General features: G+C 66.5%; 190 protein-coding genes, 2 tRNA genes and 1 pseudogene. 79 read left to right on the top strand and 114 right to left on the bottom strand.

Annotated features, from left to right (window positions below):
• Nucleotides 1-250: 250 nt before the first annotated feature.
• The 9 genes from C8N44_RS05850 to C8N44_RS05810 all read right to left on the bottom strand — a co-directional run bounded on the left by C8N44_RS05850 (nt 251) and on the right by C8N44_RS05810 (nt 8,663).
• Nucleotides 251-1,042 carry a creatininase family protein gene (locus tag C8N44_RS05850; protein ID WP_107975232.1) on the bottom strand — a complete coding sequence of 264 codons (792 nt, stop codon included), beginning with the start codon at nt 1,040-1,042 and terminating at the stop codon, nt 251-253.
• Nucleotides 1,039-1,959 (bottom strand): isopenicillin N synthase family dioxygenase, encoded by a 921-nt coding sequence (locus C8N44_RS05845; RefSeq protein WP_107975231.1) that lies wholly within the window; start codon nt 1,957-1,959, stop codon nt 1,039-1,041. The genes C8N44_RS05850 and C8N44_RS05845 overlap by 4 nt, the downstream gene beginning before the upstream one ends.
• Nucleotides 1,956-2,582, bottom strand: coding sequence for an NAD(P)H-dependent oxidoreductase (locus C8N44_RS05840; RefSeq protein WP_107975230.1), 627 nt, complete (start codon nt 2,580-2,582; stop codon nt 1,956-1,958). The genes C8N44_RS05845 and C8N44_RS05840 overlap by 4 nt, the downstream gene beginning before the upstream one ends.
• Entirely contained in the window at nt 2,583-3,164 is a 582-nt protein-coding gene (locus C8N44_RS05835; RefSeq protein WP_107975229.1) for an NAD(P)H-dependent oxidoreductase, read from the bottom strand.
• 115 nt (nt 3,165-3,279) lie between these two features.
• A complete protein-coding gene (locus C8N44_RS05830) occupies nt 3,280-4,674 on the bottom strand; it encodes an FAD-binding oxidoreductase (protein WP_107975228.1) in 1,395 nt (464 codons plus the stop codon).
• A complete protein-coding gene (locus C8N44_RS05825; RefSeq protein WP_107975227.1) occupies nt 4,671-5,936 on the bottom strand; it encodes a cytosine deaminase in 1,266 nt (421 codons plus the stop codon). The genes C8N44_RS05830 and C8N44_RS05825 overlap by 4 nt, the downstream gene beginning before the upstream one ends.
• A 2-nt stretch (nt 5,937-5,938) precedes the next feature.
• Nucleotides 5,939-6,799, bottom strand: coding sequence for an ABC transporter permease (locus C8N44_RS05820; RefSeq protein WP_107975226.1), 861 nt, complete (start codon nt 6,797-6,799; stop codon nt 5,939-5,941).
• Complete coding sequence (locus tag C8N44_RS05815; protein WP_244641001.1) at nt 6,796-7,581, bottom strand: ABC transporter ATP-binding protein; 786 nt, start codon at nt 7,579-7,581, stop codon at nt 6,796-6,798. Before C8N44_RS05815 ends, C8N44_RS05820 begins: the two co-directional genes overlap by 4 nt.
• Before the next feature lie 83 nt (nt 7,582-7,664).
• Nucleotides 7,665-8,663 (bottom strand): ABC transporter substrate-binding protein, encoded by a 999-nt coding sequence (locus C8N44_RS05810; RefSeq protein ID WP_107975225.1) that lies wholly within the window; start codon nt 8,661-8,663, stop codon nt 7,665-7,667.
• 202 nt (nt 8,664-8,865) lie between these two features.
• Between C8N44_RS05810 and C8N44_RS05805 the strand changes: the two genes are divergently transcribed.
• Nucleotides 8,866-9,273 (top strand): RidA family protein, encoded by a 408-nt coding sequence (locus C8N44_RS05805; protein WP_107975224.1) that lies wholly within the window; start codon nt 8,866-8,868, stop codon nt 9,271-9,273.
• A 48-nt stretch (nt 9,274-9,321) separates the two neighbouring features.
• On the opposite strand, the gene C8N44_RS05800 is transcribed toward C8N44_RS05805, so the two are convergent.
• A complete protein-coding gene (locus tag C8N44_RS05800; protein WP_107975223.1) occupies nt 9,322-11,049 on the bottom strand; it encodes a methyl-accepting chemotaxis protein in 1,728 nt (575 codons plus the stop codon).
• A gap of 53 nt (nt 11,050-11,102) precedes the next feature.
• Nucleotides 11,103-11,612, bottom strand: coding sequence for a cache domain-containing protein (locus C8N44_RS05795; RefSeq protein WP_244641000.1), 510 nt, complete (start codon nt 11,610-11,612; stop codon nt 11,103-11,105).
• Between the two features lie 235 nt (nt 11,613-11,847).
• Here C8N44_RS05795 and C8N44_RS05790 point away from each other — a divergent pair, with 235 nt between their 5' ends.
• Nucleotides 11,848-12,177 (top strand): SMR family transporter, encoded by a 330-nt coding sequence (locus C8N44_RS05790; RefSeq protein ID WP_107975222.1) that lies wholly within the window; start codon nt 11,848-11,850, stop codon nt 12,175-12,177.
• A gap of 45 nt (nt 12,178-12,222) precedes the next feature.
• Here C8N44_RS05790 and C8N44_RS05785 read toward each other — a convergent pair whose 3' ends face one another.
• Nucleotides 12,223-12,798, bottom strand: coding sequence for an outer membrane protein (locus tag C8N44_RS05785; RefSeq protein WP_107975221.1), 576 nt, complete (start codon nt 12,796-12,798; stop codon nt 12,223-12,225).
• A gap of 277 nt (nt 12,799-13,075) precedes the next feature.
• Here C8N44_RS05785 and typA point away from each other — a divergent pair, with 277 nt between their 5' ends.
• Nucleotides 13,076-14,896: a translational GTPase TypA gene (typA, locus tag C8N44_RS05780; RefSeq protein ID WP_107975220.1), complete on the top strand. Its 1,821-nt coding sequence runs from the start codon at nt 13,076-13,078 to the stop codon at nt 14,894-14,896.
• A 77-nt stretch (nt 14,897-14,973) separates the two neighbouring features.
• Here typA and C8N44_RS05775 read toward each other — a convergent pair whose 3' ends face one another.
• The 16 genes from C8N44_RS05775 to dusB form a co-directional block, all read right to left on the bottom strand.
• Nucleotides 14,974-15,246, bottom strand: coding sequence for a hypothetical protein (locus tag C8N44_RS05775; RefSeq protein ID WP_107975219.1), 273 nt, complete (start codon nt 15,244-15,246; stop codon nt 14,974-14,976).
• Nucleotides 15,247-15,618: 372 nt separating this feature from the next.
• A complete protein-coding gene (locus C8N44_RS05770; protein ID WP_308421210.1) occupies nt 15,619-16,110 on the bottom strand; it encodes an MOSC domain-containing protein in 492 nt (163 codons plus the stop codon).
• Nucleotides 16,110-16,397: a DUF1330 domain-containing protein gene (locus C8N44_RS05765; RefSeq protein WP_107975218.1), complete on the bottom strand. Its 288-nt coding sequence runs from the start codon at nt 16,395-16,397 to the stop codon at nt 16,110-16,112. The genes C8N44_RS05770 and C8N44_RS05765 overlap by 1 nt, the downstream gene beginning before the upstream one ends.
• A 4-nt stretch (nt 16,398-16,401) precedes the next feature.
• On the bottom strand, nt 16,402-19,074 hold the full coding sequence (gene alaS, locus C8N44_RS05760; RefSeq protein ID WP_107975217.1) for an alanine--tRNA ligase: 2,673 nt from the start codon (nt 19,072-19,074) through the stop codon (nt 16,402-16,404).
• A 159-nt stretch (nt 19,075-19,233) separates the two neighbouring features.
• Nucleotides 19,234-20,298 (bottom strand): recombinase RecA, encoded by a 1,065-nt coding sequence (gene recA, locus C8N44_RS05755; protein ID WP_146178808.1) that lies wholly within the window; start codon nt 20,296-20,298, stop codon nt 19,234-19,236.
• A gap of 172 nt (nt 20,299-20,470) precedes the next feature.
• Nucleotides 20,471-22,756 carry an ATP-binding response regulator gene (locus C8N44_RS05750; protein ID WP_425352935.1) on the bottom strand — a complete coding sequence of 762 codons (2,286 nt, stop codon included), beginning with the start codon at nt 22,754-22,756 and terminating at the stop codon, nt 20,471-20,473.
• Nucleotides 22,757-22,875: 119 nt separating this feature from the next.
• Entirely contained in the window at nt 22,876-24,045 is a 1,170-nt protein-coding gene (locus C8N44_RS05745) for an RsmB/NOP family class I SAM-dependent RNA methyltransferase (protein ID WP_107975216.1), read from the bottom strand.
• A 92-nt stretch (nt 24,046-24,137) separates the two neighbouring features.
• A complete protein-coding gene (hflX, locus tag C8N44_RS05740) occupies nt 24,138-25,391 on the bottom strand; it encodes a GTPase HflX (RefSeq protein WP_107975246.1) in 1,254 nt (417 codons plus the stop codon).
• 17 nt (nt 25,392-25,408) lie between these two features.
• Nucleotides 25,409-25,648, bottom strand: a complete 240-nt coding sequence (gene hfq / locus C8N44_RS05735) for an RNA chaperone Hfq (protein WP_107975215.1) — start codon at nt 25,646-25,648, stop codon at nt 25,409-25,411.
• A gap of 131 nt (nt 25,649-25,779) precedes the next feature.
• Nucleotides 25,780-27,294, bottom strand: a complete 1,515-nt coding sequence (locus C8N44_RS05730) for a TrkH family potassium uptake protein (RefSeq protein WP_107975214.1) — start codon at nt 27,292-27,294, stop codon at nt 25,780-25,782.
• A gap of 1 nt (nt 27,295) precedes the next feature.
• Nucleotides 27,296-28,672, bottom strand: a complete 1,377-nt coding sequence (gene trkA, locus C8N44_RS05725) for a Trk system potassium transporter TrkA (RefSeq protein ID WP_107975213.1) — start codon at nt 28,670-28,672, stop codon at nt 27,296-27,298.
• 100 nt (nt 28,673-28,772) lie between these two features.
• Nucleotides 28,773-30,191, bottom strand: a complete 1,419-nt coding sequence (gene ntrX, locus C8N44_RS05720; protein WP_107975212.1) for a nitrogen assimilation response regulator NtrX — start codon at nt 30,189-30,191, stop codon at nt 28,773-28,775.
• Nucleotides 30,192-30,216: 25 nt separating this feature from the next.
• Entirely contained in the window at nt 30,217-32,436 is a 2,220-nt protein-coding gene (locus tag C8N44_RS05715; RefSeq protein ID WP_107975211.1) for a sensor histidine kinase NtrY-like, read from the bottom strand.
• 148 nt (nt 32,437-32,584) lie between these two features.
• Nucleotides 32,585-33,955: a response regulator gene (locus C8N44_RS05710; protein ID WP_107975210.1), complete on the bottom strand. Its 1,371-nt coding sequence runs from the start codon at nt 33,953-33,955 to the stop codon at nt 32,585-32,587.
• 5 nt (nt 33,956-33,960) lie between these two features.
• Nucleotides 33,961-35,040 (bottom strand): two-component system sensor histidine kinase NtrB, encoded by a 1,080-nt coding sequence (locus C8N44_RS05705; protein ID WP_107975209.1) that lies wholly within the window; start codon nt 35,038-35,040, stop codon nt 33,961-33,963.
• The gene (dusB, locus tag C8N44_RS05700; RefSeq protein WP_107975208.1) at nt 35,037-36,026 is read right to left on the bottom strand and encodes a tRNA dihydrouridine synthase DusB; all 990 of its coding nucleotides are present in this window, start codon (nt 36,024-36,026) and stop codon (nt 35,037-35,039) included. The genes C8N44_RS05705 and dusB overlap by 4 nt, the downstream gene beginning before the upstream one ends.
• 174 nt (nt 36,027-36,200) lie before the next feature.
• Between dusB and C8N44_RS05695 the strand changes: the two genes are divergently transcribed.
• Genes C8N44_RS05695 through C8N44_RS05685 form a run of 3 tightly spaced genes read left to right on the top strand, consistent with a single transcriptional unit; the run spans nt 36,201 to nt 38,300 of the window.
• Nucleotides 36,201-37,331, top strand: a complete 1,131-nt coding sequence (locus C8N44_RS05695) for a bifunctional 2-C-methyl-D-erythritol 4-phosphate cytidylyltransferase/2-C-methyl-D-erythritol 2,4-cyclodiphosphate synthase (protein ID WP_107975207.1) — start codon at nt 36,201-36,203, stop codon at nt 37,329-37,331.
• Nucleotides 37,328-37,813, top strand: a complete 486-nt coding sequence (locus C8N44_RS05690; protein WP_107975206.1) for a phosphatidylglycerophosphatase A family protein — start codon at nt 37,328-37,330, stop codon at nt 37,811-37,813. The genes C8N44_RS05695 and C8N44_RS05690 overlap by 4 nt, the downstream gene beginning before the upstream one ends.
• A 13-nt stretch (nt 37,814-37,826) precedes the next feature.
• Nucleotides 37,827-38,300, top strand: a complete 474-nt coding sequence (locus C8N44_RS05685; protein WP_107975205.1) for a CinA family protein — start codon at nt 37,827-37,829, stop codon at nt 38,298-38,300.
• Between the two features lie 19 nt (nt 38,301-38,319).
• On the opposite strand, the gene C8N44_RS05680 is transcribed toward C8N44_RS05685, so the two are convergent.
• A complete protein-coding gene (locus tag C8N44_RS05680) occupies nt 38,320-38,874 on the bottom strand; it encodes a hypothetical protein (protein ID WP_107975204.1) in 555 nt (184 codons plus the stop codon).
• Nucleotides 38,875-38,982: 108 nt separating this feature from the next.
• Nucleotides 38,983-39,438 (bottom strand): type II toxin-antitoxin system RatA family toxin, encoded by a 456-nt coding sequence (locus C8N44_RS05675; RefSeq protein WP_107975203.1) that lies wholly within the window; start codon nt 39,436-39,438, stop codon nt 38,983-38,985.
• Nucleotides 39,439-39,510: 72 nt separating this feature from the next.
• Between C8N44_RS05675 and hpt the strand changes: the two genes are divergently transcribed.
• From hpt to C8N44_RS05660, 3 genes are all read left to right on the top strand, one after another.
• Complete coding sequence (gene hpt, locus C8N44_RS05670; RefSeq protein WP_107975202.1) at nt 39,511-40,050, top strand: hypoxanthine phosphoribosyltransferase; 540 nt, start codon at nt 39,511-39,513, stop codon at nt 40,048-40,050.
• A 143-nt stretch (nt 40,051-40,193) separates the two neighbouring features.
• Nucleotides 40,194-40,652: a c-type cytochrome gene (locus C8N44_RS05665; protein WP_107975201.1), complete on the top strand. Its 459-nt coding sequence runs from the start codon at nt 40,194-40,196 to the stop codon at nt 40,650-40,652.
• 6 nt (nt 40,653-40,658) lie between these two features.
• The gene (locus C8N44_RS05660; RefSeq protein WP_107975200.1) at nt 40,659-41,546 is read left to right on the top strand and encodes a cytochrome c; all 888 of its coding nucleotides are present in this window, start codon (nt 40,659-40,661) and stop codon (nt 41,544-41,546) included.
• Between the two features lie 306 nt (nt 41,547-41,852).
• On the opposite strand, the gene lipA is transcribed toward C8N44_RS05660, so the two are convergent.
• Nucleotides 41,853-42,803, bottom strand: a complete 951-nt coding sequence (gene lipA / locus C8N44_RS05655; RefSeq protein WP_107975199.1) for a lipoyl synthase — start codon at nt 42,801-42,803, stop codon at nt 41,853-41,855.
• A 215-nt stretch (nt 42,804-43,018) separates the two neighbouring features.
• Here lipA and C8N44_RS05650 point away from each other — a divergent pair, with 215 nt between their 5' ends.
• Entirely contained in the window at nt 43,019-44,509 is a 1,491-nt protein-coding gene (locus C8N44_RS05650) for a catalase (RefSeq protein ID WP_107975198.1), read from the top strand.
• A gap of 70 nt (nt 44,510-44,579) precedes the next feature.
• Here the strand turns inward: C8N44_RS05650 and C8N44_RS05645 are convergent, their stop codons facing one another.
• Nucleotides 44,580-45,698, bottom strand: coding sequence for a DUF6456 domain-containing protein (locus C8N44_RS05645; protein ID WP_107975197.1), 1,119 nt, complete (start codon nt 45,696-45,698; stop codon nt 44,580-44,582).
• A gap of 338 nt (nt 45,699-46,036) precedes the next feature.
• Nucleotides 46,037-47,581 carry a trimethylamine methyltransferase family protein gene (locus C8N44_RS05640; protein WP_107975196.1) on the bottom strand — a complete coding sequence of 515 codons (1,545 nt, stop codon included), beginning with the start codon at nt 47,579-47,581 and terminating at the stop codon, nt 46,037-46,039.
• 209 nt (nt 47,582-47,790) lie between these two features.
• On the opposite strand from C8N44_RS05640, the gene C8N44_RS05635 reads away from it, so the two are divergent.
• Nucleotides 47,791-48,576, top strand: a complete 786-nt coding sequence (locus C8N44_RS05635) for a delta-class carbonic anhydrase (protein WP_107975195.1) — start codon at nt 47,791-47,793, stop codon at nt 48,574-48,576.
• A 149-nt stretch (nt 48,577-48,725) separates the two neighbouring features.
• On the opposite strand, the gene C8N44_RS05630 is transcribed toward C8N44_RS05635, so the two are convergent.
• Nucleotides 48,726-49,211 carry a YciE/YciF ferroxidase family protein gene (locus tag C8N44_RS05630; RefSeq protein WP_107975194.1) on the bottom strand — a complete coding sequence of 162 codons (486 nt, stop codon included), beginning with the start codon at nt 49,209-49,211 and terminating at the stop codon, nt 48,726-48,728.
• Nucleotides 49,212-49,597: 386 nt separating this feature from the next.
• On the opposite strand from C8N44_RS05630, the gene C8N44_RS05625 reads away from it, so the two are divergent.
• From C8N44_RS05625 to bmt, 5 genes are all read left to right on the top strand, one after another.
• Nucleotides 49,598-50,815 (top strand): MFS transporter, encoded by a 1,218-nt coding sequence (locus tag C8N44_RS05625; protein WP_107975193.1) that lies wholly within the window; start codon nt 49,598-49,600, stop codon nt 50,813-50,815.
• A 75-nt stretch (nt 50,816-50,890) separates the two neighbouring features.
• Nucleotides 50,891-52,462: a glutamine-hydrolyzing GMP synthase gene (gene guaA, locus C8N44_RS05620; protein ID WP_188758635.1), complete on the top strand. Its 1,572-nt coding sequence runs from the start codon at nt 50,891-50,893 to the stop codon at nt 52,460-52,462.
• Between the two features lie 71 nt (nt 52,463-52,533).
• Complete coding sequence (locus C8N44_RS05615) at nt 52,534-53,352, top strand: capsular polysaccharide synthesis protein (protein WP_107975192.1); 819 nt, start codon at nt 52,534-52,536, stop codon at nt 53,350-53,352.
• Nucleotides 53,349-54,005: a YdcF family protein gene (locus C8N44_RS05610; RefSeq protein ID WP_107975191.1), complete on the top strand. Its 657-nt coding sequence runs from the start codon at nt 53,349-53,351 to the stop codon at nt 54,003-54,005. Before C8N44_RS05615 ends, C8N44_RS05610 begins: the two co-directional genes overlap by 4 nt.
• 236 nt (nt 54,006-54,241) lie before the next feature.
• Entirely contained in the window at nt 54,242-55,258 is a 1,017-nt protein-coding gene (bmt, locus tag C8N44_RS05605; protein WP_107975190.1) for a betaine--homocysteine S-methyltransferase, read from the top strand.
• Between the two features lie 5 nt (nt 55,259-55,263).
• Here the strand turns inward: bmt and C8N44_RS05600 are convergent, their stop codons facing one another.
• Nucleotides 55,264-56,349, bottom strand: a complete 1,086-nt coding sequence (locus tag C8N44_RS05600; protein WP_107975189.1) for a PA0069 family radical SAM protein — start codon at nt 56,347-56,349, stop codon at nt 55,264-55,266.
• Nucleotides 56,350-56,521: 172 nt separating this feature from the next.
• Here C8N44_RS05600 and C8N44_RS05595 point away from each other — a divergent pair, with 172 nt between their 5' ends.
• From C8N44_RS05595 to C8N44_RS05590, 3 genes are all read left to right on the top strand, one after another.
• On the top strand, nt 56,522-57,223 hold the full coding sequence (locus C8N44_RS05595) for a corrinoid protein (protein ID WP_107975188.1): 702 nt from the start codon (nt 56,522-56,524) through the stop codon (nt 57,221-57,223).
• 107 nt (nt 57,224-57,330) lie between these two features.
• The gene (locus C8N44_RS23545; protein WP_170121063.1) at nt 57,331-57,504 is read left to right on the top strand and encodes a hypothetical protein; all 174 of its coding nucleotides are present in this window, start codon (nt 57,331-57,333) and stop codon (nt 57,502-57,504) included.
• Entirely contained in the window at nt 57,485-58,126 is a 642-nt protein-coding gene (locus tag C8N44_RS05590; RefSeq protein ID WP_107975187.1) for a DUF1638 domain-containing protein, read from the top strand. Before C8N44_RS23545 ends, C8N44_RS05590 begins: the two co-directional genes overlap by 20 nt.
• Before the next feature lie 83 nt (nt 58,127-58,209).
• Here C8N44_RS05590 and C8N44_RS05585 read toward each other — a convergent pair whose 3' ends face one another.
• Nucleotides 58,210-59,604, bottom strand: coding sequence for a divergent polysaccharide deacteylase family protein (locus tag C8N44_RS05585; protein WP_107975186.1), 1,395 nt, complete (start codon nt 59,602-59,604; stop codon nt 58,210-58,212).
• A gap of 120 nt (nt 59,605-59,724) precedes the next feature.
• Here C8N44_RS05585 and C8N44_RS05580 point away from each other — a divergent pair, with 120 nt between their 5' ends.
• The 7 genes from C8N44_RS05580 to lexA all read left to right on the top strand — a co-directional run bounded on the left by C8N44_RS05580 (nt 59,725) and on the right by lexA (nt 65,204).
• A complete protein-coding gene (locus tag C8N44_RS05580; RefSeq protein ID WP_107975185.1) occupies nt 59,725-60,306 on the top strand; it encodes an anthranilate synthase component II in 582 nt (193 codons plus the stop codon).
• Nucleotides 60,303-61,316 (top strand): anthranilate phosphoribosyltransferase, encoded by a 1,014-nt coding sequence (trpD, locus tag C8N44_RS05575; protein WP_107975184.1) that lies wholly within the window; start codon nt 60,303-60,305, stop codon nt 61,314-61,316. Before C8N44_RS05580 ends, trpD begins: the two co-directional genes overlap by 4 nt.
• A complete protein-coding gene (locus C8N44_RS05570; protein ID WP_107975183.1) occupies nt 61,313-61,957 on the top strand; it encodes a uracil-DNA glycosylase in 645 nt (214 codons plus the stop codon). The genes trpD and C8N44_RS05570 overlap by 4 nt, the downstream gene beginning before the upstream one ends.
• Nucleotides 61,954-62,757 carry an indole-3-glycerol phosphate synthase TrpC gene (gene trpC / locus C8N44_RS05565; protein ID WP_107975182.1) on the top strand — a complete coding sequence of 268 codons (804 nt, stop codon included), beginning with the start codon at nt 61,954-61,956 and terminating at the stop codon, nt 62,755-62,757. The genes C8N44_RS05570 and trpC overlap by 4 nt, the downstream gene beginning before the upstream one ends.
• Nucleotides 62,754-63,236 (top strand): cyclic pyranopterin monophosphate synthase MoaC, encoded by a 483-nt coding sequence (moaC, locus tag C8N44_RS05560; protein ID WP_107975181.1) that lies wholly within the window; start codon nt 62,754-62,756, stop codon nt 63,234-63,236. The genes trpC and moaC overlap by 4 nt, the downstream gene beginning before the upstream one ends.
• Nucleotides 63,233-64,402, top strand: a complete 1,170-nt coding sequence (locus tag C8N44_RS05555; RefSeq protein ID WP_107975180.1) for a molybdopterin molybdotransferase MoeA — start codon at nt 63,233-63,235, stop codon at nt 64,400-64,402. The genes moaC and C8N44_RS05555 overlap by 4 nt, the downstream gene beginning before the upstream one ends.
• 109 nt (nt 64,403-64,511) lie before the next feature.
• On the top strand, nt 64,512-65,204 hold the full coding sequence (lexA, locus tag C8N44_RS05550; protein ID WP_107975179.1) for a transcriptional repressor LexA: 693 nt from the start codon (nt 64,512-64,514) through the stop codon (nt 65,202-65,204).
• Here lexA and C8N44_RS05545 read toward each other — a convergent pair.
• Entirely contained in the window at nt 65,198-67,240 is a 2,043-nt protein-coding gene (locus tag C8N44_RS05545; protein ID WP_107975178.1) for a ComEC/Rec2 family competence protein, read from the bottom strand. The two genes, lexA and C8N44_RS05545, sit on opposite strands and share 7 nt — an antisense overlap.
• 77 nt (nt 67,241-67,317) lie before the next feature.
• On the opposite strand from C8N44_RS05545, the gene gltX reads away from it, so the two are divergent.
• On the top strand, nt 67,318-68,724 hold the full coding sequence (gene gltX, locus C8N44_RS05540) for a glutamate--tRNA ligase (RefSeq protein ID WP_107975177.1): 1,407 nt from the start codon (nt 67,318-67,320) through the stop codon (nt 68,722-68,724).
• Between the two features lie 91 nt (nt 68,725-68,815).
• On the top strand, nt 68,816-70,111 hold the full coding sequence (gltA, locus tag C8N44_RS05535; protein WP_107975176.1) for a citrate synthase: 1,296 nt from the start codon (nt 68,816-68,818) through the stop codon (nt 70,109-70,111).
• 75 nt (nt 70,112-70,186) lie between these two features.
• Here gltA and C8N44_RS05530 read toward each other — a convergent pair whose 3' ends face one another.
• Nucleotides 70,187-72,205: a putative bifunctional diguanylate cyclase/phosphodiesterase gene (locus C8N44_RS05530; protein WP_107975175.1), complete on the bottom strand. Its 2,019-nt coding sequence runs from the start codon at nt 72,203-72,205 to the stop codon at nt 70,187-70,189.
• Nucleotides 72,206-72,683: 478 nt separating this feature from the next.
• Between C8N44_RS05530 and C8N44_RS05525 the strand changes: the two genes are divergently transcribed.
• The 4 genes from C8N44_RS05525 to C8N44_RS05510 all read left to right on the top strand — a co-directional run bounded on the left by C8N44_RS05525 (nt 72,684) and on the right by C8N44_RS05510 (nt 76,721).
• The gene (locus C8N44_RS05525; protein ID WP_107975243.1) at nt 72,684-74,651 is read left to right on the top strand and encodes a heme lyase CcmF/NrfE family subunit; all 1,968 of its coding nucleotides are present in this window, start codon (nt 72,684-72,686) and stop codon (nt 74,649-74,651) included.
• Nucleotides 74,648-75,118, top strand: coding sequence for a cytochrome c-type biogenesis protein (locus C8N44_RS05520; protein ID WP_373282690.1), 471 nt, complete (start codon nt 74,648-74,650; stop codon nt 75,116-75,118). The genes C8N44_RS05525 and C8N44_RS05520 overlap by 4 nt, the downstream gene beginning before the upstream one ends.
• A 246-nt stretch (nt 75,119-75,364) precedes the next feature.
• Complete coding sequence (locus tag C8N44_RS05515) at nt 75,365-75,871, top strand: DUF2087 domain-containing protein (RefSeq protein WP_107975174.1); 507 nt, start codon at nt 75,365-75,367, stop codon at nt 75,869-75,871.
• Nucleotides 75,872-75,944: 73 nt separating this feature from the next.
• Entirely contained in the window at nt 75,945-76,721 is a 777-nt protein-coding gene (locus C8N44_RS05510; protein ID WP_107975242.1) for an enoyl-CoA hydratase-related protein, read from the top strand.
• Nucleotides 76,722-76,733: 12 nt separating this feature from the next.
• Here C8N44_RS05510 and C8N44_RS05505 read toward each other — a convergent pair.
• Together C8N44_RS05505 and C8N44_RS05500 are read right to left on the bottom strand one after the other, a co-directional pair.
• Nucleotides 76,734-77,284: pseudogene (locus tag C8N44_RS05505) on the bottom strand (holin family protein).
• Nucleotides 77,275-77,895, bottom strand: coding sequence for a holin-associated N-acetylmuramidase (locus C8N44_RS05500; protein ID WP_373282689.1), 621 nt, complete (start codon nt 77,893-77,895; stop codon nt 77,275-77,277). The pseudogene C8N44_RS05505 and the gene C8N44_RS05500 overlap by 10 nt, the downstream one beginning before the upstream one ends.
• A 93-nt stretch (nt 77,896-77,988) precedes the next feature.
• On the opposite strand from C8N44_RS05500, the gene C8N44_RS05495 reads away from it, so the two are divergent.
• Entirely contained in the window at nt 77,989-78,420 is a 432-nt protein-coding gene (locus C8N44_RS05495; protein ID WP_107975240.1) for a cupin domain-containing protein, read from the top strand.
• A 63-nt stretch (nt 78,421-78,483) separates the two neighbouring features.
• Here the strand turns inward: C8N44_RS05495 and C8N44_RS05490 are convergent, their stop codons facing one another.
• On the bottom strand, nt 78,484-78,975 hold the full coding sequence (locus tag C8N44_RS05490; protein ID WP_107975173.1) for a PRC-barrel domain-containing protein: 492 nt from the start codon (nt 78,973-78,975) through the stop codon (nt 78,484-78,486).
• A gap of 112 nt (nt 78,976-79,087) precedes the next feature.
• Here C8N44_RS05490 and C8N44_RS05485 point away from each other — a divergent pair, with 112 nt between their 5' ends.
• Nucleotides 79,088-79,558 carry an acyl-CoA thioesterase gene (locus C8N44_RS05485; RefSeq protein WP_107975172.1) on the top strand — a complete coding sequence of 157 codons (471 nt, stop codon included), beginning with the start codon at nt 79,088-79,090 and terminating at the stop codon, nt 79,556-79,558.
• Here the strand turns inward: C8N44_RS05485 and pgi are convergent.
• The 3 genes from pgi to zwf are packed head-to-tail and all read right to left on the bottom strand — an operon-like array spanning nt 79,555 to nt 83,307.
• Nucleotides 79,555-81,135, bottom strand: a complete 1,581-nt coding sequence (pgi, locus tag C8N44_RS05480) for a glucose-6-phosphate isomerase (protein ID WP_107975171.1) — start codon at nt 81,133-81,135, stop codon at nt 79,555-79,557. The two genes, C8N44_RS05485 and pgi, sit on opposite strands and share 4 nt — an antisense overlap.
• 46 nt (nt 81,136-81,181) lie before the next feature.
• On the bottom strand, nt 81,182-81,859 hold the full coding sequence (gene pgl / locus C8N44_RS05475; protein WP_107975170.1) for a 6-phosphogluconolactonase: 678 nt from the start codon (nt 81,857-81,859) through the stop codon (nt 81,182-81,184).
• Complete coding sequence (zwf, locus tag C8N44_RS05470; protein WP_107975169.1) at nt 81,856-83,307, bottom strand: glucose-6-phosphate dehydrogenase; 1,452 nt, start codon at nt 83,305-83,307, stop codon at nt 81,856-81,858. Before zwf ends, pgl begins: the two co-directional genes overlap by 4 nt.
• 182 nt (nt 83,308-83,489) lie before the next feature.
• On the opposite strand from zwf, the gene C8N44_RS05465 reads away from it, so the two are divergent.
• The 7 genes from C8N44_RS05465 (at nt 83,490) to C8N44_RS05435 (ending at nt 89,674) form a co-directional block, all read left to right on the top strand.
• Complete coding sequence (locus tag C8N44_RS05465) at nt 83,490-84,437, top strand: radical SAM protein (protein ID WP_107975168.1); 948 nt, start codon at nt 83,490-83,492, stop codon at nt 84,435-84,437.
• A 75-nt stretch (nt 84,438-84,512) separates the two neighbouring features.
• Nucleotides 84,513-85,454, top strand: coding sequence for a nucleoside hydrolase (locus C8N44_RS05460; protein ID WP_107975167.1), 942 nt, complete (start codon nt 84,513-84,515; stop codon nt 85,452-85,454).
• A 47-nt stretch (nt 85,455-85,501) separates the two neighbouring features.
• On the top strand, nt 85,502-85,897 hold the full coding sequence (locus C8N44_RS05455) for a GNAT family N-acetyltransferase (protein ID WP_244640997.1): 396 nt from the start codon (nt 85,502-85,504) through the stop codon (nt 85,895-85,897).
• Between the two features lie 45 nt (nt 85,898-85,942).
• Entirely contained in the window at nt 85,943-87,361 is a 1,419-nt protein-coding gene (locus C8N44_RS05450) for a protein adenylyltransferase SelO (RefSeq protein WP_107975165.1), read from the top strand.
• Nucleotides 87,362-87,460: 99 nt separating this feature from the next.
• Nucleotides 87,461-88,285 carry a tellurite resistance TerB family protein gene (locus tag C8N44_RS05445; RefSeq protein WP_244640996.1) on the top strand — a complete coding sequence of 275 codons (825 nt, stop codon included), beginning with the start codon at nt 87,461-87,463 and terminating at the stop codon, nt 88,283-88,285.
• Nucleotides 88,286-88,349: 64 nt separating this feature from the next.
• On the top strand, nt 88,350-89,264 hold the full coding sequence (locus C8N44_RS05440; protein WP_107975163.1) for a DMT family transporter: 915 nt from the start codon (nt 88,350-88,352) through the stop codon (nt 89,262-89,264).
• A complete protein-coding gene (locus C8N44_RS05435; RefSeq protein WP_107975162.1) occupies nt 89,261-89,674 on the top strand; it encodes a Fur family transcriptional regulator in 414 nt (137 codons plus the stop codon). Before C8N44_RS05440 ends, C8N44_RS05435 begins: the two co-directional genes overlap by 4 nt.
• 561 nt (nt 89,675-90,235) lie before the next feature.
• On the opposite strand, the gene C8N44_RS05430 is transcribed toward C8N44_RS05435, so the two are convergent.
• The 5 genes from C8N44_RS05430 to C8N44_RS05410 form a co-directional block, all read right to left on the bottom strand.
• Nucleotides 90,236-90,952, bottom strand: a complete 717-nt coding sequence (locus C8N44_RS05430) for an alanyl-tRNA editing protein (protein WP_107975161.1) — start codon at nt 90,950-90,952, stop codon at nt 90,236-90,238.
• Nucleotides 90,949-93,378: a DUF3772 domain-containing protein gene (locus C8N44_RS05425; protein ID WP_107975160.1), complete on the bottom strand. Its 2,430-nt coding sequence runs from the start codon at nt 93,376-93,378 to the stop codon at nt 90,949-90,951. Before C8N44_RS05425 ends, C8N44_RS05430 begins: the two co-directional genes overlap by 4 nt.
• Nucleotides 93,375-94,403: a cysteine synthase A gene (locus C8N44_RS05420; protein WP_107975159.1), complete on the bottom strand. Its 1,029-nt coding sequence runs from the start codon at nt 94,401-94,403 to the stop codon at nt 93,375-93,377. Before C8N44_RS05420 ends, C8N44_RS05425 begins: the two co-directional genes overlap by 4 nt.
• Before the next feature lie 233 nt (nt 94,404-94,636).
• Nucleotides 94,637-95,776, bottom strand: a complete 1,140-nt coding sequence (locus C8N44_RS05415; protein WP_244640995.1) for an NUDIX domain-containing protein — start codon at nt 95,774-95,776, stop codon at nt 94,637-94,639.
• A 29-nt stretch (nt 95,777-95,805) separates the two neighbouring features.
• On the bottom strand, nt 95,806-97,017 hold the full coding sequence (locus C8N44_RS05410) for an SAM-dependent methyltransferase (RefSeq protein WP_107975158.1): 1,212 nt from the start codon (nt 97,015-97,017) through the stop codon (nt 95,806-95,808).
• Nucleotides 97,018-97,161: 144 nt separating this feature from the next.
• On the opposite strand from C8N44_RS05410, the gene C8N44_RS05405 reads away from it, so the two are divergent.
• On the top strand, nt 97,162-97,554 hold the full coding sequence (locus C8N44_RS05405; RefSeq protein WP_107975157.1) for a hypothetical protein: 393 nt from the start codon (nt 97,162-97,164) through the stop codon (nt 97,552-97,554).
• Between the two features lie 4 nt (nt 97,555-97,558).
• On the opposite strand, the gene C8N44_RS05400 is transcribed toward C8N44_RS05405, so the two are convergent.
• The 6 genes from C8N44_RS05400 to acuI form a co-directional block, all read right to left on the bottom strand.
• Nucleotides 97,559-98,980, bottom strand: coding sequence for a cryptochrome/photolyase family protein (locus C8N44_RS05400; RefSeq protein WP_107975156.1), 1,422 nt, complete (start codon nt 98,978-98,980; stop codon nt 97,559-97,561).
• A 64-nt stretch (nt 98,981-99,044) separates the two neighbouring features.
• Entirely contained in the window at nt 99,045-100,247 is a 1,203-nt protein-coding gene (locus C8N44_RS05395; RefSeq protein ID WP_107975155.1) for an aminotransferase class V-fold PLP-dependent enzyme, read from the bottom strand.
• Between the two features lie 85 nt (nt 100,248-100,332).
• Entirely contained in the window at nt 100,333-101,373 is a 1,041-nt protein-coding gene (locus C8N44_RS05390; RefSeq protein ID WP_308421208.1) for an MFS transporter, read from the bottom strand.
• Nucleotides 101,373-101,573, bottom strand: coding sequence for a hypothetical protein (locus C8N44_RS24100; protein WP_308421207.1), 201 nt, complete (start codon nt 101,571-101,573; stop codon nt 101,373-101,375). Before C8N44_RS24100 ends, C8N44_RS05390 begins: the two co-directional genes overlap by 1 nt.
• A 114-nt stretch (nt 101,574-101,687) precedes the next feature.
• The gene (locus C8N44_RS05385) at nt 101,688-103,340 is read right to left on the bottom strand and encodes a BCCT family transporter (protein WP_107975154.1); all 1,653 of its coding nucleotides are present in this window, start codon (nt 103,338-103,340) and stop codon (nt 101,688-101,690) included.
• Between the two features lie 237 nt (nt 103,341-103,577).
• Complete coding sequence (acuI, locus tag C8N44_RS05380; protein ID WP_107975153.1) at nt 103,578-104,570, bottom strand: acrylyl-CoA reductase (NADPH); 993 nt, start codon at nt 104,568-104,570, stop codon at nt 103,578-103,580.
• 139 nt (nt 104,571-104,709) lie between these two features.
• Here acuI and C8N44_RS05375 point away from each other — a divergent pair, with 139 nt between their 5' ends.
• Nucleotides 104,710-105,486, top strand: a complete 777-nt coding sequence (locus C8N44_RS05375) for a PDZ domain-containing protein (protein ID WP_158274008.1) — start codon at nt 104,710-104,712, stop codon at nt 105,484-105,486.
• Nucleotides 105,487-105,699: 213 nt separating this feature from the next.
• A complete protein-coding gene (locus tag C8N44_RS05370; RefSeq protein WP_107975151.1) occupies nt 105,700-107,262 on the top strand; it encodes a DEAD/DEAH box helicase in 1,563 nt (520 codons plus the stop codon).
• An 82-nt stretch (nt 107,263-107,344) separates the two neighbouring features.
• On the opposite strand, the gene C8N44_RS05365 is transcribed toward C8N44_RS05370, so the two are convergent.
• The 34 genes from C8N44_RS05365 to C8N44_RS05215 all read right to left on the bottom strand — a co-directional run bounded on the left by C8N44_RS05365 (nt 107,345) and on the right by C8N44_RS05215 (nt 133,775).
• Nucleotides 107,345-107,773, bottom strand: a complete 429-nt coding sequence (locus tag C8N44_RS05365) for an OsmC family protein (RefSeq protein WP_107975150.1) — start codon at nt 107,771-107,773, stop codon at nt 107,345-107,347.
• A 118-nt stretch (nt 107,774-107,891) separates the two neighbouring features.
• Nucleotides 107,892-108,548: an HAD-IA family hydrolase gene (locus C8N44_RS05360; RefSeq protein WP_107975149.1), complete on the bottom strand. Its 657-nt coding sequence runs from the start codon at nt 108,546-108,548 to the stop codon at nt 107,892-107,894.
• A complete protein-coding gene (locus tag C8N44_RS05355) occupies nt 108,545-110,212 on the bottom strand; it encodes a ribonuclease J (protein ID WP_107975148.1) in 1,668 nt (555 codons plus the stop codon). Before C8N44_RS05355 ends, C8N44_RS05360 begins: the two co-directional genes overlap by 4 nt.
• A gap of 3 nt (nt 110,213-110,215) precedes the next feature.
• Nucleotides 110,216-110,986, bottom strand: a complete 771-nt coding sequence (locus C8N44_RS05350; protein ID WP_107975147.1) for a type III pantothenate kinase — start codon at nt 110,984-110,986, stop codon at nt 110,216-110,218.
• A 12-nt stretch (nt 110,987-110,998) separates the two neighbouring features.
• Nucleotides 110,999-111,739 (bottom strand): biotin--[acetyl-CoA-carboxylase] ligase, encoded by a 741-nt coding sequence (locus C8N44_RS05345; RefSeq protein WP_107975146.1) that lies wholly within the window; start codon nt 111,737-111,739, stop codon nt 110,999-111,001.
• A gap of 87 nt (nt 111,740-111,826) precedes the next feature.
• Nucleotides 111,827-113,266 (bottom strand): NADH-quinone oxidoreductase subunit NuoN, encoded by a 1,440-nt coding sequence (gene nuoN, locus C8N44_RS05340; protein WP_107975145.1) that lies wholly within the window; start codon nt 113,264-113,266, stop codon nt 111,827-111,829.
• 14 nt (nt 113,267-113,280) lie between these two features.
• Nucleotides 113,281-114,828, bottom strand: a complete 1,548-nt coding sequence (locus tag C8N44_RS05335) for an NADH-quinone oxidoreductase subunit M (protein WP_107975144.1) — start codon at nt 114,826-114,828, stop codon at nt 113,281-113,283.
• Complete coding sequence (gene nuoL, locus C8N44_RS05330; protein ID WP_107975143.1) at nt 114,828-117,017, bottom strand: NADH-quinone oxidoreductase subunit L; 2,190 nt, start codon at nt 117,015-117,017, stop codon at nt 114,828-114,830. The genes C8N44_RS05335 and nuoL overlap by 1 nt, the downstream gene beginning before the upstream one ends.
• Nucleotides 117,018-117,022: 5 nt before the next feature.
• A complete protein-coding gene (gene nuoK / locus C8N44_RS05325; RefSeq protein WP_107975142.1) occupies nt 117,023-117,328 on the bottom strand; it encodes an NADH-quinone oxidoreductase subunit NuoK in 306 nt (101 codons plus the stop codon).
• A 13-nt stretch (nt 117,329-117,341) separates the two neighbouring features.
• On the bottom strand, nt 117,342-117,506 hold the full coding sequence (locus C8N44_RS23315) for a hypothetical protein (protein WP_158274007.1): 165 nt from the start codon (nt 117,504-117,506) through the stop codon (nt 117,342-117,344).
• Between the two features lie 51 nt (nt 117,507-117,557).
• A complete protein-coding gene (locus C8N44_RS23310) occupies nt 117,558-117,710 on the bottom strand; it encodes a hypothetical protein (RefSeq protein ID WP_158274006.1) in 153 nt (50 codons plus the stop codon).
• Complete coding sequence (locus tag C8N44_RS05320) at nt 117,707-118,309, bottom strand: NADH-quinone oxidoreductase subunit J (RefSeq protein ID WP_107975141.1); 603 nt, start codon at nt 118,307-118,309, stop codon at nt 117,707-117,709. The genes C8N44_RS23310 and C8N44_RS05320 overlap by 4 nt, the downstream gene beginning before the upstream one ends.
• Nucleotides 118,306-118,713: a carboxymuconolactone decarboxylase family protein gene (locus tag C8N44_RS05315; protein ID WP_107975140.1), complete on the bottom strand. Its 408-nt coding sequence runs from the start codon at nt 118,711-118,713 to the stop codon at nt 118,306-118,308. Before C8N44_RS05315 ends, C8N44_RS05320 begins: the two co-directional genes overlap by 4 nt.
• Complete coding sequence (locus tag C8N44_RS23305) at nt 118,710-118,868, bottom strand: hypothetical protein (RefSeq protein ID WP_158274005.1); 159 nt, start codon at nt 118,866-118,868, stop codon at nt 118,710-118,712. Before C8N44_RS23305 ends, C8N44_RS05315 begins: the two co-directional genes overlap by 4 nt.
• 22 nt (nt 118,869-118,890) lie before the next feature.
• Nucleotides 118,891-119,385 (bottom strand): NADH-quinone oxidoreductase subunit NuoI, encoded by a 495-nt coding sequence (gene nuoI / locus C8N44_RS05310; RefSeq protein WP_107975139.1) that lies wholly within the window; start codon nt 119,383-119,385, stop codon nt 118,891-118,893.
• Nucleotides 119,385-119,654, bottom strand: coding sequence for a hypothetical protein (locus tag C8N44_RS05305; protein WP_107975138.1), 270 nt, complete (start codon nt 119,652-119,654; stop codon nt 119,385-119,387). Before C8N44_RS05305 ends, nuoI begins: the two co-directional genes overlap by 1 nt.
• A gap of 1 nt (nt 119,655) precedes the next feature.
• A complete protein-coding gene (gene nuoH / locus C8N44_RS05300; RefSeq protein WP_107975137.1) occupies nt 119,656-120,693 on the bottom strand; it encodes an NADH-quinone oxidoreductase subunit NuoH in 1,038 nt (345 codons plus the stop codon).
• Between the two features lie 7 nt (nt 120,694-120,700).
• Entirely contained in the window at nt 120,701-121,099 is a 399-nt protein-coding gene (locus C8N44_RS05295; RefSeq protein WP_373282688.1) for a hypothetical protein, read from the bottom strand.
• Between the two features lie 31 nt (nt 121,100-121,130).
• Nucleotides 121,131-123,152 carry an NADH-quinone oxidoreductase subunit NuoG gene (nuoG, locus tag C8N44_RS05290; RefSeq protein ID WP_107975136.1) on the bottom strand — a complete coding sequence of 674 codons (2,022 nt, stop codon included), beginning with the start codon at nt 123,150-123,152 and terminating at the stop codon, nt 121,131-121,133.
• A gap of 203 nt (nt 123,153-123,355) precedes the next feature.
• Entirely contained in the window at nt 123,356-123,754 is a 399-nt protein-coding gene (locus C8N44_RS05285; RefSeq protein ID WP_107975135.1) for a DUF5333 domain-containing protein, read from the bottom strand.
• Between the two features lie 91 nt (nt 123,755-123,845).
• The gene (locus tag C8N44_RS05280) at nt 123,846-124,181 is read right to left on the bottom strand and encodes a hypothetical protein (RefSeq protein WP_107975134.1); all 336 of its coding nucleotides are present in this window, start codon (nt 124,179-124,181) and stop codon (nt 123,846-123,848) included.
• 344 nt (nt 124,182-124,525) lie between these two features.
• On the bottom strand, nt 124,526-125,821 hold the full coding sequence (gene nuoF / locus C8N44_RS05275) for an NADH-quinone oxidoreductase subunit NuoF (protein ID WP_107975133.1): 1,296 nt from the start codon (nt 125,819-125,821) through the stop codon (nt 124,526-124,528).
• 4 nt (nt 125,822-125,825) lie between these two features.
• Nucleotides 125,826-126,041, bottom strand: coding sequence for a DUF5337 domain-containing protein (locus C8N44_RS05270; protein ID WP_373282687.1), 216 nt, complete (start codon nt 126,039-126,041; stop codon nt 125,826-125,828).
• 20 nt (nt 126,042-126,061) lie between these two features.
• Nucleotides 126,062-126,661: an NADH:ubiquinone oxidoreductase gene (locus C8N44_RS24095; protein WP_107975132.1), complete on the bottom strand. Its 600-nt coding sequence runs from the start codon at nt 126,659-126,661 to the stop codon at nt 126,062-126,064.
• A gap of 169 nt (nt 126,662-126,830) precedes the next feature.
• Nucleotides 126,831-127,523: a hypothetical protein gene (locus C8N44_RS05260; protein ID WP_146178806.1), complete on the bottom strand. Its 693-nt coding sequence runs from the start codon at nt 127,521-127,523 to the stop codon at nt 126,831-126,833.
• A gap of 65 nt (nt 127,524-127,588) precedes the next feature.
• Nucleotides 127,589-128,761 (bottom strand): NADH-quinone oxidoreductase subunit E, encoded by a 1,173-nt coding sequence (locus tag C8N44_RS05255; RefSeq protein WP_107975130.1) that lies wholly within the window; start codon nt 128,759-128,761, stop codon nt 127,589-127,591.
• Between the two features lie 57 nt (nt 128,762-128,818).
• The gene (locus C8N44_RS05250) at nt 128,819-129,145 is read right to left on the bottom strand and encodes a hypothetical protein (RefSeq protein ID WP_244640994.1); all 327 of its coding nucleotides are present in this window, start codon (nt 129,143-129,145) and stop codon (nt 128,819-128,821) included.
• Nucleotides 129,142-130,359: an NADH-quinone oxidoreductase subunit D gene (locus C8N44_RS05245; protein ID WP_188758637.1), complete on the bottom strand. Its 1,218-nt coding sequence runs from the start codon at nt 130,357-130,359 to the stop codon at nt 129,142-129,144. Before C8N44_RS05245 ends, C8N44_RS05250 begins: the two co-directional genes overlap by 4 nt.
• A 58-nt stretch (nt 130,360-130,417) precedes the next feature.
• Nucleotides 130,418-131,029, bottom strand: a complete 612-nt coding sequence (locus C8N44_RS05240; RefSeq protein ID WP_107975127.1) for an NADH-quinone oxidoreductase subunit C — start codon at nt 131,027-131,029, stop codon at nt 130,418-130,420.
• Nucleotides 131,026-131,658 (bottom strand): NuoB/complex I 20 kDa subunit family protein, encoded by a 633-nt coding sequence (locus tag C8N44_RS05235; RefSeq protein ID WP_244640993.1) that lies wholly within the window; start codon nt 131,656-131,658, stop codon nt 131,026-131,028. Before C8N44_RS05235 ends, C8N44_RS05240 begins: the two co-directional genes overlap by 4 nt.
• Nucleotides 131,649-132,014, bottom strand: a complete 366-nt coding sequence (locus C8N44_RS05230) for an NADH-quinone oxidoreductase subunit A (protein WP_107975126.1) — start codon at nt 132,012-132,014, stop codon at nt 131,649-131,651. Before C8N44_RS05230 ends, C8N44_RS05235 begins: the two co-directional genes overlap by 10 nt.
• 231 nt (nt 132,015-132,245) lie before the next feature.
• Nucleotides 132,246-132,623, bottom strand: coding sequence for a hypothetical protein (locus C8N44_RS05225; protein WP_107975125.1), 378 nt, complete (start codon nt 132,621-132,623; stop codon nt 132,246-132,248).
• Nucleotides 132,624-132,633: 10 nt separating this feature from the next.
• Nucleotides 132,634-133,296, bottom strand: a complete 663-nt coding sequence (locus C8N44_RS05220) for a glutathione S-transferase family protein (RefSeq protein WP_107975124.1) — start codon at nt 133,294-133,296, stop codon at nt 132,634-132,636.
• Between the two features lie 149 nt (nt 133,297-133,445).
• On the bottom strand, nt 133,446-133,775 hold the full coding sequence (locus C8N44_RS05215; RefSeq protein WP_107975123.1) for a hypothetical protein: 330 nt from the start codon (nt 133,773-133,775) through the stop codon (nt 133,446-133,448).
• A 102-nt stretch (nt 133,776-133,877) separates the two neighbouring features.
• Here C8N44_RS05215 and C8N44_RS05210 point away from each other — a divergent pair, with 102 nt between their 5' ends.
• The 5 genes from C8N44_RS05210 (at nt 133,878) to C8N44_RS05190 (ending at nt 138,374) form a co-directional block, all read left to right on the top strand.
• Nucleotides 133,878-134,345 (top strand): pyridoxamine 5'-phosphate oxidase family protein, encoded by a 468-nt coding sequence (locus tag C8N44_RS05210; RefSeq protein WP_107975122.1) that lies wholly within the window; start codon nt 133,878-133,880, stop codon nt 134,343-134,345.
• 15 nt (nt 134,346-134,360) lie between these two features.
• Nucleotides 134,361-134,816, top strand: coding sequence for a CreA family protein (locus tag C8N44_RS05205; RefSeq protein ID WP_107975121.1), 456 nt, complete (start codon nt 134,361-134,363; stop codon nt 134,814-134,816).
• A 116-nt stretch (nt 134,817-134,932) separates the two neighbouring features.
• The gene (locus C8N44_RS05200) at nt 134,933-136,081 is read left to right on the top strand and encodes a CaiB/BaiF CoA transferase family protein (protein ID WP_107975120.1); all 1,149 of its coding nucleotides are present in this window, start codon (nt 134,933-134,935) and stop codon (nt 136,079-136,081) included.
• Nucleotides 136,082-136,186: 105 nt separating this feature from the next.
• Nucleotides 136,187-138,226 (top strand): ASKHA domain-containing protein, encoded by a 2,040-nt coding sequence (locus C8N44_RS05195; protein WP_107975119.1) that lies wholly within the window; start codon nt 136,187-136,189, stop codon nt 138,224-138,226.
• A 74-nt stretch (nt 138,227-138,300) separates the two neighbouring features.
• Nucleotides 138,301-138,374: transfer RNA gene (locus C8N44_RS05190), tRNA-Gly, on the top strand.
• A gap of 16 nt (nt 138,375-138,390) precedes the next feature.
• On the opposite strand, the gene C8N44_RS05185 is transcribed toward C8N44_RS05190, so the two are convergent.
• Entirely contained in the window at nt 138,391-139,491 is a 1,101-nt protein-coding gene (locus tag C8N44_RS05185; RefSeq protein WP_107975118.1) for an acetoin utilization protein AcuC, read from the bottom strand.
• A gap of 77 nt (nt 139,492-139,568) precedes the next feature.
• Between C8N44_RS05185 and C8N44_RS05180 the strand changes: the two genes are divergently transcribed.
• A complete protein-coding gene (locus C8N44_RS05180; RefSeq protein ID WP_107975117.1) occupies nt 139,569-140,642 on the top strand; it encodes an AbrB family transcriptional regulator in 1,074 nt (357 codons plus the stop codon).
• Nucleotides 140,643-140,646: 4 nt separating this feature from the next.
• Here the strand turns inward: C8N44_RS05180 and C8N44_RS05175 are convergent, their stop codons facing one another.
• From C8N44_RS05175 to C8N44_RS05165, 3 genes are all read right to left on the bottom strand, one after another.
• Nucleotides 140,647-142,485, bottom strand: coding sequence for an ABC-F family ATP-binding cassette domain-containing protein (locus C8N44_RS05175; RefSeq protein ID WP_107975116.1), 1,839 nt, complete (start codon nt 142,483-142,485; stop codon nt 140,647-140,649).
• A 47-nt stretch (nt 142,486-142,532) separates the two neighbouring features.
• A complete protein-coding gene (locus tag C8N44_RS05170; protein ID WP_107975115.1) occupies nt 142,533-143,267 on the bottom strand; it encodes a GNAT family N-acetyltransferase in 735 nt (244 codons plus the stop codon).
• 73 nt (nt 143,268-143,340) lie between these two features.
• Nucleotides 143,341-143,763, bottom strand: a complete 423-nt coding sequence (locus C8N44_RS05165) for an outer membrane protein assembly factor BamE (RefSeq protein WP_107975235.1) — start codon at nt 143,761-143,763, stop codon at nt 143,341-143,343.
• A 121-nt stretch (nt 143,764-143,884) separates the two neighbouring features.
• On the opposite strand from C8N44_RS05165, the gene C8N44_RS05160 reads away from it, so the two are divergent.
• From C8N44_RS05160 to C8N44_RS05120, 9 genes are all read left to right on the top strand, one after another.
• The gene (locus tag C8N44_RS05160; protein ID WP_107975114.1) at nt 143,885-144,448 is read left to right on the top strand and encodes a YceD family protein; all 564 of its coding nucleotides are present in this window, start codon (nt 143,885-143,887) and stop codon (nt 144,446-144,448) included.
• 153 nt (nt 144,449-144,601) lie between these two features.
• Nucleotides 144,602-144,808: a 50S ribosomal protein L32 gene (rpmF, locus tag C8N44_RS05155; RefSeq protein WP_107975113.1), complete on the top strand. Its 207-nt coding sequence runs from the start codon at nt 144,602-144,604 to the stop codon at nt 144,806-144,808.
• Nucleotides 144,809-144,833: 25 nt separating this feature from the next.
• Nucleotides 144,834-145,946, top strand: a complete 1,113-nt coding sequence (gene plsX / locus C8N44_RS05150; RefSeq protein WP_107975112.1) for a phosphate acyltransferase PlsX — start codon at nt 144,834-144,836, stop codon at nt 145,944-145,946.
• The gene (locus C8N44_RS05145; protein ID WP_107975111.1) at nt 145,943-146,914 is read left to right on the top strand and encodes a beta-ketoacyl-ACP synthase III; all 972 of its coding nucleotides are present in this window, start codon (nt 145,943-145,945) and stop codon (nt 146,912-146,914) included. Before plsX ends, C8N44_RS05145 begins: the two co-directional genes overlap by 4 nt.
• Nucleotides 146,915-147,007: 93 nt before the next feature.
• Complete coding sequence (ihfA, locus tag C8N44_RS05140; protein ID WP_107975110.1) at nt 147,008-147,310, top strand: integration host factor subunit alpha; 303 nt, start codon at nt 147,008-147,010, stop codon at nt 147,308-147,310.
• Nucleotides 147,310-148,218: a MerR family transcriptional regulator gene (locus C8N44_RS23780; protein ID WP_244640992.1), complete on the top strand. Its 909-nt coding sequence runs from the start codon at nt 147,310-147,312 to the stop codon at nt 148,216-148,218. Before ihfA ends, C8N44_RS23780 begins: the two co-directional genes overlap by 1 nt.
• A 79-nt stretch (nt 148,219-148,297) precedes the next feature.
• Nucleotides 148,298-148,374: transfer RNA gene (locus C8N44_RS05130), tRNA-Pro, on the top strand.
• Nucleotides 148,375-148,505: 131 nt separating this feature from the next.
• Nucleotides 148,506-149,594, top strand: coding sequence for a 2'-deoxycytidine 5'-triphosphate deaminase (locus C8N44_RS05125; protein WP_107975109.1), 1,089 nt, complete (start codon nt 148,506-148,508; stop codon nt 149,592-149,594).
• Between the two features lie 89 nt (nt 149,595-149,683).
• Entirely contained in the window at nt 149,684-150,349 is a 666-nt protein-coding gene (locus C8N44_RS05120; protein ID WP_107975108.1) for a DUF1236 domain-containing protein, read from the top strand.
• 66 nt (nt 150,350-150,415) lie between these two features.
• On the opposite strand, the gene scpB is transcribed toward C8N44_RS05120, so the two are convergent.
• The 5 genes from scpB to argS form a co-directional block, all read right to left on the bottom strand.
• The gene (scpB, locus tag C8N44_RS05115; RefSeq protein WP_107975234.1) at nt 150,416-151,024 is read right to left on the bottom strand and encodes an SMC-Scp complex subunit ScpB; all 609 of its coding nucleotides are present in this window, start codon (nt 151,022-151,024) and stop codon (nt 150,416-150,418) included.
• A 70-nt stretch (nt 151,025-151,094) separates the two neighbouring features.
• A complete protein-coding gene (locus tag C8N44_RS05110) occupies nt 151,095-151,898 on the bottom strand; it encodes a segregation and condensation protein A (RefSeq protein ID WP_107975107.1) in 804 nt (267 codons plus the stop codon).
• Complete coding sequence (locus C8N44_RS05105; protein WP_107975106.1) at nt 151,895-152,899, bottom strand: glycoside hydrolase family 3 N-terminal domain-containing protein; 1,005 nt, start codon at nt 152,897-152,899, stop codon at nt 151,895-151,897. Before C8N44_RS05105 ends, C8N44_RS05110 begins: the two co-directional genes overlap by 4 nt.
• Nucleotides 152,896-153,927, bottom strand: coding sequence for an SPOR domain-containing protein (locus tag C8N44_RS05100; protein ID WP_107975105.1), 1,032 nt, complete (start codon nt 153,925-153,927; stop codon nt 152,896-152,898). The genes C8N44_RS05105 and C8N44_RS05100 overlap by 4 nt, the downstream gene beginning before the upstream one ends.
• Nucleotides 153,928-154,001: 74 nt before the next feature.
• The gene (argS, locus tag C8N44_RS05095; protein WP_107975104.1) at nt 154,002-155,747 is read right to left on the bottom strand and encodes an arginine--tRNA ligase; all 1,746 of its coding nucleotides are present in this window, start codon (nt 155,745-155,747) and stop codon (nt 154,002-154,004) included.
• Between the two features lie 152 nt (nt 155,748-155,899).
• Here argS and C8N44_RS05090 point away from each other — a divergent pair, with 152 nt between their 5' ends.
• A complete protein-coding gene (locus C8N44_RS05090) occupies nt 155,900-156,304 on the top strand; it encodes a hypothetical protein (RefSeq protein WP_107975103.1) in 405 nt (134 codons plus the stop codon).
• Nucleotides 156,305-156,371: 67 nt separating this feature from the next.
• Entirely contained in the window at nt 156,372-158,249 is a 1,878-nt protein-coding gene (gene cobT / locus C8N44_RS05085; RefSeq protein WP_107975102.1) for a cobaltochelatase subunit CobT, read from the top strand.
• Between the two features lie 4 nt (nt 158,250-158,253).
• On the opposite strand, the gene C8N44_RS05080 is transcribed toward cobT, so the two are convergent.
• Complete coding sequence (locus C8N44_RS05080; protein ID WP_158274004.1) at nt 158,254-159,084, bottom strand: class I SAM-dependent methyltransferase; 831 nt, start codon at nt 159,082-159,084, stop codon at nt 158,254-158,256.
• A gap of 148 nt (nt 159,085-159,232) precedes the next feature.
• Here C8N44_RS05080 and C8N44_RS05075 point away from each other — a divergent pair, with 148 nt between their 5' ends.
• The 4 genes from C8N44_RS05075 (at nt 159,233) to C8N44_RS05060 (ending at nt 164,786) form a co-directional block, all read left to right on the top strand.
• Nucleotides 159,233-161,005: an aminopeptidase P family protein gene (locus C8N44_RS05075; protein ID WP_107975100.1), complete on the top strand. Its 1,773-nt coding sequence runs from the start codon at nt 159,233-159,235 to the stop codon at nt 161,003-161,005.
• A gap of 58 nt (nt 161,006-161,063) precedes the next feature.
• Nucleotides 161,064-161,408, top strand: a complete 345-nt coding sequence (locus tag C8N44_RS05070) for a DUF427 domain-containing protein (RefSeq protein WP_107975099.1) — start codon at nt 161,064-161,066, stop codon at nt 161,406-161,408.
• 142 nt (nt 161,409-161,550) lie between these two features.
• Nucleotides 161,551-162,189: a hypothetical protein gene (locus tag C8N44_RS05065; protein ID WP_107975098.1), complete on the top strand. Its 639-nt coding sequence runs from the start codon at nt 161,551-161,553 to the stop codon at nt 162,187-162,189.
• 53 nt (nt 162,190-162,242) lie between these two features.
• Nucleotides 162,243-164,786: a VWA domain-containing protein gene (locus C8N44_RS05060; protein ID WP_107975097.1), complete on the top strand. Its 2,544-nt coding sequence runs from the start codon at nt 162,243-162,245 to the stop codon at nt 164,784-164,786.
• A 419-nt stretch (nt 164,787-165,205) separates the two neighbouring features.
• On the opposite strand, the gene C8N44_RS05055 is transcribed toward C8N44_RS05060, so the two are convergent.
• Both C8N44_RS05055 and C8N44_RS05050 read right to left on the bottom strand, forming a co-directional pair.
• Entirely contained in the window at nt 165,206-166,876 is a 1,671-nt protein-coding gene (locus C8N44_RS05055; RefSeq protein WP_107975096.1) for a chloride channel protein, read from the bottom strand.
• Between the two features lie 178 nt (nt 166,877-167,054).
• Entirely contained in the window at nt 167,055-168,821 is a 1,767-nt protein-coding gene (locus tag C8N44_RS05050; protein ID WP_107975095.1) for a chloride channel protein, read from the bottom strand.
• A gap of 173 nt (nt 168,822-168,994) precedes the next feature.
• Between C8N44_RS05050 and C8N44_RS05045 the strand changes: the two genes are divergently transcribed.
• Together C8N44_RS05045 and C8N44_RS05040 are read left to right on the top strand one after the other, a co-directional pair.
• Nucleotides 168,995-169,552 carry a hypothetical protein gene (locus C8N44_RS05045; protein WP_107975094.1) on the top strand — a complete coding sequence of 186 codons (558 nt, stop codon included), beginning with the start codon at nt 168,995-168,997 and terminating at the stop codon, nt 169,550-169,552.
• A gap of 85 nt (nt 169,553-169,637) precedes the next feature.
• Entirely contained in the window at nt 169,638-171,005 is a 1,368-nt protein-coding gene (locus tag C8N44_RS05040; protein ID WP_107975093.1) for an FAD-binding oxidoreductase, read from the top strand.
• A 52-nt stretch (nt 171,006-171,057) separates the two neighbouring features.
• Here C8N44_RS05040 and C8N44_RS05035 read toward each other — a convergent pair whose 3' ends face one another.
• A complete protein-coding gene (locus C8N44_RS05035) occupies nt 171,058-171,420 on the bottom strand; it encodes a hypothetical protein (RefSeq protein WP_107975092.1) in 363 nt (120 codons plus the stop codon).
• 469 nt (nt 171,421-171,889) lie between these two features.
• Here C8N44_RS05035 and C8N44_RS05030 point away from each other — a divergent pair, with 469 nt between their 5' ends.
• On the top strand, nt 171,890-173,008 hold the full coding sequence (locus tag C8N44_RS05030) for an AI-2E family transporter (protein ID WP_210204145.1): 1,119 nt from the start codon (nt 171,890-171,892) through the stop codon (nt 173,006-173,008).
• Nucleotides 173,009-173,012: 4 nt separating this feature from the next.
• Here the strand turns inward: C8N44_RS05030 and recN are convergent, their stop codons facing one another.
• The 10 genes from recN to C8N44_RS04980 all read right to left on the bottom strand — a co-directional run bounded on the left by recN (nt 173,013) and on the right by C8N44_RS04980 (nt 183,969).
• Entirely contained in the window at nt 173,013-174,665 is a 1,653-nt protein-coding gene (gene recN / locus C8N44_RS05025) for a DNA repair protein RecN (protein ID WP_107975091.1), read from the bottom strand.
• Between the two features lie 42 nt (nt 174,666-174,707).
• Nucleotides 174,708-175,562 (bottom strand): outer membrane protein assembly factor BamD, encoded by an 855-nt coding sequence (locus C8N44_RS05020; protein ID WP_107975090.1) that lies wholly within the window; start codon nt 175,560-175,562, stop codon nt 174,708-174,710.
• A gap of 134 nt (nt 175,563-175,696) precedes the next feature.
• Entirely contained in the window at nt 175,697-176,617 is a 921-nt protein-coding gene (gene lpxC / locus C8N44_RS05015) for a UDP-3-O-acyl-N-acetylglucosamine deacetylase (protein WP_107975089.1), read from the bottom strand.
• Between the two features lie 242 nt (nt 176,618-176,859).
• A complete protein-coding gene (ftsZ, locus tag C8N44_RS05010; RefSeq protein ID WP_107975088.1) occupies nt 176,860-178,551 on the bottom strand; it encodes a cell division protein FtsZ in 1,692 nt (563 codons plus the stop codon).
• Nucleotides 178,552-178,803: 252 nt separating this feature from the next.
• The gene (gene ftsA, locus C8N44_RS05005; protein WP_107975087.1) at nt 178,804-180,132 is read right to left on the bottom strand and encodes a cell division protein FtsA; all 1,329 of its coding nucleotides are present in this window, start codon (nt 180,130-180,132) and stop codon (nt 178,804-178,806) included.
• Entirely contained in the window at nt 180,129-181,007 is an 879-nt protein-coding gene (locus C8N44_RS05000) for a cell division protein FtsQ/DivIB (protein WP_107975086.1), read from the bottom strand. The genes ftsA and C8N44_RS05000 overlap by 4 nt, the downstream gene beginning before the upstream one ends.
• Nucleotides 180,995-181,909, bottom strand: coding sequence for a D-alanine--D-alanine ligase (locus C8N44_RS04995; protein WP_188758633.1), 915 nt, complete (start codon nt 181,907-181,909; stop codon nt 180,995-180,997). The genes C8N44_RS05000 and C8N44_RS04995 overlap by 13 nt, the downstream gene beginning before the upstream one ends.
• A gap of 131 nt (nt 181,910-182,040) precedes the next feature.
• Nucleotides 182,041-182,979, bottom strand: coding sequence for a UDP-N-acetylmuramate dehydrogenase (murB, locus tag C8N44_RS04990; protein WP_107975084.1), 939 nt, complete (start codon nt 182,977-182,979; stop codon nt 182,041-182,043).
• A gap of 124 nt (nt 182,980-183,103) precedes the next feature.
• Nucleotides 183,104-183,367, bottom strand: a complete 264-nt coding sequence (locus C8N44_RS04985) for a DUF2484 family protein (protein WP_107975083.1) — start codon at nt 183,365-183,367, stop codon at nt 183,104-183,106.
• 86 nt (nt 183,368-183,453) lie between these two features.
• Nucleotides 183,454-183,969: a DinB family protein gene (locus C8N44_RS04980; protein ID WP_107975082.1), complete on the bottom strand. Its 516-nt coding sequence runs from the start codon at nt 183,967-183,969 to the stop codon at nt 183,454-183,456.
• Between the two features lie 136 nt (nt 183,970-184,105).
• On the opposite strand from C8N44_RS04980, the gene C8N44_RS04975 reads away from it, so the two are divergent.
• Entirely contained in the window at nt 184,106-184,834 is a 729-nt protein-coding gene (locus tag C8N44_RS04975) for a CbiX/SirB N-terminal domain-containing protein (protein ID WP_107975081.1), read from the top strand.
• A 1-nt stretch (nt 184,835) separates the two neighbouring features.
• Here C8N44_RS04975 and C8N44_RS04970 read toward each other — a convergent pair whose 3' ends face one another.
• The gene (locus C8N44_RS04970; protein WP_107975080.1) at nt 184,836-185,900 is read right to left on the bottom strand and encodes an ABC transporter ATP-binding protein; all 1,065 of its coding nucleotides are present in this window, start codon (nt 185,898-185,900) and stop codon (nt 184,836-184,838) included.
• A 22-nt stretch (nt 185,901-185,922) separates the two neighbouring features.
• The gene (locus C8N44_RS04965) at nt 185,923-186,711 is read right to left on the bottom strand and encodes an IclR family transcriptional regulator (protein WP_107975079.1); all 789 of its coding nucleotides are present in this window, start codon (nt 186,709-186,711) and stop codon (nt 185,923-185,925) included.
• 198 nt (nt 186,712-186,909) lie between these two features.
• Between C8N44_RS04965 and C8N44_RS04960 the strand changes: the two genes are divergently transcribed.
• From C8N44_RS04960 to C8N44_RS23115, 10 genes are all read left to right on the top strand, one after another.
• Nucleotides 186,910-188,172, top strand: a complete 1,263-nt coding sequence (locus tag C8N44_RS04960; protein ID WP_107975078.1) for an ABC transporter substrate-binding protein — start codon at nt 186,910-186,912, stop codon at nt 188,170-188,172.
• Between the two features lie 108 nt (nt 188,173-188,280).
• Nucleotides 188,281-189,213 (top strand): carbohydrate ABC transporter permease, encoded by a 933-nt coding sequence (locus C8N44_RS04955; RefSeq protein WP_107975077.1) that lies wholly within the window; start codon nt 188,281-188,283, stop codon nt 189,211-189,213.
• Complete coding sequence (locus C8N44_RS04950) at nt 189,213-190,061, top strand: carbohydrate ABC transporter permease (protein WP_107975076.1); 849 nt, start codon at nt 189,213-189,215, stop codon at nt 190,059-190,061. The genes C8N44_RS04955 and C8N44_RS04950 overlap by 1 nt, the downstream gene beginning before the upstream one ends.
• Before the next feature lie 18 nt (nt 190,062-190,079).
• Nucleotides 190,080-192,158 carry an alpha-galactosidase gene (locus C8N44_RS04945; protein WP_107975075.1) on the top strand — a complete coding sequence of 693 codons (2,079 nt, stop codon included), beginning with the start codon at nt 190,080-190,082 and terminating at the stop codon, nt 192,156-192,158.
• On the top strand, nt 192,155-193,864 hold the full coding sequence (locus C8N44_RS04940; protein ID WP_107975074.1) for an IlvD/Edd family dehydratase: 1,710 nt from the start codon (nt 192,155-192,157) through the stop codon (nt 193,862-193,864). The genes C8N44_RS04945 and C8N44_RS04940 overlap by 4 nt, the downstream gene beginning before the upstream one ends.
• Nucleotides 193,864-194,634 (top strand): SDR family NAD(P)-dependent oxidoreductase, encoded by a 771-nt coding sequence (locus C8N44_RS04935; RefSeq protein ID WP_107975073.1) that lies wholly within the window; start codon nt 193,864-193,866, stop codon nt 194,632-194,634. The genes C8N44_RS04940 and C8N44_RS04935 overlap by 1 nt, the downstream gene beginning before the upstream one ends.
• Nucleotides 194,634-195,533, top strand: a complete 900-nt coding sequence (locus tag C8N44_RS04930; protein ID WP_107975072.1) for a 2-dehydro-3-deoxygalactonokinase — start codon at nt 194,634-194,636, stop codon at nt 195,531-195,533. The genes C8N44_RS04935 and C8N44_RS04930 overlap by 1 nt, the downstream gene beginning before the upstream one ends.
• Nucleotides 195,530-196,141, top strand: a complete 612-nt coding sequence (locus C8N44_RS04925; RefSeq protein WP_107975071.1) for a 2-dehydro-3-deoxy-6-phosphogalactonate aldolase — start codon at nt 195,530-195,532, stop codon at nt 196,139-196,141. Before C8N44_RS04930 ends, C8N44_RS04925 begins: the two co-directional genes overlap by 4 nt.
• A complete protein-coding gene (locus C8N44_RS04920; protein WP_107975070.1) occupies nt 196,138-198,072 on the top strand; it encodes a beta-galactosidase in 1,935 nt (644 codons plus the stop codon). The genes C8N44_RS04925 and C8N44_RS04920 overlap by 4 nt, the downstream gene beginning before the upstream one ends.
• Before the next feature lie 370 nt (nt 198,073-198,442).
• Nucleotides 198,443-198,838, top strand: coding sequence for an exodeoxyribonuclease VII small subunit (locus C8N44_RS23115; RefSeq protein ID WP_146178805.1), 396 nt, complete (start codon nt 198,443-198,445; stop codon nt 198,836-198,838).
• Nucleotides 198,839-198,919: the final 81 nt, after the last annotated feature.

Raw genomic sequence — 198,919 nt, 5'->3', positions numbered from 1 at the left:
AAAACCAACCGAGATGCGCCCTAACTTACCGGCGCGCCCCGCCTCGTCTGCCCCTAATGTTCGTTGCCGCGAAGACCGCCAGAACCTCGTCCCGTCCGCCTCCGTGGCGCCCCGTAGCGCCTCAGCGCCGCCGGTGAAGGGGGATTTACGGATTACGCGCCAAACCCGCAAGAGGAAAATTCGCGGAAACCGCAAAAAATGCGCCTGACTTAGCGTCAGAAGCCGTTTTTCGCCCGTGTGCCCTGCCCTGTCAGCCTTTCGGCACAACCGTTGGTGCGGTGGGCAGGTCCATCTTGGCAACCTTTCTCAACAGTTCAATGAACCCCGAGACCTGGTGTTCCGCTGTTTTGGTCCCTTTTTCGGCAGTCGCGGCGCTTGCGTCGCCCACGGTGCCGTCCGGGTTGAGGTCGGAGGCGATCCAGCCCCGGCTGATTCCGCCCACGGGGGGAATCGGATCGGATTCGGCAGACGAGCGGAAATCCTTCGCCTGCTCAATGTCCACGCAGTCCGGACGGAAGGCGAGCATCAGCGAGGTCTCGACGTCGCCGCCGTGTATGCCGAAGCGCAGCTCGTGTTCCGGGTACATGCCATGGGGATGGCCGAAGCCGCCCCATTGGCATTTCACCGCCAGCATCCCCGCCTGCACCCGCAGCTCGCGCGAGAGGATCGAGACGAGGTCGAGGTTCCCCCCGTGCGAGTTCACGATCACCACCTTGCGGTATCCTGCCCTGGCAACCGAAAGCCCGATCTCGGTCCAGGCCGCCAGTGCGGTCTGCGCGCTGAGCGTCAGCGTGCCCTTGGCCCAGAGGTGTTCGTTGGATTTGCCCACGGCCATCACGGGCAGGATCGCCACATCAAGATCCTCGGGGCAGCTTTCACGGAAGCGCCCCAGCATGCCCTCGGCGATCATAGTGTCCGTCCCCACCGGCAGGTGCGGCCCGTGCTGTTCCACCGCGGCCGTGGGCAGTATCGCGATGCTGCGCGCGGGATCCACCGCGTCGAATTCGGGCGCGCGGCGTTCGTACCAGTCGAACCGGCTCATGAGGCCACCTCCGGTGTATAGGTCGCGTCGAGCCGGGAGCGCAGGTAGTCGGCCCCGGTGACGGACGGGTATTTCGGGTCCCCGGTGCCCGGCAGCGCGTCGATCACGCTGTCCGGGTTCGGGTCGAGGAAGAAGGCGATGGACCGTCGCCTGCGGGCCGGCGGCAGCACACGGTGGGGCGTCGAGATGTAGATGTCGTTGGTCCAGCGCATGAGGCAGTCGCCGATGTTGACGACAAAGGCCCCGGGCACGAGCGGCACGTCGGTCCAGTCCCCGCCGCGCGGTTTTACCTGAAGCCCGGCTTCGCCATCGGTCATGAGCAGCGTGGTCGAGCCGTAGTCGGTATGGGCCCCTGCCCCGATCTCGCCCTCCGCGCCCTGGGCAGGCGGATAGGATAGAAGGCGCAACGTCGCCATCGGCGCCGAGAAGTGCCGCGCGAAGAAGTCGGGCCGCAGCCCGAGGTCCAGCGCGATGGCCCGGTGCAGGTCGAGACCAAGCGCCCAGACCATGTCGTAGTAGGCCAGCGTCACGTCCCGGAACATCGGCAGGTCTGGCCAGACGTTCACGCCCCGGAACGGTTTGCCCGCCTGCACCTCGGGGTCCGTCGCGGGCAGGTCGAGGCCGATGTTGAAGGCCTCCTTGCTGTCGACCTGACCCGAAGTGTCGTCGAGCCTCTCACTGCCCATGCGCGCCCAGCCGCGGTTGTGCGGGTTGTTCGAGATGGAGAGCGGGTTCTTCTCGTCGTCCGGCAGCCCGAAAAAGGCGTCGGCCTGCTCGAACATCTGCCTGATCAGTCCGGGGGCAATCGGATGCCCCGCCAGAAGGAAAAAGCCCGTCTCGCGACAAGCCTTTCCGAGCGCCGCGGCAAACCCGGGCAGGTCTTTCTCGTAGTCGGCCCAATCGAGTACGGGGATCATGCCACGGCCTCCTTTTGCTGCGGCACGGGGCCTATGAGCTTGTCGACCTTGCGACGCACCCGACCAAGATGGCGTTCGAGACTGTCACGCTCGGCGGTGTCCATGAGGTAGTGCGCGGCAAAGGCCGTCCGGCATCGCTTAGCGCAGATCAGCCGCAACCCGCGCAGCAGCGTGCGCCGCCCCGGGGCACCGATCATGCGCGTCAGCCACCAGCTTGCCCCGCAGGTGGTGAAGACGCCGAGCCGCGTGATGTGGGTAAGGTTGGCTGCGATGTCCTCGCCCTCGGACTTGGGCATGGCGAAGGCGACGCCCGGCACGAGAACGCGGTCGAGCCAGCCCTTCAGCATGGCAGGCAGTCCGTACCACCACGTCGGGTACACGAAAATAAGAGTATCGCACCACTGGAGCGCCTCGATCTGGTCCTCGATCCCGGCGCGGTTCAGATCCTCGTCGAGATAGTCGCGATGCGCGACCGAACTCATCACAGGATCGAACCCCTCCTTGTAGAGATCGACCAGACGGGTCTGCACGCCGGCCTCCTTCAGTCCCGTCATCACCGTGTCGCGCACGGCGGCGGTGAAGCTTTCCTCGCGGGGATGGCAGTAGACGACGAGGGCGCGCATTCAGAGTGCCTCCATTTCCCGCCGCACGCGCGCGAGGTGCGCGGCGCGTGTCTCGGGGGTGTTCCGGTTCATGTCGTAGAGCGCAAGGTACCGCATCTTCTCGGGCCGGCAGACATGCCAGACCGCGCGGGTCACGCATTTGCGCGGAGGATCGCCTGCCATGAAAGCACGCCAGCGGGTGCCCCCATAGGTGGTGCAGGCGACCAGCTTGCGGATGTGGGTGAGGTTCGGACGCACCCGCCCGTCCACCAGCTTGAACGAGACGCCGGGCAGGAAGACCCGGTCGAGAAAGCCCTTGAGGATCGCCGGATAGCCGAAGTTCCAGACCGGGAAGACCATGACCAGCGCGTCCGCGGCGAACAGGCGGTCGACGTAGGGTTTGACAGGTTCGAGGTTGGCGGGCTGATCGTGATAGCCACGGCGTTCCAGTTCGGTCAGCACCGGCAGGAACCCTTCGGCGTTGAGATCGCAGTCGTCGACCTCCCAGCCCTTTGCTTCCAGCGTGTCCACCACCGTTTCGTGCACCACCGCGTTGAAGCTTTCAGGGCACGGGTGGGCGTAAAGAACCATCGCGCGGCTCATGCATGTGCCCCCTCACCCCGCCCCTGTCCCCCGAGGGGAGAGGGAGCCGCCCGGCGGCGCCGTCGGAAGATGTTGCCCCCTCTCCCCTCGGGGGACAGGGGCGGGGTGAGGGGTGTCATTCGGCGGCCCTCATCTGCGGGTAGGCGTACATCTTCTCGTAGGTCCAGTCAGGATCGTCCCAGGCGATCATCTTGCCGGGGTTCAGCAGACCCTTGGGATCGGCCTCGCGCTTGAAGTTCAGCTGCGTCGGGTCCGCGTGCTGCCGGCCGCCCTCTTCCAGCGTGTAGCGATGCGGGTTGAAGATCAGCGCGCCGGCCTCCTCGTGCAGGCGGATGATCTCGTCCAGCCGTTCCTCGGTGGTGAACTTCACGAGGCTGAGGCCCGCGAAGCCGATCTTGCCGTTCTGGCGGATGGCCTCGAGGTGCTGCAGCACCTCGGGCGAGAAATCGGCGCGGATCTTCTCGATCAGCTCGCGGTGCTCGGGGAAGGCGTAGCGGACCTGCAGGTAGGTGATCGAGGAATCGAACTTGAGCGCGCGCAGCGTGGTGTGGTTCCAGCCATACTCGAACACCGGCCCGGGGTGCCGCGGCCAGTCGTGGTCGTCGCTGCGGTAGATCATGGTACAGTCTGGTCGCCGGTTCAGGAAGGTCAGGAAGGCATCCATCGACTGCGGCGCCACCATGAGCCCGACGAGGTTGGTGCCCTCGCCCACGTGCGGCTTCACCCGCTGGAAATAGCTGTGCGCGATGGGCGCCTCGTAGACCGAGGCGATCTTGAGCAGGATGCCGTCCTCGTTGGCCAGCTCGTCGGCAAAGGCCATGGCCGTGCCGAAATCGTCGGCGGCGACAAAGATGCCGGTCCAGTCGTAGGCCGGGGCCAGCGGCAGTTCGAGCTCGGTAATGATGCCGTTGGTGCCGTAGGCGTGGCTTACGCGGGCCAGTTCCTCGCCCCGGAACTCGAGCACGCGGGGCTTTTCTTCCATGGTAACCACGCGCAGGCGGATGATGTTGCCCAGGTCACGCAGCGAGCCCCAGTGCACCGATCCGACCCCGCCGGAACCACCGGCGATGAAGCCGCCGATCGTGGCCGTCGACCAGGTGGACGAGAACATGCGCAGTTCCTGCCCTGAATCCTCCTGGCAGTGCGCGTCGAGGTCCTTGAGCAGCACGCCCGGCTCGCAGACCACGCGGCCCGGGTTCACCTCCTTCACCTTGTCCATGTGGCGCAGGTGCATGACGCAGCCGCCGGCAAGCGGCATGGCCTGACCGTAGTTGCCCGTCCCTGCCCCACGTGTCGTCACAGGCACGTCATGGGCATAGCAGGTCTTCAACACCTCGATCACCTCGGCCTCGTTCTTTGGCCGAACGACGAAATCGGCCACCACGTGGTCGAGCCGCGCCTTGAGCACCGGCGAATACCAGAAGAAGTCGCGCGAGGCGGCAGTGATTGCCGTGTCGCGCTCCTCGATGTCGAGGTGGGCCAGCGCAGCCTTGCAGGCGTCTATGTTCATGGTGTCCTCATGAGGTCGTCGAGTTCGGAATAATCGGGCAGCGTGCGGTCGATGGCCCTGCCCTCACGCAGCACGATCCGGTCGCTTTGCGGTCTGGCATAAAGCTCGGTCCACTCTCGCGCGCGGCAGATCACGAGATCCGCGGGCGCGCCGGGTTCGAGAGAGGGGATGTCAAAGCCGCAGGTCTGTGCAGGCGTGGTCGTGACCGTGCGCACCCAGTCGGTCTCGGAATGGTCGAGGTGCGCGATCCGCGTCGCCTGCCGCAGCACCTCGAGCATGTCGAGATCGCCGTAGGCATAGAAGGGATCGCGCGTGTTATCCGAGGCGAAGCTGACCGGGATCCCCCGCGCCTTCATCTCGTGCACCAGCGTGACGCCCCTGCCCCGCGGCGTGCGAGCCGGATGCCGGTCCTGAAGGTAGAGGTTGCACATGGGCAGGCTCACGACCTGCAACCCGGCCTTGGCGACAAGGTCCAGCGTGTCCATCGCGCGTGCCTCGTCCTGCGTGGACAGAGAACAGCAGTGCCCCACGACCACCGGCCCATCAAAGCCCGTGTCGATGACCGATTGCGCCACGTCGCGCAGCGTCTCGACATCCGCGTTCATGGTCTCGTCCACGTGCAGGTCGGCCGACAGCCCGCGCTCGGCCGCCATCGTGAAATAGGCGTCGAGCCGATCGCGAATGCCCTCCATCGGGAAGGTGACCAGCCCGAAGGCGCCCCCTGCCCCGGCCAACGCATCGGCGATCGCGACAAGATCCTCGTCCCGGTCGTAGGCATCGACCGTCATCAGGCTGGAGAACTGCAACTCGACACGCCCGGCCCACTTCTCGCGCAGCGCGGTCATCGCAGGCAGGCTGCGCTTGTACTGCCCGCCCATGCTGTCCATGTGCGTGCGGATCGCGCGGGTCCCGTGGGCATAGGCCGAGCGGATACCGAACTCCATCCGCGCCATCACGTCCTCGGTCGTCCAGTTGGCGTGATCCTCGCGCACCGTGTTCAACGCGCCATCGAAGGTCCCGTCGGGGTTCGGGGCACGGTGCCAGATGTGCCCCTTGTCGAGGTGCGTGTGCATGTCGGTGAAGCAGGGCAGCACCATGGCCCCCGCCATCTGCACGTCCGCGCCGCCCGGGGCTGCGATCTTGCCTTCGCTGATCCCGATGTCGATCCGCAGGAGGTCCCCGTCCCGCCCGACCAGGCAGGCCGGAACAGTCACGTCGCGCAGGGTGAAATGCCCCGTCGCGGGCAAAGTCTTGAAGTCCATTGTCATTCTCGTTTGAGCGCGCTTTCGTGCCAGCGGAAGAGCGCCAGGTAGGAGATCAGGCTCATGACGGCGAAGATCACAACGCCCATGCACGAGATCATGATGAGCGCCGCGTAGAGACGCCCGAAGTTGAACCGGTAGGACGCCTCGAGCAGCGTCGAGGCAAGGCCGAGGCCAGTGCCCGCACGGCCGATCACGAACTCCGCCACCACAGCACCGATCAGGGCAAGGCCGCCCGCGATCTTAAGGCCACCGAGGAAGTAGGGCAGCGCCGAGGGGGCCGCGAGGTAGCGCAACCGTTGCCAGCGCGTCGCCCCGTAGATGGTGAAGAGATCCTCGAGGTTGTGGTCGGTCGACTTCAACCCGATCGTCGTGTTCGAAAGAATCGGGAAGAAGGCCACGATCCACGCGCAGAGCAGCGCGGCCACGAAGGCGTTTTCCACGTAGATCTGCAGGAGCGGCGCGATGGCCACCACGGGCGTCACCTGCAGGATCACCGCATAGGGAAAAAAGGACATCTCGGCCCACTTGCTCTGGGTGAATGCCACAGCCAGCGTAACCCCGCCGATCACGGCGAACAGCAGCGCCAGCAGGGTCAGCCGCCCGGTAATAAGCAGCGCCGGGTAAAGCAGCCCCCAGTCCTCGATCAAGGACTGCGCGACCAGCACCGGCCCCGGCAGGATGTAATGCGGCACCTCCCACAGCGTGACGTAGAGATGCCAGGCCAGCACCGTCACCACCAGCACCAGCGAGGGCAGCATCCAGCGGGCCACCTTCATCCTCCGATCGCGGCGGTAGCGCGCAGCCTCTTCGGCGTCTTCGGTCGGCGCGCTGGCCGAGGTTGTCGTGTCGGTGACGCTCATGCGGCCTCTCCGATGGCTTGGTGCAGCGCGTCCGAGGCCTGCCGACAGAAGCCGGCATAGTCCGCAGAGGTGCGGAATTCCTCGTCGCGCGGATAAGGGGCGTCGACCGTCAGTTCGCGGATGACGCGGCCGGGGCGCGCGGCCATGACCACGATGCGATCCGACAGGAAGACGGATTCGAAGACCGAGTGGGTCACGAAGATCACCGTGCAGCCGATGGCCTCGCGCAGCGCCAGCAGGTCGTTGTTGAGCTTGTGGCGCGTGATCTCGTCCAGCGCGGCAAAAGGTTCGTCCATGAGGATGAGCCGCGGCTTGGTCACCATGGCCCGTGCGATGGCCACGCGCATCTTCATCCCGCCCGAGAGCTCACGCGGAAAGGACCGCTGAAACTTCTCCAGCCCCACCAGCTTCAGCGCCTCGAGCACGTCGTCCTTCACCTCGGAATAGGGCGTACCGCGCAGGCGGAACGGCAGGTAGACGTTGTCCACCACCCGCGCCCAGGGCATCAGCGTCGGTTCCTGGAAGACGACGCCGAGATCGCCGTTCCCCTGCCCGCCGGTCCAGCGGATATTGCCGGAGGTGGGCGTCATCAGCCCCGAGATCAGGCGCAGCGCGGTCGACTTCCCGCAGCCCGAGGGGCCCAGCAGGGATATGAAGTCACCGTCGTTGACCTGGAGGTTCATGTCCTTCAGCGCGACAATGTCGCCGCGGAAGGTCTTTTCCACATGGCTCATCTGCAGAAGCGTCTCACGCTCCGCCAAAGGCGCGCGGGCAGCCGGCATCGGAAATCCTTCGTCGTCTTGGCGCGGGCCGGGGATACGGCGGGCGCAAAGGCGGGGCTGCAATGCCCCGCCTCGGTGTCAGGTTACTGCGTCATCAGGTCCATGCCGACGCCCTTGCCCACGAACTGGGTGTCGTAGGCGGCCTGCCAGTCGATGTCGTCCTCGATCACGCCGGCCTCAACCATCTTGGTATAGAAGTCGCCGACCTTCTCCTCGGTGATGACCCCAATACCCATCTCCTCGGCGTCACCCGAGACGACGATGCCCTCGGCCTTCATCTGCTCGATGGCAAAGTCGATCTTGTCCTGCGTCATCTCCGGGTTGTCGGACATGATCATCTCGTTGGCGGCGCTGTTGTCACCGTAGAGGTAGTTGTACCAACCCTTGATCGAGCCCTCGACGAAGCAGGTCACTTCCTCGGGCTTGTTCTCGATCGTGTCGGCCATGGTCTCGATCGTCGTGGCGTAGGTCGAATAGCCCGCGTCGGCGATCAGGAAGGTATCCGGCGTGAAACCACCTTCCTTTTCAACAAGATACGGCTCGGAGCTCAGGTAGCCCTGCATGCCCATGCCCTCGTCGGCGAGGAAGGGCGCGGGATTGAAGGTGTAGGGTTCGCGCTGTTCGGGGGTGAAGCCGTAGGCGGCGATCATCCACTGGTAGAAGGACTGGTAGCCGTTGTCGCCGATTAGCAGCGTCAGGTCCTTGAGGTCCTCGAAGCTTTCGGCGACGCCCGGGTGGGTCACGATGACCTGCGGGTGCTTCTGGAAGATCGCAGCGACCGAAACCACCGGCACGCCTTCCTTCACGGCGTTGAAAGCCTGAAGCAGGTCGCCGCCCATATGGTAATCGATCCGCCCGGCGAGCATGAGCGCCCTGTTGTTCACCTGCGGCCCGCCCGGGACGACAGTCACGTCGAGTCCGCATTCCTCGTAGGTGCCGTCGGCCACAGCCTGGTAGAAGCCACCATGCTCGGCCTGGGCCACCCAGTTGGTTCCATAGCTGACCTCGACCAGATCCTGTGCCTGGGCGGCGGCCCCGGCGCAGAGGGCCGAGCCGGCCAGAAGTAGCGTGCGCGTTTTCATGCGATTCTCCCCGTTGTTCTGCGCCGGATATTTCCGGGACAGACACAGGAGCGCACGGCGGGTCGCGAGATGACAAGAGCACACTTCCGGAGTATGCTCACTACTTCGGCACAAGCGGGCTTGGCGCCTCATAATGAGGCAGAAATGGCGCCCGTGGCGCTTCCGGCTTGGCAGTGTGGCACCACTTGGGCAGATTGGCCGCATGAGCGACCGCCCCTACCTGCGCAGCCTGACACCGGCGAGTATCGCCCCGCCTTTCGCGCGCTACGCGCATGGTGTGGCGGTCGACAAGGCAGCCGGCCTTGTCGTCACATCGGGCCAGCTGGCGCTTGCGCCGGGCGGCGCAGTGCCCGACGGCGCGGAAGCACAGGCGGAGCTCTGCTTTGCCAACATCGACGCCATCCTGACCGAAGCGGGCACGGGCCGGGAGAACATCCTCAGGATCAATGCCTTTGTCACCGGACGAGAGCACATGGCCGGCTACATGGCCGCGCGCGATGCCTGGCTTGCCCGAGTCGAGCATTTGCCGGCATCGACGCTGATGATCGTGTCGGGCTTCACACGCCCCGAATTTGTGGTCGAGATCGAGGCCATGGCCGCGATTCTCTGAACCTCGCGTTCCAAAGGATTGTGCGCGGTCTGCACCAAACGGCGCACCTCAAGCCGCGCGCGCAGCACCCTCGCCTGCGGTTCTCTCTGCGACGTCGAACTTGCCCATGAGCCGGATCATGTTGCCTGCATCGGTCCGCAGCATCTGAGCTGCGGCCGTCGCTTCCTCGACCATCGCAGCATTCTGCTGCGTGACACGGTCTAGGTTGGTCACACCGACATTGATCTCGTTGAGACCCTGCGCCTGTTCTCCGGCGCTGGCCGCGATCTGGCTCACATGGCGCGAGATATCCTCGACGCTCGACACGACCTCGTGCAGGGCCTCTCCTGCCCGCTGGACGAGTTGGGCGCCGTCCTTGATGTGCGCAGTCGAGGTGCCCACAAGGCCCTTGATCTGCTGGGCCGCATCGGAACTGCGCTGTGCCAGGGCGCGCACCTCGCTCGCCACGACCGCGAACCCCTTGCCGGACGCACCGGCGCGCGCCGCCTCGACGCCTGCGTTCAACGCAAGCAGGTTGGTCTGGAAGGCGATATCGTCGATGACCGAGATGATCTGACCGATCTGCTCCGCACTGTCCTCGATCTTCGACATGGCCGTCACCGCCTGACTCATGACCGTGCCATTGCGCCTGGCCAGTTCCGAAGCACTCCCGACGGACATGTCGACTTCCTTCGCTCCGTCGGCGGCTTCCTTGACCATGTTGAGAAGCTGGTCGAGGGCAGCCGCACTTTCCTCGAGCGTGGCAGCCTGGGTCTCGGTCCGGCGCGCCAGATCATCCGAGGCGCGCCCGATCTCGTCGGCGCCGCTGTGGATGCTCTCGGCACCTTCCTTGACGGCGGCAATCGCCGCCCGAAGGCTGTCGAGCGCGCGATTGTAGTTGCGGCGGAGGGTCTCATAATCTTCCGGGAATTCCTGGTGAAGCTTGTGGGTCAGCACCCCCTCGGCCAGGGCGTCGAGTCCCTGGCTCAGGTGGTGCACAACTTCGGCCTGAGCAGCATGCTGTTCGCCCCGCAGCCGCTCGCTCTCGCGGCCTTGTGCAAGCGCCTCGACGAGCTGACCGAGGTTGCGGGCAATTGCACCGACCTCGTCGCTGCGGTCCTGCATGGGAACCGCGGTCTCGTAGTCGCCATCGGCAACCGTTCGGATCGAGCGGCTCAGACCCCGCATGGGCAGCATCAGCATGCGTCTCAGGCAGTAAAGCGTGAAAGCCAGCATGCAGAGCATCACCGCACCGGCCACGAGCCGGATCATCATTCGATCGTCAGCGATAGCGGCCTGGGCAGCCTCATCGCTCAGGCCGATGGCTACGGCGCCGACGGCCGTTCCGTCATCCGTCACGACGGGTCGGGCGACGAGCAGGCCGGCTCCACCCCGTACCGCTGCGCCGGTTTCCAGCGCTTCGCGCGCCATCGCAGCAAGCTCCCCCTGCGAAAGGGTAGGCTCACCCGGGGCCGCTACGATTTCCGCCTCACGGTTCAGCACCACCGAAGCGCGGCCAGCAGCACCGGTACTCGCGATCGCCTCTTCCGCGACCGCTTCGATCTGCGGCAGAACGTTAAACCGGAGTGGCTGGACCAGCGTCATGGCCTTCGCCTCCACTGTTCGCTCGGCAAGATCCACAACACTTTGGCGGGCAAGCTGCATGTTCAGCCGTTCGGACTGAAAGGCGAGCACCACGGCGACGATAATCGTATTCAGCGCCACCAGCGCGGCACATTTCACGAAAACTGTGCGCAGCGCGCCACCGGCGCCCGGCTTCATGCGGGGGATGGCCATATCGGGGTATTCCTCGTCTGGAAGGTTGGCGAGCGAAGGCGCGCCCGCCGCAATTACATCAGGGCATCCGCCACGATGCCAACGGTCATGGCACCCACTGGCTTTCCGGACTCGTCCGTGATGGTGAGCGAAATCTGCGCCTGGTAGGTCTGGCTCGACTCGTCGAATTCGACGTCGCCGAAATGGACGGCCTCCGGACCCGCATTATAGGTCTCCGTGAACTTTGCTTCGTCGCCCTGCCAGTAGTCCGACGTTACCGCAGACGCCGCGACGTTGAGCCCCTGGGCATCCATCACGAAAATCTCGGTGATCGTTCCGCCAGAGGCGGCAACATGCTCCCGCAGGAAATCCGCGGCTACCCCGGTCACGACCGGGTCGATCGTCGGGGTTTCGGACATTCCCACCTCGGAGCGCCAGGCCTGGTCAAGGCGATCGATCTCAGCGGAATCGTATCCGGCGGTCTGCGCATTCTGCTTCTGGATGGCGGAAACCAGCACCGGGTCGGACGCCCATGGCGCGATAGACTGGTCGAGATAGCCTTCCATCGCGGAGCGATAGTCCATTGCGAAGGCTCCGTTGGCCACGAGAGCCAGAAAGGATGCAGAAAGAAGTCGGCGGGGCATGGCGGCACTCATCAGTTGATGCGGAGTTCGCCCACCATTGCTGCAATCCCCTACCCGACGCTTAATACAGCCACGTTCCTCAGCATAAAATCTGTGTCAGGTGCCGTCCGCCGCCGCTTTCGCCGCGCGAACGGATGGCCTAAGCCTTGACCGGCATCAAAGTCCGGAGCTTGCCTTGCCCTACGTACTCCTCGCCTTTGCCGTGTTTTGCGAAACCGTCGGCACCACTGCGCTTCAGGCCAGCCAGCAGTTCACGCGGCTCTGGCCCAGCGTCGTCGTGGTTCTTGGCTACGGCGCGGCATTCTACCTGCTCGCGCTTGCTCTCAACCATTTTCCGGTGGGCATCGCCTATGCGATCTGGTCAGGTTTGGGGATCGTTTTCATCGCTGCGATCGGTCTGCTTGCCTTCGGGCAGCGGCTCGATCTCCCGGCAGTGATCGGGATGGGGCTGATCCTTGCGGGTATCTTGGTGATCCACCTGTTCTCGGATACCAGCCCTCACTGAATCAATACGCCCGGCCGAAGCCGGGCGTATCTGGTCAACTCGAGATCAGAAGCGGAATGCGCCGCGGATCGCGATCGAGTCGGAGGTCACGTCGCCGTCGGCGTCGTCGACATCGTCAAACTTGTCGGCCAGGTATTCGGCACCGATGGTGAAGTTGTCGGTGATCTTGTAGTCCATGCCGAGACCCAGCGTCGCGCCGGTGGTGTCCTCGACGTGTGCCGCACCGCCGGTGAGGTACACCAGCGCCGGGCCAGCATCGTAACCGGCACGCAGCTTCGCACGCGAAATGCCGTCGTAGTCGACGCCATTGACGCTCAGGTCGTCCGCGCCTTGATACTCAAGCTCGCCACCGAGGACGAAACGGCCGAAGTCGTAGTCGTAGCCGCCGAACACGCCGTAGGACGCGCTGTCGTCGTCATCGCTGTCGTCTTCGATCGACAATGCGCCGAAGCTCAGACCGACGTAGCCGCCGGTCCAGTCACCGCCGAGGTTCACCGGAGCCGCGGGCTCGACAGCCACGGGGGTCACGGGGGTTTCGACAACCGGCTCGCTCATGCTGCCGGCCTGCGCCGCGCCTGCTGCAACCACGGCCATCACTGTCAGACTGGTCAGAGTTTTCATTTTCTCGCTCCTGTATGCGTTTTGACGCGGCACCACTATCGCGCTGCCACGCGGAAGGTAAACACGGTGACCGATCACGTGTTCCCGAGGTCGACGCGAGGGAAGCAACTTTTCGCTCAGCGGTTTGCGCCGCCGGCGGATGACCGCCGCCGCGACAATCAGCGCGTGACTGCCATGGAACCCGGGACACAGCTCATGCTGCAGGTACCGATAGGCTCTGGTAAAAGCCGCCCTTCACCGTTACGTGCCGCCCAACTATCCTTGAAAGGCAGATGACATGGAGCTTCGCAATATTGCGATCATTGCCCACGTGGACCACGGAAAGACGACGCTCGTGGACGAGCTGCTCAAGCAGTCGGGCGCCTTCCGCGAGAACCAGGCCGTGGCAGAACGCGCGATGGACAGCAACGATCTCGAACGCGAGCGTGGTATCACGATCCTGGCCAAGGCCACGAGCGTGGAATGGAAGGGCACGCGGATCAACATCGTGGACACCCCCGGCCACGCCGACTTCGGCGCCGAGGTGGAACGGATCCTGTCGATGGTCGACGGCGTGGTATTGCTCGTGGACGCGGCCGAGGGGCCGATGCCGCAGACCAAGTTCGTGACCTCGAAGGCGCTGGCGCTCGGCCTGCGGCCCATCGTGGTCCTGAACAAGGTCGACAAGCCCGACGCGGAACCCGACCGCGCGCTGGACGAGGTCTTCGACCTTTTCGGTGCCCTAGACGCGGACGAGGATCAGCTCGACTTCCCGCACATGTATGCGTCGGGCCGGTCCGGCTGGGCCGATCACGAGCTCGACGGGCCGCGCAAGGATCTCTCCGCGCTCTTCAAGCTGATCGTCGATCATGTGCCGGCCCCCAAACAGGTGGCCCATGAAGACGACGACTTCCGCATGCTCGCGACCACGCTCTCGGCCGACCCCTTCCTCGGCCGGATCCTGACCGGCCGCGTCGAAAGCGGAAAGCTCAAGGTCGGCGCCACCGTGCAGGCGCTCAGCCGCATGGGTCAGAAGGTCGAACAGTTCCGGGTCAGCCGCATCCAGGCGTTCCGCGGCCTCGCCTACCAGGACATCGAGGAGGCACGCGCCGGCGACATCGTCACGCTCGCGGGCATGCAGAAGGCCACCGTGGCCGACACCATCTGCGCGCTGGCCGTGGACGAGCCCCTGCCCTCGCTGCCCATCGACCCACCGACCATCACCGTGACCTTCGGCATCAACGACAGCCCGCTCGCGGGCCGCGACGGCAAGAAGGTCCAGAGCCGCGTCATCCGCGAACGGCTCATGAAGGAAAGCGAATCCAACGTCTCGATCCGGGTGAAGGACACGCCGGGCGGCGAGGCCTTCGAGGTTTCGGGCCGTGGCGAACTCCAGATGGGCGTCCTCATCGAGAACATGCGCCGCGAGGGCTTCGAGCTGTCGATCTCGCGCCCGCAGGTGATCATGAAGGAAGAGGATGGCCAGCTTCTCGAACCCATCGAGGAAGCCACCATTGACGTGGATGACGACTACTCCGGTGCCGTCATCGAAAAGCTCACCGGCACCCGCAAGGGCGAGCTGGTCGAGATGAAGCCCGCCGGCACCGGCAAGACCCGCATCGTGGCCCACGTACCGGCGCGTGGCCTGATCGGCTATCACGGCGAGTTCCTGACCGACACGCGCGGCACCGGCGTGATGAACCGCGTCTTCCACGGCTGGGCCGCACACAAGGGGCCGATCCCCGGCCGGCGTGCGGGCGTGCTCATCTCGATGGAGGACGGCGATGCCGTGGCTTACGCTCTGTGGAACCTCGAGGAGCGCGGCAAGCTCTTCATCGGCGCGCAGGAAAAGGTCTACCAGGGCATGATCATCGGCGAGCATTCGCGCGAGAACGACCTCGAGGTGAACCCGCTCAAGGGCAAGAAGCTCACCAACGTGCGCGCCTCGGGCTCGGACGACGCGGTGCGCCTGACCACCCCGATCACGCTCAGCCTCGAAGAGGCGATCGCCTACATCAACGACGACGAGCTGGTCGAGGTCACGCCGAACGCCGTGCGCCTGCGCAAGCGCCACCTCGATCCGCACGAGCGCAAGCGCGCTTCGAAATCCAACGGCTGACACCCGTGACGGGCGGCACGAAATGAAAAAAGGCGCGGGACAACCCCGCGCCTTTTCTTTTGGGATGCTCCTGGAGATCAGGATCTGCAGGGCGCCTTGCGAGCAATGTAATGCCCCGGCTGCGTCATGTGCTCGATCTCCTTGTAGACCGGCGGATACCAGACCTTCACCATCTGGCCGTTCTTGTATTCCCACTCCTTGTGGCCGGCCATGATCAGTTTCTTTGAATACTCGTACGATGCCGGGACCCAGACCTTGTCGTAGCAGGCAACGACCTGGCCTTCCCACGCCATTGCGGGTGCGGCGAAAGCGGTAACGGCGAAGAATGCGCCAGCAACAATCTTTTTCATGATGATGTATCTCCCGAAAAATTGTAGGTGCCTCAAGTCTATCGAAGATTTTTGCGCGCGCGCGACAGGTATTCCTGACCTCGGGGAAGTTTTCGCAGGCATTCTCGGCAAATAGACCGCCAGACCCGGCGAGTGTGCCCGCGGAGACATATTCTCGCCATATATTCAGGTGTGCCCTTTCCGGGAGGAATGACCGGGATCGGGAATTCTCCTGAATTCGGGAAATTCTCTCGCGACCGAGTTGAAATTGAGGTCGCGGCACGAATCGTTTGGGCAGCTTTTCGCCGGTATACCCGCGGCGCATCCCACAGATACTGCGAAAGATTTGACCTGACACGACGGCCCCGGGCTCGGGGCTTGGCGGCAATCCGCCTATCCCGCGTCCTCATCCCCATCGGGCCTCACGCAGTCCCCAAGCCTCAAGGTGCCGACCCTGACGACTTCGGCGTAGACGCCGCCGTGGCCGCGCATGGCCGTGTATCCGCCGGCACCAAGCGCCTGCTCCATCCGCGAACAGGGCGGACAGGGTGCAGTAATCGAAAGGACGACATCGCCGATCGCAATCCTGCGATTGCGCAGCGCGATAAGGTTCAGCCCTGAAACCACAAGGTTGCGGCGGAGCATTTCCGGCGCAACGTCATGCAGCTTCGCGAGCGCGGCAATGACTGGCAGATGCTCGGACTGAATAAGGGTCACCGCCCGCCGGCCCGCGCCGGCATGATCCCCTTCGAGACCGGCGTCGCAGACATCGGCCGTCTCGACAGCCAGCAAGGGCTCCCGCCTGGCCGGGCGCAGGCCGATCCACTCCAGCCGCCCTGCCCCGGCATGCCGGGCCTGCAGGTCGGCCAGACGCTCCATCTCCATCAGTCGTCGATCTCGACCACCACGAGCTCACGCTCCGAAGCGCCACGCGCGTGGCTCAGCGCCTCCTGGTAGGCATCGCTTTCATAGCAGGCCACGGCCGCATCGACCGATGGGAACTTCGCCACGACGTTGCGCGGCCGGTCCGGCCCCTCGAGCTGCACGTAGCGGCCGCCCCGGGCGAGAAACGTGCCGCCATGCGCGGCAATGGCAGGCCCCGCCAGCTTGGCGTACTTGCCGTAGGCCTCTTCGTCGTTGACCTTCACGTGGGCAATCCAGAGTGCGGGCATATCGTTATCCTCCGATCACGGCTTCTGCGGCCTTGATGGCGGCGTCGGCGTTCGCGGCATCCTTGCCCCCGCCCTGCGCCATATCCGGACGGCCACCGCCGCCCTTGCCGCCCAGTTCACTGACAGCAGCTTTCACGAGATCGACGGCCGAGACCTTGCCGATCAGGTCGTCCGTCACACCGGCGGCCACGGCGGCCTTGCCACCCGCGTCCGCGATCAGCAGGACGGCGCCGCTGCCAAGGCGGCTCTTGTGTTCGTCGATCAGCGGCGGAAGGTCCTTGCCGGTCACACCCGAGAGCACCTGCGCGAGGAACGGCACGCCGTTCACGTCGCGCGCCTCGGTGCCGCCCTGCCCGGCACCGCCGGCCATGGCCAGCTCGCGGCGCAGTTGCGCCACTTCACCTTCAAGCTTGCGACGCTCGTCCATCAGTGCCCGGACCCGCGAGGGCAGGTCGGCGGGGCTGCTGCGCAGCTCGCCCGCAATCTCGGCCACGCGCTGGCTCTGTTCGCTAAGGTAGTCGAAGGCCGCCTGTCCGGTCAGCGCCTCGATCCGGCGCACACCGGCGCTCGACGCGCTGTCGCTTTGCACGACGCAAAGGCCGATCTCGCCGGTCCGCGTCACATGCGTGCCGCCGCAAAGCTCGATCGAGTAGGTCTGACCATCCGCGCCCTTGCCCGAGCCATGCTCGGTCCCCATGGAAACGACGCGCACCTCGTCGCCGTATTTCTCGCCGAAGAGCGCCTGCGCCCCGATGGCCCGCGCGTCGTCGGGCGTCATGATCCGCGTGGTCACCGGGCTGTTCTGCCGGATGTAGGCGTTCACATCCGCCTCGACGCGGCGCAGCTCGTCGTGCGTCAGCGCCTTGGCGTGGCTGAAATCAAACCGCAGACGTTCGGGCGCGTTGAGGCTGCCGCGCTGCGCGACGTGATCGCCAAGCGCATGGCGCAGCGCCTCGTGCAGCAGGTGCGTCGCCGAGTGGTTCGCCCGGATCGCCCCGCGACGTGCGTGATCGACCTCGAGTTGCAGCGCGTCGCCCTTGGACAGCGTGCCGGTCTCGACCGTGATCTGATGCGCGAAGATACGCCCGCCGCCCATGCGCTGGGTGTCCGTCACGCGGGTCCGGTCGTCCTCGTCTTCCAGCCGGCGCAGCCAGCCGGTGTCGCCCACCTGGCCGCCAGCCTCGCCGTAGAACGGCGTCTGGTTCAGCACGGCCCAGCCGCTTTCGCCCGCCTTCAGCGCCGGAACGGTCTCGCCATCTTTCACAAGCGCAAGCACCTGCCCCTCGGCGGTTTCCGTGTCGTAGCCAAGGAAATCGGTCCCGCCGTGCTCCTCGACCAGATCGAACCACACCGCGAGGTCGGCGGATTCGCCGGACCCCGACCAAGCCGCCCGCGCCTTGGCCTTCTGCTCGGCCATGGCGGCATCGAAGCCCGCCTGGTCCACGGCCTTGCCACGCTCGCGCAGCGCGTCCTGCGTCAGGTCCAGCGGAAATCCGAAGGTATCGTAAAGCTTGAAGGCCGCCTCGCCCGGAAGCATGGCGTCGCCCTCGAGCTTGCCCAGTTCCTCGTCGAGCAGCTTCAGCCCGCGGTCGAGCGTCTGCTTGAAGCGGGTTTCCTCCAGCTTCAGCGTCTCCTCGATCAGCGGCTGCGCGCGGACAAGCTCGGGGTACGCCTGCCCCATCTGCCGCACGAGCGCCGGCACCAGCCGGTGCATCAGCGGATCGGTTGCGCCAAGCTGATGCGCGTGGCGCATGGCGCGGCGCATGATGCGGCGCAGCACGTAACCGCGGCCGTCGTTGCTCGGCATGACCCCATCAGCCAGCAGGAACGAGGTCGACCGGAGGTGGTCGGCGATCACGCGGTGATGCGTCTTGCCCGGCCCGTCGGGATCGGTGCTGGTGGCCTCGGCCGAGGCCTCGATCAGGTTGCGGATCAGGTCGGTCGCGTAGTTGTCGTTCGTCCCCTGAAGCAGCGCCGCGACCCGCTCAATCCCCATGCCGGTGTCGATCGACTGCATGTCGAGTTCGCGCATGGTCCCGTCTTCGAACTGCTCGTTCTGCATGAAGACGATGTTCCAGATCTCGACGAAGCGGTCGCCGTCCTCCTCGGGCGATCCCGGAGGGCCGCCCCAGTATTTGTCGCCATGGTCGAAGAAGATCTCCGAGCACGGGCCGCAGGGGCCGGTCGGGCCCATCTGCCAGAAGTTGTCCGAGGTCGCGATGCGGATGATCCGGTCCTCGGGCACGCCGACGCTCTTCCAGATGCGCACGGCCTCTTCGTCGGTGTGGTAGACGGTGACCAACAGTCGGTCCTTCGGGATGCCGAATTCGCCGGTCACCAGTTCCCAGGCAAAGGGAATTGCCTGCTGCTTGAAATAGTCGCCGAAGCTGAAATTCCCAAGCATTTCAAAGAAGGTATGGTGGCGCGCGGTATAGCCGACGTTGTCGAGGTCGTTGTGCTTGCCGCCGGCGCGCACGCATTTCTGCGCGGTGGTCGCACGGTCGTAGGCGCCCTGCTCGACACCGGTGAAACGGTTCTTGAACTGAACCATCCCCGAGTTGGTGAACATCAGCGTCGGGTCGTTCCGGGGCACGAGCGGGCTCGACGGCACGATCTGGTGCCCCTGCTTCTCGAAGTAGGTCAGGAAGGTCGACCGGATGTCGTTCAAACTGGGCATTGTCTAGCGGCCTCGATCTCGGGCGTTGGTTTCGCGCAGATGTATCCTCGGGGCCGCTCGGTGTCCATAAGCTGACCAGCCGCGGCGCAAGGCACCTCTGCAATGCAAAAGGGCGCCCACGGGCGCCCTCTCGAAGGTCTTCGGAAAGAGACGGGAGACTCAGTCCTCTGTCACATCTTCCTCTTCGGTCATCTGGAAATCGAGCCCGTGCGCCGCGCGGATCTTGTCTTCGATCTCCGTGGCGACGCCCGTGTTCTCCTTCAGGAAGGACTTGGCGTTCTCGCGCCCCTGCCCGATGCGTTCATCCCCGTAGGAATACCAGGCTCCCGACTTCTCGACGACGCCGGCCTTCACGCCGAGGTCCAGAAGCTCCCCGGTCTTGGAGATCCCCTCGCCGTACATGATGTCGAACTCGACCTGCTTGAACGGAGGGGCGACCTTGTTCTTCACCACTTTCACGCGGGTGGCGTTGCCGACCACCTCGTCGCGGTCCTTGATCGAGCCGATGCGACGGATGTCGAGCCGCACGGAACTGTAGAACTTCAGCGCGTTGCCGCCGGTGGTGGTCTCGGGGCTGCCGAACATGACCCCAATCTTCATCCGGATCTGGTTGATGAAGACCACCATGCAATTCGACCGCGCGATCGACCCGGTCAACTTGCGCATTGCCTGGCTCATCAGGCGGGCGTGCACGCCGACGTTGCTGTCGCCCATGTCGCCCTCGAGCTCGGACTTCGGCGTCAGCGCCGCGACCGAGTCAACCACGACCATGCTGACGGCACCGGAACGAACCAGCGTGTCGGTGATCTCGAGCGCCTGCTCGCCGGTGTCGGGCTGTGAGATCAAGAGCTCGTCGAGATCGACGCCCAGCTTCTTGGCGTATTGCGGGTCGAGCGCGTGTTCCGCGTCGACAAAGGCGCAGACACCGCCCTTCTTCTGTTCCTCCGCGACCGCATGCAGGGTCAGCGTGGTTTTGCCAGAGGACTCGGGGCCGTAGATCTCGATGATCCGGCCCTTGGGCAGCCCTCCAATCCCGAGCGCGATGTCGAGGCCGAGCGACCCCGTCGAGGTCGACTCGATATCGCGCATGGCATTGTCGCCACCCATTTTCATGATCGACCCTTTGCCGAACTGCCGTTCGATCTGGGCCAGGGCCGAATCCAGCGCCTTCTGCTTGTCGGCCTTGCGCTTGTCGTTCATCGCCAAAAGGTCTGCCGTTGCCATATATTGTGTCCTTGCCCTTATCACACACCCACGGATGGGCCGCAATGAAATGCTTTGTTCGCCCCTTGTTCTCACGAAAGATGAGGCCAAAAGGGGAACATTTCAAGTGAATTCTGGTAAATGCAGCTTGCCGTGAGATGGTTAAGCAATGATTGAAGTCTGCAGAAGGCCCTCAGGCAGTCAGGTGCATCGCCACCGTATCGGCCAGTTCGGACAGCGAGAAGGGCTTGGGAAGGAACACGGAATTTGGCACCTCGTCCCCGCCTGCGGAAAAGACGTTCTCGGCATAGCCAGAGATGAAGACGACACGCGCCTCGGGCCGGGTCTTCTGGGCTTCGCGGACCCAGGTCGGCCCGTCCATGCCCGGCATGACCACATCGGTGACGAAGACATCCACCTTCGTGTCCTCGCGGGCCAGCAGCTCGAGCGCCTCTTCTCCCGTTTCCGCCTCGATCACCTCGTAGCTGCGCAGCCGGAGCGCGCGGGCCGCAAAGGACCGGACTGGTGCCTCGTCCTCCACCAGCAGAACCACGCCTTCGGACGGTGCCGTGACGGGAGCCTTGGCTGGCGGCTCCTCGGGCGCGACTTCTTCTTCGCGTGCACCCACGTGCGCCGGGAAAAGAAGGGTAAAGACGGACCCGCGGCCAAGCACGCTGTCCACGAAGATGAAGCCACCGCTCTGCTTGACGATCCCGTAGACGGTCGAAAGCCCGAGCCCCGTGCCCTCGCCGGTACGCTTGGTGGTGAAGAAGGGCTCGAACACCTTCTGAAGCTTGTCCGAGGGGATGCCGATACCCTCGTCCGACACGGTCACGGCGACATAGGTGCCCGGCGGCACCAGCGCACGGTCGCGCCGCAGGGGCTCGCGCAGAATGCGCCGCTCGGTCTCGATCATCAGTTCGCCGCTGTCGCGCATGGCATCGCGGGCATTGACGACGAGGTTCATCATGACCTGTTCGAGTTGCCGACGGTCGGCGCGAATGCTGGGGAGGATCGGGTCGTGCCGGAGGACAAGACGCACCTTCTCGCCGACAAGACGATTCAGCAGATGCGTCAGGTCGGCCAGCGTGTCGCGCAGGTCCAGCACCTCTGGACGCATGGTCTGCTTGCGCGAGAAGGCCAGCAACTGCCCCACCAGCGCCGCGGCCCTGTTGGCGTTCTGGTTGATCTGCACCAGGTCCGAATAGTCAGGGTCGCCCTGGTCGTGGCGCAGCAACAGCAGGTCGCAATGCCCCGAGATGGCGGTCAACAGGTTGTTGAAATCATGCGCGACGCCACCCGCCAACTGCCCGATCGCCTGCATCTTCTGGCTCTGGACGAACTGGGCTTCCAGTGTCTTGAGTTCGGTCGCATCGTTCAGAACCGCGATGAGAACGGGCCGCCCGTCGTCTTCGGTCCGGTTCAGCGTCACCTGAACGAAGACCTCCCGGTCCGGACGCGTCAGCCGGAGGAACTCCGACCTGTTCAGCCCCCGCCCCTCCGCAGCCTCCGACAGCCAGTCCGCCAGCGGCCGTCCCAACCCTTCCATGCTCCGAGCAACGTTGCTCACCTCGTTCGCGCGAAGGTCGAGCAGTTCGCGCGCCTCGCCGTTTGCACTCAGGATCGTGCCGTCCGGCGCGAGGCGCAGCAGCGGCACCGGCAGCGTCTCGAAGCTTCCGACCGGGTCTACCTGGTCTCCGGCCTCCACCTCGTTGACGACTAGCTCGGCGCCCCCATCCTCGGCGTCGCTACGCATAACCTGCAGCTTGCGCTCGGGTTCGCCCTGCATCGGGTGCACCTTGCCGGGTGTGAGCGGCAGATCTGCGACAAGCTCACCCAGCTCTGCGGCTTCACGGCCGAAAAGGGCGCGCGCGCGGGCGTTCATCGACAGGATCTCGTCATCGGGGCCGACGCGGATCACGGGGACATCGCGATCGGACTGGTCAAGCATGACGAGCCGCCACAAGGACCATCCGCCGGGAAGAGAGCGCAACCGGATGCTGCACTTTCCCGATCGATAGGGAATCTCTTCCGAGGCCGCGCCGGACGCCTTTGCCCCCAGCTCGATCCGCCGCATGGCATCCTCCGCCCCGGCAAAGACATCCTGCATGATCACCGGGAAGGAGGCGCCGCGCCTCGCGCCAAGACAGTCCGAGGCGACGGCGCTGGTCGCCCTGACCCGATGGGTTCGGTCACAAAGCACCGCGCAAGTTGGATCGCTCTCAACCAGGTCGGCCAGATGCTGTTCCATCCGCCGTGCCCGCTGCTCCTGCCACAGAAGGGCTGCAAGCCAGACGACACCAAGGGCGAGGAAGACCCCTCCGGCAGCGAAGACCGCAAACTGGAAAAGCCCCGGAACCGGTGCCGCAGCAAGCGCGAGGCAGACAATTGCGATACCCACGAGGCCCAGACCGTAGCGCAGCTGGCTGGCCCCAGCCTCCGCGCGCGCCTCCGCCATGGCATCCTCCGTCGGCAGCACCTCAGGTCTCTCCTCCGGTCACGATTCGCCTCTCCGCATTTGAAGATGCCGACCTTAATTCGTGGTTAAGACTCCGCTAGTTACTCGTACACATACAACACATGCTATGATTGTGACCGCTACCGGTCACCCTGTCCAGCCTGTCGCAGAACAGCCAGATAGAAACCGTCTCCTTCCCGCCCCGGCCGGTATTCGCGAAACAGTTCGGCCTTGAACTCGGGATGGCGGGCGCGGAAGGCATCGACCACCTGTCCGTTCTCCTGTGTCAGAACCGAGCAGGTCACATAGGCAAGCACCCCACCCGGAGCGACGAGCCCCGCCGCGGCATCGAGGATCTCGCCCTGTGTCTGCGCCAGCCGGTCGAGGTCGCCGGGCTTCAGCCGCCATTTGCCCTCGGGGCTTCGGCGCCAGGCACCGCTTCCCGAACAGGGTGCATCGCAAAGGACAAGATCGTGTGGACCGGAGGGTGCCGAGACAATCTCGACCACGGCACTGGCGCGCTCTGCTCGCGCCGGCAAGTCCGACATGCGGCGTGGATTTGCGTCATGTGCCAGGACCGGCCCGCCTCCGAGCCGCGCAGCCAGCGCAAGGGTCTTGCCGCCGCCGCCAGCGCAATAGTCGAGCACCCGCTGACCGGTCTCCAGCGGCAAGGCCTCCACCACCGCCTGACTCGAAGCGTCCTGCAGTTCCAGGAGACCGTCGAGGTAGGCACGGGACCGCGCGATCTTGCGCGCGCCTTGGGTCACGCGCAGCGCGCCGGCGGCTCCCGAATGCCGCTCGGCGCTGATACCGTCGGCCTCCAGAACTTCAAGCGCCACATCAGCATCAGCTTTCAAGGCATTGATCCGCAAAAACACTTCAGCCCTATCGCGGAGGGACAACGCGACCTCTTCCGCCACCTCTCCCTGGCTCTCGCGAAGCCGTTCCCAAAGCCAATCCGGCAGATCGAGCGCAGCTGCACCCTCCGGCTCCGCCCCACCCGCGGCTTCTTCCTCGGTCAGCGGCGCGGGGCCGTGCGGCCCGCCGGTAAAGACTTCGGCGGGCGCGGGTCCGAGTGCCCGAAGCAGGCCCAGCATCCTCAGCCGGCCGCTTTCGCCACCGCCCAGTACCGCACTACTGCGCCAGCGGCGCAGGGCATCAAAGACGTGATCCCGTACCGCGGCACGGTCCTTCGAACCCGCGTAGCGCGCGCCCCTCGCCCAGTTGGTCAGCGCCTTTTCGGCCGCCATCCCTCCGGCGATCTGGTCGATGATCTCGGAAGCGGCCTGAACGCGGGCAGCGGGTGTCATGGGGAGACCTCATCCAATGCGAACCGCACGCGGTGGTTCGCGTTAAATATCAGAGCCCTGCCGGGCACTCTGAATGTATCAGGTTAAGCTCGTTAAAGCGTCTCGAACCGCGCCTTGTCGCTGGCCGACCAGTTCAGCGTCAGGCGGAAACCCTCTTCGGTCTGGGCCTCTTCCTCGACGAGCCCCTTCTCGAAAAGCCAGGCACGCCGCCGCCCCTCATCGAAGCCAAGCGTCACTTCTTCGCGCCGACGCTCCGCGCCAAGCGCAGCGGTCACCGCCTCGAGGAAGTCGTCCAACCCCTCGCCCGTCAGGGCCGAGACCGCGAAGATGCCCGGATCGCGCGCGGCCCGCGCCTGTGCGGCCTGCAGTGCCTCTTCCGGCAACTGGTCGATCTTGTTCCAGAGCTCCACCTGCGGCGTCTCCTCGGTCACGCCGAGGCTGTCCAGAATGGCCTGCACGTCGGCAGCCTGTGCGCCCGTCTCGGGATGCGAGATGTCGCGCACATGAACGATCACGTCCGCCTCCAGCACCTCTTCAAGCGTCGCGCGGAAGGCGGCAACCAGTTCGGTCGGCAGGTCGGAAATGAAGCCCACCGTGTCCGACAGGATCACATCGGCACCGGTGGGAAGCTGCACCGCCCGCATGGTCGGGTCGAGCGTCGCGAAGAGCATGTCCTGCGCCATCACGTCCGCACCCGTCAGCCGGTTGAACAGCGTCGACTTGCCAGCGTTGGTGTAGCCCACCAGCGCGATGATCGGATAGGGCACCTTGGCGCGCGCCTTGCGGTGCAAGTCGCGGGTCCGGACCACCTTCTCCATCTGCCGGCGCAGTCGCACGAGCTGCTCGTCGATGGCACGCCGGTCCGCCTCGATCTGGGTCTCGCCCGGGCCACCGACGAAGCCAAGCCCGCCACGCTGGCGTTCGAGGTGCGTCCAGGCGCGTACGAGCCGCGTGCGCTGGTAGGTAAGGTGCGCCATCTCGACCTGCAGAACGCCCTCACGGGTGGCCGCACGATCCGAGAAGATCTCGAGGATCAGCCCGGTTCGGTCCAGCAGCTTGACCTTCCAGGCCTTCTCCAGGTTGCGCTGCTGCACGGGCGTCACCGGCCCGTCGACAAGCACGAGGTCCACCTCGGCGGCCTCGATACGCTGCTTCAGTTCCTCGATCTTGCCCGAGCCGAACAGCATGCCCGCATGCGGACGCGGCAGGGGGACGACCTCCTGTCCCGCCACCTCGAGATCGGGCAGCGCCTGCGCAAGCGAAACTGCCTCGTCCAGCGCCATCTTCGCATCGCGGCGGGCCGGGTCGGACTTGATATCGGGATGAAGGACCCAGGCCCGGGTCAGGGTTGGAGCGTGTTCCCTCAAGACCCCTCGTCACCGTCATAGAGGTTGATCGGCTGGCTGGGCATTATGGTCGAGATCGCATGCTTGTAGACCAGCTGGGACTGACCGTCCCGGCGCAGCAGCACGCAGAAGTTGTCAAACCAGGTAATGACGCCCTGCAATTTCACCCCGTTGATGAGAAAGACCGTGACCGGGACCTTTGTCTTGCGGACGTGATTGAGAAACGCATCCTGCAGGTTTTGTCTGTCCGAAGCCATTGACTTGCCTTTTGTTCTTGCCTCGCGCCCTTATAGCGGTGCGCCCTCGTTCTATCGCCAGTATGTATTGCGCATAAGCGGACTTCCAGCAATTTCCACCGGTTTTTCGGCGCATCGGCGTCCGATGCAGATCAATCACGCCATATTTCGGGGTTGAGCATCACAATGATTGCCAGCAACTCGAGCCGCCCCAGCACCATGGCCAGGCAGAGCAGGATTTTCGCCCCTGGCGCGATCGCGATAAGGTTGATCGCCTGATCGCTCGCCATCGACATCAGCGGCCCCGTGTTGGTGAGCGTGGCGATGGTCATGACCATTGAGGGCTCGAAGCGGATGCCGAGCAGGCCAAGCCCCATGTTCAGCACCGCGATCGAGACCGCGAACAGCATGAAGAAGACCCAGGCGATGAACGAGCCCTCGCGCCGCACTCGCCGACTGATGAGGCCCGTCCGCCCGACGGAATGGGGATGGATGAGCCGTTCGAGCTCGCGCACACCGCTGGCATAGAGCGCGTAGACCCGCAGCAGCTTCACACCACCCGCGGTGGTCGCGACACCGCCCCCGAGAATCGCGAGCCCCATGAGAATTAGCCCCTGGGTCGAAAGCCCCGACCAGCCTTGTGCCGCTTCCCAGTCCGCGCTGACAAAGCCTGTCGTTGTCAGGTAGCTTAGTGTCGTGAAAAGCGACCCCCAGAGCGCGTGCAGCGCGGCGAGGAAGTTCTCCTGTTCGCCCACGTCGAAGGCCGCGGACCAGTGCCGCAGGAACAGCACCAGTGGCACGGCGGCCACAACGAGGAGCGCGAGCCGGAACTCCGGGTCACGCCATAGCCCCTTGCGCCCCATGACCGAGGTGTCGCCCGAGAAAGTCAGCCGCGACAGCGCAAAGATGAAGAAGCAGAAGATCACGATTTCTCCGGCAAAACCGGCGGGCGCGCCCTGCGGCCCCGAAATCGGGGAGATGCCCGAGGTCGCCATGACCGACATCGCGTGGCTCACCGCGACGAGCGGCGGATCGCCTGCCACCAGCAACAGCACCGCCGCGATCAGCGTAAGCCCGCAATAGACGGGCGTGAGCTCGCGCGTGCTTCGCAACAGACGGCCCGCAGGGTCGGTCTGGTCTCGCCGCGCCGCCCCGGGTTCCGGCGGCTGTCCCGGCTCACCGCGCGCGGTCACCTCGAAGCCGCCCAGCGTCAGTGGCGCAAGGATCGCCGCCGCGGCGATCCACATGATCAGCCCGCCAAGCCAGCCCACCTGCGCCCGCCAGAGGTGCTCGGCCACCGACAGGCGCCCGGGCTCGAACAGCGTCGCGCCGGTTGTCGTCAGGCACGAGACCATTTCGAAGTAGGCGGAGATAAAGCTCGTGTTGCGCACGGATTCGTAGAAGGGCACCGCCAGCATCAGCGGCAGGAACGCGAAGGCCGCCATCAGCGCCACGAGTTGCCGAAGCACGCGCCGATTGTGCACCTGTCCCCCGAGCGCGAGGCCGACGAAACCGGTGATCAGTAGCCCGAGGATGCCTGAGTAGAAAAAGCTGCGCGCGTCGTGAAATTCCTCCAGCCGCAACGCCACCAGCGCCGGCACCATCATCGACAGGCTGAAGAGCCCCGTGAGGACCAGTATCAGCGGCAGTCGAAGCAGCAGGCCCATATCAGAAGAAGTCGATCGAGACCTGGAGCAGGCGCTCCACCTCGGGCACGTCGCCCGACAGCGCGAAGATCAGCACCCGGTCGCCATCCTCGATCCGCAGGCCGCCGGTGGGTTTCAGCACCTTGTCGCCCTTGCGGACGGCGCCGATCAGCACCCCTTCCGGGAAGTCGATCTCGCGGATGCTCTGCCCCGCCATGGGCGAGGTCGACAGAACCTCGGCCTCGATGACCTCGGCCTCGGCATCGCCGATGGAATAGACCGCGCTCACCCGCCCGTGGCGGATGTGGCGCAGGATCGAGCTCACCGTGGTGGCGCGTGGATTGATGTAGGCGTCGATGCCCAGCGGCTCCATCAGCGGCACCAGCGTGGGGTCGTTGATCAGCGCGATGGCCATGGGACAGCCCGCCGCCTTGGCCCGCACCGCCGAGAGCATGTTGGTCTTGTCGTCGTCCGTCACGCAGAGCGCCGCGTCGGCGCGCGAGATGCCCGCCTCGTTCAGCAGCCCCGCATCCAGACCGTCGCCATGCAGCACGATGGTCCGCTCCAGCACCTCGGCCGCGTGCTCGGCACATTTGCGGCTGCGCTCGATCACCTTGGTGCGCACGCGGGTCGGCCCGTTCTCGAGCGCCTGCGCCACGGCCAGGCCGACATTGCCGCCGCCGATGATCACCGCGCGCTCCTGTTTGCGCACCGACTTGCCGAAGATCTCGAGCGCGCGGCGCGCGTCGTCGTTGTGCACCACGATGTAGCAGGCATCGCCCGCGAAAAGCTGGTCGCCGGCTTCCGGCGCAAAGAGCGTGCCCTCGCGGCGGATGCCCACCACGACCGACCGCAGCGTCGAGAAAAGATCCGTAAGCTGCCGCAGCGGCGTGTTCACGATCGGACAGTCGTCGTCGATCGTCAGGCCCATCAGCTGTGCCTGATCATCAAGGAAACTTTCGGTGTCAAAAGCCGCAGGCGCCGAAAGCCGCTGCAGCGCCGCCGCGGCGACCTCTTTCTCGGGCGAGATCACCACGTCGATGGGCATGTGATCGCGGCGATAGAGATCCGAGTAGATCGCGTCGAGATAGCTCTGCGAGCGCAGGCGCGCGATCTTGCGGGGCACGGCAAAGACCGAGTGGGCCACCTGGCAGGTGACCATGTTGACCTCGTCCGAATGCGTCGCCGCGATGATCATGTCCGCGTCGCGCGCACCGGCACGGTCAAGCACGTCCGGATAGGAGGCGAACCCCGCAATCCCCTGCACGTCGAGCGTATCCGTCGCCCGGCGCACCAGTTCGGGATTGTTGTCCACCACCGTCACATCGTTGCGTTCGCCGGCAAGGTGGCGGGCAATCTGCCAGCCGACCTGCCCTGCACCGCAAATGACAACTTTCATGCCTCATCCCCGAAGCCAGAGCCGCAGACCGGCATGGCACGCGGGAACCGGGGCGTCAACGCGCTGCGTGACGGCAGGCCCGGTTGCCCCGCTGCCCGGATCACGAGACCTGCTGCACCTCGTCGTCCTCCATCCGCGCCACGCGCGAGCCCGCCTTGGCGCTGGTGACCACGCCCAGCGACTTGAGCTTGCGGTGCAGCGCAGAGCGCTCCATGCCCACGAAAGAGGCCGTGCGCGAGATGTTCCCGCCAAAGCGGTTGATCTGCGTGAGCAGATATTCCCGCTCGAAGGCCTCGCGCGCCTCGCGCAGTGGCAGGGTCGCCAGCGTGCCCGAAAGCACCACGCGCCCCTCGGCATCGTCGCCCCCCGGGCTTTCCTGCGGCAGTTCGCGCGCCTCGATGACGCCCGTGCTCTCGCCCAGGATCAGCAGCCGTTCCACCATGTTCTTGAGCTGGCGGACGTTTCCCGGCCAGATCATGGTCTGCATCAGCGCCACGGCCTCGTCGCTCAGGTCGCGCTGCGGCAGGCCCTGGTCGCGATGGCAGGCGTCGATGAAATAGCGCGCCAGCACCGGGATGTCCTCGCGCCGCTCCTCAAGGCTCGGCACCGCGATCGGCACCACGTTCAGCCGGTGATAGAGCTCCTCGCGGAAGCGCCCGGCCTGGATCTCGGCCTTCAAGTCGCGGTTGGTCGACGAGATCACGCGCAGGTCCACGCGCACCTTGTCGGAACCGCCCACGCGCACGAAGGACTGGTCGACCAGAACCCGCAGGATCTTGGACTGTGTGCCCAACGGCATGTCGGCGACCTCGTCGAAGAAGATCACCCCGCCGTGCGCCTGTTCCAGCAGCCCCGGCTCCACCCCGCGCTTGGAGGTCTCGCGCCCGAAAAGCACCGCTTCCATGTTGTCCGGAGCGACGCCCGCGCAGTTAACCGTCACGAAGGGCGCATTGGCCCGGGCGGATTGCGCGTGGATGAAGCGTGCCGCCACCTCCTTGCCGCTGCCCGCGGGTCCGCTCAGCATCACCCGCCCGTTTGACCGGGTCACCTTTTCTAGCTGTCCCTGCAGGGTGCGGAAGGCCGGGCTTTCGCCGATCATCTCGGCAGCCTTGCTCTCGCCACGCTTGAGCTGGAGGTTCTCGTGCCGCAGCCGCGAGGTCTCCATCGCCCGACGGATCACCACCAGAAGCTGGTCGATGTTGAAGGGCTTCTCGATGAAGTCGTAGGCGCCCTGCTTGATCGCCGCCACGGCGATCTCGATGTTGCCGTGGCCCGAGATGATGACGACCGGAATGTCGGGATTGTCACGCTTGACGCTCTTGAGGATGTCGATGCCGTCCATCTGGCTGTCCTTCAGCCAGATATCGAGGATCAGAAGCGCCGGCGGCTCTCCGTTGATCTGTGCCATGGCCTCGTCCGAGGTGCCGGCCAATCGCGTGGTAAAGCCCTCGTCCTCGAGGATATCCCCGATCAGCTCCCGGATGTCGCGTTCGTCGTCGACAATCAGAATATCGCCCATCTGTCTGCCCCTTTCTTATATCCGTTCAAGCCAATTCCGTGTGCTGCGCATCTTCCGCACGGCCCGCATCTGCGGCCAGCGGCAGGCGCACTTCCGCCATGGCGCCGCGGTGGGCGCCCTCCTCGAAGGCGGGGGCATCCTCAAGCGTGAGGGTGCCGCCATGCTCCTCGATGATCTTCTTCACGATGGGCAGGCCAAGGCCCGTGCCCTTGTCGCGCGTGGTCACGTAAGGCTCGAACAGCCGCGCGCGGTCCTCGGGCAGGCCGATGCCGTTGTCCATGATGCGGATCAGCGCCCAGCTGCCCTCGGCCTCGGCCGTCACGCGGATCGCCGGTGTGTAGCCTTCTGGCGGGTTCTTTTCCTTGAGGCTCTCGATGGCCTCGCCCGCGTTCTTGATGAGATTGGTCAGCGCCTGCCCGATCATCGTCGCATCCAGCTCGGCATCGTAGCGGCCCGGCGCGATCTCGCAGTCGAAGTCCACCTCGGGCTGCCCGGCCTCCTGCAGCATCACCGCACCGCGCAGAAGGTCGGCAACATCCTCGGGACGACGCTCGGGCTCCGGCATCCGCGCGAACTTTGAAAACTCGTCGACGATGCGCCTCAGGTCCTCGGTCTGTCGCACGATGCGCCCGGTGAGGTTGCCGATCTGCTCGGTCTCGGTCTCGTCCAGGCGGCCTGCGAACTTGCGCTGGATGCGCTCGGCCGACAGCTTGATCGGCGTCAGCGGGTTCTTGATCTCGTGCGCAATGCGCCGCGCCACGTCGCCCCAGGCCGCCATGCGCTGCGTGTTCACGAGTTCGGTCACATCGTCGAAGGCCACGACGTAGCCCTCGAGGCTGCCATCGCCGCGTCGCCGCGTGGACATGCGTACCAGCAAGTGCTCCAGCCGCCCGTCCCGACTGACCTTCACCTCTTCCTGGCCGGTCTCGCGGCCCTCCTGATGAAGCCGCTCGAACAGCGCACCGAACTCGGGCACCGCCACCGACAGGTGCACCGCCTTGCGCGTCTCGTCCCAGCCCAGCAGCCGCTCCGCCGAGCGGTTCACGAACGTCACGCGCCCCTCGGCATCGAGCCCGACAACCCCCGAGGTCACCGAACTGAGCACCGAGTCGAACAGCCGCTGGCGGCGCTCGATCTGGCGGGTATTCTCCAGCAGCGTCTCGCGCTGAACCTTGAGCTGCTGCGTCATCTGGTTGAAGTAGCGCCCGAGCATCGAGATCTCGTCGTCGCCCTCCTCCTCGCGCACATGCACGTCGAGATCACCTGCCCCCACGCGCTGCGCCGCGCCGGTCAGACGGCCCACGGGCCGCGACAGGCGTTCGGCGAACCAGAGCCCCGCCCACGTCGCGGCAAGTATCAGCAGAACCGCAAAACCAAGATACAGAAGCGCGAAATCGAACAGCCGTCGCCCGCGTTCGCTCTCCTGTTGCTGGTAGAAGCGCGCCGTCTCCTGCGTCTCGTCCAGCAGCATCAGCAAGCCGCCGTCGACGGCCCGGCTTACATATAGATATCGGTCGACGAAGGCCTCCAGCGGCACCAGCGCGCGATACTCGTCGTTGCGCCAGTCCTCGACCAGCGCGAGACCGGCCTCCTCCGCGACGGTAAATGCCGCCTGCGAGGGGCGCTCGAAATCAAAGAGGTACGACCGTTCACCCCGCACGCGGATCTCGCCCGCGCCGTCGATGACATAGGCCTCGCGAAGCCCCCTCTGGATCTGGCTCTGCCCCTGCCCCAGAACCTGCCGAAGCTCGCCGTCGCCCATGACGAAATTGGCCCGTCGGCCGGCGTCGATAAAGGCCGCCAGCGCCTGCGCGTCCTGCTCCAGACCCTCGGCCTGCTCTTCCTTGTAGGCCTCCGCCGCCGCCAGCGAGGCGCCCACCACGTTCTGCACGCGACTGGAGAACCAGGTCTCAAGACCGATGTTGATGGTCAGAACGGCAAAGACGGCCACGGTCACCGTGGGCAGCAGGGCCATCATGGCAAAGGCCGCCGTCAGCCGCAGGTGCAGCCGCGACCCTGCCGACCGCGCCCGCCGCGCGGCGATCATCCGCGCGACCCGCGCCAGAACCAGCGCCGCGAGCAGCAGCACGTAGACAAGGTCTGCCAGCAGGACGAGCCGCAGGCTCAGCTGCTGGCCCGTTGTCCCGTCAAGCGGCCCGAGAACAAGAAATGTCAGAACGGCAAGGAGGGGTCCGAGCAGTACGAGACCGAACGTGACGGCGTTGGAAACCGATCTCCGTCGCATGAAACGACCCAAGCGGGCCAAAGTGCTGATCCGTGCCCGCGTGGCCACAGACTACCTCGCCATGATGTGCTGCCCCAGGCAGCGAACCGCCAAATATCGTGGCTTCTTTGCCCCGGAGTCTCCGGGCGGCCACAGTTCTGTGGCGGTTTTACATCAACTTACGACGCCTTGTCACGCGAATATCGAGATCGTTGATCTTCTTCCGCAAGGTATTTCGGTTGATTCCCAGAAGATCGGCGCATTTCGCCTGGTTTCCCCCAGTGGCCTCGAGCGCGATCTCGATCAGCGGGGCCTCGACCTCGCGGATGATGCGCCCGTAAAGCCCCGGGGGCGGCAGCATCTGCCCGTGCAGGTCGAAATACCGCCGCAGGTGCCGTGCCACGCTCTGGCCCAGCTTCTCGCTGTCACCGCCGCGCAGGATCGGCCCGGTCTCGGGCTGGTTGCCCAGCACCGCCTCGACCTCGCTGCGCGAGATCTGCTCGGCACGGCTGGTCAGGCTCAGGCGCCGCACAGCGTTCTCGAGCTGACGAACGTTGCCCGGCCAGCTGTAGGCGCGGAAAAGCTCGGCGGATTCCTCGGAAAGCCAGCGCTTGGGCGCACCCTCGCGCTCGGCCCGAGCCAGAAAGTGATCCGTCAGAAGCGAGATGTCCTCGACACGCTCGCGCAGCGACGGCACCGCGATTGAGGCACCCGAAAGGCGGTAGAACAGATCCTGCCGCACGCGCCCGTCATCCATCAGCTGCGACAGATCCCCCTGCGAGGTCGCCATGAACCGCGGGTTGTGCTCGCCCGGCTGGTCGATCATCCGCACGATGCGCGCCTGCACCTCGTCCTCGATGTCGGCCACCTCGTCGATCAGCAGCGTGCCGCCCTTGACCCGCGCAAGGATCTTGGCCGGCCCTTCCAACTCGGCCAGCTCGGCCCCCGTCACCGCGACGAAGGGCAGCGTCCGCCGGTCGGAAAAATCGTGGATCGCCCGCGCGATCAGGCTCTTGCCCGTCCCGCTCTCGCCGGTAATCAGCACCGGCAGATCGGTGTTCATCACCTTGGCCACGAGCCGGTAGAGAGCCTGCATGGCCGGCGTCTTGCCGACCAGCGGCAGCTCGTCCGGCGCATCGGCCCCGATCACCGCCTCGTCGCGCTTGGGCGCCTTGTTGCGGTTCTCCAGCGCCCGCGCAGTACGCTTCATCAGGTCTGGCAGATCGAAGGGCTTGGGCAGGTAGTCGTAGGCCTCGGCCTCGGCCGCCTGGATCGCCGTCATGATGGTGTTCTGGGCCGAGATCACGATCACCGGCAGGTCTGGCCGGTCCTGCTGGATCTTCGGCAGCATCTCGAGCCCGTTGCCATCCGGCATGACCACGTCCGAGATCACGACGTCGCCCTTTCCCTCGCCGACCCAGCGCATCAGCGTGGTCAGCGACGAGGTGGCGTGCACCTTGCAGCCGGCGCGCGTCAGCGCCTGGGTGAGAACGGTGCGGATCGTACGATCGTCGTCTGCAACAAGAACGGTGCCATCCATGGGACTTACTCCTTGGGCTCACCCGGCGCGCGGGGCAGGGAAATGCGAAAGACGGTACGGCCGGGCGCGCTGTCCACGGTGATCCAGCCGTCGTGATCCGAGATGATCTTGCTGACGAGAGCCAGGCCCAGCCCCGTGCCGTTCTCCTTGCCCGAAACGAAGGGGTCGAAGATGTCGGCCTTGATCTCCTCCGGCAGGCCCGGGCCGTCGTCTATGATCTCGATCTGGAGCGGCAGCGTCTGCCCGCTGCCGTCGGCGCGGCGCAGGCGGAAGCTGTGCTCGTAGAAAGTATGCAGACGGATGGTGCCCCCCTCCTTGGCATCAGCCGCCTCCGAGGCGTTCTTCAGCAGGTTCAGGATGACCTGCAAAAGCTGATCGGGATCGCCCAGCGCGTGCGGCAGCGACGGGTCGTAATCCTCGATGATCTTCATGTGCCCGCCGAAGCCCAGCACCGCCGACCTGCGCGCCCGGTCCAGCACATCGTGGATGTTCACGGCCTTCTTCTCGGGCGGGGACAGGTTGCCAAACTGCTCGACCTGCTCCAGCAGCTTCAGGATGCGGCGGGTCTCGGCGACGATCAGATCCGTGAACTCAAGATCTTCGGACCCGAGGTTCATGCTCAGAAGCTGCGCCGCCCCTGTGATCCCGGCGAGCGGGTTCTTGATCTCGTGTGCCAGCATCTCGGCCATGCCGATGGCCGACTTGGCCGCCGACTTGACCGAGTTGCTGCGCGTGATGCGCCCGGCAAGCTCGCGCGGGGAGACTAGCATCATCATCCAGCCGGGCTGGCCCTGCACCGGCGCGATCTGCAGGCTGCACGACAGCGGCGCGCGATGGCCCGTGCCCACGTCCACATCGTTGACGAACAGCGGCGTGCCGTTGGCCCGCGCCTTGGCAAAGCTCTCCTCGATGGGCGCGTCCACGGCAAGCCTGTCCCAGACCGGCTGCCCCACCAGCCACTTGGCCGAGTTGTTGAGGAACCCTTCCGCCGCCGGGTTCATGTCGGCGATCAGGTCGCCCTCGTCGATCAGCATCGCGGGGACCGGGATCGACGACCAGAGCTGAAGCTCGAGTTCGCGTTTCATGCCGCGCACCTTTCGTGTGTCGCGGCGCCCAGCGCGTCGGGCAGAATAGCCTGTACCTCGGCGGGGTCCTTCGCGGTCAGCACCCGCTTGCGCAACGCGCCCGGCGTTCCAGCCGCGTCCATGTACCACCCCAGGTGCTTGCGTGCGCAGCGCAGCCCCAGATCACCACCATAAAACGACAACATCGACTCGTAATGTCCCTGAACCATGTCCACCAGCGCGGCCCCCTCCGGCACCTCGGGCACCGGCGCGCCGTAAAGTTCTGCCGCGATTTCGGCGAGCACCCAGGGCGCGCCCTGGATCCCCCGGCCCACCATCACGCCGTCCGCCCCTGAAAGGCGCAGCGCATCACGGGCACTTTCTGCGTCCACGATGTCGCCATTGGCGATGACGGGGATCGCAATCGCCTCCTTCACCGCCCGGATCGCGGACCAGTCGGCCCGCCCCTTGTAGAACTGGCAGCGCGTACGCCCGTGGATCACCACCATCTGTACGCCCGCGGCCTCGGCCCGCCGCGCGATGTCGGGCGCATTGAGAGCGCTGTCATCCCATCCCAGGCGCGTCTTGAGCGTCACCGGAACCGACACCGCGCCCACCACCGCCTCGATCAGGCGCAGCGCGTGGTCGGGCTCGCGCATCAGCGCGCTGCCGGATTCGCCACCCGTCACCTTCTTGGCCGGACAGCCCATGTTGATGTCGATGACACGCGCCCCCATGGCCTCGACCATGCGCGCGGCTTCGGCCATCGGCTCCGCCGCGCGGCCCGCGATCTGGACCGAGGTGTTGGCGATGTCCGCGCCGAGCTCCGCCTTTTCGCGGGTGCCGGGACGTGCGGTCAGAAACTCGCCGCTCGCGATCATTTCCGAGACCACCAGCCCCGCGCCGAACCGGCTGACCAGCGTGCGGAAAGGCAGGTCGGTGATGCCCGCCATGGGTGCGAGCAGAACCGGTGGAGCGATGTGCCTGTCGCCGAGAGAGACGTTCATGCCTATTCCTTGTGCATATGCTTTGCAGCTAACGCCTCCCCTGCCCGCCTTCAACGCTCGCCGCGCTTTTCGGAAGCGCGGAAGAGGCAGCTGCCCAATTATTGAGCGAAACACCCCGGCGCGTTGCACATGACCGGTGCAGGCCCTAGAGACAGTCGCCAAAAGGGACCGCAGATGAAGACAGCAGCCGTGATCGTGGCGGCCGGGCGCGGACAGCGGGCCGGAGGCCCCTTGCCCAAGCAGTGGCGCGATGTTGCCTGCCGCCCTGTGGCGGCCTGGACGCTGGACGCCTTCGCACATCTCGACCGGCTTGTCATGGTCATCCACCCCGATGACGCGGATCTCGCGCAGGCCGCCTCCCACGGCCTCGATGTCGAGCTTGTCCCCGGCGGCCATGACCGCGCCGCCTCGGTGCTCGCAGGGCTCGAGGCGTTGGCCAGCGATCCGCCCGATGTGGTACTGATCCACGACGTGGCGCGGCCTTGCGTCTCGCGCAACACCATCGACGCGGTCATCGCCGCGCTTAACCGCTCCCCCGGCGCCGCCCCCGCCCTGCCCGTCACCGACGCGCTCTGGACCGGCGCCAGGGGACAGGTGACCGGCACGCAGGACCGCACCGGGCTCTTCCGCGCCCAGACCCCGCAGGGCTTCCGCTTTGCGCAGATCCTCGCAGCGCACCGCGCCCACCCGGGCGGCGCCGCCGACGACGTGCAGGTGGCGCGAGATGCCGCACTCGACATCGCCATTGTCCCGGGCGACGAGTTCAACCTGAAGATCACCGGCCCGGACGACTTCGCCCGCGCCGCCCAATACCTGGAGAGCGCGATGGATGTAAGGCTCGGCAACGGCTACGACGTGCACCGCTTCGGCCCCGGAGGCCACGTCACCCTCTGCGGCGTGGACGTCCCGCATTCCCACGGCCTCGACGGCCACTCCGACGCCGACGTGGGCATGCATGCCTTGACCGACGCCATCTACGGCGCGCTGGCCGCCGGCGACATCGGCCGCCATTTCCCGCCCAGCGACCCGCAATGGAAGGGCGCGGCCAGCCACATCTTCCTGCGCCACGCCGCCGACATGGTGGCCGAGCGCGGCATGAAGATCGCCAACGTCGACGTCACGCTGGTCTGCGAACGCCCCAAGATCGGCCCGCACGCCGAGGCGATGATCAAATCGCTCGCCGACATCCTCGGGATCGAGACGTCCCGCGTCTCGGTCAAGGCCACCACCTCCGAAAGGCTCGGCTTCACCGGCCGGGAAGAAGGGATCGCGGCGCTCGCCACCGCGACACTGGTATCGCAATGAAACTGATCGCCTCGTTCTTCTTCGTCGGCTACCTGCGCCCTGGCCCCGGCACCTGGGGCTCGCTCGCGGCGCTGCCAGCGGCCTGGCTGCTGCACGCCATCGGCGGTGTCTGGCTCCTCATCATCGCGGGCGTCGTCCTCTTCGCCGCCGGCTACGTCGCCACCAAGAAGCTGACCGAGGGCGCAACCGATCACGACCCCTCGTGGATCGTCGTGGACGAGGTAGTGGGCCAGTGGATCGCGCTTCTGACGGTCAGCTACGGCGCCACCGCCATGGGCATCGACGTGCTGCGCCTCTGGCCCGGCATTCTTTCCGCCTTCGTCTTCTTCCGCCTCTTCGACATCTGGAAACCCTGGCTCGTCGGGCGCGCCGACCGCTCGGGCGGCGCGATGGGCGTCATGCTCGACGACGTGATCGCCGGTGTTTTCGCCACGATCGTCACAGCGGTGCTCGCGGCCATCGCGCACGGGTTCCTGATGTGAGATAGGAGGGTCCATGACCCAGCAACTCGCCACCGAGATCCTCGCCCTCGCCCGCGCCAGCGGCCGGACCATCACCACAGCCGAAAGCTGCACCGGGGGCATGGTCTCCGCCGCGATCACCGACATCGCGGGATCCTCGGACATCTTCCAACGCGGCTACGTGACCTACTCCAACGCAGCGAAGACCGAGATGCTGGGTGTTTCTCCCGGCACGCTGGCCGCCTACGGCGCCGTTTCCGAGGAAGTCGTCTGCCAAATGGCACGCGGCGCCCGCGTGGCCGCGGACGCTCATATCGCCGTCGCAATCAGTGGAATCGCGGGCCCCGGCGGCTCGGAACACAAGCCCGAGGGCCGCGTCTGCTTCGGCCTCGCCATCGGCACTGAGGTCACCAGCGAAACGCAGGAATTCGGCGCCATCGGCCGCGCCGAGGTGCGTCAGGCGGCCACGCAGCGCGCGTTGGAACTGGTCCGCGCGGCGCTGTCCTGACGCGCCCTCAGCGCGTGGCTCAGGCGGCGCGCACCAAGCCGGGCTCGACCGGATCAGCCGTGGCCACGACGCCACCGGCATAGCCCTCGCGGGCGGCCTGCGTGACATCCTCGTTCTCACCGCTTTCCGGCGTCTGTGCCGGTTCAGGCGCAACGGCGCTCCGGGTGGTCTCGACCCCAGCGGGCCCGCCGCGCGTCAGCCCCTGCGGGTTCGGGTCGATCCCGCTACCGGCGGGCTGGTCATTCCCCTCCGCCATCTCCTTCACACCCTTGCCTTTCAGCACGGTGGGTTTCTCGAAGGCGGGATCGACGTTGGGCTCGCTCTTGGCCTGCGCCTCGGATGAGGCGATCTTGGCCTGCACGACCTCGGCAAGGCCCGGCTGACCGGGGGCCGGGCTCTTGTCGGCATTGGCAATGCTCGACGCGCCCGCTCCGGCGGGCGCCGGCGCGGCAAGGTTGGATTTCGGTTCCTGGTTTCGGGTCCCGTTGGGCGTTGCGCCGTAACTCTCGCCCCCCGACGCGCGGGGTTGCGACAGTGGCGATGCCCCAGGAGTGCTGGCAGCAATCGGCAGCATTGGATTCACCTCTTCGTAAGCGATCTTACTTCAAGATGAGATTTGCGCTCCGAATCCGGCGCAAAAGTGGCGAGAAACCCTCTTTCGAATCAGAAGGTTAACGCGACGCTAGCGTCCGTAGAGCTCTGCGGCGCGGCGCTCAAAGGCCCGCACGATGCGCTGCATGGCCTCGTAGAAGAACATGCCCGCCGCGCCCTGCAGGATGCGGTTCTTGAACTCGAAATCCACGTGGAAGTGCACGTCGCATTCCTTGCCCTCGTCGCCCGCGGGCTCGAATTCCCACTTCGATTCCATGTACTTGAACGGACCGTCCAGGTACTCGGTATCGATGCGGTTGTCCTGCGGATAAAGCGTCACGCGCGATCCGAACCGCTCGCGGAAGACCTTGAAGGAAATCACCAGGTCGGCGAGCATTTCGGTGCGATCCCCCTTGTCCTCGGTCGAGCGGATGCGCGCCGCGGCTGTCCACGGCAGGAACTCCGGATAGGACCCGACATCCGCCACCAGATCGTACATCTGCTTGGGCGTGTAAGGCAGGCGTCTCGTTTCGGAATGAGTGGGCATGATGCTCCCGCGCTGGCCGTGACAATGCCGCGACATGTCGTATGCTGCGGCCGAAATTTCAAGGGAATCCGGATGACCCAACGTCCATATGTGGTCGATGAGATGATCTCGGCCAAGGCCATCGCCGCGCGCATCGAGGCCCTCTCGCACGAGATCGAGGCCGTCTTCGCCGACACCGAAAAGCTTGTCGTCGTGGGCCTGCTGCGCGGCAGCTTCGTCTTCATCGCCGACCTCGTGCGCGAGCTGAACCTGCCCGTCGAGGTCGATTTCATCGAAGCCTCCTCCTACGGCTCGGGCATGGAATCCTCGCGCGAGGTGCGCATCCTCAAGGACCTGCGCAGCCCCATCGAGGGCCGCGACGTGCTCGTGGTCGAGGACATCGTCGACACCGGCCACACGCTGCACCACGTGACCAACCTGCTGAAATCGCGCGATCCCGCCCGCCTGCGCACCATTGCCCTGCTGGACAAGCCCGCCCGCCGCGAAGTCGACTTCCGCGCCGACTGGACCGGTTTCGAGATCCCCGACGAATTCGTCGTCGGCTACGGGATCGACTACGCCCAGCGCAACCGCAACCTGCCCTACATCGGCAAGGTCCGCTTCACCGACTGAGCGCAACCGGATCCGGCAGAGCCCCGCGCATCAGCCCACACGTCTGACGGGAACGTGAGGTGGACTGACGGATCTGTTACGCTAGCGTTTTGATGTGTGATTAGACACAGTCACACAATCAGCCATCCGACAGGGAAAGCGATATGAAAAAGACACTTGCCCTCCTGACCGCCGCGGCCGCGCTCGCCGGCACCACCGCCATCGCGCAGCAGGCCGACATGGCCGTCAAGGCGCGCCAGGGCCAGTTCAACACCCTGGCCCTCAACCTCGGCATCCTCGGCGACATCGCCCGCGGCAATGCCGAATACGACGAGGCGACCGCCACCGACGCGGCCGATTCGATCGTCGCCATCTCGATGGTCCACCAGCCCATCCTCTGGCCCGAGGGCACCAGCACCGAGGACCGCGACGATACCCGCGCCCTGCCCGCCATCTGGGAAGACCAGGACGATTTCTTCGCGAAGTGGGAAGCGCTCGCCGAAGCGGCCGAGGGCATGCAGACCGCCGCGGCCGAAGGCGCCGAGGCGATCGGCCCCGCCATGCGCGCACTCGGCGGCGCCTGCGGCGACTGCCACGACAGCTACCGCCAGTCCGACGACTGATCCGGCATGAAGCGCGTCCTACTGGTCCTACTCCTGGCGGCGCTCGGCGCCGCCGGGCTCGGCTTCTGGCTCACCGCCCCCTCCCGCGTCGCCGCCGACCGGCTCGAGGGGCTCACCGGGGACGCGGACGCCGGCGAAGCCGTCTTCACCGCTGCCGGCTGCGCCTCCTGCCACCACGCGCCCGACAGCGACGACAAGCTCGTGCTCGCCGGGGGCCAGGCCTTCCCCTCCGACTTCGGCACCTTCCACGCGCCCAACATCTCGCCCGATCCGGACCATGGCATCGGCGACTGGAGCTTCGAGGATTTTGCGAACGCCCTCCTGCGCGGCGTCTCGCCCGAAGGCAGCCACTACTACCCCGCCTTCCCCTACGCCGCCTACACCCACATACGTGAACAGGACATCGCCGACCTCTGGGCCTACATGCAGACGCTGCCGCCCACGCAGGCAGAGTCGCAGCCGCACGAGGTCGCCTTCCCCTTCAACATCCGCCGCGCCGTCGGCGGCTGGAAAGTGCTGTTCGTCGACCCCTCATGGGTGATCGAGGATGTCGAGCCCCCCGAACTCGAACGCGGCCGCTATCTGGTCGAGGCGCTGGCCCATTGCGGCGAGTGCCACACCCCGCGCAACGCGCTCGGCGGGCTCGACCGTGACGCCTGGCTGGCGGGTGCTGCCAACCCCAGCGGAGATGGCCGCATTCCCGGCCTCACGCCCGACCATCTCGACTGGTCCGCGGGCGACATCGCCTATTACCTGGAAACCGGATTCACGCCCGACTTCGACAGCGCCGGCGGCCACATGGTCGAGGTGATTGAGAACTTCGCCAAGCTTCCCGCCGAAGACCGTCAGGCCGTCGCCGCCTACGTCAAGGCCCTGCCCGCCCCCGCCGAGTAGCCCCGGCCTTCGGTCCGGAGCCGCCCGTCGCCTCTGCCCCACAAGGCGGGCGATGACGGCACGGCCAAGCCAAATCCCCGAGGGGCCCCGCCTCGCGGGGAGACGGGCGATTTTGCTTGGGCGGGACGGCAGCGCCTGCCAAGGCAGAAGAGGCGTCGGGTGGCCCCGGGCCGAAGCTCTTCGGTCTGGTGAGACCCAAGCCCTAGACCCCGACAAAAGAAAACGCCCGGCGGAAAACCGGGCGTCGCCTCTCAACTCGCGGAATCACAGCGCGCGGTAGCGCACCGCTGGATCAGCCCCGGCAGATCACGCCGTCGCCAGCTGCTTTTCGCGCGCGGCGCGGAGCTTCTCGAAATCGTCGCCCGCGTGGTAGCTCGACCGCGTCAGCGGCGTGGCCGAAACCATCAGGAACCCTTTGCCCCAAGCCGACTTCTCGTAGCCCGCGAACTCCTCGGGGGTCACGAACCGGTCCACGGCGTGGTGCTTGGGCGTGGGCTGAAGGTACTGGCCGATGGTCAGGAAATCGACGTCCGCGGCGCGCATGTCGTCCATGACCTGCAGCACCTGCGGGCGCTCCTCGCCGAGCCCCACCATGATGCCCGACTTGGTGAAGATCGACGGGTCTATCTCCTTCACCCGTTGCAGCAGCCGCAGCGAGTGGAAATACCGCGCCCCCGGCCGCACCGAGGTATAAAGCCCCGGCACCGTCTCGAGGTTGTGGTTGAACACGTCCGGCCGCGCCGCGACCACGATTTCCAGTGCCTCGGGCCCGCACTTCAGGAAGTCCGGCGTCAGGATCTCGATCGTTGTGCCGGGCGCGCGATGTCGGATCGCCCGGATCGTCTGCGCGAAATGCTCCGCCCCGCCGTCGTCGAGGTCGTCGCGGTCAACCGAGGTGATCACCACGTGGTTCAGCCCCAGCTTCTCCACCGCGTCGGCCACACGTCCCGGCTCGAAGACGTCGAGCGTGTCGGGACGGCCCGTGGCCACGTTGCAGAAGGTGCAGCCGCGGGTGCAGACCTCGCCCATGATCATCATGGTGGCATGACCCGCGTTCCAGCATTCGCCTGCGTTGGGACAGCCCGCTTCCTCGCAGACCGTGGTCAGGTTGTGCTCGCGCATGATGCGCCGGGTCTCGTTGTAACCCTGCCCCCCGGGCGCCTTCACCCGGATCCAGTCGGGTTTCTTGGGCTGCGCATTGTCGGGACGATGCGCCTTTTCGGGGTGGCGGGACTGGGGAATCTTGAGATCGCGCAAGAGCTTGTCTCCGGTGTGGGGAGAGGATCGGTTCTGGGGACAGTAGGCGCCTCTCACGCGGATTTCCACCCTTGCGACCGGCGGCACTGCGGCGCAGCGCGCAACCCCGCCTTGCGCCATAGTCAAGCCTTATCGAAACCATCCGAAAATCCAATGAAACCATATGACATCCCGCCTGTTGGCCCGGTGAGATCAGCCAAAGGGAGATCCGTCTCATGAGCCAACGTCTGACAACGACCGCCGGCGCCACCGTTCCCAGCAACGAAACCTCCAAGACCGCCGGCCCCCGCGGCCCGCTCCTGCTGGAGGACTACCAGCTGATCGAGAAGCTGGCCCACCAGAACCGCGAACGCATTCCCGAACGCGTCGTGCACGCCAAGGGCTGGGGCGCGCAGGGCACCTTCACCGTCACCCACGACATTACCCAATACACCTGCGCAGACCTCTTCTCCGAGGTGGGCAAGAAGACCGAGGTGCTGTCGCGCTGGTCCACCGTCGCCGGGGAACAGGGCGCCGCCGATGCCGAACGCGACGTGCGGGGCTTCTCGCTCAAGTTCTTCACCGAACAGGGCAACTGGGACATGGTGGGCAACAACACCCCCATCTTCTTCGTCCGCGACGCCTACAAGTTCCCCGACTTCATCCGCACGCAAAAACGCCATCCCAAGACCAACCTGCGCTCGCCCGAGGCAATGTTCGACTTCTGGGCCGGCCAGCCGGAATCCGTGCACCAGGTCACCATCCTGATGTCCGATCGCGGCATCCCGAAGAACCCGATGCACATGAACGGCTACGGCAGCCACACCTTCTCCATGTGGAACAAGGACGGCGTGCGCCACTGGGTGAAGTTCCACTTCCGCACCCACCAGGGCCACAAGACCTACACTAACGAGGAAGCCGAGCGCCTCATCGGCTCCACCCGCGACAGCTACCAAGAGGATCTCTTCAACGCGATCGAGGCGGGCGAGTATCCCAAGTGGACGCTCTTCATCCAGGTCATGCCCGAGCAAGAGGCCGAGACCTGCGGCTTCAACCCCTTCGATCTCACCAAGGTCTGGCCGCACAGCGACTACCCGCTGATCGAGGTCGGCGAGCTCGAGATGAACCGCAACCCCGAGAACTACTTCCAGTTCGTCGAGAACGCCGCCTACAGCCCGTCGAACGTCGTGCCGGGCATCGGCTTCTCGCCCGACAAGATGCTGCAGGCCCGGATTTTCGCCTATGCCGACGCCCACCGCTACCGTCTCGGCACCCATTACGAAGCGCTGCCCGCCAACGCGCCCAAGGCGGACGTGCACCACTATCACAAGGACGGCGCGATGCGGTTCTTCCGCAACGACACGGGCAATCCCAACGCCTACTACGAGCCGAACCAGTACGAGGACGCGCCGCGCGCCGATCCTGCGGTGCAGGAGCCTCCGATGAAGATCGACGCCGAGGCCTTCCGCCATCCGCAGGTGATCACCGACGAGGACTTCGTCCAGCCCCGCAAGCTCTATGCCGAGGTGCTGAGCGACGACGAACGCAAGCGCCTGCACCAGAACATGGCCGGCGCCATGGCGCCCTGCTCGGACAGCGTGAAGGAACGCTGGTACGCCGTGCTGGGCCGCGTGCACCCCGACTACGAAAAGGGTGTGCGCGAGGCCTCGGAATCGCAGCCCGCCATCCCGGTTACCGACAGCACGCCGGTCACCGCGGCCGAGTAAGCGACCGGCAGACATGACAAGGGCGGCAGCCAGGCGCTGCCGCCCTTTTTCGTGCCCACCTCCGCGGCGCCTAGCCGATCAGGTCGCCCCCCCGTGCGCCCAGTTCGTCGTAGTGACGTCGCAGCCGCTGCAACGCGATGCGCAGCACGACCTTTCCCGACCGCGCGGACCACCCCAGCCGCTTTTCCGTGGTCTCCAGCCCTTCGAGATAGCAGCAGCACTGCAGCGCCACGTCGCCAAGCCCCGGGCCGAGATCGGCAAGCGCAGCGCGCAGCCGCGCCTTGGCGTCGATCGTGCCCCCCGCGCCGCTCGTCCCGCAGCCGTCGATCTTTCCCGACATCAGGTGCTCCCAGTTCTGGGTGCCCGAGGGGTCCATCTGTGCCAGTTCGAAATCCTCCCGCAGCCGCTCTCCTGCCGAGACCAGCCGCTCCGGCAGGAAGGGCTTGCCGTCCTTGTCCCGGCGACGTGCAAGCGCCGCGAGCGGGCTGTCGGCCAGGGCAAAGCGCGACTTTCGGTTCCGCGGGGCGGCCTCGAAGGCACTCAGCGCCTCGTCTGCCGCCCGTCCGTTCTCGAACCCGGCCTGCGCCTCGGCAAAACCGCGCACCTGGTTCTCGCGCTCGGCCACCAGCCTGTTCAGCGCCGTACGCCCCGCCGATGTGACCCGGTAGCGCGACACCTTGGCCTTCGGTTCGTCGCAGGTGATCCACCCCTTCAGGGCCAGCGCCTGCGCCACCGGCGTGTCGACCACCGCCGTGCGCGTGCTCGCGCCGGCAGGCGTGTCGCGCACGACCACGGCCTTCTCCATGCCCGGTGCCACGGCCAGCACCGCCCCGGGCTCGCAGAGCCGGCGCAGCACACGCCCCGCCTCCCGCGTGAGCGTGGCCTCGTCGACCCCGCCCGCCTTCAAGCTTTCAACTTCCATGGCAGCGTCTCCCCTCGTCCTCTTCTCGATCTCCGGGAGGCCCCCCAGGGCGCCCAGGCGACGCAGGCCCGCGTCGATCAGCGGGTCATCCCGCCAGGTCTCCACCCGGCGCACCTGCCGAAGCACCGTGGAGGCGTGGCAGCCTGCTCCACGGGCCAGGGCGCGGATCGGCGTCCCCAGTTCAGTGTGCGCGAGATAGAGACAGATTTGTTCAGGCACCCAGCGGGGCCAAAGCGTTCCAGCAGCCAGCTCCAGTTGATCGGACATGCGATAAGCCTCTGACAATTAAGGTTTCCACGATTTTATCCCCAAAACGCGGTCAACCATTGGTAGAGCTGGTTACTGACTTATTAACGAAACGGAATCGTAAGCGATTAGTTAACAGCGCCACCGTCCTTCGATAATTGAGTAATTTACATAAACAGTTTTGAAACCACCGGACGCTGAATATGCCCATGGCGCAACACCCCTTGGGTTGCGCTCTGTCGGCCCGGGGATTCGACGTCGGGGACGGAATCACTTCGCCAAGGCGGCACCGCACACGGAAAAGGGCCGCCTCCCCTCTCGGGAAGACGGCCCTTACACCACCCGTTTGTCCGGCGTGATCAGCTGAATGCGTCGGGCATCGAGGCCTTCTTGCGCGCCACGTACTCGTTCAGCGCCCCGGCCACGCCCGGGTCCATCGCCGGTTGCTGATAGCGTTCGAGCAGCGTCTCGACCCGCGCGGCGGCCAGCGTTGCGGTATCGCGCCCGCCCTCGTCCGCCCACTGTTCATAAGGCTTGTAGTCCAGCACCTCGGACCGCCAGAAGGCGCTCTTGAAATGTTTCTGGGTATGCGCGCACCCCAGATAGTGCCCGCCGGGGCCAACCTCGCGGATGGCCTCCATGGCCTGCGCTTCCACGTCCATCGGCACACCCGCTGCCAGCTTGTGCAGCGCGCCCAACTGGTCCGCATCCGTCACGAATTTCTCGAACGAGGAAACCAGACCGCCCTCCAGCCAGCCGCAGGCGTGCAGCATGAAGTTCACGCCCGATAGCAGGCCGACGTTCAGCGTGTTTGCCGTCTCGTAGCCGGCCTGCGCATCGGGCAGCTTGGAGCCGTTGAAGGACCCCGCCGACCGGAATGGCAGGCCCAGTCTGCGCGCGAGCTGCCCTGCACCGTAGGTGATATGCGCCGCCTCGGGGGTGCCGAAGGTGGGCGCGCCCGAGTTCATGTCGATCGAGGTCACGAAAGCTCCGAAGATCACCGGCGCGCCCTTCCGCACCAGCTGCGAATAGGCGATGCCGGCCATGACCTCCGCCAGCACCTGCGTCAGCGTGCCCGCGACCGAAACCGGCGCCATGGCGCCGCCCACGATGAAGGGCGAGATGATGCTCGCCTGCATGTTCTCGGCATAGACCTCCATCGCGCCCATCATCACGTCGTCGAAGGTCAGCGGCGAGTTGATGTTGATGAGCGAGGTCATGCAGGCGTTGTTCGACGCAAATTCCTCGCCGAAGAGGATCTTGCACATGTCCACGCTGTCCTGCGCGCGGCTGGGTTCGGTCACCGACCCCATGAAGGGCTTGTCCGACAAGGTCATGTGCGCCAACAGCATGTCGAGGTGACGCTTGTTCACCGGGATGTCGGTCGGCTCGCAGACCGTGCCGCCGGAATGGTGCAGCCACTTGGACATGTAGCCCAGCTTCACGAACTTGCGGAAATCCTCGATCGTGGCGTAGCGCCGCCCGCCATCGGCATCGCGCACGAAGGGCGGGCCGTAGACCGGGGCCAGCACCAGGTTACGCCCGCCGATCTCGACGTTGCGCTCGGGATTGCGCGCGTGCTGGGTGAACTTCGAGGGCGCATGCGCGATGAGGCTCTTGGCAAGCCCCTTGGGCAGGCGCACCCGCTCGCCCTGAACATCCGCGCCGGCCTCGCGCCAGCGTTCCAGCGCCGCGGGGTTGTTGACGAAGTTGACGCCGATCTCTTCCAGCACCGTCTCGGCGTTGGCCTCGATGATCTGCAGCGCTTCCTCGTTCAGCACCTCGAAATTGGGAATGTTGCGCTCGATGTGGCGCGCGGTCTCGACGCTGACCGCCGTCCGTTCGGCCCGGCGGGCGGCACCGCCGCCGCCCCGTGCCCGTTTGCGCGCTGCTGCTTCCGCCATGTCCTGCCCTCGCGACCAAAGGTGTGGGCCCCGTATCCAGGGTGCCGATCCTCGCACTTCTATCGGCCCGCCGGACCGCCGCATTTGCCCTTTCCGGCAATTGGCACGCGAAAGCGACATTTGACGGCATGCCGGACACGACCTGCAGGGAATCCTTAGCACTCCCGTCTTAACCCTTCCCCAAGACCCGTCCGCAACGGAGACTGACCATGACGATCCGCGCCACAATCGCGGCGCTTGCCCTTGCCGCGACCGCCCTGCCCACCTCCGCCCAGCAATATTGCCGCGGTTTCGGCCCCCAGACGCCCCGCGACATCTCCAGCCCCACGGGCACGAATGCCCGCAGCTTCAGCCCGGCACCGCCCGCCACGAGGCTGAACCTCTGCAACATCCACACGCACACCCAGGCCGAACATCGTGGTCCGGGCTTCTCGATCCACGCGGGCGACGGCGAACACGGCGGCTACCGCTGCAACGGCACCTCTGCGCTGACCACCGCCGAACTGCAAGATCCCGCCGAAGGGCACGGCGCCTTCCACGGCGTCGTGCCCGGCGACACGATCGAGGTGCACTGGGTCCACACCTCCTGCGACATCGCCCCGGGCCCCGGCCTTGGCGCCTGCCTGTCGCCCAGCTGCGCGAATCCCCAGCTCCGCGTCGAGGCGCAGGTCTTCCTCGTGGTGAACGACCCCGGCGCGCTCGACTTCCGCGACTTCGTCTACGGAGGGAAGGTCAACGGCCTGCACCGCGCCAAGATTTTGCCCACCGGCACCGGCCGCCCCGTGGTCTTCGCGGGCTCCACCACCGGCCCGAGCTATACCGAGGAAATCTGCTCGCCCCTGCAGGTCACATGGTCCGTCCGGCCAGACTGCGCGCGGCTCGACGTTTCCTCGCTGCACGCCTGGGCCGAAGAGGGCAATATCTTCGAAGAGGATCACAGCCACGGCGTCCGCGCGCTGGTCACCGCGCCGGAGCTTCTTGCGCCGATCGAATAGCAGAGGGGAATGGGGGCTCTGCCCCCGGCCCTGCGGGCCTCCCCCGGAGTATTTTTGCCAAGAAGAAGCGGAGGAGGCGGTGATGGTCGGCAAAAGGAAAGGGCGCCCCGACGGGACGCCCCTCCGATCAAGTGGTCGCGCGAAAGGCCTCAGGCGGCCTCGCGGTTCAGCGCGCCCTCGGCCAGCTTGGTAAGTTTGTCATCCGCGGCCTTTTCCTGACTCAGGTTGGCCTCGAAAAGCCCGGTCACCTTGGAATCGAGCTTCAGCGTCTTCGACCAGGCGATCAGCGTGCCATAGCGCGTCATCTCGTAGTGTTCCACGGCCTGCGCCGCAGCGATCATGCCCGCATCACGCGCATCGGCGCTGTCGGTCTCGTCCATGATCTCCTTGCCTTCGTCGAGGATGCCGACAATCGCCTCGCAGGTGACGCCCCGGGCTTTCATGCCAAGCATCTCGAACACCTTCTCGAGGTTCTCGATCTGCTCCTCGGTCTCCTCGCGGTGATGTTCGAAGGCTTCCTTCAGATCCTCCGAGGAGGCCTTGCGGGCCATCTTGGGCAAGGTCTTCAGGACCTGCTTCTCGGCATAATAGATGTCGCGCAGAAAGTGGGTGAAAAGCGCATCAAGCGTCTTCATGTCAGGTCTCCAGGTCTCGGTTGAGTATGTGTCTGCGGCGATCCGGATCGTCTGCCACCAGAACGATCCGCACCGGTCGGCGTTCCCGCATCACCTATAAAATTTGGCAGGGTATCGCCCCCTCCTCCCACATCTTGCGATCCCCTTGAGCCCGCGGCGCGACGCGTACCCGAAGGTATCGCGTGGCCACGCCTTACCGGGGGCCGAGGCGCAGATGTCCCGCGCGCAAACGCCCCAAGACGGAAGAGAAATCAGTGACCTGCGCCGCGCGCACCGGCGACTGCGTTCCCGCACCGAAAGCGGTAGCCCCCCATCAACCGAGCAGCGGTTGCGCCTCGACGCCGTGCGACTAAGGTCCGCGCGATCCCGTCAGACAGGAGCGCGTGATGATTTCCCCCCGGTCCACCGCAGGCCTCGGAGCCTGGCTCGCCTTTGCCACGGCCAGCCTCTTCTTCCTCTTCGAATTCGTCGCGCGCATCAGCCCCAGCCTTGCCCCCGGCCAGATCCGCGAGTGGTTCGGCCTCTCCGGCGGCGGCTTCTCCACGCTCTCGAGCCTCTTCTTCTGGATCTACGCGCCGATGCAGATCGTCGTGGGCCTCGCCATGGACCGCTTCGGTGCAAGGCGCCTGGTGCTTCCGGCCATCGCGGCCTGCGCCTCGGGCGTCGCGCTCTTTGCGCTGACCGATCTGCCGCTGGTCGCGGGCATCGGACGGCTGCTGACAGGCTTCGGCGCCGCCTTCGCCTTCGTCGGCGCGCTCTACGTGGTCAACCACCGCTTCCCCCCGGCCCGCTTCGCGCTGCTTTCGGGTGTCGTGAACGCGCTTGCGATGATCGGCACCGCGGTCGGCGCCGTCTGGCTGAGCGGCCTTGTCACGCTCGCGGGGTGGCGGTCAGTCTTCTTCGCCATCGCTGCGGCGGGCGCGGTGATCCTCTGCCTTGCCGTGATCTTCCTGCACGACGCCGACGACGCCCCCGAACGCATCCCCGGCGCCCACCCGCTCGCCCCGCTGCGCCCGCTCATGCGCGACGGCAGGGTCTGGCTCATCGCGCTGCTCGGCGCGCTCTACTACATGCCCGTCAACGTCTACGGCGGGCTGTGGGGCAGCGCCGAGGTCGTGGCCGACCGCGGTCTGGGCGAGGCGCAGGCCGAGCTCGCCGTCTCCATGATCTTCTGGGGCATGGCCGCGGGCAGCGTCGCCTCGGGCTGGATCTCGGACCGGCTCGGGCACCGCAAATGGCTGCTTTTCGTGAGCATCCTGCTCACCGCCGCGCTCTATGCCGCAGCCCTCTTCCTGCCCGGCCTGGGGCTCCGGGCGCTCGCCGTGCTGCTCTTCCTGGCGGGCCTCTTCAACGGCGCCCAGATGCTGACCTTCGCCATGGCCAAGGAAGGCCATCCGCAAGAGGTCTCGGGCACGATCATCAGCTTCGTCAACATGATCGGCATCGCCGGGGCGTTGGTCTTCCAGCCGCTGGTCGGCGTCATGATCGACCGCGCGAGTGGCGCCTTCGGGGCGGCCATGCTCACGATTCCCGTCTGCGTCCTGCTCGCCGCCGTCCTGACGCTCGGCGTGCGCGAAAAGCGGCATCCCGACCACGCCGCCTGAGGCCCGGCACAGGTTTGCCCGCGCGCGCCGCGATCCCCTCTTGCCCGTGGCGCCGCGCTTGCCTAAAGGCAGGCCATGATCGAGCCCCAGCAGCATGACCGCCTCCTCATCATCGACTTCGGCTCCCAGGTGACGCAGCTGATCGCGCGCCGCCTGCGCGAGCTGAACGTCTATTGCGAGATCCACCCCTACCAGAACGTGACCGAGGCCTTCCTCGACGCGTTCGCGCCCAAGGCCGTGATCTTTTCCGGCGGGCCCGACACCGTCACGCGCGAGGGATCGCCGCGCCCGCCGCAGAAGGTCTATGACCTCGGCGTGCCGATTCTCGGCATCTGCTACGGCCAGCAGGTCATGATGCAGGACCTCGGCGGCCGCGTCATCGGCGGCGAGGGCACCTCGGAATTCGGCCGCGCCTGGGTCGAGCCCACGCCCGAGCGGATCGACCTGCTCAAGGGCTGGTTCATCGAGGGCACGGGCCGCGAACAGGTCTGGATGAGCCACGGCGACCACGTGGCCGAGATCGCGCCCGGTTTCGCCGTCTACGGCACCTCCACCGGCGCGCCCTTCGCCATCACCGCCGACCTCGAACGCCGCTTCTACGCCGTCCAGTTCCACCCCGAAGTGCACCACACCCCGAACGGCAAGACGCTTTACGAAAACTTCGTGCGCGACGCGGGCTTTGCCGGTGACTGGACCATGGACGCCTACCGCGACGAGGCGATCCGCAAGATCCGCGAACAGGTCGGCGACCGCAAGGTCATCTGCGGCCTCTCCGGCGGCGTCGACAGCTCGGTGGCGGCCGTGCTTCTCCACGAGGCCATCGGCGACCAGCTCACCTGCGTCTTCGTCGACCACGGGCTACTGCGCCTGAACGAGGCCGAAGAGGTCACCACCCTCTTCCGCGACCACTACAACATCCCGCTGATCCACGCCGACGAGAGCGACCTGTTCCTTGGCGAGCTCGAGGGCGTCTCCGACCCCGAGCAGAAGCGCAAGATCATCGGCAAGCTCTTCATCGACGTCTTCCAAAAGCACGCCAACGACATCGAGGGCGCGGAATTCCTCGCCCAGGGCACGCTCTACCCCGACGTCATTGAATCGGTCAGCTTCTCCGGTGGCCCCTCGGTGACGATCAAGTCGCACCACAACGTCGGCGGCCTGCCCGAGAAGATGGGCCTGAAACTGGTCGAGCCGCTGCGCGAGCTCTTCAAGGACGAGGTCCGCGCCCTCGGCCGCGAACTCGGCCTGCCCGACAGCTTCATCGGCCGCCACCCCTTCCCGGGGCCGGGCCTTGCGATCCGCTGCCCGGGCGAGATCACGCGCGACAAGCTCGACATCCTGCGCAAGGCAGATGCCGTCTACATCGACCAGATCCGCAAGCACGGGCTCTACGACGAAATCTGGCAGGCCTTCGCCGCCATCCTGCCCATGCGCACCGTGGGCGTGATGGGCGACGGGCGCACCTACGACTACGCGCTCGGCCTGCGGGCGGTGACCTCGGTCGATGGCATGACGGCGGATTACTATCCCTTCAGCCACGACTTCCTGGGCGAAACCTCGACCCGCATCATCAACGAGGTCAAGGGCATCAACCGGGTCTTCTACGACTGCACCTCGAAACCGCCGGGCACCATCGAGCTGGAGTGATCCGACATACGCCGGTGTCCGTGCGGGCACCGGCGACACGGCGGGGATCGCGACAAGGGGGCAAGCTGAACATGCGAGCAGTCCTGCTGAACACCTTCGTCCGGCTGAAGAAAAGCCGCGTGACGCGCGACTTCTTTCACCATCCCTCCCCCCCACGCCGTGACCCGATGGCCCTGCCCCGGAGAATCTACCTCTACTGGGACAGTGGATTGGACAGCGCGCCCGAGCTAGTCCGTTGCTGCGTGTCCTCGTGGCGCGCCCAGAACCCCGGTTGGGAGGTCGAGGTGCTCGACCAGCAGGCGGCCGACCGTCACCTGCCCCGCGCGGACCTGCCTGAAACGCTCTCCACCGCCCATTACTCCGACCTGCTGCGCACCCGAATCCTGCAGGAACACGGCGGCGTCTGGGCCGACGCGACCTCGCTCTGCACCCGCCCGCTCGACGACTGGCTGCCGCAGATCTTCTGCCAATGCGGGCTCTTCCTTTTCTCCGCCCCGGCGGAGGACCGTGCGATCTCGAACTGGTTCATTGCTGCGGTCCCCGGTCACCCCCTTGTCGGACGCTGGCACGAGGCACTCGTGACCCATTGGGGCGATGCGGGGGCGCGAAAGACCTACTTCGGCAGCCACCATCTCTTCGAGGCGCTCACCCGCTACGATCCCGAATGCCGGCGTCTCTGGGCCGAAACCCCGGCGCTGTCAGCCAATCCGCCGCACCTGTTGCAACGCTGCCTGACGGGCAAGCAGGAGGTGACCGAGGCCAACCTGAACATCCTCCGCGCAACGCCGGTGCACAAGCTGACCTACAAGAAGGATATCGGGGTTGGTGAACTGCGCCGCCTTCTGCAACGATTCGCAACCGGAGCCACCGGCCCCGGGGGTCGGGCATGAAGAAACGCCTCGCCGTCCTGCTGCTACTGCTGGTCGTTCCTCCCCTCGCGACCTCACTGGGATCGGCTTACTTCACGACCCGCTGCGACAGACTTCACCCGTCGTCCCCTTATGACGTGGCCGTGATACTCTCGGCAGGCCTGCGGAACGACGAGGTGGACAGCCGCCCCGGCATGATCACCGCGGCCCGAACTGCGGCCGGAGTCGCTCTCTACCAAGGCGGCGTTGTCCGCAGACTGCATATGACCGGCGACGCCTCCTACGATCCGGACATCGCGGTCGCGTGGGGAATGCGCGATATGGCAATCGCGCAGGGTATCCCGGCCGCGGCAATCTCGGTCGAAGACCGGTCCCAATCGACGTTGCAAAACGCGCTCTTTTCCGAGCCGCAGCTTCGTGACGCGGGCCGAATTCTCCTTGTAAGCTCGGGCTACCATCTTTGGCGTGGTGCCTTCAGCATGGCATGGGCCGGCGTACCGATCGACAGGGTATGCAAATCCTCGGCCTTCGACCCGGTCCCCTTCCGGGGTCATTCCGAAATCCTGCTGAGCGCTATCCCGAAATGGTGGCTCAACCTCGGGCGTGCGCTCATCTGGTCGGCGGCCTCGGGAATCGGCCTTCAGGACCGCCTGCCGCCGTGGTTTCTTGACTGACCGCACTGTGGACCCCCGCGCGGGACAACCCTAAGAAACGGTTAATTCGCCTCTGCAAGTCATTGATTTTTCGTGACCGTGGGACTGTCCCGGCCCGGGACACCCTCTGTGCGCGCTGCCGCAAATACGGGCAGAGGACGGAAATCCTCGTCTTTCATAAAGAACTTGAGCTTTATGAATTTGCTTCAAACCTCCCCCTGTGACAGACCCGACGGCACCGACAGAAAGGCACCCACATGACCGACGCGCTCTCCCGGCTCCTGCAATCCCGCGACTGGCTGCTGGCCGACGGGGCCACCGGGACGAACCTGTTCAACATGGGTCTTCAGTCCGGTGACGCCCCCGAATTCTGGAACGAGGACGAGCCCGACAAGATCCGCGCCCTCTACAGCGGCGCCGTCGACGCGGGCTCCGATCTCTTCCTCACCAACTCCTTCGGCGCCAATGCCTCGCGGCTGAAGCTGCACGAGGCCCAGCATCGCGCCTACGAGCTCTCCAAGCTCGCCGCCGAACTCGCTCGCGAGGTGGCCGACAAGGCCGGCCGCGAGGTCATCGTCGCCGGCTCCGTCGGCCCCACGGGCGAGATCATGGGCGCCGCGGGCACCCTCACCCACGAGAGCGCCGTCGAAATGTTCGAAGAAACCGCCCGCGGCCTGCGCGATGGCGGCGCCGACGTGCTCTGGCTCGAGACCATCTCCGCCCCGGAGGAATACCGCGCCGCCGCCGAGGCCTTTGCCCGCGCCGAGATGCCCTGGTGCGGCACCATGAGCTTCGACACCGCCGGGCGCACCATGATGGGCCTCACCTCCGCCGACATGGTCACCATGGTCGACGGCCTGCCCAACCCGCCGCTGGCCTTCGGCGCCAACTGCGGCGTCGGCGCCTCCGACCTGCTCCGCACGGTGCAGGGCTTCGCCGCGCAGGGCACGGAGCGCCCCATCATCGCCAAGGGCAATGCCGGCATTCCTCGGTTCGAGGGGGGACACATCCACTACGACGGCACGCCGGAACTCATGGCGAAATACGCCACCATGGCCTTCGACAGCGGCGCCACGATCATCGGCGGCTGCTGCGGCACGATGCCGGAACACCTGCGCGCCATGCGCGAGGCACTCGAGAACCATACCCCCGGCCCCCGCCCCACCCTGGACGAGATCGCCGAGGTTCTGGGCGGCTTCTCCTCTCCTTCCGACGGCACGGGCGAGGACGCGGCCAGCGCGGAACGCCCCCGCCGCCGTCGTCGGCGCGCATGATCGCCTCAGAAGAGCGACAACTGGTCCCCGGCCCGGGGCGGCGGCGCAAAGAGATCGCAGCGCAGCGGGGCGGTCTTTCGGTCCAGCCCGAGAGCCCGCGCCGCGCGCCGGAAGCGTCGATCCACCAGCTCGGCATAGGGCCCCTCGCCGCGCATCCGGGTAAACCACTTGCTCGAATAGACCTCGCCCCCGTGCATGTCGCGCAGGTGCCCCATGATCCGTCCGGCACGGTCGGGGTAGTGCTCGGCCAGCCACTCCTGCCAAAGCTCGGCCACTTCCATCGGCAACCGCAGCATGATCCAGCTTGCGGCATCGGCCCCCGCCTCTGCTCCGGCCTCAAGGATCTTCTCCAGCTCCGGATCGGTCAGCGCCGGCACCATGGGCGAGGCCATGACCCGCACCGGCACCCCAGCCTCCGTCAGGCGCCGGATCGTGGCCAGCCGCCGCGCCGGGCTCGGCGCGCGCGGCTCCATCCGGCGCGAGATCACCGGGTCGAGGGTCGTCACGGATATGCCAACCCGCGCGAGACCCTGCGAAGCCATGTCCGCCAGGATATCCACGTCCCGCTCGATCAACGTCCCCTTGGTCACGATCGCCACCGGGTGCCGGAAATCGCGCAGCACCTCGAGGCAGCCTCGCATGATGCCGCGCGCCTTCTCGACCGGCTGGTAGGGATCGGTGTTGGTCCCGATCGCCAAGGGCGCCACCTCGTAGCGCGGCTTGCGCAACTCATCCGCCAGGACCTCCGGCAGCGTCGGTCGCGCAACCAGCCGCGTTTCGAAATCCAGCCCCGGAGACAATCCCAGCCAGGCATGGCTCGGCCGGGCAAAGCAGTAGATGCAGCCGTGCTCGCAGCCGCGATAAGGGTTGATCGAGCGGTCGAAGGGCAGGTCCGGCGACGCCTGGTAGGTGATCGCGCTGCGCGGCCGCTCCTCGGTCACGAAAGTCCGCAGGACCGGGGCCTCTTCCGGAATATCCCAGCCGTCCGCTTCATCGACACGGACCAACCGCTCGTAACGGCCCGAGTCGCGACTGCCGGCCCCGCGACCGGGGCGCAGGTCTGGGTCCAAGGGGCGGTCCGGCTGCGTCATTCCGTCAAACTAGAACGTAAACGGAACATTCACAACCGTCCTGCAGACTGGCGTCAGCAGGTCGGTACAGCCGATGCGGGTGTCGCAATCGGCCAAGTCCCCGCCCCCCGGCGGCCCCAAGACTAGGCGTCAAGAACGGCGCGTCAGGCGCGCCAGCGAAAGGAAAACGCGCATGTCCGACGAAGAAGACATCATCCTCTCCGAGCTCGACGACGAGGAACTTGTCCAGCAGATGCATGACGACCTCTACGACGGTCTCAAGGAAGAGATCGAGGAAGCCGTCAACATCCTGCTCGAACGTGGCTGGGAACCCTACCGCATCCTGACAGAGGCGCTCGTGGGCGGCATGACCATCGTGGGCCAGGACTTCCGCGATGGCATCCTCTTCGTCCCCGAGGTTCTGCTGGCCGCCAACGCGATGAAAGCGGGGATGTCCATCCTCAAGCCGCTGCTCGCCGAAACCGGCGCCCCCAAGATGGGCAAGATGGTGATCGGGACCGTAAAGGGCGACATCCACGACATCGGCAAGAACCTCGTCTCCATGATGATGGAAGGCGCAGGTTTCGAGGTGGTCGATCTCGGCATCAACAATCCGGTCGAGGACTACATCGAGGCCATCCAGAAGGAAGAGGCCGACATCCTCGGCATGTCCGCGCTGCTGACGACCACCATGCCCTACATGAAGGTGGTCATCGACACGATGAAGGAGCAGGGAATCCGCGACGACTACATCATCCTTGTCGGCGGCGCCCCCCTGAACGAGGAATTCGGCAAGGCCATCGGCGCCGATGCCTACTGCCGCGACGCGGCCGTGGCCGTCGAAACTGCCAAGACCTTCATCACCCGCCGCCACAACCAGGCTGCGGCCGGCTGAATACCGCTGTCGAAGGGCCCGGCTTTCACGGAAACGTTCCCTGAAACGACTGGGCCCTTTTCAAGGTGCGGGATCTGACACATATTGATCCTGAAAGGGAGCCGGACATGCCTGTCACGTCATTCGCACTTCTCGTTCTTCTGGTCATCGCGCTCGGCGCGCTGACCGTCTTCGCGTTGAGCGCCTGGGGCCTGGCCACCGTCCTTCCGATCGTGATCGCCGTGGTTCTCATCGCCCGCTGGGCCTTGGCCCACGTGCCCTATGACGACAGCCACCCCTGATCCCGACACCCTGACAGACAGCGGGCTCGCCCCCGAGGGCGACGGGCGCCTTCTGATCATCGCCTGCGGGGCCTTGGCGCGCGAGATCCTGGACCTGCGCGACCGCAACGGCTGGGATCACATGGATCTCGCCTGTCTCCCCGCGATCCTGCACAACACTCCCGACCGCATCCCCGACGCCGTGCGCAGCGCGTTCACCCGGCACCACATCCGGTATGACCACATCTACCTCGCCTACGCGGATTGCGGCACCGGCGGGGCCCTCGACCGGCTCTGCGAGGAACTCGGTATCGAGATGATCCGCGGCCCGCATTGCTATGCCTTCTTCGACGGGATCGACCGCTTCGCCGCCCGCGACGAGATGACCGCCTTCTATCTCACCGACTTCCTGGTCCGGCAATTCGACGCCTTCGTCTGGCGGCCCCTCGGACTCGACCGCCACCCGGAGCTGCGCGACATGTACTTCGGCAACTACGAGAAACTGGTCTACCTGTCCCAGAACGAAGATCCGGATCTCGTCGCCCGCGCGCGCACGCAGGCAGACCGCCTCGGCCTCGCCTTCGAACATCGTCCCACCGGTTACGGCGACCTCGCGACTACGCTCGACACCTGGGCCGGATGACGCGCCTCGCCCGAGGCTTCTTCTTGGCAGAAATACTCCGGGGGTGAACCGGCCGCAGGCCGGGAGGGGGCAGAGCCCCCCTTCTATTCGGCCGCTTCGAGCACAGCCGAAACCGGAACCAGCCTGACCGACCTCGCCCGATCCTGTAGTCCCCAGAGCACCAGCGCCGAGACCGTATCGGCGCTCAGGCGGCCAAGCATAGCGACGGGGCCGCCCTCTTGCGCCCGCGATGCCCCTTGATCAAGCAGGCGGCGCATGGTGGCGGGGTCCTGCCCGGCTCCGTCGAAATCCCGGAACAGCGCGACCGAGGGCACGCCCGCGCGCGCCGCAAGCTGCTGGGCCGTGTCCAGCCCGTTGGGCAGCATGAGCAGACCATGACCGGTTTCGCCAAGCGCCACCGTCACTTCGTCCGAGATCGCCCGGCGTGCCTGCAGCCCGAGATCGGGGTCCTCCAGCACGCCGACGGCCTCCGGCACCCGGTTGAGCGAGGTCTGCAGCCGTGCCGCGACCTCATCGGGCTCTGTGCCTTCCGGAACGCCTGCCATGGTCAGAACCTCGTGCCCGAGTGCCCTGTAGGCGCGTGCCGCCGCCTCGGGGTCAGGATGATCGGGCGAAATCGCGAGGCTGACCGGGAATGGAAAGGCCCCCAGTGCATCCGGGCCGAGGGGCCCGCTGCCATCAGCGATCAGCACCACCGCCATGAGAGGCGCCCCCTCGGCAACGTCAACAGCCGCGGCATTCTCCCGGACCGGATCCGGCGCCAGACCGGCGGAAGCTGCGTTTTCATCTGACGCTAGTTCCGGACCCGGAGGCGCCTCGTCTGAGGGGACATTTTCGTCAGGCGTCGGAGCGGAAGCACTTTCATCCGTCACCGGTGCGTCGCCCTCCTCGGGGGCGCCCGGCTGCTCCGGGGCATCCGTCCCTGCAGCAGGCGCTTCCTCCACAGACGGGGCCTGCGGGGCTGTCTCGACCTCCGGTGCTTCCGCCGCCTCGGGGGCCTCCGCCGGTTCCGGCGCCGGGGCTGGCTCGGTTTCGGCCGCGGGCATTTCTTCTGTCTCCGGGGTCTCGGCCACCTCGGGCGCATCCGCCTCCCCGGCCCCGTCATCCACCAGCGGCGCCGCGGGCGCGGGCTCCTCGGCCGCGGGAGCCGCGGGCGCCTGCGGCTCTTCGGCGATCGAAGGTGCCGCGTCGGTCTTCGGCCCGGACGACGCGGGCTCGGCAGGGGCCGTCTCGGGGGAAGCGCTTCCGGGCGCTTCCGGCCGCGCAGCAGCCTCGGGCGCCACCGCCTCGGCCTCCTCGGACAGGCGCTTCGGCGCCGTGTCGCTGCCCTCGGGCAGCGGAGGACCGTCCGGCGCCGCGCCGACCATGACATCGGGGGCCGGCTCCAGCGGCGGCCCGGTCAACAGCGAGAGCGCAACCACCCCCGCACCCGCGACGGCCGCACCGCAAATCACACCTGCCAGAACTCCGCGCGCCATGTTCCTAAGCTCCCCCTGCGCCGATCACGCGTCCGGCCCGCCCCTTGACGTTGGCCGGACGCCCTGCGCATTTATATTCCGAGGCGCGCCAGCGCCGCCACCCCCGAAGGCCGGAATTCCATGCTTCTGCTTATAGATAACTACGACAGCTTCACCTACAATCTCGTCCACTACCTGGGCGAACTCGGTGCGGATGTCGGCGTCTGGCGCAACGATGCGCTGAACGTGCAGGAAGCCATGGCGCTCAATCCGTCGGGGATCGTGCTCAGCCCCGGCCCCTGCGACCCCGATCGCGCGGGCATCTGCCTTGCCCTGACCGAGGCTGCGGCAGAGACGGGCACCCCCCTGCTCGGCGTCTGTCTCGGGCACCAGACCATCGGCCAGGCCTTCGGCGGCACCGTCGTGCGACACGGCGAAATCGTGCACGGCAAGATGGGCCTGGTGCGGCACACCGGCACCGGGCTTTTCACGGGCCTGCCCTCGCCCTTCGAGGCGACGCGCTATCATTCGCTCGTCGTGCAGCGCAGCGACCTGCCCGCCTGCCTCGAAGTGACGGCGGAACTCGAGGACGGCACCATCATGGGCCTCCAGCATCGCGAGTTGCCCATTCATGGCGTGCAGTTCCATCCCGAATCCATCGCCTCGCACCACGGCCACGCCCTGCTGCAGAACTTCATGAACGTGACGAAGGTCCCGGCATGAGCGCCGACATCAAGCCGCTCATCGCCGCCGCCGCCGACCGTCCGCTCACCCGCGACGAGGCCGAGGTCGCCTTCGGCATCCTCTTCGACGGCGAAGCGACGCCCGCCCAGATCGGCGGCCTGCTCATGGCGCTGCGCACGCGCGGGGAATCCGTGGCCGAATACGCCGCCGCCGCCTCCGTGATGCGTTCCAAGTGTCGCAAGGTGACGGCCCCCGCCGGCGCCATCGACATCGTCGGCACCGGCGGTGATGGCAAAGGCACGCTCAACATCTCCACCGCCGCGGCCTTCGTCGTGGCGGGGGCCGGCGTTCCGGTCGCAAAGCACGGCAACCGCAACCTCAGCTCGAAAAGCGGTGCCGCCGACGCGCTGACAGAGCTCGGCGTCAACGTCATGGTCGAGGCGGACAAGGCCCAGACCGCCCTCACCGAGGCCGGCATCTGCTTCATGATGGCGCCCATGCACCATCCGGCCATGGCCCATGTCGGCCCGGTCCGCGCCGAACTTGGCACGCGCACGATCTTCAACATCCTCGGCCCGCTGACCAACCCGGCGGGCGTGCAGCGTCAGCTCACCGGCGCCTACAGCCGCGCCCTGCTCCGCCCCATGGCCGAAACGCTGCAGCAGCTCGGCGCGCGGCGGGCCTGGCTCGTCCATGGCAGCGACGGCACCGACGAGATGACGATCACCGGCATCTCCTGGGTGGTATCCCTCGAAGAGGACGGCACCCTGCGCGAGGCAGAGATTCACCCCGAGGACGCGGGCCTGCCCGAGCATCCTTTCGAGGCCATTGTCGGTGGCACACCGCAGGAAAACGGACGCGCTCTTGCCGCGCTGCTCGAGGGCGAGACATCCGCCTACCGCGACGCGGTCCTGCTGAACTCCGCAGCCGCGCTGGTGATCGCCGGCCACGCCGCGGACCTTCATGAGGGCGTGGCCCAGGCCACCGAAAGCATCGACAGCGGCGCGGCCAAGGCCAAGGTCACCGCGCTGGCCCGCCTGACGGCGTGACCCCGCCGGCGGCATGGGCCCACCTGCCCTTTTTCACACGGGACCTGCCCCGGATCGAGGCGGCATTTGCCGCCGAGACCAGGGACATCTTGCCGCCCGAGCCGCAGCGCTTCGCCGCGCTCGCGGCGGTGGTGCCAGAAGACGTCCGCGTGGTGATCCTCGGCCAGGACCCCTATCCCACGCCGGGCCATGCCCATGGCTTCGCCTTCTCCGTCGAACCCGAGGTGCGCCCGCTGCCCCGCTCGCTTTCCAATATTCATGAAGAGCTGAAGTCGGATCTTGGCGCCTGCCCGGCCGACGGAGACCTGCGTTTTTGGGCGGATCAAGGCGTGCTCTTGCTGAACACCGCCCTGACGGTTCCGGCGGGCGATGCAGGCGGCCATGCGCGCCTCGGCTGGTCCCGTCTCACCGAAGAGGTCGTGGCCGAGCTTTCCGAACGCCCGCGCGCCTTCCTGCTCTGGGGCAACCACGCTCAGAAGTTCGAGCGTTTCATCAGCGGCGCTGACCATCTGATCCTGAAATCTCCGCACCCCTCGCCGCTCTCGGCAAGGCGCGGCTTTTTCGGCTCGCGCCCCTTTTCCCAGATCAACGACTGGCTTATTGCCAAGGGCGAAAGACCTATCGACTGGACCGGGACATGACGCAGACGATCCTCGACAAGATCAAGGCCTACAAGCTCGACGAAATCGCGGCGGACAAGATCGCGACGCCGATCGAGCGTGTCGAGGACGCGGCCCGCGCAGCGCCGCCCGTGCGCCCCTTTGCCGAGGCGCTGCGCACCGCTGGCCAGACCGGCTACGGGCTCATCGCCGAGGTCAAGAAGGCCTCGCCCTCCAAGGGGCTCATCCGCGAGGATTTCGATCCCGCCGCGCTGGCCAGGGCCTATGAGGCCGGCGGAGCGACCTGCCTCTCGGTCCTGACCGACACGCCCTCCTTCCAGGGCGCCAAGTCCTTTCTGACCGATGCGCGCGAAGCGACCTCGCTGCCTGCGCTGCGCAAGGATTTCATGTACGACACCTATCAGGTGGCCGAGGCACGCGCACTTGGCGCGGACTGCATTCTCATCATCATGGCCAGCGTCTCGGACGCCCAAGCCTCGGATCTTGAAGCCGCCGCACGGATCTGGGGCATGGATGCCCTGATCGAGGTCCACGATGCCGAAGAGCTTGAGCGCGCGCTCAAGCTGAGCTCACCCCTGATTGGCATAAACAATCGCAATCTCAAGACATTCGAGACCTCTCTTGATGTAACGCGCGAACTTTCCCGCAATATCGACAGGGGCCCCATCCTGGTCTCCGAATCCGGCCTCTCGACACCTGCCGATCTCGCGGAGATGGCGGCCTGCGGTGCCCGCGCATTCCTGATCGGCGAAAGCCTCATGCGCCGGCCCGACGTCACCGAGGCGACACGCGACCTTCTCGCCGACCCCGTGCCTGCATGAGCGGCAAGCGCCTCACTCACTTCGACGAAAGCGGCGCCGCCCAGATGGTGGATGTCTCCGAAAAGGCCGCCACCGCCCGCCTCGCCACGGCCGAGGCGCAGATCGTGATGCAGCCCGAGACTCTCGCGCTCATCACCGAGGGACGGGCCAAGAAGGGCGACGTGATCGGCGTCGCACGACTTGCCGGGATCATGGGCGCCAAGCGCACCGCGGATCTCATCCCGCTCTGCCACCCGCTTCCCGTCACCAAGGCGACCGTGGATCTCGAACCGGACGCGGACCTGCCGGGCCTTCGCATAACCGCCAGCGTCAAGACCACTGGTCAAACCGGCGTTGAAATGGAGGCGCTCACCGCTGCCTCGACCGCCGCGCTGACCGTCTACGACATGTGCAAGGCCGTGGACCGGGGGATGCGGATCGAAGGTCTGCGTGTCATCCTGAAGGACGGCGGCAAATCAGGGCGTTACGAGGTTTCATGATCTCCGTTTCCGAGGCGCTCGACAGGCTTTTTTCCCTCGCGGCGCCGCTCGGCACCGAAGAGGTCCCCCTGCTCGAAGCCAACGGTCGCATCCTCGCCCGCGACGTGACCGCCCGCCGCGACCAGCCCCCTTTCGACAACTCCGCCATGGATGGCTATGCGGTAACCGAGGGCGCGCAGGGCGACAGCTTCCGCGTGATCGGAGAATCCGCCGCCGGCCATCGTTTCACCGGCCCCCTCGCGCCCGGCGAAGCCGTCCGCATCTTCACGGGCGCGCCGATCCCCGAGGGCACCGGCCGCGTCATCCTGCAAGAGGACGTGACCCGCGAAGGCGACACGATCACCATCACAGGGGCGCCCGGCGAAGGCCTGCACATCCGGCAGTCCGGCGATGATTTCAGGACCGGCGACAGCGTTACGGCGCCGCGTCGCCTGTCACCGAACGACATCGCGCTCATGGCGGCCATGAACATCGCCCGCGTGCCGGTGGCGCGGCAACCGCGCGTGGCAATCATCGCGACCGGCGACGAACTGGTCATGCCCGGCGAAGACCCCGGTCCGGACCAGATCGTCGCCTCCAACAGTTTCGGCCTGCGCGCGCTGCTTTCCGAATTGGGTGCGACGCCGCGCCTGCTCCCCATCGCCCGCGACAGTCTCTCTTCGCTACGCACTGTGCTGGAACTGGCCGACGATTCCGATCTCGTTCTGACCATCGGCGGCGCTTCCGTGGGCGATCATGACCTCGTCGCACAGGCGGCGGCGGACATGGGCCTGGACCGCGCCTTCCACAAGGTCGCGATGCGTCCGGGAAAACCGCTGATGTCCGGGCGCCTGGGCGACGCGATGATGATCGGCCTGCCGGGCAACCCGGTCTCCGCCATGGTCTGCGGCCATGTCTTCGTCGCCCCGGTCATCCGCGCCATGCTGGGCCTCGGCGCCTCCCCCGCCCCCCGCAAGACCGCGCACCTGGCACGCGACATCCCGGCCAACGGGCCCCGCGAGCACTACATGCGCGCCCGACGCATGGCAGACGGACTTTCGCTCTTCGACCGCCAGGACTCGAGCCTGCTCAGCATCCTCAGCGCCGCCGACGCGCTGATCGTCAGGCCGCCGCACGATCCCGCGCGCAGCGTCGGCGAAAACGTGGACTACCTTCCCCTCAGCTGACCACAACATTTCATGAATTCATGAAATGCTGAAAGCGCTTCTGGGCCACAACCCAGTTGACACAAAACAAGAACATGCATAGAACAAAACGAAGCTGAGGGAGCCGCACATGCTGACGAAGAAACAGCTCGACCTACTCGATTTCATCAATCGCCGCATGTCGCGCGACGGGGTTCCGCCCAGCTTCGACGAGATGAAGGAGGCACTCGACCTGCGCTCCAAGTCCGGCATCCACCGGCTCATCACCGCGCTGGAAGAACGGGGGTTCATCCGCCGCCTCGCCCACCGCGCCCGCGCGATCGAGATCGTGAAGCTACCCGAAAGCCTTGCAAACAAGTCCGCCGGCTTCGAGGCGCGCGTAATCGACGGCGACATCCCGGACGAACGTCCGGCCACCGCCCGCAACGTCACGCCAAGCGTCTCCGAGCTTCCCCTCATGGGCCGCATCGCGGCCGGCGCCCCGATCGAGGCGATCAACGATATCCCGCCGCAGATCGGCGTACCCGGTGGCATGATTTCTGGCAACGCCCGCCACTATGCGCTCGAGGTCAAGGGCGACTCCATGATCGAGGCCGGCATCAACGACGGCGACGTCGTGGTGATCCGCGAAACCGCCACCGCCGACGATGGCGACATCGTCGTGGCCCAGGTCGAGGGCTATGAGGCCACCCTCAAGCGGTTCCGCCGCAAGGGCGACATGGTGATGCTCGAGGCAGCCAACCCCGCCTACGAAACCCGCGTTCTGCCCAAGGGCAGCGTCGCAGTCCAAGGTCGGCTCGTGGGCCTCATCCGCACCTACTGAGGCGGCCTCCCACCCCACCATAGACGCCAGTGGCCCGGCGGGTTCGCCTGCCGCCAGCGCAGCCCCTCTGCCGTAACCCAGGCCGCGACCGCCCCTGTGGCGCGCAGCCGGTCGGGGTCGAAGACGCGGCAGTCTCCGCCCTCCACGTAGGGCTCGGAGGCGACCACGATCCCGCCCCCGCCGCAGAGCAGGCCTTCCTGTGCGCGCTTGCCCTGGGCATGGAAGATCTCGGTCCCCGCCAGCGTGACCTGCGCCAGCCGCCCCTCGCGGGGCCCTGGCCAGAGCCTCGCCGCGGCCACTTGATCGCGCCCGGCTCCGTCGTTCTCCAGCCAGACCTGGGCCACGAACCCCGCGCCGCTATCGCGCGACAGGCCCCGCCCCTCGGGCGTCATCACGCCGACCAGCCCGCCGCTGTCGGCGATCAGCAGCGCGGGCCTCTCCGCCCCGGACCACAGCCAAAGCGCCAGCGCCATGGGCGCCAGCCCAGCCAGCCGCCCCCTCCCGCGCCAGAGGCAGAGCAGCAGCCCACCAAGCGCCATCAGCGGCAGCACCCAGGGCCCCGGCGCCACCACCGGCCGCACCGCCCCCGGCCAGCCACCCACCGTCTCGGCCACCGCCAGGATCCAGCCGAGGCCCAGCCCCATGCCCGCCAGAGGCAGCCAATCCAGCCCCAGGGGCATCAGCAGGGCCGCAACCACGCCCAGCGGCATCACCACCAGCCCCATGACCGGCACCGCCACCAGGTTCGCAACCAGGCCATAGCTGGCCGCCGTGTTGAAATGCGCCATGCCCACCGGTGCCGTCGCAAGCCCCGCAACCGAAGACGAAATCACGACCCCGGCCACGGGCATGAGCCAGCGCGGAAGGTCCCGGCCCCGGCGCCAGAGGCTGATCCGCTCGTAGACCGCCACCAGCGCCGTGGTCGCGGCGAAGGACATCTGGAAACCCGGGCCGGTCAGGGCCTCGGGCTGCAGCGACAGGATCACCAGCGCGGCGAGCGCTACGGACCGCAGGCTCAGCGCCCGCCGATCCAGCATTACCGCCACCAGCGCAACCGCTGCCATGACAAACGCCCGCTCTGTCGCAACATTGCCGCCGGAGAGCGCAAGGTATCCCGCCGCTGCCAGAAGCGCGCCGCCGGCCGCCAGCTTCTTCACCGGCCAGAAATGCCGGACCCGCGGCACCAGCAGCAATCCAAGACGCAGCGCCGTGAAGACCACGCCGGCCAGAAGCCCCATGTGCAACCCCGAGATTGCCAGAAGGTGCGCGAGGTTGGTGTTGCGGAGGTCTGCGAGCGTCTGCCGCGACATGGCGGAGCGGACGCCACTCATGATCGCGGCCGCAAAGGCGCCGCGCTCACCCGCCAGAAGGTGCCGCACCCGCTCGCTCAGCCACATGCGCCCGGCGAAGACGCGCAGCCCTTCGCCGGGCGGCGCCAACGCCATCACCGGCACGCGCGTATAGCCCACGGCGCCGAGCTGCAGGAACCAGGCATGGCGCCGAAAGTCGAAACCGCCCGGCTCCACCGCGCCGGAAGGCGGCGAAAGGTGCCCAGTCAGGAGCGCCGTCATGCCCGGCCGGATCTCCGCCGCCGCCCCGCCGTGCAACGAGACACGCACCCGCGCCGGCGTCTCCCGCGGATCCATCCGTTCCAGCACCACGCGGTCGAGCATCAGCCGCACGGCGTCCGAGGCAGAACGGTCCATCCCGATGACGCGCCCCTCGATGGGTCCGTAGTAGCGGAAGTCGAGCACCGGTGCCGCGAGCCGATGGGTGCGTGCGCCTGCGAGCGCAAAGCCGAACAGCATCAGCCCCGACGCCATCAGCAGCATCGCCATGCCGAATCCAGCCCAACGCGCCAAGACAATCCCGAGACAGCCCGCCGCCGGGGCGCCCCAGAGCTGCCAGACAGGCGGCTCCACCGGCATTGCGAAGAACACGCCGATGCCACAGGCCATGCAGACAGGCGCCCATGGGAACAGCGCCCCGCGCTGCCCATGCAGCGCCGTCTGCATCCAGAGCAGCGCCCGCCCCATGCTTGTGATCGCCCCTTGGCCCCGTTAATCAGGCGCCAAGTTTCAGCCCTCCACGGTTAGCAAAAGGTTAAGCCCACATGTCCGGCCAGATCGTGACCCGTTTCGCCCCATCACCCACCGGGTTCCTGCACATCGGCGGGGCACGGACCGCGCTCTTCAACTGGCTCTTCGCGCGTGGCAATGGCGGTCGCTTCCTGCTCCGCATCGAGGACACGGACCGCGCCCGCTCCACGCCCGAGGCGACTCAGGCCATCCTCGACGGGATGGACTGGCTCGGACTCGAGCATGACGGTGAGGTCGTGAGCCAGGCCGCGGGGGCCGAGCGCCACGCCGAGGTGGCGCACGAGCTGCTGGAGAAAGGCGCCGCATTCAAGTGCTTCTCCACGCAGGAGGAAATCGAGGCATACCGCGAAAAGGCCCGCGCCGAGGGCCGCTCCACGATGTTCGTGAGCCCCTGGCGCGAAGCCGACCCTTCCTCCCATCCCGATGCGCCCTATGTGATCCGCCTGAAGACGCCGCTTGAGGGCGAGACCATCATCCGGGACCAGGTGCAGGGCGACGTGCGTATCGGCAACGATCAGCTTGACGACATGGTGCTTCTGCGCTCGGACGGCACACCCGTCTACATGCTTGCGGTGGTGGTCGACGACCACGACATGGGCGTCACGCATGTGATCCGGGGCGACGATCACCTCAACAACGCCGCGCGCCAGATGGGGATCTACAGCGCCATGGGCTGGGACCTGCCCGTCTATGCACACATCCCGCTGATCCATGGCCCGGACGGCAAGAAGCTCTCCAAGCGCCACGGCGCGCTTGGCGTCGATGAATACCAGAAGATGGGCTACCCGGCCGCCGGGATGCGCAACTACCTCGCGCGTCTCGGCTGGAGCCATGGCGACGACGAATTCTTCACCGACGCCCAGGCGCAGGCCTGGTTCGGGCTCGACGGGATCGGCAAGTCACCCGCGCGTTTCGACTTCAAGAAGCTCGAGAATCTTTGCGGTCAGCACATCGCCGCACTGGCCGATGCCGCACTGCTGAAGGAACTCGATGATTTCCTCGACGCGACGGGCCAGCTTCCTTTTACCGAGACGCAACGCGACGGAATGAGCCGCGCCATGTACTGCCTCAAGGACCGGGCAAAGCTCTTGCCGGATCTCCTTGAAAAGGGACACTTTATTCTCTCCGAACGGCCGCTGGATGTGGACGAGAAGGCGCAGAAGGCGCTCGATCCGGTATCCCGTCGTATACTGTCAGAATTGACGCCGCACCTGCAAAGTGCTAGCTGGTCGCGCGATGATCTCGAAGCGCAGCTTGGCGCATTCGCCGAAGCGCAGGGGACCAAGTTCGGCAAGCTTGCCGCGCCGCTGCGCGCCGCCCTTGCCGGGCGGGCCGTAACCCCGAGCGTCTTCGACATGATGCTTGTGCTGGGCCGCGACGAGACGATCGCCCGCCTGGCCGAGGCCGCGGAAGAATCCTGAGCGCATTCGCCGCGAGGGGCCTCTGCAGGCCATGTGATAAACAGGCCAGGGCGGCCCCGCCCGGCCACCACCGACGAAGGGACGACGAAGCATGGCTGACAGCACAAAATCCGCAACCCTCAGCATCGGCGACAAGACCGTCGAGCTCCCGATCCACCACCCCACTGCCGGGCCGGACGTTCTCGACATCCGCAAGCTCTACAGCCAGGCGGGCGTTTTCACCTACGATCCGGGCTACACCTCCACCGCGTCCTGCGACAGCACCATCACCTTCATCGATGGTGACAAGGGCGAACTTCTGCACCGCGGCTACCCGATCGACCAGCTTGCCTCGAAATCGCACTACCTCGAGGTCTGCTACCTGCTGCTTTACGGCGAACTGCCCAAGGCGGGCGAACTCGAGGAATTCGAGAACACCATCACCCGCCACACCATGATCCACGAACAGATGCACAACTTCTTCCGCGGCTATCGCCGGGATGCGCATCCGATGGCGGTCATGGTCGGCACAGTGGGCGCGATGGCCGCCTTCTATCACGACAGCACCGACATCTCCGATCCGCACCAGCGCGAGATCGCGAGCCACCGCCTGATCGCCAAGATGCCGACGATCGCGGCCATGGCCTACAAGTACTCGGTGGGTCAGCCCTTCGTCTATCCGCGCAACGATCTCAGCTACGCGGCGAACTTCCTGCACATGTGCTTCGCCGTCCCGGCCGAGGAATACGTGGTGAACCCGATCCTGGCCCGCGCCATGGACCGCATCTTCACCCTGCACGCCGACCACGAGCAGAACGCCTCGACCTCGACAGTGCGGCTCGCCTCCTCCTCGGGCGCGAACCCCTTCGCCTGCATCGCGGCCGGCATCGCCTGCCTCTGGGGCCCTGCCCACGGCGGCGCCAACCAGGCCTGCCTCGAGATGCTCAAGGAAATCGGCGACCCCGAGCGCATCCCCGAGTTCCTGGCCCGCGCGAAGGACAAGAACGATCCGTTCCGCCTCATGGGCTTCGGTCACCGGGTCTACAAGAACTTCGACCCGCGCGCGAAGGTGATGAAGCAGTCCGCCGACGAGGTGCTCGACCTGCTGGGTGTCGAGGACAACCCGGTGCTCGCCACCGCGAAGGAGCTGGAGAAGCAGGCGCTGGCCGACGACTATTTCGTCGAGCGCAAGCTCTTCCCGAACGTCGACTTCTACTCGGGCGTCATCCTCGAGGCGATGGGCTTCCCGCTGTCCATGTTCACGCCGATCTTCGCCGTGGGCCGCACAGTCGGCTGGGTCAGCCAGTGGAAGGAAATGCTGAACGACCCGCAGAACAAGATCGGTCGTCCCCGCCAGCTCTACCTTGGCGAAACGGCCCGAGACTACGTGGACATCGAGAACCGCTGATCCAGCGGCACTCCGCGATCAGAGGGCCCTGCCGCAGCCGCGGCGGGGCCCTTTCCTTGTCGGAAGACGCCTCTTTCAGCCCAGCGCCCCCAGCGCGGGCCCTGCGGCGTCGGTGACAAGACCGTAGCGCTGCCGCGTCTCCTCTGCCGGGATGGCGGCACCGAACATGTAACCCTGCAGCTCGTCGCAGCCCTCCCGGATCAGGAAGGCGCGCTGCGTCTCCGTCTCCACGCCCTCGGCCACGACGCTCATCCCGTTCGAGGCCGCAAGCGCGAGGATCGCCCGCACGATGAACGAAGAATTCTCGTCGTCGGTAACATGCCGAATGAAACTGGCGTCGATCTTGAGCCGGTCGAAGCTGCACTCCAGGAACATCGAGAGCGAGGAATACCCCGTTCCGAAATCATCCATCGAAATCTTCACTCCCAAGGCGCGGCACTGCACCAGCGTGGCAATGGCCTTGTCCTTGTCGCGATGAAATCCGGACTCGGTCACTTCGAGTTCGAGCCGATGGGCCGGCAGTCCGGTCTCTCGCAGAACTCCCGCAAGAAACGGGACAAACTCGTTGCGTATCAGCTGACCCGGCGCCACGTTGACCGCGATGCGGTGCGGCGCGTCCCAGCTCGCCGCCTCGCGACAGGCCTCGCGCAACACCCATTCGCCGATCCGGATGATCTGGCCGCTTTCCTCGGCAATCGGTACGAACTCGGACGGCGCGACCTCGCCCACGCGCGGACCGGTCCATCGTAGCAGCGCCTCGAACCCCACGACCGCCCGGCTGACGGCATCGACCTGCGGCTGGTAACAGAGCGTGAGCTCGCCCCGCGCGACGGCGCCATCAAGCTCCGCGCTCAGCTCGGTCTTCCGCCGTGTCTCCTGCTCCATATCGCTCGTGAAGCTCAGGCTGAGATTTCGGCCGGACCGCTTTGCAGCGTACATGGCAAGATCCGCCCGCGAAAGAAGCTGCGCCGCGCTTGTCCCGTCCTCGGGAAATACGCTGACACCCACCGAGGCACCGACCTTGATATCGCCGGTCACGGGGGCTTCGAAGGCAAGCACCGCGTCACATAGGAACTGGCCAAAGGCGAGCCCCTCCTCCCGGTTCTCGGCATGGGCCTTCAGCGCAACGAACTCGTCCCCGCCCAGCCGGTAGAGCGTCTCGTCCGGGCCAAGCCGGCCCCGTAGGTACTTCGACAGCGAGACGAGCAGCGCGTCGCCTGCGGCATGGCCATGCAGGTCGTTGACCTCCTTGAAGCGGTCCAGGTCGATCAGGGCCGCGACGAGGCATCCTTCGGCGTCCGGGTCGGCCAGCCGTTTTTCAAGCTGAGCATGCATGCTCGCGCGGTTGGGAAGGCCGGTCAGGCGGTCCTCTAACGCGAGCTTTCGATAGCGCGTGACAGCCTCCTGCGTTGCCTCGTGGTCGGCGAAGAAGCTTGCGGAGGAACACAGGATGATCAGGATGTTGGCCAGCGCCACCGGCACAAGCAGCGTCGCGCTCCCGAAGCTTCCCGACGGCTCGACCGCGAGCGCCAGCACTTCATCAGGGCCAAGACCGTAGGCCCGCACCATGACAAAGTGCAGGATCAGCACGAGAAGCGTGTTCACCGTCGCGAAGGGGAGCGCCGGTGCCACGTCGCGGCCAGGGTCCTTTGGTGCCAGCAGCGCCATCGCGCCCCCGGCGAGGGCGAACCACAGGCTGGCCTTGAGGAAGACCGCGAAATCCACATCTTCCGCCCCGGCAAAGTTCGTCAGGGCCCAGAAGTTCACCAGCGCCGGAAAGAATGGCACGAGGAAAAGGCCCACCATGTGGTGCCATCGTACCGGCGACAGCGAGGTAAAGGTCAGGACCTCGTAGTAGATGACGCAAATCACGATCTGAACCGCGACCATCACCCCATCCAGCGATACCGGGAGGTGCGGAATATAAGAGGCAACCAGAAGGTGTGAGACCGACCATACGGATACCCCCGACATCGCACCGGTCAGGGTGATCATCGCAAGTCTGCGCCGCCGGGTCATCGACTTCAGCCGCTGCAGGTAGAGCGCGATGAGGTAGGCGTTCACGAGCGACAGCAGGCTGGCCGCGAGAATCACATAAACATCGTGTGCGGCAACGATATGAAAAAGCCCGTACAGTACTCCGCCTCCCCACGAAGGCGGCGACTGCCGCCCGGAACGGACGCCACGATGCCAAGAGGAACTTAAGGCACGGCGAAGCTACGGGCTCGAAAGTCCTTCCACTTTTTGGAAATCTCCCCCGGGCGATCGTCACTCCGCCACCCTTCCGCCCGACTCGTCAGGCGCCGCCAATCCGAGCCCGGCTGCCTGCCGCGACCGGCCGTCGGGAGCAGCAGCGCCCGCGTGCACAGGCCGAACGGCCTGCTCTCATCCTCCGAGACTGCGGGACATTCTTAAGAACCGGTAAAACCGGAAGGCTAACCCATTGATTTCACTGGATCCCAAAGATGTCCCTGCCCGGGACAAGCAATCTTCCCGCGGCAGACGCGACAAAGTGAACGCAGCCCCCTTTGCCCTCATTGGCGCCGGACCGCCGCTCGAATATGATCGGGGCATGGTTACAGAATTCGGCCACTTCGCCCTCATCCTCGCCTTTCTCGTCGCGATCGTTCAGATGGTCGTACCCATGGCCGGCGCCCACAAGCGCTGGCCCGGTTGGATGGCCGTGGCCGAACCCGCCGCGACAACCCAGTTCCTGCTGATCGGTTTCTCCTTCCTGGCCCTCACCTGGGCCTTCCTGACCTCGGATTTCTCGCTCCGGCTGGTCTACCTGAACAGCCACTCGGCCAAGCCGCTCATCTACAAGATCAGCGGCGTCTGGGGGAACCACGAGGGCTCCATGCTGCTGTGGGTGCTGATCCTGAGCCTCTTCGGCGCCATGGCCGCCTGGTTCGGCGGCAACCTCCCTCCGGGACTGAGGGCGCGGGTTCTCTCGGTGCAGGCCGCCATCGGTGTCGCCTTCATCGCCTTCATCCTCTTCACCTCGAACCCATTCGAGCGGATGCCGGTGCCCCCCTTCGACGGGCAGGATCTGAACCCGCTCCTGCAGGACCCCGGCCTCGCCTTTCACCCGCCCTTCCTCTACCTCGGCTACGTCGGGCTCAGCATTTGCTTCAGCTTCGCCGTGGCCGCGCTGATCGAGGGCCGCGTCGACGCCGCCTGGGCCCGCTGGGTCCGCCCCTGGACGCTGGCCGCATGGGTCTGTCTCACCATTGGCATCGCGCTGGGATCCTGGTGGGCCTACTACGAGCTCGGCTGGGGCGGCTTCTGGTTCTGGGACCCGGTCGAGAATGCGAGCTTCATGCCCTGGCTTCTGGCCGCCGCGCTGCTCCACTCCGCCATCGTGGTCGAGAAGCGCGAGTCCCTGAAAAGCTGGACGATCCTGCTCGCCATCCTTGCCTTCGGCTTCTCGCTCATCGGGACCTTCATCGTCCGTTCCGGCGTCATCACCTCCGTGCATTCCTTCGCCTCGGACCCCGAACGCGGCGTCTTCATCCTGCTGATCCTGGTCGTCTTCACCGGCGGCGCGCTCACGCTCTTTGCAGCGCGCTCGGGTGTCATGCAGGCGCGCGGCGTCTTCGGTATCGTCAGTCGCGAGAGCGCGCTGGTCGCCAACAACATCCTGCTGGCGGTCTCGGCCTTCGTCGTCTTCGTGGGCACCCTGTGGCCGCTCGTTGCCGAGATGGCCTTTGACCGCAAGCTCAGCGTCGGCCCGCCCTTCTTCGACATGGCCTTCACGCCTTTCATGCTGATCCTCGGGCTGCTGCTTCCCTTCGGCTCCATGCTCGCATGGAAGCGTGGCAGCGCCAGCCGCGTCGCACGTCAGCTCGCCCCGGCGTTCTTCCTCGCCCTCGCCCTTCTCGGACTGACATGGGTACTCCAGACCGGCCGCAGCCTGCTTGGCCCCATGGGCGTCTTCCTCGGGGCCTGGCTCATCGGCGGGGCGGTGACAGACCTGATCTCCCGCACGGGGCAGAACCGCGATTGGTCGCGTCTGCGGCGCCTGCCCCGCGCCGACTGGGGCAAGAGCATCGCGCACGCTGGGCTTGGCATCACCATGCTCGGCATCGCTGGCCTTACCGCCTGGGAGCAGGAGGACATCCGCATCGCCCAGATCGGGGAGCCCTTCGAAGTCGCGGGCTTCGAGCTCGAACTTCTCGGGGTCGAAGAAATCCAGGGGCCGAACTATTACGCAACGCAAGGCGAAGTGGCAATCCGCAGCGATGGAGACGAGATCGCCCGCCTTTTCCCGCAGAAGCGAAACTACCCCGTGGCCCAGATGCCCACGACGGAGGCCGCCATCGACTACCGGTTCCTGCGCGATCTCTACGTCGTCATCGGCGACGAGCAGTCGGGCGGCGGCTGGGTGATCCGGACCTATCTGAAGCCCCTGGCGAACTGGATCTGGGGCGGCGCGATCCTCATGGCGCTTGGGGGCTTCGTGTCGCTTTCGGATCGCCGTTTCCGCGTGGCCGCCGGTGCAGGCAAGCGAACGGCGGCCAAGGGAGTGCCTGCGGAATGATGCTCCTGCTGCGCCGCATGATCCTGGCCCTTTGTTTCGCCATGGCCGCCCTGCCCGCGGCCGCGGTGCAACCTGACGAGATGCTGGACGATCCGGTGCTCGAGCAACGCGCGCGCGATATCTCCGCCGGGCTCAGATGCCTTGTCTGCCAGAATGAGAGCATCGACGAATCCAACGCTTCGCTGGCCCGCGACCTGCGGCTGCTGGTCCGCGAAAGGCTGGTCGCCGGGGACAGCAACGAAGAGGTCGTCGACTTCATCGTCGAGCGATACGGAGAATTTGTCCTGCTGCAACCGACGACCCGCGGCTGGAACTGGCTTCTCTGGGCCGCGGGCCCCCTGCTCTTCATCTGTGCCGCCGGCGTTGGCGCCGCCTACATCCGCAGCCGGTCGCGCGCGGAGAGCCCTGCCTCCGACGCGCTGAGCGAGGATGAACGGCGTCGGCTGGAAGAGTTACTGCGCGAGTAGCGGACAGGAAGGGGGACGCGTCTTCGCGGCAACGGCCGTTGCGCGAACACGTCCTTCCACAGGGCTTTGTCATCGACCGGGCCGCAGCCAGATGCTATAGGCAATGCAGGGTCCGCAGTTCACCCAGGCTCCGCCACTTGCTAAACCTGCCTCACGAACCGATATGGATCGCCTTCGTGATACCCATGGACAAGGGCGGACCTCCTACTCCCTCAGGGAGCGCGGTATCGGTGACGGAGGACTCATATGTCTCGCGACCTCATACCCCTGTCCCTCAAGGACGTCTCCACCTTTGCAAAGACGCTGCGGGCCGGGCTCGACCAACCGCCATCGCACCTCGAGATGCTCGGGCTGATTGCCCGGTCGGCGGGCTACCGCAACTACCAGCACATGCGCGCCCGTCTGGCGAGTACGCCTCCATCTCTTGTGGACGAGAAGGCCGTGCAGCGCGCAGCCCGGCATTTCGACGAGGCAGGCGACCTTGCCCGCTGGCCAACCCGCATGCGGATGCAGGAGCTCTGCCTTTGGGTGATCTGGTCGCGCCTGCCCGCGCGCGAGGTCATGACAGAGCGCGGCATCAGCACGCGGATCCACGCCCTTTGCAGCTTTCGCGACGCCGCTCAGATCCGCCGGGGTCTGGTCGAACACGGGCTCTTCACGCGTGCCACGGATGGGTCGGAGTACCTGCGCGTGGAACGCGCGCCCACACCTGACGCTCGCGCCCTGATCGCCAGGCTGTTCCGCCGCCCGTGACGCCGCGTTTGGCTTTGCCTTCCCCGGACGGCCCGTGTTTCATGATGCCGACCGTCAGGGGGAGGGCCAGGAGATGGATTACGATACGCTCGGTTACGAGGTGAAGAACGATGTCGCGGTGGTGCGCATGAACCGCCCCGACGTGATGAACGCACTCAACACGCAGATGCGCGCCGAACTGACCGACGCGTTCAAGCGCGCGGGATCGGAGGCGCGCGTCGCGGTCCTCACCGGAAGCGGAAAATCCTTCTGTTCGGGGCAGGATCTCGGCGACCGGACCACCCTCGCCAATCTCGATCTCGAACGCGTGCTGCGCGACGAATATGTGCCGATGTTGCGAGCGATCAGTGACTGCCCCGTGCCCACCATCAGCGCAGTCAACGGGGCGGCGGCGGGCGCCGGCGCCAACCTCGCGCTGTCCGCCGATGTGGTGATTGCCGCGGAGAGTGCGTTCTTCACGCAGGCCTTCACGCGCATCGGCCTCATCCCCGACGCCGCGGGGACATGGTTCCTGCCCCGGCAGGTCGGCATGGCCCGCGCGATGGGCGCTGCCCTCTTTGCCGAGAGGATCGAGGCGCGCAAGGCCGAGGCCTGGGGCATGATCTGGGAAGCGGTGCCGGACGACCGTTTTGAAGATATCTGGATGGGCCGGGCCGCGCATCTCGCTCAGGGCCCGACCGCTGCCTACAGCCGCGTGAAGCAGGCTTTGCGGGCAAGCTTCGACAACACGCTGGACCAGCAGCTTTCGCTCGAATCCGAGCTTCAGGGGCAATGCGGCCAGACCCGCGACTTCAAGGAAGGCGTCGTTGCCTTCCTTGAAAAGCGAGCGGCGCGCTACGAGGGGCGCTAGGCGCCCCGGTGCTCATCGCGCCGCCTGCCAGTCGGCAAGTGCCGGGTTCTCGGAACGGTCCGCAATGCGTGGCATGTCAACCTCCTCCCCGTTGGCGGACACGGCAGGCGAGCGAAGCGCCTCGACGTCCCGGACCTGCCGGATCACCTCCGGAACCGCGGCCATCGTCGCGGCCAGATCGCGCTGCAGTTCCTGGCCCTTCGCCTGATGGCGCGCGCCGAAATAGAAGCTCACGATCGCCCCGAGCAGCCACCAAAGCGGCTCGGGCACCAGCGCAATTCCGGCCATGCGGGCTGCGAACCACGCAGGGTCCACCATGGCCGCGGTGAAAAGGCCGAGGGTCCCAAGGGCCATGGCCGGCCGCGGAATGCGGTTCAGCGCGTCCATCAGCCGGTCGAACCACCCGCGGCGCGCCACGCGGAATTCCTGCGCAAACTGCGTGAGCGCGGCCGCCTGCGCCGTGCCTGGCCTTCGGAGTTCACGCGGAAGACCTCGGCCGTCTCGGCAACCACGTTGCGACCGCCACCAAAAACCATGCCTAGCACCTTCTCGATCAGGCCCATGACGCCACCCGCGCGCGGAACTCGGCTTCGCTCATGTGGTAGCGTTCGGAAATGAATTCCTCGGCCCGCCGGATCCAGCCGCCTTTTGCGCCCGATCGCATGCGGGCGTACTTGCGGGATGCCGGTCGACGATCAGCGATCGAAAAATAGTAGTTCCGCCGCGCGATCCCGTAAGCGTCGACAATGTGGTCCGGTGCCCGCACGGCAGCACGATGGCACGCAGCCGCGGTCCGGGGGCCAATGGCACCATCGACTGCCACGTCCTCGCCCATGTCGTTGAGCAGGCGCTGAAGCACCCTCACGGCGTTGGAACCTGCGTGGACGTACATATCGAAGACGGTGGCGTGCAGCAGCGGCGGAAGATCCCCGATCTTGGGACCGAAAAAGTAGTGCTTCAGAAAGATGTCCGTCGCCATCTCCCGCGGAATGCGACGGACGTCTTCGGCGTCGATCTTGGCATTGCCGTCGAGATCAAGCCCCAGCCGCCGCAGCGTGTGGATCGTGACGCCGTACTTTGTCGCGCCACCGGGATCGTCGGGATCGTTCACATAACCCCCTTCGCGGGCGACGATCTCTTCAGCCATTCGCCTGATTTCGGTCATCTGCGTCATCGGACTGCCTCTTGCACGCATTCTCGCTGGCACCGAAACTGCGATCTATCCGTTAACCCGCATTCACCGGAGCGAACGTTGCCCCAATCAGACCTGAGCGCCGACGACATCATCGCCATGCTGGACCTCGCCCCCCACCCTGAGGGCGGCTATTTCCGGCAGACCTGGATCGCCGCAGCAGAGGGCGATGCACGGCCTGCGGGCACCTGCATCTATTTTCTGCTGAAAGCAGGCCAAGCCAGCCACTGGCACCGCGTGGATGCAACCGAGATCTGGCACTTCCACGCCGGCGCGCCGCTCGTGCTTTCCATCTCCGAAAGCGACAGGGGGCCTCGCCGCGATCTCATACTCGGGCCGGATCTTGCCTCGGGTGAGCGTCCGCAAGGCATCGTTCCCGAAGATCATTGGCAGGCGGCCCGGACGAATGGCGACTGGACCCTTGTGAGTTGCACCGTCTCTCCAGCGTTTCAGTTCGAGGGTTTCATGCTCGCCGAGCCTGGGTTCGACATATCAGCTGCCAACTGAAAAGGCGCGCCCCTGCGGGACGCGCCTCTGACTGGCCTCAAGGCCTTGCTTGGAGGGACTACCTCAGTCCCAGAAGCCTTCGTCGACGCCTTCCATTTCTTCCAGCTGTTCCTCGGTGCGGTTGGTGACGTAGGCATAGGTGCCATCGTCCAGCGCAACGAGGTTCACATCGTCGATCTCGAGCATGACGTGCTTGTCGCCCAGATCGAGGAAACCGCCGACCTCTGCCACGATGCCGTGGAAGTCGCCCTGCTCGGTAAGAACGATGTCCTCGATCTCGCCGATACGGGTCCACTGGTCGTTGAGACCTTCGAAAACATCGTCGGCTTGCCATTCTTCCGTGCCGGCTTGACCGGTCGAGTAGACCACACCGCCCGTGATGTCGCGCGTCCGGATCAACTTGGCGTCAGAGTTATCGCCGCCTTCTGCGACCTGCTCCATGTTGCCGTTGTCGTTTGCGGCATCGTTCATGTCGTCGGAATTGGAATGGCTTTCGGCCAGCGCGATGCCGGGAACCAGAAGGAGTGCGGCTGTGGTAAGCTTCAGACTTTTCATAGTAAATTGGCCTTCCTTGTTCGTGCATATGAACTGGAAAGGGAACACCCGCCCGTGACTTGGGTTCCCAAATCTTCTTGTGGCTTCCGCAACGGGGGACTACCAAAACGGCATGGACCTACCCTATCTCACTCCGCTCACGGCCAAGCAGCAGGCACAGTTCGGCCTTTCGGAAACCTGGCCGCTGGCGCTCGCAGACCGCGTCCGCTTTGCCGAAATCGACCGGCAGAACCACGCCAACAACGCGGCTTACATGACGTGGTTCGAAACCGCGCGCCTTCAGTATTTCCGGGATTGGGGCATGCTAGAGGGGCGGGCTGACGACCCCCATTTTGTCTTGCGCCGTGCTGAGATAGATTATCTTGAGGCGCTAAGGCTCGGTGACGACTACGTCACGACGGTGGCATGCAAGTCCTTCCGCACAAGCAGCTTCACGCTTGGATGCGAGCTCTGGGCAAACTGCAGGCTCGCGGCCCGTTTCAGCGGCGTGATCGTCCTTCTCGCCCCCGACGGGGGCAAGAAGGCAATTCCCGACACCGTCCGCCACCGGTTCGAAACCGAGGACGGCGCCAAAGCAGACTAGCCGCAGTTCTTCTGCACGTAGGCGACGAGCTGCGCGGTCGAGCCGTCCTTGCCATCGGCGCTCTGGTCGCCGGCCACGATTGGGCCCAGCGCGGTGGCCAGTTCCTTGCCAAGCTCGACGCCCCACTGGTCGTAGGAGTTGATCCCAAGCACGCTGCCTTCGACAAAGACGCGATGTTCGTAGAGCGCAACGATCCTGCCCAAGGTTGCGGGATCGAGCATCGGATAGACCAGCGTCGTCGAAGGGCGGTTGCCGGGAAAGACGCGGTGACGCGCCTGGCGCTCAAGCTCTGCGCCCTCGAATTGCCCGGAGACCTTGGAGCGCGCCTCCTCCAGATCGCGCCCCCGCATGAGCGCCTCCGACTGCGCGAGGCAGTTCGCCACCAGCAGTTCGTGATGGTGGCCCAGATCGGCCTCATGCCCCTGTGCTGCCACCATGAACTCGCAAGGTACGACCTGCGTGCCCTGGTGGATCAGCTGGTAGAAAGCATGTTGTCCGTTGGTGCCCGGTTCGCCCCAGACGATCGGCCCCGAGGGGACCTTCAGCGCCTCGCCGTCCATGCTCACCGACTTGCCGTTCGATTCCATCTCGAGCTGCTGCAGGTAGGCCGGCAACCGCCCAAGGCGGTTGTCGTAAGGCAGTACGGCGCGCGTCGCGTAGCCAAGGACCTGATTGTGCCAGATCCCGACAAGGGCGAGCAGCACCGGCATGTTCCGATCCAGCGGTGCGTCGCGGAAATGCACGTCCATGGACCGCGCGCCTGACAGGAAGTCGCGGAAATTCTTCGGACCGATCGCAATCATCAGCGACAGACCGATCGGCCCCCAGACGGAATACCGCCCGCCGACCCAATCGGCGAAGCCCAGAACCCGCTCTTCGGGAATACCCCACTCGGCGGCCTTCTCCTTGTTCGAAGACAGGGCAACGAACCGCGCATCGGGAGTGACGCCTGCACGGGTAAGCCAGGCATGCGCGGTCCGCGCATTGGTCATGGTCTCGATCGTTGTGAAGGTTTTGGAGGCCACGATGAACATCGTCGTCGCGGGATCGCAAAGGGCCAGCGTGTCGGCGATATCCGCGCCGTCCACGTTGGAGACGAAATGGCACCTCGGGCCGTCGTGGTAGGGCGACAGAGCCCGCGTCGCCATCGCGGGCCCGAGGTCGGAACCGCCGATCCCGATGTTCACCACATCGGTGATCTTTGAGCCGCGGATCTCCTCGGCCAGCATCTCCATGCGGGACAGGGTCTCTCGCACCTCGGGAATGACATCGGCGCCATCCACCTCGACCGAGCCGCCATCGGGATCGCGCAGGGCAACGTGCAGCACCGCGCGCCCCTCGGTCTCGTTAATCTTCTTTCCCGAGAACATGGCATGACGCCGCGCCGCAACGCCCGAGTCTTCGGCCATGGCAACGAGCGCGTCCAGCACGTCCGCGTCAATCTGCGTCTTGGAATAGTCGAAGAGCATCCCCTCGGCCGAGAGGCTGAAGGCTTCCGCCCGGGAGCTGTCCTCGAAAAGATCGAGGATGTGACGGCCCTCTATGCGCTGCGCATGCTCGTTGAGGTCATTCCACATCAGATCGTTACTCCGCCCTGCCCTGTCGTCGTTCGATATCAAGGTGTTACTCTGCCCAGTGGACTTGTGCCCCGGGAAGGACCGCATTGATCGGAGCCTCCATCGGCGCCAACCCGCGTGCGCGCTCGAGCGCCTCGCGCTTCTCGTTCCCGAAGATCAGAACGTGCTTTTTCAGCGCCCCGTTCAGCACCTTGGCGCTCAGTGTGATCCGCGGTTCGGCAGCACCCGGTGCACGCATTGCCAGCAAGGTCGGCGCACGTGCGGAAAGCCCCTCTTCCAGGCGGTCCGCCTCGGGGAAAAGCGAAGCCGTATGGCAGTCGGCGCCCATTCCGAGAAGCACGACCGCCAGCGGGAGCCGCTCCTCGATCGGCTCGGCGAGCTTAGCAAGCGCGTCATCCGGCTCGTCGGCATCGGTGTAGAGCGGGATATACCCAGCCGCAGCCGCCTTATCGACAAGCAGCCGTTCCCGCAGCAACCGCGTATTGGACCGTTCGTGGTCCTCGGGCACCCATCTTTCGTCCGTCAGCATCACGTCGACCCGGCTCCAGTCCAGCTCCACGCCGCAGAGGTTGTCAAAGACATGTCCGGGCGAGGTGCCCCCCGGAACGGCCAGCAGAACGCGCTCGTCATGTTGAAGGGCCGCACGCAGGTCGCCTGCAAGTTGGTTCGCGAGGTCCATGGCCAGCATCTCGCGGTCGGGGTACTTGTGAAACTCGTGGCTCATAGGCGCATCTCCCGCCATTTACGTCCGTCCCGGTGCATCAGCATCAGCGAGTCGTCGGGCCCGCTCGACCCGGGATCGTAGGGTTTCGGAACGTCTCCGCGGCTCTCCCATCCGGCGATGATCGGGTCGGTCCACGCCCAGGCGGCCTCCACCTCGTCGCCCCGCATGAAGAGCGTCTGGTTGCCGCGGATCACGTCCATGATCAGCCTTTCGTAGGCGTCCGGGATCTCTTCCGCATCGGGCCCGAGGGCCTCGGCGAAACTGATGTCGAGCGGGACGTCGATCAGGCGCATCCCGCCGGGCCCCGGCTCCTTGATCGTCATGTCGAGCTGCATCCCCTCGTTGGGCTGCAGACGGATCGCCAGGACGTTGCGGTGGCGCCCGGATTCCGCGCCGAAGATAGAATGCGGCGCATCCTTGAAGACCACGGCGATCTCGGAGGCCCGCGTGCGCAGCTTCTTGCCCGTCCGAAGGTAGAACGGCGTCCCCGCCCAGCGCCAGTTCGAGACATGGCACTTCATCGCCACAAAGCTCTCGGTTGTGGAGCGCGGGTTCTCAACGTCCTCGCGATAGCCGGGCGTGCCGTCCAGCCTGTGATACTGGCCACGCACGATGTGATGCGGCATCACGGGATCAAGGGCCCGGATGACCTTGAGCTTCTCGTCACGCACGGCATCGGGTTCAAACCGCGCCGGAGGCTCCATCGCGATGAGGCACAAGAGCTGCATGAGGTGGTTTTGCACCATGTCGCGCATGGCGCCGGACTGGTCGTAGTACCCGCCGCGACCGCCAACACCGACGGTTTCGGAAACCGTGATCTGGATATGATCGACGTACTGAGCGTTCCAGAGCGGCTCGAAGAGCATGTTTCCGAAGCGCACCGCCATGAGGTTCTGGACGGTTTCCTTCCCGAGGTAGTGATCGATGCGATAAATCTGGGTCTCGTCGAAGTGCTGCGCGAGCGTGGCGTTCAGCGCCCGGGCACTTTCAAGATCGTGCCCGAATGGCTTTTCGACCACCATCCGCGAATCCGGAGTTGCGAGACCATGCTCCTGCAGCTTCTCGGCCAGCGCGCCGAACAGGTTCGGCCCGACCGAGAAGTAGAAGGCGCGGACGTGGCTGCCCGTCAGGCGCGAACTCAGCTCGGCCCAGCCGCCCTCGCCCTGCGCATCAACCGCGACGTAGCCGAGCCGGGACAGGAAGCTATCAAGGATATCTTTCTCGTAGGGAACGTCGCCGAACTCGCGGACGGCCTCGGCGACGAAGCTGCGGAATTCATCGTCATCCATCTCGGACCGCGCGGCGCCGATGATGCGGGCTTGCTCGGGCATCTGTCCTGCACGATACCGGCGAAAGAGACCCGGCAGGATCTTGCGTCGTGCCAGGTCGCCCGACGCCCCGAAAATGATGAGATCGAACGGATCCACCGGAATGACTCGTGATACCATCGGAAAATTCCCCTTCCGGCGTTAGCGGTAACGGACTTTACCCGCTGCCATAGCCCATGCTCAGGATCGAGTCTAACACCCTTATGTCGCTTCACAATGGCGTCAGGGAAATTATGCCTTGGTGGCAACGCAGTCATGTCGCGCGTAGGTCATAGGGACCACGGCAGCGGAGGGGCACTCGAATGAAAGACGGCAGCATCGCCAACGCAGGCAAGTTCACCGATCCGCACGTGACGGCGGATGGCAGCACACGCGCGACGGTTGCACTCTCGGATCCGCAGACGCTGTGGTTCAACACCGGCACGCTCTGCAACATCGCCTGCACCAATTGCTACATCGAAAGCTCTCCGACCAACGACGCCCTCGTCTATATCACCGCGGCAGAGGTGCAGGACTATCTGGACCAGCTGGAACAGCGAAACTGGGGTGTCTCTGAAATCGGGTTCACCGGCGGCGAGCCCTTCATGAACCCCGAAATGATCGAAATGGCCCGTGCCTGTCTGGAGAGGGGCTACGAGGTGCTGATCCTGACGAATGCCATGGCGCCGATGATGCGCCCCAAGGTGAAAGACGGGCTGATCGGGCTTCAACGCGACTTCGGAAGCAGGCTCACGCTGCGCATTTCCGTCGACCACTGGTCGGCCGCGATGCACGACACCGAGCGCGGAACCGGAGCCTTCGAGAAGACGCTTCGGGGCATGCGCTGGCTCCGCGACCAGGGAATACAGATGGCCGTCGCAGGGCGAACCGTCTGGGACGAGACCGACGCCCAGTCCCGTGACGGCTACGCGGCCCTTTACGAGCGGGAAGGGTTTGCCATCGACGCCGCCAACCCGGCCACGACGATGCTGTTCCCCGAGATGGACGAAGCGGCCGAAGTGCCCGAGATCACGACGGACTGCTGGGGCATCCTCAAGAAGTCCCCCGAGAGCGTCATGTGCGCGTCCTCCCGCATGGTGGTGAAACGCAAGGGTGCGGCGCGCCCCGCAGTGCTGGCCTGCACGCTTCTTCCCTACGATCCGGAGTTCGAAATGGGAGAAACCCTGGAAGAGGCCGAGCGGGATGTCTCCCTCAACCACCCACATTGCGCGAAATTCTGCGTGTTGGGCGGGGCAAGCTGCTCCGGCTGAGCACGGCGCCGCCAATCCTCTTGAACCACCCACGGAGCCATGCGACGACGCTCGTCTGACGACAGGAGTGACGCCATGGCCCCCCGCAAGATCATAATCGACACCGATCCCGGTCAGGATGATGCCGTCGCGATCCTCCTCGCCCTGGCTTCGCCCAAAGAGCTCGAGGTTCTCGGCATCACTGCGGTGGCCGGGAACGTGCCGCTGGATCTCACCTCGCGGAACGCGCGGATCGTCTGCGAGCTTGCCGGCAAGCCCGAAACAGCGGTCTTCGCCGGCTGCGACGCCCCGCTGGAACGCAAGCTGGTGACCGCCGAGCATGTTCACGGCCGCACAGGCCTCGACGGCCCGGTTCTGCCCGACCCCAGGATGCCGCTCCAGGACAAGCATGCCGTTGATTTCATCATCGAGACGCTGCGCGCCGAGCCCGCCGGGAGCGTGACGCTCTGCCCCCTCGGGCCGCTCACGAACATCGCAACGGCCCTGCAGAAGGCCCCCGACATCGCCGAGCGGATCGCCGAGATCGTCCTGATGGGCGGCGCCTACTTCGAGGTCGGCAACATCACCCCGACCGCCGAGTTCAATATCTACGTCGATCCGCAGGCGGCGGATATCGTCTTCCGCTGCGGCGCGCCGATCACTGTCATGCCCCTCGACGTCACCCACAAGGCGCTGGTCACCTCTGCGCGCAACGACGCGTTCCGCAGCCTCGGCACGCGCGTCGGAACGGCGGTCGCAGAAATGACCGACTTCTTCGAGCGCTTCGATCTCGAGAAATACGGCTCCGAAGGCGCTCCACTTCACGATCCCTGCGTGACCGCCTACCTGATCCGTCCCGAGATCTTCAGCGGCCGCCACATCAACGTTGAAATCGAAACCACGTCGGAACTCACCATGGGCATGACCGTGGCAGACTGGTGGCGCGTCTCCGACCGCCCCGCCAACGCGACCTTTATGGGCGACCTCGATGCCGACGCCTTCTTTTCGCTGCTGACAGAACGACTGGCACGCCTATGAAATCCCTCCACCTCGCCGGTCCCGACGATATCGAAAAACTGCTCCCCATGGTCGCCGCCCTCCACGAAGAGACAGGCTTACCGAGCAACGATGACCACCGCCGCGAAGCGGTGGTTCCCCTTCTCGAAGGCGCACCCCATGGTGCGATCTGGCTGATCGGCCCTCGAAGGGCACCCGTCGGCTACATCTGCATCAGCTTCGGCTGGTCGATCGAATTCGGTGGGCTCGAAGGCCGGATCATCGAGGTCTTTGTCCGGCAAGCCGTTCGCGGACGCGGGATGGGCACGGAAGCGGTCTACGAAATCGCAAAGGCGCTGAAGCAGGGTGGCGTCACAGCCCTCCACCTCCAGGTCGCACCCGAAGATGAACGCAACCGCCGCCTGTTCGCTCGCGCGCATTTCGTGGAACGCACCGACGAATTGCTGATGACCCTGCCGCTCTGAGATCCCGGGGTGGTGCCCTGCCCTGTTGGAACCTATATCCCGGGCATGGCCATGCAGATCCCTTTCGACAACAGCTACGCCCGCCTGCCAGACGGTTTTTTCAGCCGCCTGGCACCGACACCCGTCCGTCACCCGAAGCTGATCGCGTGGAACGCGGCGCTTGGCGATGACCTCGGCATCACGGCAGGCGATCACGCCGAACTCGCCAGCGTCTTCGCCGGAAACACCCTTCCGGTCGGTGCCGAACCGCTTGCCCAGCTCTATGCAGGGCACCAGTTCGGCAATTTCAATCCCCAGCTCGGCGACGGCCGCGCGCTTCTTCTCGGCGAAGTGGTGGGACACGACGGCAAACGCCGTGACATTCAGCTCAAGGGCTCGGGCCGCACGCCCTTCTCGCGCATGGGCGACGGCCGGGCCTGGCTCGGGCCTGTGCTGCGCGAATACGTCCTGAGCGAGGCGATGCACGCCATGGGCGTGCCGACGACACGCGCCCTCGCCGCCGTCCGCACGGGCGAGGATGTCCTGCGCGAAGGCCCCCTTCCCGGCGCCGTCCTGACCCGCGTCGCCAGCAGCCACATCCGCGTCGGCACCTTCCAGGTCTTCGCCGCGCGCAACGACATGCAGGCCCTGCGCCAGCTCTACGACTACACCGTCGACAGGCACTACCCACACGCCACCGACCCCGGCGGCCTCCTGCAGGCCGTGATCGACCGGCAGGCGGCGCTCGTTGCGCAGTGGATGAGCCTCGGGTTCATCCACGGCGTCATGAACACCGACAACTGCACTCTCTCCGGCGAGACGATTGACTACGGCCCCTGCGCCTTCATGGACGACTACGACCCGGACACTGTGTTCTCTTCGATCGACCGTTTCGGGCGCTATGGCTACGCGGCACAGGCCGACATCATCGTCTGGAACATGGCCCAGCTCGCGACGGCGCTTGTCCCGCTCATGCCCGACCCCGACGCCGCGGTGAAACGCTTCACCGAACAGGTGCACGGCATGGCCGACACGATCCGCGCCGAATGGACCGCACGCTTCGCGGCCAAGATTGGCATTGCCGACCCGCGCGACGGGGATGCCCAGCTCGTGGCCGAACTGCTGACGCTGATGCACACGGACCACGCCGATTTCACCAACACCTTCCGTGCCCTTCCCACGCCCGAGGCCCGCGACCAGTTTGCCGACCGCGACGCCTTCGATGCCTGGGCTGCGAAATGGAAAGCCCGCATCGAGAATCAACCCGATCCCGAGGGTCTGATGCGCCGTACCAACCCCGCGATCGTCCCGCGCAACCACCGGGTCGAGCAGATGATCGAGGCGGCGGTGGGTGGCGACGACGCCCCCTTCCACAGGCTTCTGGAGGCCTGCACCAATCCCTTCACGGATCAGCCCGAGAACGACGACCTGCGCCGTCCGCCACTCCCCTCAGAACGCGTGCAGCAGACCTTCTGCGGCACGTGACCGGCGGAGCCCGGCAACAGGATCCTTTCGCCATACGCCCCGATCTGCCAGTCTTGATCCTGCGACCTTCATAGGGAGGAGGAGGAAGACAAGATGGGAATGATGGGAACACTCGCCAAGGTGGCGCTCGGCTACGCCGCGGCCCGCGGCGTCGACCGGGCATCCGGCGGCAAGGGGCTCGGATCGCTGCTCGGCGGCGGGGCGCAGGTCAAGGCCAAGACACCTGCGGCCCAGATGCAGGGCCGCGTTGGACAGGCGATGTCGGGCAAGATGCCCCAGGACGGCAACCCGATGGCTGGCATGATGCAACAGCTTCAAAGCGGCCCGATGGCGGGCCTCTTCGGGGAAAACGGCCCCATGGGCCAGATGATGCGCAACATGCCGGGGGCGGCTCAGCCCTCTGCGGGCGGCGAGACCGGCAAGAAGCCCGGCATGCTCTCTTCGATGGAGGGCGGCGCCGGCATGGCCGGTGTCCTGGCCGCGGCCGGTGGCAGCGCCGCGGCGGCGCAGGGACAAGGCATGTCCCAGCTGCTCGACGCCTTCAACACCCGCGAGAATGCGCCAGAGGCCGAGGAGGCTGCCGCGCTCATGCTGCGCGCCATGATCCAGGCGGCCAAATGCGACGGCGAGATCGATGAGCAGGAAAAGGCCCACCTGATGAAGGCCGTGGGGCCGGACGCAGAGAAGCAGGACCTCGACTTCGTGCGCGAACAGCTTGCCGCCCCGGTCGACCCCGAAAAGCTCGCCGAGGACACGCCGGAGGCCCAGAAGATGCAGGTCTACTCGGCCTCGCTGATGACCATCCGTGTCGATACCGAAGCCGAGGCCAGCTATCTCGACCGGCTCGCTAGGGCCATGGGTCTTGAAGAATCCACGGTGAACACACTGCATCTCCAGATGGGCATGCAGCCGCTCTACGCCTGAGGTGCCTTGATGCGGACGCCCACCCGTGCCAGACGGGCGGGCGTTTTCGTTCAGGGTGCCCCGCATGACCCGATCTCCGCTTTTCGGTCTCGGCCTCGCGGCCATGGGTGCGCTCGTGCTCACGCCCGACGCGCTGTTCATGCGGCTTTCCGGCATGGCGGGGCTGCAGATGCTGGGGTGGCGGGGGATTTGCCTCGGCACAATCTTCCTGACCATCTGGGCCGCGACCAGCCGAAGGCGTCGTGGCGATCTGACCCGCCTCGCCTCCCCGGCGGGTGTGGTGCTGGTCGCGGCGCAGTTTTCAAACGCCCTCTTCTTTCCCGTGGGCATCGCCGCGGCGCCGGTGGCGGTGATGCTGCTGGCGGTGGCGACGGCCCCGGTGTGGTCGGCGCTGCTCTCGCGGCTCGTGCTGGGCGAGACGACGGCACGCAGCACCTGGGTGACCATCATGGCGGTGCTTGCGGGGATCGGCTGGGCGGTGTCTGGCGAAGGGGAACTCGGGCTGAACCTTGCCGCGCTGACCGGCGCAGCCTGCGGGCTGGCGGTAGCGCTTTCGCTGGCCACCAACTTCGTCACCCTCAGGCGGGCGCCCGACATCCCGATCCTGCTTGCCATAGGCCTGGGCGCGCTGCTCTCGGGGACCACCGGATGGCTGGTGACGGGCCCGGCCGCGATGACCGAGGGCACCGTCTGGGCGATCCTCGTCACGGGTCTCGTGATCCTGCCGGTCTCCTTCTTCTCGCTCTCGCTCGCCTCGCGCCACACGGCGGCGGCGAACGTGAGCCTTTTCCTGCTGCTCGAAACGGTGCTGGGGCCGCTCTGGGTCTGGCTTGGCACCGGAGAGGCGCCGACGCAGCGGATGCTGACCGGCGGTGCGGTGGTGGTGGCAAGCCTTGCGGCCTACCTCGCCCACCAGCGGGCCTTGGCGCGGCGGGGCCGATTTGGCAGAAAGGTTCCAGCCGACAGGATGCGCTCATGAAGGACACGATCACGGAACGCTGCGAGGCCGCTGGACTGCGCATGACGGGACAGCGCCGGGTGATCGCGGCGGTGCTGGAAGAGGCCGAGGACCACCCCGACGTGGAAGAGCTCTATGCCCGCGCCTCGGGGCGGGATCCGCGGATCTCGCTCGCCACGGTCTATCGGACGGTAAAGCTCTTCGAGGAATCCGGTATCCTGGACAAGGTGGATTTCGGCGACGGACGGGCGCGCTACGAGGACGCCGAGCGGGCCCATCACGACCACCTGATCGACCTCAAGACCGGCGAGGTGATCGAGTTCGTCGACCCCGAGATCGAGGCCCTGCAGGAGAAGATCGCCGAGCGGCTGGGCTACCGGCTGGTGGGCCACCGGATGGAGCTCTACGGGGTCCGCACCAAGAAGGACTGAGCCGGGGACGGACGGGCGCAGGAAGGATGTCCCGGGCCGGGACATTTTTTCTGTTCAATGATTTCAATGTGTTATGTTCTGAGATTAACCGGATCTTAGGAATGTCCCGCGCGGGACGTTGACCGAGATCAGGTGTGCCGGACGCCGATTTCGTCGGGTCTCTCGCAACGCTTCAAGGGGTTCTCGCACTTCACTTCCGGTGAGGCCGTGTTGGTCGCGCAGCGGTCATGGCGGAAAGAAATTGTGACGAAAAGCGGAAGGTCGCGGCGCCGTGCACCCAAGCGTTCTATTCGAACGAAGCTGCAGGTGGGAGCTTGCATAGGAGCCGCGCATGGCAGACGCGCGGGGGCGATCCCGACCGATGATCCACGCGCTTTATCCCGGCAACCCCTAAAGACCTCGACACGAAATCCCAAGCCTCACCAAATCGCTGCCGCGTTGGGGGCGCGGTCATGCCGGAGGCATGCCTTCGGCATGACGATGCGCGGCGGACCTGCGGCCCTTGATTCCGGGCCGGGGCTTACGCGTTCAGAGCGGAGCACAGATGCTGCGCCCCCGCGCTCACAGGTCCAGGGAGATGTTCACCCGGCGGTTCTGTTTGCCCTTGTTCTCGATCTTGCCGATGACCAGCGTGCCGATTTCGCCCGTGCGGGCGACATGGGTGCCGCCGCAGGGTTGCAGATCGACCTGGGAGGCCCCCTGCCCGATGCGGATCAGGCGAACCGGGCCGCGGGTCCTTGGCGGGCGAACCGAAAGGGTCTTCACGAGCGCGGGATTGGCGTCGAGCGTCTCGTGGTCGATCCAGTCATCGGTCACCGGCAGGTCGCGGTCCACCAGGTCGTTCAGCGCCCGTTCGAGCGCGTCCTTGTCGCCGGGCATCTCGGGCATGTCGAAGTCGAGCCGTCCGATGCCGGCCCCCACCTGCCCGCCCGTCACCGGCAGCGGGATCACCACCGAAAGCAGGTGCAGGGCGGTGTGCATCCGCATGTGCAGGTGCCGGCGTTCCCAGTCGAGCACCTGCACCACATGCGCGCCCTTGGGCGGCATGGCTGTGGGTTCGGCCGGCACGAGGATGGAGCCGCCGTCGTCGGATTTGACCGCGGTGGCGATGGACAGCACGCGACGGTCCCATTCGATCCGGCCACTGTCGCCGGGCTGGCCGCCGCCAGTGGGATAGAAGAGCGGCGGATCGACGATCACGCCGCCCTCGGGCGTGTGGTCGCGCACCACGCCGCGCGCTTCGCGCTGGTAGGGGTCTTCGCGGTAGAGAAGCGTCATTCACCGTCCCCGTCGGCGTCTCCGTCCCCCGGGGGCCGTTGGCCGCCTGCGCTTTGGGAGACACGACCCTCCTGTCCGCTGCCCGCTGGACGGCCCTGCCCCGTATCCGTATCGCTGTCGGCCCCGGATGCTGGGCGCAGCGTGTCGGGATTGCGCAGCCAGAGATCGCGCTGCGGGAAGGGAATCTCCACGCCTTCCTGAGCAAAGCGTTCGGCGATGGCGTGGTACATGTCGGTCTCGACGCCTAGGATTTCGTTGATGTCGCTGAGGATCGCGCGGATCTGGAATTCCATCGCGCTGTCGCCGAAGCCCGCGAAGTAGACGTAGGGCGCGGGGTTCATCAGCACGAGCGGGTGGTCGCGGGCGATGTTGAGCAGGATCTTCTCGACCTTGCGGGTGTCGGTGCCGTAGGCGACGCCGACCTTGACGATGACCCGGCCCAGCACGTTCCCGCGAGTGTAGTTGCGCACCTGCCCGGAGACGAGATCGGCGTTGGGCACGATCAGGTCGAAGCGGTCGAAGGTTTCGATCCGGGTGGCACGCACGGCGATGTCCTTGACGATACCGTGCTGGCCGTTGACCTCGATCCAGTCGCCTTCGGAGATCGGACGCTCGGCCAGAAGGATGATGCCCGACACGAAGTTGGACACGATCGTCTGGAGGCCGAAACCGATCCCGACCGAAAGCGCACCGGCGACGATGGCGAGCGAGCTGAGATCGAGTCCGCCGGCGGTGACGGCGATGATCCCCGCGAGAATGATTCCGACGTAACCGAGGCCCGAGACGATGGCGTTCTGCCCGCCGATGTCGAGCTTGGTCTTGGGCAGGACCGAGGTGCGCAGCGCGCCCTGCACCAGCCGCGTGATCACGTAGCCGATGGCGAAAACGATGATGACCAGCAGGAAGTCCGTGGGCGAAATCCGCCGTTCGCCGAGGGTGAAGCCCTCCTGGAAGCGGGCCCAGACCTCGGTCAGGTCGGCGACGCGTGCGCCCCAGATGAGCGCGAGGATCGGGATGGTCGCGAGCGCGAGAAGGAAGCCCGCGAGCACGGGGATCAGGCTGTTGGCCTCTTCGGGATCGCGCCCCGCGACGAGGAAGTAGAGCGAATGGATGAAGTGCTGCAGCACCAGAACGAGGGCGATGAGCGCCAGGGTCGAGACCGCGGGGAAGACAAGCGCCTCTCCCACCTGGCTATAGCCGATGGCCGCCATGACCGGGCCGACGACGGCGATCACGAGGCAGGCCCGCCCGATCATCCGTGCGAGCCTGAGGCGGAATCCGTTGGGATCGTCCTGCTCGCCGAGGTGGGCGTCGGCGCGGTTGCGGATCTGCGCGAGGCGGAAGAGCATCAGCCCTGTCAGCACCACGAGCGGGAACTGCAGGACGGATTCCGTCTGGGGAGCGTAGCCGTCGAGGTCGATCAGCGTGTGCAGGACGTCGCGGGCAACGAAGAGCACCGAGAGGATGTTGGCGTAGGCCAGCGCCTCTTTCCGGTCGCCGTCCTCGAGCGGCAGGGTGGCGACCTCGTCGTTTTCGTTGAAGGTCTGGTCGGCCAGCCAGCGGATTCCCAGCAGCACCGTCGCCCAGACCGGGATCTGCTCCAGCAGGATGGTCCAGCGCGGACCGATGATGCCGCTGCCGATGGCGGCCTGGGAGATGGCATAGATGCCGGCGAGCGGCAGGAGGATCTGGCCCAGCGAGATCGCAAAGCGGAAGACGCCGGTGCCGCGGCGGGTGGCACCCCGCAGGCGCTCGACGCCGGTGCGGGCCCAGTGATTGCCGCGCAGGATGAGCATCAGGCCGATCATGCCGTAAAGCAGGATCAGCGGAGCGTTCTCGCGCGCCTCACGGCGCAGGGCATCGGCCTCGGCGTTGCGGATGATTTCCTGCCAGGAGCGATCGAGCGAGCGGGTGAGATCAGTGAGCGCGGGCGGCCAGTTGGCCGGATTCAGCGGCGAGGGGCCAAGTTCCAGCAGTTCCTGCGTCTGGCGTTCGCGGATGACCGTGTCGATCTGTTCGACGATACCGTTGGCCCGGGCGTGCGCTTCCTCGGCGCGCTGGACGGGCGCGCGCAGCTCGGCGAGTTGCGTCTCGAGTTCGGCGCGTCGTTCGCTGATCTCCGGCGGCTCCTCGCCGTTCTCCGGCGGCTGGCCCAGGGTGTCGAGCTGGCTCTGCAGCGTCTGGATGCGGTTGGCGTTCTGCCCCTGCGCGCGCAGCAGCTCGTCACGCCAGGAGGCCACGTTGGCGCGCAGATCCTCGAGCGCTGCGTCGGAGGCGCGCCCTTCCTGGACCGCCTGCTCGGCGCGCGAGGCCAGGTCGGTCCAGGCCTCGTAGTCGATCGGATCAGGCTGGGGCTGCGCCAGCGCGAGGCCGGTCCAGAGGACCAGCGCGAGCGCGGCGAAGAGCCCGCGCAGGGCCTTGGTCATTGGTCCTCGAACACTCCCGGGATGCTGGAGGGGCCGCGATCGAGCCAGGACGGCACGGGCAGTCCCTTGTTCTTGAGAAACTCCGGATTGAAGAGCTTGGACTGGTAGCGGTTGCCGTAGTCGCAGAGGATCGTGACGATGGTGTGCCCGGGGCCGAGTTCGCGCGCGAGGCGGATGGCACCCGCGACGTTCACCCCGGTCGAACCGCCCATGACCAGGCCTTCCTCGGAGAGCAGGTTGTAGACGACCGGCAGCGCCTCGGCGTCGGGAATGCGCCAGGCGTGATCGGGTGTGAACCCCTCGAGGTTGGCGGTGATGCGGCCCTGGCCGATGCCTTCGGTGATCGAGTCGCCGGGGTTCTCGTGGCCGGTGTAGAGCTTGAAGAGGCCCGCGCCCTCGGGATCGGCCAGGCCGACCTTCACGCCCTTGGGCTGAAGGTACTCGGCCACGCCCGCAAGCGTGCCGCCAGAGCCCACAGCGCAGATGAAACCGTCGACCTTGCCGTCAGTCTGCTCCCAGATCTCGGGGCCGGTGGTTTCCACGTGGGCCTGACGGTTGGCGGTGTTGTCGAACTGGTTGGCCCAGATGGCACCATGCGGTTCGGTCTTGGCCAGTTCCTCGGCCAGGCGGCCAGAGTAGCGGACGTAGTTGTTGGGATTCGAATAGGGCGCGGCCGGCACCTGCACGAGCTGTGCGCCCGCGAGCCGGATCATGTCCTTCTTTTCCTGGCTCTGCGTCTCGGGGATGACGATGACCGTCTTGAAGCCCATGGAGGCGCCGACCAGCGCGAGGCCGATGCCGGTGTTGCCGGCCGTGCCCTCGACGATGGTGCCACCGGGTTCCAGCAGGCCCTTCTTGACCGCATCACGGATGATGAAGAGCGCGGCGCGGTCCTTCACGGACTGGCCGGGATTGAGGAATTCGGCCTTGCCCAGGATCTCGCACCCGGTCATCTCGGACGCCTTACGCAGGCGGATGAGTGGCGTTTGTCCGATGGCGTCGGGCAGGTCCCTGACGATGCGCATGAGTGCCCCCTGAGAGATGCGTGTTGGGATGGTGTATTGCCGCAGGCGGGCGAACTCAAGCCGGTGCCGGTCACGGGAACGCGTGTGCAGTTCTGAGCGGGCGGTCCGATGCGCCCGGCGGTGTCGGAGCGCATCGCGCCGGCGGGAATGACAGGTGGCGGGCGGCGGACCGGGGCTCTGCCCCGGACCCCGGAATATTTGTGCCAAGAAGAAGCTCCGGGGTGGCGCGGACCTCAGGGACCGGCGCGCAGCTCGTCCCGGTGGGCCTGCACCCAGAGCAGCATCATGGCGAGGGGTGCGGCGTTGATCTCGCCCGTGGCGATGAGCTCCATGGCGCGGGCGAGCGGGATGACGTGGGAGCGGATGTCCTCGTTCTCTTCGTCGAGCCCGCCGATGCCGGTGTCGAAACGGGACAGGTCGCACAGGCCCAGGAAGCAGTGGAAGAACTCGGACGAGTAGCCCGGCGAGGCGTAAACCTTCGTCATCGGGCGCAGATCGCCGAGGGTGATGCCGGCTTCCTCCTCGGCCTCTCGCCGAGCGCAATCGGCGGGGTTCTCGCCCGCATCGATGAGGCCCGCGATGGGCTCCAACACCCACGGCGCATCGTCATGGCGCAGGAGCGGACCGTAGCGCATCTGTTCGATGACCAGCACGAGGTCGTTTTCTGGGTCGTAGGGCAGCACGAGGGCGGCATCGAAGGCCACGAACCCCTCGCGCTCGACACGGGGGCTCCAGCTGCCGTCAAAACGGCGGTGACGCAGGTCGAGCCCCTCCATGCGGAAGAACCCGTCGTAGCGGCGCGGGCGGCCCTGCAGGTCCACGTCGGCGGTGGTCATGGTGCTGCGCAGGGTCTGGGGCGCGGTGTCGCGGGCAAGCCGGTGGCTCCAGCCGCGGGCGCGCAGGAAGGGCATCACGGGGCGCAGATGGGCCGGAGCGACCTTGCCGAAACGGGCCATGGCATCGCCTGCGGCCGTTAGGCTGATGTCGCCCCAGAGCGCGGCCCAGTCGTCGAGATCGAAGGGGTCGCCGGGCACGAGGCCGGTGTCGGGTGCCCGGAAGACCAGCGTCGAGTGAGTGTCGGTCATCGTGGCAACGGTCATCTCCTGCGGGGTGTAGCCGAAGATCGCCTCGTAGAAGGTGAGCCGCGACACGTCGTCGTTGTCGAGGCCCCGGATCAACAGGCCCGGGGCGCCCTCGCCCCCCGTGAGAAGCGGGAAGGATTCGCCCTTTGCCCAATGCGTGGCATAGCCCGGAAGCGTGGCAGGGGTCAGGTCGAGCGCGGCGGTGTCGCGGCCAAGCACGCAGGCGAGCAGCGGCAGGTGGCGCAGCGTGCCGTAGAGGAAGATGTCGGTCAGGGGAGGCCTCCGGGGCAACCGGACCGACGGCCCGGTGTCTTGGCGTGTCAGGCGGCGGGGCGCGAGATGGTGATCTGGGTCACGTCGCAGTTGCCGCGGTGGAAGGTGGCGGCGCAGGCGGTCAGGTAGAAGTTCCACATGCGGCGGAATCGGTCGTCGAAGCCCAGCGCCGAGACAGCATCCCACTTGTCGTTGAAGGTCTCGTGCCAGCGGCGCAGGGTCTGGGAGTAGCTTTCGCCGAACTCGATGGAGCGCAGGGTCTGCAGGCCCGCCTTCTCGATCTCCTGCCGCAGGACCACGGGGCTGGGCAGCATTCCGCCGGGGAAGATGTATTTCTGGATGAAGTCGACGCCCCGCCGGTAGATCTCCCACCGACGGTGCTGGACGGTGATGATCTGCAGCGTGGCCTGCGCGCCGGGCTTGAGGCGGTCGCGCACGGTGCGGAAGTAGGCGGGCCAGTAGCGTTCGCCCACGGCCTCGAACATCTCGATACTGGCGATGCCGTCGTAGGTGCCCTGTTCGTCGCGGTAGTCCTGCAGCTTGAAGGTCACGCGGTCCTGCAGGCCGGCCTTGGCGATGCGCTCCTGAGCGTAGTTGAACTGTTCCTGCGAGATGGTGAGGCCGGTGACTTGAAGCCCGCGTTCCTTCGCGGCGTATTCGGCGAAGCCGCCCCAGCCACAGCCGATCTCGAGCACGTGGTCACCGGGCTTGGCGCCCATCTGGTCCACCATCGAGGCGTATTTCGCGATCTGCGCCTTTTCGAGGTCCTCCTGCCCGGTCTCGAAGAGCGCCGAGGAATAGGTCATCGTGTCGTCCAGCCAGAGGCCGTAGAATTCGTTGCCGAGATCGTAGTGGTGGGCGATGTTCTTCTTGGCCTGGCGGCGCGAGTTGGACTGGAGCCAGAAGCGAGCTTTCTCGTAGGCGCGCAGCAGGCCCTGGCCGGGGAAGCCGTCGTAGATTTCGTCGTTGTCGGCGTGCACGAGGTCCATGAAGGCCATGAGGTCGGGCGTCGACCACCAGCCGTCCATGTAGGCCTCGCAGAAGCCAAGGTCGCCCTCGCGGATGAGGCGGGCAAAGATGTCGGGGTTGTGGATGTGCAGTTCGGCCACGGGACCGGGGGCGCGGCCCTCGGCGCGAAAGCACCGGCCGTCGGGCAGGACGAAGTCGAGACGGCCGTGGGCCATGTCACAGGCCATCGCGAAGACCTGGCCAAAGTAGCGGGGCAGATCCTTCTGGCCCTTCGTGTCCGTGTAAATCATCCCCAACCCACCCCTTGTTCTTTCGTTAACGGCGGGCTGACTCTATGCCGCCACGCGGCGCAGGCAAGCTTTTGGGATTGGGAATCCGCGCTCTCTGGTGTTTTCTGGTAACGACAGGGTGAGGCCGGCGAGAGGGAGAGCGGCATGCGCGGACGGAACTGGATGAGAACGGGCGCGCTGTGCCTGCTTGCGGGCTGCGGCAGCAGCGAGTCCATCGGAACGCTCAACCCCTTCGGCAGGGCGCCACAAAGCCCCGCGGAACAGAGCGACGCGGTGACGGTCCTGCCGGAGATCGCCGCCGACCGCGACTGGCGAATGCGGTATTCGACGGACGTGACCTACGTGAATGTCTCGGGCACGGCGCAGCCGGTCCTGTCGGAGCCAAGCGGCTCGGTGACCACGGGGACGATCGCGCCGTCCGAGGGCGGGCGGATCCAGACCTGCGCGGCGGATGCCGCCTGGTGCCGAATCCAATACGGGCCGCGCGGCGAGGTCGGCTGGGTCGACATGCGCAACATGGGCGGCATGGCCACCTGAGCCCTCAGAAATCGCGGTTCTCGTAGGCGTCGAGCGCGCGTTTGCGGCCCTCGGCGGCGTCGACCACCGGATCGGGATAGGTGTCGTCCGGCGCGATGGTCCAGCTGCGGGGGATCGCCTTGAAGTAGGCGAGCGCGTCGTCCGACGGGTTGGATTTGCCCTCGGCGATCCAGCGGTCGGTGTAGGCGCGGTTGCCGTCGAAGCGGTCGAGCTGCGTGACCGGGTTGAAGACGCGGAAGTAGGGCGTCGCGTCGGGGCCGGAGCCCGCCGACCATTGCCAGCCCATGGCGTTGTTGGCCGGGTCCCAGTCGATCAGGCAATCCTCGAACCACTTCTGGCCGATGCGCCAGTGGCACATGAGGTGCTTGGTCAGGTAGCTTGCCACGACCATGCGGGCGCGGTTGTGCATGCGGCCGGTGACATACATCTCGCGCATCCCCGCATCGACGAAGGGGATGCCGGTGCGGCCCTGTTTCCAGGCGATGACCTCTTTGCGGCGCTCGTCCTCGTTCCAGGGGAAGGCGTCCCATTCGCTGCGCCAGTTTTGCTCGAGAAGCTGCGGGGTGTGCCACATGAGGTGGTAGGCGAAGTCGCGCCAGACGACCTCCTGCTGGAATTTCGAGGCGGCCCAGCTTCCGGGCTGTTCGGCGCGGCGGGCGGCGTGCCAGCACTGGGCAGGGCTGATTTCCCCGAGGCTGAGGTTTTCCGACAGGTTCGAGGTGCCGTCCCTGGCGGGCAGGTCCCGCAGGTCGGGGTAGTCCTCGAGCTTGGAGCCGGTGAAGGCGCCGAGGCGGGACTGCGCGGCGCTTTCGCCGAGGCGCACGAAGGGGCGCACGATGTCGGCACCGCGGTCCATGCCCTGCCCCAGCTTCCAGTCGTCGAGCGTTTCGCTGTCGGGCCAGCTTTCGGGGGTGGGAATGCGCGAGGGGGCGGAGAGCGGTTCGGGCACCTCGCGGTCCTTCACCGCGCGCCAAAAGGGCGTGTAGACCTTGTAGTAGCCGCCGGTCTTGGTCTCGACCGTCCACGGCTCGAACAGGACGTGGCCGGGGAAGCTTTCGACCTTGATGCCGTCGTCCTTGAGCGCGGACTTGATCTCGCTGTCGCGCTCGATGCTGAGCGGGTCGTAGGCGCGCATCCAGTAGACGGCGCGGGCGCCGGTTTCCTCGATCAGGCGGCGCAGTTCGGGCAGCGCGGCGCCCGAGCGCAGGATGAGCCGCGAGCCCTTGTCCTTGAGCGCCTCGGCGTGGTGGCCGACGCCGAGGCCCAGCCGCCATTGCGGCGCGGTGCCCAGCGCATCGACGGCGCGGTCGCGGATGAAGACCGGGATGACGGGACCGCCCCGCTTGACCGCCGCGTCGAGGGCGGCGTGATCGCTGAGCCGCAGGTCGCGGCGGAACCAGACGAGGGTCGGGGCGGAGTCGGGCATCGGGCTCTCCTTGCGTGGTGAAGGCAGAGCTTAGCGCGCCGTGGCGAAGGTCAACGGCGCGCGGTCACAGCACCGCGTCGAGCGCCTTGATGAGCTGGTCGATCTCGGCCTTCGAGGTGTAGTGCGTGAACGAGAGCCGCAGCACGCCGCGGTCGGGATCGACGCCCATCGCCTTGAGCGCGCGGACCGCGTAGAAGTGCCCGCCCCCGGCCATGATGCCGTGTTCGGCCAGTTGCTGGGCGACCTCGAACCCCGGCCGGTCGAGCGCGACCGAGACCGTGGGCGCGCGGCGGATGGCCTCCGAGGGACCGAGCAGGCGCACGCGGTTGCGGTTCGACAGCGCGTCGAGCAGAGGTTGCAGGAGTTCGACCTCCCGGTCGCGCATCAACTTGGATGCCTCGTTCGGGGCCTTGCCGTGGTGGCTGGCCAGCGCGTCGAGGTAGTCGACCATGCCGGCGCAGGCGGCGACCTGCGCGTGGTCGGGACCGGCGGGGGTGAAGCGCTTGTAGAGCGTGTCGGCGTTGAACCAGTGCGCCTGGTTGGGCAGCGCCTCGCCCAGCGCGCGGCGGATCACCATGATGCCTTGGTGGGGACCGTAGGTCTTGTAGGCGGAGAAAAGGTAGATGTCGGGGCCGAGCGCGCCCACGTCCGGCAGCCCGTGGGGCGCGTAGCTGACCCCGTCGACGCAGACGAAGGCCCCGGCGGCGTGGGCCGCGGCGGTGATCTCGGTCACCGGGTTGAGCTCGCCCACGATGTTGGAGCAGTGCGGGAAGCAGACCAGCCGCACGCGTTCGTCCAGAAGCTTGTCGAGATCGGCAGGATCGAGGTGCCCGGTGGCGGGGTCGACGCGCCATTCGCGGATCTCGATGCCGTCCTCGGCGAGGCGGCGCCACGGGCCGGAGTTGGCCTCGTGGTCCTGGTCGGTGACGACGATGGCCTCGCCCGGGGACATGAACTTCCGGAAGGCCTGTGCCAGCACGTAGGTGTTGGCGGTGGTCGAGGGTCCGAAGCTGACCTCGTCGGTGTCGACCCCGAGGTGGCGGGCGAGGCCGGTGCGGGCCTCGTCCATCTCGGCGCCCGCCGCCTGCGAGGCGGGATAGGCGCCGTAGGGCTGCACCTTGCGGGCGTGGTAATAGCGGGTCAGCCGCTCGATCACCTGGGTGCAGGTATAGGAGCCGCCGGCATTTTCGAAAAAGGCCTGTCCCGCGAGGCTCGGTTCGTTGAAGGCCGGAAACTGGTCGCGGACCCAGTCGGTGTCGAAGTGCATGGCGGTCTCCTGTCTGCGTGCCGCGGAAGGAAGCCCATCGGGGCGGGTCCGGCAAGGGGGCGGTGATGAAAAAGCCGTGGGTCGGTCAGTCGAAGCGCAGGCGGAGGCGCGCGTAGAGGAGCAGGCCGAGGCAGGCGAGTGCGCCGAGGAGGTAGGGCGCGTGCAGTGCCGCCGCGCGGCCTAGGGGTGCCTCCAGCAGGGTCACGAGCGCGCCCGCGCCCAGCGCGCCGAAGGGCATCGCGCCCCAGCCGAAGAAGCGGTAGACGGAATTCACGCGCCCCAGCAGCGCGTCGGGAATGAGCCGCTGGCGGTAGCTGACGGTGACCACGTTCCAGAGCATGCCCGCCGCCGCCTCCAGAAAGAGCGCGAGACCGGTGAGTGTGACCGAGGCGCCGAGGCCGAGCAGCAAATGCACGAGCACGAAGCAGGTGAGTGCCGCAAGCAGGCTGGCGCGCATGCCGATGTGGCGGGCGACCCACGGCGCGAGCAGCCCACCCAGAACGCCGCCCCCTGCCCCGACGGTGAGCAGCAGACCGTAGCCGGTGGCGGAGAGGTCGAGGATCTCCTGCGCGTAGAGCACGAGGATGGTCATGCCGCCCACGAAGACCGCGTTGATGACGCCCAGCATGACGGCAAGCCGGAGGAGCTGCGGATTGGCGCGCATCCATGCCAGCCCTTCGCGCAGGGCGGCCCAGAAGCGGGGGCTTTCGGCGGGAAGGCGCGGCGGCAGCGCGATGAGCCAGACCAGCGCGGCAGACAGCGCGTAGACCGAGGCGTCGAGGCCGAAGGGCAGCGCGATGCCCGCCGCGATCAGCAGGCCCGCAAGCGGCGGGCCTGCAAACTGGCCCGCGACCTGCTCGGCGCTCCATATCTGGCCGTTGGCGCGTTCCAGATCGCCGGGCGCGACGAGCGCGGGCAGGATGGTCTGGGCGGCGTTGTCGCGGATGAGTTCGGCCGCGCCGAAGAGGAAGGCCATGGCGATGAGCGACAGGATCGGCCCGGGACCGACCTGCCCGGCGGGAAGATCCGGGCGTGAGAGGATCATGCCGAGGATGCAGGCCATGAGCGCAACGCGGACGAGATCGGCGCGCACCATCAGGAGCCGCCGGTCGGACCGATCGGTCATCACCCTGCCGGCAGCGCGAAGAGCAGCCACGGCAGGCGCTGCGCGGTGGCGACCGAGGCGATCAGAAGCGGATCCTGCGTGAGCAGCGTGGCGAACCACGGCAGGGCGACCATGGAGATGCCGTCGGCGAGGTTCGAGGCGGCGCTTGCCGACAGGAGCAGGCGGTAGTCGCGGTTCGTGAAGAGAAGCCCCGTGCGCATGTCCCTGCCCCGTCGGTTTTGGACAGGCTAGGAAGCGCGGCGGCGAAAGGCGAGTGCCCTTGCAAAGAAAAAGGGCGCCCCACGGGGCGCCCGAAGTTGGTCATGCAGTTTCGCTTACCCGCGCGGTTCCGACCGCAGGCCCTGCAGGGTCGCCCAGCAGAGGAACAGCAGCACGAAGGTGAAGATGATGCCGGTGGCATTCACCATGGCCTGCAGTGCGGTGAGACCGCCGCCAATGAGCAGCACGATCGCCACGATGCCCTCGGTCGTCGCCCAGAAGACGCGCTGCGCGGTGGGCGCCTCGGTCTTGCCGCCCGCGGTGATCGTGTCGATCACGAGCGAGCCGGAGTCCGAGGAGGTGATGAAGAACACCAGCACCAGGATGATGCCCAGCGAGGAGGTGATCATCGTCAGCGGCATGTCCCCGAACATCGCGAACATGGCGATCGAGTCGTTGTAGCTGCCGATCACGTTCTCGTAGACGCCGCTTTCGCTGCCCATGGCGAGAACCTGGGTGATCGCGGTGCCGCCGAAGGTGGCCATCCAGAAGACCGAGACGAGCGTGGGAATGAGCATCACGCAGGTGATGAACTCGCGCACGGTACGGCCACGGCTGACGCGGGCGATGAACATGCCGACGAAGGGCGACCAGCTGATCCACCAGGCCCAGTAGAACGAGGTCCAGCCTTCGCGGAAGCTGTCGTCTTCACGGCCGAAGGGGTTCGACAGCGGCACGACGTCCATCACGTAGTTCGACAGGCCCAGCCAGAAGTCGCTGAGGATCTGGAGCGTCGGACCGGCGAGGAAGACGAACATCAGCAGGATGAAGGCGAAGCACATGTTGATGTTCGACAGGAGCTTCACCCCGCCGTCGATGCCGCGCACGACCGAGATCAGCGCCACCGAGGTCACGCCGATGATGACGATGATCTGCGTGTTGAGCCCGTCAGGCAGGCCGAAGACGTAGTGCAGCCCCGAAGAGGCCTGCTGCGCCCCGAGACCGAGCGAGGTGGTCAGGCCGAACAGCGTCGCGAAAACCGCGATGATGTCGATGATGTGCCCGGGCCAGCCCCAGACGCGATCGCCCATCAGCGGGTAGAACGCCGAGCGGATCGAGAGCGGAAGCTGCTTGTTGTAGGTGAAGAGCGCGAGCGCGAGCGCCACGACCGCGTAGATCGCCCAGGGGTGCAGACCCCAATGGAAGATCGTCGCCGCGAGACCGCCCGCGCGGGCCGCCTGCACCAGATCCTGGTTGACGGAGCCGTCTTCGTTCAGCGGGCCCTCAAGGCCGAGCGGGCCGGAGACCTGCATGTGGTAGACGGGTTCGAGCACGCCGAAGAACATCAGGCCGATGCCCATGCCGGCGGCGAAAAGCATCGCGAACCAGGACAGGTAGCCGAAGTCGGGCTTGGCGTCGGTGCCGCCGAGACGGACCTTGCCCCAGGGGCTGACGATCAGGAACAGGCAGAAGAGGACGAAGACGTTGGCCGCCATCAGGAAGACCCCGTCAAAGGTCGTCGTGACGAAAGTGAAGAGCCAGTTGAACACCGCCGAGGCCTGATCCTGGAAGATCAGCGTGACAAGCACGAAGGCAACGGTGGTCAGCGACGAGATGAGAAATACGGGGTTGTGAATGTCGAAGGTAAGCGGGCCGAACTTCGGTTGAATGTTGTCCTGGCCTACCTCGTAGTCAGTATCGATGGTGTTGACCGCACCGTCTGGCGACGGGATGTCCAAACCATCATCGGACGACGTGGTATCGGTCATGGGCTTCCTTTCCCTCTCGGTTGCGTTCCGTGCGATGCGCCGGTCGGTCGTGCCCCTCAGGGCCGGGGCGCCGGGCAGCGAAACTATGTTTTCGTGGCGATTCCACGCGTCACAAGGGGCCGGCCTGCATGCGCCCGGCCAAACGCGCGAAACTGCTGCGCGGCGCTTCTGAGGCGTCCTGCACAACAGTAAAGTGGCGGAGAAACGCCGAAACTGCCACCCTCGTTCCGAAATAAATCAGGCGTTAACCTCTACGACGACCCGCCCGCGCACCTGACCGTTCAGAATTTCCGCGCCAAGCCGGGGCAGGTCCTCGAGCGTGGCGGGCTGGACCATCCCTTCGAGCAGGTCGAGCGGCAGGTCGGAGGCAACGCGCTTCCATGCCCGTTGGCGGTTCTCGAAGGGCTGCATGACGCTGTCGATGCCCAGGAGATTCACGCCGCGCAGCAGGAAGGGCACCACGGTCGCGGGCAGGTTCGCCCCGCCGGCAAGGCCCACGGCGGCGACGGAGCCGCCGTATTTCAGCTGGCCCAGCACGCGGGCCAGCATGGCGCCGCCCACCGCGTCGACGCAGCCGGCCCAGGTCTCGCTTTCGAGCGGGCGCTTGGTGGTCTCGTTGATCTCGTCCCGGGGCACGATGCGGGCCGCGCCGAGGCCCTTGAGGTAGTCCTCCTGCTCGGGGCGACCGGTGACGGCGGCGACCTCGTAGCCGAGGTTGGACAGCAGCGCGGTCGCCACGGAGCCTACCCCGCCGGCGGCGCCGGTAACCAGCACTTCGCCCTTGTCGGGGGAAAGCCCGTGATCCTCGAGCGCCATGACGGCCAGCGTCGCGGTGAAGCCCGCGGTCCCTACGGCCATCGCCTGGCGCGTGGTCAGCCCCTCGGGCAGCGGCACCAGCCAGTCGGCCCTGACGCGGGCCTTTTCCGCATAGCCGCCCCAGTGGGCCTCGCCCACCCGCCAGCCGGTCAAGACGACCTTGTCGCCGGGCTTGTAGCGGTCGTCGTCGGAGCTTTCGACGGTGCCAGCGAAGTCGATGCCGGGCACGTGGGGGTACTTGCGCACCAGCCCGCCGCCGGGGCCGATGCAGAGCCCGTCCTTGTAGTTGACGGTAGAATACTCGACCGCGACGGTGACATCGCCCTCGGGCAGGTCGCTTTCGGCGATCTCCTGAACCGCGGCAGATGTCTTGCCGGTCTCCTCGTCCTTCTCCACGACCAGGGCCTTGATCATTCCGCACCCCCTTCCCTTTGTTTATAACATGGCTGGAGAAGCCTTTCACGGGAGGCCCTGCCAGAGCAAGGCGGCGTTGTGCCCCTGCCCGTTTGCACGACGATTGCGGGCCCGACCGTTTGGCGCCATGCTGCCCGGGATGACCCGAGAGCCAACCTATCCTGGCGGCATGAACGCCCTTCTGGCGCAGATGGAAAACCGGCGCGACGCCTACGGGTATGCGCCGGGCGAAGGGCTGCCGGAGGCCGAGGTCACGCTCGCACCGCTTGCCGGGCGGATCGTGGGCGACCCGGCGCAGGACCCGACCGAGGCGCCCCCCTTCCGGTCCAGCTATCATCGCAAGCGGTTTGCGCTGCGGGACGAATTCGAGGGGCAGACGGAGCTTTGCTTTCTCAACGGGCTGCTGATCGCGCACCTGCGCAAGCGAAGCTGGCCTGGACAGGCGCCGGGCCTCTTCCTCAGGCTCTGGGCCACGTACGGCGGACACCTCCTTGTCAGGCTCGATCCCCGATGGCTGGTCAGCAGCGCGACCACTTTCGGCGACCACGGCGAAACACCGGCTCAGCGTTCGGTCGGGCTGGCGCTCTCCGCGCTCTTCGGTACCATGAAGCTCTACGAGAGCGAGCGCCTCTACAGCGGCCGCCGGGCGGACGAACCCTTTGGCCTGGACACCAAGGCCGACGGGCCGCTGCCGCTGAAGATGGATGCCGCCGCGCTGCGGCCGGGCGGGCTCGACGTGGAGATGCTGGGCCGTCTCTGGCGCGAGGCGGAACGTGATCCGGTCATCGCCCCGCTGGCCCATCACCTGCTCGAGATGCTGGTCGCGGACCGACGGACGGTGCTTGCGCGTCTCGGTGCAATGCGGCAAAGCAAGGAACGCGGCGCCGCCCCGATGGAGCCCGAGGGGCTCGCCTGAGACCACGCCCCATCTAAGATGTCTTACCGCCGCTGGAACCCTTCTGGGGTCCCGGCGTTCCGACACATCTCATCCGATTGACGCATGTGGCTTTTTTCCGTAAAGAACGCGGCAAGGGATGAGCAGGCGATAATAAGAGATGCCGGGCCAATACGGCCTTTTCCCCATCATGCGACGCGCGGGCCAGGTAAGTGTCCGCAAACACGGACACATATGACAAAATTCTCAGATCTTGACCTGAACCCCAAGGTTCTCAAAGCCGTCGAAGAGGCTGGCTACGAGACCCCCACACCCATTCAGGCGGGTGCGATTCCGCCCGCCCTTGCTGGCAAGGACGTCCTTGGCATCGCCCAGACGGGCACCGGCAAGACGGCAAGCTTCACGCTGCCCATGATCACCAAGCTGGCCCGCGGTCGGGCCCGGGCGCGGATGCCCCGGTCGCTGGTGCTCTGCCCGACACGGGAACTCGCCGCGCAGGTGGCCGAGAACTTCGACACCTACGCCAAGCACGTGAAGCTGACCAAGGCGCTTCTGATCGGCGGCGTCTCCTTCAAGGAGCAGGACCAGCTGATCGACAAGGGCGTCGACGTCCTGATCGCGACGCCGGGCCGCCTTCTCGACCATTTCGAGCGCGGCAAACTGCTGCTGACCGGCATCGAGATCATGGTGGTCGACGAGGCCGACCGCATGCTCGACATGGGGTTCATCCCCGACATCGAGCGGATCTTCAGCCTCACGCCCTTTACCCGTCAGACGCTGTTCTTCTCGGCCACCATGGCGTCCGAGATCGAGCGCATCACCAACACCTTCCTTTCGGCCCCCGAGCGGATCGAGGTTGCGCGGCAGGCCACGGCCTCCGAGACCATCGACCAGAAGGCCGTCTTCTTCAAACCCTCGCGGCGTGACCGCGAAGGCAGCGAAAAGCGCCGGGTCCTGCGCGAGCTGATCGAGTCCGAGGGCGACGCCTGCACCAACGCGATCGTCTTCTGCAACCGCAAGGTCGACGTGGACATCGTGGCGAAGTCGCTCAAGAAATACGGGCTGGATGCGGCGCCGATCCACGGCGATCTCGACCAGTCGCAGCGCACGCGCACGCTTGACGGGTTCCGCGAAGGCTCCATCCGGCTGTTGATCGCCTCGGACGTGGCGGCGCGCGGTCTGGACGTCCCTTCGGTGAGCCACGTGTTCAACTTCGACGTACCAAGCCACGCCGAGGACTACGTGCACCGCATCGGCCGGACGGGTCGCGCGGGCCGTGACGGGCGTGCCTTTACCATCGTCGTGCCGAAGGACGAGAAGAACTTCGAGGACGTGGAAAAGCTGATCCAGAAGGAAATCCCGCGCGTCGAGAGCACCGTGAAATCCGCGCCCGCCGCACCTGCGGCTGCCGAAGACGATACCGCCGCCCCCGCCGCGAGCGAAAAGCCCAAGCGCACCCGGACCCGTCGCCCTCGCAAGGCCGACAAGGCTGCGGTCTCCGACAAGACGACAGCCCCAGAGAAGGCAGCGGAGGCAGAGAAGCCGGCAGCGGCCGACGTGGCACCGGCGACGCAGGAGCCGGCCAAGGAAGCCCCCGAGTCCGCGCCCGAACAGGCGCAGCCCCAGCAGGCGGCCGCCGAACAGCGCAGCGAGGCCCCGCAGTCCAACAAGCCCAACCGCGGCGGCCGCTCGCGCGGGAACTCCGGTGGCGGCAAGCGCGACAACAACGTGGTGGGCATGGGTGATCACATGCCCGAGTTCATCGCGCTAAGCTTTGAGGAGCGCCGCGCCAGCTAAGGCAGCGCAGCTCCCTTGCGGAATCAAAAAACGCCCCGCGCATTGCGCGGGGCGTTTTTCATTTCGCCGTGCTGATTGGAGATCAGCTCACGAGCTTTGCATCCATCGTGATCTCGGCATTCATCAGCTTGGAGATCGGGCAGCCAGACTTCGCGGCGTTCGCAGCCTTGCTGAAGGCGGCTTCATCGGCGCCGGGCACCTTGGCGGTGACGTCGAGATGGATCTTGGTGACGGCAAAACCGTCATCTTTCTGCTCCAGCGTAACCTCGGATTTGGCATTGATCTCGTCGGCGGTCAGGTCGTCTTGGCCTAGGATCATCGAGAGAGCCATGGCGAAGCAGCTCGCATGCGCGGCGCCGATCAGCTCTTCAGGGTTGGTGCCGGGTTCGCCCTCGAACCGCTTGTTGAAACCGTACTGGGCCGAAGACAGCACGCCGGATTGGGTCGTGACCTCGCCGGTGCCGTCCTTGAGGCCGCCCTTCCAGATCGCGGAACCGTTCTTCTTGATCATGATCTCCCGTCCTTTCCATGTTTCAAGGATGTCAGGGGACGAACGTGGCGGTTGTCCACGGGGTTCCGAGGGCGTTTCGGAGATGGCCTGCGCCCGCCCCCGCGCCTCGGCTTGGCGATCAGCGACGGTCGTTGAGCTCGGCGACGAGGCCAGGCAGCGCGTCGAAATGATCGAAGGTCCGCCAGAAGGCGAGGTCCTCGACCGCAGCCTGGCGAATCCCCTCGGTGAAAAGCGCAAAGGGCACACCGGCGCGCCCCGATGTCTCGGCATCGATCTCGCTGTCGCCGACGTAGAGCCCCCGCTCTGACCCCAGGGTATCGAGACAATGCAGAAGCGGTTCTGGACACGGCTTGCGCTTGTCCAGCGTATCCCCCGCCACGATGCAGTCGAAGAGGGGCCCCAGCTCCAGCCGGTCGAGCACTGCGGTCATAGGCCCGCTGGGCTTGTTGGTCACGAGCCCGAGCGGCCGTCCCTGCCCCTTAAGCTCCTCCAGCGCGGCCCGCACGCCGGGAAAAAGCTCCGTCCGCTCGGCGGCCTTTGCGTAGAGTTCCAGGAAAGGGGGCAGAAGACGCTCCTGGTCCGAGGCCTTGAGCCCGCCCGCCGCGATCAGCCGCCGCAGGAAAACAAGCTCCCCGCGGCCCACGAAACTGCCGATCTGCGACTCTGGAAGGGGCGGACGCCCCTCCCCCTCAAGCAGGGTATTGGCTGCCCAGGTGATCCCGGGCAAGCTGTCGATGAGCGTCCCGTCGAGATCGAACAGGATCGCCCGGTTCATGCCACCCGACTGACGATGACCGTCACCTCGGGCTTCTTGCCGATCTCGTTGAGACAGCTCTGCCGCACGACCTTGCGCAGACCGTCCTCGAGCTTGTCGTCATTGGCAAGGACCTTGTTGCCGGCGCGTCCCATGAACTGCGAGAGATCCTCTTCGAGGACATCCACCAGTGGCGCATGGCTGCGCCCGGTTTCGGCCAGCCCCATGACGTCGCACCAGGGATCACCCATGGGCTCGTCGTCCTCGTCGAGGATGACGGTGACGATCACGTGTCCGTTCAGCGCCATCCGGATGCGGTCGCGCACGATGCCGTCGAGCGCCCCGATCTGCACGCTGCCGTCGAGGTAGGTGCGCCCGGTTTCGATGAATTCGACTGGCTGCGGGGCATTGCCCGAAAGCTCGACCATCGTACCGTTCACCGCGAGGATGCCGTGGCGACCGCGCGCGCTGGCAAGCTTCGTGTGCTCGCGCAGGTGGCGGTGTTCGCCGTGCATGGGCACCACGAACTGTGGCTTTACCACGTCGTGGAAGATCTCGAGATCCGGGCGGTTGGCGTGGCCCGAGACGTGGTAGCGGCCGCCGTCGTCGTCGACCACGTCCACGTCCTTCTCCGAAAACTGGTTCATGATCCGCAGGACGCCGCGTTCGTTGCCCGGGATGATCTTGGACGAGAAGAGGAACATGTCCCCTTCCTTGAGCTCGATCCCGTTATACTTGCCGCGGGCAAGCTGCGCGCTGGCCGCCCGGCGTTCGCCCTGGCTGCCGGTCACGATCAGCATGAGGTTCTCGCGCGGGATCTGGCTCGCTTCCTCGGCGCTGACTACCTTGGGGAAGCCGGTCAGCACGCCGGTTTCCTGAGAGGCCTCGATCATGCGGCGCATGGCGCGCCCCAGCAGGCAGACCGACCGCCCTGCCCGTTCGCCTGCCTCGGCCAGCGTCTTGACCCGCGCCACGTTGCTGGCAAAGGTCGTGGCGACCACCATCCCGCCGGCCTCGGTTAGCAGGCGCTCGATCTCGGGGCCGACCACGGCCTCGGACCGGCCGGGGCTGGTCGAGAAGACGTTGGTGGAATCGCAGACCAGCGCGCGCACGCCGGGCTTGGCGATCTCTTCCCACATCTCGGGATCCCAAGGCTCGCCCACGAGCGGGGTGCTGTCGAGCTTGAAGTCCCCCGAGTGGACCACCCGGCCCGCGGGGCTGTCGATGACCAGCGCCGAGCTTTCCGGGATCGAGTGCGAGATCGGCGCGAAGCCGACGGTGAAGGGGCCGACCTTCACGGTCTCGGGCCACTTCGACACTGTGGTCACCGCGTTTTCGCCCACGCCGTATTCGGCGAGCTTGCCGCGGGCGATGTTGGCGGTGAAGGCGCGCGCGTAGATCGGCACGCCAAGCTGGTCGTAGAAGTGGCCCACCGCGCCCACGTGGTCCTCGTGGGCGTGGGTGATGAAGATCGCGTCCAGCCGGTCGCGGTTCTCCTTCAGCCAGGTGATGTCCGGCAGGATCAGGTCCACGCCGGGTGTTGTGTCCATGTCCGGAAAGGTCACGCCCAGATCCACCAGGATCAGTCGTTCCTTGCCCGCCGGCCCGTAGCCGTAGACATATGCGTTCATGCCGATCTCTCCGGCCCCGCCTAGGGGCAGGTAGATTAGTCGGTCGCTGCTCATGGGTTATCCCCCGGTATTGTGCTTATGGATCACGGTCAGGCCGTGCATCGTCAGATCATCGTCATAGGTGTCGAACAGGGTCTCGGCTTGCTGGAACAGCGGCGCGAGCCCCCCGGTCGACACGATTTTCATGTCCCGCCCGCGCTCGGCGCGGATACGGTTGCAGATTTCGCGGACAAGGCCGACGTAGCCCCAGAAGACGCCCGACTGCATGCAGGCCACCGTGTTCGTCCCCACCACACGCTGCGGCTTGGAGATATCCACGTGCGGCAGCGCGGCGGCGGCCTGGTGCAGCGCCTCGAGGCTGAGGTTCACGCCGGGAGCGATCACTCCGCCCACGTAGGCGCCGTCGGTATCGACCACGTCGAAGGTGGTGGCGGTGCCGAAATCGACGACGATCAGATCGCCGCCGTAAAGGTCGTAGCCCGCCACGGTGTTCACCAACCGGTCGGGGCCCACCTGCGTTCCCGCGTCGACGCGCACATCGACCGGAAGCTCGCAATCGGGACGGCCCACCACGTAGGGGCGGGTGCCGAAATAGCGATCCGACAGGACCCGCAGGTTGAAGACGACCCGCGGCACTGTCGAGCTGATGATCACGTCGGTGATGTTCGCCTCGATCCCCTGGAATTCCATCAGGGTCGAGAGCCAGACGTAGTACTGGTCGGCAGTCCGCTGGTGTTCGGTCGCGGTGCGCCAGGTAGCGATGAACCGCGTGCCGTCCCAGATCGAGAAAACGGTGTTCGTATTGCCGCAGTCAATGGCAAGAAGCATGGCGCGCCCCGCTCAGAAAAACACATCCGCCGCGGCGATGCGCACCCGGCCCTCCGCCGTCTTTAGGACAAGATTGCCGTCATCGTCCACCGTCTCGAAGGTCCCGCGGCGCTCCTCGCGTCCCGTACGCGCCGTGATCACCTCGCCGACCCGCGCCGCGCGGGCAAGCCAGGCTTCGCGGATCGGGCCGAACCCGTAGGTGACAAGCGCCCCTTCGTGCCGGGCATAGGCCTCGGCCAGCGCGTCGAGCACACCCTCCGGCGAAAGCCGCACACCGGTTTCCGCCAGCACCGAGACCGGCGGCACGGCCCCCGGCTCCACCGCCTCCGCGCCCGGCGCCGCAATAAGGTTGACCCCCACGCCGATCGCCAGCGGGCCGCCCGGGCCCGCCGGGTACTCCAGCAGGATCCCCGCAACCTTGCCACCCGAGAGCAGCACATCGTTCGGCCATTTGAGAGAGAGCGCTGCCTCGGCCCGGGTCAGCGAGGCCAGCGCGTCATAGAGGGCCAGGGCGGCGACGAATGACCGGAGCGCAACCTGTCGCGCGTCGCCCTCGGGACGAAAGACCAGCGTGGCCGCGAAATTGCCGGGTGGGTTTGCCCAAGGCCGGCCCCGGCGTCCGCGTGCCGCCGTCTGGCGCAGGGCGCAGATCCATTCAGGACCCGCCAGCGTATCGGCCAGGCGCGCGGCTTCCGCATTGGTGCTGTCCACCTCTGCCAGCACCCGCCTACCGTAGCCGCCGGGCCAGCTCATAGGGAACGGCCCGGCGCTTCTTCTTGGCAGAAATATTCCGGGGGAGTCGCGCGGCAGCGCGACGGGGGCAGAGCCCCCTGTCCCCGATCAGTTGACAAGCGTGGCCGCCGCGGCTTCGGCCGCGCTCTCGATGCCGAAGAGGTTCACGACGCCCAGCACCATGATCAGCGCCGAAGCCATCAGGAACCCCGACAGCACGGGCGACCGCCCGCCGTCGAGCGCGTCCTCGCGGTCTTCGCCGAAGTACATGTAGTAGACGATCCGAAGGTAGTAGTAGGCACCGATCACCGAGGCCACAACGCCCGCGATGGCGAGCCAGGCAAGCCCGCCTTCGTAGGCGGCGCGCAGCACGTAGAGCTTGCCGAAGAAGCCCACCAGCGGCGGCACGCCCGCGAGGCTGAACATCAGCACCAGAACCGCCAGCGCCTTGCCCGGCTCGCGCTTGGAGTACATGCCAAGGCTGCGGATATCTGTCACCGGCTCGCCGTCACGCTCCATTGACAGGATGAAGGCGAAGGTGCCGACGTTCATGGTGACGTAGATCGCCATGTATACGAGCAGCGCCTGCACACCGAACTGCGTGCCCGAGGCGAGGCCCATCAGCGCGTAGCCCATGTGCGCGATGGAGCTGTAGGCCATCAGGCGCTTGATGTTGGTCTGGCCGATCGCGGCGATGGAGCCGAGGAACATCGACAGCAGCGACAGCAGCGCGACCACCTGGCTCCAGTCGCCCACGGCGCCGCCGAAGGCATCGTGCATGACCCGGGCGAACAGCGCCATCGCCGCCATCTTGGGCGCGGTGGCGAAGAAGGCCGTGACCGGGGTTGGCGCGCCCTCGTAGACGTCAGGCGTCCACATGTGGAAAGGCACCGCCGAGATCTTGAACGCGAGCCCGGAGATCAGCAGCACGAGGCCGAAGAGCAACCCGAGCGAGACACCCTCGCTTGCGACGGCCACGATGCCCTCGAAATGGGTCGTGCCCGCAAAGCCGTAGGTCAGCGACGCACCGTAAAGAAGCAGGCCCGAGCTAAGCGAGCCCAGCACGAAATACTTGAGACCGGATTCGGTCGACTTGGCGTTGTCGCGCCGCAGCGAGGCGACCACGTAGAGCGCCAGCGACTGAAGTTCGAGCCCCATGTAGAGCGCCATGAGATCGCCGGCGCTGACCATCATCATCATGCCGACGGCAGCGAGCGAAACCAGCACGGGATACTCGAACCGCAGGATACCACGGCGTTCCATGTAGCCTTCGGACATGAGCAGCACCGCCGCCGCCGACACCAGGATCGTCACCTTGGCAAAGCGGGCGAAGGCGTCGTCGATGAACATGCCGCTGAAGGCCGTGACATCGCCGCCCTGCCGCGTGCCAATCCAGGCCGCGAGCGCGAGGAAGATCGCGCTGGTCACCCAGACGAGCATCGGCGCCAGCTTGTCCTTGCCGGTATAGACCGCCCCGAGCATCGCCAGCATCGCAAAGACGGCGAGCAGGATCTCGGGCAGGATCACGTTGAAATCGGAAGAGATCATGACTGGCGTCTCCGTTAGTGACCGGCGTTGGCGACATGGAGAACGTCCTGCGCGTTCTCCACGGCCACGTCATATTGCGAGATCAGCGCCTCGACCGAGGGGCCGATCGTGTCGAGGATCGGCGCGGGGTAGACCCCGAAGAGGATGGTCGCCACCACAAGGGGGGCAAAGATCCACTTCTCGCGCCGGCTCATGTCTGTGATGCTGCGCAGGCTTTCCTTGATGAGGTCGCCCATGACCACGCGGCGATAGAGCCAGAGCCCGTAGGATGCCGACAGGATCACCCCGGCCGCGGCCACGGCTGCCACCCAGGTGTTGACCTGGAACACGCCCACCAGCGTCAGGAATTCGCCGATGAAACCGGAGGTGCCCGGCAGGCCGACGTTGGCCATGGTGAACAGCATGAAGATCAGCGCGTAGGCCGGCATGCGGTTCACGAGGCCGCCGTAGGCATCGATGTCGCGGGTGTGCATGCGGTCGTAGATCACGCCCACGCAGAGGAAGAGCGCGCCCGAGACGAAGCCGTGGCTGATCATCTGGAAGATCGCGCCGTCCACGCCCTGCTGGTTGGCGGCGAAGATGCCCATGGTCACGTAGCCCATGTGCGCCACCGAGCTGTAGGCGATCAGCTTCTTCATGTCCTCCTGCACCAGCGCGACGAGGCTGGTGTAGACGATGGCGATGGCGCTGAGCCACAGGACCAGCGGCCCGATCACCTCGGAGCCCACGGGGAACATCGGCAGCGAGAAGCGCAGGAAGCCGTAGCCGCCCATTTTGAGCAGGATCGAGGCGAGCACGACCGACCCGGCGGTGGGTGCCTGCACGTGGGCGTCAGGCAGCCACGTGTGCACCGGCCACATGGGCATCTTGACCGCGAAGCTGGCGAAAAAGGCGAGGAACATCAGGGTTTGCATCCCGCCCAGCACGTGGATGCCGAGCACGCTGAAGCTTTCGCTGGCGAACTCGTGGCTGAGAAGCGTCGGGATGTCCGTGGTGCCGGCGTCGGTGTACATGGCCACCATGGCGACCAGCATCAGCACCGAGCCGAGGAAGGTGTAGAGGAAGAACTTGAAGCTCGCGTAGATGCGGTTCTTGCCGCCCCAGATGCCGATGATGAGGAACATCGGGATCAGGCCGCCCTCGAAGAAGAGGTAGAAGAGCACAAGGTCCAGCGCCATGAAGACGCCGAGCATGAGCGTTTCCAGCAGCAGGAAGGCGATCATGTATTCCTTGACGCGGGTCTTTACCTCCCAGCTGGCGGCGATCACCAGCGGCATGATGAAGGTCGTCAGCAGGACGAACAGGACGCTGATGCCGTCGACGCCGAGCTTGTACTGCATGCCGAGCAGCCAGTCGGCCTCCTCGACCATCTGGAAGCCGGTGTTGGAGGCATCGAACTGCGCGAGGATGATGAGCGAGACGAGGAAGGTCGCGGCCGTCGCGATGAGCGCCAGCCACTTGGCATTGCGGTCCGCTGCCTCGCCCCCGCCGCGCAGGAACAGCGCGAGGATCGCTGCCGCGAGCGCCGGCAGGAAGGTGACGATGGATAGCAGGTTGTCCATTATTCCGCCCCTCCGGTGAGCGTCATCCAGGTGATGAGGAGCGCGATCCCCAGCACCATCGCGAAGGCATAGGTGAACAGGTATCCCGACTGTGCCCGGCCGGCGAGCCGCGTCAGGTAGGGCACGAGGCCCATGGCCACGCCGTTGATCGAACCGTCGATGACGTTGCCGTCACCGCGCCGCCACAGCAGGCGCCCCAGCCCCTTGGCCGGCTGAACGAAGACGAAATCGTAGATCTCGTCGAAGTACCACTTGTTCAGCAGGAAGAGGTAGAGCGGGCGCTGGTTGGCCGCGAGCCGGCCCGGGAGCGCCGGGTTCTTGATGTAGAACCAGTAGGCGGTGACGAAGCCGATGACCATCGCGATGAAGGGCGAGAGCTTCACCCAGACCGGCGAATGGTGGGCGTCGTCCATGACGTGGTTGTCGGGGTGCGTGTAGATCGCGCCCTCGCCCGGTGCGGGACCGGCAAGCGCCATGGCCTCGCCACCCTCGGCACCTTCGCCCTCGGCTGCGGCCTCGCCTTCGCTGGCCTCGCCCTCACCCGCGTCGGCACTGTCGGCCGCGGCGGTTTCCTCGGTCGCTTCGTCGGTCGCGGCTTCCTCGCCGTGATCGCCCGCGTCCTCGCCGTGGCCCTCGGAGGCCTCGGCATGGTGTTCGGGCACGCCGAAGAAGGCGTTCACGCGGGAGTGGTCGCCGAAGAAGCTGCCGTACCAGATCATGCCCGAGAAGATCGCACCGAGTGCCAGCACGCCGAGCGGGATGAGCATGACCGTCGGGCTTTCATGCGCGTGCTCGTGCGTGTGCTTGTCGCCGCGCGGCTTGCCGAAGAAGGTCAGGAAGATGAGGCGCCAGCTGTAGAAGCTCGTGAAGAGCGCGGCGATGACCAGCATCCAGAAGGCGTAGCCCCCTGCCGTGCCGGCCCAGGCGCTTTCGATCACGGCGTCCTTGGAAGCGAAGCCCGCGAAGCCGAACCAGCCGGTGAGCGGGATGCCGACGCCGGTGATGGCGAGCGTGCCGATCATCATGGCCCAGAAGGTGTAGGGCATCTTCTTGCGCAGGCCGCCGTAGTTCCGCATGTCCTGCTCGTGGTGCATCCCGTGGATGACCGAACCGGCGCCGAGGAACAGCATGGCTTTGAAGAAGGCGTGCGTGAAGAGGTGGAACATCGCGACCGGGTAGACGCCGACGCCCGCGGCCACGAACATGTAGCCGAGCTGCGAACAGGTCGAGTAGGCGATCACGCGCTTGATGTCGGTCTGCACGAGCCCGATCGTCGCCGCGAAGAAGGCGGTGGTCGCGCCAAGGAAGGTCACGAAGGCCGTCGCGTGCGGTGCGAATTCCATGATCGGCGACATGCGGCAGACGAGGAAGACGCCCGCCGTCACCATGGTCGCCGCGTGGATCAGCGCCGACACGGGTGTCGGGCCTTCCATCGCGTCCGGCAGCCAGGTGTGCAGGCCGAGCTGCGCCGACTTGCCCATAGCGCCGATGAAGAGAAGCACGGCCACGACCTCGGCCGCGTTCCACTCGGACCAGAGGAAGGTGATCTGCGTCTGCGCGATGTCGGGGGCGGCGGCGAAGATGTCATCGAAGCGCACGCTGTCGACGAGGAAGAACAGCGCCATGATGCCCAGCAGGAAGCCGAAGTCGCCGATGCGGTTGACCACGAAGGCCTTCATCGCGGCGGCGTTGGCCGAGGGCTTGCGGTAGTAGAAGCCGATCAGCAGGTAGGAGGCGAGGCCCACGCCCTCCCAGCCGAAGAACAGCTGGACGAGGTTGTCGGCGGTCACCAGCATGAGCATGGCGAAGGTGAAGAACGACAGGTAGGCGAAGAAGCGCGGCTTGTAGCTCTCCTCGCCCTCCTTGAAGTTCTCGTCATGCGCCATGTAGCCGAAGCTGTAGAGGTGCACGAGCGCCGAGACCGTGGTGACGACGATCAGCATGATCGAGGTCAGCCGGTCGAGGCGGATGGACCAGTCGGTGCTGAGCGTGCCGCTTTCGATCCAGCGCAGGACCTGGATGTGCTGCGCGTCGGGGCCGTGGCTGAAGAAGACGATCCAGCTGAAGAAGCAGGCGGTGAACAGCAGGCCCGTGGTGATCCACTGGGCGCCGCGGATCCCCGTGGCGCGCCAGCCGAAACCCGCGATCAGGGCCCCCAGCAGGGGGGCGAAGAGGATGATGCTCTCCATGGGGCTCAGCCTTTCATCATGTTGACGTCTTCCACGGCGATGGTGCCGCGGTTCCGGAAGAAGCAGACGAGAATGGCAAGCCCGATGGCTGCCTCCGCCGCGGCGACCGTCAGGATGAACAGGGTGAACACCTGCCCGACGAGGTCGCCCATGAAGGAGGAGAAGGCCACCATGTTGATGTTGACCGAGAGCAGCATGAGCTCGATCGACATCAGCAGGATGATCACGTTCTTGCGGTTCAGGAAAAGCCCGAAGATCCCGATGACGAAGAGCACTGCCGCCACCGTCAGGTAATGTTCAAGTCCGATCATGTCCCTCGTCCTTTTAGCTCGCGGTGGCCACGGCGCCGAACGCCAGCGAAAGAATCGTCATTGCGGAGGACGGCTGCGCGCGGCCCCGGCCCTTCCGGTTCAGCAGGTTCACGGCGATGGGGATCGACGCGGCCAGAAATATCGCCACCCAGCTTGCCCAGTGCATCGCCGTCTCCATTTTCCTTTCCGCGCGTCCTGCGCGGCCATCACGTTGCGCCTTGAAGCGCGGTTATTCGGGCCGGCGCAGACTGCGCCGTTGTTTCCACCAGCGGAGCGCCAGCCAGGTGCCCCCCGCCTTGACCGTCCAGAGCCCCACGAACCCCGCGAGCCCCAGCTTGGCCACCGGCCCTTCGGCGAGGGCCAGCAGGTCGGGCAGGTTCAAAGGCCCTGCCCCGGCTTCACATCGCGCAGTTCCATGGCCTTCTTCGGGTCGCGGTACATCTGCGCAAGCACGTCCTGGCGCTTGACCTCGGAGCGGTGGCGCAGGGTCAGGACGATCGCGCCGATCATGGCGGTCAGCAGGATCAGGCCCGCCAGCTGGAACAGCAGGAAGTACTGGTCGTAGAGGATCAGGCCGAGCGCCTTGGTGTTGTGCACGTCGCCCGGCGTCGGCTGGGCCATCTGGCTCGATGCCATGTCCGCGCTTTCCCATGCCCCGAAGGCGATGGCGAACTGCATCAGGATGACGATGCCGATCAGCAGCGCGAGCGGCATGTACTTGGCCATCTCGGCCTTGAGCTCGGCGAAGTCGACGTCGAGCATCATCACCACGAATAGGAAGAGCACCGCAACGGCGCCCACGTAGACGATGACCAGGAGCATCGCCACGAATTCCGCCCCGAGCAGCACGAAAAGACCCGCCGCGCTCAGGAAAGCGAGGATCAGCCACAGCACCGAGTGCACGGGGTTGCGGCTCATCACGGTGAGCAGCCCGCCGGCAATGGCGCTGATGGCGAAGAGGTAGAAGGCGAATGCGCTCATGTCTCGTCATCCTTGTCGTCGTCCATGACACCGCGGGCGAGGTCCATCGCCCGTGTCATGGCAGGAATGCCGGCGAACATCGACATCTGTGCGATGGTCTCGGCGATCTCGTCTTTCGTGGCGCCCGCCTCCATGGCGTGGCGCACGGTCATCCGCAACGGCGTTTCCGCCTGCGCACCCTGCATGGTCAGCCCCGCAAGGGTGAGCAGCAGACGCGTCTTGGCGTCCAGCCCTTCCTTGCTCATGCCACGGCCGAACCACATCTCCATGGCGTCCTTGGGCATGGTGGGCCAGATCTTCTCGAAGTTCGTCGGATCGAAGGTCGAGAGCGCCGGATTGAAGGCCTTCGCCATCTCCTGCGCCTGCGCCATCATCAGTTCGAACGGGGTCTTGGGATCGGTCATGCGGTGCCTCCCTGGGTGCGGATCGGCTCCAGCCATACCACATCCGCGCCCCGCAGAGGGGCCAGCTGGCGGTAAGCGCGGCTGCTTTCCCGTCCCTGTGCCCTCTTGGCGGCGGTCTGCCCTGTGCGGGTCAGCGTGGCTGCGAGGTTTTGCATGTCCCATTTCATCCAGTGAAGATCAGCGGTAGGGCGCGTCCATTTCGAGGTTTCGGGCGATCTCGGCCTCCCACCGCTCGCCGTTTTCGAGCAGCTTGGCCTTGTCGTAGTAGAGTTCTTCGCGCGTCTCGGTGGAGAACTCGAAGTTCGGCCCCTCGACGATGGCATCGACCGGGCAGGCTTCCTGGCAGAAGCCGCAGTAGATGCACTTGGTCATGTCGATGTCGTAGCGCGTGGTGCGGCGGCTGCCGTCCTCGCGTGGTTCGGCATCAATGGTGATCGCCTGCGCGGGGCAGATCGCCTCGCAGAGCTTGCAGGCGATGCAGCGTTCCTCGCCGTTGGGATAACGGCGCAGCGCGTGTTCGCCGCGAAAGCGCGGCGACAGCGGGCCCTTCTCGTGCGGGTAGTTCAACGTCGCCTTGGGACCGAAGAAGTACTTCAGGCCCAGCTTGAAGCCCACGAAAAAGTCATGAAGCAGGAAGTACCGCGCAGCGCGGCCGTAGTCGATCGTGGCCATCAGCTGTTACCCCCGGAGGTGGAAGTTTCGGAAAAGAAGGGCACCGTGCCATCGCTGGCGGGCGCCATGAATGTCTCTGCCTGGGCCCCTGCCTGAGGGTCGGCGCCGGCTGCCCAGCGGAACATTGCGGCCGCAAGTTCGCTCGCCTGCGGCAGCGCGTTGCCCGATCCGTCGATGACGGGCAGCGCACAGTCCCGCGCAATGAAGTCCCCAAGCGCGATCAGGTCCACGTACTTGGCGTCCAGGATCGCTTCTTTCAGGTCCGCCATCTCAGCCCCCCGTGGCCCAGCGGGTGTAGAAGCCCCACAGCCACTCGAACTTCGCGGCAAAGGCGACCCAGACGACCCAGACCAGCGAGAAGGGCAGGAAGACCTTCCAGCCAAGGCGCATCAGTTGGTCGTAGCGGTAGCGCGGCGTGATCGCCTTCACCATCGCGAAGATGAAGAAGAAGAACGCCATCTTGGCCACCATCCAGAGCGCCCCGTCGGGCAGGCCCGGGATCGGCGACAGCCAGCCGCCGAAGAACAGCAGCGAGGTCAGCGCACACATCAGGAACATGGCGATGTACTCGCCCGCCATGAAGAGCAGAAACGGGGTCGAGCTGTATTCCACCTGATAACCGGCCACGAGCTCCGATTCCGCTTCGGGAAGGTCAAAGGGCGGGCGGTTCGTCTCGGCCAGCGCCGAGATGAAGAACAGGAACACCATCGGGAAGTGCGGCAGCCAGTACCAGTTGAAGAAGCCGAGGTTGCCGTCCTGCGCCCGCACGATGTCGCCGAAGTTCATGCTCCCGGTGGAGATGATGACGCCGATGATGATGAGGCCGATGGAGACCTCGTAGGAGATCATCTGCGCGGCCGAGCGCAGCGAGCCGAGGAAGGGGTATTTCGAGTTGGACGCCCAGCCCCCCATGATGACGCCGTAGACCTCAAGAGAGGAGACGGCGAAGACATAGAGGATGGCGACGTTGATGTCGCTGAGCACCCATGTGTCGTTGAAGGGGATCACTGCCCAGGCGATCATGGCGAGCACGAAGCTCGTCAGCGGGGCCATGATGAAGACCGTCCGGTCGGAGCCCGCGGGAATCACGACCTCCTTCACGACGTATTTCAGGGCGTCCGCCACGGTCTGGAGCAGGCCGGCGAAGCCGACAACGTTGGGTCCGCGCCGCAGCTGGACCGCGGCCCAGATCTTCCGGTCACCGTAGACCAGGAAGAGCAGCGAGATCATGACGAAGCCAAGCACCGCGAGACATTGCAGTGCAACGATCACCAGCGTGCCCAGGGGGGTGGAAAAGAAATCGGCCATCAGCTCCTCACACCATCGGTATTCCGCTCTCGGCGCAGGCCTGGGCGACGACTTCGGCGTCTATCGTCTTCAGACCGCGGGGCAGCGCCGGCGAGATGGTGTAAACCGCATCTGCCCGCCATAGGCCACCCTCTTCCTCGACCTTTGTGCGCAAATGACGCGCAAATCCGTATCCCCGGATCAGAGCGTATTGCGCGGCCGCGCACTCGGCATAGTCTTCCACGTCGCGCGCGTCACGCGCTCCGTTCATTTCCACGACAAAGCTGACCAGATCGTTGTCGAGCAGCCGCGTCTCGATGCCGCGGTAGACGGCACCCTCGGGTCGCGCGACGGGCAGCCTCGGGGCTGCCTCGCCGTCTTCGGCCGGGGCGGCGCAACCGCCCAGTGTCCCGGCCAGCGCCATCATGCCCAGCGTCCGTGCAAGCGACGGCACCGGATCACTCGGCCGCAATCGGTGCCTCGGCCCGCTCCTTGGCGCGTCGCGACAGCTCGGCCATGAGTTCAGAGGCGCGCGCGATCGGGTTGCTTAGCCAGAAGTCGGACACCGGCGACACGAAGTCGCCATCGCCCAGCTTGCCGGCCTCGACCGCCTGCCATTCGTTCTCGGGGACCGAGTCGATGCCCTTGAGCTGCGGCGCGTCGGCGACGAGCTTCTGGCGCAGCTGCGCGAGGCTGTCCCAGGGCAGGGTTTTGCCCGCCTCGGCCGACAGCGCCCGCAGGATCGCCCAGTTTTCCTTGGCCTCGCCCGGGGGGAACGAGGCGCGCAGCGCCATCTGGGGACGGCCTTCGGTGTTCACGAAGAGCCCCTGTTCCTCGGTGTAGGCGGCGGCGGGCAGGATGACGTCGGCGCGGTGAGCCCCGCGGTCGCCGTGGCTGCCTTGGTAGATGACGAAGGCACCGTCGGCGATCTGGATCTCGTCCGCGCCAAGGTTGTAGATCACGTCGGCCCCGTCGAGCGCGGCCTCGAGGCCACCCTCGGTCACGGCGCCCGCGTCCATCGCGCCCACGCGGCTGGCCGCGGTGTGCAGGACCATGAGCTTGGCGCCAGAGGCTTCGGCGATCTTCATCGCGGTGGCCAACACGGCCGCGCCGTCGTCACCGGTCAGGGCGCCCTGCCCCACGATCACGACACCGGCGGTGCCCTTCTTGTCGGAGTGATCCTTGTCCGCGAACTTCGAAAGCGAGTCGCGGCCCGTGCCCAGCTCCTCGACGTCGAAGGTCAGGTCGTCGGGCTGACCCACGCGCGACACCTGCGCGCCGTTGAGCCATGCCTTGCGGATACGCGCGTTCAGCACGGGCGCTTCATGGCGCGGGTTGGTCCCGATCAGCACGATGCTGTCGGCCATGTCCACGTCCTCGATCGAGGCGGTGCCCACGTAACCGGAGCGGTTGCCCGCGGGCAGCTTGGCGCCATCGACACGCGATTCCACATTGCCGCCCAGGCTTTCGACCAGGGTCTTGAGACCGTAGGCGGCCTCGACCGGGGCGAGATCGCCGACGAGGCCCGCAACCTTCTTGGCGCCCTTCATGGCGCTGGCCGCGGCGGAGAGCGCCTCGGGCCAGGTGGCGGGGGTCAGCTTGCCGTTCTTGCGGATGTAGGGCTTGTCGAGCCGCTGGCGGCGCAGGCCGTCCCAGACGAAGCGCGTCTTGTCCGAGATCCATTCCTCGTTCACGCCGTCATGGTTGCGCGGCAGGAAGCGCATCACTTCACGGCCCTTGCAGTCGACGCGGATCGAGGAGCCGAGCGCATCCATCACGTCGATGGATTCCGTCTTGGTCAGTTCCCACGGGCGGGCGGTAAAGGCGTAGGGCTTCGAGACCAGCGCGCCCACCGGGCAGAGGTCGATGATGTTGCCCTGCATCTCCGACTCGAGCGTCTGCCCGAGGTAGGAGGTGATTTCCGCGTCCTCGCCGCGCCCCGTCTGGCCGAGTTCCGGCATTCCGGCCACCTCGGTGATGAAGCGGACGCAGCGCGTGCAGGAAATGCAGCGCGTCATGTGGGTTTCGACCAGCGGGCCGAGGTCCAGATCCTCGACGGCGCGCTTCGGCTCGCGGTAGCGCGAGAAGTCGACGCCGTAGGCCATCGCCTGGTCCTGAAGGTCGCATTCGCCGCCCTGGTCGCAGATCGGGCAGTCCAGCGGGTGATTGATGAGCAGGAACTCCATCACCCCTTCACGGGCCTTCTTGACCATCGGGCTGTTGGTCTTGATCTCGGGCGGTTCGCCGTTCTTGCCGGGCCGCATGTCCTTGACCTGCATGGCACAGGAGGCGGCGGGCTTCGGCGGGCCGCCGACGACTTCGACAAGGCACATCCGGCAGTTGCCCGCGATGGAAAGCCGCTCGTGGTAGCAGAAGCGCGGTATCTCGATCCCCGCCTCTTCGCAGGCCTGGATCAGCGTCATCGCGCTGTCCACTTCGTGCTCTTTCCCGTCGATGATGATCGTGCGCATGTCAGTCATGCCCGAGCCCTCTCTTGGCGTTCGCAGGGCCCGCGCCCTGCGCGGCGCGCAAGGCACGAACTTTGGGCAGTGTCTATCGCGGCTTGTGCGACGATGCCAGCCCATGCGCCGGGTCGCGAGCAGGAAAAAACGACGCGGGGCCGCGATTTGCGCCCCCTACGCTTTAGATGTGATCACGTTACCTCGAGGTTAACGCCTGCCGATCACCGCAGGAGTCGCCCGACAGGACTGTTCTTTTGGATCTCGCCGCGCCCGTAGGCGCAGAGCTGATCGTTGTCCTTGGCGTCGACGCCCTGCCCTTCAAGATAGCTCTCGGCCTTGCGCCGCATGCGGGCCTTCTCGGACTTCGAGGTCACGTAGTCCTCTATCTCTTCTTCCGAGTATCCGAGTGATCGCGCCTGCGACTTGAGCGCGCTGAGGGTTCCGACCCCACGCAGATAGCGGGCGCCGATGTCATCGCATTCTTCGCTGATTTCCAGAGCAATCGCGACGGCCATCAGGCCGTTGTCGATCTCGGCCACCTCGCGCAGGGGCGGCTTGGATTGCGCAGCGGCGGGGAGTGACAGGCCGAGGGTCACGAACAGGGCCACAAGGGCTCGCATGGAAGTCTCCGTCATGATTTCATGACAGAGGTGGCCGGAACGGGACGGTTATTCAATATCACCGTGCCGATACCGGCGGGTCAGCGCCGGATCAGTCCTGGCAGGTGCCGACGAAGGTGAGGCGGTCGCCCTCGGTCACGAGCGCGTCGCGCGGCGTGTCGGGGCCGACTTCCCAGATGATGTCCGAGGTGCCGAAATACTGGATGCAGTGCTGCACGCCCTTGTAGCGCGCGGCCTCGATGGCACCTTCCATGGATTGCGAGACAGGCCCGACGCTGGCGACGAACCGTTGCCGCGCGTCGCGGGGGGCGCTGGCGTTGCCGCGGAAGTGGAAGCCGTCGAAGGTGTTGTCGGTCCGGCCGCCGCCGAAGAGAGAACAGCCGCCAAGCACAAGAGCGAGCGTGCAGGCCGTCAAAGCGCGAAACATGATCAATTCCCTTTTCCATGACCCGTCGCGCAGCCGCGCCGGGAGGTACCAATGATGTGCCTTGCGAAGGGCACGGGCCGGAAAACCCCTGCCCCTGCGACAGCCCGCCGTCCGTCAAGCTTCGCCCGCTTTGCCGGACCGGTCAAGGCGGACCGGGACAGGTTCACGCAAGAACGCAGTTTCCCCACGAGAGTCGTTCCAGAAAACTCAAGTGCATTCAGGGCGTTAGAACTTTCACCTCAAACCGGCTGGCTCGGGCCCTCACGCGAAACCGGCCCATGAGGTGCCTGGACCGGAAGGTGATCGGCCGGGGCAGGCAAGGCAGCCTGACCCGGCTTAATCGCTCACTCGGCGGCGACGGCACTCATGCGACCGGCGCGCTTGGCCTTGATGCGGTCCTCGATCTCGTCGCGGAAGTTCCGGATGAGACCCTGGATCGGCCAGGCTGCGGCGTCGCCGAGGGCGCAGATCGTGTGGCCCTCGACCTGCTTGGTGACGTCGAGCAGCATGTCGATTTCCTCGACCTCGGCCTGCCCCTTCACCAGCCGGTCCATGACCCGCATCATCCAGCCCGTGCCCTCTCGGCAGGGGGTGCACTGGCCGCAGCTCTCGTGCTTGTAGAACTTGGACAGGCGCCAGATCGCCTTGATGATGTCGGTGTCCTTGTCCATCACGATCACGGCGGCGGTGCCGAGGCTCGATCCGACTTCGCGCAGCGCGTCGAAGTCCATGACCGCGTCCTTCATCTTCTCGCCGCGCACGCAGGGCACGGAGGACCCGCCGGGGATCACCGCCTTGAGGTTGTCCCAGCCGCCCCGGATGCCGCCGCAGTGACGCTCGATCAGCTCTTCGAAGCTGATCGACATCTCTTCCTCGACGACGCAGGGATTGTTCACGTGGCCCGAGACGGCAAAGATCTTGGTGCCGGCGTTGTTCTGGCGGCCGAAGCTCGAGAACCACGACGCGCCACGCCGCAGGACCGTGGGCACAACGGCGATGGATTCGACGTTGTTCACCGTGGTCGGGCAGCCGTAAAGACCCGCGCCCGCCGGGAACGGCGGCTTCATGCGCGGCATGCCCTTCTTGCCCTCGAGGCTTTCGAGCAGCGCGGTTTCCTCGCCGCAGATGTAGGCCCCGGCCCCATGGGTCAGGTAGAGGTCGAAGTCCCAACCGCTGCCAGCGGCGTTCTTGCCCAGAAGCCCGGCGTCATAGGCCTCGTTGATGGCGGCCTGAAGGGCCTCGCGCTCGCGGATGTATTCGCCGCGGATGTAGATGTAGCAGGCATGCGCGCTCATGGCGAAGCTCGCGATCAGGCAGCCCTCGATCAGCGTATGCGGATCGTGGCGCATGATTTCGCGGTCCTTGCAGGTGCCCGGCTCGGATTCGTCGGCGTTCACAACAAGGTAATGCGGACGACCGTCGGATTCCTTGGGCATGAAGGACCACTTCAGGCCGGTGGGGAAGCCCGCGCCGCCGCGGCCACGCAGGCCAGACTGCTTCATCTCGTCGACGATCCAGTCGCGGCCCTTGCCGATCAGGTCGGCCGTGTTGTCCCAATGCCCCCGTTTCCGCGCGCCATCCAGCGTGCGGTCATGCATCCCGTAGAGATTGGTGAAGATGCGGTCTTGGTCCTTGAGCATTGTCTCAGTCCTTGTTCGTCCGGCGATCGCGCCAGAGCTCGTAGATCTTCCAGATCGCCAGTCCGAACCCGGCCAATGCGGCCAGATCGAACAGCGCGCGTATCCGCTGGCTCCAGTCCAGCGCGGCGCCGAGCGCAGTGGCGGCGATCCAGGCCAGGCCGACTCCGGCGATCAGAAGCGCGATGGCGCGCCCCCGCCGGTTGATATCGTCCTGCCCCATCATCGCCGCCGACACGCGCGTCAGCCTGCCAGCGACCGGGCCTGCGCGACCCAGCCGTTGCGCGAGGCGCGTCCACGCACCCCTGCGAGATTCTCATCGACCCAGGCCACCTCGGCCTCGGTCCACTTGGCAATCTGGTCCAGGTGGAAGATGCCGATCGCGTTGATCGCCTCCTCCAGCTTGGGTCCGACGCCTTCGAGCTGCTTGAGATCGTCGGCCGCGCCGCCGCGCGGCGCATCGAGCCCCTTGGGCTTCACCGCCGCAACCGCCGTTTCGGCCTCGGCACCAGCGGCTTCGACGGTCTCCGCCGTCATTTCCGCCGCGGTCTCGGCGACCTTCTCCGCATTGGCCTCGGTCGTCGCGGTCGCTTCCTCAACGACTTCCTCGACCGTCTCGGCCACGTTGGCGGTCGTTTCTTCGACCGTCTCGACCGCCTTGCGCTGGACGCCGGCGGGCGCGCAGATCGATCCGAACCCGGCCTTCGAGGTGAACCCCTGCCAGGGCATCATCGCGAAGCGCATCATGGCTTCGGTCGTCTCCCACGCGAGGCGGTTCTGGTACTCCATCAGGCGGATGACGGGGGCAAAGCTCTCGGTCATCGCGGAAATCGGGGTCGTCATGGTCACAGTCTCGCTCCTTTGTCACCTCCGGCGACCGGCATGGTACGCCGCAAAAGCGCCGTTCCTCCCCAACAGTGCCGTAGGCAGGCCTCGCATGTTGCGTGTTCTCTGGCAAGGCCCGCCAGGGTCGCAGGCGGGAGAGCCCGCCTGAAACCGGTTCACATTGCGATCATCCCTGGGGTGTCGCGGTCAGCGCGCGGGCCTGTTCGACCCAGTCGTCCCGGGTCACCCGCCCCCGCACGCCATCGACGTTATCCTCGACCCAGGCCACCTCGTCCGCGGACCACGCGGCGATCTGGTCGAAATGGTAGATGCCCGCTGCGTTCAGCGACTCTTCCAGCTTGGGGCCCAGTCCCTTGAGCTGCTTGAGGTCGTCGGCCTGCCCCGCGCGCGGTCCCGCGAGCGTCTCGGGCCTGGAAGCCTCGCCCTCGAGCACTTCGGCCTGCGCCTCGGGCGTCGCCGTCGCGGCGGAACCGGGCACCTCTTCTGCCGGTGCGGGCCCCACTTCGGCCGGTTGACCCGTTGTCTCGGACTCCGCCTCCGATGGCCCGGGGTACGCTGCCGCCTCGGGGGCGGTGGCAGGCTCGGGCCCGCGAACGGGTTCAGGTGCTGGGCCCGGCTCGGGCGCCTCGGGAGTTTCGGGCGTGGCGGCGCTGCCGAATTCAGCGAGTGCGCCGCCCTCGGTGCAGTAGAGGTTGCGCCCGGCGATGCCGCCGCCGACGCAGATCAGCACGCCGACAAGAAACGCAAGGAAGGCACCTACGCCGACCAGAACGAGCAACAAGAAGATCACGACACCGGCGATCCCGCCGGCCCCCCAGACCTTCGCGTTGCAGCTCAACCCGGATATTCCATTCTGCATCGGTCCCACTCCCCTTTTCCGTGCAAGTCCGTCCTCCGGGGACGACACCTAGCACGGCAAGCGGATTACGTCTTGTCCGCCGATGCAAGCTCCTTGGCCTGCGAAACCCAGTCGTCGCGCGTCGCGCGGCCCTTGAAGCCTTCGAGATTGTCATCGACCCAGGCCACTTCCTCCGGCGTCCAGGACGCGATCTGGCTGAAATGGTAGAAACCCATGCCGTTGAGGCTCTGCTCGAGCTTGGGTCCGACGCCCTTGATCTTCTTGAGATCGTCGGCCTTGCCACCCTCGGGCGCGTCGAGCGCTGCGGGCTTCACGCCCACTTCCTCGTCCGAGACCTCCGCCGCTTCGGTCGATTCCTCGACCTTGCTGCCGTCGATGCTCGAGGTCTGCTCGGCCGCCTGAGCATTGCTCGGCGGCTTGCCCTTGGTGTCAGCAGTGGATTCGCGCTTATCGATGCCGGTCTCGTCGATCGGCTCGTCCTCGGACACCGCGGGGCCCGGACCTGGTTCAGCATCGCCGCGGCGACCGGACTGGTCGCCCCAAGGCGCGCGCAGCGGCACCTCGGTCCCATCAATGCGCTTGATCGTGTCGCCGATGTCGGTCGCAAGCTGCGCTGAAGCGTTCATCTTGATAGATGCGTTCACGTATTCCGTCAGGCTCGTCTGGCCGCTGGCGGGCTCGGACGCGAACCGACCCGTCTGCGACCCCGGCGTCGGCACCTTGCCGGCGGCGAGATCGTCGAGCAGCTTGCCAAGGCTCTCCTCGGTCAGGTCCTCGTAGTAGTCCTTGCCGATCTGGGCCATGGGCGCGTTGGCACAGGCGCCAAGGCATTCCACCTCTTCCCAGCTAAACTTGCCGTCTGCCGAAAGCTCGTGCGGATTCGCGGCGATCTTGTCCTTGCAGACCGCCATCAGATCCTCGGCCCCGCAGATCATGCAGGAGGTGGTGCCGCAGATTTGGATATGCGCGACGCTGCCCACCGGCTGAAGCTGGAACATGAAGTAGAAGGTCGCGACCTCGAGCGCCCGGATGTAGGCCATGTCGAGCATCTCGGCGACGTGTTCGATCGCGGGACGGGTCAGCCAGCCCTCCTGCTCCTGTGCGCGCCACAGCAACGGAATGATCGCGCTGGCCTGACGCCCCGCAGGGTACTTGGTGATCTGCGCCTCGGCCCAAGCGTGGTTGGCCGAAGTGAAGGCGAAGCTTTCAGGCTGTTCGTGGTGCAGTCGGCGAAGCATTATTCTGTCGTCCCATCTTCCGGGCCGCCCGGCGGCCCTCAATTCCTCTCAGGCCGTTCAGGCCTCGGGCACCTCTGCCTCGGGCTCTGCCGGCTGCGCGGTCGGCGCACAGGACCCGGTCAGCAGCCGCACTCCGCCCTCATCAAGGCGAACGGCGTCTTCGGTGTCGATGCGGTAGGCCGCGATCTCGATGACCTTGTTGCGCGGAAGGCCGGTTTGCAGCTCGACGGGCTGGTACTGGCGCTCGTCGCGCAGCGTGCAGCCCACCGAGGCCACGGCGGCGTCGAAATTCGCAAGGTCTTCCTCGGTCACGTCCTCGGGCGGCATGGCGCAGGCAGCCAGCGCCAGCGCGGCGGCCGCCATCAGCGGGTAAGTTGCTTTCACCTGTCGACCTCCCCGAACACGATGTCGAGCGACCCGAGGATCGCGGCCACGTCGGCCAGCTGGTGGTTCTTGCACATGTAATCCATCGACTGAAGGTGCAGGTAGCCCGGGGCTCGCAGCTTTGCGCGGTACGGCTTGTTGGTGCCGTCCGAGACCATGTAGACGCCGAATTCGCCCTTGGGCGCCTCGACGGCGGCGTAGACCTCGCCCTCGGGCACGCGGAAACCCTCGGTATAAAGCTTGAAGTGGTGGATGAGGGCCTCCATCGAGGTCTTCATGTCCGTCCGCTTCGGCGGTGCCAGCTTGCCGCGGACCATCACGTCGCCCGGGCCTTCCTCGCGCAGCTTCGCGATGCACTGCTTGATGATGCTGGTCGACTGGCGCATCTCCTCCATGCGGACGAGGTAGCGGTCGTAGCAGTCGCCGTTCTTGCCCACCGGGATCTGGAAGTCGAACTCGTCGTAGCACTCATAGGGCTGTGCGCGGCGCAGGTCCCATGCAAGGCCGGAGCCGCGGACCATGACGCCAGAGAAGCCCCAATCCTGGATGTCCTGCTCGGTCACGATGCCGATGTCGGCGTTGCGCTGCTTGAAGATCCGGTTCTCGGTCAGCAGGTTGTCGATGTCGTCGAGCTTGCTGGGGAACTCGTCGGCCCATTGCTCGATATCGTCGATCAGGTCGGGAGGCAGGTCCTGGTGGACGCCGCCGGGCCGGAAGTAGGCCGCGTGCAGACGGGCGCCGCAGGCGCGCTCGTAGAAGATCATCAGATCCTCTCGCTCCTCGAAGCCCCAGAGCGGCGGTGTCAGCGCGCCCACGTCCATGGCCTGCGTGGTGCAGTTCAGCAGGTGGTTCAGGATGCGGCCGATTTCCGAGAACAAGACCCGGATCAGCGAGGCGCGGCGCGGGATCACCGTGCCGGTCAGCTTCTCGATCGCCAGGCACCACGCGTGCTCCTGGTTCATCGGCGCGACGTAGTCGAGCCGGTCCAGGTAGGGCAGGTTCTGGAGATAGGTGCGGCTCTCCATGAGCTTCTCGGTGCCGCGGTGCAGCAGGCCGATGTGGGGGTCGACCCGCTCGACGATCTCGCCGTCAAGTTCCAGAACAAGCCGAAGAACCCCGTGGGCCGCCGGGTGCTGGGGCCCGAAGTTCAGGTTAAAGTTCCGGATCTGCTGTTCTTCGGTCTCGGCGTCGCCGAATGTCTTGGAGCCGTCCATCATCGGGCCTTTTCCTCGCATCGGGGGCCGGGAAGCGCGGTCTGCGCGGCAGCCCGTCTCATCCCTTGGCCTCTTCGCTCTTCTCGTCGCCGGGCAGGATATAGTCGGCCCCTTCCCAGGGCGACATGAAATCGAACTGCCGGTATTCCTGCACGAGACTCACGGGTTCGTAGATCACCCGCTTCTGCTCCTCGTCGTAGCGGACCTCGGTATAGCCCGTGGTCGGGAAGTCCTTGCGCAGCGGGTAGCCGCGGAAACCGTAGTCCGTCAGGATGCGGCGCAGGTCCGGGTGCCCGGTGAAGAGCAGGCCGAACATGTCGAAGACCTCGCGCTCGAACCAGTTGGCCGAAGGGTGGATGCCCGTGATCGACGGGATCATGTCATCCTCGCGCGCCGCGACCCGCAGACGGATGCGGTGGTTCTGGTACATGCTCAGGAAGTGGTAAACCACGTCGAACCGCTTGGGCCGCTCGGGGTGGTCGACGGCGGTGATGTCCACCAGCGACGTGAAGCGGCAGCTCGGGTCCGTGCGCAGGAATTCCACCAGCCCCACGATGTTCGACAGGGCAACGTTCACGGTCAGCTCGCCGTAGGCGACTTCCCAGCTGGCGACGCAGTCGGGGCGCTTGGCTTCGATGTGGCCGCCCAGTTCGTTCAGAAGCTCGCTCATCGCACCAGCGTCCCTGTCCTGCGGATCTTCTTCTGCAGCGCCATGATGCCGTAAAGCAGCGCCTCGGCGGTCGGCGGGCAGCCGGGCACATAGACGTCCACCGGCACCACGCGGTCGCAGCCGCGCACCACGGAATAGCTGTAGTGGTAGTAGCCGCCGCCGTTCGCGCAGGACCCCATCGAGATCACGTAGCGCGGCTCGGGCATCTGGTCGAAGACCTTGCGCAGCGCGGGCGCCATCTTGTTGGTCAGCGTGCCCGCGACGATCATCAGGTCGGCCTGGCGCGGCGTGGCGCGCGGCGCGATACCGAAGCGTTCGGCGTCGTAGCGTGGCATCGAGGTGTGCATCATCTCGATCGCGCAGCACGCGAGGCCAAAGGTCATCCAATGGAGTGAGCCGGTGCGCGCCCAGTTGATGAGATCCTCGGTCGAGGTGAGCAGGAAGCCCTTGTCCTGCAGTTCGCGGTTCAGCGTCTGCGAGACGGGATCGCGGTCGAAGCCCGGGGCCTCGGCCTCGAGCGGCGCGCGCGCCGAGGGGCCGGATTTCACGCGGGGGGTCTGCTCGCCCTCGCCGCGGACATCGGTGACATCGGGATTCTCGACGCCTGCTTCGGGATCATTCACTCCCATTCGAGTGCCCCTTTCTTCCATTCATAGGCAAAGCCGACCGTCAGCACCGCGAGGAACAGCATCATCGACCAGAAACCGGCCATGCTCACGTCCTGGAAGGCCACGGCCCAGGGGAAGAGAAAGGCGATCTCAAGATCGAAGATGATGAACAGGATCGACACGAGGTAGAAGCGCACGTCGAACTTCATCCGTGCATCGTCGAAGGCGTTGAAGCCGCATTCGTAGGCGCTCACCTTCTCCGGGTCGGGGTTGCGCACCGCGAGGATCACGGCCGCGAGCACGAGCACGAGGCCCAGACCGATGGCGATGGCGAGAAACACGAGGATCGGCAAATATTCCCTGAGCAGGTCTTCCAAGGGAAAGCTCCTTCTTGCGGGCCGCCCGCGGCGGCTGGCCGGAACGTACCGGACTGGCCGGAACGGTTGCGTTGTGATCTATCGCCGCTCCACCTGCGGGTCAACCTGCGGCGGATTTATTGCCAGAGGGTAAAATACTGCGCTGGCCAAGGGTTTGCGCCTACCCCGGGCAGCGCGACAAAAGGATGCGCCCTGCCCGCGGTCAGTGCCCGTGCCCGATATGTGATCACATCAGGGTCCGACGACCACCACATAGGCGGCAAGCGCGGTCATGACGATCGCCAAAGGTCCCATCACACGCCGTTCGTCAGCCGAGGGCGAGAGCAGGTTCAGCGCGGTGGAACAACCGGTTACACCCAGAGCAGCCCAGGCTGTCCACCGTGGCCAGAAGCCGCCGGCGAAGCCCGCGGCAGACAGCACCGCCAGCGCGCAAAAGACGAGGACCGGGATGGACAGCGCGGCGAGCGCCCTGCTCCTCCATGGCAATACGCCCGGGTCGCGCCCGCCTTGCGTGAAGCTGCCCAGCGGCGCACCGGCGATCAGGGCCAGCTGGAAGAACACCAGCCCGAAGCTCAGCGTCACGAAAAGATGACCGATCTGGGCCGTCATCGTCGAGTGCTCAGGTCGCCTCGGGCAGCGGGTAGAAGTCGCGGTCGTAAAAGCGCTGCTGCCCGTCGACCTCGCGGGCCCGGACGAAGGCGGGCCGTGCCGACAGCCGCTCGCGGTACTCCGAAAGCTTCGGAAACTCGTCGAACTTCACGAAATAGGGCGCCGCGAACAGGTTGAAGCCCATCATGACGTCCGCCCCCGAAAAGCCGCTCAGCAACCAGTCACCCTGCAGCCGCGCCTCCATCCCCATCAGCGTCGCACGCAGCCGGGCCGTCGTCAGCCGGATCACCGTCGCACTTGCCTGTGCCGGATCGCGCAGGAAGATGCGGTTGATGTTGAGCTGCTCGACCAGCGTGCCCATCGTCTCGGCATAGTGAACCCACTGCAGGTATTCCGCCCGCTCGGGATCGCCCGGCATCGGCGCAAGCCCGGCCTCGCGCCGCGTTTCGCAGAGGTATTCGACGATGGCTCCGGATTCGAAGAGCGTCATCCCGTCGATCTCAAGCGCGGGTACACGCGCAGCGGGTGACATGCCCGGCAGCGCCCCCTTGCGCATGGACCCGTCGCGGATGTCGTAATCCACGATCTGCCGTTCGATCCCCAGCTCCTCGAGAAGCCAGAGCACCCGGAAGGAGCGCGAGAACGGCACGTGGTGCAGGACCACCCCGCTCATGCCCGCGCCTCCGAACGCATCGCCTGCGTCACCTTGCTCCTCATCGCGTTCTCCCGCCCTGAAATCCCTTTGACACAGCCATAGCACCCCGCGAAGCCTTCCGCCCATAACCACGACACGCCTGACGCGACGGCGCCTAAGCGCGTCGCTCAGATACGCGGCGCCGTCCCGCCGATCCCCAGTGTGCCCGCAGGTCCCGGCCCCGCCTCGCGAATCAAGCCGCCCGTGCGGCTGACCCAATACGCACGGTAGAGCCCCCGCCGTCCGCAGCGCACGACAAGCCAGGCCTCCTCACCCGGCATCGCGGTGCAGTCGCTCGGGCGCGCGCCCGGACCGGACTGTTGCAGGTAGCGCGCGGCAAAGACCGCGATCGCGTCGCTCTCTGTCATCGTCACGGCCTGCCGCCCCAGCCGATAGCCGAGCAGGCCGGCCAGGGCGGCCAGAAGAAACACCGGCGTCCAGATCGCCCATCGCGCCATGGCCTGCCTCACCCCTCCGTCATCTGCCGCTGCCGTTACGCTGCCCTCGGAACCGGTGCGCCCGCCGCACCGTTGCCCGTGCAGACCGATAAGGAGAGCAACATGACCAAGCTTCAAGACGCATTCTGGAAACGTATCGACGACGTGCAAGCCGGCCTGCTGATGGCCGATGGCGAGCGCCCGGTTCCCATGGCGCCGCAGGCCTACAAGGACGAAAACGCGATCTTCTTCATCGCGGCTGCCGGCTCTGCCGCGGATCGCGCGGCCAAGTCCGGCGGCGAAGCCACATTCCACGTCGCCGATCCCAAGGCGAACCTTTACGCCAACGTCTGGGGCAAGCTCGACGAATCCGGCGACAGCAAGAAGCTCGACGACATGTGGAGCGCCATGGCCGCCGCGTGGTTCCCCGAGGGCCGCGACGACAACACCATCCGCCTGGTGAAATTCACCCCGCATGACGCGGAGGTCTGGGCAACCGAGAGCGGCGCGGGTTATCTCTACGAGATTGCCAAGTCCAACGTCACCAAGGACACCCCCGACACCGGGGAACACGGCCGGGTGACATTCTAAGAAGGATCACCTGCCATGTTGCGCGCCGCCCTTGCCCTGGCACTTTGTGCCACCCCCGCCCTGTCCGAGGAAGTGGGCGAGATCGGCGTCGACTGGGTCGGCAATGACATCAAGATCGAGGCCATTGCCGACCCCGATGTCGAAGGTGTGACTTGTCACATCGCTTATTTCGACCGCGGATTCATCGACCGGTTGTCCAAGGGCAACTGGTTCGAAGACCCTTCCAATGCCTCGATCGCGTGCCGGCAGACGGGACCGATCACCGTCGGCGACATCGACCGGTCCGAAGGCGGCGAAGACGTCTTCCGCACCTCCCGTTCGCTGGTGTTCAAGTCGCTTCGGGTGAAGCGCATCTGGGACGAGGCCAACCAGACACTCATCTACGTCTCGCATGCCGCAGAACTGGCCGACGGTTCGGCCAAGGTCGCGATTTCCACGGTGCCGCTCTACGGTTCCGACGCCGAAGACTGAGCCGTGCAGGGCCGCAGCGCACGTGTGACGTTCTGAATTCGACGCGCATTCAACTCTTGCGGTAACGGTTTCCTCACGTTGGTATGCTGCAAAGCGGCAATGAAGGAGCCAACGTGATGACCCTCCCCCTGTCCGGATACACGATCCTCGACCTGACGCACGTGCTTGCCGGACCCTACTGCACCATGACCTTCTCGGACATGGGGGCCAAGGTCATCAAGGTCGAGCCGCCCAACGGCGGCGACGACACCCGCACCTTTCCGCCCTTCAAGGACGGAAAGTCCGCGTATTTCGCCGCCATCAACCACGGCAAACAGAGCATCGCGCTCAACCTCAAGGACGACTCCGACCGCGCTGTCTTCGAACGGCTTCTCGCGCGCGCGGACGTGCTGGTCGAGAATTACCGACCGGGCGTGATGGAGCGTCTCGGCTATGGCTGGAGCGATCTGCACGCCGCCTTCCCCCGCCTCGTCTACGGCGCTGTTTCGGGCTTCGGCCACACCGGCCCCGACGCCAAGCGCCCCGCCTACGACATGGTCGTGCAGGCCCGCGGCGGGGTCATGTCCATCACCGGTGAGAAAGGCCGCGACCCGGTCCGCGTGGGCGCTTCGATCGGGGACATCGTGGCAGGCATGTTCCTGGCCCAGGGCATCCTCGCGGCACTGCTCGACCGGGATCGCAGCGGGCGGGGCCGCAAGATCGACGTCTCAATGCTGGATTCGCAACTGGCCATCCTCGAACACGCCGTGGCCATCAGCTCGGTCACCGGCAAGCCCCCCGGCCCGTCCGGCGCGCGCCACCCGTCGATCACCCCCTTCGAGACGTTCCACGCCTCCGACGGGCTTTTCGTGATCGCCGCCGGCAACGACAAGCTTTTCGAGAAGCTCTGCATCGCACTGCAGCTTCCCATCTCGGACGATGAACGCTTTGCCACCAATCCCAAGCGCTGCGACAACGCCCGCCTTCTCAAGCGCCTGATCGAGGCTGTCACCCTCGAGAACACCCGCAGCCACTGGATCGCCAAGCTCACCGCGGCAGGGATCCCCACGGGGCCGATCCAGACCGTGGACCAGACCATGAAGGACCCGCAGATCATCGCGCGCAACATGGTCGTCGACGTTTTGGACCGGAATGGGCGCGCCGCCTACAAGGCCGCCGGCAACCCGATCAAGATGACAGATGCAGTCGACCCCACGACGCGCGGCCCCGCGCCCGATCTCGACGGGAACCGCGGCGAAATCCTGCGCTGGCTGGACGAAGGCTAGGCATTCGGGCGCACATGACGCTGCCGGACCGCGTCGCGCCGCGCCGGCGCTTTTACTCCGCTCGCCAATCGCTATGGTGCCCGAACATCCGGAACAGGAGCCTTCATGTCCCAGGATCCCCTCGTGGTCTTCACCCCCTCCGGCAAGCGTGGCCGCTTCCCGGCGGGGACCCCCGTCCTCACCGCCGCGCGCCAGCTCGGCGTCGATCTCGACTCCGTCTGCGGCGGGCGCGGCATCTGCTCCAAGTGCCAGGTCGCCCCCGCCTACGGGCAGTTCTCCAAGCACGGGGTGACGGTCGAACAGGACGCGCTGTCGGAGTGGAACAAGGTCGAGGAACGCTACGACCAGAAGCGTGGGCTCAAGGCCGGGCGGCGGCTGAGCTGCCAGGCCACGATCCAGCGCGACGTGGTCATCGACGTGCCCCCCGAAAGCCAGGTCCACCGGCAGGTCGTGCGCAAGGCCGCTGCCGTGCGCGCCATCGAGATGGACCCTGCCACGCGGCTCTACTACATCGAGGTGCAGGAACCCGACATGCACGAACCCACGGGCGATCTGGAACGCGTCGCCCGGGCGCTCAAGGCCCAGTGGGGCGTGGAGGATATATCCACAGAGTTTTCCACACTTGCCTTATTGCAACCTATCCTGCGCAAAGGAGACTGGAAAATCACCGTCGCCTTGCACAAGCCCGACGACCACGCCCGCGCGCGGCTGGTGACGGCATGGCCCGGACTGCATGAGACCGGGATCTTCGGGCTGGCCATCGACCTCGGTTCGACCACCGTCGCCGCGCACCTGACGAACCTCGACACGGGTGAGGTGGTGGCCTCCTCCGGGATCATGAACCCGCAGATCCGTTTCGGCGAGGACCTGATGTCCCGCGTCTCCTACTCGATGATGAACGAGGGCGGCGCAGCCGAGATGACAGCCGCCGTGCGCGAGGCCATCGACACGCTGACCGAGGAAATCGCCGCCGAGGCCGGGATCGAGACCGGCCAGATCCTCGAGGCGGTCTTCGTCTGCAACCCGGTGATGCACCACCTGCTGCTGGGCATCGACCCTGTGGAGCTCGGACAGGCGCCCTTCGCGCTCGCCACCTCGTCGTCGCTGCACCTGCGGTCGGTCGAGATGGGGCTGACCGCCCTTCCCGGCTCGGCACAGATCTACGTGCTGCCCTGCATCGCGGGCCACGTGGGCGCCGACGCCGCCGCCGTGGCGCTGGCCGAGGAGCCGGGCAAGTCCGACGACCTCGTGCTCGTCGTCGACGTGGGCACCAATGCCGAGATCCTGCTCGGCGACCGCGACCGCGTTCTGGCCTGCTCCTCGCCCACCGGCCCTGCCTTCGAGGGCGCGCAGATCAGCTCGGGCCAGCGCGCCGCGCCGGGCGCCATCGACGCCATTCGGATCGATCCCGAGACCAAGGAATGCAAGTTCCGCATCATCGGCAGCAAGTTCTGGTCCGACGAGCCGGGTTTCGCCAAGGCCGCCGAACGGCTGGGCATCACCGGCATATGCGGATCGGGCATCATCGAAGCCGTGGCCGAGATGCGCATGGCCGGCATCCTCGACCCCTCGGGGCTGATCGGGTCCGCCGAGCAGGTAGGCACCCCGCGCTGCGTGGCCGAGGGCCGCACCCATGAATACCTGATCCACGACGGCACCGCGCATGGCGGTCCGCGCATCACCGTCACGCAGGGCGATATCCGCGCGATTCAATTGGCAAAATCGGCGCTATACGCGGGCGCCCGGCTGCTGATGGACGAACGCGGCGTCGACAAGGTCGACCGCGTGGTGCTGGCCGGGGCCTTCGGCGCGCATATCTCGCCCAAGCACGCCATGGTGTTGGGCATGATCCCCGACGTTCTGCTCGAGAAGGTCACGAGCGCGGGCAACGCCGCCGGGACCGGCGCGCGCATCGCGCTCTGCAACCGCGCCGCCCGTCGCGAGATCGAGCGCGTGGTAGGCGAAATCACCAAGGTCGAGACCGCCATCGAGCCGCGCTTCCAGGAGCATTTCGTGGCCGCCAACGCGATCCCGCACGCGACCGACCCCTTCCCGGAACTGTCGCAGATCGTGCCGCTGCCCATGGTTAGCTTCAACACAGGCGGGGACGAGAAAGGGGGCCGGAGGCGGCGTCGCCGAGCCTGAGGATTCCGCCGCGGAGCACCCCGTTTTGACGCTTGACGAAGGACCGTCTGCGGCCTTATGTCAGGCGTCCACGGGCGGGTATGATGTAATGGTAGCCTGTCAGCTTCCCAAGCTGAACGCGCGGGTTCGATTCCCGCTACCCGCTCCAAGATTTCCCCGCTAGATCAGATCCTTGCAGCCAGACGTTCAACGTCTGCGCGAAGTGTGTCGCGGACCTCCCCCTCGCGCGGGGCGTCGTGCAAGGTGGTCAGCAGCGCCGCGTTCGGCCGCCCCTTGCGAGCCCAGACAAGGCCACGCAGAAGCGCCTGCGCCGCCGGGGGCAGCACGTCGGGCACGTCCTGCCCCGAAAGCTCGCCCCAGACCGAGGTCCAGCAGCGCGCGACCGACCACGGATTGTAGCCGCCGCCACCCGACACGATGAACCGGGGGCTCAGGCCGCGCAGCGCCCGGACCGCCGCGCGGTGGCTGTTGTTCGACAGCGCGAGCCGCGACAGCGGGTCCTCGGTCAGGGCGTCGGCGCCGCACTGGAGGAACACGGCCTCGGGCGCGAAATCCTCGACCACGGGCAGGATCAGCTCTTCCAGCACCAGCGCGAACTCGGTGTCGTTGAAGCCCCGCCCCACGGGCAGGTTGAAGGCCGCCCCGCCCGCGTCGTCCGTCAGCAACCCCGTACGCGGCCAACGGTTTTCCTCGTGGACCGATATCATCCGCACGCGGCTTGAACCCGCGAAGGCCAGCTCCACCCCGTCGCCGTGGTGCGCGTCGATGTCGACGTAGGCCACACGGCTCAGGCCCATCGCCAGCAGGCGCTGGATCGTCACCACCGGTTCGTTCACGTAGCAGAAGCCCGAGGCGCGGTCCGGCAGCCCGTGATGGGTGCCGCCGCCGGGGTTGTAGACCACGCCGCCCTGCGCCACCCGTTCGGCCGCAAGCAAGCCGCCACCCGCGGCGGTCGCCGGGCGGCGGTACATCTCGGGAAATACCGGGTTCGACAGGGTCCCGAGCCCGTAACGCTCGCGGACCGCATCCGTAACCTGCCCCTCGGCCTCGGCCCGTTGCAGCGCCGCTAGGTAATCGGGATCGTGGAACCCCGTGAGCGCCGCAGGCTTGGCGCGCGGGCTGGTGAGGTAGCGCCCCTCGGGCAGCCAGCCGAGCGCGCGCGCCAGGTCGATCACCGCCGGGACCCGTTCGATCGACAGCGGATGCAGTCGCCCGTAGCGCGAGCCGCGGTAGATGGTCGAACCGATGAAGACGGGGGCACTCATGAAGGCCAAGCTAAGCCGCGCCGAGACCGTGCCAAGCGCGGATTGCCTCCCCCCGCGCATCGGCGTAGGACGGCGCAATGGGCCGGTTTTCCACCGCATTCCTCCTCACCACATGTGTGATGCTCTCGCTCGGCGCCACGGGCGGCGGGCTCGCGGTCTGGCTCGGCCTGCCGATGCCCTGGATGCTGGGCAGCCTCATCGCCTCGGGCGCGCTGGTGCTTTTCGTCAGGCCGCGCACACTCGAAACCTACGTCTTTCCCGAACAGCTGCGCGTCGTCTTCGTTGCCCTCATCGGCGTGATGATCGGCACGCAGGTTACACCCGAGCTTGCCGGCCTCGCCGGGGAACTGCCTGTGACCATGGTGGGGCTCGCGTTCTTCGTGGTGATGGCGCACGGCGGCAACGCGCTGATCTTCCGGCGCATCGGCGGCTACTCCCGTGCTACGGCCTTCTACGCGGCCACGCCTGGCGGCCTGATGGAAAGCATCATGCTTGGCGAAGGCGCCGGGGCCGACACGCGCATCCTGACCGCGCAACAGTTCCTGCGCATCATCCTCGTCATCACCTTCCTGCCGCTGGGGCTTTCGCTCTGGGTGGGCGAGCCCGTGGGTAGCGCCGCGGGCATGCGCGCCGCCAGCAGCCAGGGCGAGGCAAGCCTCTGGAACGTGTTGCTTATCTTCGCGGCAGCCGGAGCCGGTCTGGCGGTCGCCCACCGCATCCACCTGCCCGCAGCGCAGCTGACGGGACCGCTGCTCATCGCGGCCACCTGCACGGTGACCGGCGTCGTGGACCTGCACCTGCCCGTCTGGCTGATCGCGCTCGCACAGATGGTGATCGGCGTGACGCTGGGCCTGCGCTTTCACGGCACGGATATGGCCCTCCTGCGCCGCTGCGCCTGGCTCGCGGTGCTGTCCGTCGTCTACATGCTGCTGCTCGGCGGCAGTTTTGCGGTGATCCTGCACATGCTGACGGGAATCGCCTTCCTGCACCTCTTCATCAGCTTCGCCCCGGGCGGCGTGGCCGAAATGTCGGTGATCGCGCTCAGCCTCGCGGCCAACCCGGCGCTGGTGAGCTTCCATCACATCGCGCGGATCATCATGACCACGATCGAGGTCTCGAGCGCCGGACGCCTGCTGAAGATGCGGGACTGAGGCCTCAGGCCTCGGCCCGCTCCGCAAGCGAGAGCCACTCTTCCTCGGCATCCTGCAGCGCCGTGTGCCGCTCGGTCAGGGCGTCGGTGGCCTTCTGGAACTTCATCGGCTCGCGGGTGAACAGCTCGGGATCGGCCAGCAGTTCCTCGAGCTTGGCGATTTCCTTCTCGAGCCGCTCCATGACCTTGGGCAGCTCCTCCAGCCGGTGCTTCTCGGTGAAGCTCAGGCTGCCGTCGCCGTCGGACGCCGTTTTTCCGCTGTCCTTGCTTTCCTTGCCGCCCTGCGCCTTGGGCTTGGCCTTGCCGCCCTTGGCGGGCATCGGGCCGCCCTCTGCCTCGCGCTTCTGGGTCTGGTAGTCGGTCCAGCCGCCAGCATAGGCCGTCACGCGACCATTGCCCTCCATCGCGATGGTGGTCGACGCCACCCGGTCGATGAAATCCCGGTCGTGGCTCACCAGCAGCACCGTGCCGTCGTATTCGCCCAGCAGGTCCTGCAGCAGGTCCAGCGTTTCCACGTCAAGATCGTTGGTCGGTTCGTCCAACACCAGAAGGTTCGATTCGCGGGCCATGATCTTGGCCAGCAGCAGCCGCGCCTTCTCGCCCCCCGACAGCGACCGCACGGGCGCCCGCGCCTGACGCTCGTCGAAGAGGAATTCCTTGAGGTAACCCACCACGTGCTTGGGCTGGCCGCGCACCAGCACCTGGTCCGCCTTGCCCGACACGCGCATGTCCTTGTCGCCGACGAGGTTCTCCCAAAGCGACTGGTTCTCGTCGAGCCGCGCGCGGCTCTGGTCGAAGATGGCGGGCACGAGGTCGGTGCCCAGCGTGACCGTGCCCGCGTCGGGCTCCAGCTCGCCCATGAGGATACGGATCAGCGTGGTCTTGCCCACGCCGTTGGGGCCGACGAAGGCCACACGCTCGCCGCGCTGCACGCGGATCGAGAAATCGCGCACGATGGTCTTGTCGCCGAAGCCGTGACTCAGGTCCTTCGCCTCGATCACGCGCTTGCCGGACTTGGGCCCGCTTTCCAGCGCCATGGCCGCCTTGCCCTGCCTGGACTGCTGCGAGGCGCGCTCGGACTTCATATCCTGAAGCGCCCGCAGGCGGCCCTGGTTGCGCTTGCGCCGCGCGCTGATGCCCTCGACGGCCCAGCGGGCCTCTTCCTTGATCTTGCGGTCGAGCTTGTGGCGCTGCTGGTCCTCGTCTTCCCAGGTCTTGTCGCGCCATTCCTCGAAGGCGGCGAATCCCTTTTCCTGACGGCGCACCGCGCCCCGGTCAATCCAGAGCGTCGCACGCGTCAGTTCGGTGAGGAACCGCCGGTCGTGCGAGATGAGGACATAGGCCGTGCGCGTGGTCTTGAGCTCGTTTTCCAGCCAGCCGATCGCCTCGATGTCGAGGTGGTTGGTCGGCTCGTCCAGCAGCATCAGCTCCGGCCCCTCGGCCATGAGCTTGGCCAGCGCCGCGCGGCGACGCTCGCCGCCGGATGCGGTTTCAGGCGACTTGGAGGGATCGAACTTCAGACCTTCGCTGGCCTGCTCGACAAGGTATTCCTGCCCCGGCGCCAGCTCGGACATGGCAAACTCGCCCAGCGTGGCATAGCCCGACAGGTCGGGCTCCTGCTCCATGTAGCCCACGCGCGTGCCGGTGGGCACGGTGACGCTGCCGCTGTCGGCCTCGACCAGGCCCGCCATGACCTTCATCAGCGTGGATTTGCCCGAACCGTTGCGCCCGACAAGCGCCACGCGGTCGCCGGGCTGCACGGCCAGCGAGAGATCGGAAAAGACGGGATCGCCCCCGAAGGTCAGCGAAATGTCGGAGAGTTGCAGAAGGGGTGCCTGAGCCATGGGCGTGACCGCTAGGGCCAGTCGGGGGCAGCGTCAAGCACTCGCCGTCAGCCCGCCATCGCGCGGAACAGGCGTTTGCGCGCCTCGGGGATCGCGGCGATCTCAACCCCTGTAAAGACGTGCAGCGTGTTCATCTGGCGGTCGACCACCGCGTGATCGCTGACCCAGCCCCCCAGCGCGAGGTAGAACCGCAGCAGCGGCGGCATGCGCGACATGGCGGCCTTGGCGTCGGGCTTGCGCCGCAGACGCTGGGCAAAGCGGAAGACATCGGGCGCCTTCACCCGGGGCAGCCAGCACTTCGGCGCCAGGTGACGCGCCTTCAGCACGGCGAACGCATCGTGATAGGCCCTCGCGTCCGTGCCCGCGAAAGAGGCGCAGCCGCAGAGCAGTTCCACGCCCTGCGCATCTACATAACGGGTCATCGCGGCCCAGGCGACACGCAGGATGTCGGGATCGTGATGACCGGGATGCACGCAAAAGCGCCCCAGTTCGACGATACGGCCGTCGAAGGCCTTGAGCGCGGAGAGCTCGTAATACTGGGCAGAATAGCTCCGTCCGATCTCTGCCCCACCCGGTAGCGGCAGGACCCGGAAGCAACAGACCAGCGTTCCGGTCGCGGCCTCCTCGATCAGGACATGGTCGCAGACCCCGTCATGCGCATCGACATCCGCACCCGCCGCATCGCCATGGAAGGCCAGCGCCCGGAGGCGCTGCGCCGCGGCGATGTCGCCCGGGGTCTCGGCAAGGCGGGCCAGATATCGGCCCCGGGAGAGAATCGGCATGCTGCTACGCTCCGTTCGGGGCGGCGTGATCCCGCCGCGCCCTGACAGACCCGCGTGACAGCGACGTGACGGCCTAGAGGTCGTCGTTGGCGAGCGACAGTCCGCCGATGTTGCCGAAGAGACGGCGAATGAAGCCGATATCGCTGTCCGGTGTCTCGGTCACGCGCCGGGTGATCGGCACGACGTTACCATCTTCGAGCCCGTAGGTCGCGATGTTGCGCACGACGCCGTCGGGATCGAACGTGATCGCCAGAACCGTGCGGTCCACGACCTGCGGCCGCTGAAAGCCCAGCCGGCGTGTCTCGGATTCGATGTAGTAATAACCGCTCTCGCCGCTCACGCCCGAAGTGGTGGGAATGCCCACGACATCCTCGACGGTGGCCCGTGTATCCACGCCCGGAACGATCATCTGCAGATCTTCTTCCGGAGGTACATAGCCATGCGTACGATACTGCGCCGCGCAGGCAGACAGCGCGAATACGGCAGCAAACGCCACGCCGCGTGTCAAATGTCGCCGTGTCCCGCTCACTGCCCACCTCTTGATCTTGGTCTTGGTCGCAACTTAATCCCGCTTAACGGCGAAACACGCACCATTCAAGGTAGGGATACGCACAGGCATGAGCGATGAGGCCACAGACCAGGCGCGGCTGCGCGTTGCGGAACTGAGCAACCGGCGGGCCAACCGGTTCCGGCGCGCCCCGGACGAAGACACCACACGTGCGCTAGCCGAAACGCTTGGCGCCGAGGCGCTGCGCAAGCTGGCGCTGACCGGCGAAGTGAAGCCCGTCTCCAACGGCTGGCGGCTCGAGGCGCATCTGGGCGCGACCGCCGTGCAGAACTGCGTCGTCACGCTGGAACCGGTCAGCACACGCATCGAACGCGACGTCGTGCGGACCTACCTTCCCCCGCAGCAGCTCGACTCGCCCGAGCCCGGCTCCGAAACAGAGGTCCCCGAGGACGACAGCGTCGAGCCGCTCGGAGAGGTCATCGACCTCGACGCGATAATGCTCGAGGCACTCGCCCTCGCTCTGCCCGAATACCCCCGCAAGGAGGGGGTCGAGATCGGCCAGGCGCTCTATGCCGAGGACGGCGTGGAGCCCATGACCGACGAGGACGCGCGTCCTTTTGCAGGCCTTAAGGAACTTCGCGACAAGCTGGGCGGTTCGGACTCCGAAAGCTGAGAATCCACTTGCGTTTTGGTGGCGCGTCCGTATTTTCGCGCCTTCATGAGAATTACAGGGTTGTGTCCCGGCCCCTCGTAGCAATATGAGGCCGGACAGGCCCGCCCATCCGGGGCAGGCCCCTGCCCCCACCACGCGAATCGAGGTTGAGACATGGCCGTCCAACAGAACAAGGTTTCGAAATCGCGCCGCAACAACCGTCGCGCACACGATGCGCTGGTGGCGTCGAATCCGAATGAATGCGACAACTGCGGCGAACTCAAGCGCCCCCATCACGTCTGTCCCTCCTGCGGGCACTACGCCGAGCGCGAAGTGGTCGCCATGACGGACGAGATCGATCTGGACGACGACGCAGCATAAACCCCTTGCCGAAAGCCCCCCTCGGATGACCTCTCTGCAGGATCCCAACAAGGCGGGCACACAGCGGGTGGTGATATCGGTCGACGCCATGGGCGGAGATCATGGGCCGGCGGCAGTGGTCGCCGGCATTTCTCGCTCTGCGAGCAAGAATCCCGAGATCCACTTCCTTCTGCATGGCCCCGAGGACGAGCTTCGCCGGCTCGTTGCAAAGCGTCGCAACCTGCGCGGCCGCTGCGACATCCGCGATGCCTCGGGTGTCGTCACGATGGAAGACAAGCCCAGCCAGGTGATGCGCAACGGCAAGGACACGTCGATGTGGTCGACGCTCGATGCCGTGCGCAATGGCGAGGCGACCGTCGCTGTCAGCTGCGGCAACACCGGGGCGCTCATGGCGCTCTCGATGATCCGGCTGCGCAAGCTTCCCGGCGTGGATCGCCCTGCGATCGCGGTGCTCTGGCCCTCGCGCAATCCGCAGGGGTTCAACATCATGCTGGACGTGGGCGCGGACATCCGCGCCGATGCGCCGGACCTGCTGCAGTATGCGCTGATGGGAAGCTCCTACGCCCGCAACGGCATGGGGCTGACCAATCCGCGTGTCGGTCTGCTCAACGTCGGAACCGAGGAACACAAGGGCCGGGCCGAGCTGCGTCAGGCCTATGACCTCATCGCCGACAAGGCCTCGACCGGACAGTACGAATTCGTGGGCTTCGTCGAAGGCGGCGATATTCCCGGCGACCGGGTCGACGTGATCATCACCGACGGGTTCACCGGCAACGTCGCGCTCAAGACCGGCGAAGGCACCGCCTCGCTGATCGGCGACCTCCTGAAGGAGGCCTTCGCCTACACTCCCCTTTCGCGTATCGCGTCGCTGCTCGCGCTCACCTCGTTGAAGCGCCTGCAAAAGCGGATCGACCCCCGCCGCGTCAACGGCGGTGTCTTCCTCGGGCTCAACGGCACCGTGGTGAAATCTCACGGCTCGGCCGACGCGACCGGCATCTCGGCCGCCGTCAAGCTGGCCTTCACGCTGGCCCGCTCCGGCTTCTCCGACCGTCTGGCGGCACGGGTTGCCTCTGCCGCCGAGGTTGCGCAGGATGACCCCGGGCCGACTGCCGGCCGGAAAGACGGAACACATTCATGACACGACGTGCTGTTGCCATCGGGGTAGGCCACTACCTGCCCGATCGCATCGTCGAGAACGCCGAATTCGAAGAGACCCTGGATACCTCGGACGAGTGGATTCGCAGCCGGTCGGGGATCGAACGTCGGCATTTTGCCGCCGAGGGCCAGACGACCTCTGACCTCGCCACCCGCGCGGCCCGTGCGGCGCTCGACGACGCCGGACTGACGGCCGACGACATCGACGCCATCGTGCTCGCCACTTCCACGGCCGACCTGACCTTCCCTTCGGCGGCCACCATGGTGCAGGCCGCGCTTGGCATGACCCACGGCTTCGCCTTCGACGTTCAGGCGGTCTGCGCGGGCTTCGTCTACGCGCTCAGCAACGCCAACGCGATGATCCTCTCGGGACAGGCCAAGCGGATCCTCGTGATCGGGGCCGAGACATTTTCCAGGATCATGGACTGGTCGGACCGCTCGACCTGCGTTCTCTTCGGCGACGGCGCGGGTGCGCTCGTGCTCGAAGCGCAGGAAGGTGACGGCAACAGCGCAGATCGCGGCATCCTCTCCACGGATCTAAACTCCGACGGCCGTTTCCGCGACCTTCTCTATGTCGACGGCGGCGTCGCGACGCAGAACACCGGCTTCCTGCGCATGCAGGGGCGCGAGGTTTTCCGCCACGCCGTCGAAAAGCTTTCGTCCTCGGCAGAGAGCGCTCTCGCCAAGGCGGGGCTCTCGTCGGATGACATCGACTGGATCGTGCCGCACCAGGCCAACATCCGGATCATCACGGGCACGGCCAAGAAGCTCGGACTCTCCATGGATCGCGTCGTCGTCACCGTCCAGGACCACGGCAACACCTCTGCCGCCTCGATCCCGCTGGCGCTGTCGGTGGGCAAGGCCCGCGGCCAGATCAAGACCGGCGACGTGGTCGTGACCGAGGCGATCGGCGGTGGCCTCGCCTGGGGCGCGGTGGTCATGCGGTGGTGAAATCCGCGCCTGAACCCCAGTTCCCAAGTCCCTGTTATTGACTCGGAAATTTCCTGCGGCCTATCCTTGGGCCGAAATCTGGAGGGATGATTGATGGGCGAACGCACCGTAACGCGTATGGATCTGAGCGAAGCCGTCTTTCGCGAGGTGGGCCTGTCACGCAACGAAAGCGCCGAACTCGTGGAATCCGTGCTCGAACACATGTCGGATTCGCTGGTCGCCGGCGAACAGGTGAAGATCTCGTCCTTCGGGACCTTCTCGGTGCGTGAAAAGGCGGCCCGGGTCGGGCGAAATCCCAAAACCGGCCAGGAAGTGCCGATCCAGCCCCGCCGCGTCCTGACCTTCCGGCCTTCGCACCTGATGAAGGAACGCGTCGCGCAGGGCAACAAGTCCTGATGGCGCCGGTGCCCAAGTCACGCGACGCCTTCCGCACCATCTCCGAGGTGGCGGAATGGCTTGATACCCCCGCCCACGTCCTGCGCTTCTGGGAAAGCAAGTTCACCCAGGTGAAGCCGGTCAAGCGTGCCGGCGGCCGCCGCTACTACCGGCCCGCCGACATGGAATTGATCGGCGGCATCAAGCGCCTGCTTCACGAGGACGGGATGACCATCAAGGGCGTGCAGAAGCTGCTGCGCGAACAGGGCGTGCGCCATGTGGCCTCGCTTTCGCCCTACAGCCTCGATGGCAGCGTGGCCGGCACGCCGGTCGAGGATGCCCCATTTACAGAGGCCGAGGCGGTGGAAACCGTCGTGCCCTTCGCCCGCAGTGCGCCCGCCGAATCGGAGCAGGCGCCGCAGGCCGCGGCGCCGGAAGATCCCGCGCAGGAAACCCTCTCCGAGACGGCCGAGGCCCCTGCCCCCGCCGATACGGTCATGGAGGCAGCACCTGCCGGTGACCTTCCCGAGGCGCCCGCCTTCGCCGCCAGTGCCGAGCCGCTGGAAGAGGATTCGGGCCTCGCCGCGGATGCCGCGGCCGATGTGCCCGCCCAAAACCCCGAGGAAGAGGTGGCCATGTCCGATCTCGACCACCTGATCGAGGACGACAACGCCCCCGACCTGCCCCTCTTCGACACCGATCCGGCCGAGCCCGTGTCGGAAGAGCCCGAAGCGGTAGAGCCCGAGGCGCCCGACGCCGCACGCGCTCCGCTCGTCGCGCGGGAGATCGCACCCATCACGCCGCGTCCCGGGGTGCTGTCCCAGCTTGCCCGTGTCGACAGTCTCTCCGCCCGTCAGGCCAGCCAGATCGCGGGTCACGTGGCGGCCCTGCAGCAGATCTCCGACCGGATGTCTGCGACCCGGGCCTAAGGTCGTCGCGTCAGGGAAAAATCCCTCTCAAGGGGGGTTGCCCCGGCCCACAAAACGGGTATGACACGGCCTCACAAGTCGGGCTATGGCGCAGCCTGGTAGCGCGTCCGTCTGGGGGACGGAAGGTCGCAGGTTCGAGTCCTGCTAGCCCGACCAAAATTTCCCCGCATCGCAGGTATGGCAACGGTAAGGGCATCGCCCGGCCCCGGGCCCCGCATCTTTGCGACCTGCTTCCCCCCGCCGTCCCCGCGCTGCTAAGAGGGCGGAACAGTATACGGGAGAGGCATATGACCGGGGTTCTCGCCAGCCAGCAGATCGAAGCGCTTTTCGCCTCGCACGCCATCTCGGCGCAGGCGCCGCTCGTCGAAGGGCAACTGCAGCCCGCCAGCCTCGACCTGCGTCTCGGCTCCACCGCCTACCGCGTCCGGGCTTCCTTCCTTGCCGGCAGCGGCAAGCGCGTCGCGGACCGTCTGGCCGAGTTCGAGATGCACCAGATCGACCTCACGCCCGGTGCGGTTCTGGAAAAGGGCTGCGTCTACCTCGTGCCCCTGCAGGAGAGCCTCTCCCTGCCCGCCGATGTACACGCCATCGCCAACGCCAAGAGCTCCACCGGTCGGCTCGACCTGCTCACCCGGCTCATCACCGACGACGGGACCGAATTCGACCGCATCGCTCCGGGCTACGACGGGCCGCTCTACGCCGAGATTTGCCCGCGCTCTTTCTCGGTGCTGGTCAAGCCCGGCACCCGCCTCAACCAGATCCGCTTCCGGCAGGACCGAAGCGTGCTCACCGACGACGAGCTGCGCAGCCTTCATGCGACCGATACGCTGGTCACCGGGGGCGAGCCGGTCATCGACCAGGGACTCGGCTTCTCGGTCGACCTGCAGCCCGGCCGCGACGGGCTCGTCGGCTGGCGGGCCAAGCCGCACACCGGGCTCATCGATCTCGAGAAGATCGACCACTACGACCCGCGGGATTTCTGGGATCCGCTGCACACGGAAAAGGGCCGCCTGATCCTCGACCCGGACGCCTTCTACATCCTCGTCAGCCGCGAGGCCGTGCACATCCCCCCCAGCTACGCCGCAGAGATGGCGCCCTACCTCGCCATGGTCGGCGAATTCCGCGTCCACTACGCGGGGTTCTTCGATCCGGGCTTCGGCCACGGGCCCGCCGGAGGCGCCGGCGCGCGGGGCGTTCTCGAGGTCAGATGCCACGAGGCGCCCTTCGTTCTGGAGCACGGACAGATCGTCGGACGACTGGTCTACGAGCGCATGTCCGAAGTGCCGAAACGCCTGTATGGACAGGGCATATCGTCCAATTACCAGGGTCAGGGCCTGAAGCTCGGCAAGCAATTTATCGCCGATTCAAAGACTTAAGAAACACATCCCCCGGGAACGTTTCTCCTCCCCGCGACTTTCTTGGCTGTCGAACCGAAAACGGTAGAACAGCAAGGAAGGACACGGAAATGACCAAGGGCATCAAGACCGGGCTCATTGCCACCACCGCAATCGCACTGGCCGCCACCCCGGCGCTCGCCGCGATGACAGCCACTGCCACCACCGATCTGAACCTCCGCGCGGGCCCCGGTCCGCAGTACGAAGTCGTCGGCGTGATCGACGGCGAGGATTCGGTCGACATGGCCGGCTGTACCGAAGCCGGCGAATGGTGCGAAGTCACCTATGACGGCACGACCGGCTGGGCTTATTCCGCCTACCTGACAGCACCGATCGAAGGCCCCGAGGCTGAACCGACCGTGGTCTACGAGAACACCGCCGACGTCGCCATCATCGAGTACGAGGACGACAACGCGGCCGATGCCGCAGCCGGCGGCACGCTCGGCGCAGCCGCAGGCGCCCTCCTGATCGGCGGCCCGGCAGCCGCGGCCGCGGGCGCCGTGCTCGGCATGGCAGGTGGCGCCGCTGCCGATACGCCCGAGGCCACCGTGACCTATGTGCGCAGCAACCCGGTCGAGCCCGTCTTCCTTGAAGGCGAAGTGGCGCGCGGTGCCGGCATTCCGCAGGAAATCGAGGTCTACGAGGTTCCGGACAGCGACTATTCCTACCTGAACGTGAACCGTCAGACGGTCATCATCGACCCCGAGACGCGCCGCATCGTCGAAGTGATCCGCTGATCGCAGCCTGATCCAAGACGGTGAAGTCCCGGCCCACGCGGCCGGGGCTTTTTCTTTGTCCGGAGGTCAGTCCTCGAAAAGCTCGCTCTGCCCCGTCTGCACGGCCTCTTCGGCGTCCTCGTCCTCCGAGGCCTCGGGCGCCCCCTCGGGACGCGGCCGGCTTTCCAGCAGCCCTGCGGCGCGCAGCTCGGCCAGCCCCGGCAGGTCTCGCGCGTTTTCGAGCCCGAAGTGGTCGAGGAAAGACTCGGTCACCACGAAGGTCACCGGGCGGCCCGGCGTCATCCTTCGGCGGCCGAAGCGCACCCACTCCATTTCCAGCAACTGATCCACCGTCCCCCGGCTGACGCTCACGCCGCGGATCTCCTCGATCTCGGCGCGCGTCACCGGCTGGTGGTAAGCGATGATGGCCAGCGTCTCGATCGCCGCCCGCGACAGCTTGCGCGTCTCGACGGTCTCACGCGTCATGAGGAAGCCCAGATCCGGCGCCGTGCGCATCGCCCAGGCTTCGCCCACGCGAACAAGGTGCACGCCGCGGCCCTCGTAGCGCTTGCGCAGGTGCACCAACGCCTCGGCGGCATCGCAGCCGTGCGGCATCCGCGCCTCGAGCTCGCGCGAGGTCACCGGCTCGGAGGCGGCAAAGAGCATGGCCTCGACCATGCGCTCCTGCTCGCCCATGGGCGGCGCCTCGAACAGGCTCTCGCCCGGGGTCTCGTCCGCGGCCTCGGCTTGCGGCTGTTCGTCGTCCTCAGTCACGTCTGTCCTCGCGTCGGCGCAGTTCGATCGGGGCGAATATCTCGGACTGGCGCAGTTCCGCCTTGCCCTCCTTCACCAGCTCCAGCGAAGCGGCGAATGTGGCGGCGGTGGCCGAGCGCCACTTGACCGGATCCTCGTCCCACCCGTCCGGCAGGTAGCTCTGGATGTCGGTCCAGGTGCCGGCAAAGCCGATCATCCCCCGCATCCGGTCCAGCGCCTCTTCCATGGTAAAGACCTTGTCGCGGTCCATCACGAAGGGGCGGAATTCATCGCGCGTGCGGATGCGCGCGTAGGCCTGCATCAGGTCCAGCAGCGTCGCCGAATAGACCACGCGCTTCTTCTGCTGGACGCTCTCGGGCTGGCCGCGGGCAAAGAAGTTCCGCCCAAGCTGGTCGCGCCCCATGAGCTGCGCCGCCGCCTGCCGCATGGCCTGCAGGCGTTCGAGCTGGAATGCCAGGTGTGCTGCAAGCTCCTCGCCCGAGGGACCCTCCTCCTCGGGATCGGGCGGCAGCAGCAGTCGGGATTTCAGAAAGGCCAGCCAGGCCGCCATGACAAGGTAATCGGCGGCAAGCTCGATCCGCAGCTCCTTGGCCTTCTCCACGAAGGCAAGGTACTGCTGCGCCAGCCCAAGTACCGAGATCTTACGCAGATCCACCTTCTGCGTGCGCGCCAGCGTCAGCAGCAGGTCCAGCGGACCCTCATACCCGTCGACATCGACAACCAGCGCCTCGGCCTCGAGACGGTCTGCCACGGTGGACAGGGCGGTGACGTTGTCGCTGGCGTCCTCGTCGGTCATTCGTCCGGGCTGTTGATGAGCGCCTCAAACTCCGCCTCGAGCGCCTCGATGTCAACAGTCTCGGGGTCCCGGCGCGCCTCCAGCGCCGCTTCCGCGCGCTCCTGCGCCGCCGCGCCGAACACACCCACTCGCTCCATGAGCGGCGTCATCTCGTCGAGCTTGCCGTTGCAGTGCAGGACAATATCGCAGCCCGCACCAAGCGCGGCCTCGGCTCGTTCGGGCACCGTGCCCGAGAGCGCCTCCATCGAGATGTCATCGGTCATCAGCAGGCCGCCAAAGCCGATATCCTCGCGGATGCGGGCGATCATGGTGGGCGAGATCGTCGCCGGCGCGTCGTCCAGCGCCTCGTAGACCAGGTGCGCGGTCATCGCCAGCGGCGCATCGGCGAAGGCCCGGAAGGGTGCGAAGTCGACGCTCTCAAGCGTCTCGACCGGGGCCGACACGCGCGGCAGGTCCAGGTGGCTGTCGAGCGTCGCCATACCGTGGCCGGGGATATGCTTGATCACTGGCAGCACCCCACCGTCAAGGCAGGCCTTCAGGACCGCCTTCCCGATGTCGACCACCGCATCGGGCGTATCGCCGTAAAGGCGGTTGCGCAGGATGGCGTGTGTCTCGGGGCGCGCCACGTCCAGCGTCGGCACGCAGTTGCCGTCGATGCCGTAGCCCCGCAGCTCGTGGGAGATCATCGCGTAGCGCAGCACCATGCCACGCGCCGCGTCCGGCCCCAGCCGCGCGATATCATCAAGCGGCGGCAGCCATTCGCGCGCCATCGGCGGCCGCAGGCGCTGCACGCGCCCACCCTCTTGGTCAATGAAGACAGGCGCGTTCCAGCCCACGGCCTCGCGCAGGTCCGCGGTCAGGCGGCGAAGCTGGTTGGCGGTCTCGATATTGCGCGCGAAAAGGATGAAGCCGAAGGGATTGCTCTGGGCAAAGAACGCCCGCTCGCCCCCGCTCAGCTCCGTTCCCGCGCAGCCGAGGATGGCCGCGCCCCAGGCCGTCACCGCGTCACCACCGGGATGCAGTCGACGTTGCCCGCCACGAAGGCCGCGCAGAAGCGACGCGCATCGGCGAGATCGTCGAACCCGTGCGCCCGCAGGCGATAGAAGACGCGTCCGCCGGAGGTGGCCTTCTCGATCACCCGCGCCTTGTCCACGAGGTAATCACCGAAGCGGCCGCGCAGGCGGTCCCACTCGGTACGCGCGGTCTCAGGGCTGTCAAAGGCGCCGATCTGCACCAGCCGCGTGCCCGAGGGCAGCATCTCGGGGTCCATCTCGCGCACTTCCGCGCTTTCCCTCGCGACCGCCGCCGCGGCCTCGGCCGGCGGCGTGCCGAGCGAGGCCGTGCGGATCCCCGCGGGTCGCACCCTGGGACGCAGCGACACGGACAAGCCCGGCCCATCGAAGGGCGCCGCGTCGCCGTCGCCCTCGTCGGCATCGATGACGTCGCCGCGGCTGCTGACGGTCGGCGTCGCGCCGCTTTCGTCCGCCATGACGCTCGCCAGCGCATCGTCGATATCGTTTGTCTCGGGGGCAGTCTCCCCCGCGGCCTCGCCCTCAGGCGTGCCTGAGGCAAGTCTCTCGGCCAGCGCATCGATGGGATCGCCGCTCACCGCCGCCCCGTCGGAGGTGCCGCCGCCCACGCGGGCGCGGCGCTCATCCTCCGTCAGCTCCGGCAGCGCACCCTGCGGCACGTCGTCGGCGCCCAGCCCCGCCTCGCGCGGCGCCAGCACCAGCCGGTCCACGGGGCCCGAGGCCTCGCCGTTACCGGCGACCTCGTTCACTGCGAGCGTGCGATTGTCGCTCAGCTCGCCACCCGGGTCTTCCGGCGTGATCCGCATGGGACCTTCCATCGCGCGCACCACCGGCACGCCTGACACGTCGCGCATCACGACCCGGTAGCCCCAGACACTGATGCCGATCACCAGCGCCAGCGAAGCCGCAGCGCCGGCCCAGTTGGCCAGGCTCGCCACTCTTGCGGAAGATGGGGCGGAATCGCCCCCATCGTACCCGTCGAAGGTATAGTCTGCCATGTGCGCCTCATTTTCCCCGACGATGCATTGCCGTCAGGTGATCTGCCCGAAACGAGCCGGCGGGCGCCTTGTGTTCAGCGCATCTCTTCGACCGGCTTGACCCCCAAGATACCAAGACCGGCCGAAATGACAACCGCGACGGCCCGGGCCAACGCGATTTTCGCTTGACTCGTGGCGGGGTCATCTTCCTGCAGGAATCGCAACTGGGGCTCGTCGTTGCCCCGGTTGTAGAGCGAATGCAGGTCCGAGGCGAGGTCATAGAGGAAGAAGGCCACCCGGTGCGGTTCATGCGTGCGCGCCGCGATCTCCACCAGCCGCGGCCATTCCGCAAGCTTGCGCGCCACGCTCAGCTCGGTCTCGTGGGTCATGTCCGACAGATCCGCGCCTGCCAGCGTGGCGTCATCGACGGCGATCCCGGCGGCCTCGGCCTTGCGCAGGACCGAAAAGACCCGTGCGTACGCGTACTGCACGTAGAAGACGGGGTTTTCCTTGGACTGCTCCACCGCCTTGGCGAAATCGAAGTCCAGCGGTGCGTCGTTCTTGCGCGTCAGCATCACGAAGCGGGTCACGTCGGGCCCGACCTCGTCCACAACGTCGCGCAGGGTAATGAAGGTCCCTGCCCGCTTGGACATCTTGAACGGCTCGCCGTTCTTGTAGAGCTTCACGAGCTGGCACAGCTTCACGTCCAGCGGCACGCGCCCCTCGGACAGGGCCGAGACCGCCGCCTTCATCCGCTTCACGTAACCGCCGTGGTCGGCGCCGAAGACGTCGATCAGCTGGTCGAACCCGCGGTCGATCTTGTCCCAGTGATAGGCGATGTCCGGCGCGAAATAGGTCCAGGCGCCGTCCGACTTCATGATCGGCCGGTCCACGTCGTCGCCGTGCTCGGTCGACTTGAACAGCGTCTGCTCGCGCGGCTCCCAATCCTCGGGGACCTTGCCCTTCGGCGGCTCCAGCGTGCCCTTGTAGATCAGGCCCCGGTCGCGCAGCGTGTCGATGGCGTTCTCGATCCGGCCCGTGCCGTAGAGCGACTTTTCCGAGAAGAAGACGTCCATCTCCACGCCCAGCTGCGCAAGATCCTCGCGGATCAGCGCCAGCATGGCGTCGGTCGCGAACTCCCGCACCTTTTCCAGCCAGACGCTTTCCGGCTGGTCGACGTAGGCATCGCCCACATCGGCCTTGAGCGCCTCGCCCACGGGGACAAGGTAGTCGCCCGGATAGGTGCCGTCTGCAAATTCGACCTCGTGGCCATGCGCCTCGAGGTAGCGCAGGTAGACCGACCGCGCGAGCACATCGACCTGCGCGCCGCCGTCGTTGATGTAGTACTCCCGCGTCACGTCATAGCCGGTGTAGGCCAGCAGCGAGGCCAGCGCGTCGCCAAAGACCGCGCCCCGTGTGTGCCCCACGTGCAGCGGCCCGGTCGGGTTGGCCGAGACGTATTCGACGTTGACCTTCACGCCCTGCCCCAGCGAACCGCGCCCGTAGGCCTCACCCGCGCTCAGCACCGCCTTGGGCAGACCCTGCCAGACCACGTCCGCCAGCCGCAGGTTCAGGAACCCCGGGCCCGCCACCTCGGCCGAGGCGATGCGCGCGTCATCCGCGAGCTTGCCTGCCAGCACGTCGGCGATGTCGCGTGGCTTCTTGCCCGCGGGTTTGGCGAGGACCATGGCGGCGTTGGTCGCCATGTCGCCATGGGCCGGATCGCGCGGCGGCTCCACCGTGATCGCATCGGTCGAGAGGCCCTCGGGCAGTGTGCCCTCGGCCTGCATCGCGGCGATCGCGTCCAGGACCTGGGCACGGATGTCGGAAAAGAGGTTCATTGCGGGTCGCTCCGGTAACTCGGCGCTTCCTCTACCATGCCGCGCGGCGGGGTCAAATGCAGCAGGCGTTCCGTCGAATTGCACGCGTTTAAGCTGAGCGTCGCGCGCCGCTTCAACCTTTTCCCAAGACAATTTCCCCAGCGTCACGTACCATGACACTCCGCATCTGCCATATCCTCCCGGTCCTGCTCCTCTGCGCCACTCACGCGGCGGCGTCGCTGCCCCGCGATCCGGCGGAGCAGGCGCGCATCTTCGCCGCCTGCATGGGGCGCTATGCCGCCGCGATGGAACACGCTTGGCTTCTTGGCGATGCCGACGGCGCCACGCCCGAGGCCCGGCGCGAACTGTTCGAGATGATGCTCGACGCGATCCTGCCCGATGCGCGGGATGCAGGCTTCGAGGGCATCGACGTCTGGCGCTACCGCTCGGGCGCCAAGCAGGCGCAGTCGCGGCTTCTGCAGCTTTCCAGCTTCGATCCCGACCGCGGCCGTGCCCGGCGGGCGCAGACGCTCGCCCGGCGGCAGATCGCCATGTGCGAAAGCCTCATCCTCGGCTGATCCGAACGACAGGCAGAAGGCCCACCCCCTCTTGCCAAGCGCGCGCAAAGGCGCGACATCTGAGGGCATGGCGCAGCATTCCGACAACCCCGCAGATCCCTTCAAGAAGGCCCTCGCCGAGGCAACCAAGGTCATGGCCGACGATCCCGAATTGTCGGTCAGCTATTCGGTCGATCCCTCGGGCGTCTCGGGCGATGCCATGCGCCTGCCGCAGGTGTCGCGCCGGATGACCCAGGACGAGGTGCTTCTGGCCCGCGGGACCGCCGACGCGCTGGCCCTGCACCGCCGCTATCACGACGCGGGCACCCACGCCCGCTACGCCCCGCAGGGCGACATGGCGCGCGAGCTTTACGACGCCATGGAAACCGCCCGGTGCGAGGCGATGGGCGCCCACGACATGCCCGGCACCGCCAAGAACGTCGACGCCAAGATCGGCCACGAGGCCAAGCGCCGCGGCTACGGCCAGATCACCGAGGCCTCCGAGGCGCCCCTGCCCGTCGCCGCCGGCTACCTCATCCGCCACCTCGCCACCGGCCGCGACCTGCCCGACGACGCCGCCCACGTCATGGACCTGTGGCGCGGCCACATCGAGGACCAGGCCGGCATGACGCTCGAAGGCCTGGGCGAACGGCTGGCCGACCAGACCGAATTCGCCCGCTTCGCGCGCCGCATGATCACCGATCTCGGCTACGGCGACCAGCTTGGCGACGATCCCGACGATCTCGAAGAGGACGCGCAGGACCAGGCCGAGGAAGGCACCGAGGACGAACAGGACCCGGACAGCACCGGCGACGACGACCAGACCGAGGAAGACGCCGACGCCTCGCCCGAATCGAGCCAGGACGAAACGCAGGACCCCTCGCAGGCCCAGGTCTCCATGGACGAGATGGCCGACCAGGAAATGGGCGAAGAGGTCGAGATGCCCGAGGGCGAGGCCCCGCTCGAGCCGCCGCAGCCCGCGCCCTTTTCCGAGGCCGACCCCGAGTACAAGGTCTTCAGCACCGATCACGACGAGGAAATCGCCGCCGCCGATCTTGCCGAACCGGTCGAGCTCGAACGCCTGCGCGCCTACCTCGACCAGCAGCTCGAACCGCTCAAGGGCGCCGTCTCGCGGCTTGCCAACAAGCTGCAGCGCCGCCTTCAGGCCCAGCAGAACCGAAGCTGGGAATTCGACAAGGAAGAGGGCGTGCTCGATGCCGGGCGCCTTGCCCGCGTGGTGGCCAACCCCACCACGCCGCTGTCCTTCAAGGTCGAGAAGGACATGGAATTCCGCGACACCGTCGTGACCCTCCTGCTCGACAACTCCGGCTCCATGCGCGGGCGGCCCATTTCCATCGCCGCGATCTGCGCCGACGTGCTCGCCCGCACGCTGGAACGCTGCTCGGTCAAGGTCGAGATCCTCGGCTTCACCACCCGCGCCTGGAAGGGCGGCCTCGCACGCGAGGCCTGGCTCAACGCGGGCCGCGAACAGCAGCCCGGCCGCCTCAACGACCTGCGCCACATCGTCTACAAGAGCGCCGACGCCCCCTGGCGCCGCACCCGCGCCAACCTCGGCCTGATGATGAAGGAAGGGCTCCTGAAGGAGAACATCGACGGCGAGGCGCTGGAATGGGCGCACAAGCGCATGGCCGGCCGCCCCGAGGCGCGCAAGATCCTCATGGTGATCTCCGACGGCGCGCCAGTGGACGACAGCACCCTGTCGGTGAACCCCGCGAACTACCTCGAAAAGCACCTGCGCGACGTCATCGCCATGGTCGAGAAGAAGAAGCAGGTCGAGCTTCTGGCCATCGGCATCGGCCACGACGTGACCCGCTACTACGACCGCGCCGTGACCATCACCGACGTGGAACAGCTCGCGGGCGCCATGACCGAACAGCTCGCCTCGCTCTTTGACAGCGACCCGCGCGCAAGGGCGCGGGTCATGGGCATGCGCAACGTCGCCTGAGGGCTCAGACCGCCTCGCCCGCCCAGATCACCGAAGGCGCCGGCACCCGGTAGGGCGCCGCGCCGCCGCAGTGGGTGACGACCTTCTCCGACACCGCCTCGCGGATTGCCGCCATGTTGGCCGGCGGCTGGCCCTTCAGCAACGCCGCCCCCCGCACCGTGCCGCTGGCGAAGTAATCCACCGGCCGGTCCGGCACGTCGATCTGCCACTCGCCCTCGCCGATGGCCGACCCCACGGGCCGAAAGCCCGCCGCGACAAGCCCCGCCTCGGCCGCCGCCTGCCCGGCAAAGTCGAAGGGCCCCGGCCCGGCCGGCAACTGGATGTCCTGCGCCCCGTGCCGCGCCATGGCGCCAAAGACCCAGGCCACCGCGCTCGGCGCGTCAGGTCCCAGCCATGTGGAAAAGGCCAGCCGCCCGCCGGGTTTCAGCAACCGCCGCGCCTCGGCCAACAGCGCCGCCGGATCGGGGACGTGCAGGATGCCGAAGCCCACCGTGACGCAGTCCCAGACGCCGCCCTCAAGCCCCGTGTCGCTCGCATCGCCCGCCACCAGCGTCGCCTCGGGCACGCGCTGCCCGGCCATCTCCAGCATCGCGGGCGAGAAATCGAGCGCCGTGACCTCGGCCCCCGCCGCGGCCAACCCCTCGGCCACGATCCCGTGGCCGCAGCACAGATCAAGCGCCCGGCTGCCGGGCAAGGCTCCGGACAATGTCACCAGATGCGGCACCGCCGCTTCCGAGGCGCGCGCGAATTCCTCGGCGTAGTGGCGCGCGATCTCCGGATCGGTCCAGCCCGCCTTCTCGAACCGCGTGAAGCCCTCGTGATCGCTGCCCGCCATGTCCGGTCCCCCGCCTGTTTTCCCAGTCATGACGCAAGGTAACAGGCGGACGGGGAAAGCGACAGGGGCCCGCCACACGGCCCCCGGCTGGCGGATCGCCCCAAGATCGACTATCCCGGCCCCAAGCACCGCGCCAAGGAGCCCATGCATGTTCCAGACATTCGATGAAACCGCGAGCCCCGATCAGGGCCCGCCGCGCCTTCAGGCCCTGCGTGGCGCCATGGAGCGTGCCGGGGTCGACGGCTTCCTCGTGCCCCGCGCCGACGCCCACCAGGGCGAATACGTGGCGCCGCACGACGAACGCCTGTCCTGGCTGACCGGCTTCACCGGCTCGGCCGGGTGGTGCGTGGCGCTGCGCGAACGCGCCGCCGTCTTCATCGACAGCCGCTACACCGTGCAGGTGCAATCGCAGGTCGCCGCCGATTTCGAAAAGGTGGACTGGCCCGCCACTTCGCTCGCCGAGTGGATCGACGCGGCCCTGCCCGGCGGCCTTGTCGGGTTTGATCCCTGGCTGCTGACCGTCACCCAGAAGCGCGAGATGGAAAAGGCCCTGTCAGGGCCGACCCTCGCCCCCTGCCCCAACCTCGTGGACGAGATCTGGCAGGATCAGCCCGCCCCGCCGCAGGGCGCCGTCTTTGCCCAGCCGGTCGAACTGGCGGGCATGGCCCATGACGAAAAGATCCGCCAGCTGGCGCAGGGCCTGGGCAAGGCGCGCGCCTGCGTGATCACCCTGCCCGACAGCATCGCCTGGCTGCTGAACATCCGCGGCAGCGACGTGGCCCACAACCCGGTGCCGCACGCCTTTGCCATCCTGCACGCCGACGCGACGGTGACGCTCTTCATCGACCCGGCCAAGACCGCCGACCTTGGCGATCACCTCGGCGACAGCGTCACCTGCCGCCCGCCCGAGGACTTCGAAAGCGCCCTCCAGGCGCTTGCAGGCCCTGTGCAGATCGACCCAGCCTCCTGCCCCGTGGCCGTCATCGACGCGCTTGCCGCCGAGGTGATCGAGAACGGCGATCCCTGCATCCTGCCCAAGGCCCGCAAGACCGCGGCCGAGCTTCAGGGCGCCCGCGACGCCCACCTGCGCGACGGCGCGGCCATGGTCCGCTTCCTCAGCTGGCTCGACGCGCAGGCCCCGGGCACCATCTCCGAGATCGACGTGGTCACCCGGCTCGAGGCCGAGCGCGCGTCCACCAACGCCCTGCGCGAGATCAGCTTCGACACCATCGCCGGCAGCGGCCCCAACGGCGCCATCGTGCACTACCGCGTGACCGAAGGCACCAGCCGCACGCTTACCGAGGGCGACCTCATGCTCGTCGACAGTGGTGGCCAGTACGTCGACGGCACCACCGACATCACCCGTACCATGCCCGTGGGCGATCCCGGACCCGAGCAGAGCGAGGCCTTCACCCGCGTGCTCAAGGGCATGATAGCCGTCTCGCGCCTGCGCTTTCCCAAGGGTCTGACCGGCCGCGATATCGACCCCTTCGCCCGCGCCGCGCTCTGGGAGGTCGGGCTGGACTACGGCCACGGCACCGGCCATGGCGTCGGCGCCTACCTCAGCGTGCACGAAGGCCCGCAGCGCATCGCGCGCACCGGCACCGTGCCGCTCGAGCCGGGCATGATCCTGTCGAACGAGCCCGGCTTCTACCGCCCCGGTGCCTTCGGCATCCGCATCGAGAACCTGATCGCGGTGGAACACGCCCCGGCGATCGAGGGCCAGACCGTCAGTGACAGTCTGCGGTTCGAGACGCTTACCTACGTGCCCATCGACACGCGGCTGGTCGTGCCCGACCTGCTGACCGATGCCGAGCGTGACTGGCTGAACGATTACCACGCAGAGGTCCTCGCCCGGATCGGCCCGCAGCTCGACGCGGCCACACGGGACTGGCTCGAAGGCGCCTGCCGGGCTATCTGACACAGAGGTTTTACAAAGTCCGTGTCTTCAGACGACGGACAAGAAGGGGGAAGAGTTCATGAGCAAGCGCATCACCATCACGCCCGCAGAGGGCACCTGGGTCGTCCGCGCCGGCGGCGCCGTCCTTGGCGAGACCAACAACGCGCTGGAGCTGGACGAAGAGGGCCACACCCCCGTCATCTATTTCCCGCGTCAAGACATCGGCATGGCCTTCCTCGAACCCACCGACCACAGCACCACCTGCCCCTGGAAGGGCGAGGCGAGCTACTTCTCGATCATGTCCAAGTCGGTGACCTACGAGAACGCCGTCTGGTCCTACGAGAACCCCAAGGAGGACGTGGCCGAGATCAAGGACCACCTCGCCTTCCACGAGCAGGAAGGCGTGACCGTCGAGCAGGTCTGATGGCCCCGGGGGTAAGGGAATCCGGTCTCGCTTTTCGAGTCACCATTGCCTACGATTAGGGCGATTATGGTGAATCGATATGCTTGGTCCATTACGTGAAGCTCTTATTTCGACCGCACTTTTCGCGTGTCTGGGTGCCGGCATGAGTGCTGCTGGCACACCCGGCTGGGACGCGGCCTTCTCGCCCGACACGACGCTCCGGCTGGCCGATCCCGTGGCCGGACTTTCCGACAGTTCCACCCGCTGGCGCGATACCGTCGCGCAGGCTGCTGATCGCGCCGGGCTTTCTCCCGGCACGGTCGAGCTTGCGCTCGTGCCGCTCTTCACCAGTGACGTGCCGCCCTCGGCGCCCGCCGGGCCACTGCTGAAGACGACCGCCAGCGGCGGCCTGCGCGTCGCCGTCTCGCCACTGCACCTGCTGGCCCGCGGCCGCGCCATCGCCCTCGGCACCGCCTTCGAGGGCGGCCCCATCGCCTTCGAGGCAGCGGCTTTCGACCGCGCCGCACAGGCCTGGGAAACCGGGGGCCCCGAGGCGCTCGCCGACATGGACGTACCCCACCGCCCCGTGCTCGAGGCGATCTTCTCGACGGCGTCGGGCGGCGGCTTCCTGCCCTTCGCACAACAGGCCGGCGAGGCCGCGAACGATTGCGTGGCCGCCTCGCTTCCCCTGCTCGAGGAACTGCTGGTCCGGGAGATGGCCGCCGCCGCCTCCGATGGATCCGACGAAGGTCCCGAGCCCGCCCTGCGCGGGCTCGTGCCGCCCTGTCTCGGAGGGCCGTGAAGACCCGGCCACCCGCGGCATTTTTTCATTTCATTTTTTAAGGGAGATATTCGATGGCACTTCAGGATGTTCTGAACAAGATCACCTTTACGGGTTTCGACGCCGCGGGCGAACAGAGCCTCACGGATTCGATCACCGAGCTTTACAACGGCTCCGCCACCGCGCGGGTCACGCTCGACAAGGTTGCCAACGATCCGACCAACCTCACCATCCAGTTCCTTGCGAACAACGCCAACGTGCCCGTCGTCGGCGGCCAGCCCGCCTATACGGTACGCATCGACGACGACTTCGCCAGCGACTACCGCTTCATCGACCAAAACGGCACCTCGACGGCCGTGACCACCACGCGCGTGCTGATGCACGAGATGATCCACGCCGTGGAAAAGCTGCGCGACAACTACAACACCACCGACGATTTCGACGGTGACACGGTCGCACTCACCAACACAATCATGGCCGAACTGGGCGAGACCAGCGAGCGGATCTCCTACACCGGCGTCGCCGGCGAGGACATAATGGCGCTCGGCACCAACTACTCGAACGGCAATGCCGTCGACGGTGCCTTCGTCGTGCGCGGCGGACTCGACATGAGCGGGAACCCTGCCGATACCAGTGACGTGATCTTCGGCGCAAACGGCGCGGCAAACCAGATCAACGGCGGCGGCGACGCAGACTACATCTACGGCCGGGACGGCAACGACACGATCACCGGAGGCGCGGGCGATGACTACATCGACGGTGGCGACGACGTCGATGTGGCGGTCTTCACCGGCGATTGCGACGACTACACAGTCACCGTGACCAATGGCGTCTACACGATCACCGACGACCGCGCAGGCTCGCCCGACGGCACCGACACGGTGACCAATGTCGAATACGCCCAGTTCGCCGACGGCACCGGGCTCTTCAACGACACCGGCATCGCGTGCCCCGGCCAGAACGTGGTGCTCGCCATCGACGTCAGCGGCTCCATGGGAGACGAGATCGCAGCCGTGCAGCAGTCGGCCCAGCAGATCGTCGAGTCGATCTTCGGCACCGACCAGATGCCGCTCAACAGCCGCTTCGCCATCATCACCTTCAACGACACCGGCGCGCTGCGCACCGAACTGCAGTTCACCGACCAGGACAGCATCGCCGCCCGCAAGCAGGCCGCCATCAACGCCATCAACCAGGTCTCCATCCTCGGTGGCGGCACCGAGCCGCTGAACGGCGCCGTTCTCAGTGCTGCCCAGGGTGACGCAGGTCCCTGGCTTGCCGGTGCCACCGCCAACCGCGTGATCGTCTTCTCCGACGAACCCGCCGGTGACCCCGGGGTCCGCGCCGCGGCCGTCGCCGCCATGAACGCCCTGAACCTCACCTACGAGCAGCCGCTCACGCCCTCGAACGCCAACACCCCCGGCTCCAACTTCTTCGAAGAGGTCGAAAACCCGATCACGCCACCCACACCCACCGGCAGCGGTGCGGTCTACCCCGTGATCGTCGGCGGCAGCTCCTCGGCGGCCAGTGACGCGGAAGAGCTCGCCAACCAGACCGGCGGCCAGGTGATCCAAGCGCAGTCCGCGACCGAAATCGTCAACGCCCTGCTGCAGGTCACCTCCACTCGGGTCGAGTTCACGGGCACCGACGAGGGCGAGGTGATCGTCGGTAACGTCAACGACAACATCATCGACGCGCTCGGCGGCGACGACACCGTCCTTCCCTCGGGCGGGGTCGACATGATCACCCTCGGCGACGGCGCGGATGTGGTCCAGGGCACGCTCTCCGATCTCAACGGCGATACCGTCACTGACTTCGGCGTCGACGACATGCTGGTGATCGACAACTTCACCTTCGACCCGTCCCTCGGTGGCGTGACCTTCAACGAGGACAACGTCGTCCTGAGCAACGACGCGGATTCCGACGGCACGCCCGAGTTCACGATGACGCTCGAAGGCGACTTCTCGGGCGGCGACTTTCTCGCCAGCCAGCAGGGCGTCGACTTCTACGTCAGCTACGAGACCTACCTGCCCGAGCTTGCCGAGGGCCAACGGGTCGACGCGGGCGCCGTGAACGGCATCAACAGCTCGATCTTCCTGACAGGTGACGGCACGCGCACCTACGACGTGGATCTCAAGCCCGCCGATGCCGGCGCCGCCTACAACAACGCCCTCGGGGTCTACGAGATCGACAGCGCCGGCAACATCATCGACGTCCGCATCCTCTTCGAGAACGTGAAGGACGGTGCCAACACCAGCGCCCAGGTCACCGGCGTTGCGAACGGCAACCAGGTTGGCTTCTTCGTCATCCAGAATGGCGCCGATTTCGCCGCCGCCCTGGGCGAGACCGACACGCTGGACTTCGTCACCTCGGTGGGCGCTCCGGCCAATGTCGAAAACGGAGAGGATGCGCTGCTGTCCGTCAACGGCACCATGGCCAACGTCACGGTCTTCCACAGCCTGAACGCCGAGATGAACACCGACGACGCCGTGCACGCCCTCTCGGGCATACTGGAGGACGCGTCAGGCATCTCGATCGGCTTCGAGGACCTGCTCAATACCGGCGACGCCGACTACCAGGATGTCCTTTTCGAGGTCACCGTCAGCGACTTGCCGCTCTGAGAAACCTAAGAAAAAGATCGGGGGCGGGTTCGCCCGCCCCTCGCATCGCACTACCGAACTCCCCTGACGGACTCCGCCGAGAGACCGACCCCAAGGCTAGGCGACAGCCATCACCAACCCGATCGCCATGGCCGCAACCAGCGGCGGCATCCAGAGACGGTTGCGCAACGGCGTTTCCTTGAAGCAGTATCTGCATGTCGATGTTCCGTAGCGCATGTCGTAATTGCATGCGCCACAACGGAAAATCCGGAAAGGTAGCCTCATCTTGAACTCCGTTGGCTGGGCCTTCTGCGCCGGTCCACCAACGTCGCGCTACGCACACTGCAAAAGTACACAAGCCGCCTGTACGGAACCGCCTTATCGCCGATGAACACACACGGCGCCCACAGGTTCCGAGTGAAACACCTACCGTTGCGTCATCACCCGTGCTCTTCCTCAGCTGCCGCCGCCAACGCGCGGTTGTAGGCCTTCAGCGCGTCTACGTGGAACAGCGCCCCCTGCAGCACGGGTGCGCCCCGCTCCATCCGCACCACCGGCAGGAAGGCCACCCCCGACCTGTCGAAACGCGGCAGCGCCGTCTCGAGCGTCGCCTGCGTGGTCACGTAAAGCTCCTGCTCGATCATCCTCAGACAGGCTTCCTCGTCGGCGGCGCCCGGGTCGTTCATCCCGCGCATCACCCCCTTCACTTGGAATAGCGAGAGCAGGTAGGCCTGCGGCCCCGCAGCGATATGCACCCCCCGGCGCTCCAGCTGCGTGAGGAAGAAGGACCGGTCCACGAGCCGCGAGGCCAGTGCCGTGGACATCGATACCGAGACCATCACCGCAAGCCCCGTCTGCCAGTCCCCGGTCAGCTCGAAGACGATCAGCGTGGTCGAGATCGGCGCCCCGAGCACCGCGGCCGCGACCGCCCCCATGCCCGCCAGCGCATAGAGCGTCTGCGACCCCGACACCTCGGGAAAGACGCTGGTGGCGATCTCGCCGAAGGCAAGCCCCGTGAGCGCCCCCAGCATCAGCGAGGGCGAAAACACCCCGCCCCCCATGCGCCCGCCCACGGTGATCGCCGTGGCGCCGGTCTTGACCACTGCAAAGATGATTGCCTGTGACAGCACCAGCTGCCCCGTCAGCGCCGCCGTGGTCGTCTCGTAGCCCACACCGATGACATGCGGGAACTGCAGCGCGATGACACCAAGCACCAGCCCGGCGACCGCCGGCTGGCTCCAGCGCGGCAGCTTCATCCAGGCCCAGAGCGACCGGCCCGTGTCCTCGACCAGAAAGATCGACCGCATCAGCACCACCGCCACGATACCGCCCACAAGGCCGAGGATCAGGAACGCGGGCAGCTCGATGTAGAATTCCAGCGCGCTGTCGGTGCCGAGGCTGAACTCCGTCAGCCCGCCGAACTCCAGGCGGTTGATCACCGTGCCCGCCACGGCGGCGATGGTGATCGGCGCCAGCGCGTGGATCGCGAAGTGCCGCAAGACCAGTTCCAGCGCGAAGATCGCCCCGGCGATGGGTGCGTTGAAGCTTGCCGAGACCGCCGCCGCCACCGCGCAGCCCATCAGCTCGCGGGCCGAGATGCCAGTGGCGCCGATCCGGTTCGACACCCAGCTCGAGATCAGCGCCGCCATGTGCACCACCGGGCCTTCCCGGCCGGACGACCCGCCCGAGCTCAACGTGATCCAGGATGCGATGAACGACGCGATGCCCGCCCGCCCCTCGACGCGGGCATCGTGCAGTGCGGCGCTTTCGATCACATCGGCGACCGAACGCACCCGCCCCTCCTTGGTGAAGCGGTGCAGGATCAGTCCGACGATGAGCCCGCCGGCGGCCGGAACCAGCACGATCCAGTACCAGGGCAAGGTGCCTGCATGGCTGTGCAGGCGGGCCACGTCCTCGGTGCCGTAGAGCAGCGACTGCAGCCAGTCGATCGCCTTGCGGAACCCCAGCGCAGCAAATCCCGCCCCGGTGCCGACCAGCAGCGCAAGAAACCAGAACCCGATCTGCGCCGGCGCCCGGTCCAGCAGCCGGTGCCGGAGCCGTCCAAGCGCCGCGAGCTGTTTCTCGGAAAGGTACTGACGCGCCTCGCTCATCGCGCCCTCGCCCCGCCTGCGGGACGACGGGGCGCCCTGCGAATGACGGCTCTGGACTGGAGCATGACGCTCAAGATTTCCCGGCTCCCTCCGATGCGGCGTGGTCGAAACCGAGTAGAATCATTGCAATGCGGCTTGTCCACCCTGTTTCCCGACGCAACTGCCGCGCCTGTCCCCCTCAGCTGCGGTAGTCCCGAAGCACCGAGTCCGCGATGGCCTCGCGCGTCAGCACGCCCACCACGTTCTCGGGACGGGGCGTGGCCCCCGCCGGGATCACCAGCAGAGCGGCGTGCCCGCGGTCGGCCATGTTGGTCAGCGCCGCCCGCAGGAAGCTCGTCTCCTGCACGTAGCCCACTGGCGAAATGATCGGACCGTGCCGCCGCGTCGGATCCTCGGGATGCACGCGCACGACACCCTCGAGCTGCCGCCCCGTGACCACCACGGCAAAGTTCCGATCCTCGCCAAGCTCGGTATCCACCAGCCCGCTCGCCCCGAGCTCGGATTTCTCGAAGACGCCCACGGCCGGCTTCATCAGGTCCCGGATCCGTCGGATCGAGAAACTGTGCGACCTGCGTTCCTGCGGGATGTGGTGGCCCCGGCGGCTCAGCTTGGTGGTGTAGATGTCGTCATCGCTCAGCCTGCGGCGGATGCCCACCGCGCAGACCACCGCGATGATCGCCGCCACCGTGATCGAATAATCGCCCGTCATCTCGAAAAGCATCATGATCGAGGTCAGCGCCGCCCCTGTCGAGGCGCCGACGATCCCCGCCATGCCGATCAGGGCAAAGGTCACCGGATGAAAGCCGAGATGCGGGAACATCAGGTCCAGCACACCCCCGAAGGCGCCGCCCAGCGTCGCGCCCAGGAACAGCGAGGGCGAAAACACCCCGCCCGAGGCCCCGGCCCCCAGCGACACCGACGTGGCGATCATCTTGAGGAAGAACAGCAGCATCAGGAAGGCGGGCGCCGCAAGCTGCCCGGTCAGCACGGCCTCGATGGTGGCGTAGCCCACGCTCTCGGTGTGGTACTGGCCGGTGGTCAGCAGCATCACGTACATCAGGATGCCGAGCGACAGCATGCCCACGACGTTCTTGAGGTAAGGGTTGGCCGTCCAGTCGTCGAAGAAATCCTCGGTGCGGTACAGCACCTTCACGAACATCCAGGCCGCAACCCCGGCGACAAGCCCGAAGATCACGTAGAGCGGCAGCATGTCCACCGACAGCGGCACGAAGACGTCTGGCCGCTCGTGCGCGGCCACGAGGAAGGCCGGCGCCATCCCGAAGGCGAGCCGCCCGACGTAGGTCGCGGTCCCGGTGGCCAGCACCACCGGCAGCAGCGTGCGCGAGCTGAACTCCGGCAGCATCAGCTCCACAGCGAAGAGCACCGCGCCCAAAGGCGTGTTGAAGGTCGCGGCGATGCCCGCCCCGGCACCCGCGGCCACGAGCGTGATCACCTGCCAGGACCGCAGGTTGAACATGCGCCCCAGCACCGACCCGATCCCCGACCCGATCTGGATGATCGGCCCCTCGCGCCCGACCGAGGCCCCCGAGCCGATCGACAGCGCCGAGGCCAGCGACTTCACCGCCACCACAGCCGGACGGATCACGCCGCCGCGGTAGTAGATCGCGTCCATCACCTCGGGCACGCCGTGCCCCTTGGCCTCGGGCGCGAAAGTCCGCACCAGCCACAGCACGATCACACCGCCCACCACGGGGGCGAGGATCACCAGCGGTCCGTAGGGCGACGGCGGTGTGGGAAGGTTCGCATCGTACTCGAACGAGAAGACGCCGAGAAAGAACAGGTTGTGCAGAATGGCGATCAGGTAGCGCAGCAGGATCGCGCCTAGCCCGGTGACGATGCCTATCCCCACCGCGATCAGGGAAAGCTCGATGATGGAGGCGTTGCGGGTGTCGGCGGTGGGCTGAGGTGTACTCGTATCGGTCATATTCTGCTTGCGGCAATTGTAGAGCCGGAACACAGGGACTATAGAAAGCGCGCGACCGGCAGGAGCGAGGGGTTGACGGCCCCTCAGCTACGCCCTCGCGACAGATAATGCAAAGGGCTTCGCAGCTGCCCCTCTCGCGGGCACGCAGCCCCGGACAAAGGACGCGGCGCATCATGGCAAATATCAGACGATGGCAGCACTTCCGTCCCAACCGGATCGAGGTGGTGTCGATCGGCGCCGCCATGGTCGCGATCCCTGTCTACCTCGCCGTGCTGCACAATCTCGACGGCCGGGCCGAGACCTACTTCAGCAACCTGCGCGAGACGGACCCCGAACTCTACCTGACCCAGCTGCGCGAAAGCCGCGGCTTTGCTGCCTACGTCGACGAATACCGCGACATCCGCGGCTACGACGAGGTCCGCACCGCCGCGCCCAGCTTTCTCGTCGGTCGCTGGACGATGCGGCCCGAGCCGCTGCGCCTGACGCCCGGCACGCCGCCGGGCCGCTGCGTCGACCCGATCACCTTCGACTACGGGATCGTCCTGCGCGCCCAGGGCGCGCAGGGCACCTTCGACGCCGGCTACCGGATCGAAGGCCAGAGCGTGCAGGTCGAATCGCCGGACCTGCGCAACTTCTCCGTCGACCTGGTGAGCTACGGCGCCCGGCTCGACCACCTCGAATTCCACCTGCCGGGCCGGGAAGAGACCGTCTTCGCCTACAGCTGCGGCTGATCCTCACGGTCGCACGGGCCGGTGCGCATTGCCGCGCCCGGCCTCTGCCGGCCGTGCCCTTCTCCTGACATTCGCGAGCCCAGACATGAGCCTCCCAGACGCCCTCGACACTCTCACCTCCCTGCTCGGCAACCGCCTCGTCACCTCCGGGTCGGATCTCGCCAACCACGCCCGTTCCGAGTCGCATTTCCCCGATGCCGCGCCCGAGGCCGTCGCATACCCCGAGACCACCGAAGAGGTCAGCCGGATCATGGCCGCCTGCCACGCACATGGTGTGCCTGTCACCGGCTGGGGTGCCGGCAGCTCGCTCGAGGCCCAGAGCCAGCCGATCCACGGCGGTCTGGTCGTCGACTTCTCGCGCATGAACCGCCTGCTCGAGGTCCGCCCCGAGGACATGGACGCCACGCTGCAGCCTGGCCTCACCCGCGAGGAACTCAACACCGAGCTGCGCGCCACAGGGCTCTTCTTCCCGGTCGATCCCGGCGCCAATGCCTCGCTCGGCGGCATGGCCATGACCCGCGCCTCGGGCACCACCACCGTGCGTTACGGCTCCATGCGCGACAACGTGCTGGCGCTCGAGGTGGTGCTGGCCGACGGTCGCGTCATCCGCACCGGCACCCGCGCCCGCAAAAGCTCCGCCGGCTATGATCTCACCGCGCTCATGCTCGGCTCCGAGGGCACGCTGGGTCTCGTCACCGAAATGACGGTGCGCCTGCATCCCCAGCCCGAGGCCATCAGCGCCGGCATTACCTCCTTCGAAAGCCTCACCGGCGCCGTGGAAACGGTGATGGAAACCATCCAGTCGGGCATCCCCATGGCACGGATCGAATTCGCCGACGCCGCCGTGGCCCGCGCCTTCAACGGCTACGCGAACGCCGGCATGGAGGAAAAGCCGCACCTCATGGTGGAATTCCACGGCGCCCCCGAACAGGTCCGCGCCGACGCCGAACGCTTTGCCGAGATCGTCCAAGACAACGGCGGATCGCCCTTCCGCTGGTCCGACCGCCCCGAGGAACGCCGCGCGCTCTGGGACATGCGGCACAAGGGCTACTACGCCATCCTCGCCTCGCGCCCGGGCAGCCGCGCGCTCATCACCGACATCTGCGTGCCGATCTCGCGGCTGGCCGAGGCGGTCGAGGAAACGCAGGAGGATCTGGCGACGGCCAGCATTCCCGGGCCCATCCTCGGCCACGTGGGCGACGGCAACTTCCACGCCATCCTCCTGGTCGATCCCGACCGCCCCGAGGACCTGGCCGAGGCGCAGGCGCTTTCCGGCCGTATGGTCGAACGCGCGCTTCGGCTCGGTGGCACCTCGACGGGCGAACACGGCGTGGGCCTCGGCAAGCTCGCCTACATGCAAGCCGAACATGGCGAGGCCTGGGACGTGATGGGCACCCTCAAGGCCGCCCTCGACCCCACCGGCATCCTCAACCCGGGCAAGCTGGTGCCCTAGCGGAAATCGGCCCCGCCGGCCGGGCGATCAAGGCCCGGCCACCGATAAATGGCTAGCCAGACGAATAGACCGGCAGGGCCAGCAGGACGGAAATCGCCCAGAGCTGCACGGCGAAGTAGATCGACAAGAGCAGGATGCCCATGCTCAGGATCACGGCCATCAGCCGCCCCCCACTGCGTCCCTTCGCGGTCACGCCAAGGTCGATCCCGCCAAAGACCCAGCTCGCGAGGGCCGCCACGCCGATAGTGGACATGACGAGGCCAAAGACGAAAGCCGCGGCCGAACCTTCCACTTCGTAGGCAAGGAACCCGAGGATGCCGACCGCGAACCATCTCCAGATCTTCCAGAGGTCATCCGCGAACTGTCGCGGCCACTTCGCGCCTGTCTCAAGCGCATCCCAGAACCTCTCGCTCATGACAAGTTTCCTATTCCGGTTCCATTCCGTGCCGATCCAAGCGATGCCAGATCCTCCGCCATGGACGGCAGGGCAGGCCTGTTACGGTAAGATCACCTCTCCCGCGGACCCTACCAGCGCCACAGCTCGCGTAGAAAGTGACCACCCTCGTCACATTTCCGGTGCGTCAGAAGCAACCCGGCACGGTCCAACCTGTCGGCGACAACAGTGAGCGCGCAACAGGTTCTACCCCTGGGCAGCAAAGGCCAGGTGCTCCTCGCACTCGGCTGCCTCACATCCCGCCCCACTGTATCCGGGACAACCTTAATCCGGGACAACCTTACCAGCCGGTAAACGCCGCCCGCTAACCCCTTGATCTTCCATACCCTGAAAAATGTCCCTGCCCGGGACATCCCTTCCGCCCGCTTTCCTGCAACCTGAGCCCGGTCACGCGCGTTGATAAGCGCTGCAGCCAGCAAGGGAGACCCAATTGACCACCGAAGAGCAGGCCGGCCCCGAACCGGCCACCAAGGGTGCCGTGCCCAGATGGGCCGTCATCGGCATTTTTCTGTTGCTCTTTGTCGCGGGCCTCGCCTACGCACGCAGCTTTCTCATGCCCATGGTGCTGGCCCTGCTCCTGATGCTGGTCTTCAGCCCGGTCCGACGGCAGGCCGAACGGTTTGGCCTGCCCACCGGGCTCGCCGCGACGCTGATCGTGGGCACGCTCCTGACCGGGCTCGCCGCGGGTGTCCTGACCCTCTCCGCCCCCGTCGCCGACTGGGTCGACCGTGCCCCCACCCTCGGCTACGAACTCCGTTACAAGCTCGAAGAACTGCGTGGCATGACCGAGGGCATGCAGAAGGCCGCCGATCAGTTCGGTGAGTTCACCGAAGGCGAGGCCGAACCGGGCGTCCAGCGGGTCAAGATCGAGGAGGACAGCACCGCCTTCGGCTTTCTCATGACGATCCCCAGCGTCATCGCCCAGATGGTCTTCACCCTCATCCTTCTCTTCTTCCTGCTCGCCTCCGGCGACATGTTCTACGAAAAGATCGTGCACGTCCTGCCGGCCTTCTCCGACAAGCGCCGCGCCATCCGGATCGCCTACGACATCGAGCGGAAGCTCTCGCGCTACCTCTTCACCATCACGGTCATCAACGCCGGTCTCGGCGTCAGCGTCGGGATCTCCATGTGGCTGCTCGACATGCCCAACGCCATCCTCTTCGGCGTCCTGGCCTGCCTGCTAAATTTCATACCCTACCTCGGCGCCCTCGCCGGCGTCGCGGCTGCGGCCGTCGTCGGCATCCTCAGCCTCAGCTCGATCAACGAGGCCGCCGTGGTCGCAGGCGTCTATTTCCTGCTCACGAGCATCGAGGGCCAGCTCGTCACCCCCTACTTCGTCGGCCGCAGCCTGCGACTGAACACCGTGATGGTCTTCCTGTCAGTGATGTTCTTCGCCTGGCTCTGGACCGTAGTCGGCATGCTGGTCGCCCTGCCGCTGCTTGTGGCCGTGCGGACCTTCTGCGAGCACATCCCCCAACTCGAGGGCGTCGGCCACTTCCTCTCGGCCCGCGGCGCCGAGAAACCGCAGCGCCCCGCCGAGGCGGAGTGAGGCTCTAGCCTGTCAGCAGCGCCCGCGCAGCGGCGCGGGCCTCGTCGGTCACCGTGTCGCCTGACAGCATCCGTGCGATTTCGCTCTCGCGCTCGCCCGCGTCCAGCGGCACCACGGTCGAGGTGGTGACCTCTCCGTTGACGCGCTTTTCGACGCGCCAATGATGCCCGCCAAGCGCCGCCACCTGCGGCGAGTGGGTCACGACCAGGACCTGCCCCTCACCCGCCAGCGCCTTGAGCCTGCGGCCCACGGCATCGGCGGTTGCCCCGCCCACGCCGCGGTCGATCTCGTCGAAGATCATCGTCACGCCCGCGTTCCGCTCTTCCGACAGGCAGACCTTGAGTGCCAGCAGGAAGCGGCTCAGCTCGCCGCCCGAGGCGATCTTGTTGAGCGGCCCGGCGGGCGCGCCGGGGTTCGTTGCGACGGTGAACTGCACCGCGTCGCGGCCCTCCGGGCCCGGCGCAGCCTCGGTCAGTCGCGTCTCGAAAACCGCGCGCTCCATCTTCAGCGGCGCAAGCTCGGAGGACACCGCAGCATCCAGCCGCGCTGCGGCCTTGCCCCGCGCCTCGGTCAGGGCGGTGGCCGCGCCGTCATCGGCGGCATCCGCCGCCGCAACCTCGGCTTCCAGCTCGCCGATCTTGCCGGCCCCGGCGTCCAGCGCCTCCAGCCGCGCCGACAACGTCTCGGCCAGCTCGGGCAGATCGTCGGGCATCACTTGGTGCTTTCGGGCCAGCCCCCGGATCGCGAAAAGCCGCTCCTCGGTCGCCTCGAGCTCAAAGGGATCGAATTCCAGCGCATCGAGGCAATCAGCCACACCGCGCGCCGCATCGTCCAGTTCGGCCATGGCGCGTGCCAGCGCCGCGATCGGCTCGTCCAGCCGCCCGTCGGCGCCTTCAGACGCGCCTTCAAGCCGACGCAGGGCATCGGCCATCGCCCCTTCGGCCCCATCGTAGCCAAGCGCGCCGGAGGCCTTGGAAATGTCTTCACGGATCTTCTCGGCGCCTTGCATAAGCCGTCGGCGGGTATCGAGCGCTTCGTCCTCGCCGACCTCGGGCGCCAGCTCGGTCAACTCTTCGACGGAATGGCGCAGGAATTCCTCTTCCGCCCGCGCCTCGTCCAGCGCCTTGCGCGCAGCATCCAGCGCCTTGCGCGCCCGTCCGCGTGCCGACCAGAGGCCCCGCAGATCGGCCAGCATCGGCTCAAGGCCCGCGTAGGTGTCGAGGATGTCCCGGTGCCCCTTGGGGTCCAGAAGCCCACGGTCGTCGTGCTGTCCGTGAAGCTCCACGAGCGTTTCAGACAGCCGCCGCAGGACGTCGCCCGACACACGCCGGTCGTTGACCCAACCGGTCTTGCGACCATCCTTCGTATTCACGCGGCGCAGGATCAGCTCGTCGCCTTCGGGCAGCCCGGCATCGGCCAGAACCGCGCGCGCCGCGTGGCCCTCGGCCAGGTCAAAGACCGCCGTGACCTCGCCCTGCGCGGCGCCGCCCCGAACCAATTCGGCGCGGCCACGCCAACCCAGAACGAAGCCGAGCGAATCCAGAAGGATCGACTTGCCCGCCCCGGTCTCGCCGGTCAGCACGTTCAGTCCCGGGCGGAACGACAGATCCAGCCGGTCGATGATGAGAATGTCGCGGATCTCAAGTGCGCGAAGCATGGTGGATGTATCAGGCACGCCCGCAGGCGTGCCTCCCCCGGTTCAAAGCCACTCGCCCCTGACCATCTGACGGTAGATCGTGGCAAGCCAGCTGCTGCCGCGCGCCTCGGGCTTCAGGCCCTGGTTGGTCAGGAGCGCGTAGCTGTCCTCGTACCATTCGCTCGACTGGTAGTTGTAGCCGAGGATCGCGCCGGCGGTCTGCGCCTCGTCCGTCAGCCCCAGCGACAGGTAGCTTTCCACAAGACGATGCAGCGCCTCGGCCGTGTGCGTCGTGGTCTGGAAGTCTTCCACCACCACGCGGAAGCGATTGATCGCCGCGGCGTAGTGTTCCCGCTTGAGGTAATAGCGCCCCACTTCCATCTCCTTGCCGGCAAGGTGATCGAAGGCGAGATCGAACTTCAGGATCGAGCTGCGCGCGTACTCACTATCGGGATAGCGCTCGATCACCTGGCGCAGCGCTTGCAGAGCCTGGAAAGTCAGTCCCTGGTCGCGACCGACGAGCTCGATCTGATCGTAGTAGCTGAGTGCCAGAAGATACTGCGCGTAGGCAGCATCCTCGTCGGCGGGATAAAAGTCGATATAGCGCTGCGCGGCAGAGCGCGCTTCCTCGTAGGCCTTGTCCTCGTGGAAGGCATAGGCCTGCATGATCAGAGCGCGCTTGGCCCATTCCGAATACGGATAAAGCCGCTCGACCTCGCCGAAATAGAAAGCGGCGTCCTCGTTGTCGTTGCTCTCGAGCTCGTATTCGCCACGCTCGTAGATCTGTTTGGCCGTGTAGCTTTCCAGCGGCGTACCGCCCGGCCCAGTTTCGCGACGCTCAAATTCGTCGCAGGCAGACAGCGCGACCGCCATCGCGGCCGCCGCGATCCACCCCTTGCGCAAAATGTCGAATGACATGCTTGACGTCCCCCACAGCTTCCCGCTTCGGGCCCGGCCCGGCGTTTTCTTGGCTCTAGCACAGAAGATCCGGGTGCAAAACGTCTTACCGGCGTTTTCCGCAGGCACAAGCCGCAAGGACCGACGCCCTCGCGTCAGGCGACTTCCGGAACCGCCTCGACCTCGACGCCCACACCGGGCAAACGGGCCGCCTGCACGGCGTCACAGGTCACCAGGCGGTAGGCTTCGGGATGCGCGAAAAGCTCGTGGAGTAGCGCATTCGTGATCGCGTGGCCGGCCTTGTGGCCGGTGTAGTGGCCGAGGATCGGCAGACCTGCCAGTGCAAGGTCGCCGAGCGCATCGAGCATCTTGTGCCGCACGGCTTCGTCCGCGTGGCGCAGGCCACCGGGGCTCAGGATACGGTCGCCCTCGACCACGACGGCATTCTCGTAGGTACCGCCACGGGCCTTGCCGGCTGCGCGCATCGCCTCGATATCGGCGGCGCGGCAGAAGGTGCGGCTGTCGCAAAGCTCGCGCACGAAGGCCCCGTTGGCGAGGTTCATGCGGCGGTTCTGCTCGCCGATGGCGGCGTCCGAGAAGGAAATGTGGAAGTCCATGCTCAGACCCTGCCCGGGCTCGAGCCGAGCCCAGCCCTTGGGGGTCTGGATTGCAACGGGGGCAAGGATCTCGATGGCACGGACGGGCGCGTCCAGTTGGCGCACACCGCGGCTGAGGATCGCGCGCACGAAGGGTGCGGCAGACCCGTCAAGGATGGGAACCTCGGGACCGTCGATCTCGATTAGCGCGTTGTGCACGCCGCACCCGGCAAGCGCGGCCATGACGTGCTCGATCGTCGAGACGGCGACGCCGGCCCGGTTCACGATCTGCGTGCAAAGCGGAGAGACCTCGACAACGTTCCAGCGCGCCGGGATCATGGCGTCGCCAAGACGGATGTCGGTGCGCTTGAACCAGATGCCGTGCTCCGCGGACGCGGGACGGATGGTCATCCGGGCGGGCGCGCCGGAATGCAGGCCAACGCCTTCGAACGTCACTGCGGATCGGATGGTAGTCTGCATGTCACCCCACGTCGTCTTCTTATGGGCGCCGATGGGCCGGCGCGGTTCTCCCTATCCCCGAGTGTGGAGATAGCGACGGGGGCCAAGTGCCTCAAATCAAAGATTGTAACTGTGTGAAACATGCGTTGGCGGAAACAGGCCAAGTCGCATTCAGGAAGAGATATGCGGGCCAATATCCTGTCATCAAAAAGAAAACGCCCCCTGCACTGCAGAGGGCGTGTATAAGTTCGTGACCTGTATCTTCAGTTGGCCTGGCGGCGCAGGAAGGCAGGGATCTCGATCTTTTCTTGGTCCGGATCGGCCTCCTCCTGCGGGGCTGCCGCGGCGGGGCGCTGCCCCTGGACGGGCGGCTGCTGGCGCCGCTGCGCCGGCTGATGGTGCTGGCCGCCGCCTTGATGCTGCGGGGGATGCCCCTCGCCCGAACCGGTCATCCGACCGATGAGCGAGTTGATCCCGAAGCGCGGCTTGTCGCCTTCGCCTTCGCCACGGACCGGAGCCTGCTGATGGCTTCCCGGACGTTCGCCGCGTGCCGGCTGCTGTTGACCGCCCTGCTGGTTCCGCGCGGCCGCATTCTGAAGGCGGCGGATCGCATCGGCCGAAGGCGTGCCCGGCGCAGAGGAGCGCGGCGCCACGAAATCGTCGGGCTTGGCTTCGAGCGCGTCGGCGCGGGGATGAAACTCCTCGACGCGCGGACGATAGGCCGGCGGCGGAAGGCCGTCGTCGTCCTGCTGCGCGGCGGGCGCCTCGTCATAGTAGGTGTCGTGCTGCGGCTCGGGCTCGATCTCGTCGTCGTAGGTCTCGAAGAGGCTCGGCTCGGGTGCGCGCTCTTCGGCGGCCTCCCGGCGCTTGGCAGCAATCGGCTCCACGTCTGCCGGACGCGGCGCATTGTGCGCCGCCTCGACTTCGGCGGCGGGCTTCAGCGGTTCGCTCAGCTTGCGGCGCGGCAGCGGGGTTTCCGCCGTGTTGCCGTTGGCATCGATGCCGGTCGCGACAACAGAGACGCGCATGAAGCCTTCCATGCTGTCGTCGAGGGTCGAACCCACGATGATGTTCGCGTCGGCGTCCACTTCCTCGCGGATGCGGTTGGCCGCCTCGTCGAGTTCGAAAAGCGTCAGGTCGCTGCCGCCGGTGATGTTGATAAGCACGCCCTTGGCGCCCTTGAGGCTGATCTCGTCCAGAAGCGGGTTCGCTATGGCCTTCTCGGCCGCCTGGATGGCGCGATCCTCGCCCTCGGCCTCACCGGTGCCCATCATGGCCTTGCCCATCTCGTCCATCACCGCACGCACGTCGGCGAAGTCGAGGTTGATGAGACCCGGACGGACCATCAGGTCGGTCACGCCCTTCACGCCCTGGTAGAGCACGTCGTCGGCCATCGAGAAGGCCTCGGTGAAGGTGGTCTTCTCGTTGGCAAGCCGGAACAGGTTCTGGTTCGGAATGATGATGAGCGTGTCGACGACCTTCTGCAGCGCCTCGACGCCGTCCTCGGCCTGCCGCATGCGCTTGTTGCCCTCGAACTGGAAGGGCTTGGTCACGACACCCACGGTCAGCACGCCAAGCTCACGCGCGGCCTGTGCGATGATCGGCGCGGCGCCGGTCCCGGTGCCGCCGCCCATGCCGGCCGTGATGAAGCACATGTGCGCGCCTGCGAGGAAATCGACGATCTGCTCGATGCTCTCTTCCGCAGCCGCTGCCCCGACCGAGGCACGGGCGCCCGCGCCCAGCCCTTCGGTCACCTTCACGCCGAGCTGCACGCGATCTTCCGCGCGGCTCTGCTGAAGCGCTTGAGCGTCCGTGTTCGCCACGACGAAATCGACCCCGGCGAGGTTCTTTTCGATCATGTTGTTGACGGCGTTGCCGCCAGCGCCGCCCACGCCGAAAACGGTGATCCGGGGCTTGAGTTCTTCCTGTCCGGGCATCGAGAGGTTGAGTGCCATGATTTATGTCCGCCTGTCTGTCTGTCCGTCGGCCGTGTCCCCGGCCCTTTCGCACCTATTCTACCCAGTCTTAACCCCTTGTGGCCGCAGCGTCACGCGAAAAACGCGAAATCACCCCAAAATATAGGCGGGATATTGCAATTTCTTGCCGAGTATCCTCAACCCCACCAGATTTCGCTGTTCTTGGAAAACATGGCACCAGTCGGCGCCGCCAGCGCCGTCGGGGTCTTGCCACGATGCCTTGGTTTCGCGCTACCAGTTATCGCGGAACCATTTCACGGCCCGGCGGATCCCGCCTCCGGGCAACCTGTCGACCGGGATATCGAAATCCCACCATTCGTCCTGCGGGTGCGCCGCAAACAGGCTCAGCCCCACTGCGCTGGCGAAACCGGGTCCGGTCGCCGCCTGCGGCAGCCCGTGTACGCGCAGCGGACGGCCCAGCCGCACCTGCTGCCCGAGGATCTTGTTGGCCAGCCCGTCGAAGCCGGGAAGCTGGCTCGCCCCGCCGGTCAGCACGATCTGCTGGCTCGGAAGATGGTCGAACCCCGCCGCATCCAGCCGCGCGCGCACCTCTTCGAGGATCTCTTCGACCCTCGGGCGAATGATGCCGATCAGCTCGGCCCGGCTGACTTCGCGCTGGTCGTGCTCCCAGTCGCCGGTATCGCCACCGATCTGGATGATGTCGCTGTCGTCCATGCCCGTGGCCACGACGCCGCCGTGAAAGGTCTTGAACCGTTCCGCGGTGGAAAGCGGGACCTGCAGGCCCATGGAAATGTCGGATGTCACGTGATCGCCGCCCATGCGAACCGTGTCGGCATAGATCATGTGCTTCTTCATGAAGATCGAGATCGAGGTGGTGCCACCGCCGAGGTCGATGCAGGCCGCGCCCAACTCCTGCTCGTCCTCGACCAGCGCGGCGATGCCGCTGGCGTAGGCCGAGCTCGCGATGCCCGCCAGCTCCAGGTCGCAACGCTTCACGCAATGCGCCAGGTTCTGGATCGCCTGCGCATCGACGGTCAGCATGTGCATGTCGCAGCTCAGCTCGTTGCCGATCTGCCCGCGCGGGTCGATCAGACCGCTGCGATGGTCGAGCGCGAAGTTCACCGGCTGCGCGTGCAGCACCTCTCGTCCCGGGCCGAAGTCGGGAACGTCACAGGCCGACAGCGCCCGCGACACGTCCTGTTCGCTGACCGTCATGCCGCTGACGTCGACCTTGCCCGCCAGCCCGTAGGACCGCGGATCGGCGCCCGAGAAGGATGCGATGACGTGATCGACGCGGATGCCGGCCATCTTCTGCGCCGCCTGCACCGCGGTGCGGATCGCGCGCTCGGTCTCGCCCATCGACGAGATCTCGCCGAAGCGCACACCGCGCGACCGCGTGGTGGCCGCGCCGATGACCCGAAAGCCCGACTGCCCGGCCAGCGATCCGATGCCGTCGCCCTCGGGCTCGGTACCGTCGAAGCGCAGGACGAGACAGGCGATCTTGGAGCTGCCCACGTCGAGGATCGCAACCACACCGCGCTGCATGGCCGCCTTGCGCATGTTCCGCATCGCCCGCTGGGACTCGTATAGCTCGATCATCCTTCGTTCACTCCGCCAACCTCGATCGCCTTGAAGCGCCAGTATTCGTTAATCGCCCGCTCGCTCAGCCGCAGCGTCGGGCGTCTCGGGAGACGCAGATCCACCGTCACCAGGTCGCGGGCGAACATGTCGACCGCGTTGTCCATGGCCAGCGAGCGCTCCAGCGCCACCACCGGTTTTTCCGGCGGCAGCAGGATGCGCTGGCCCCGGTCCAGCACCACGTCCCAGCGCCGCGCGCCCATCCGCTCGAAGCCGCGCAAGCGCTGCTCCAGCGGCCCGATTGCGTCGTAAAGCGCCAGCACCTCGGCCACCGCCTCGGGCGCATGCGCGCCCTCGCCCGCCACGACCGGCAGGTCGGGCCAGAGCCTGCGGCTTCCGGCTGGGCCCACCGTCGCGCCCGTGGCATCGAGCAGCTCAAGCCCTTCGGGCCGCCGCCACAGCAGTCGCGGCACGCGCTCGGTCACATGGACGCGCAGCACGTGATCCTCGATCCGCAGGTTGGCCGTCCTCACCGCGTCGAGCCCGGCGATCTGCTCGCGCATCCAGGCCAGATCGAGGTCGAACGAGCTTGTCGGGAAGTCCTGAGCCAGGATCTCGCGGATGTCCTCGGCCACGCTCGTGCTCGCGGTCTCGACCGACATCAGCCGGACCTCGAACTCGGGGCGGCTTTCGATGGACTCGCGGATCTCAGTGTACTTGTCGCCGATGGCCTCGCGGTTCTCGGGCATCGCGATCCACCATCCCGCCGCCCCGATCACCGCGCCCAGGGGAATGCCCGCCTTCAGCATGAAGCGGACGAAAGGCGTCAGCATCAGCCGCTGAAGCCGGTAGCTCAGCCGCGACGGGGCCGGGTCGTGCGAATTCACCGATGACATGAGGCGTCCTCCACCATCCAGCGGCACAGCGCACCGAATGAAATGCCCGCGACCTGCGCCTGTTCGGGCGACAGCGACGTGGGCGTCATACCCGGCTGCGTATTGGTCTCGAGCAGGATCAGCCCCTCGAGCCCGCGCGCCTCGTTCCAGCGGAAATCGGTACGCGACAGCCCGCGGCAACCCAGTGCCTCGTGCGCACGGAGGGCGTAATTCTGACAGGCCTGTGTGATCTCGTCGGGAATCTCGGCGGGCACCACGTGGCGCGATCCGCCTTCCTTGTACTTGGCGTCGTAATCGTACCAGCCGTCGGTGATGATGTCGGTCACGCCCAGAGCCTGTCCGCCCATCACCGTGGTCGTCAGCTCGCGTCCGGGGGCGTAGGTCTCGACCATGACCGTCTCGGGCATGCTCTCGTCCAGCTGCGGCGGACCGTTGGAGCCCTCGTGCACCAGGTAGACCCCGACGCTCGACCCCTCGTTGTTGGGTTTGACGACGTAAGGCGGGCTCAGCACGTGGCGCGCGCGAACCTCGGCCTTCCCGGCCAGCACGCTTTCCACCACCGGAAGACCGGCGGCACGGAACACCTGCTTGGAGCGTTGCTTGTCCATGGCGAGGGCCGAAGCCAGCACGCCCGAATGGGTATAGGGCAGGCCCAGCCACTCGAGCAGACCCTGCACACAGCCGTCCTCGCCCCAACGCCCGTGCAACGCGTTAAAGACGACGTCAGGGGCTGCGGCGTCGAGCCGGGCCACCAGGTCGGTGCCAGCATCGATCTCGACGACTTCAAAACCTTCTTCCCGCAAAGCGGCGGCGCATTGCTGTCCACTGCTCAGAGACACCTCGCGCTCGGCCGAGGGGCCACCCAACAGAACCGCCACTTTCGGGAGTGCCCTGCTCGACATTCCCTAGTACTGCCTCTCGCCGGGGCCGTGGCCCCTTAAGTCCAGGGGCCTGTGCCCCTCTTGTTATATGTGCGACCTGCCTCGATCGCGGGGCCTTGAGACCCTCTGTGCGGCGGGGTGCCCCGCCAGATCTATCCGGTTTCAGCCGCCCCCGCGGGGGCACCGATCCGGATTACTTCCCACTCTAACTCCATTCCGCTGCTCTCGAAAACCCTTTTTCGCACTTCCTCCCCGAGTGATTCGAGATCCTCTGCCGAAGCCCCGCCCGTGTTGATCAGAAAGTTCGAGTGTTTTTCCGACATCTGCGCCCCGCCACGCGTCGCACCGCGCATGCCCGCGTCGTCGATCAGCTTCCAGGCCTTCAGGCTCATGTCATCGTCGGGCCGGCCCGTGCTCGAATAGCCTGCGGGATTGCGGAAGGTCGACCCGGCCGTGCGTTCCTTGGTCGGCTGGCTCGCATCGCGGCGGGCAAGCTGATCCTCCATCTTGGCGACGAGCGCCTCGGGCTCGCCCCGCTCCCCGCGCAGCACCACCTCCGCTAGGACCGCGCCCTCGGGCAGATCCGTGTGGCGATAGCGGAAGTTCAGATCCTCGGCCGTCAGCGTCACAACCTCGCCCTGCCGCGTGACCGCCCGCGCCTCGACGAAGTGATCGGCGGTGTAGCTGCCATAGCACCCGGCGTTCATCCGCACCGCGCCGCCCATCGCGCCGGGGATGGTCCGCAGGAAAGTCAGGTCGACGCCCGCCTCCGCCGCCTTGCGCGCCACATGCGCATCAAGCGCGCCCGCGCCCGCCGTCACACGGTCGCCCTCGATCCGGATGTGGTTGAAGCCCCGCCCCAGCCGCACCACGACGCCCGCCATGCCGCCGTCGCGCACGATCAGGTTCGACCCCACGCCCATGGGAAACACCGGCACCTCAGGGTCGAGCGCAGCGAGGAACTCCGCCAGATCCTCGAGATCTGCAGGCTGGAACAGCCACTCCGCCGGCCCGCCGACGCGCAGCCAGGTGAGATCGGACAGGGGCTTTGCGGGCGTCAGCCGCCCGCGGGTCTGGGGAAGATCGGTCATGTCGGGCGGGGTAGAACGGGGCGGGACCGGAGGCAAGATGCCTCGCACGGCAACAGGCGACGCGACGCCGACCCCCCGATCGGGAATCGTCATCTCGGGCCTGCCGCTGCATCCGGTCAGCCCCTCAGCCGTCGACCCGGCCCGCGACCATGCGCTCGGTCGTCCAGCGCCACACGTAGCGCACGGGCCAGCGCATCACGCTCATGCCGGCGACAAGCACCACGAGCCCGACCCACGGGCCGTTCTCGTAGGTCACGAAGCCCACAAGCGGGATGCCCAGCGCGATCAGCACGTAGGCACAGGTCCAATGGCCGTCCTTCGAGGGGAGTGCCGCGAGGATATTAGCGAGGAAGGCCCAAATACAGGCCATCGTCAGCGAGATTGTCATGTCAGTCCCTCAGCTCTGCCCCCGCAGGCACGAAGACCATGCCTTAACCATGCCTATTCGGCAAGGGCTTGCGGACACGAGTGACGCTACAACCAGGGGGAGCCTTCGGGCATCAGGAAAAGATCGGTCAGCGGCGCCGTCACGCCGGCTGCCGTCAGCATCGCATGGATCTGGCCGCGGTGGTGCGTCTGATGGTTGAACATGTGAGCGATTAGCACGCTGCGGGGCTTCGACACCCAGCGCTCCGCCGCGCCGGAGTACCACGTGATGTTGCCGACAAGGTCGACGCTCCGGAGTTGCTCGGCCCACAGCAGCAGACGCCCGTCGGTGCGGAACCGCTCCACCGCCCAGGCCCCGCCCGACCCTGTCAGCCCGGTGCTCGCGCCAAGCCCCACGCCCGGCGCCTCGCCCACGCCGAAGCGGCTCATCCAGATCCGGTCTCCCCAGAGCAGATGGTTCGCGGTTCCCAGGATTGACCCGAAGAAGGCGCCCCGCTGCTCTTCCAGCGTCGTACGGTCCAGCGTCTCGAAGATCTCGCGCAGCTGGCGGTTCTGCCACGCGTTGTATCGCGCCATCGTCAGGCAGTAATCCGGTGTGATCATCCTGCAGCCTCCACGCGCCAACCTGACACGCAGCTTTCTGCAGGTCTGCGGCCAAGGCAAGCCCCGGCGGCCCTCGCCAAAACGACGCCGACGCCCTATCTGCGCGTCAGGACCGTTTCAGAGCAGGGAGCTTCACATGAGGGCAGAGACCACAAGCGCGCGTCGCCGCGCGGTGATCGTCAGCCACGGCCAGCCCTCCCAGCCGGAGATCGGCGAGGCCGAGATCCGCGCGCTTGCCGAGGCCATCGCCCCGTTCGCCCCCGATTGGGAGGTCCGCGGCGCCACGCTGGCCGCGCCCGGCGCGCTCGAGGCCGCGCTTGCCGGCACGCCCGACGATCTGGTGGTCTACCCGATGTTCATGGCCGACGGCTGGTTCACGCAGGATGAGCTGCCCCGCCGCCTTGGCGATACCCCGGCCCGACGCCTGCCGCCATTCGGGCTCGACCCGGCCTTGCCCGGATTTGCGGCGGACTGGCTGAAGGAGGAAATCGCGGCCCGCGGCTGGAACCCGGCGACAACCCGTCTCTTCGTGGCCGCGCACGGCTCGGGCCGCAGCAGACGCCCCGCCGAGGTCACCCGCGCCTTCGCGGCCGCGCTCGAGGCGCACCTGCCCCTGGCCGAGACGCGCAGCGGTTTCGTCGAAGAGGAACCCTATCTCGCCGACATGGCTCAGGGCCTAGGCGACCAGGCGATCTGCCTGCCCTTTTTCGCCGCCCGCCGCGGCCACGTGCTCGAGGATCTGCCCGAAGCGCTGGACGAGGCCCGCTTCTCGGGCCTCGTGCTAGATCCCATCGGCCTGCACCCGGGCATCCCGGGCTTCATCGCGCGGCGGCTGCAGGCCGCCGCCGACACGGCGCTGCTATAGCTCAGCGCAGGCGCGCCTCGGTCTCGCCGTCGAAGATCATCGCCTTCGACGCATCGAAGCTGACCTGCACGCGCGAGCCATGCTTGAAGGCGGGCGTGCCCTCGCGCTGCTCGACCACGATCTTGTCGCCCGCCTCGGTCAGAAGGTAGTCGTAGGCCACCCCGCCGAGGTTCTCGCGGATGTCGACCTTGAGCCCGGAATCGGCCTGCTGGATCTCGAGGTACTGCGGCCGCAGCCCGACCCAGACCTTGCCAGAGGCCGGAAGGCTGGACACCTGCGGCACGAAGCTCTGGTTGCCCAGTTCCGGCAGGCGAACCTGGCCGTTCTCGATCTCGCCCTGCAGGAAGTTCATGCTGGGCGAGCCGATGAAGCCCGCGACGAACTTGTTGTCGGGGTCCGAGTAAAGATCCAGCGGGCTGCCGACCTGCTCGATCCGGCCCGCGCGCAGCACAACGATCTTGTCGGCCAGCGTCATCGCCTCGACCTGGTCGTGGGTGACGTAGATCATCGTCGCGCCGATTTCCTGGTGCAGGCGCGCGATCTCGACCCGCATGTCCACCCGCAGCTCCGCGTCGAGGTTCGACAGCGGCTCGTCGAAGAGGAAGACCTCGGGCCCCCGCACGATGGCGCGTCCGATTGCGACCCGCTGGCGCTGACCGCCGGAAAGCGCCTTGGGCTTGCGCTGCAGCAGCGGCTCGAGTTGCAGGATCCGGGCCGCTTCAGAGACCTTCTCCTTGATCTCAGCCTTGGGGTGTCCGGTCATCTTGAGACCGAATCCCATGTTCTGCTCGACGCTCATGTGCGGGTACAGCGCGTAGGTCTGGAACACCATCGCCACGCCCCGGTCCGCCGCGTCCACGCGCGTCACGTCCCGTGACCCGATGTGGATCTGGCCGTCGGTGGTTTCCTCCAGCCCCGCGATCATCCGCAGAAGCGTGGACTTGCCGCAGCCCGAGGGGCCCACGAACACGCAGAACTCGCCGTCCTCGACCTCGAGGTCGATGCCGTGGATGACCTGCGCATCCCCGTATTTCTTGACCGCCTTGCTGAGGGTAACACCCGTCATTGCCACGTCTCCTTAGGTTCGTTCAGCTGGGGAATTGCCAGGTTTCCGCCGCAGCCGCGATTTCGCCGGCGGTTCGCAGAAGCGCCGGCCTGTGCCGCGCGAGGCCCTCCAGCCCGGCGGGCCCCGCGGTCGTGATGGAAAGCGCACCGAGCACACGCCCGCCCGGAGTCAGGACGGGGGCCGCGATGCAGACGATGCCGGGCTCGTGCTCCTCCCGGTCGAAGGACACGCCCTCGGTCCGGATCGTCTCGAGCTCGGCCTCCAGCGCCTCGACGCTAGTGATGGTGTTCGGTGTGTGCGGGTAGAAGGCCTGCATCCGCACCGCCGCCTGCCGTTCGGTCTCGGGCAGGTGCGCGAGCATCGCCTTGCCGACCCCGGTGCAATAGCCCGGGCCCACCTTGCCCGCCTGCGAATACATCTCGACCGGGCGGACCGCGTTGCGCTTGTCGACGTAAAGCACCTGAGCCCGGTCGAGCTGCGCAAGGTGGATCGTCTCGCCCACCTCGGCCGACAGCGCGTCGATGTGCGGGCGCGCGATAGGCGCCAGCGAGCTTTGCCGCCAAGCCGCGTGGGCCAGCTGCACCAGCCGCAGCCCGGGGGTATAGGTCTGCCGGTCGCAGTCGTAGACCAGCATCCCCTGGCTGGTGAGCGTCTGGACCAGCCGGTAGAGCGTCGCCTTCGGCAGCGGCGAGGCGGCCTGCAGTTCCGAAAAGCGAAGCGGGCGGCCCGCATCGGCCACGATGTCCATGATCTGCAACGCTTTTCCGACCGTGCCGTCCGCGCCCTCCCGGGCGCCGCTCTGGGTGTTCATTGTCGTCCTCCCTGCCCCTCCGCCCTCTGCCGCGGCCCATCGAGGCTGTTGACATGCGTAAACGAGTCGCGTCATAGTTTCAATAGTTGGGATCAAGTTCCATTATTCGGAACAAACCTCGACACAGGACCTCCGCCGGGCGGCCATAGGGCACCGCCCGGTGTCTTCGTTCACCAAGTGCCCCCGGGAGGAGAAAGCATGTTTCACAAACCCCGCCTCACCGCCGCCGCACTGGCGCTGAGCACGGCCCTCGCAGGTCCGCTCGCCGCGCAGGACAGCGACCTCAGCGGTACGCTCACGATCTTTTCCGACATGTCGAACCCCGCGCCCCGCGCGGTGATGGAGGACATGGCCGCCCGCTTCGGCGAAATGCACCCCGACCTCGAGATCGACCTCACGATCATCGACCGCGAGGCCTACAAGACCCAGATCCGCAACTTCCTCTCGGCCAACCCGCCGGACGTTGCGAATTGGTACGCCGCAAACCGCATGCGCCCCTACGTGGACGCGGGTCTTTTCGAGGACATCTCCGACCTCTGGGACGACCCCGAGATCGCCGAGAACCTCGCCTCCACCGAAGGCGCGATGACCCTCGACGGCAAGCAGTGGGGCGTGCCCTATACCTACTACCAGTGGGGCATCTACTACCGTGAGGACATCTACAACGAGTACGGCCTCAGCGAACCCGAGACCTGGGAAGAGCTCAAGGCAAACTGCCAGACGCTGCTCGACAACGACGTCAAGTGCTTCACCATCGGCACCCGCTACCTGTGGACCGCCGCCGGCTGGTTCGACTACCTCAACATGCGGACCCACGGCTACGACTTCCACATGCAGCTCACCAACGGCGAGATCCCCTGGACCGACGACCGCGTCCGCGAGACCTTTGCCAACTGGCGCGAACTGATCGACATGGGTGCGTTCGTCGACAACCACCAATCCTACAGCTGGCAGGAAGCGCTCCCCTTCATGGTCAACGGCGAAGCCGCGGCCTACCTGATGGGCAACTTTGCCGTGGCCCCCATGCGCGAGGCAGGTCTCGGTGACGACCAGCTCGACTTCTACCAGTTCCCGGCCATCAACCCTGACGTGGAAATGGCCGAGGACGCACCGACCGACACCTTCCACATCCCCAGCGGAGCGGACAACAAGGAAGCGGCGCGCGAATTCCTCCGCTTCGTCGTCTCGGCCGAGAACCAGACCATCATCAACGCCGGCGACGCGCTCGGCCAGCTCCCGATCAACGCCTCCTCCTCGGTGGACGACGACGAGATGCTGCAACAGGGCTTCGAGATGCTGAACGAGAACGCCACCGGCGGCCTCGCGCAGTTCTTCGACCGCGACGCCCCGGCCGAGATGGCCGCCATCGCGATGGAAGGCTTCCAGGAATTCATGGTCTTTCCCGACAACCTCGACCCGATCCTGCAGCGGCTCGAGCAGGCGCGCCAGCGCATCTACTGATCCCGCACAGGGACAGGCCGGGCCCCGCCTCGCGCGGGCCCGGCATCTCTTTCCGGGCGCGCAGGCCCGCGCCGCCCCCGACCCTTCCGTTCCCGCGAGGTGACCGCGATGACCACCGCGACGCTGCCCGACACACACGCCGACGAAGGCGGCCCCGGCTGGATCCGGCGCAACCGCATGACGCTTGCGCCGCTGATGTTCCTGCTGCCGGGGATCCTGTTCTTCCTCGTCTACGTGATCGTCCCGATCTTCCAGAGCTTCTACATCTCGTTCTTCCGCTGGGACGGCCTGGGCGAACCCAGCTACATAGGCCTTGCCAACTATCAAGAGCTGGCCAGCGACCCCGCCTTCGAGGTCTCGCTCTGGAACAACCTGAAATGGCTGATCCTCTACCTTCTGGCCATCCCGGGCGGGCTCTTCATCGCGCTCTTCCTCAACCAGACGGTCACGGGCATCCGGCTTTACAAGTCGCTGTTCTTCTTCCCCTTCGTCATCAGCCAGGTGGTTGTCGGCCTCGTCTTCGGCTGGTTCTACGCGCCCTCCTTCGGGCTGCTGAGCCAGGTCACCGAATGGATGGGCCTGGGCACCGTGAACGTGCTGGGCGACCCGCGCTACGCCACCTACGGCATCATCGGCGCGGGCCTCTGGCCGCAGGTCTCCTACTGCATGATCATCTACCTGACGGGCCTCAACGCCGTTGACCCCGAACAAGTGGAGGCCGCGCGCCTCGACGGCGCCAAGGGGCTGAGGATGCTCTGGCACGTGATCCTGCCGCAGCTGCGCCCCGCGACCTTCCTCGCCTTCGTCGTGACGATCATCGGCGCGCTGCGCAGCTTCGACCTGATCTCGATCATGACCAACGGCGGGCCGTTCGGCTCCACCCGCATTCTCAGCTTCTACATGTTCGAGAAGGCGCTCTCCGAATACGGCTTCCGCATGGGCTACGGCGCCGCCATCGCCGTCGTGCTCTTCCTCATCATGCTGTGCTTCATCGCCTACTTCCTGTGGTCGATGTACCGCGAAGAAAAAGGGGCCCGCTGATGTTCCCGCGTCCCATCGAACAGACCTCACGCCCCTGGCAGCTCACCTACCAGTCGCTGCTGCCGCTCGCCCTCATCATGTGGCTTCTGCCGCTGCTGGCCGTGGCCTTCTTCTCGATCAAGCCCGACGTGGACTTCACCACCGGCAACTACTGGGGCTGGCCCTCGGCCTTCGCCGGCTTCGAGAACTACGGCAAGGTCTTCTTCCAGTCGGACATGCCGCGCTACCTGCTGAACTCGGTGCTCATCACGGTGCCCACAGTCATCGGCTGCGTGGTGCTGTCGAGCATGACCGGCTTCGCGCTCGGCATCTACAAGTTCCGCGGCAACCTCTGGATCTTCTTCCTCTTCGTGGCGGGCAACTTCGTGCCCTTCCAGATCCTCATGGTGCCCGTCCGCGACCTCACGCTCGACATGGGCCTCTACAACACCAAGCTGGGGCTGGTGCTTTTCCACGTGGCCTTCCAGACGGGCTTCTGCACGCTCTTCATGCGGAACTTCATCCGCGCCCTGCCCTACGAGCTGATCGAGGCGGCACGGGTCGAGGGCGTCGCCGAATGGCGCATCTTCTGGTATGTCGTCATCCCCCTGATGAAGCCCGCCATGGCCGCCGCCGCCGTGCTCGTCTTCACCTTCGTCTGGAACGACTACTTCTGGGCCGTGGTACTGACGCAGGGCGCCGAAAGCCAGCCGGTCACCGCCGGCATCACCAGCTTCAACGCGCAATACCGCGCCGCCTACCACCTGATGAGCGCGGGCAGCATCGTCGCCGCCCTGCCGCCCGTGGCCATGTTCTTCCTCATGCAGCGCCACTTCATCGCCGGCCTGACGCTGGGCGCGGTCAAGTAATCTCGGGAGCGTTTCGTAATGAGTGATTTCTGGGAACTGCACGACGCCCGGCAGAGCCTGATCCTCGCAAGCAGCGGGGGTCGTCTGCCGAGCATTGTCTACTGGGGTCCGCGCCTTCCCGAGGGCGCGGACACCGCCACCCTGGTCCGGGCGCAGGAACTCGACGTGACGGGGGGTATGATCGACCGCCTTCCGGACCTGTCGATCTGCCCCGAGGCCAGCAGCACCTTCCCGGGCCAGCCCGGCCTGTCGGTGGCCGAGGCCGACGGCACGCCCCTGCGTCCGGCCTTCATGCTCGAGGTCGTCAACGCCACCGGCAGCGCGATCTTCATCCGCGCCAGTGACTCGGGCCTCAGCTACACCGCCGAAATCGGCATCGACCCCGACACCCACATGATCACGGCCCGCGCCGCGATCGAGGCCGACCGCCCGGTCCGCCTGCACTGGCTCTCGGCGCCGGTCTTCCCCGCGCCCCAGCAGGCGACCGAGATGGTGGATTTCTCGGGCCGCTGGATCGGTGAATTCCAGGAAAACCGCGTGCCGTGGTCCGCGGGCATCCGGATGCGCGAAAGCCTCACCGGCCGCACCAGCCACGAACATTTCCCCGGGCTCCTCCTGCCCTGCCTCGGCACCACCGCCACGCGCGGCCATGCCTACGCGCTGCACTACGGCTGGTCCGGCGGCCACCGGATGCTGGCCGAAGAGCTGCCCGAGGGCCGCCGCCAGGTCCAGTTCGGCAACGCCGCCGGCACCGAGCTGGAGCCCGCCACCCGGTTCGAGACGGCAAAGCTCTACGCCACCTTCTCGGAGGCGGGCGAAAACGGCTGCGCGACCGCCTTCCAGCGCCACCTGCGCGACAAGGTCGTGACGTGGACCCACCCGGGCCGCCCGCGCCCGGTGCACTACAACTGCTGGGAAGCGATCTACTTCGACCACAACCTGACCGACCTCACCGCCATCGCCGACCGCGCCGCCGCCCTCGGGGCGGAACGCTTCGTGCTCGACGACGGCTGGTTCGGCAAGCGCGACGGCGACGTGGCCGCCCTTGGCGACTGGACCGTCGATGCGCGCAAGTATCCCGACGGGCTCGGGCCGCTGATCGACCACGTGCACGGGCTCGGCATGAGCTTCGGCATCTGGTTCGAACCCGAGATGGTCAATCCCGACAGCGACCTCTACCGCGCCCACCCCGAGTGGGCGCTGGGTGCCGCGGACCAGACCCTCGGCCGCCAGCAGATGGTGCTCGACATGAGCCTGCCCGAGGTGCGCGAATACCTCTACACCCACATGGCGGCGGTGCTCTCCACGCACGCGATCGACTACATCAAGTGGGACCACAACCGCGTCCTGCCGCATCCCGACGCGGCCCAGGTGCGCGGCACCTACGCCCTGCTCGATCACCTGCGCCGCGACTTTCCCGAGACGGAAATCGAAAGCTGCGCCTCGGGCGGCGGCCGCATCGACTTCGGCATCCTCGAACGCACCCAGCGGGTCTGGCTGTCCGACAGCAACGACGCGCTCGAACGCCTGCGCATCCAGCATTCCGCCGCGCGCTTCCTGCCCGCCGCCGTCACCGGCAGCCACGTGGGCCCGCGCCACTGCCACACCTCGGGGCGCATCCTCGACATCCGCTTCCGGGCCTGGGTCGCCGCCCAGCGCCACATGGGCTTCGAGATGGACCCTCGCGAACTCACCGAGGACGAGGAACAGGTCCTGCGCAACGTGACTGCCTGGTGGAAGGACAACCGCGACTGGCTCATGCGCGCCGACATCCTGCGGCTCGACACCGTGGACGAGGCGATGACCGCCGAGCTGCAGCTGGCCGAGGACGGGTCGCGCTTTGTCACCTTCGCCGGTCTCGGCACCTCCACGCGGCAGATCTTGCCGCGCCCGCTGCAACTGGCCGGGCTCGACCCGCAGGCCAGCTACGAGGTGACGCTCCGGAACCGCGGTGACGCCATCGCCCTCTCCCGGGGCACCCCTTTGCTCAAGTCCGAACCCGTGACACTGAGCGGCCAATACCTGATGCACCACGGCCTGACCCTGCCGTGGAGCTTTCCCGAAACAATGTGGGTCGTCGAGGGGACACGCCAATGACCAAGCAACGACGCAGCCAGGCCTGGTACGGCAAGCTCGACAAGGACGGCTTCATCCACCGCTCGTGGATGAAGAACCAGGGCTTTCCCGACCACGCCTTCGACGGGCGCCCCATCATCGGCATCTGCAACACCTGGTCGGAACTCACCCCCTGCAACGCGGGCCTCAAGGGCCTGGCCGAGGCGGTGAAACGCGGTGTCTGGGAGGCCGGCGGCTTCCCGGTCGAGTTCCCGGTGATGAGCCTTGGCGAAACGCAGATGAAGCCCACCGCCATGCTCTTCCGCAATCTGCTGGCCATGGATGTCGAGGAATCGATCCGCGCCTACGGCATGGACGGCGTCGTCCTGCTGGGCGGCTGCGACAAGACCACCCCCGGCCAGCTCATGGGTGCCGCCAGCGTCGACCTGCCCTCGATCGTGGTCAGCTCGGGGCCTATGCTGAACGGCAAGTGGAAGGGCAAGGACATCGGCTCGGGGACGGACGTCTGGAAATTCTCGGAATCCGTCCGCGCGGGCGACATGACCCTTGAGGACTTCATGGCGGCCGAGAGCGGCATGAGCCGCTCGGTCGGCGTCTGCATGACCATGGGCACCGCCAGCACCATGTCGAGCCTCGTGGAATCCATGGGGATGAGCCTGCCCACCAATGGCGCGCTGCCCGCCGTCGACGCCCGCCGCGCGGCGCTCGCGCACCTGACCGGCAAGCGCATCGTCGAGATGGTGGACGAGGACCTGAAGCCCTCCGACGTGCTCACGAAAGAGGCCTTCATCAACGCCATCATGACCAACGCCGCCGTCGGCGGGTCGACCAACGCCGTGTTGCACCTTCTGGCGCTCGCCGGCCGCGTCGGCGTCGACCTCACGCTCGAGGATTTCGAGAAGGGCAGCGAGATCCCCCTGCTGGTCAACTGCATGCCCTCGGGCAAGTACCTGATGGAGGATTTCTGCTACGCCGGCGGCGTGCCCGCCGTGCTCAAGGAAATCTCCAAGCACCTGCAACCGGCCAAGACCGTGCTCGGCGGCGACATCTCGGTCTATGCCGACGGCGCCGAATGCTACAACCGCGACGTGATCCACGCCTATGACGCGCCGGTCAAACCCGCCGCGGGCCTGCGCGTGCTGCGCGGCAACCTCGCCCCGCAGGGCGCCATCGTGAAGCCCTCCGCCGCGACCGAGCACCTGCTGGAACACGAGGGCGAAGCCTACGTCTTCGAGAACATCGAGGACCTCAAGGCCAACATCGACCGCGACGACCTGCCGGTGACGCCCGACACGATCCTCGTGCTCAAGGGCTGCGGCCCCAAGGGCTACCCGGGCATGCCCGAGGTCGGCAATATGCCGATCCCCCGCAAGCTCGTGCGCGAGGGCGTGCGCGACATGATCCGGGTCTCCGACGCCCGCATGTCCGGCACCGCCTTCGGCACCGTGGTCCTGCACGTCTCGCCCGAGGCGCAGGCCGGCGGCACGCTGGCGCTGGTCAAGACCGGCGACCGCATCCGCGTCTCGGCCAGCAAGGGCGAGCTCGAACTTCTCGTCGACGACGCGGAACTCGCCACCCGCCGCGAAGCATGGAAACCCGAGGAGGCGCGTTACGAGCGCGGCTATGCCAAGATGTACGTCGACCACGTGCTGCAGGCCGACCGCGGCGCCGACCTCGATTTCCTGGTGGGCAAGGACACCCGCCCCGTCACTCGGGAGAGCCACTGATGAGCAACGCGACATTCCACGACCTCAAGGGCAAATCCGTCTTCATCACAGGCGGCGGCTCCGGCATCGGCGCCTCGCTGACCGAAGGCTTCCTGCGGCAGGGCGCCAAGGTGGGCTTCATCGGCAAGTCCGACGCCACCGAGTTCTGCGACCGGATGGAACAGGAGACGGGCACCCGCCCACTCTTCGTGCAGGGTGACATCACCGACACGCCGGTGCTGCAGCAGGCGATCCGGACCGTCTCCGAGGCCCACGGCCCGGTGAACATCCTCGTCAACAACGCCGCCAACGATCAGCGTCACCAGACCCTGGACGTGACCGAGGAATTCTGGGACTGGTCGCAGGCGGTCAACCTGCGCGCCTACTTCTTCGCCTGCCAGGCGGTGATCCCGGAAATGCAGAAGGCCGGCGGCGGGTCCATCGTCAACTTCAGCTCCACCAGCTACATGATGGGCAACGGCGGCTACCCCGCCTACACCGCGGCCAACGGCGGCATCACCGCCATGACCCGCTCGCTCGCGCGCGATTTCGGCCCCGACCGCATCCGCGTGAACGCCATCGCCCCCGGCTGGGTCCTGACCGAGCGCCAGCTCGAGAAATGGGCCACCAAGGAAGCGCTCGAGGCGCATCTCGAGCGCCAGTGCCTCAAGGACCACATGAAGCCGCAGGACGTGGTCGAGGCGGTGCAGTTCCTCTCCTCCGACACCAGCCGCATGATGACCGGCCAGTGCATCGCCGTCGACGGCGGCGTCGTGACGGTGGCCGCGTGATGGCGGGTCAGGACTGGATCGCCGCCGACTGGGGCACGTCGCACCTGCGCATCTGGCACATGTCGGCGGACGGCACCGTGAAATCGCGTCATGACAGCGACAAGGGCATGGGCACCCTCGACAGCGACGGGTTCGAACCCGCGCTGCTGGCCGCCCTGCCCGACCTGCCCGGCACCATCACGGTGATGATCTGCGGCATGGCCGGCAGCCGCCAGGGCTGGTGCGAGGCGCCCTATGCCGCCGTGCCCTGCACGCCGCCCTCCGGGTCCGACGCCGTGCGCGTGCCCGCCACCGACACCCGCATCGACGCCCGCATCCTGCCCGGCATCAAGCAGGACAGCCCCGCCGACGTCATGCGCGGCGAGGAAACGCAGGTCGCGGGCTTCCTCGCGCTCAACCCCGGCTTCGACGGGGTGATCTGCCTGCCCGGCACCCACTGCAAGTGGGTGCACATCAGCGCGGGCGAGGTGGTCAGCTTCCGCACCTTCGTCACGGGCGAGCTCTTCGCCCTCCTGTCGAAGCAGTCGGTCCTGCGCCACTCCATCGGGACCGAGGGCTGGGACGACGCGGCCTTCTCGGGCGCGCTGGACCAGGCCATGGGCCGCCCCGCCGCCTTCGCCGCCGACCTCTTTTCCCTCCGGGCCGAGAACCTGCTGCACGATCTCTCCCCCGCCACGGCCCGCGCGCGCCTCTCGGGGCTGCTCATCGGCATGGAACTCGCCGCGGCCAAGCCCTACTGGCTCGGGCAAAGCGTCGCCGTGCTGGGCGAAACGGGCCTCGCTGAGGTCTATGCCGCGGCGCTGGAAAAGCAGGGCCTGCCCGTCACCCGCGCCGACGCCGAACGCATGACGCTCGAAGGCCTCAAGGCCGCCTACGCGCAGATCAAGGAAACCGCATGACCCGCGAAATCATCGCCATCCTGCGCGGCCTCGCCCCCTCCGAGGCCGTGCCCGTCACCGATGCCCTGCTCGACGCGGGCATCACCAAGCTCGAAGTGCCGCTCAATTCTCCCGATCCCTTCGACAGCATCGCCGCCATGGTGAAGCACGCGGGCGACCGCGCGGTGGTCGGCGCGGGCACGGTGCTCGCCCCCGAAGAGGTGCTGAAGCTGCAGCAGATCGGCGCCGGCATGGTGGTCTCGCCCGACTGCAACCCGCGCGTCATCGTCGCGACCAAGCAGGCGGGCATGCTCTCCTACCCCGGCACATTCACACCCACCGAATGCTTCACCGCGCTGCGCAACGGCGCCGACGGCATCAAGCTTTTCCCGGCGGCCAAACTCGGCATCGACGGCTTCAAGGCGATCAGCGCCGTGCTGCCCAAGGGCACCAAGGCCTACGCCGTGGGCGGCGTGGACGACACAAACATGGATGACTGGCTCCGCGCCGGCATCACCGGCTTCGGCATCGGCTCGGCGCTCTACAAGCCCGGCCTTTCCGCCGACGAGGTGGCAGAGCGCGCCCGCGCCTTTGTCGCCGCCTACGACGCATCCCAAGAGGCAGCATGAAACGCACGCTCGGCACCTGCTACTATCCCGAACACTGGCCCCGCGAGATCTGGGAGGAAGACGCTCGCCGCATGGCCGAGATCGGCCTGACCTGGGTCCGCATCGGCGAATTCGCGTGGAAACGGATCGAACCCACCCCCGGCACCTTCGACTGGGCCTGGCTCGACGACGCGATCGAGGTTCTGGGCAACGCGGGCCTCAAGGTCGTGCTGGGCACGCCTACCGCGACGCCGCCGCGCTGGATGATCGACAAGCATCCCGACATGATCGCCGTCGATGCCGAAGGCAAGCCGCGCAAGTTCGGCTCGCGCCGCCACTACTGCTTCAGCCACGAAGGCTACCGCGAGGAATGCAAACGCATCGTCGAACTGGTCGCCGAACGCTACGGCCCGAACCCGCATGTGGCCGCATGGCAGACCGACAACGAATACGGCTGCCACGACACGGTCATCTCCTACTCGGACGCCGCGCGCACCGCGTTCCGGAAGTGGCTGAGCGAGACATTCGACGGTGACATCACCGCGCTCAACGACGCGTGGGACAACGTCTTCTGGTCGATGGAGTACGACAGCTTCGACCAGATCGACCTGCCCAACCTGACGGTGACCGAACCCAACCCGGCGCACACGCTGGCCTTCCGCCGGTTCAGCTCGGACCAGGTGGTCAACTTCAACCGCGCGCAGGTGGACATCATCCGCGCCCATACCGACGCGCCAATCGCGCACAACTACATGGGCCGCGAAACCGCCTTCGACCACTACGACGTGGGCGAGGATCTGGAAATTTCGAGTTGGGACAGCTACCCGCTGGGCTTCCTCGAGGACCGGGCAGGCGCGACGCCCGAACACCAGCGCAAGTACGCGCGGCAGGGCGACCCCGACTTCCAGGCCTTCCACCACGACATCTACCGCGCCGTGGGCCGCGCGCAGGGCAACCACCCGCAGGGCGCGGGCCGCTGGTGGGTCATGGAACAGCAGCCCGGCCCGGTGAACTGGGCCCCCTACAACCCCGCGCCCCTGCCCGGCATGGTCCGCCTCTGGACGTGGGAGGCCTTCGCCCACGGGGCCGAGGCCGTCTGCTACTTCCGCTGGCGGCAGGCGCCCTTCGCGCAGGAGCAGATGCACGCGGGCATGCTCCGCCCCGACAGCGTCGACGCCCCCGCCGCGCACGAGGCGCGCATGGTGATGGAGGAGCTGGCCGCCACCCCCGACGTGCAGTTCCAGCAGGCGCCCGTGGGCCTGATCTTCGACTTCGACGCCGCCTTCTACTGGGAAACCCAGCCGCACGGCGCCGGGCTCGACTACTTCATGCTGGTGCTCGAACACTACCGCGCGCTGCGCCGGGCGGGCCTGTCGGTGGACATCATCCGCCCGCGCCCCTCCGAGTTCGAGGGCTACAAGGCGATCCTCGCCCCCGGCCTCATGCACATGACCGACGAGGTGAAGCAGGCGCTGGCCGACTGCGGCGCCGAGGTGCTGATCGGCCCCCGCAGCGGCGCGCGCAACGCGCATTTCCGCATGCCCGTGCCCCTTCCCCCGGCCTTCCCCGGCCTCGACGTGACCGTGTCGCGGGTTGAAAGCATCCGCCCCGACCTGCCCGTCGCGCTCGCCGGTGGGGGCGCTGTCGAGGGCTACCTCGAGGAGATCGAGGGCAGCGCCGAGACCATCCTCGAGACCGAGGCCGGCGCCCCCGTCGCCAAGCAGGCGGGCCGCGTGACCTACATGGCCGGCTGGGGCGACGCCAAGGCGCTCGACCGGCTGGTGAACATGCTCTGCGTCCGCGCGCGCATCGCCACGGTGAAGATGCCCGAGGGCGTCCGCTGCCGCGAGACCGGCTCGGAACGGTTCTGGTTCAACCACAACACCACCCCCGCCGAGACCCCCGTGGGCATCCTTCCCGCCGCGGGCGTCCTCTGTGAGACGCTGGACTGACAGCCCGACGCCCGCGCCCCCTCGGCGCGGGCGTTGCCCTTGTCGGCTGGCGCGGCGACCTGCGGCCTGGTCCCCGGGCCTTCCCCGAACCACAGGAAAAGGGCGTGTTCTTGAACCGTGTTGGGCCGCCAAGCGGATATTGCTGCCGTTCGATTACTACGTTCGGATTAAAGCATACAGCGCATTGCAGACGGTCATGCCATGTGCTGCATCTTTCGAGAGCCAAGCGGAGGAAAGGGCGCTTCAAAAAACTGATGGGCTTGGCGGCCTGGCTCGTCTTCCTGTAACGTTGGAGTTGGCGCTGCAAACCTGAGAGGGTCCCCCACCGTTAGCGAATTGAAGGCGTCCGACATCGCATAAGAGAAGACATATGAGCAGCGTTACAACGGCATTTGAATTGATGAAGTTGGAGTTGGAAACGGCAGTCGAGGATCTAAACACTCAAGGAAGCGAGTTGTTTAGAGAATCACGTTACGAGGAAGCAAAGGCCTTGACCGTCAGGGGCAAAGAGCTTCGCGCTTTCTGTGATCGAGTGGAAGCCTTGGCGAACGAGTGGATGGCGACCTTCTCAGAAGATGACCATGAAGAGGATTCTGAACAGGAGGTTCAAGCCGCACGAACAATTCTCTCCTCTTCGAAAGGCTCTCGCACGAGACTGTTAGTAACATTCAGTGACGGCACTATTTTGGCGGAAAAAACGGCTGCACAAACGCTCGCCAAAGCGATTCAGCACATTGGTTGTGAACGGGTAGCTAGGCCGTGTTGACAAAAGGGTTTCACGCCGACCGGAAGGCGTGATTCAAGCTGGTATCTGCGATGGAGACCAGCTTGGCACGAGACCTGATGT

It is taken from the genome of Allosediminivita pacifica (assembly GCF_003054175.1).
GTDB lineage: Bacteria > Pseudomonadota > Alphaproteobacteria > Rhodobacterales > Rhodobacteraceae > Allosediminivita > Allosediminivita pacifica.
This window is presented reverse-complemented; position numbering and strand designations above follow the sequence as displayed.

Coding starts and splice junctions, on each gene's coding strand:
- C8N44_RS05850 (WP_107975232.1), bottom strand. CDS start 1,042: ATGAGCCGGTTCGACTGGTACGAACGCCGCGCGCCCGAATTCGACGCG.
- C8N44_RS05845 (WP_107975231.1), bottom strand. CDS start 1,959: ATGATCCCCGTACTCGATTGGGCCGACTACGAGAAAGACCTGCCCGGG.
- C8N44_RS05840 (WP_107975230.1), bottom strand. CDS start 2,582: ATGCGCGCCCTCGTCGTCTACTGCCATCCCCGCGAGGAAAGCTTCACC.
- C8N44_RS05835 (WP_107975229.1), bottom strand. CDS start 3,164: ATGAGCCGCGCGATGGTTCTTTACGCCCACCCGTGCCCTGAAAGCTTC.
- C8N44_RS05830 (WP_107975228.1), bottom strand. CDS start 4,674: ATGAACATAGACGCCTGCAAGGCTGCGCTGGCCCACCTCGACATCGAG.
- C8N44_RS05825 (WP_107975227.1), bottom strand. CDS start 5,936: ATGGACTTCAAGACTTTGCCCGCGACGGGGCATTTCACCCTGCGCGAC.
- C8N44_RS05820 (WP_107975226.1), bottom strand. CDS start 6,799: ATGAGCGTCACCGACACGACAACCTCGGCCAGCGCGCCGACCGAAGAC.
- C8N44_RS05815 (WP_244641001.1), bottom strand. CDS start 7,581: ATGCCGGCTGCCCGCGCGCCTTTGGCGGAGCGTGAGACGCTTCTGCAG.
- C8N44_RS05810 (WP_107975225.1), bottom strand. CDS start 8,663: ATGAAAACGCGCACGCTACTTCTGGCCGGCTCGGCCCTCTGCGCCGGG.
- C8N44_RS05805 (WP_107975224.1), top strand. CDS start 8,866: ATGAGCGACCGCCCCTACCTGCGCAGCCTGACACCGGCGAGTATCGCC.
- C8N44_RS05800 (WP_107975223.1), bottom strand. CDS start 11,049: ATGGCCATCCCCCGCATGAAGCCGGGCGCCGGTGGCGCGCTGCGCACA.
- C8N44_RS05795 (WP_244641000.1), bottom strand. CDS start 11,612: ATGGACTATCGCTCCGCGATGGAAGGCTATCTCGACCAGTCTATCGCG.
- C8N44_RS05785 (WP_107975221.1), bottom strand. CDS start 12,798: ATGAAAACTCTGACCAGTCTGACAGTGATGGCCGTGGTTGCAGCAGGC.
- typA (WP_107975220.1), top strand. CDS start 13,076: ATGGAGCTTCGCAATATTGCGATCATTGCCCACGTGGACCACGGAAAG.
- C8N44_RS05775 (WP_107975219.1), bottom strand. CDS start 15,246: ATGAAAAAGATTGTTGCTGGCGCATTCTTCGCCGTTACCGCTTTCGCC.
- C8N44_RS05770 (WP_308421210.1), bottom strand. CDS start 16,110: ATGGAGATGGAGCGTCTGGCCGACCTGCAGGCCCGGCATGCCGGGGCA.
- C8N44_RS05765 (WP_107975218.1), bottom strand. CDS start 16,397: ATGCCCGCACTCTGGATTGCCCACGTGAAGGTCAACGACGAAGAGGCC.
- alaS (WP_107975217.1), bottom strand. CDS start 19,074: ATGCCCAGTTTGAACGACATCCGGTCGACCTTCCTGACCTACTTCGAG.
- recA (WP_146178808.1), bottom strand. CDS start 20,298: ATGGCAACGGCAGACCTTTTGGCGATGAACGACAAGCGCAAGGCCGAC.
- C8N44_RS05745 (WP_107975216.1), bottom strand. CDS start 24,045: ATGACACCCGCTGCCCGCGTTCAGGCCGCTTCCGAGATCATCGACCAG.
- hfq (WP_107975215.1), bottom strand. CDS start 25,648: ATGGCTTCGGACAGACAAAACCTGCAGGATGCGTTTCTCAATCACGTC.
- C8N44_RS05730 (WP_107975214.1), bottom strand. CDS start 27,294: ATGGGCCTGCTGCTTCGACTGCCGCTGATACTGGTCCTCACGGGGCTC.
- trkA (WP_107975213.1), bottom strand. CDS start 28,672: ATGAAAGTTGTCATTTGCGGTGCAGGGCAGGTCGGCTGGCAGATTGCC.
- ntrX (WP_107975212.1), bottom strand. CDS start 30,191: ATGGGCGATATTCTGATTGTCGACGACGAACGCGACATCCGGGAGCTG.
- C8N44_RS05715 (WP_107975211.1), bottom strand. CDS start 32,436: ATGCGACGGAGATCGGTTTCCAACGCCGTCACGTTCGGTCTCGTACTG.
- C8N44_RS05710 (WP_107975210.1), bottom strand. CDS start 33,955: ATGGATGGCACCGTTCTTGTTGCAGACGACGATCGTACGATCCGCACC.
- C8N44_RS05705 (WP_107975209.1), bottom strand. CDS start 35,040: ATGAAACGCGAACTCGAGCTTCAGCTCTGGTCGTCGATCCCGGTCCCC.
- dusB (WP_107975208.1), bottom strand. CDS start 36,026: ATGAACGTCTCTCTCGGCGACAGGCACATCGCTCCACCGGTTCTGCTC.
- C8N44_RS05695 (WP_107975207.1), top strand. CDS start 36,201: ATGAAGACAGCAGCCGTGATCGTGGCGGCCGGGCGCGGACAGCGGGCC.
- C8N44_RS05690 (WP_107975206.1), top strand. CDS start 37,328: ATGAAACTGATCGCCTCGTTCTTCTTCGTCGGCTACCTGCGCCCTGGC.
- C8N44_RS05685 (WP_107975205.1), top strand. CDS start 37,827: ATGACCCAGCAACTCGCCACCGAGATCCTCGCCCTCGCCCGCGCCAGC.
- C8N44_RS05680 (WP_107975204.1), bottom strand. CDS start 38,874: ATGCTGCCGATTGCTGCCAGCACTCCTGGGGCATCGCCACTGTCGCAA.
- C8N44_RS05675 (WP_107975203.1), bottom strand. CDS start 39,438: ATGCCCACTCATTCCGAAACGAGACGCCTGCCTTACACGCCCAAGCAG.
- hpt (WP_107975202.1), top strand. CDS start 39,511: ATGACCCAACGTCCATATGTGGTCGATGAGATGATCTCGGCCAAGGCC.
- C8N44_RS05665 (WP_107975201.1), top strand. CDS start 40,194: ATGAAAAAGACACTTGCCCTCCTGACCGCCGCGGCCGCGCTCGCCGGC.
- C8N44_RS05660 (WP_107975200.1), top strand. CDS start 40,659: ATGAAGCGCGTCCTACTGGTCCTACTCCTGGCGGCGCTCGGCGCCGCC.
- C8N44_RS05650 (WP_107975198.1), top strand. CDS start 43,019: ATGAGCCAACGTCTGACAACGACCGCCGGCGCCACCGTTCCCAGCAAC.
- C8N44_RS05645 (WP_107975197.1), bottom strand. CDS start 45,698: ATGTCCGATCAACTGGAGCTGGCTGCTGGAACGCTTTGGCCCCGCTGG.
- C8N44_RS05640 (WP_107975196.1), bottom strand. CDS start 47,581: ATGGCGGAAGCAGCAGCGCGCAAACGGGCACGGGGCGGCGGCGGTGCC.
- C8N44_RS05635 (WP_107975195.1), top strand. CDS start 47,791: ATGACGATCCGCGCCACAATCGCGGCGCTTGCCCTTGCCGCGACCGCC.
- C8N44_RS05630 (WP_107975194.1), bottom strand. CDS start 49,211: ATGAAGACGCTTGATGCGCTTTTCACCCACTTTCTGCGCGACATCTAT.
- C8N44_RS05625 (WP_107975193.1), top strand. CDS start 49,598: ATGATTTCCCCCCGGTCCACCGCAGGCCTCGGAGCCTGGCTCGCCTTT.
- guaA (WP_188758635.1), top strand. CDS start 50,891: ATGATCGAGCCCCAGCAGCATGACCGCCTCCTCATCATCGACTTCGGC.
- C8N44_RS05615 (WP_107975192.1), top strand. CDS start 52,534: ATGCGAGCAGTCCTGCTGAACACCTTCGTCCGGCTGAAGAAAAGCCGC.
- C8N44_RS05610 (WP_107975191.1), top strand. CDS start 53,349: ATGAAGAAACGCCTCGCCGTCCTGCTGCTACTGCTGGTCGTTCCTCCC.
- bmt (WP_107975190.1), top strand. CDS start 54,242: ATGACCGACGCGCTCTCCCGGCTCCTGCAATCCCGCGACTGGCTGCTG.
- C8N44_RS05600 (WP_107975189.1), bottom strand. CDS start 56,349: ATGACGCAGCCGGACCGCCCCTTGGACCCAGACCTGCGCCCCGGTCGC.
- C8N44_RS05595 (WP_107975188.1), top strand. CDS start 56,522: ATGTCCGACGAAGAAGACATCATCCTCTCCGAGCTCGACGACGAGGAA.
- C8N44_RS23545 (WP_170121063.1), top strand. CDS start 57,331: ATGCCTGTCACGTCATTCGCACTTCTCGTTCTTCTGGTCATCGCGCTC.
- C8N44_RS05590 (WP_107975187.1), top strand. CDS start 57,485: ATGACGACAGCCACCCCTGATCCCGACACCCTGACAGACAGCGGGCTC.
- C8N44_RS05585 (WP_107975186.1), bottom strand. CDS start 59,604: ATGGCGCGCGGAGTTCTGGCAGGTGTGATTTGCGGTGCGGCCGTCGCG.
- C8N44_RS05580 (WP_107975185.1), top strand. CDS start 59,725: ATGCTTCTGCTTATAGATAACTACGACAGCTTCACCTACAATCTCGTC.
- trpD (WP_107975184.1), top strand. CDS start 60,303: ATGAGCGCCGACATCAAGCCGCTCATCGCCGCCGCCGCCGACCGTCCG.
- trpC (WP_107975182.1), top strand. CDS start 61,954: ATGACGCAGACGATCCTCGACAAGATCAAGGCCTACAAGCTCGACGAA.
- moaC (WP_107975181.1), top strand. CDS start 62,754: ATGAGCGGCAAGCGCCTCACTCACTTCGACGAAAGCGGCGCCGCCCAG.
- C8N44_RS05555 (WP_107975180.1), top strand. CDS start 63,233: ATGATCTCCGTTTCCGAGGCGCTCGACAGGCTTTTTTCCCTCGCGGCG.
- lexA (WP_107975179.1), top strand. CDS start 64,512: ATGCTGACGAAGAAACAGCTCGACCTACTCGATTTCATCAATCGCCGC.
- C8N44_RS05545 (WP_107975178.1), bottom strand. CDS start 67,240: ATGGGGCGGGCGCTGCTCTGGATGCAGACGGCGCTGCATGGGCAGCGC.
- gltX (WP_107975177.1), top strand. CDS start 67,318: ATGTCCGGCCAGATCGTGACCCGTTTCGCCCCATCACCCACCGGGTTC.
- gltA (WP_107975176.1), top strand. CDS start 68,816: ATGGCTGACAGCACAAAATCCGCAACCCTCAGCATCGGCGACAAGACC.
- C8N44_RS05525 (WP_107975243.1), top strand. CDS start 72,684: ATGGTTACAGAATTCGGCCACTTCGCCCTCATCCTCGCCTTTCTCGTC.
- C8N44_RS05520 (WP_373282690.1), top strand. CDS start 74,648: ATGATGCTCCTGCTGCGCCGCATGATCCTGGCCCTTTGTTTCGCCATG.
- C8N44_RS05515 (WP_107975174.1), top strand. CDS start 75,365: ATGTCTCGCGACCTCATACCCCTGTCCCTCAAGGACGTCTCCACCTTT.
- C8N44_RS05510 (WP_107975242.1), top strand. CDS start 75,945: ATGGATTACGATACGCTCGGTTACGAGGTGAAGAACGATGTCGCGGTG.
- C8N44_RS05500 (WP_373282689.1), bottom strand. CDS start 77,895: ATGACGCAGATGACCGAAATCAGGCGAATGGCTGAAGAGATCGTCGCC.
- C8N44_RS05490 (WP_107975173.1), bottom strand. CDS start 78,975: ATGAAAAGTCTGAAGCTTACCACAGCCGCACTCCTTCTGGTTCCCGGC.
- C8N44_RS05485 (WP_107975172.1), top strand. CDS start 79,088: ATGGACCTACCCTATCTCACTCCGCTCACGGCCAAGCAGCAGGCACAG.
- pgi (WP_107975171.1), bottom strand. CDS start 81,135: ATGTGGAATGACCTCAACGAGCATGCGCAGCGCATAGAGGGCCGTCAC.
- pgl (WP_107975170.1), bottom strand. CDS start 81,859: ATGAGCCACGAGTTTCACAAGTACCCCGACCGCGAGATGCTGGCCATG.
- zwf (WP_107975169.1), bottom strand. CDS start 83,307: ATGGTATCACGAGTCATTCCGGTGGATCCGTTCGATCTCATCATTTTC.
- C8N44_RS05465 (WP_107975168.1), top strand. CDS start 83,490: ATGAAAGACGGCAGCATCGCCAACGCAGGCAAGTTCACCGATCCGCAC.
- C8N44_RS05460 (WP_107975167.1), top strand. CDS start 84,513: ATGGCCCCCCGCAAGATCATAATCGACACCGATCCCGGTCAGGATGAT.
- C8N44_RS05455 (WP_244640997.1), top strand. CDS start 85,502: ATGGTCGCCGCCCTCCACGAAGAGACAGGCTTACCGAGCAACGATGAC.
- C8N44_RS05450 (WP_107975165.1), top strand. CDS start 85,943: ATGGCCATGCAGATCCCTTTCGACAACAGCTACGCCCGCCTGCCAGAC.
- C8N44_RS05445 (WP_244640996.1), top strand. CDS start 87,461: ATGATGGGAACACTCGCCAAGGTGGCGCTCGGCTACGCCGCGGCCCGC.
- C8N44_RS05440 (WP_107975163.1), top strand. CDS start 88,350: ATGACCCGATCTCCGCTTTTCGGTCTCGGCCTCGCGGCCATGGGTGCG.
- C8N44_RS05435 (WP_107975162.1), top strand. CDS start 89,261: ATGAAGGACACGATCACGGAACGCTGCGAGGCCGCTGGACTGCGCATG.
- C8N44_RS05430 (WP_107975161.1), bottom strand. CDS start 90,952: ATGACGCTTCTCTACCGCGAAGACCCCTACCAGCGCGAAGCGCGCGGC.
- C8N44_RS05425 (WP_107975160.1), bottom strand. CDS start 93,378: ATGACCAAGGCCCTGCGCGGGCTCTTCGCCGCGCTCGCGCTGGTCCTC.
- C8N44_RS05420 (WP_107975159.1), bottom strand. CDS start 94,403: ATGCGCATCGTCAGGGACCTGCCCGACGCCATCGGACAAACGCCACTC.
- C8N44_RS05410 (WP_107975158.1), bottom strand. CDS start 97,017: ATGATTTACACGGACACGAAGGGCCAGAAGGATCTGCCCCGCTACTTT.
- C8N44_RS05405 (WP_107975157.1), top strand. CDS start 97,162: ATGCGCGGACGGAACTGGATGAGAACGGGCGCGCTGTGCCTGCTTGCG.
- C8N44_RS05400 (WP_107975156.1), bottom strand. CDS start 98,980: ATGCCCGACTCCGCCCCGACCCTCGTCTGGTTCCGCCGCGACCTGCGG.
- C8N44_RS05395 (WP_107975155.1), bottom strand. CDS start 100,247: ATGCACTTCGACACCGACTGGGTCCGCGACCAGTTTCCGGCCTTCAAC.
- C8N44_RS05390 (WP_308421208.1), bottom strand. CDS start 101,373: ATGACCGATCGGTCCGACCGGCGGCTCCTGATGGTGCGCGCCGATCTC.
- C8N44_RS24100 (WP_308421207.1), bottom strand. CDS start 101,573: ATGCGCACGGGGCTTCTCTTCACGAACCGCGACTACCGCCTGCTCCTG.
- C8N44_RS05385 (WP_107975154.1), bottom strand. CDS start 103,340: ATGACCGATACCACGTCGTCCGATGATGGTTTGGACATCCCGTCGCCA.
- acuI (WP_107975153.1), bottom strand. CDS start 104,570: ATGATCAAGGCCCTGGTCGTGGAGAAGGACGAGGAGACCGGCAAGACA.
- C8N44_RS05375 (WP_158274008.1), top strand. CDS start 104,710: ATGACCCGAGAGCCAACCTATCCTGGCGGCATGAACGCCCTTCTGGCG.
- C8N44_RS05370 (WP_107975151.1), top strand. CDS start 105,700: ATGACAAAATTCTCAGATCTTGACCTGAACCCCAAGGTTCTCAAAGCC.
- C8N44_RS05365 (WP_107975150.1), bottom strand. CDS start 107,773: ATGATCAAGAAGAACGGTTCCGCGATCTGGAAGGGCGGCCTCAAGGAC.
- C8N44_RS05360 (WP_107975149.1), bottom strand. CDS start 108,548: ATGAACCGGGCGATCCTGTTCGATCTCGACGGGACGCTCATCGACAGC.
- C8N44_RS05355 (WP_107975148.1), bottom strand. CDS start 110,212: ATGAGCAGCGACCGACTAATCTACCTGCCCCTAGGCGGGGCCGGAGAG.
- C8N44_RS05350 (WP_107975147.1), bottom strand. CDS start 110,986: ATGCTTCTTGCCATTGACTGCGGCAATACGAACACCGTTTTCTCGATC.
- C8N44_RS05345 (WP_107975146.1), bottom strand. CDS start 111,739: ATGAGCTGGCCCGGCGGCTACGGTAGGCGGGTGCTGGCAGAGGTGGAC.
- nuoN (WP_107975145.1), bottom strand. CDS start 113,266: ATGATCTCTTCCGATTTCAACGTGATCCTGCCCGAGATCCTGCTCGCC.
- C8N44_RS05335 (WP_107975144.1), bottom strand. CDS start 114,828: ATGGACAACCTGCTATCCATCGTCACCTTCCTGCCGGCGCTCGCGGCA.
- nuoL (WP_107975143.1), bottom strand. CDS start 117,017: ATGGAGAGCATCATCCTCTTCGCCCCCCTGCTGGGGGCCCTGATCGCG.
- nuoK (WP_107975142.1), bottom strand. CDS start 117,328: ATGATCGGACTTGAACATTACCTGACGGTGGCGGCAGTGCTCTTCGTC.
- C8N44_RS23315 (WP_158274007.1), bottom strand. CDS start 117,506: ATGGAGACGGCGATGCACTGGGCAAGCTGGGTGGCGATATTTCTGGCC.
- C8N44_RS05320 (WP_107975141.1), bottom strand. CDS start 118,309: ATGAGCGCATTCGCCTTCTACCTCTTCGCCATCAGCGCCATTGCCGGC.
- C8N44_RS05315 (WP_107975140.1), bottom strand. CDS start 118,713: ATGACCGATCCCAAGACCCCGTTCGAACTGATGATGGCGCAGGCGCAG.
- C8N44_RS23305 (WP_158274005.1), bottom strand. CDS start 118,868: ATGCAAAACCTCGCAGCCACGCTGACCCGCACAGGGCAGACCGCCGCC.
- nuoI (WP_107975139.1), bottom strand. CDS start 119,385: ATGGCCACGATCGACTACGGCCGCGCTGCGCGGTACTTCCTGCTTCAT.
- C8N44_RS05305 (WP_107975138.1), bottom strand. CDS start 119,654: ATGGCGGACCTGAAAGAAGCGATCCTGGACGCCAAGTACGTGGACCTG.
- nuoH (WP_107975137.1), bottom strand. CDS start 120,693: ATGGCCGATTTCTTTTCCACCCCCCTGGGCACGCTGGTGATCGTTGCA.
- C8N44_RS05295 (WP_373282688.1), bottom strand. CDS start 121,099: ATGATGGCGCTGGCCGGGACACTGGGCGGTTGCGCCGCCCCGGCCGAA.
- nuoG (WP_107975136.1), bottom strand. CDS start 123,152: ATGACTGACATGCGCACGATCATCATCGACGGGAAAGAGCACGAAGTG.
- C8N44_RS05285 (WP_107975135.1), bottom strand. CDS start 123,754: ATGCGAGCCCTTGTGGCCCTGTTCGTGACCCTCGGCCTGTCACTCCCC.
- C8N44_RS05280 (WP_107975134.1), bottom strand. CDS start 124,181: ATGTTTCGCGCTTTGACGGCCTGCACGCTCGCTCTTGTGCTTGGCGGC.
- nuoF (WP_107975133.1), bottom strand. CDS start 125,821: ATGCTCAAGGACCAAGACCGCATCTTCACCAATCTCTACGGGATGCAT.
- C8N44_RS05270 (WP_373282687.1), bottom strand. CDS start 126,041: ATGGGGCAGGACGATATCAACCGGCGGGGGCGCGCCATCGCGCTTCTG.
- C8N44_RS24095 (WP_107975132.1), bottom strand. CDS start 126,661: ATGACGACCCCGATTTCCGCGATGACCGAGAGCTTTGCCCCCGTCATC.
- C8N44_RS05260 (WP_146178806.1), bottom strand. CDS start 127,523: ATGCAGAATGGAATATCCGGGTTGAGCTGCAACGCGAAGGTCTGGGGG.
- C8N44_RS05255 (WP_107975130.1), bottom strand. CDS start 128,761: ATGCTTCGCCGACTGCACCACGAACAGCCTGAAAGCTTCGCCTTCACT.
- C8N44_RS05245 (WP_188758637.1), bottom strand. CDS start 130,359: ATGGACGGCTCCAAGACATTCGGCGACGCCGAGACCGAAGAACAGCAG.
- C8N44_RS05240 (WP_107975127.1), bottom strand. CDS start 131,029: ATGAGCGAGCTTCTGAACGAACTGGGCGGCCACATCGAAGCCAAGCGC.
- C8N44_RS05235 (WP_244640993.1), bottom strand. CDS start 131,658: ATGGGAGTGAATGATCCCGAAGCAGGCGTCGAGAATCCCGATGTCACC.
- C8N44_RS05225 (WP_107975125.1), bottom strand. CDS start 132,623: ATGACGGCCCAGATCGGTCATCTTTTCGTGACGCTGAGCTTCGGGCTG.
- C8N44_RS05220 (WP_107975124.1), bottom strand. CDS start 133,296: ATGAGCGGGGTGGTCCTGCACCACGTGCCGTTCTCGCGCTCCTTCCGG.
- C8N44_RS05215 (WP_107975123.1), bottom strand. CDS start 133,775: ATGGCGCGATGGGCGATCTGGACGCCGGTGTTTCTTCTGGCCGCCCTG.
- C8N44_RS05210 (WP_107975122.1), top strand. CDS start 133,878: ATGACCAAGCTTCAAGACGCATTCTGGAAACGTATCGACGACGTGCAA.
- C8N44_RS05205 (WP_107975121.1), top strand. CDS start 134,361: ATGTTGCGCGCCGCCCTTGCCCTGGCACTTTGTGCCACCCCCGCCCTG.
- C8N44_RS05200 (WP_107975120.1), top strand. CDS start 134,933: ATGACCCTCCCCCTGTCCGGATACACGATCCTCGACCTGACGCACGTG.
- C8N44_RS05195 (WP_107975119.1), top strand. CDS start 136,187: ATGTCCCAGGATCCCCTCGTGGTCTTCACCCCCTCCGGCAAGCGTGGC.
- C8N44_RS05185 (WP_107975118.1), bottom strand. CDS start 139,491: ATGAGTGCCCCCGTCTTCATCGGTTCGACCATCTACCGCGGCTCGCGC.
- C8N44_RS05180 (WP_107975117.1), top strand. CDS start 139,569: ATGGGCCGGTTTTCCACCGCATTCCTCCTCACCACATGTGTGATGCTC.
- C8N44_RS05175 (WP_107975116.1), bottom strand. CDS start 142,485: ATGGCTCAGGCACCCCTTCTGCAACTCTCCGACATTTCGCTGACCTTC.
- C8N44_RS05170 (WP_107975115.1), bottom strand. CDS start 143,267: ATGCCGATTCTCTCCCGGGGCCGATATCTGGCCCGCCTTGCCGAGACC.
- C8N44_RS05160 (WP_107975114.1), top strand. CDS start 143,885: ATGAGCGATGAGGCCACAGACCAGGCGCGGCTGCGCGTTGCGGAACTG.
- rpmF (WP_107975113.1), top strand. CDS start 144,602: ATGGCCGTCCAACAGAACAAGGTTTCGAAATCGCGCCGCAACAACCGT.
- plsX (WP_107975112.1), top strand. CDS start 144,834: ATGACCTCTCTGCAGGATCCCAACAAGGCGGGCACACAGCGGGTGGTG.
- C8N44_RS05145 (WP_107975111.1), top strand. CDS start 145,943: ATGACACGACGTGCTGTTGCCATCGGGGTAGGCCACTACCTGCCCGAT.
- ihfA (WP_107975110.1), top strand. CDS start 147,008: ATGGGCGAACGCACCGTAACGCGTATGGATCTGAGCGAAGCCGTCTTT.
- C8N44_RS23780 (WP_244640992.1), top strand. CDS start 147,310: ATGGCGCCGGTGCCCAAGTCACGCGACGCCTTCCGCACCATCTCCGAG.
- C8N44_RS05125 (WP_107975109.1), top strand. CDS start 148,506: ATGACCGGGGTTCTCGCCAGCCAGCAGATCGAAGCGCTTTTCGCCTCG.
- C8N44_RS05120 (WP_107975108.1), top strand. CDS start 149,684: ATGACCAAGGGCATCAAGACCGGGCTCATTGCCACCACCGCAATCGCA.
- scpB (WP_107975234.1), bottom strand. CDS start 151,024: ATGGGCGAGCAGGAGCGCATGGTCGAGGCCATGCTCTTTGCCGCCTCC.
- C8N44_RS05110 (WP_107975107.1), bottom strand. CDS start 151,898: ATGACCGACGAGGACGCCAGCGACAACGTCACCGCCCTGTCCACCGTG.
- C8N44_RS05100 (WP_107975105.1), bottom strand. CDS start 153,927: ATGGCAGACTATACCTTCGACGGGTACGATGGGGGCGATTCCGCCCCA.
- argS (WP_107975104.1), bottom strand. CDS start 155,747: ATGAACCTCTTTTCCGACATCCGTGCCCAGGTCCTGGACGCGATCGCC.
- C8N44_RS05090 (WP_107975103.1), top strand. CDS start 155,900: ATGACACTCCGCATCTGCCATATCCTCCCGGTCCTGCTCCTCTGCGCC.
- cobT (WP_107975102.1), top strand. CDS start 156,372: ATGGCGCAGCATTCCGACAACCCCGCAGATCCCTTCAAGAAGGCCCTC.
- C8N44_RS05080 (WP_158274004.1), bottom strand. CDS start 159,084: ATGGCGGGCAGCGATCACGAGGGCTTCACGCGGTTCGAGAAGGCGGGC.
- C8N44_RS05075 (WP_107975100.1), top strand. CDS start 159,233: ATGTTCCAGACATTCGATGAAACCGCGAGCCCCGATCAGGGCCCGCCG.
- C8N44_RS05070 (WP_107975099.1), top strand. CDS start 161,064: ATGAGCAAGCGCATCACCATCACGCCCGCAGAGGGCACCTGGGTCGTC.
- C8N44_RS05065 (WP_107975098.1), top strand. CDS start 161,551: ATGAGTGCTGCTGGCACACCCGGCTGGGACGCGGCCTTCTCGCCCGAC.
- C8N44_RS05060 (WP_107975097.1), top strand. CDS start 162,243: ATGGCACTTCAGGATGTTCTGAACAAGATCACCTTTACGGGTTTCGAC.
- C8N44_RS05055 (WP_107975096.1), bottom strand. CDS start 166,876: ATGAGCGAGGCGCGTCAGTACCTTTCCGAGAAACAGCTCGCGGCGCTT.
- C8N44_RS05050 (WP_107975095.1), bottom strand. CDS start 168,821: ATGACCGATACGAGTACACCTCAGCCCACCGCCGACACCCGCAACGCC.
- C8N44_RS05045 (WP_107975094.1), top strand. CDS start 168,995: ATGGCAAATATCAGACGATGGCAGCACTTCCGTCCCAACCGGATCGAG.
- C8N44_RS05040 (WP_107975093.1), top strand. CDS start 169,638: ATGAGCCTCCCAGACGCCCTCGACACTCTCACCTCCCTGCTCGGCAAC.
- C8N44_RS05035 (WP_107975092.1), bottom strand. CDS start 171,420: ATGAGCGAGAGGTTCTGGGATGCGCTTGAGACAGGCGCGAAGTGGCCG.
- recN (WP_107975091.1), bottom strand. CDS start 174,665: ATGCTTCGCGCACTTGAGATCCGCGACATTCTCATCATCGACCGGCTG.
- C8N44_RS05020 (WP_107975090.1), bottom strand. CDS start 175,562: ATGTCATTCGACATTTTGCGCAAGGGGTGGATCGCGGCGGCCGCGATG.
- lpxC (WP_107975089.1), bottom strand. CDS start 176,617: ATGCAGACTACCATCCGATCCGCAGTGACGTTCGAAGGCGTTGGCCTG.
- ftsZ (WP_107975088.1), bottom strand. CDS start 178,551: ATGGCACTCAACCTCTCGATGCCCGGACAGGAAGAACTCAAGCCCCGG.
- ftsA (WP_107975087.1), bottom strand. CDS start 180,132: ATGATCGAGCTATACGAGTCCCAGCGGGCGATGCGGAACATGCGCAAG.
- C8N44_RS05000 (WP_107975086.1), bottom strand. CDS start 181,007: ATGTCATCGGTGAATTCGCACGACCCGGCCCCGTCGCGGCTGAGCTAC.
- C8N44_RS04995 (WP_188758633.1), bottom strand. CDS start 181,909: ATGTCGAGCAGGGCACTCCCGAAAGTGGCGGTTCTGTTGGGTGGCCCC.
- murB (WP_107975084.1), bottom strand. CDS start 182,979: ATGACCGATCTTCCCCAGACCCGCGGGCGGCTGACGCCCGCAAAGCCC.
- C8N44_RS04985 (WP_107975083.1), bottom strand. CDS start 183,367: ATGACAATCTCGCTGACGATGGCCTGTATTTGGGCCTTCCTCGCTAAT.
- C8N44_RS04980 (WP_107975082.1), bottom strand. CDS start 183,969: ATGATCACACCGGATTACTGCCTGACGATGGCGCGATACAACGCGTGG.
- C8N44_RS04975 (WP_107975081.1), top strand. CDS start 184,106: ATGAGGGCAGAGACCACAAGCGCGCGTCGCCGCGCGGTGATCGTCAGC.
- C8N44_RS04970 (WP_107975080.1), bottom strand. CDS start 185,900: ATGACGGGTGTTACCCTCAGCAAGGCGGTCAAGAAATACGGGGATGCG.
- C8N44_RS04965 (WP_107975079.1), bottom strand. CDS start 186,711: ATGAACACCCAGAGCGGCGCCCGGGAGGGCGCGGACGGCACGGTCGGA.
- C8N44_RS04960 (WP_107975078.1), top strand. CDS start 186,910: ATGTTTCACAAACCCCGCCTCACCGCCGCCGCACTGGCGCTGAGCACG.
- C8N44_RS04955 (WP_107975077.1), top strand. CDS start 188,281: ATGACCACCGCGACGCTGCCCGACACACACGCCGACGAAGGCGGCCCC.
- C8N44_RS04950 (WP_107975076.1), top strand. CDS start 189,213: ATGTTCCCGCGTCCCATCGAACAGACCTCACGCCCCTGGCAGCTCACC.
- C8N44_RS04945 (WP_107975075.1), top strand. CDS start 190,080: ATGAGTGATTTCTGGGAACTGCACGACGCCCGGCAGAGCCTGATCCTC.
- C8N44_RS04940 (WP_107975074.1), top strand. CDS start 192,155: ATGACCAAGCAACGACGCAGCCAGGCCTGGTACGGCAAGCTCGACAAG.
- C8N44_RS04935 (WP_107975073.1), top strand. CDS start 193,864: ATGAGCAACGCGACATTCCACGACCTCAAGGGCAAATCCGTCTTCATC.
- C8N44_RS04930 (WP_107975072.1), top strand. CDS start 194,634: ATGGCGGGTCAGGACTGGATCGCCGCCGACTGGGGCACGTCGCACCTG.
- C8N44_RS04925 (WP_107975071.1), top strand. CDS start 195,530: ATGACCCGCGAAATCATCGCCATCCTGCGCGGCCTCGCCCCCTCCGAG.
- C8N44_RS04920 (WP_107975070.1), top strand. CDS start 196,138: ATGAAACGCACGCTCGGCACCTGCTACTATCCCGAACACTGGCCCCGC.
- C8N44_RS23115 (WP_146178805.1), top strand. CDS start 198,443: ATGAGCAGCGTTACAACGGCATTTGAATTGATGAAGTTGGAGTTGGAA.